Origin of the sequence: Streptomyces mangrovi (assembly GCF_900114215.1) — a bacterium.
In the GTDB taxonomy this organism is placed as follows: domain Bacteria; phylum Actinomycetota; class Actinomycetes; order Streptomycetales; family Streptomycetaceae; genus Streptomyces; species Streptomyces barkulensis.
The window spans coordinates 1-229287 of record NZ_FOSG01000002.1; the positions used below are offsets into that span (position 1 = coordinate 1).

Genomic DNA, 229287 nt, shown 5'->3' on the forward strand with positions numbered 1-229287 from the left:
TAGTTGAGCAGACTTCCCTGCAGTTCGGCGCGGAGGTCCGGCGTCAGCACCGTACCCGCACGGTCCACCAACAGGGCCATCTCATACCCGACCAGACCGATGTCCGCCTCCGGATGCGCCAGCACCGCCAGCGAGGAACCGTCGGAGATCGACATGATGAAGAGGAACCCACGCTCCATCTCCACCACCGTCTGATTCACCGCACCCCCCTCGAAGATGCGCGACGCACCAGCGGTCAGCGAGGTCAGCCCCGACGCGACCGCCGCCAACTGATCGGCACGATCCCGCGGAAACCCCTCGGACATGGCCAGAAGGAGACCGTCGGCGGAGACCACCACCGTGTGCGACACCCCCGGGGTGTTGTCCACGAAGTTGGTGATCAACCAGTTCAGATTCTGCGCCGCCTGGCTCATCGGACTCAACTAACGCTCCTGCTGGTAGGTGGGGCCTGTGCCGTGGCTGCCGCCGGCCTGGCCGCTTCCGGCCTGCCGGCCCTGCTGGATGCCCCGGCGGAGATTGGTCAGCCGACCGCGTACGTCATCGGGCGCACGCGAGACCTGCGGGCCGGCCGGTGCGGACGGCCGCTGCTGCGCGGTGCCCGCCACGAGGTTGGCGCGCGGCACGCGGCGTGGCAGACCGGAGGTGGTGACCCCGCCGGCCGCGGGCTGGCGGAGCTGTTCGGCCCGGCGCCAGCGCTCGTCGTTCGGGGTCTCCTGCCACCCGGCGCCGGTGCCGCCGTCGGCGCCGGCGGACCCGCCGGTGGGCTGCCGCCGCTGGGGCGCCGGCCGGGCGGGCCGCTCGGGCCGCTGGGGGGATGCCGGACCGGGCGCTCCCGCCGACGGGGACTCGCCCGACGACGCGGTCGCGGGAGCCTGCTGGGCGGCCTGGCGGGCGCTGAACCAGTTCGTCTCCATCGACTCGAAGATCGGTGTGCGCTCGTCCGAGCCCGTCGCGGCCGGGCTGCTGCCGGGCAGTTCGTAGGCGGAGGACTCGCGGGCGGTGGAGGCGCCCTGCCGGGGGACGGCGTACTGCCCGGTGTCCTGCGGGTCCTGCTGGGTCTGGGGCGCCGGGTACTGGCCGGTGTCCTGAGGCGCCGGGTACTGGCCGGTGTCCTGAGGCGCCGGGTACTGGCCGGTGTCCTGAGGCACCGGGTACTGGCCCGTGTCCTGGGGGCCGCCCGGAAGGGCGTACTGGCCGGTGTCCTGCGGGCTCTGGGGCCGGGCGTACTGGCCGGTGTCCTGCGGACCGCGCGGGCCGCCCTGCGGCTCCACACGCGGAAGCGGAGCGGTCTCGCCGGGTCCGGCGGGCTGCTGCGGGTACGCGCCGGGGCCGCCTGGACGGGCGAACTGCGAGGTGCTCTCCGCCTCTTCGTGACCGCGCGGCGCGTCGGGGGCCTCGTAGCGGCCGGACGCCCGGTCGTCGCGGCCGTCGGCCCAGCTGGGGCGCCTCTCGCCCGGTCCGGCGGGCAGTTCACCTGTGGAGGCGTCGTCGCGCCGCTGCGGCGGCTGCTGGCCGGTGCGGGGCTCGGGGCGCGCGCCGGAGCCGAAGGCCCCCGCGGGCACGCCCTCTCCGGGACGGCCGGGCTGCCCGGGGCGGGACGACTGCCCGGGGCCGGGGCGGCCGGGGGCGCCGAAGCCACCGCCCGCGGGACCGCCTGCCGCGGGACCGCCGGGGAGCGCGGCACGCGAGGAGGAGCCGCCCTGGACCTGGTTGCGGGTGGGCAGCGCACCGAGTCGGCTGGTACCGGCCGGCGCGCCGCCGCCCTGCGGCTCTCGCCGCAGCGTGGCGGACGGACCGGCGCCCTGGCCGCCGTCGCCGGAGGGCTTCCTCTGCTGGCCGTTCTGCTGGCCGTTGTGCTGGCCGCCGCGCTGGGCGACGTCGACCGGGAGCATGACCAGCGCGGTCGTGCCGCCGGAGTCGGAGGGGCGCAGTTGGATGCGGATGCCGTGCCGCAGGGACAGGCGGCCGACCACGAACAGGCCCATGCGGCGGGAGACCGAGACGTCGACCGTCGGGGGGTTGGCGAGCCGCTCGTTGATCGCCGCAAGGTCCTCGGGCGACAGTCCGATGCCGGTGTCGTGGATCTCGACCAGCACCCGGCCGTCGGGCAGCGCGTGGCCGGTGACCTTGACCTTGGTCTGCGGCGAGGAGAACGAGGTGGCGTTCTCCAGCAGCTCGGCCAGCAGGTGCACCAGGTCGTTGACGACCCGGCCCGCGACCTCGGTGGTGGGAACGGCGCTCAGCTCGATGCGCTCGTACTGTTCCACCTCGGACGCGGCGGCGCGCAGCACGTCCACCAGCGGCACCGGGCGGGTCCAGCGGCGGCCGGGCTCCTCGCCCGCGAGGACCAGCAGGTTCTCGCCGTTGCGGCGCATACGGGTCGCCAGGTGGTCCAGCTTGAACAGGGAGGAGAGCTGGTCCGGGTCGGCCTCGCGGGACTCCAGTTCGGAGATGAGCGAGAGCTGGCGCTGGATCAGGCCCTGACTGCGGCGCGAGAGGTTGGTGAACATCGCGTTGACGTTCCCCCGCAGCAGCGCCTGCTCGGCGGCGAGCCGGACGGCCTCGCTGTGCACGTCGTCGAACGCCGCGGCCACCCGGCCGATCTCGTCGCGGCTGTGGACGCCGACGGACTCCACGGAGGTGTCGACGTCCTGCGGGTCGGCCTCGGAGAGCTGCTTGACCAGCTCGGGCAGGCGGCGGCGGGCCACGTCCTGCGCGGTGTCCTGCAGCCGGCGCAGCGAGCGGATCATGGAGCGGGCCACGACGAACGCGCCGACCAGCGAGATGCCGAGCACGAGCAGCACCAGGACACCGTTGAAGAGGGCCGACTGCTGGGCCTCGGCCCGCAGCGTACGGGCCTGCTCGTCCATCTGCGTGAGCAGCGAGGCCTCGATCTTCCGCATCTGCTCGATCTTGACCTGGTCCTGGTCGAACCAGTCCAGGTAGGAGCGGTTCTCGCGCGAGATGCCCTTGGGGTCCTTCACCACACGCTCGGCGTACTCGTCGGCCGAGGTGATGTTGACGATGCCCTCGTCGAGCGGCTTGGTGAGCTCGGCCGCCTCGTTGTTGCCGTAGATGTCGTCGAAGCGCTTACGGGCCGCGCTCTCGCTCTCCCAGGCCGTCCTGATGTACAGGTGGTCGTTGTCCGACAGCTTGGGGCCGTCCTCGCGGGCCAGGCCGGCGCTGATGATCGCACGCTGCATGGAGGCGTACTCCTTGGCGGAGGAGAACGCCGCCAGCGCACGGGTGCTCTGGATCATCTCCGGGTTGCTGGTGGCCTGCGCCATGTCCTGGGACAGGCTCAGCAGCGACTCGATCAGCTGGTTGTAGTCGTTGACCGTCTGCGAGATGTTGTCCGGGTTGTCGTACGCCCGCTCCCGGATGGTCTTGAGCCGGTTCAGCTGCCGGGTGATGTCCGTGATCGTGGCACGGACGCCGGAGAGGAGCCCGGCGTCGGCCGTGTCGAGCGCGGGGGTGGCGTCGAAGAACGCGGCCTTGACCTGGTCGGTCTCCTCGCGCGGACCGACGACCGCGTCGTCCTTGGGGTTGCCGGTGCCGGTCAGGGGGCCGGCCGAGCGGTCCCGCTCCTCCTGGAGTGCCGTCGCCAGCTCGGTGGCGCGCTCGGTCATCTCCGTGAGGAGCTTCATGTTGTCGAGCTGGTCGACCTCGGCGAGCGAGCTGTTGATGCTCAGTGCGCCCAGCGAGGTGGCGGTGACGACCGGAAGGGCCAGCAGCGAGACCAGACGGGTACTGATGCGCCAGTTGCGCAGGGCCAGACGGGAGCCCGTGGCGCCGGGCTCCTTGGGCTTCGGGGCACCCTCGGCCTCGCCGTCCGGTCGCGCCTTCGCGCGCTTGCCCTTGTCGGCGTCGAGGGCCTGCTCCCGGCCACCGCTCTCCTGGGCGCGCTGTGGTGAGGAGCCGCGGTCGGTCGCACCGCGCAGCTCCGGGTCCCCCACAGCGCTGCCATCCCTCTTGAAACGTCCCTGCACTAGCGTCGCAACCTCTGGACCAGGCGTCCCCCCGCGAACGGCGGAACGGTATCGAGTCGGGAAGGTCCGAAGGACCCCCCTGACGGTCGTGAGTGACCGGCGCGCCCCCAAGTCTCCGCCGCGCGGCGCTCCTATGCGCCCTTTGCGCGCCGGGTCTCTCCTGCGGCGGTCCGTGGAATTCCAGCACAGTGCCGGATCTCCAACAAGGTCCGTGGATAAGGCTGTGACATGCGTGACGCTACGCAGACACTCTGTGGCGGAGGGTGTAGACGCATACGGCGCATCACGGACTTTTGGCAGCTGGCGCCACACGCGAGCCGCTACAGTGCCCACTGCCCCGGTAGCGACACCAGAGGGTGAATAGCCCAATTTTGGCTGAGTATGTCCGTTTGAATGACCGATTCGGGCGGTCCGTTATGCGGCTTTTGCCCGCCGTTTCGTGAGTAAAATCACAGGCGGATCGTTATACGAGTCATCCCTGGAGGGGAACGGGGCCCCTTACGCTCAGCTTTACACAAGGTATGTAAACGACAAGAAGGCGAACGAGGCAGACCTGGTGAAGACGACGATGATCACGCGCAGCGTTGCCAACCCGCAGCGCACCACCCTGGCCCACCTCGAGGACGCCGACGAGCCGACGGTCGTCCCGGCCGAGCGCGCGGGGAGCGGGGAGGACGCGGGGAACCTTCCGGCCCGGACCGCCAACCCGCGCCGGACCGTTCTGATGGACGCCCCCGTCGGCTGACCGGCTCCGCGAACTCGCACGGGCCGGCCCCCGTACACCCGAGGGGTACGGGGGCCGGCCCGTGCGAGTTCGCGCCGAAGGCCGGTTCGCCCGGCCCCGGCGGCGGGCCCTCCCCGGGCTCTCCCGGTCTCCGGTCAGCCCTGCCAGCTGTGGGGGGCGCGGAAACCGGAGGTGCGCTCCAGGCGGCGCCAGGGTGCGGTGCTGCGGCGCGGGCGGGAGGCGGCGGGACCGGCCCGGTGGGCGGCGGCGCGGGCCAGGAGCAGGGCGGTGACCGCGGCGAGCTCCTCCTCGCTGGCGTGCCCCTTCTCCACACGGACCACGTCGGCGACGGCCGTGGCTGCTGCGGTGGCGGTGGCGGAAACGTTCACGGGGCTGATCCTCACAGGTGTCACTGGGGCGGGTTGCCGTGCTTGCGGGCGGGCAGATCGGCGTGCTTGGTGCGGAGCATGGCCAGGGCGCCGATGAGTACGGAGCGCGTCTCGGCGGGGTCGATGACGTCGTCGACCAGACCGCGTTCGGCCGCGTAGTAGGGGTGCATCAGCTCGGACCGGTACTCCTTGACCAGCTCCGCCCGGGTGGCCTCGGGGTCGTCGGAGGCGGCGATCTGCCGCCGGAAGATCACGCCGGCCGCTCCCTCGGCGCCCATCACCGCGATCTCGTTGGTCGGCCAGGCGTAGGTCAGGTCCGCGCCGATGGACTGGGAGTCCATGACGATGTACGCGCCGCCGTAGGCCTTGCGCAGCACCACCGAGACCCGCGGCACGGTGGCGTTGCAGTACGCGTACAGCAGCTTGGCGCCGTGCCGGATGATCCCGCCGTGCTCCTGGTCCACGCCGGGCAGGAAGCCGGGCACGTCCAGCAGTGTGAGGATGGGGATGTTGAACGCGTCGCACATCTGCACGAAGCGGGCGGCCTTCTCGGAGGCGTGGATGTCCAGCACGCCGGCGAGCTGCTGGGGCTGGTTGGCGACGATCCCCACCACCTGGCCGTCCATCCGGGCCAGCGCGCAGATGATGTTGGTGGCCCAGCGCTCGTGGACCTCCAGCATCTCGCCCTCGTCGACGATCTCCTCGATCACCGCGCGCATGTCGTAGGGGCGGTTGCCGTCGGCCGGCACCAGGTCGTACAGCACCTCGCCGCGCCGGTCGGCCGGGTCGGCGCACTCGGTGCGCGGCGGGTTCTCCCGGTTGTTGGACGGCAGCAGGGACAGCAGGTAGCGGACCTCCTCCAGGCAGGCGGTCTCGTCGTCGTAGGCGAAGTGCGCCACGCCCGAGGTCGACGCGTGCACGTCCGCCCCGCCCAGCCCGTTCTGGCTCACCTGCGCACCGGTGACCGCCTGGACGACGTCGGGGCCGGTGATGAACATCTGCGAGGTGTCGCGGACCATGAACACGAAGTCGGTCAGCGCCGGGGAGTAGGCCGCCCCGCCCGCGCACGGGCCCAGCATCACCGAGATCTGCGGGATCACCCCCGACGCCCCGGTGTTGCGCCGGAAGATGCCGCCGTAGCCGGCCAGGGCCACCACGCCCTCCTGGATGCGGGCGCCGGCCCCGTCGTTGAGGGAGACCAGCGGCGCGCCCGCCGCCACGGCCAGGTCCATGATCTTGTGGATCTTCTGCGCGTGGGCCTCGCCCAGCGCCCCGCCGAAGATCCGGAAGTCGTGGGCGTAGACGAAGACGGTCCGGCCGTGGACGGTGCCCCAGCCGGTGACCACCCCGTCGGTGTACGGCTTCCTGTCCTCCAGGCCGAAGCCGGTGGCGCGGTGCCGGCGCAGCGGCTCGACCTCCTGGAACGACCCCTCGTCCAGCAGCAGTTCGATCCGCTCGCGCGCGGTCAGCTTGCCCTTGGCGTGCTGGGCCTCGGTGGCTCGCTCGCTCGGACCGCGTCGAACCTGCTCACGGATGGCGTGCAACTCCGCCACACGGCCACGGGCGTCACTCGCCGCGAGCGGCGTCTGGGACAGATCGGTCATGTTCAGACCCTACGAAACCACCGCACTGTTCGCCGTCGTCGGATTCGTACAGTCTCAGCCCGTGATTCATGGCCACGCTGGACAGAACCACGCCTCTGGGGCCGCTACACCAGGGAGGATCCCCAGTTTCCCCGGGCGCGGACTGTGGGATTCCCACAGTCCGCGCCAAAGGAGCATTCAGGCCTGGGTGGGCGTGTCGTGACGGCCGGTCAGCCCTGCGGCTCGACGCCGGCGCGCAGCAGGCCGTAGGTGTAGGCGTCGACGAGGGCCTGCCAGGAGGCGGCGATGACGTTGTCGGCCACTCCGACGGTGGACCACTCGCCTCCGCCGTCCCCGGTGGACACCAGCACCCGTGTGGTGGACTCCGTGCCGTGGGTGCCCGCCAGGATGCGGACCTTGTAGTCCACCAACTCCATCTGGGCGAGCTCGGGGTAGATCCGCTCCAGGGCCAGCCGAAGGGCCCGGTCCAGGGCGTTGACGGGGCCGTTCCCCTCGGCGGTGGAGACGATGCGCTCACCCTTGGCCCACAGCTTCACGGTCGCCTCGTTGGCGTGGGAACCGTCGGGGCGGTTCTCCACGATGGCGCGCCAGGACTCGGTGGTGAAGAAGCTCCGGAAACGCTCCTCCGCCCCACCCCTCAGCAACTCCTCGCGCAGCAGCAGTTCGAAGGACGCGTCGGCGGCCTCGTAGCTGTACCCGCGCAGTTCGCGCTCCTTGACGCGCTCCACGATCCGGCCGACCAGCTCGCGGTCGCCGCTCAGATCGATCCCCAGCTCCTGGCCCTTGAGCTCGATGGAGGCCCGGCCGGCCATGTCGGAGACCAGCATCCGCAGGCGGTTGCCGACCAGCTCGGGGTCGATGTGCTGGTAGAGGTCGGGATCCACCTTGATGGCGGAGGCGTGCAGTCCGGCCTTGTGGGCGAACGCGGAAACACCCACGTACGGCTGATGGGTGGAGGGCGTCAGGTTGACGACCTCGGCGATGGCGTGGGAGATCCGCGTCATCTCGCGCAGCGCGCCCTCGGGCAGGACCTTCATGCCGTACTTGAGCTGGAGGGCGGCGACCACCGAGAAGAGGTTGGCGTTGCCCACACGCTCGCCGTAGCCGTTGGCAGTGCACTGCACATGGGTGGCGCCGGCGTCCACCGCGGCCAGGGTGTTGGCGACGGCGCAACCGGTGTCGTCCTGGGCGTGGATGCCCAGTCGCGCGCCGGTGTCGGCGTGCACCGTCCGCACCACGGCCTGGATCTGGGCGGGGAGCATGCCGCCGTTGGTGTCGCACAGCACGACCACGTCGGCGCCGGCCTCGTACGCGGTGCGCACGACCCGCTTGGCGTACTCGGGGTCGGCCTGGTAGCCGTCGAAGAAGTGCTCGCAGTCGACGAAGACCCGCCGGCCCCGCTCCCGCAGGTGCTCCACCGTGTCGCGGACCATCGCCAGGTTCTCCTCCAGCGTGGTGCGCAGCGCCAGCTCGACATGGCGGTCGTGCGCCTTGGCGACGATGGTGACCACCGGCGCCCGCGAGTCGACCAGTGCCCGCACCTGCGGGTCGTCGGCCGCGGCGACGCCCGCCCTGCGGGTGGCGCCGAACGCGACGAGCCGGGCGTGGCGGAAGTCGATCTCCTCACGGGCGCGCCGGAAGAACTCGGTGTCCCGGGGGTTGGCACCGGGCCAGCCGCCCTCGATGAAGCCGACACCGAAGTCGTCCAGGTGACGGGCGATGGTGAGCTTGTCCGCGACGGAGAGGTTGATGCCCTCCCGCTGTGCCCCGTCGCGGAGCGTGGTGTCGAAGACGTGGAACGCGTCGCCGAGGGACGCGTCCCCCGGCTGCCGGGAGGCCGCGGCGTCGGTCATGCTGGTCTGGCTCCTGTCGATGGATGTAGGTCCGGAGTGCTTGGCCCTACTTGTCCCCATCATCCCTCACGCCCTCGTTCCGGCCGGGTGGTACCGGAAAACGAAAAAACCCCTCGCGGGTGCGAGAGGTCTGCGCGCGGGTCTGGGACACGGTGTCCGCCACCGCACCGGGTGTGTGCGTAGGCGGTCACTGCGGACCGGCGCGCCTGCTGCCGATAATCATGGCGAGGTGAGGCACGGACACAGTCTGGCACGGATCCGCTCCGCGGATCGGGTGGTCTCACGATGTGGTCGTCGTGGTCCGCGGAGGCGGACGGCGGGACGGGAAGTGGCAGGAGAGGCGGGACGGGAGGACCGGGAGGACCGGAACGCTCTCGGCCCTCCCGTCCCGCCGGACTCAGCCCAGCCTGTGCATCCAGCCGTGCGTGTCCTGCGCGCGGCCGGTCTGGACCGCCAGCAGCGCCTCGCGCAGCTCCATCGTGATCTCACCCGGCTCGCCGTCGCCCACCGTCCAGTTCCCGGCGGCGGACTTCACCGTGCCGACCGGGGTGATGACGGCCGCGGTGCCGCAGGCGAAGACCTCGGTGATCGAGCCGTCGGCGTTGCCCTCGCGCCAGTCGTCGACGGAGATGCGGGCCTCCTCGGTGCCGTAGCCCAGGTCGGAGGCGATCGTCAGCAGCGAGTCGCGGGTGATACCCGGCAGCAGGGTGCCGGTCAGCCTGGGCGTGACGATGGTGGCGTCCTTGCCCGACCCCTTCACGAAGTACAGGTTCATGCCGCCCATCTCCTCGATCCAGCGGCGCTCTCCGGCGTCCAGCCAGACCACCTGGTCGCAGCCGTGCCCGGCGGCCTCGGCCTGGGCGACGAGGGAGGCCGCGTAGTTGCCGCCGGTCTTGGCCTCGCCCGTACCGCCGGGGGCGGCGCGCACGTACTCCTGCGACAGCCAGACCGAGACGGGCTTGACGCCGCGCGGGAAGTAGGCGCCCGCGGGCGAGGCGATCACCACGAACAGGTACTCGTTCGCGGGCTTGACACCGAGTCCGACCTCCGTGGCGAACATGAAGGGGCGCAGGTACAGCGACTGCTCGCCCTCGCCGGGCACCCAGGCCCTGTCCTGCCGCACCAGCAGGTCGCACGCCTCGACGAAGGTCTCCACCGGCAGCTCGGGCATTGCCAGGCGGCGCGCGGAGCGCTGGAAGCGCCGGGCGTTGGCGTCGGGGCGGAAGACGGCGACCGAGCCGTCGGGCTGGCGGTAAGCCTTCAGCCCTTCGAAGATCGTCTGGGCGTAGTGCAGCGTCATGTTCGCCGGGTCCATCTGGAACGGGGCGTACGGCTGGAGCTGCGCGTCGTGCCAGCCGCGGCCCTCGGTCCACCGGATGGTGACCATGTGGTCGGTGAAGTGCCGGCCGAAACCGGGGGCGGCGAGCACCGCCTCGCGCTCCGCGGCGGGCAGCGGCTGCGCGGAGGGCTTGAGGGCGAATTCGATACGGGGCGTCGTCATGGTGAGCGCGTCCTTCACTGGGTGTCGTGGTGGACCGCGCTCCCGTCGCCCCGATCGGTACCAGGACGTCCGAGCTTCCCTGCATACAGCGGCCCCATGTCCGATTATCGGGGATGGCAGACCGCATGGGGTCACGGGTGGGCGGTCCTGGTGATAGATGTTCGCACCCAACCGCCGAGTAGCCCAGCGGCCGGGCGCCTGCGGCCCGGCCGGACGGAGCGTACGGCCGGGCGTCAGCCGGCTACTCGCGCCGCGAGAGCGTCGCCGATCTCGTCGGTGGTGCGGGGCGCGGAGCGCTCCGCGAGATCGGCCGAGACCGCGTCCTCGATGCGGGCCGCCTCGGGGTCGAGGCCGAGGTGCCGCAGCATCAGCGCGACGGAGAGGACCGTCGCGGTGGGGTCGGCCTTGCCGGTGCCGGCGATGTCGGGCGCGGAGCCGTGGACCGGCTCGAACATCGACGGGAAGGCGCCGGTGGGGTTGATGTTCCCGGAGGCGGCCAGTCCGATGCCGCCGGTGACGGCGGCGGCGAGGTCGGTGAGGATGTCGCCGAAGAGGTTGTCGGTGACGATCACGTCGAAGCGCTCGGGCTGGGTGACGAAGAAGATCGTCGCGGCGTCCACGTGCAGGTAGTCGGTGGTGACCTCGGGGTACTCCTCGCCGACCCGGTCGAAGATGTTCTTCCACAGGTGGCCGGCGTGCACCAGGACGTTGTTCTTGTGGACCAGCGTGAGCTTCCTGCGCGGGCGGGCCTTGGCCCGCTCGTAGGCGTCCCGCACCACGCGCTCCACGCCGTAGGCGGTGTTCACGCTGACCTCGGTGGCCACCTCGGCCGGGGTGCCGGTGCGCAGGGAGCCGCCGTTGCCGGTGTACGGGCCCTCGGTGCCCTCCCGGACGACGACGAAGTCGATGTCGGGGCGGCCCGCCAGCGGGGTCGCGGTGTTCGGGAAGAGCTTGGAGGGGCGCAGGTTGACGTAGTGGTCGAAGGCGAAGCGCAGCTTGAGCAGCAGCCCGCGCTCCAGCACGCCGGAGGGGACCGAGGGGTCTCCGATCGCGCCGAGCAGGATGGCGTCGTGGCCCTTGAGCCGCTCCAGCTCCGCGTCCGGCAGGGTCTCCCCCGTGGCGTGCCAGCGCTTCGCGCCGAGGTCGTACTCCCGTGTCCGCAGCTTCGCGTCCTGCGGAAGGACCGCGGACAGGACCTTCAGGCCCTGGGCCACGACTTCCCGGCCGATGCCGTCACCGGGGATCACTGCGAGGTCGATGCTGCGAGACATGGGAGGGACCATACCGCTCGTCCCAGGGGATGACACGCGCTGTCCGCGATGCGGACCGGGCGCTCCAGTGCCGTACGAGCGCCGCTGCGGCGCCGCACGAGCCGCGGCCGGGACTCTCGGTTCCGGGCGGCGGCTCGTGGGGCGGTACGGCCCGGGCGGGCGGCGGAGCCGGCCTCAGTGGCCGGTGGCGCCCCCGTTGTCCCGGCGGTCCAGCGCCCGCTGGAGGGCGGCGGCCGCGTTGCGGCGGTCGGCGTTGTCGTGGTGGTCGCGGGCGGTGTGACGGGGGCGGCGGCGTGCGGTCGCGTCCATGGCGAACTCCCTGAGGGGGCGGAAGAACCGGAGGGTGGAAAGAGGAGGGATTCCCAACGCGCCGTAAGGGCGGGGGCGACCGGTGCGGCAGGGGTCACCTGCGACGGGCACGGCGCCTCATCCGCCATTCGCTGATGGAGCGAGACGTTCGGCTTCTACCAAAGTAAGGGCTGAAAGCTGTGATGTCCCGCCGATTAGTTGGCCTTCCTACTATCTGAGACGGCGCCTTCTCCGACCTGCGGTTTTGTCACTGTGACGCCGCACACTTCACTCTTTCGGACGAGGGCTGGTCCCTTGTGGGCGCGCGCGGGCGGAAGATCCCTAACGTCACTGGCGTCACTGACGTCGCACCCGTACCGCCGTACGCGCTGTACCGCGACGAAGAGCCCGCCCATACTTCAAGGAGGAGGTGCTACGCCATGACCGCTCTCACGCACGAGGCGCCCGAGGTCACCGAGGTCGACGAGACCGAGGAGACCGAGGAGGACCCCGGGTCCCACGGCGGCCCGCAGGCCCCGCCCCGGGCCGGCCTGGACGAGGCCCTGTGGCAGGCGTGGAAAACCTTGGAACTCCCCGAGGGCTTTCACGCCGAGATCGTCGAGGGGTCCATCGAAGTGTCTCCCACCGGCCGCCACTGCCACGGTCAGATCGTCAACCGCCTGCGCCGCGCCCTCGAGAGGTTCCTCGACGACGGCGACCACGTGGCCTACCAGGACATGAACGTCATCCACGAGCTGACGGCCTATGTCCCCGACCTGTTCGTCGCCCCCGAGGACGACACCGAGCACGTCACCGAGGACGGGCTGGGGCTGAAGGCGTCCTGTGTGGAGATGGTCGTGGAGGTGGTCTCCCCCGGGCACCGCGCGATCGAGCGCGACCGGGTCCACAAGCGCCGCGCGTACGCCCGCGCGGGAGTTCCGGTGTACGTCCTGATCGACGACCACGACGGCCACGGCACCGTCACCGTGCTGACCTCCCCCTCCCCCGGCGAGGCCGTCTACGCCGCCGAGACCCGCGTCCCGTACGGGACGGAGGTGGCGATCCCCGACGGCGCGGCGAAGGGCTTCGTGATCGGGGAGGCGATCACCGGCCCGCGCCGCGGCGCCTGACACGGCCTGACCCCGTCGGCCCCGCGCACGCGACGGTGCCCCCGCCCGGACGGATCCGGGCGGGGGCACCGTTCATGGCCGCTTCACGGGTCGCTTCACGGGCCGGTCGGGGAGGTCAGCCCATGTGGGGGTAGCGGTAGTCGGTCGGCGGGATCAGGTTCTCCTTGATGGAGCGGGTGGACGTCCAGCGCATCAGGTTCTGCTTGGAGCCCGCCTTGTCGTTGGTGCCCGAGGCCCGGCCGCCGCCGAAGGGCTGCTGGCCGACGACGGCGCCGGTGGGCTTGTCGTTGATGTAGAAGTTTCCGGCGGCGTAGCGCAGCTTCTCGCAGGCGTGCGCGGCGGCGGCGCGGTCCTGGGCGATGACGCAGCCGGTCAGGCCGTAGGGGGCGACCGACTCCATCTGCTCCAGCACCGCCTCGTACTCCGCGTCCTCGTAGACGTGGACGGCCAGGATCGGGCCGAAGTACTCCTGCCGGAAGACCTCGCTCGCCGGGTCGGTGCAGGTGATGACGGTCGGGCGGACGAAGTAGCCGACGCTGTCGTCGCAGTTCCCGCCGGCGACGATCTCGCAGGCCGGGTCGGACTTCGCGCGCTCGATGGCGGCCTTGTTCTTGGCGAAGGCGCGCTCGTCGATGACGGCGCCCATGAAGTTCGACAGGTCGGTGACGTCGCCCATGGTCAGGCCCTCGACCTCGGCCGCGAACTCCTCCTTGAGGCCGCCCTCCCACAGGGAGCGCGGCACGTAGGCACGCGAGGCCGCCGAGCACTTCTGGCCCTGGTACTCGAAGGCGCCGCGGGTCAGCGCGGTCCTCAGCACCGCCGGGTCGGCCGAGGGGTGGGCGACGACGAAGTCCTTGCCGCCGGTCTCGCCGACCAGGCGCGGGTAGGTCTTGTAGTTCTCGATGTTGTTCCCGACCGTCTTCCACAGGTACTGGAAGGTCTTCGTCGAGCCGGTGAAGTGGATGCCGGCGAGGTCGGGGTGGGTCAGCGCCACCTCCGAGACCTCCTTGCCGTCGCCGGTCAGCAGGTTGATGACGCCGTCCGGCAGCCCCGCCTCCTCCAGCAGGCGCATCAGCAGCACGGCGGCGTGGGTCTGGGTCGGGGACGGCTTCCAGATCACCGTGTTGCCCATCAGCGCCGGTGCGGTGGGGAGGTTGCCCGCGATGGCGGTGAAGTTGAAGGGCGTGATCGCGTAGACGAAGCCCTCCAGCGGGCGGTGGTCCGTGCGGTTCCACACGCCCGGGGAGTTGGCGACCGGCTGCTCGGCGAGGATCTGGCGGGCGTAGTGGACGTTGAAGCGCCAGAAGTCGATCAGTTCGCAGGGGGTGTCGATCTCCGCCTGCTGCGCCGTCTTGGACTGACCGAGCATGGTGGAGGCGGCCATCGTCTCGCGCCAGGGGCCGGCCAGCAGTTCGGCGGCCCGCAGGAAGACCGCGGCGCGGTCGTCGAAGGAGAGCGAGCGCCACATCGGGGCGGCGGCCAGCGCCGCGTCGACGGCCTCCCGCGCATCCTGCCGGGTGGCGTGGGCGGCGGTGCCCAGCACCGCCTTGTGGTTGTGGGGCTGCACGACGTCGAAGCGTTCACCGCCGCCGAGACGCCGCTTCCCGCCGATGGTCATCGTCAGGTCGATCGGGTTCTCGGCCAGCTCCTTGAGCCTGGTTTCGAGACGGGCGCGCTCCGGCGTGCCGGGTGCGTAGGTGTGCACCGGCTCGTTCACCGGCGTGGGGACCTGGGTCACAGCGTCCATGAGCCGTGTCTCCTTCGAGGGGTCGGATCTGTCGTCGTACGTCAAAGGGGCGTGCGCGGCCGTGTCCCGCTCAGCCTCTGGTGGCCAGCGAGCGCAGGAAGAACGCCAGGTTGGCGGGGCGCTCGGCCAGGCGCCGCATGAAGTACCCGTACCAGTCGGTGCCGTAGGGGACGTACACGCGCATCCGGTGGCCGGCGGCGGCCAGCCGCTCCTGCTCGGCGGTGCGGATGCCGTACAGCATCTGGAACTCGTACTCGTCCGGCTTGCGGCCGGCGCGGCGGGCCAGTTCCCGGGCGATGGCCACCATCCGCGGGTCGTGGGAGCCGATCATGGGATAGCCCTCGCCCGCCATCAGGATCCGCAGGCAGCGCACGTACGCCCGGTCCACCTCGTGCTTGTCCTGGAGGGCGACGGAGGCGGGCTCCTTGTAGGCGCCCTTGACCAGCCGGACCCGGGAGCCCTCCCCGGCCAGGGCGCGGCAGTCGTCCTCGGTGCGGTACAGGTACGACTGGAGCACCGCGCCCGTGGCGGGGAAGCGCTCGCGCAGCTTCGCCAGGATGGCCAGCGTGGAGTCGACCGTGGTGTGGTCCTCCATGTCCAGGGTGACGGTGGTGTCCGCCTCGGCGGCGGCCTCCACGACCCGCAGGACGCCCTCGTAGGCGATGTCGTCGCCTCCCGGGAGGGCCTGTCCGAAGGCGGAGAGCTTCACCGACATCTCGGCCCGCGCCCCCAGGCCGGCCTCCCGCAGCGCCTCGGCCAGGGCCAGGTAGGCGTCGCGGGCGCGCAGGGCCTCGGTGCGGTCGGTGACGTCCTCGCCCAGGTGGTCGAGGGTGACCTCCAGGCCCCGGCCGGTCAGGGAGCGGACGGTCTCCATGGCCTGGTCGAGGCGCTCTCCGGCGACGAAGCGGTCCACCACGGGGCGGGTGACCGGTGCGGCCGAGACGACGCGGCGGATGCTGTCGCTGCGCGCGGCCGCGAGGAGCACGGGACCCAGCACGGGGCACCTCCACGGGTGGTTCTCTGACGGTGGTCGAACGGCTGGTGAGCCACCGTCGAAACTAAGGATCGCTCCGCTTTCCCGCCATCGACAGCTGTCACGCTTCCGTGGCCCGGATCTCAGACATCTGTATGACAATGGCGGTGTCCGCGGGAGTGCCGCGGGCGGTGTACGGAAGGCGGCGCAAAGCGGTGCGCGAGGACTACCAGGTGCTGATCGACGAGGTGACCGCCCTCCTCGGCACCCCCGCGACACTGGAGAACCGCGACTTCGGGCTGATCGCCTTCGGGGCCCACGAGGGGGAGGACGACGGGGAGGACGGCGCCCTCCTGATGGACCCGGTGCGCACCCGCTCGATCCTGCGGCGCCGCTCCACCGCCCGGGTGCGGGCCTGGTTCGAGAGCTTCGGCATCACCCGGGCGGTGGAACCCGTACGGATTCCGCCGGACCCGTCGGCCGGTGTGCTGCGGGGCCGGATCTGCGTGCCGGTGCGGCACGGCGGTGTGGTGCTGGGCTACATCTGGCTGCTGGACGACGGTGCGCTGGAGCTGTCCGACCCCCGGCTGGCGGACGTACAGGCCGTCGCGCGCCGCATCGGCTCACTGCTGGCCGACGAGTCCCGGGCGGGCACACGCCGGGGCGAGCTGCTGTGCGCCCTGCTCACGGCGGCGCCGGGGCACCGGGCGGCCGCGGAGCTCGCGGAGGCGGAACTGGCCGGGGAGCTGGGGCCGGTGGCGGCGGGTCCGCTGGCGGTGGTGGCCGTGGTGCCATGGGCGGAGGACGGGGACGCGGAGGGCCGGTCGGCGGCGGCGCCCGGGATCCCCGGCGCGGTCGCGGTGTGCGCGGTGCCGGGGACGGAGGGGCTGGCCGTGCTGGTGCGGCTGCGCGCCCCCGGCGGTCTCGACCCGGCCCACACCGCCGCCGAACGGCTGCTGCGCTCGCCGCGCGCCGGGGCGACGGCGGGAATCGGCCGGCCCTGCACGGGGCTGGGCGGAGTGCCCGGCGCCTGGCGGCAGGCGCTGGCCGCGGCGCGGGCGGCGCGGGCGGAGAGCAGGTTCGGGCCGGTGGCGCGGTGGGACCGGATCGGGCCGTACCGGCTGCTGGCCCTGCTCGCCCGCCCCTCCGGCTCGTCGGCGGCCGGTGCGCCGGACCCGTCGGTGCGTGCGCTGCTGGAACCCGGCCACCGGGAGATGGCCCGCACCGCCGAGGCGTTCCTGGACTGTGCGGGCCAGGCGGGCCGCACCGCGGCGCTGCTGGGCGTCCACCGGCAGACGCTGTACTACCGGCTGTCGCGGGTGGAGCAGCTCACCGGTCTCGACCTGGACGACGGCGAGGACCGGCTGCTGCTGCACATGGCGCTGAAGACGGCGCGGCTGCTGAGGGGCTGACCGTCAGCCTCCGTGCAGGACGCCCGCCGCGGCCGACCGGTGCGGCGGAACGCCGCGGCCCCGGCGCGGATGCCCGCGCCGGGGCCGCGGCGGCCTCCGGATCCCGCCCCCAGGAGTTCACCCGGAGGAGGGATCTTCGATCAGTCCTCCAGGTTGACGTTGCGGGCCGAGGTGGCACCGATCTCCTGTGCCATCTCACCCATCACCGGAGCCGGGATGGGGCCGTCCACGGTGAGGGCGACCAGTGCCTCACCGCCCTCCTCGGCCCGGGAGACCTGCATGCCGGCGATGTTGATGCCGGCCTCGCCCAGGACGCGGCCGACGGTGCCGACCACGCCGGGACGGTCGGCGTACCGCAGGAAGGCCATGTGCTCGGCCAGCGCGAGGTCGACGTCGTACTCGCCGACGGCGACGATCTTCTGGACGTGCTTGGGGCCGGAGAGGGTGCCCGAGACCGAGACCTCCTGGCCGTCGGCCAGGGTGCCGCGCACGGTCACCACGTTACGGTGCTCCGGGGACTCCGAGCTGGTGGTCAGCCGGACCTCCACCCCGCGCTCCTGCGCGAACAGCGGCGCGTTGACGTAGCTGACCGTCTCGTCGACGACGTCCTCGAAGACGCCCTTGAGCGCGGAGAGCTCGAGCACCTTGACGTCGTGCTGGGTGATCTCGCCGTAGACCTCGACGTCGAGCCGGACGGCGACCTCGCCCGCCAGCGCGGTGAAGATCCGGCCCAGCCGCTCGGCCAGCGGCAGCCCGGGCCGCACGTCCTCGGCGATCACGCCGCCCTGGACGTTGACCGCGTCCGGGACCAGCTCGCCGGCGAGCGCCAGCCGCACCGAGCGGGCGACCGCGATGCCCGCCTTCTCCTGTGCCTCGCCGGTGGAGGCGCCCAGGTGCGGGGTGCACACGACGTTGTCGAAGGCGAACAGGGGGGAGTCGGTGCACGGCTCGGTGGCGTACACGTCCAGGCCCGCGCCCGCGACCCGGCCCTCCTTCAGGGCCGACAGCAGCGCCGCCTCGTCCACGATGCCGCCGCGCGCGGCGTTGACGATCCGCACGCCCGGCTTGACCTTGTGGAGCGCCTCGTCGCCGATCAGACCCAGCGTCTCGGGGGTCTTGGGCAGATGGACGGTGATGAAGTCGGCGGTCTCCAGCAGCTCGTCCAGGGAGAGCAGCTTGACGCCCATCTGCGCGGCCCGGGCGGGCTGCACATAGGGGTCGTAGGCGACGACCCGCATGCCGAAGGCGGACATCCGCTGGGCGACCAGGACGCCGATGCGGCCGAGGCCGACGACGCCGAGGGTCTTCTCCGACAGCTCCACGCCGGTGTACTTGCTGCGCTTCCACTCGCCGTTCTTCAGGGCGGTGTTGGCCTGCGGGATGTTGCGGGCGGTGGCGACGATCAGGCCGCAGGCCAGCTCGGCCGCGGTGACGATGTTGGAGGTCGGCGCGTTGACGACCATCACACCGGCCTTGGTGGCGGCGGAGACGTCGACGTTGTCCAGGCCGACTCCCGCGCGGGCGACGACCTTCAGCCGCCTGGCCGCGGCGATGGCCTCGGCGTCGACCTTGGTGGCGCTGCGCACCAGGATCGCGTCGACGTCGGCGATGGCGGTCAGGAGCTCGGCTCGGTCGGCCCCGTTGCAGTGCCGGATCTCGAAGTCCGGGCCGAGGGCGTCGACCGTGGCCGGGGAGAGTTCTTCGGCGATGAGTACTACGGGTTTGCTCACTTCGGTCTTCAGTCCTCACTGGTCCGTGCCGGCGGCCGCGTCCCGACGGCCGAGGGCGGTGGAGGTGGGCAGCCGCGTGGAGACGCACGACGCTGTGAGCCTGTGACGCGCTTGTGCGTGCAGTGTATCGGCGCAGGGGCGGCCCCGGTGGCCGATCACCGGGCCGCTCCGCCCCGTCGGCGGGCCGCGGCGTCCACCTGCGGGCGGGTCGGGCGGCGCCGGGCCGTCCGCGACGGCCCGGCGAATCCGCTCAGTTCTCGTCGTCGACCCAGCTCATGAGCTTGCGCAGCTCACGGCCGGTGGTCTCCAGCAGGTGGTCGCCGTCGGCCTTCTTGTACTCGTTGTACTTGGGCAGGCCGGCGTCGTACTCGGCCATCCAGTTCCTGGCGAAGGTGCCGTCCTGGATCTCGGCCAGGACCTTCTTCATCTCGGCCTTGGTGTTCTCGTTGATGATCCGCGGGCCGGTGACGTAGTCGCCCCACTCGGCGGTCTCGGAGACCGACCAGCGCATCTTCCCCAGGCCGCCCTCGTACATCAGGTCCACGATCAGCTTCAGCTCGTGAAGGCACTCGAAGTACGCGATCTCGGGCTGGTAACCGGCCTCGACCAGGGTCTCGAAGCCCGCCTTGACCAGGGCCGAGGCGCCGCCGCACAGCACGGCCTGCTCACCGAACAGGTCGGTCTCGGTCTCCTCGGTGAAGGTGGTCTTGATGACGCCGGCGCGGGTGCCGCCGATGCCCTTGGCGTAGGACAGGGCCAGCTGGAAGGCGCCGCCGGTGGCGTCCTGCTCGACGGCCGCGATGCAGGGGACGCCGCGGCCCTCCTCGAACTGGCGGCGGACCAGGTGGCCCGGGCCCTTGGGGGCGACCATAAGGACGTCCACACCGGCCGGGGGCTTGATGAAGCCGAAGCGGATGTTGAAGCCGTGGCCGAAGAAGAGGGCGTCGCCGTCCTTGAGGTTCGGGGCGATGGACTCCTCGTAGACCTTGGCCTGGATCGGGTCCGGCACCAGGACCATGATCACGTCGGCCTCGGCGGAGGCCTCCGCCGGGGTGACCACGCGCAGCCCCTGCTCCTCGGCCTTGGCCCGGGACTTGGAGCCCTCGGGGAGGCCGACGCGGACGTCGACGCCCGAGTCGCGCAGGGACAGGGCGTGGGCGTGGCCCTGGCTGCCGTAACCGAGGACCGCGACCTTGCGGCCCTGGATGATGGACAGGTCGGCGTCGTCGTCGTAGAACAGCTCGGCCACTTGGGATATCTCCTTGTTGTTCCTGCCGCACCGGCGGTCTCGCCGTACGGGTCGGGGGTGCGGGGCCCGTCCCCGCAGCCGCCGCCGAAGCCACCGTATGCCGGTGCGGGCGGGGACGGGCTGGGGTCTCGCTATGCGGTCCGGTCGAGCGCGCGCAGCGAACGGTCGGTGATCGACCTCGCTCCGCGGCCGATCGCGATCGTGCCGGACTGGACCAGCTCCTTGATGCCGAACTGCTCCAGCATCTTGAGCATGGCCTCCAGCTTGTCGCTGCTGCCGGTCGCCTCGATGGTGACGGCCTCCGGGGAGACATCGACGGTCTTGGCGCGGAAGAGCTGGACGATCTCGACGATCTGCGAGCGGGTCTCGTTGTCGGCGCGGACCTTCACCAGGACGAGTTCGCGCTGGACGGCGGACCCCGGCTCCAGCTCGACGATCTTCAGCACGTTGACGAGCTTGTTGAGCTGCTTGGTCACCTGCTCCAGTGGGAGGTCCTCGACGTTCACCACGATGGTGATGCGGGAGATGTCGGGATGCTCGGTGACGCCGACGGCGAGCGAGTCGATGTTGAAACCGCGACGGGAGAACAGGGAGGCGATCCGGGCGAGGATGCCCGGGGTGTTCTCCACCAGGACGGAGAGCGTGTGCTTGGACATCGGGTGTGGTGTTCCGTTCCTCGGGTTCCTCTGGGGCTCTGTCGTCCGGGACTCAGTCGTCGCCGTCGCCGAAGTCGGGACGGACGCCGCGCGCCGCCATGACCTCGTCGTTGGAGGTGCCGGCCGCGACCATCGGCCAGACCATCGCGTCCTCGTGGACGATGAAGTCCACGACCACGGGGCGGTCGTTGATGGAGTTGGCCTTCTCGATCACCGCGTCGAGCTGCGCGGGGTCCTCGCAGCGGATGCCGACGCAGCCCATGGCCTCCGCCAGCTTCACGAAGTCCGGGACGCGGGTGCCCCTGTTCTCGGGGCTGACGGCGTCCGGGCCGCTGTGCAGCACGGTGTTGGAGTAGCGCTGGTTGTAGAAGAGGGTCTGCCACTGGCGGACCATTCCCAGGGCGCCGTTGTTGATGATCGCGACCTTGATCGGGATGCCGTTGAGCGCGGCGGTCACCAGCTCCTGGTTGGTCATCTGGAAGCAGCCGTCGCCGTCGATCGCCCAGACGGTGCGGTCCGGGACGCCGGCCTTCGCGCCCATCGCGGCCGGGACGGCGTAGCCCATGGTGCCCAGGCCGCCGGAGTTCAGCCAGGTGGCGGGCTTCTCGTACTTGATGAAGTGGGCGGCCCACATCTGGTGCTGGCCCACACCGGCGGCGAAGACCGTTCCTTCGGGGGCCAGGGAGCCGATGCGCTCGATGACCTGCTGCGGGGCCAGGGAGCCGTCCTCGGGGTGCTCGTAGCCCAGCGGGTACGTATCGCGCCAGCGGTTGAGCTGCTGCCACCACTCGGTGTGGTCGCCGGTGTTGCCCGCCTCGTGCTCGGCGCGGACGGCCACGACCAGATCGGCGATGACCTCGCGGGCGTCGCCGACGATCGGGACGTCGGCGGTGCGGTTCTTGCCGATCTCGGCCGGGTCGATGTCGGCGTGCACGATCTTCGCGTACGGCGCGAAGGAGTCCAGTCTGCCCGTGACGCGGTCGTCGAAGCGGGCGCCGAGCGCGACGATCAGGTCGGCCTTCTGCAGGGCGGTGACGGCCGCGACGGTGCCGTGCATGCCGGGCATGCCCAGGTGCTGCGGGTGGCTGTCGGGGAAGGCGCCCAGCGCCATCAGGGTGGTGGTCACGGGGGCGCCGGTCAGCTCGGCCAGCACCTTCAGCTCGGTGGTGGCCCCGGCCTTCAGGACGCCGCCGCCCACGTACAGCACCGGGCGGGCGGCCTCGGTGATCAGCCGGGCGGCCTCGCGGATCTGCTTGGCGTGCGGCTTGGTCACCGGGCGGTAGCCGGGCAGGTCCGTGGCGGGGGGCCAGGAGAAGGTCGTCTGCGTCTGCAGGGCGTCCTTGGCGATGTCCACCAGGACCGGGCCGGGCCGGCCGGTGGAGGCGATGTGGAACGCCTCGGCGATCACCCGCGGGATCTCGGCCGGGTCGGTGACCAGGTAGTTGTGCTTGGTGATCGGCATGCTGATGCCGCAGATGTCGGCTTCCTGGAAGGCGTCGGTGCCGATCGCCTTGGAGGCCACCTGGCCGGTGATCGCGACCAGCGGGACGGAGTCCATGTGCGCGTCGGCGATCGGGGTGACCAGGTTGGTGGCACCGGGACCGGAGGTGGCCATGCAGACGCCGACCTTGCCGGTGGCCTGGGCGTAGCCGGTGGCGGCGTGGCCCGCGCCCTGCTCGTGGCGGACGAGGACGTGGCGCACCCGGGAGGAGTCCATCATCGGGTCGTAGGCGGGCAGGATGGCGCCCCCCGGAATGCCGAATACCGTGTCGGCGCCGACTTCCTCGAGAGAACGGATGAGGGACTGGGCTCCCGTGACGTGCTCGACGGTGGCGGGCTGCGGCTGTGCTCCGCCGGTACGGGCCCGCGGCTGCGGGCGGGGGGCCCCGGTGGCCTGCTCGGTCATCACTTGTCTCTTCTCGGAGAGTTGAGGGTTTGACGCTCGTTGTAGATGGCTGTGGGTGGGTCGCGCTCGAGTGCCGCTGGCACCGGTGCAACAAAAAACCCCTCGTGCCGTCAGGCAAGCGAGGGGAGCGCGTCGATGTCGTCCACAGGGCGGACATGCCCTGTGTCAGTCGACGCGCTGTCCAATTACGAGAAGTCGGGTGCGCATGGCACCGACCTTCCTCCCGCGGTGCCCGAGGTGTCAAGTGGGTGGGACGGACGTCTCACTATTTGATCTCAATGGGGGATGCGCCACCGGGCCGTGCGCGGCCGGTCCGCTCCTGTGCGCCGGCAGCGAACCGGCGACCACCACCGAGCGGCCGACGCCCGGGAAGTGCTGCTCCTCACCGGAGACGGGGTAGCTCCCACGGGCCAGGGCACGCCTGAGACGGTGCTCGTCCAGGGGCTTGGAGAAGGCGGCGCCCTGGGCGTGGGTGCAGCCCAGCGCGCGCAGCGCCGCGGCCTGTTCCGGCAGGTCCACGCCGTCGGCGACGGAGAGCATCCCGAGGTCGTCGGCGATCCGCAGCAGCCCGGAGGTGATTTTCCGCACCCTGGGGGAGTTCACCACACCGTCGACCAGCGCGCGGTCCAGCCTCAGCGCGTCGGCGGGGAGTCTGCGGAGTGCGGCGAGACCAAAGTGGGCGCCGCCGAAGCCGTCGAGGGTGATGCCGACCCCGATCCGCCGCAGTGCGGTGACCCACAGCTCCAGTTCGTCCAGGGGGACGCGTGGGTCGGTGTCGGCCAGTTCGACGACGAGGGCGTCGGGCGGCAGCCCGTGCCGGGACAGCAGCGCCTCGACGGTGGCCGGGGTCGTGGAGCGGTCGGTGAGGCGGCACGCGTCCAGCCGTACGGACACCGGCACGCGGTAGCCCGCGTGGTGCCGTTCGGCGGCCTGCTCGACGGCCCTGCGCAGCAGCCACCGGCCCGCATCCCCGCCGCCGTCGCCGCGGGCGTCCGCCGCGGTGGGGACGTGCGGGGGCTGCGGGCCGTACCGCGCCGGCGGTGCGGGCCGGGCCTGGGGGGCGGGCTGAGGCCCGCCCGGCGGGAACAGCACGCCCCGGGCGGAACGCCTGCGGGCCTGGGCCGCGACCGAGGCGATCTTCCCGCTGGAGAGCTCGACCACGGGCTGGTGGAGCAGCGCGAACTCGCTCTCCGCCAGCACTCCGCGCAGCCGGTCGGTGGTCAGCTCCGCCCGGCGGACGGCCTCGGCCTGCGGCTGCGAGGCGTACAGCTCGACCCGGTTCTTGCCCGCCTGTTTGGCGCGGTACATCGCCAGGTCGGCATGGCGCATCAGCACGGCCGGGGTCACTCCGGGCTCGGCGAAGGCCACGCCGATGGAGGCGGCGACCCGTGCCTCGCCGCCCTCGACCCGGTAGGGCCGGGAGAGAGTGGTGCGCAGCCGCTCGGCGATCTCCAGCACGCGGTACTCGCGCTCGGCCCGGTCGCACTTCCCGTCGCCGACGATGAGCGCGGCGAACTCGTCCCCGCCGAGCCGGGCCGCGGTGTCACCGGCCCGTACGGCCTCCCGCAGACGGCGGGCCGCCTGGATCAGCAGCTCGTCCCCCGCCTGGTGGCCGATGGTGTCGTTGACGGCCTTGAAGCCGTCGAGGTCGATGTAGAGCACCGCCGTGTGGCCCGCCCTCGCGTCGCCCCGGCGCCGGCCGCCGAGCGCCTGGTGGACGCGCTCGGTGAACAGCGAGCGGTTGGGCAGGTCGGTCAGCGGGTCGTGGGAGGCGTTGTGCTGGAGCTGCGCCTGGAGCCGCACCCGTTCGGTCACGTCACGGCTGTTGAAGATCAGGCCGCCCTGGTAGCGGTTGACCGTGGACTCGACGTTGAGCCAGCGGCCCGAGGCGTGTCGGATGCGGCACTCGACGCGGGTGGAGGACTCCTCCCGGGGCGGGGTGGCCAGAAAGCGGCGCACCTCGTGCAGGACCCGGCCCAGGTCCTCGGGGTGGATGAGGGAGGCCAGCTCGGAGCCGACCAGCTTGTCCGGCTCCCGGCCGTAGACACCCGCGGCGGCCGGGGAGACGTAGCGCAGCATCCCGGCCGGCGAGGCGATCATGATGACGTCGCTGGACCCCTGCACCAGCGACCTGAAGTGGTTCTCCTTCTGGGCCAGTTCCTGGGTGAGGCGGATGTTCTCCAGCAGCATGATGCCCTGGCGGACCACCAGGGCCAGGACGACGGTGCAGCCGGTCAGCAGCACCACCGGGTCGATGGCCCCGCCGTCGCGGACGTTGTAGAGGATCCCCAGGGTGCAGACGGCGGCCGCCAGGTACGGGGCGAGGGCGGCCAGCGACCCGGCCACCGCTCCGTTCCCGGGCGCGGGCGGCCGGACGGCCGGGCGGCCGGGCGCGTGCCGGCTGCCGTCCCCTTCCCGGCAGCCGACCCAGGGGGCGTACGCGAGCAGCAGCGAGCCGGCGAACCAGCCGGCGTCGAGGATCTGGCCGGAGGTGTAGCTCTCCCGCAGCAGGGGCGAGGTGAACAGGGCGTCGCAGAGCACGGTGAGCGCGAGGGCTCCGATGACGGTGTTGACGGCGGAGCGGTGGGCGGACGAGCGACGGAAGTGGAGTGCGAGGACCATGCTGATCAGCACGATGTCCATCAGGGGGTAGGCCAGCGACAGGGCCACCAGGGAGAGGGACTCGCCCTGCCAGTACGAGGGGTGGTCCAGCGCCAGGCTCCAGGAGAGGGTGAGCAGCGAGCCGCCGACCAGCCAGGCGTCCAGGACCAGGCGCGTCCAGCCGGCCCGGGTGACCGGCCGTTTGGCGAGGACCAGCAGTCCGACGATGGCCGGTGGCGCGAAGAGCAGGAAGCAGAAGTCCGCCGCGGAGGGGCTGGGCACGGGTTCGCCCAGCACGACCTCGTACCAGCCCCAGATCCCGTTGCCGAGCCCGGCCATCGCCGAGGAGATCCCGAACAGCGTCCAGGCGGGCCGGAACGGCGTGTCCGGGTGGGTGCGGGCGTAGTGCACACACGACCCCGCGGCGGCGAAGGCCGCGGCGCTCAGCCCGAAGTCGCCCATGAACAGCGCCACCGCCGGCGATCCCCAGCCCAGCAGCGCGCCCACCGCGTACGCCCCGCACAGGGCGGCGAGCGCCAGCCGCGGGAACGCCCTCCGCTCCCCGGCGCCCGTCCCGTCGTGCGGGCGGGCCGTGCGGGCCGTGCGGGGCGGCCGCGGGAAGCGGGGCTGTTCCACCCCCCGGGCGCTCATCGCGCCGCCTCCGGGTGCGGCAGTCCCCGCCCCGGCCCGGGCTCCGCGGGCCGGGGCCGTGTCCAACACCGTTCGTGCGTCCGGTGGTTCGTCCGGTGGCCGTGCATGTCGCCCGTCCCCCCTCGCTGGTCTGGTACGCCCCCGGGTCGGACGATACACCAGACCGGTCACTCAGGGACATACCCCTTCTACACAGCGTGACTGATGAGGGAATTGCCGATACAATACGCAGCCATCCGTGTTCGGAGCGTACGGATGGCCGTGCGGGCGGTCGTTCGCGTCTGCACCACCCGTCTCACACCCCCGGCCACCCGCCCCTTTCCTCCGCCGCACGGCCGCCCGACCGCCCGACCGCCCGGCGGGGCCGTCACCCGGCCGAGGCGACGACGTTCTCCGGCTCCTCCCCGTCCGCGAAGCGCCGCAGCTGGGCGCGGAGCAGCCGCTTGGCGCGCGGCAGGAACGCGGACGTCGGGCCTCCCGCGTGCGGTGAGATCAGGGTGCCGGGCGCCTTCCACAGCGGGTGGCCGGCGGGCAGCGGCTCGGGATCGGTGACGTCGAGCGCCGCCCGCAGCCGCCCGGACTCCAGCTCCGCCAGCAGCGCTTCGGTGTCCACGACGGCGCCGCGCGCGACGTTCACCAGCAGCGCTCCGTCCTTCATGCGCGACAGGAAGTCCGCGTCCGCCAGATGGCGGGTGGCCTCGGTGAGCGGGGTGACCAGGAAGACCACGTCGGCCCCGGGCAGCAGCCGGGGCAGGTCGGCGAGGGTGTGCACCGGACCGCGCGGCACGGTACGGGCGCTGCGGGCCACCCGGTGGACCGCCTCCGGTTCGAAGGGTGCCAGCCGGTCCTCGATGGCGGCGCCGATGGAGCCGTAGCCGACGATCAGCGCCGTCCGGTCGGCGAGGGAGGGCCAAAAACCCGGCGTCCACCGTCCGGCGTCCTGGGCGCGGACGAAGGAGGGGATGCCGCGCAGCGAGGCGAGGGCGAGGGTGAGCGCCAGTTCGGCGGTGCTCGCGTCGTGGACGCCGCGGGCGTTGCACAGCAGCGTGCCCCGGGGCAGTTGCGGTACGGCGGACTCCACGTGGTCGATGCCCGCGGTGAGCGTCTGCACCACCCGTACGTTCGGCATGTGCGCCAACGGCCGTACGGCGACGGCCTGACCCTTCAGATAGGGAACGGCGTAGAAGACGCAGTCCGCGGGGTCCGCCGGGAACTCCTCCTCCCCGTCCCAGTGGACGTAGCGGAACGACTCGGGCAGCCCGCCCATCTCGGCGGGCGGGATGGGCAGCCAGACATCTGCGGAAGCCATGGCCAGAGGCTATCCGGAGGCTGTGCGGAGGCGCCGGAAGCCACCCGTTAGGTTGGGAGCGCCCTACGGGGGCGACCCCGCGGGGGCGAGGAGGGAGCACGTCCAGGTGGAGCGCAGGACAATCGGTGCGGCGGCACTGGAGGTGGGTGCCATCGGGCTCGGCTGCATGCCGATGAGCTGGGCCTACACCGAGTCCGAGCGGGACGGCGAGTCCTCGATGCGCACGGTGCACGCGGCCCTCGACCGCGGGGTGACGCTGCTGGACACCGCCGACATGTACGGGCCGTTCACCAACGAGCTGCTGCTGGGCCGGGTGCTGCGGCGGCGCCGCGCCGACGTGTTCGTCTCCACCAAGTGCGGTCTCCTCGTCGGCGAGCAGCACATCGTCGCCAACGGGCGCCCCGGCTACGTCAAGCGCGCCTGCGACGCCTCGCTGCGCCGGCTGCAGACCGATGTGATCGACCTCTACCAGCTCCACCGCGCCGATCCGGAGGTGCCCATCGAGGAGACCTGGGGCGCGATGGCCGAACTGGTCGCGGCCGGCAAGGTGCGCTCGCTGGGGCTGTGCGCGGTGGGCGCGCGGGAGCGGCGCCGCGGGTCGAGCGCACCCGCGTACGCCGGAACGCTCCGGCAACTGGAGCGGATCCAGCAGGTCTTCCCGGTCAGCTGTGTGGAGGCAGAGCTGTCGGTGTGGTCGCCCGAGGCCCTGGCCTCGCTGCTGCCCTGGTGCGAGGCGCGCGGCATCGGCCTTCTGGCCGCGATGCCCCTGGGCAGCGGCTTCCTGACCGGCACCCTTACCCCGGGCGGCGGCTTCGAGCGCGACGACGTACGCGCCCGGCACCCGCGGTTCACGGCCGAGATGATGGCGGCCAACCAGCCGATCGTCGCCGGGCTGCGGCGCGTCGCCGCCCGGCACGGCGACGCCACCCCGGCGCAGGTGGCCCTGGCCTGGCTGCTGGCCCAGGGGCGGCACGTGGTGCCGGTGCCGGGCACCAAGAAGGAGCGCTGGGCGGTGGAGAACGCGGCGGCGGCGCGTCTGGAACTGACCGCGCGGGACCTGGCGGAGATCGCCGCGCTGCCCGCCGCCCAGAGGTCGTGGGACTGAGCCGGGAACACCCGGCGCCGTCACGGCGTACGGTCGGGTGTACGGGCCGGTGGTGCGCACCGCGTGCACGACCGGCCCCGCACCGCAGGCGAGAGCTGCCCGCAGTCGAGTAGTCGAAAGGCGCACCGATGCCGCGAAGCCGTCCCCCGTCCGTACGTCCGCGCCCGCGGCCGCCGCTGCGGAAGGCCGCCGCCGCCCTCGCCGGGCTCGCCCTGCTGGCGGCGGGCTGTTCGAACGGCGGGTCCGGTGAAGGGGCCCCGGACCGCACCGGCACCACCTCCTCCCCGTCCCCCTCCCCCGGTGAGTCCCGCTCCCCCGGCTCCTCGGCCGCGCCCGCCGAGGGCTCGGCGGAGATCACCGGCACCGTGGCAAAGAACCTGGACTCCCCCTGGGGGCTCGCTCCGCTGCCCGACGGCGATCTGCTGGTCTCCTCCCGGGACGAGGGCACGATCTCGCTGGTCGACCCGGAGAGCGGGAAGGCCACCGAACTGGGTTCGGTGCCCGGCGTCGAGCCGGGCGGCGAGGGCGGCCTGCTGGGCATCGCCGTACCGCCCGACTTCGCCGAGAACCGCTACATCTACGCGTACTTCACCAGCGCGTCCGACAACCGGGTCGTGCGCATGCTCTACGACGCCGACAAGGAGGAGGGCAACCGGCTCGGCGCGCCCAGCACGGTCCTGCGCGGCATCCCCAAGGGGATGGTCCACAACGGCGGCCGGATCGCCTTCGGCCCGGACCGGATGCTCTACGTGGGCACCGGCGACTCCGGCGACCGGAGCCTCGCCCAGGACCGGGAGTCCCTCGGTGGCAAGATCCTGCGCATGACGCCGGAGGGCGAACCTCCCGGCCGCGGCAACCCCGAGGCGGACTCGGTCGTCTACTCCTGGGGCCACCGCAACGTCCAGGGACTGGCCTGGGACGCGGAAAAGCGCCTGTGGGCTTCGGAGTTCGGCCAGAACACCTGGGACGAGCTCAACCTGATCCGGCCAGGCGGGAACTACGGCTGGCCCGAGGTGGAGGGCGAGGCCGGCGAGGAGGGCTTCATCGACCCCGTGGCGCAGTGGAAGCCCGCCGAGGCCTCCCCCAGCGGCATCGCCGTCGCGAAGGGTTCGGTGTGGATGGCGTCGCTGCGGGGGGAGCGGCTGTGGCGCGTTCCCTTGGATGGCGCGAAAAAGGTGGCACAGCCGCAGGCGTTCCTGGAAGGTGAGTACGGGCGGTTGCGGACGGTCGTCTCCGACGGCGGCGACGGGCTGTGGCTGGTGACCAGTGAGACCGACTCGCGCGGTACGCCCGCCGAGGACGACGACCGCATCCTGAAGCTGGAGGTCAGTTGATGTTCAACCTGATCGAGGAGCTGTTCAACCCCGGGCGCCGCCACGCCGACGACGAGCGCAGGCGGCTGGAGAACACCCGAGTGGAGGAGGGCAGCCACGATCCGGGGCGCGGTCCGATCGATCTCTCCTCCGGGCATGTTCTGATCAGGACCCGCGGCTCCGCCCCGAAGTCGGCCTGACCTCGCGCACCGGCCCCTCGCGCCGGCCCGCACACCGGCCCCCGCACAGCGAACGGCCCGGCCCCCGCGCTCCCTGTCCGGGAGCGCGGGGGCCGGGCCGTGGCAGCCGGACGGGCGTCAGCCCTGCACGCCCAGCTTCTCCAGGATCAGCTCGCGCACCCGGGCGGCGTCCGCCTGGCCCCGGGTGGCCTTCATGACGGCACCGACGAGCGCGCCCGCCGCCGCCACCTTGCCGCCGCGGATCTTCTCGGCGATCGCCCCGTTGGCGGCGATCGCCTCGTCCACGGCCGCGCTCAGCGCCCCGGTGTCCGAGACGACCTTCAGGCCGCGCTTGTCCACGACCTCGTCCGGCCCGCCCTCGCCGGCGAGGACGCCCTCGATGACCTGCCGGGCCAGCTTGTCGTTGAGCGAACCGTCGGCGACCAGCTCGCACACCCGGGCGACCCGGTCCGGGGTGATCGGCAGGGCGGACAGCTCGGTGCCCTGCTCGTTCGCCCGGCGGGCCAGCTCGCCCATCCACCACTTGCGGGCCTGGTCGGCCGGGGCCCCGGCGTCGATGGTGGCGGTGATCAGGTCGATGGCGCCGGCGTTGAGGACGGACTGCATCTCGTGCTCGGAGATGCCCCACTCCTCGCGCAGCCGGTTGCGGCGCAGGCGCGGCAGCTCGGGCAGACCGGCCCGCAGCCCCTCCACCCACTCGCGCGCGGGCGCGACGGGCACCAGGTCCGGCTCGGGGAAGTAGCGGTAGTCCTCCGCCTCCTCCTTGACCCGGCCGGAGGTGGTGGAGCCGTCGTCCTCGTGGAAGTGGCGGGTCTCCTGGACGATCGTCCCGCCCGAGCCCAGCACCGCGGCGTGGCGCTGGATCTCGAAGCGGGTGGCCCGCTCCACGCTGCGCAGCGAGTTGACGTTCTTGGTCTCCGAGCGGGTGCCGAACGTCTCGGTGCCGTGCGGCCGCAGCGACAGGTTGACGTCGCAGCGCATCTGGCCCATCTCCATCCGGGCCTCGGACACCCCGAGGGCCCGGATGAGCTCGCGCAGCTCGGCGACGTACGCCTTGGCCACCTCCGGCGCGCGCTCCCCGGCTCCGGTGATCGGCTTGGTGACGATCTCGATCAGGGGGATGCCGGCGCGGTTGTAGTCCAGCAGCGAATGCACGGCGCCGTGGATACGGCCGGTGGCGCCGCCGATGTGGGTGGACTTGCCGGTGTCCTCCTCCATGTGGGCGCGCTCGATGCCGACGCGGAAGACCTCTCCGTCCTCCAGCTGGACGTCCAGGTAGCCGTCGAAGGCGATCGGCTCGTCGTACTGGGAGATCTGGAAGTTCTTCGGCATGTCCGGATAGAAGTAGTTCTTCCGGGCGAAGCGGCACCACTGGGCGATCTCGCAGTTCAGCGCGAGACCGATACGCACGGCGGACTCCACCGCGGTGGCGTTGACCACCGGCAGCGAGCCGGGCAGCCCGAGGCAGACGGGGCAGGTCTGCGTGTTGGGATCGGCGCCCAGCGAGGTGGAGCAGCCGCAGAACATCTTGGTCCTGGTGCCCAGTTCGACATGGACCTCAAGGCCCATGACGGGATCGTAGGAGGCCAGCGCGTCCTCGTACGACACCAGTTCGGTGACAGTCACGAAAGTCAAACCTTTCAGGCGCTGCGGTCAGTCGTCGGCGAGGACGTCGTCGATGTCCAGGCGCCGCACCTCGCGGACGAGGATGGCGACGCTGGTCAGGATCGCGGCGCCGGAGACGACGGCGTCCAGGAGCTGGAGCCTGTCGTCCTCCCGCCGGGCGAGCTGCATCTGCTTGACGACGCCGAAGGCGCCGAAGAGCGAGGTGCCGATGGACAGGTAAAGGCCGGGCCGGGACTTCTTGAAGCCCTTGGCCTTCTTCAGCGCGCTCACAGCCTGTCTCCGTTCGCTTCTCCGCCCACGCGGCACAACAGCGCAGGCATCATCGTCATCTGCGACCCGGCGGCCGCGCGCGCGACGCTCACAGCGAGGGCGCCTCCTCCAGCAGCGGGTGTCCCCAGCGTGCGTGGTACGCGGCCTCGACCGCCGCTCCGACACGGTAGAGCCGGTCGTCGGCCATGGCGGGGGCGATGATCTGCAGGCCCACCGGGAGCCCGTCCTCGGGCGCCAGTCCGCACGGCAGTGACATGGCCGCGTTGCCCGCCAGGTTGGACGGGATGGTGCACAGGTCCGCCAGGTACATGGCCATCGGGTCGTCCGCCCGCTCCCCGATGGGGAACGCGGTGGTCGGCGTGGTCGGCGAGACCAGTACGTCCACCTTCCCGAAGGCGGCGTCGAAGTCGCGCTTGATCAGGGTGCGCACCTTCTGGGCGGAACCGTAGTAGGCGTCGTAGTAGCCGGAGGACAGCGCGTAGGTGCCCAGCATGATGCGGCGCTTGACCTCGGGGCCGAAGCCCGCCTCACGGGTGAGGGAGGTGACCTCCTCCGCCGAGCGGGTGCCGTCGTCGCCGGCGCGCAGGCCGTAGCGCATGGCGTCGAAGCGGGCCAGGTTGGAGGAGCACTCCGACGGCGCGATCAGGTAGTAGGCCGCCAGCGCCTTGTCGAAGGACGGGCAGGAGATCTCGACGATCTCGGCGCCCAGCTCGCGCAGCAGCTCCACCGACTCGTTGAAGCGCTGCATGACCCCGGCCTGGTAGCCCTCGCCCGCGAACTCCCTGACCACGCCGACACGCAGGCCCTTGACGTCGCCGTTGCGGGCGGCCTCGACCACCGGTGGGACGGGGGCGTCGACGGAGGTGGAGTCCAGCGGGTCGTGCCCGGCGATCGCCTCGTGCAGCAGGGCCGCGTCCAGGACGGTGCGGGCGCAGGGCCCGCCCTGGTCGAGGGAGGAGGAGAAGGCGACCATGCCGTAGCGGGATACGGCGCCGTAGGTCGGCTTCACGCCGACGGTGCCGGTGACGGCGGCCGGCTGGCGGATGGAGCCGCCGGTGTCGGTGCCGATGGCCAGCGGGGCCTGGTAGGAGGCGAGCGCCGCGGAGGAGCCGCCGCCGGAGCCGCCCGGGATGCGGGTGAGGTCCCACGGGTTGCCGGTCGGGCCGTAGGCGCTGTTCTCCGTGGAGGAGCCCATGGCGAACTCGTCCATGTTGGTCTTGCCCAGGATCACCACGTCGGCGTCCTTGAGCCGCTTGGTGAGCGTGGCGTCGTACGGCGGGATCCAGCTCTCGAGGATTTTGGAGCCGACCGTGGTGGGCATGCCCTCGGTGGTGAAGATGTCCTTGAGCGCGAGCGGGACGCCGGCCAGCGGGCCGAGCCTCTCGCCGCGGGAGCGCTTGGCGTCCACGGTGCGGGCACGGGCCAGCGCGCCCTCGCGGTCCACGTGGAGGAAGGCGTGCACCTTCTCGTCCACGGCCTCGATACGGGCGAGGTGGGCCTCGGCCACCTCGACGGCGCTCGCCCGGCCGGAGGCGATGCGCGCGGCGGTCTCGGCCGCGGTGAGCCTGGTCAGATCGCTCGAATGCGTCATGGCGTTCACTCCTCCCCCAGGATCTGCGGCACCTTGAAACGCTGCTGCTCCTGGGCCGGGGCGCCGGAGAGCGCCTGCTCGGGGGTCAGCGACGGACGGACCTCGTCCGGGCGCATGACGTTGGTCAGCGGCAGCGGGTGGGAGGTCGGCGGTACGTCCTCGTCGGCGACGTCGGAGACGCGGGCGACCGCGCCGATGATGTCGTCGAGCTGTCCGGCGAAGTGGTCGAGCTCTTCGTCCTTCAGCTCCAGACGTGCCAGCCGGGCGAGGTGGGCGACCTCCTCGCGCGTGATGCCAGGCATGCAGCGATTCCTCGGGGTGAGTGGTGGATCCTTCGGGGCTTGGCGGACTCTTCCCGCCGTCCGCCCCGATCCTGTGACTCCTCCGTCTCCTGAGCGGGACGGCTTTCCCCCCGGCCTTCCGGCCGGGGCGCGGCCAAGTCCTGACCGCTGCCCGGAGGGCAGAACAGCATGCTAACAGTTTGGCCGCGGCGCACGGCGGCGCCGGGACGGGGGCGGAGGCGGCCCTCGCCCCTGTCCGGGCGCCCGGACAGGGGTGCCGCGTGCTGCCGCGTGCCTACCGCGTGGGCTGCCCGCGGCGCCCCGGGGCTGCCTTCCCGGCCGGGCCCGGCAGCGCGGGGTGCGCCGACTCGACCGGCGGCGGCGCTCCGTCGCGCGCCCGCAGCCAGGCGGTGGCCTCGGCGGGGGGCATCGCGGCCGACACCAGCCAGCCCTGCACGGCGTCGCAGCCCAGGTCGCGCAGGCGCTCCCAGGTCTCGTCGTCCTCCACGCCCTCGGCGACGACGAGCAGGCCCAGGGAGTGCGCGAGGTCCACCGTGCAGCGCACGATCTCGGCGTCCTCGGCGTCCACCGCCAGGCGTGCCACGAAGGAGCGGTCGATCTTCAGCTCGCTCACCGGCAGTCTGCGCAGGTGCACCAGGGAGGAGTAGCCGGTGCCGAAGTCGTCCAGCGACATCCGCACCCCGTGGCCGGTGAGCGCGGCGAGGGTGTCGGCGGCCTGCTGCGGGTCCTCCAGCAGGACGTGCTCGGTGATCTCCAGCTGGAGCGCCCCGGCCGGGACGCCGTGCCGGGCCAGCCGGGCGGCCACCGATCCGGCGAAGCCGGGGCTGTGGACGTCGCGGGGCGAGACGTTGACGGCGACCGGCACGGTCAGGCCCCGGGAGCGCCAGCGGGCGACCTGGGCGAGCGCGGTCTCCAGCACGTAGTCGGTCAGGCGCGGCATCAGGCCGGAGGACTCGGCGATGGCGATGAACTCGTCCGGGGGCACCCTGCCCCGCTCGGGGTGCACCCAGCGCACCAGCGCCTCCAGACCGCAGACGGAGCCGTCGAAGGAGACCTTGGGCTGGTAGTGCAGCTCGACCTCGCCCGCGTCCAGGGCGCGGCGCAGGTCGCCCAGCAGGCCCAGCCGGTCGGGTGTGTTGCCGTCGCGGGTGGCCTCGTAGACCTCCACACCGCTGCGGTCGCGCTTGGCCTGGTACATCGCGACGTCGGCGCGGCGCAGCAGGCCCTCCGCCTCGCCGGCGTGGTCGGGGAAGACCGCGACCCCGGCGCTGGCCTCCAGCTCCAGGGTCAGTCCGTCCAGGTCCAGCGGCGAGCCGAGGACGCCGACGAGCGCGCGGGCGATGCGCTGGGCGCTGGTGGGCGAGTCGGCGAACGGAAGCAGTACGGCGAACTCGTCGCCGCCGAGCCGGGCCACCTCGGCGCCGCGGGGCAGCGCCGTCCGCAGCCGGTCGGCGATCTGCAGCAGCAGCCGGTCGCCCGCCAGATGGCCGAGGGTGTCGTTGACCGAGCGGAAGCGGTCGAGGTCGATGAGGACGAGGGCGGAGCGGGCGCCCAGCCGGTCCGCCTCGTCCAGCGCGGACCAGGTGCGCTCCAGCAGCCACTGGCGGTTGGCGAGTCCGGTGAGGGGGTCGCGCAGCTGTTCCTCGGCGCGGGCGCGGGCGATCCACAGGGCGGAGTCCAGCGAGACCAGCGGCACCGAGAACAGCGGCAGCAGCAGCGGCATGTGGACGGCGACCACGACGATCAGCGGGGAGATGGCCAGCAGTGCGAGGGCGACCAGTCCCTGCCGCGCCAGGGCGGTGCGGGCGACGGTGGGCAGGCCCGCCTGACGCGGGGCCAGGATGTACCACAGCAGTGTCCGGGTGACGAGCAGGTAGGCGGCGGCGGCCAGAAGGACCTCGGGGAGCGCGTACACGCTCCAGGCGGCCGGGTGCCAGGGCTGCTCCACCGAGGGGTGCACGCCGAAGGCCGCCAGGCACAGCGCCGCGGCGCCGATGCCGAGGATGTCCACCGCGCCGTGCCGCAGTGCCTGGCGCCAGCGGTGCCGCCGGGCCGCGCCGACCAGGACCACCACCGCGAGGCTGACCAGGGTGGCCGGGATCCAGCCGTACAGCAGCAGGATGGCCAGGGTGAGGGCGGCGCCGGAGCCGGTGCCGCCCCACCAGCGGTCGCGGCCGAGGGCGACCAGATGGCCGACGATGAGGCCGGTGAGGAGGGCGAAGGACCAGCCCGCCGTGCCGCTGGGGAAGAGCGCGTGCCCTCCGGAGACCACCCGGTGGATCCCGGCGGCCAGCGCGGCGGCGGCGACCGCGACGACCGCGCGGGAGAGCCCGGGGACCTCCAGGGAGGCGACGCGCTGCAGCTTCGGCGCGCCGTCGGGGCTGTCGCCCGGCGGGGCGGAGATCGGTCGGGGCCGCCCGTGGCGGAGCCCCCGCTGTCCCCGGTCCCGGGGTTTGTGCTGCATGCGCGTCCCTCTCACAGCCGTCGGTGCCCACGCCACGGCAGGCGCACCCCGTCAACAGTAGGACGCGGACGGCCGGCTGGGCAGTGATCGATCGGGGTTGCCCGAATGCCGACCGGTCGATCGCGTCCGTCTGATAAGCGCCGCGCAGCCTCTCCTCATCACTCAGTCAACGGCATTGGCTGAAAAGGGATTTGGCGACGGTGGCACCACCGCCGCCGACGCTCCGTCACCCGGCGGGCTGCTCCGCGGCGGGTTCGACGGGTGTGACGGCGGCCTCCCGTGCGGCGTCGGGCCCCTGCTCCAGCAGGACGGCGAAACCGTCGTCGTCCAGGATCGGGACCTTCAACTGCACGGCCTTGTCATATTTCGACCCCGGGCTGTCGCCCGCCACAACAAAACCGGTCTTCTTTGAAACAGAACCGGTCACTTTCGCTCCCAGGCTCTGCAGCGCCTCTTTTGCGCCATCCCGCGTGTACGAGCTCAGGGTCCCGGTGACCACCACGGTGACCCCCTCCAGCGGACGCGGCCCCTCCTCGGCGCCGCCCTCCTCCTCCATCCGGACGCCGGCCGCCCGCCACTTCTCGACGATCTCGCGGTGCCACTCCTCGGCGAACCAGGCCTTGAGCGAGGCCGCGATCGTCGGGCCGACCCCCTCGGTGGCCGCCAGCTCCTCCTCGGAGGCCTCCGCGATCCTGTCCAGCGAGCGGAACTCCCTGGCCAGCGCCTCGGCCGCCACCGGGCCGACGTGGCGGATCGACAGCCCCGTGATGATCCTGGCCAGCGGGCGCTCCTTGGCCGCCCGGATGTTCTCCAGCATCGCCAGCGTGTTCTTCTTCGGCTCACCCCTGAGGTTGGCGAAGAAGGTGACGACCTTCTCCTCCCCCGTCTTCGGATCCCGCTTGGGCAGGCCGCTGTCCTGGTCCAGCACCAGGGACTTGATGGGCAGCAGCTGTTCGACGGTGAGGTCGAACAGATCCCCCTCGTCCCGCAGCGGCGGTGCGGCCGGCTCCAGCGGCTGCGTCAGCGCGGTGGCCGCCACGTACCCGAAGTGCTCGATGTCCAGGCACTTGCGCCCCGCCAGGTAGTAGAGCCGCTCGCGCAACTGCCCCGGACAGGAGCGGGCGTTGGGGCAGCGCAGATCGACGTCCCCCTCCTTGGCCGGCTTCAGCCCGGTGCCGCACTCGGGGCACTCGGCGGGCATCACGAACTCCCGCTCGCTGCCGTCCCGCAGATCGGCGACGGGGCCAAGGATCTCGGGGATGACGTCGCCCGCCTTGCGCAGCGCCACGGTGTCCCCGATCAGCACGCCCTTGGCCCTGACCACGTCCTGGTTGTGCAGGGTGGCGAACTCCACCTCCGAACCGGCCACCGTCACTGGATCCACCACGGCGAACGGCGTGGCACGTCCGGTGCGGCCGATGCTCACCTTGATGTCCAGCAGTCTGGTGTTGACCTCCTCCGGCGGGTACTTCCAGGCGATCGCCCAGCGCGGCGCCCGCGAGGTGGAACCCAGCCGCCCCTGGAGGGGGATCTCGTCCAGCTTGACGACGACCCCGTCGATCTCGTGCTCCACCGAGTGGCGGTTGGCGCCGTAGTGGGCGATGTACTCCCGCACCTCCTCGACGGAGCCGACCACCCTGGCGTGCGCGGCGGTCGGCAGACCCCACTCGTGCAGCAGCTCGTAGGCGTGCGACAGCCGGTCGATGTCGAAGCCCTCACGGGCGCCGATGCCGTGCACCACCATGTGCAGCGGGCGCTCCGCGGTGACCTTGGGGTCCTTCTGCCGCAGCGAGCCGGCGGCCGCGTTGCGGGGGTTGGCGAACGCCGGCTTGCCCGCCTCGACCAGCCGCGCGTTCAGCTCCTCGAAGCGCTCCATGGGGATGAACACCTCGCCGCGGATCTCCACCAGATCCGGGACGCGGTCCCCCTCCAGCCGCTCGGGGATCTGCGCGATGGTGCGGACGTTGGGTGTGATGTCCTCCCCGGTGCGTCCGTCGCCGCGGGTCGCGGCGCGCGTCAGCCTGCCGTGCTCGTACGTCAGGTTGACCGCGAGCCCGTCCACCTTCAGCTCGCACAGGAAGTGGTAGGGCACTCCGCTCAGTTCGCGCGCGATCCGGTCGGCCCAGGAGTCCAGCTCCTCGTCGTCGAAGGCGTTGTCCAGCGACAGCATCCGCTCGCGGTGCTGTACGGCGGTGAACTCCGTCTCGTAGGAGCCGGCCACCTTCTGCGTCGGCGAGTCCGGCGTGGCCAGCTCCGGGTACCTGGCCTCCAGCTCCTGGAGCTCGCGCATCAGGGCGTCGAACTCGGCGTCGCTGACGACCGGTGTCGTCACGTAGTACCGGAAGCGGTGCTCGTCGACTTCCTGGGCCAGCCGCGCGTGCCGCTCGCGCGTCTCGCTGTCCGGGCTCACCGTCTCCATGTATCCAAGCCTCCCGTTACTCAGGGTCGTTTACGAGCGAGCGTGCGGCCCGGACACAGTGCGCGAGCGCGGCCCGCGCGTAGGCCGGCGAGGCGCCGGCCAGACCGCAGGCGGGCGTGACGACCACCGATCGCGCCAGCAGCTTCGGAGACAGCCCGAGCCTGCGCCACAGCGTCCTGACACCCATGACGCTACCGGCAGGGTCTGACAGTGCGCTCGAGTCCGGCTCCACCGCCGGGACGGCCCCGGCGAACAGCGCGGTGCCCGCCTCGACCGCCTCCCCGACCGCCTCGTCGTCACGCTCGGTGAGCAGCGAGAGGTCGAAGGAGATCCCGTCCGCGCCCGCCCGGCGCAGCAGCCCGAAGGGCACCCCCGGAGCACAGGAGTGCACCACCACGGAAGTCCCCTCCGCCGCCTCCCGTGCCGCCCCGACCACCTGCCGCAGCGCGCCCTCGGCCACGCCGCGGTCCACGGCCGGATGGGTGCGGTAGCCGCTGGCGGTGGGCACCCTGCCCAGCAGCGCGGCCGTCAGCGACGGCTCGTCGAGCTGGAGGACGACCCGGGCTCCCGGCACCCTGCGCCGCACCTCGGCCAGATGCGCGCGCAGCCCCTCGGCCAGGGACTCGGCCAGATAGCGGCAGGCGCCCGCGTCGCCGAGCATCGCCTCGCCGCCGCGGCGCTCCAGCGACGCCGCCAGCGTCCACGGCCCGACGGCGGAGACCTTCAGCGCCCCGGTGTGGCCCTGGGTGAACTCCTCCAGCGCGTCCAGGTCCTCCCCCAGCCAGGACCGGGCCCGCCGGGTGTCGCGCCCGGGCGCGTCGCCGACCCGCCATCCGCTGGGCTCCAGACGGGCGTACAGCTCCACCAGCAGCCCGGCCGTCCGCCCGATCATGTCCGCGCCGGGCCCGCGCGCGGGCAGTTCCGGCAGGTACGGGAAGTGTTCCAGGCTGCCGGTGACGGTCCTGGCGGCCTCTCTGGCGTCGGTGCCGGGCATCGACCCGACGCCGGTCGCGGCCCCCGTGCCCCACACATGCTCCCTCACGCCGACGGCCTCACCCTCAGATCGGTGATCTCCGAGCCCGCGGGCAGATCGAGGGCGGTCAGGACGGCGGTCGCCACCGCGGACGGGGGGATCCAGCGCGCCGGGTCGTACTCCTTGCCCTCCTGCCGGTGCACCTTGGCCTGCATGGGCGTGGCGGTGCGGCCCGGGTAGACGGAGGTCACCCGCACCCCGGCGCCGCCCTCCTCCGCGCGCAGCGAGTCGGCGAGCGCCTTCAGCCCGTGCTTGCTGGCCGCGTACGCGCCCCAGTCGGCGTTGGCGTTCAGACCCGCGCCGGAGTTGACGAAGACCACATGGCCGTGCGCCGGGCGGAGCTGCGGCAGCAGCAGCCGGGTCAGCTCGGCCGGGCCGACGAGGTTGACCGCCAGGGTCGCGTTCCAGACCTTCGGCGTCAGCTCACCGACCTTCCCCAGGTCCACCACCCCGGCGGCGTGCAGCAGCGAGTCCACCCGCTCCGGCAGTTCCTGGTGGGACAGCGCCCACGACAGCCTCTCGGGCTCGGCCAGGTCGCCGACGAGGGTGCGGGCGCCGGGGAAGCGTTCGGTCAGTTCCCTGGCACGGCCCGCGTTCCGCGCCAGCAGCCACAGCTCCTCGCCCCGCTCCCGCAGGCGCTCGGCGATCTCGGCTCCGATGCCGGAGCCCGCCCCGGTGATCACATGCGTTCCCATGCGCACATCGTCCCATCCGCCGCCCCGGGTGGCGGGAATGGTGCCGTCCACCGCGGCGGGCGTGATCGAATGAGGTCCCATGGCCGCTCCCGTACCGCAGCCCCCTCAGCCGCAGTCCCCTCGGCCGGAGCCCTCCGCGCCCGCCCCCGCCACCGCCCCCGCCACCGTCTCCGTTCCCGCCGCTCCCGTTCCCGTTCCCGCCGTCCCTCCGCAGGGCGGCCCGCGGCAGGACGGCGGCGGGAGCTCCGGCCACATGGTCGTGTGCGGCGACAACTCGCTGTCCCAGCGGCTGGTGCGCGAACTCGCCTCCGTCTACGGCCAGAAGGTCACCGTCGTGCTGCCCTCGCTGCGCGGTGGCGACCAGGGCCCGCAGATCGCCGCGCTGGTCGGCGACCGGTGCCTGGACGTACGGGCGGTGGAGGCCCAGATACCCGACGACGAGGCGCTGCGGGAGGCGGGCATCGAGCACGCCGCCGCGCTGGCGCTGACCTCCGGCGACGACCAGCTCAACATCCACACCGCCCTGCGCGCCCGCCGTATCAACCCCGAACTGCGCCTGGTCATCCGGATGTTCAACCGGACCCTGGGAAGCTATCTGGAGGACCTGCTCGACCGGACGATCGCCGCCCGCGTCCCCGGCCTGGACCAGAGGGCCGTGGACGCCTCCACCACCGTCCTGTCCGACGCGGACACCGCCGCCCCCTCCATGGTGGCGGCGGCCGTGGTGGGCACCAGCAAGGTCATCCACGCCGGCGGGCTGCTGCTGCGGGCCAAGGAGCGCACCGTGGGCACCGCCGACCGCCGCGACCCGCTGTGCACCCTGGCCCTGCTGCCCGACTCCCCGGACTCCGACGAGGGCGACGTCTACACCGACCCCGAGGACCACGACGGCCCCGTACTGCTGCCCGATCCGCGCGAGCTGGAAGGGCTGCCGGACGAGCGCGGCACCGTCGTCCTGGAGGCGATCACCCGCCGCCCCGACCGGGCCGGCGCCCCCGCCCCCCGCGTGCCGCGGTTACCGGTGGGCAGCTTCTTCTCCCGGAAGCTGCGGGCCGCCCTGCTCGGGCTCACCGCGGTGGTCGTCCTGCTCGCCGCCGCGAACTGGTACGTCACCCGCGAAACGCCGCTGCACGCCGCCTACATCACCCTGCTCAACGTGATGTCCATCAACGAGCCCGAGCTGGAGGGCGGCACCGGGGAGCAGGTCCTGCAACTGCTGGGCGGGCTGGCGGGCACCGCGCTGCTGCCGCTGATGTTCGCCGTCGTGCTGGAGAGCTACGGCACCTTCCGCCGGGCCGCCACCCTGCCGCCCCCGCCGCGCGGCATCGAGAAGCACGTCGTCCTGCTGGGCCTGGGCAAGGTCGGCACCCGTGTGCTGGGCCAGCTGCTGGAACTGGGCATCCCCGTGGTGTGCATCGAGCGCGACGACGAGGCCCGCGGCATCGCCACCGCCCGCGCGCGCCGGGTGCCGACCCTGGTCGCCGACGTCACCGAGGACGGGGTGCTGGAGGAGGCGGGGATAGCGCGCAGCCGCGCCCTGCTGGCGCTGACCAGCGACAGCGGCACCAATCTGGAGGCCACGCTCTACGCCCGCCAGGTCAACCCCGACCTGCGGGTGGTGATGCGCCTGTTCGACGACGAGTTCGCCGCCACCGTCTACCGCACGCTGCGCGACACCTACCCCGGCGCGCAGACCCGCAGCCGCAGCGTCTCGGCGCTGGCGGCCCCGGCCTTCGCGGGCGCCATGATGGGCCGCCAGGTGCTGGGCGCCATCCCCGTGGGCCGCCGGGTGCTGGTCTTCGCCGCGGTCTCGGTGGAGGGCAACCGGCTGCTGGAGGGCCGCACCGTCGGCGAAGCGTTCCGCCCCGGCTCCTGGCGGATCCTGGCCCTGGACACCGCCCCGCCCGACCGCCGCCGCGCCGACCTGGGCTCCCTCACCTCCGGCGCCCGCACCTACACCCTCACCGGCGACCTCGCCTGGCGGCTGCACGACGGCTACGTGCTGACGGCGGGCGACCGCGTGGTGGTGGCCGCCACCCGCGAGGGCCTGGGCGTCCTCCTCTCGGGCGAGGACCCGCGCGGAGCGGATACGAGCGGGAACGGGGGCGGGAGCACGGACGGGGCCGGAGCCGGTTCTCCCGCCCCGGCCCCGTGAGCCGCGCGTACCGCCCGCGCCCGGCCGCGGTTCCCGCCCCCGCTACGGCCGGGCGTCGCGGTCGATGCGCGGGGTGTGCCCGCCGAAGGCCAGGACCAGGGTCCGCCGCTCGATGAGCCAGCTCTCCCCGGTTCTGCGGAAGGCGTCCTCGTAGTGTCCGACGTTGACCGGCGGACCGGGCGGCACGAGGCCGCCGGTGTGCCCGTCGGCCCGGTACGTGGCGAAGTACGTGGTGGCGGCCGCCGTGTCGGGCGACTCGACGGTGACCCGGACGTTGGTGCACATGCGCCGCGAGAGCCGGTCGGCGGGCCGGGAGCCGAAGTACGCGCGCAGCGCCTCGCGCCCCGCCACCCGGCGGCCGCCCCCCGGCCACTGCCACACCCCTTCCGGGGTGAACAGCTCCGCCACCGAGGCCGGTTCGCCCAGGTCGAGCCGGTGGACGAAGTCCAGCACCACGCGTTCGCAGGCGCGTTCGGCGAGCAGCCGTTCCACCGGATCGAGCCGTTCGGTTCCCATCCCCGTTTTCTACCGGGCCGAGCCCGGCGTCACGAGCGGTTTTCCGCCACCGGACGGCGCGGGGCCGGGCCCGCGCCGTCCGGTGGCGGCGCGTGCTACACGGGGCTGCGCTCCGGTTCCGCCCGGTCGGGCGCCGGGTGGGTGACGCGGATCTTGGACTGGCCGTGCGGGAGCCGCTCCCAGTCCTCCATGAGACGCGCCGTCAGGCCGTGGCTGGCCGCGAGGTCGGTCAGCGTCTCGGTGCGGTAGTAGAAGTCCTCGCGCAGCACATGGTGCTCGCGGCCCTCGGTGCGGTCGAAGGTGAAGTCGAAGAAGCCGCCCGGCGCGAGGATCCGCCCCACGTTCTCCAGGCACTGGTCGACGACGTCCAGCGGCGAGTGGGAGAACACGCTGTGGGCGTGGACGACCGTGAAGTGCCCCTCGGGCAGGAAGTCGAAGGTCAGGTCGTCGGCGATCGCCAGATGGGGCAGCTTGTCCTGGAGCCCGTGGCGCACGACGGTCCGCTTGGCCTCGATCAGGATGTGGGGCGATATGTCGATCCCGTAGTAGTGGCCCGGCTCCAGGTGGTCGATGAACAGCCGGCCGGCCCGCAGGTTGCCGCAGCCGATCTCCAGCATCCGGTCGTCCGGCCTCAGCCCGTGTTCCAGCAGGTAGTCGAACTGCATCTGCCCGAGGGCCAGCCACCGTTCGTACGACGGCCCGCCGCCGACCGCCGCCTCCGGGCTGCGGGCGGCGTCGGAGGCCATCACGGCCCGGTAGTACCCGATGTGGTCGTCGCGGTACCTCGCCCGCAGCCAGGCGTCGCGGGCCGCCCGGCGCAGATGGGCGGGGACGCGCCCCGGGTGGCCGATCGCGTAGCGCACCTTGTGGGCGAGGGTGGCGCGGTTCCGGGAGAGCCTGGGGTCGGATGGGGTCCTGGTTCCCATGGAGACCTCCGCGTCGCTCGGGGTCGGGCCGGTGGCGTCAGTATGGGCGCGGCACCCTCGCCGCACCCTCCGGCTGATCCGATCGGGTGCCCGCCGGGAGCCCCGGGTAAGCCCTCGCCCGGCGGACCGGACAAGGGCATGGCCGCCGGGGCGGCGTGGTACCCGTCCGGCCCAGGCCCCCTCCCCCGGCAAGGAAGCAGATCATGATCGTCGTCACCGGAGCCGCCGGACAGCTCGGCCGTCTCACCGTCGAGGCCCTTCTGGAGCGCGGCGTGCCCGCGTCCCGGGTCGTCGCCGCCGTGCGCTCGCCCGAGAAGGCCGCCGGCCTCGCCCGGCGGGGCGTACAGGTACGGGAGGCCGACTACGACCGGCCCGCCACCCTGGCCGCCGCGTTCGAGGACGCCCGGCGGGTGCTGCTGGTCTCCGGCAGCGAGGTCGGCCGCCGCGTCCCGCAGCACCGGGCCGTCATCGACGCCGCCGGACAGGCCGGGGCGGAGCTGCTGGCCTACACCAGCGTCCTGCACGCCGACACCACCACCGTCCCCGTGGCGCCCGAGCACCGCGAGACCGAGGAGTACCTGCGCGACTCCGGTCCACCCCACTGCCTGCTGCGCAACGGCTGGTACACCGAGAACTACGAGCAGGCCGCCCGCCAGGGCCTGAAGACCGGGGTGATCGCCGGTGCCGCCGGAGACGGCCGGATCGCGTCCGCCTCCCGCGCCGACTACGCGGCGGCGGCCGCCGCCGTCCTGGCCGACGAGGGAACCGACGGCCACGGGGCCCACACGAACGCCGTGTACGAGCTGTCCGGCGACACCGCCTGGACCATGGCCGACTTCGCCGCCGTCCTCACCGACCTGACCGGTACCGAGGTCGTCTACCGCGACCTGTCGACGGACGGGTACACCAAGGCGCTCGCCGGTGCCGGGCTGCCCGGGGAGACGGCCCGGTTCCTCGCCGGGACCGACGCCGCCATCGCCGCCGGAGACCTCGGCGACACCCCTGGCGAGCTCTCCCGCCTCATCGGCCGGCCCACCACCCCGCTGCGCGACACCCTCGCCGCCCTCCTCGGGAGCTGACCCGCCGCCCGCCGGGCGCAGTCGGCTCCCCGTCAGGCGGCGGGCACCAGGTCGGACGGGTGCGGGGCCCGCACCGGAGACACCGCCGACCGACTACCGCACCTTGCGCGCCCGACCCGGCAGCGCTCCTTGCCTCCGGCCGAATCACGGGATTTCGTCCACTCGATCGCCCGTGACGTATGAGAAGAACAGCGGTGTCCGAACCCTCCTGGCAGAAGCCCTCGTTCTCCGGCGGCGGCGACAACTGCGTGGAGGTGGCCGCAGCCGACGGTGACGGCACAGCCGTCCGCGAGAGCACCGACCCCGGCCGCGTCCTCACCACCGACCGCGCCGCCTTCCGCGCCCTCCTGCGGGGAGCGGGGGCCGGAGCGTTCGACCGCCTCGCGCGGTAGCCGCCCGGCACGGCCGGAGCGGGCAGGGTTTCAGCGGACCTTGCCGAAGAACGCGCGCATGTCGGCCGCCAGGGCGTCCGGCGCGTCCATCGCCAGGAAGTGGTGGCCGCCGGGGTTGTCCTCGGGCCAGTGGACGATCGTGTTGTGCCGCTCGGCGAGCCGACGGAATTCGGGCAGACCGCTGTAGACGCCGGTGGGCACCGCCTTCTGCCCCTCGGGCCAGCCAATACCTCCGGGGCTGTCGTACATGGGCCAGGACGAGGACCCCCACGTCCCGGTGAACCAGTACAGGCTCACGTTTGTCAGGAACAGGTCGCGGTCGATCGCCTCCTCCAGCGGCTTGCCGGAAGCGTTGAACTCGTGGAACTTCTGCGCCATCCAGGCCAGCGCCGCGACCGGGGAGTCGTGCCAGCCGTAGGCGAAGGTCTGCGGCGCGGCGCGCAGCAGCGCGTGGTGGTCCACGCCGTTCATCCAGTCCTGCTCCTGGAGCCATTCGTACGCCGCCCGCTCCTCCTGCGTCATGCCGGGGAGGTCCTCCTCGGCGGGGAAGCCGAGCCCGCCGATGACGTAGACACCCGCGACGCGTTCCGGGGCGGCCCTCGCCACCTCGGGAGCGATGTACGCCCCGAGGTCGCCGCCCTGGACGCCGTAGCGGTCGTACCCGAGCCGGTCCATCAGCTCGGCCCAGATCCGCCCCACCCGGGCGGTGGTCCAGCCGGTCTCGCGCGGCGGTTCGGAGAACCCGAAGCCGGGGATGGAGGGCACCACTACGTGGAACGCCCCGGACGGGTCGCCACCGTGCGCGCGGGGGCCGGTGAGGTGCCCGACGAGATCGGCGAACTCCACGAAGGAGTTCGGCCAGCCGTGCGTGAGCAGGACCGGCAGGGCGCCGGGCTCGGCGGACCGGATGTGCAGAAAGTGGATCTCCTGCCCGCCGATTTCGGTGGTGAACTGCGGGAAGCCGTTCAGCCGCGCCTCCTGGCCACACCAGTCGTAGCCGTCGCGCCAGTATTCGGCCACTTCCCTCAACCACGCCCCGGGGACACCCCGGCTCCAGCCCTCGCCGGGCAGCCCGCGGGGCAGGCGGGCGCGGGTCAGACGGTCGCGCAGGTCGTCCACGTCCTCCTGGGGGACATCGATGCGGAAGGGACGGATCTCCTCGCTGCCCATGGCCTTCTCCTCGTCAGGTGCCCGGCAGGAACTCCTGCCGACCGTACCGACGCTAGACGGCATATAGGTCAGAATCCGTCCCATTTCCCGGTGCATGCTGGGTGCCATGACCGACACACCGGCCAGGCTGCTGAGACTGCTGTCCCTGCTCCAGACCCCGCGCGTATGGCCCGGCAGCGAACTCGCCGGCCGTCTGGAGGTCAGCGCCCGTACCGTCCGCCGCGACATCGACCGGCTGCGCGAACTGGGCTATCCGGTGGAGGCGGCCATGGGCACCGCGGGCGGCTACCGGCTCGCCGCGGGCAAGGCCATGCCGCCGCTGCTGCTGGACGACGAGGAGGCGGTGGCGATCGCGGTCGCCCTCAGTACCACCGCCGGGAACCCGGTGGACGGCATCGAGGAGGCGTCGGTGCGGGCCCTGACCAAACTGGAGCAGGTACTCCCGTCCCGGTTGCGGCACCGGGTCGGGGCGCTGCGGGCCGCCACGGTCTCCGCCCCGCCCGCGGAGGGTCCGGGCGTGGATCCGCGCGGCCTCGCGGTGCTCGCCGGGGCAGCGGCCGGCCGCGAGCGTCTGCGGTTCTCCTACCGGGCGGGCGACGGCACCGTGAGCGCGCGCCTGGTCGAGCCGCACCGGCTGGTGGCGGCGGGGCGGCGCTGGTATCTGCTGGCGTACGACAACGAGCGCGGCGACTGGCGGATCTTCCGCATCGACCGGATCACCGGCCCCCGCCCGACGGGCGTGCGGGTGCCGCCGCGCGAGGTGCCCGGGCGGGACGCGGCCGCGTTCGTCACCCGCAAGCTGTTCTCCCTCGCCCCCACCTACGAGGTCCGGGCCACCCTGCGCCTCCCGGCGGACGAGGCCGCCCGGCGGCTCGGCGCCGCACCGGACGAGATCGAACCGGTCGACTCCGGCAGCTGCCTGCTGCGCGGACGCGTCGACACCCTTGACTGGCTGGCGGCCCGGCTGCTCATGCTGGGCTGCGATTTCGAGGTGCACGGGCCTCCCGAGCTGGTGGCGCACCTGCGCGAGGCCGGCGCCCGCGCCCTTCGCGCCGCGGGGGACCCGGGTTAGGCTCCCGGCGGGACACCACCGGCGAAGGGGGCCGCTCCATGAGCGGGACAGGGACCGTGGTCGCGGTCAGCAGCAGCGGTGAGCACTCGTTCAGCAAGCCGAACCGGGAGAGCGTCACACTGCTCGCCGGGCTCGGGGTGGAGGGGGATGCGCATGCCGGACAGACGGTCAAACACCGCTCCCGCGTCGCAAAGGACCCCACCCAGCCGAACCTGCGTCAGGTGCACCTCATCCACGAGGAGCTGTTCGCCGAGGTCGGCGAGGCCGGCTTCACCGTGGGGCCCGGCGAGCTGGGCGAGAACATCACCACCTGCGGCCTCGACCTCCTCGGCCTGCCCACCGGCACGCTGCTGCGCATCGGCGCCGAGGCGGTCGTGGAGGTCACCGGCCTGCGCAACCCGTGCTTCCAGATCGACGGCTTCCGGCGGGGCCTGCTCAAGCGGGTCGTGGGCCGCGACGAGGACGGCAGCGTGGTGCGCAGGGCCGGGATCATGGGCGTCGTGCGGACCGGCGGCGTGGTCCGCCCCGGCGACACGATCGGGGTCGAACTTCCCGCCGAGCCGCACCTCCCGCTGGAGATGGTCTGACACTCATCCGGCAGACGGGTTACCGGCCGGCGGCCGCCGCGGCGCGGCGCTCGGTGGCGGCGATGGTGGCCGAGCCGACCACGCGGGTGCCGTCGTAGAGGACGATCGCCTGGCCCGGGGCGACGCCGCGCACCGGCTCGGCGAAGGACACCTTCAGCTCGTAGCCGTCCGGGCCGTCCACCGGCTCCGCCGTCACCGGCGTCTCGCCGCCGTGGGCGCGCAGCTGGGCGGTGTACGTGCCCGGCCCGGCGGGCGGGGTGCCGCACCAGCGGGGGCGGATGGCCCTCAGGGCGACCACGTCCAGCGCGGAGGCCGGGCCGACGGTGACGGTGTTGTCCACCGGGGAGATGTCCAGCACGTAGCGCGGCTTGCCGTCGGGGGCGGGGTGGCCGATGCGCAGGCCCTTGCGCTGGCCGACGGTGAAGCCGTACGCGCCGGAGTGGGTGCCGAGCCTGTTGCCGTCCTCGTCGAGGATGTCGCCCTCGGCGGTGCCCAGGTGCCTGGCCAGGAAGCCCTGGGTGTCGCCGTCGGCGATGAAGCAGATGTCGTGGCTGTCGGGCTTCTTGGCCACCGCCAGGCCCCGGCGCTCGGCCTCGGCGCGGATCTCCTCCTTGGTGGTGGCGGTGTCGCCGAGGGGGAACATGGCGTGGGCGAGCTGCCGCTCGTCCAGCACGCCCAGCACATAGCTCTGGTCCTTGGCCATGTCGGTGGCGCGGTGCAGCTCGCGGGTGCCGTCCTCGCGCAGGACGACGGTGGCGTAGTGGCCGGTGCACACCGCGTCGAAGCCCAGCGCCAGGGCCTTGTCCAGCAGCGCGGCGAACTTGATCTTCTCGTTGCAGCGCAGGCACGGGTTGGGGGTGCGGCCGGCCTCGTACTCGGCGACGAAGTCCTCCACCACGTCCTGGCGGAAGCGCTCGGCCAGGTCCCACACGTAGAAGGGGATGCCGATGACGTCGGCGGCGCGGCGGGCGTCGCGGGAGTCCTCGATCGTGCAGCAGCCGCGGGCGCCGGTGCGGAAGGACTGCGGGTTCGCCGAGAGGGCGAGGTGGACGCCGGTGACATCGTGGCCGGCCTCCACCGCGCGGGCGGCGGCGACGGCGGAGTCCACCCCGCCGGACATGGCGGCGAGGACGCGGAGGCGGGGGGCGGGGCTGGGCGCACCGGTCGTGTCAGTCATAGCGCCCTCCAGGGTACGGGTCCGGGCGCGGGCCGATGGAACCGTACGGGTGTTCCCGGGCGTTGTGCGGTCTGTGAGCGAGAAGGAAGCCCCCAAAGACCGCCGGGCGGACGGGGAGGGTCGGCCGGTGGGCCGCCGCGCCCTGCTGGTCGGCGGCGCGGCGGTGGGTCTGGGCGCCCTCGGGTACACGGCCCGCGACGACCTGGCCCGGACGTGGTGGAAGGTACCGGGCGTGGACCGGCCGCGCACCGAGGGCGAGGTGGACCACCCGGGAGCGGACTGGCTGCCGGCGTCCGAGGCGAACTGGCGGCGGGCCGACCGTCCCTACGACTACACCATCGACCGGGTGGTGGTGCACGTCATCCAGGGCCCCTACGCGGTGGCCCTGAAGGTCTTCCAGGACCCGTCCCACCGCGCCGCGACGCACTACGTGGTGCGCACCTTTGACGGGAAGGTGACGCAGATGGTGCGGGAGCTGGACGTGGCGTACCACGCGGGCAACCGCGAGTACAACGAGCGCAGTGTCGGCATCGAGCACGAGGGCTTCGTGGACCGCCCGGAGACGATCACCGACGCCACCTACCGGGCGTCGGCGGCGCTGACGGCCGGGATATGCGACCGGTACGGCCTGCCCCGGGACCGTGAGCACATCATCGGCCACATCGAGGTGCCCGGCGCCGACCACACCGATCCCGGGCCGCACTGGGACTGGGACCGGTACATGCGGATGGTGCGGGACGTCCCCGTCCGCGAGGGCTGAGCGGGCCGGGAGCCGTGCCGGGCGGGGGTTACGACAGCCCGGCGCCGCGGGCGCGCTCCACGGCCGGGCCGATGGCGGCGGCCACCGCGTCCACGTCCGCCCTGGTGGAGGTGTGGCCCAGCGAGAAGCGCAGGGTGCCCCGGGCCAGCTCCGGGTCGGTGCCCGTGGCCAGCAGGACGTGGCTGGGCTGGGCGACGCCGGCGGTGCAGGCCGATCCGGTGGAGCACTCGATGCCCTGGGCGTCCAGCAGGAGCAGCAGCGAGTCGCCCTCGCAGCCGGGGAAGGAGAAGTGCGCGTTGGCGGGCAGCCGTCCGGCCGGGTCGGGGTCGCCGCCCAGGACGGCGTCCGGCACGGCCTCGCGGACGGCCGCCACCAGCGCGTCCCGCAGCGCGCCGATCTCCCGGGCGAACCCCTCGCGCCGCTCGGCCGCCAGCCGCGCGGCGACCGCGAAGGCCGCGACGGCGGGTACGTCGAGGGTGCCGGAGCGCACGTCTCGCTCCTGGCCGCCGCCGTGCAGCAGCGGCGTGGGGGCCCACTGGCGCCCCAGCAGCAGCGCGCCGATGCCGTACGGGCCGCCGATCTTGTGGCCGCTGACCGTCATCGCGGCCAGGCCGGAGGCGGCGAAGTCCACCGGCACCTGGCCGACGGCCTGGACGGCGTCCGCGTGCATCGGGATGCCGAACTCGGCCGCGACCGCCGCCAGTTCGGCTGTGGGCTGGAGGGTTCCGATCTCGTTGTTGGCCCACATCACGGTGATCAGGGCGACGTCCTCGGGCTTTTCCTCCACCGCCTCGCGCAGCGCCTCCGGGTGAACGCGCCCCAGGGAGTCGACCGGCAGCCACCGCACCCGGGCGCCCTCGTGGTCGGCGAGCCAGTGGACGGCGTCGAGGACCGCGTGGTGCTCCACGGGGCTGGCCAGGACGCGGGTGCGGACGGGATCGGCCGCGCGCCGGGCCCAGTACAGGCCCTTGACGGCGAGGTTGTCGGCCTCGGTGCCGCCGGAGGTGAGGACCACCTCGCTCGGCCGGGCGCCCAGCGCCGCGGCGAGGGCCTCGCGCCCCTCCTCCACCGTGCGGCGGGCCCGCCTTCCCGCCGCGTGGAGGGAGGAGGCGTTGCCGACGAGGCCGAGCTGGGCGGTCATCGCCTGCACCGCCTCCGGAAGCATGGGGGTGGTGGCGGCGTGGTCAAGGTAGGCCATGGTTAACCGATTCTACGAGCCGACCGGGCCGGGACGAGAGCGAGGACCGGCCGAGTGGCCGGTCCTCGCTTCTCCCGCCCCGCCCGCTCCGGAATCCGCGGGGGCGGGCGGGGCGCCTCGGACGTTCTCTGACGCCCTCGGACGTCCTCAGTCGACCTTGTGCTCGGCCTGGAACATCCAGTGGTGCTTCTCGAGGTCGGCGATGATCGAGATGAGGATGTCCTGGGTCACCGGGTCGGGCTTCTCCGTGGCGTCCATGCGCTCGCGCATCCGGTTCACCACGGAGGCCAGCGCGCCGACCATGACCTCGACGGCCTTGTCGTCCTGGTGCCAGCCGCTCTCCACCCCGGTGATGCCGCTGCCGGAGGCGAGGGCGGAGGCACGGCCGTCGGGGGCCAGGCCCAGGGCCGCGGCGCGTTCGGCGACGGTGTCGGAGTAGGTGCGCGCGGTGTCCACGACCTCGTCGAGCTGGAGGTGGATGGAGCGGAACCGCGGACCGATCACGGTCCAGTGGACCTGCTTGGCCACCAGCGACAGATCGACCAGGTCCACCAGTGCGCCCTGCAGCGCCTCTCCGACGACCTTGAGGTCCTGGTCGGGCAGTGTGCTCTTCACGGTGTACATCCGTTGACCACCTTCGCTTCTCTCACGGGGGGCTTTGCAGCGTATTGCGCCATTCACGTTTTTCGCGTTGCTCGTCCCTTTTCAGGCTACCCGTGAAGGGCTCCGCCACTCCCGCGCCACCGGCTCCGCCGATCCGGTCGCGCACCGCGTTCACGCCGGTCACGGCGGGTGCCGGGGCACGGGGGCGACACCGTCACGTGTGCCCCGCGCCGCCCGTCGCATGCGGAAGCGGCCCCGGCCCCCTCAGCGAGGGGGCCGGGGCCGCGGAGCGCGCGACGGAGACGGTCAGGTCCGATCCGGTCCGTGCTCAGACCGGCAGGGCGCGGGCGAGCTGCCGGGACTGGGCGACCAGCCGGTCCTGGCTGTCCCAGACGTCGGCGTCCTCCTCCAGGAAGCCGCCGGCCAGGTTGCGGGTGGTGATGGCCACCCGCACCGGCCCGGGGGCCGGGCGGCGGCGGACGTGGACGGTCAGCTCCACCGTCGGCACCCAGCCGGACAGGCCCAGTTCGAAGGCGGTCGGCGGCAGGGCGTCCACCGCCAGCAGCAGGGAGAGCGGGTCGTGGTCGCGGCCGTCGGCCAGCCCGAACCAGCCGCGCATCTCGCCGCGCCCGCTGGGGGCGCCGACCGCCCAGCCGACGGTGGCCGGGTCCAGGCGCAGGTCGACCTGGTGGGTGATGGGCGGAACGGCGGACGGGTCCATGCCGTCCCGGGCTCCGAGGCAGTTCTCGTACGGCGGGATCTGCGGCGGCTTGACGCTGGTGCGGACGTCGTCGGGCAGCGCGGCCAGGTCCCCGTAGCTCGCCAGCACGCGGATGCGCTCGACCTCCCGCCCGTCCTCGTCCCGCTGAAGCAGGGAGGCGGCGCCGGTGGACAGGGTGCGGCCGGCGCGTACGGCGGTGGTGCGCACGGTGGCCGGGCCGGGCCGGGAGGCGGTGAGGTAGTGCGCGGTGATGGTGAAGGGGTCGGGGTGCGACAGTGCGTCGCCGAGGGCCCGGCCGAGCAGGGCCAGCAGGTAGCCGCCGTTGACTGCGTGCCCGATGGTCCACTGGGCGGAGAGATCGGCGCCGTAGACGCCCTCCCCCTGTGCTGTGACGGCCGTGTCGCGATCGAACGCGCTGGTACCGATGGTTGCCTCGGTCATGGCAGTACACGGTACAGGCTTTTATTACCGGCTAGTAGCCAAGTTCCGGCAGGCCTCTCACGCCTCCCCCTCGCTCTCCTCGGTCCGCCGGCTGCGGCGGTGCCAGGCCCTCGGCGCGCGCCAGTTGTAGCGCAGGGCCAGCAGCCGCAGGACGAAGGCGAGGGCGGCCGCCGCGCCGCTGGTCACCCCGTTCAGCTCCCCGGCCCTGATCAGCAGCGCCACCGCCGCCGCCCCGACGACGGCCGGCACCGCGTAGACCTCCCGGTCCCAGCGCAGCAGCGAGGGCACCTCGTTGGCCAGGACGTCGCGCAGCACGCCGCCGCCGGCGGCCGTGGCCAGCCCCATGACGACCGAGGCGGTCAGGCCGAGCCCGTAGGCGTGCGCCTTGACCGTGCCCGTGACGCAGAACAGGCCGAGCCCGGCCGCGTCGAAGACCATCACCGCCCGGTTGATCCGCTCCACCTGCGGATGGAGGAAGAAGACCAGCACCGTGGCGGCCAGCGGGGTCAGCAGATAGCCGAGGTCGGTGAAGGCGGCCGGGGGCACCGCCCCGATCACCAGGTCCCTGAAGAGCCCGCCGCCCAGCCCGGTGACCGAGGCGAGCAGCAGCATGCCGACGACGTCGAAGTTCTTGCGGACGGCGAGCAGCGCGCCGGAGACGGCGAAGACGAAGATCCCGGCCAGGTCGAGCCAGTGCTGGACGGAAGGGGTGAACAGATCCACCCCCCGGTTGTAACAGGTGCCCCTCGCGCCGCACCGCCCGCCTCCGCGCCCATGGGGCGGGAAGCGGGCGGTGCGGTGGGGGCGGACAGCTCCAAAGGAGCCGGAGGGCGCGGCGCGCGGCTCACTCGGCCGCGGTCGCGGCCTTCTCCGTCTTCACGGCCTCGGCCGGCCCGGTGCTCCCGCCGTCCCCGTCGTCTCCACCGTGCCCGTCGTGTCCGGCCGGGACGACCTGGGCCGCGTTGTGTGTGGGGCTGATCCGGCCGTCGGCGATCTCCTCGGCCCAGTGGCAGGCCACCTTGTGCCCGCCGCCCAGGTCCCGCAGCTCGGGGCGGTCGGTAGCGCAGAGCGTGTCCTGCTTCCACGGGCAGCGGGTGTGGAAGCGGCAGCCCGCCGGCGGGTTCGCCGGGGAGGGCAGGTCGCCGGTGAGCAGGATGCGCTCGCGGTTGTCCTCGACCTCCGGGTCGGGCACCGGCACGGCCGACATCAGCGCCCGGGTGTACGGGTGGCGGGGCTCGGCGTACAGCGTGTCGCTGGGCGCCTCCTCCACCAGCGAGCCCAGGTACATCACCCCGACCACGTCGGAGATGTGCCGCACCACGGCCAGGTCGTGGGCGATGACCACATAGGTCAGCCCCATCTCCTGCTGGAGCTCCTCCAGCAGATTGATCACCTGTGCCTGGATGGACACGTCCAGCGCGGAGACCGGCTCGTCGCAGATGATCACGTCCGGTTCCAGGACCAGCGCACGGGCGATGCCGATGCGCTGGCGCTGCCCGCCGGAGAACTCGTGCGGGTAGCGGGAGAGCGCGTTGGCCGGCAGCCCGACCCTCGCCAGGATCTTCCGGATCCGCTCGCGGCGCTCGGTCTGGTCCGCGCCGATGCCGTGGGCCTCCATGCCCTCGGAGAGGATCGACTCGATGTTCTGCCGGGGGTTGAGGCTGCCCAGCGGGTCCTGGAAGACCATCTGGAGCCGGCGGCGGAAGCGGCGCATCTCCTCGTCCGGCAGCTTCGCCAGATCGGTGCCGTCGAAGACCACCTCGCCGTCGGTGATGTCCACCAGCCGCAGGACCGCCCGGCCCAGCGTGGTCTTGCCGCAGCCCGACTCGCCCACCAGGCCGTACGTCTGGCCGGGCTCGACGGAGAGCGACACACCGTCGACGGCGTAGACGTGGCCGACCGTGCGGTCGAAGAGGATGCCCTTCTTCACCGGGAAGTGGACCTTCACACCGTTCAGTTGGAGCAGGCTCATGCTCCGGCCTCCTTCTCGGCCGTGCCGGCCGTCCCGACCGCCGCGTCCTTCTCGACCGCGGCGGCCTCCGTGGACCCGTCGTCGCCGACGGTGTCCGTCCCGGGCGCCTCGTCCGGCTCGGGCAGCGCGGACTCGCGCAGACCGGCGGCGCCGTCGGAGAGCACCGGGTTGACGCACCGCACCTGGTGTCCGGGCTTGCGGGGCTCGCCCAGCGCCGGGGTGCCCTGGAGGCACTCCAGCGTGTAGTGGTCGCACCGGGGGGCGAAGGCGCAGCCGTCCTCCCAGGCGATCGTGTCGTTGATGGAGCCGCGCACCGGCCTCAGCGGCTCGCCGCGCGGCCCGTCGAGCCGGGGGATGGACCCCAGCAGCCCGTTGGCGTACGGGTGGGTCGGCGCGTCGAACAGCTCGCGCCGCTCGGCGGACTCCACCACCTTGCCCGCGTAGAGCACGTTGACCTGGTCACACAGACCCGCGACCACGCCCAGGTCGTGAGTGATCATCAGCAGGGCGGTGCCCTCTTCGTCGACCAGTTCCTTGAGCAGCTCCAGGATCTGGGCCTGGATCGTCACGTCCAGCGCGGTGGTCGGCTCGTCGGCGATCAGCAGCCGCGGCGCGCAGGCCACCGCCATGGCGATCAGGGCGCGCTGGCGCATGCCGCCGGAGAGCTGGTGCGGGTACTCCTTCAGCCGCCGGGTGGGGTCGGGGATGCCGACCCGCTCCAGCAGGGAGGCGGCCTCCCTGCGGGCTGCCTCGCCCTTCATCCCCCGGTGCCGGGCCAGGATCTCGGTGACCTGGACCCCGATGGGCACCACCGGGTTCAACGAGGACAGCGGATCCTGGAAGATCATCGCCATCTGGGAGCCGCGCAGGTCGCGCATCCCCTTCGGGCTCAGGGTCAGCAGGTCGGTGCCGTCGAAGTCGGCCCGGCCGCCGGTCTTCACGCCCCTGGAGGGCAGCAGGCCCATCAGGGCCAGCGAGGTGACGGACTTGCCGCAGCCCGACTCGCCGACCAGGCCGACGACCTGGCCCTGGTCGACGTCGAAGGACACTCCCGACACGGCCTTCGCATCGCGCCGGCCGCGCCCGGTGAAGGTGACGGTCAGTTCGTCCACGGAAAGCAGGGCCATGTGATCAACTCCGCAGTTTCGGGTCGAGGGCTTCCCGCATCGCCTCGCCCAGCAGGGTGAAGCCGAGCGCGGTGATGATGATGCCCAGCGCGGGGTAGACCGCGAGCATCGGTGCGCTGTCGAAGTACCTCTGTGCCTGGGCCAGCATGACGCCCCACTCAGGCACGGCGGAGTCGGGGTTGCCCAGGCCGAGGTAGGACAGCGCCGCCGCCTCGATGATGGCGGTGGCCAGGCTCAGGGTGGTCTGGACGATCACCGGGCTCAGCGAGTTGGGCAGCACATGTCCGAGCGCGATGCGTCGCTTGCGCACTCCGAGGGCCTGGGCGGCCAGCACGTAGTCCGAGCCGCCCTGCGCCAGCATGGCGCCGCGCAGCAGCCGGGCGAAGATGGGGATCTGCACCACGCCCACCGCGATCATCACAGTGGTCAGGGACTGGCCCAGGACCGCGGCGATGGACACGGCCAGCAGCAGCGAGGGCAGCGCCAGCATCATGTCGATGACGCGCATCACGACGGTGTCGATCCGGCGGCCGACCTTGCCGCCCAGCACCAGGGCGGCGCCCGAGGCGCCGCCGACCAGCGCGCCGACGGTGAAGCCCAGCAGCGTGGCGACGATGCCGACCAGCAGCGTCTGGCGGGCTCCCACCAGCATCCGGGAGAACTCGTCGCGGGCCAGGTGGTCCAGGCCGAGCCAGTTCTCGGCGCGGGGGCCGACGAAGACGTTCTGGTTGGTGAGTACTTCACCGCGCCACAGCTGGGCGGTGGGGCTGTACGGGGCCACCCACGGGCCCACGATCGCGACCACCACGAACACACCGATGATGCACGCGCCGATCACGGCCATCTTGCTGCTCTTGAGCCTGCGCCAGGCCTCGACCCACAGACTGGCGCCCGTGGAGGTCTCGGTGGAGGCGGTGAGCTCTGCGAGCCGGTCGATCTTGTCGGTCTTGGTGCTCATCAGTGCACCCGCACTCTCGGGTCGATAAGGCTGTAGGCGAGGTCAACCAGCAGGTTGATGACGACGTACGCAGCCGCGATGAACATGATGAAGCCCACCAGGACCGGGTAGTCGCGCTCGTCGATGGCGGTCTTGATGAACGAGCCGATGCCGCCGAAGGCGAAGACCGACTCGGTGAGCACCGCGCCCGACAGCAGACCGCCGGTGAGCAGGCCGACGGCGGTGACGATCGGCAGCAGCGCGTTGCGCAGCACATGGCGGCCGCGCACCACCTGGCGGCTCAGGCCCTTGGACTCCGCGGTGCGCACGTAGTCCTCGCCGAGCACCTCCAGGACACTGGCCCGGGTCATACGGGTGATGATGGCCAGCGGGATCGAGGCGAGCGCCAGGGCCGGGAGCACCAGGTGCATCGCCGCGTCCCAGGCCGCGTCGAACTCGCCGGTGAGGAGGCCGTCCAGGACGTAGAAGCCGGTGATCTCGGTGGCGTCGATGCCGGTGGTCTGGCGGCCGAAGCTGGGGAACCAGCCGAGCTGGACGGCGAAGACCGCCTTGAGCAGGAAAGCCAGGAAGAACACCGGGATGCAGATGCCCAGCAGGGAGCCGGAGACCGCGGTGACGTCCAGCCAGCTGCCGCGCCGGCGGGCGGCGAAGTAGCCCAGCGGGACACCGACGGCGATGGCGATGATCATGGCCGAGACGCCGAGCTCCACCGTGGCCGGGAACGCCCGGGTGAACTCGTCCCACACCGGCTGGCCGGTCTGGGTGGAGACGCCCAGGTCCAGCTCGGACAGCCGCTTGAGGAAGCGGCCGTACTGGACCCACACGGGCTGGTCGAGCCCGAGGGCCGCCTCGATGCGGGCCCTGTCCGCCTCGGTCGCACGCTCGCCGAGCATGGCCGCGGCGGGTCCGCCGGGCAGCCGGTTCAGCCAGATGAACAGCAGAACGGACAGACCCAGCAGGGTGGGTATCAGTTGGAGCAGTCTTCGTACGACGAGACGCAACACCCCGCGATGCCCCTTTCTTGGTCCTCATGGGCAGGTCCGCCCGGCCACTTCGGATGCCGTGGCCGGGCGGACCTGCGCGCGGTCATGCGTTTACTTGAAGGAGACCTCGGCGAAGTTCTCCTGCGTCAGCGGGGAGACCTTCGGGGGGTTGACGTCCTTGGCGAACGCGATGGAGGGCGGGGAGGAGGAGACCGGGACGCCCGGGATGTACTCCATGATGGCCTCGTTGGCCTTCTTGTACAGCTCCACCCGCTTGGCGACGTCCGGCTCGGCGCTGGACTTCTTCACCGCGTCGAAGACCTTGTCGTCGCGGAAGCCCCACTGCTTGTCGTACCCGGCGAACCAGGTGCCGATGAAGTTGTAGGCGTCGTTGAAGTCACCGGTCCAGCCCAGCAGGTGCAGGTCGCAGGTGCCCGCCTCGGTGGCGTCGATGTAGTCCGGGGCCCACTTCATGGGCTTGGGCTGCACCTTGACGCCGGCCTTCTCCAGGTCGGACTTCATCAGCTCGAACATGTCGGCCGGGGCGGGCATGTACGGGCGGGTGACCTCGGTCGGGTAGCAGAAGGTGACCTTGAGGTTCTCCTCGCCGGCCTTCTTCAGCAGGTCCTTGGCCTTGTCCGTGTCGAACTCGTAGGTGGCGACCTTGTCCGAGTGGCCGTCGACGGTGTCCGGCATGAACTGGGTGGCCACCGTGCCGCCCTCGGGCAGCTGCGTCTTGACGACGTTCTCGCGGTCGATGGCGTGGGTGATCGCCTGGCGGACGTCCTTCTTCTTCAGGGCCTTGTTCGCCTCCTGCGACATGCCCATGTAGAAGATGTTGAACACGCCGCGGACCGGGACCTGGAAGCCTTCCTTCTCCAGGGTCTTCACGTCCGAGGGAGCGACCAGGTCGTAGCCGTGGATGTTGCCGGCCTGCAGCGCCTGGCGGCGCGCGGACTCCTCGGCGATGGTGCGGAAGACCAGCTTCTCGACGCCGGCCTTCTCACCCCAGTAGTCGTCGAACCGCTCGAGGGTGACTTCCTTGTTGCCCTTGTCCCACTCGGTGATCTTGAAGGGGCCGGTGCCCGCGACGGTGCCGGCCTCCTGGCTGTACTTGGGGTAGGAGATGGCGTCGCCCTCGCCGCTCAGCTCCTGCTTCTCGTAGGCGTCGATGGCCTTCGGGGAGTGGATGGCCAGCGCCTGGAGCGAGAAGCCGCCGGGCAGGTTGGCGGTGGCCTCGTGCACGCTGATGACGGCGGTGTGCTCGTCCTTCGCCTCGCAGCCCTTGTAGTTGGCCTCGGGCGTGTCCTTGTTCTCGTTCTTCGCGAAGCCGAGGAAGACCTTCTGCCAGTAGTAGGAGACCGCGCTCTCCTGGTACGTGCCGGTCCAGTTGAACCAGTGGTCGTAGTTCTTGCACACCGCCTCGGCGGTGAGCTTCTCGCCGTCGTGGAACTTCACGCCCTTGCGGAGGTTGAAGGTCCACTCGGTGCCGGTCTCGTCGGCGTTCCACGACTCGGCGAGGCCACCGACCAGCTCGGTGCCGCCCGGCTCGTGCTCGATCAGCGCCTCGAAGGCCTGGCGGGTGACCCGGAACGTCTCACCGTCACTGGCCAGCGCCGGATCCAGCGAGCCCGGGTCTCCGGCGGCGCCGAAGACGAAGGTGTCACCACCCTTGCCTTCGTCCTTCTCGCCTCGTTCACTGGCACATCCAGTGGCGATCACACCAACCGCGAGGGTCGCCGCGATCGTCTGGACGACCCTGGAACCGGTTATTCGCATGTTCCACCTCAGGGGTCGGTGACGGTTTGACTGCTGGTCGCCCGAACAGTACTGCGCCCAACCATCGGTGTGAACTGTCCGCATGTCGGTGATATAGACCTGAGACCCTGGCGCCCGAAACGGCGGCAGTGCAGGTCAAAGCGTTGATACCGGGCGAAACCACCGGTCGCCGACGGGGCGGGGTCCGGCGCCGCGGGGGCTTGTCAGTAGGGGGTCAGTAGGGGGTCAGTAGGGGCGGGGGTAGCCGTAGCCGTGTCCGGGGGCCGCCGCGGGGGCGGCGGCATGGGCGTCACGGTCGAAGAACGGGCGGGAGTTGGCCCGCAGCCACATGGCGACCGGGTCGTACTCGTCCGACATCGACACCGTGGACACCGCCAGCCCGTCCGGCACCGCGGCCACCGACTGCCGCATCATCGAGCGCACCGACTCCACCGCCTGCGGCGCGAAGTCGTACAGGTCGAGCCCGATCACCAGCCGCGGCGCGCCCAGGGCGGGCTGTACCCAGGCCCGGCGCAGGGTGCGCACGGCGGGCGTGCGGTGGGCGTTGTGCACCAGTTGGGCGTAGAAGTGCGGTACGTCCACGGTCGGTTCGCCGATGCGCAGCGGTCCGGCCGGCAGCCTCTCCAGCCCGCCCGCGATCCGGCGCAGGTCCAGCCAGGGGATGCCGACGCCGCCGCCGGGCGCGTGCGGGTTGAGCCACAGCCCCCAGCGGTCGGGGAAGAGGGCGGCGGCGATGTCGCGCCCGCCGACCACCTCGTGGGCCCTGGTCCAGCCGGAGGCCGTCAACTCGTGCTCGGAGGTCACACAGGGTGCGTAGCCGTGCCCGGCGACCTCCATGTTCCCGTACTGGGCGTCGGGGGAACCGGCCTGGCCGTGCCAGAGCAGCATCCACACCCGGCCGGAGGCGAGGGCGCCCAACAGCGCTTCATAGGTGTCGTACCGCCCGGGCGCCACCTGCCGCAGCAGCTGCTCAACGCTTCCACCCGCGCTCACGTGGGCCGCCCCTTCTCGCGTCGTCCTCGCTCACCGGGCCGCGCGCGCGTCCCGTCCCGACATCCAACCAGCTTACGGTCCGCACCCGACAGGGTCCGGACCACTCGGCCGTTTCCGGGCAGGGGCGCCCTGGCCGGGCGCCCGGCCGCGGGGACACCGGGCGGCCCGGGGGGTCAGTACGGCTGGTCCTGGCGGTCGTAGAAGGGCCGCACGCACTGGCGCATCCAGTCCACGACCGGGTCCTGGGCCGCGTCCAGCAGCACCATCTGCACCGGCCACCGCACCGGCTCCCGGCCCAGCGCGCGGCCGAGCGCGTCGTGCGCCGCCGCGCGGGCCTGCGGGTCCAGCAGGTCCAGCTCCACCCCGACGAACAGCGCGGGCGCGTCCCCCTCGACGCTGGCCAGACCGCGGCGGGCGGTGCGGACCTGCGGCAGCACCGCGAACTCCCCGGCCGCGGCGGCCAGGAAGTCCACCGGCTCCTCCTGCCAGTCGGGCTCGAAGAGCCGGACCCGGGCGCCGCTCGCCATCCCCGGGATCCCCTCGGCCCCGCCCTCGCGGCACAGTTCGGCCACGGCCTCCGGGGGCAGCGGGACGCCGACGGTGCCGTCGGGGTTGACCGCGATTCCCACCTGCGGCGGCAGGCCGCGGGCGAACTCCCGCGCGGGCGCGACGGCGAAGGGCAGATGCGAGCCGACGCACCGCAGGAACTGCTGCTCGGAACTGAAGACGGGCACATAGGGCGCCCCGTCGAGCTGGATCGTGGGCAGGTCGAGGTTGGGGCTTTCCGGCCCGCCGCCCTCGGGCAGCGGCACCCACAGACTGCTGCGGCCGAGCACCTCCAGCAGCCGGGCGCCCGCTCCCGGGGCGCCGAGGGAGGCGGCGAGGGTCTCCTCCAGCTCGTTGCCGGGCCAGTCGCCGCCGTGCCCCGGTCCGTACTGCTGCGGGATGGTCATGGGAAAACCCTATCGGCACCGGGTGGGTGCGTCCGCCCTCGTCCCGCGCCCGCGTCCACGGGGCGCACGGGGCGCCGGGCGCGGGACCTCAGTCGAACACCACCCCGCGCAGCGCCCCCGCCGCTCCCCGGTCCAGCAGCACCGACGCGACGCAGCCCCTGGGCAGCCGCCCGGCCTCCGCGTCCGCCACCAGCCGGCGCACCGCCCGCCGGTGCCGGGCGAAGGCGTACGCCGACACTCCGCGCCCCCGTTCCGCCTGCCCGGCCAGCGCCACCCGAGGCGGTACGTCCAGCAGCAGCAGGTGCACGGCCCGCCCGCGCCGCCGCGCGTCCCGGGCCAGCCAGCGGCGCACCCAGCCCTGGGCCCCGCAGTCGTGCACCACCACACCGGCGCCCGAGGCCAGGGCCCGCCACAGCGCGAGATAGTGCGCGGCCCTCACCAGGGGGCGGTAGGCGGCGTACGGCAGCCGGGCGGGCATCCGCCGCTCCCAGCGCTCCCGCATGTCCTGGGAGTCGATCCGCACCACCGCGTCGCCCTCGGCGACCACGCGGCGGATCAGGGTGGACTTGCCGCTGCCCGGCAGCCCGGAGACGACCACCCGGTCGCCCGCGGGGAAGCGCAGGATCCGCACCGCCGCGGTGCCGCGCAGATCGCGTCCGCCGGCTCTCCCCGCTCTCTCCGGTGCTGCCGTGGGCACTGCCGCGGGCACCGCCTTCCCCGGCGTCACCCTGCGCCGGGGCGGCGCTCCGCCCTGTGCCGCACAAGCACTCTCCAGGCTGCTCACCGGATACGCCCTCCCCGCTTTCGCGCCACGTGCTCGCGGCGTCACCCTGAGCGTGTCAAGAAGGACGACGGTGGACAAGACGGCAGCTCACCAGGTGTGTCACGGTGCCGTACCCGTCACGTCACCCCCCTCGTCCCGGACGCGGCGGCACGGCTTCGCGCCCGCCCGGGGGGCGGTGCGCGCCGGGCGTGCGATGATGAGCGGGTCAACTGCATACCGGCCGATCGAGTCCGCACGGGAGAGTTCCCGGAAAACGCTGGTCACGACGGTTTCCGGGGCGCCGAAGGAGCAAGTCCTCCCTTGAATCTCTCAGGCCCCGATACCGTGTGGACGAGGCAGATCTGAAAAGCGGGCGGTCCCCGAGCGGGCCGTCCCACCCAAGGTGCAAGCCGTGGCCCGCCCGTGCGGACTCGTGGCGAACCTCTCAGGTTCCGATGACAGATGGGGAGGACGTGTCCTTCCCGCCGTCCTCGCACGACATCGCCACCTCGCCTGGGAGCCTGCCGACCATGAGTGATTCCCCCCGCCGTACCGCCCTCGACTCCGTGCACCGCGCCCTGGGCGCGACCATGACGGACTTCGCGGGCTGGGACATGCCGCTGCGCTACGGCAGCGAGCGCGACGAGCACAACGCCGTGCGCACCCGCGCCGGCCTGTTCGACCTGAGCCACATGGGCGAGATCGCCGTCACCGGCCCGCAGGCCGGCGAGCTGCTGGACCGCGCCCTGGTCGGCCATCTGTCCGCCGTCGCCGTGGGCCGGGCGCGCTACACCATGATCTGCGACGAGTCCGGCGGCATCCTCGACGACCTGATCGTCTACCGGCTGGGCGACGAGGAGTACCTGGTCGTCGCCAACGCCTCCAACGCCCAGGTGGTGCTGGACGCCCTCACCGAGCGGCTCGACGGCTCCGGTCTCACCGGCGCCGCCGTGCGCGACGACCGCGACGCCTACGCCCTCCTGGCCGTCCAGGGGCCGCGGGCCGCCGTCGTCCTGGCGAAGGTCACCGACGCCGACCTCGACGGTCTGAAGTACTACGCCGGGCTGCCCGGCACGGTGGCGGGCGTGGACGCGCTGATCGCCCGCACCGGCTACACCGGCGAGGACGGCTTCGAGCTGTTCGTCGCCCCCGGCGACGCCGAGACGCTGTGGCGGGCGCTGACCGAGGCCGGCGCGGACGAGGGCCTGGTGCCGTGCGGGCTGTCCTGCCGCGACACGCTGCGGCTGGAGGCGGGCATGCCGCTGTACGGGCACGAGCTGACCCGCTCCACCACCCCCTTCGACGCCGGGCTCGGCCGCGTGGTGAAGTTCGACAAGTCCGGCGACTTCACCGGCCGCGCCGCCCTGGAGGCCGCCGCCTCGCGCGCCGCCGAGAACCCGCCGCGCAAGCTGGTCGGCCTGGTCGCCGCCGGCCGCCGGGTGCCGCGCGCCGGATACGCGGTGGTCGACGCGGACGGCTCGGTGATCGGCGAGGTCACCTCCGGCGCTCCCTCCCCCACGCTGGGCAGGCCGATCGCCATGGCCTACGTGGACGCCGCCCACGCCGCCCCGGGCACCGGGGGTGTGGCGGTGGACATCCGCGGTACGCATGAGCCCTACGAGGTCGTCGCGCTGCCGTTCTACCGGCGCGAGCGCTGACGGCCCCGGCCACCGCCGTACCACCAGCCGTACCACCAGCCGTACCGCCCGACCGACCGCCCCTTCCCGCGCCCCCGCCCGGGATCCCGTCCCACCTGGCAAGACCCGTTTCTCACACCACACCCCTGATCAGGAGAATCACGTCATGAGCAACCCCCAGCAGCTGCGCTACAGCAAGGAGCACGAGTGGCTGTCGGCCGCCGAGGACGGCGTCTCGACGATCGGCATCACCGAGCACGCGGCGAACGCCCTCGGCGACGTCGTCTTCGTGCAGCTCCCGGAGGTCGGCGACACGGTGACCGCGGGTGAGACCTGCGGCGAGCTGGAGTCGACCAAGTCGGTCAGCGACCTGTACGCGCCGGTCACCGGTGAGGTCACCGAGGTCAACCAGGACGTGGTGGACGACCCGGCGCTGGTGAACTCCGCCCCCTACGAGGGCGGTTGGCTGTTCAAGGTCCGGGTGACGGACGAGCCGGCGGACCTGCTGTCCGCTGACGAGTACGCCGCCTTCACCGGCGAGTGAGCGGCGGCCCGCCCGCCCCTTCCGCGCCCGGATCCGCCGTCCGCCGCCATCCCACCACGATCGGAAAGACCCGGATGTCGCTTCTGAACAGTTCCCTGCACGAGGTCGATCCCGACGTCGCCGCAGCCGTCGACGCCGAGCTGCGCCGCCAGCAGAGCACCCTGGAGATGATCGCCTCGGAGAACTTCGCTCCGGTCGCCGCCCTCCAGGCCCAGGGCTCGGTCCTCACCAACAAGTACGCCGAGGGCTACCCCGGCCGCCGCTACTACGGCGGCTGCGAGCACGTCGACGTGATCGAGGACATCGCCCGCGAGCGGGTGAAGGACCTCTTCGGCGCCGAGGCCGCCAACGTCCAGCCGCACTCGGGCGCCTCGGCCAACGCCGCGGCGATGTTCGCCCTGCTGCAGCCGGGCGACACCATCCTGGGTCTGGACCTGGCGCACGGCGGCCATCTGACCCACGGCATGAAGATCAACTTCTCCGGCAAGCTGTACGACGTGGTCGCCTACCACGTCGACGCCGAAACCGGCCTGGTCGACATGGAGGAGGTCGAGCGGCTGGCGCGGGAGCGCCGCCCGAAGCTGATCATCGCCGGCTGGTCGGCGTACCCCAGGCAGCTCGACTTCGCCGCCTTCCGCCGTATCGCCGACGAGGTGGGCGCGCTGCTGATGGTGGACATGGCGCACTTCGCCGGTCTGGTGGCCGCGGGCCTCCACCCCAACCCGGTGCCGTACGCGGACGTGGTCACCACCACGACCCACAAGACGCTGGGCGGTCCGCGCGGCGGGGTGATCCTGTCGAAGCAGGAGCACGCCAAGAAGATCAACTCCGCGGTCTTCCCCGGCCAGCAGGGCGGCCCGCTGGAGCACGTCATCGCGGCGAAGGCCGTCTCCTTCAAGATCGCTGCGACGGAGGAGTTCAAGGACCGCCAGCGCCGTACCCTGGAGGGCGCGAAGCTGCTGGCCGAGCGGCTGACGCGGCCGGACGCGGCCGAGGCGGGCGTCGCCGTGCTGTCGGGCGGCACCGACGTCCACCTGGTCCTGGTGGACCTGCGCGACAGCGAGCTGGACGGCCGGCAGGCCGAGGACCGCCTGCACGCCATCGGCATCACCGTCAACCGCAACGCCATCCCGAACGACCCCCGCCCGCCGATGGTCACCTCGGGTCTGCGCATCGGCACCCCGGCGCTGGCCACGCGCGGCTTCACCACCGACGACTTCCGCGAGGTCGCGGACGTCATCGCCGAGGCGCTGAAGCCCTCGTTCGACGAGGCGAAGGCCAAGCAGCTGGCCGGCCGCGTGTCCGCGCTGGCCGACAAGCACCCGCTGTACCCGGGCCTGTAGGCCCCGGCGCGGCACCCGGGTGCGCCGCCCCCGCCGGCGGCGCACCCGGTCCGCCCAGTCCACCCGGCTCACCGGCCCTCCCGGCCACCGACACCGTGTCCCCCGTCCCGCACACCCGCGGGGCTCCACGCCCGCCTTACCCGGCGGGCCGCGAACCACGAGCAGACAAGGGAGTCCGCCACCGTGGCCATCTCCGTCTTCGACCTCTTCTCCATCGGCATCGGCCCCTCCAGCTCGCACACCGTGGGCCCCATGCGGGCGGCCGGGATGTTCGCACGCCGGCTGCAAAAGGAAGGCGTGCTGGCCGGCACCGTCTCGCTGCGGGCCGAGCTGTTCGGCTCCCTGGGCGCCACCGGCCACGGCCACGGCACGCCCAAGGCCGTGCTGCTGGGCCTGGCGGGCCACTCGCCGCGCACCGTCGACGTCGAGGCCGCGGAGGCGGAGGTCGAGCGGGTGCGGCGCTCGGGCCGGCTGGGCCTGCTCACCGCCGGCGGGGAGGGCGGCTCCGAAGACGGCAAGGGCGGTGGCGGCCACGAGATCGCCTTCGACGTCGACCGCGACCTGGTGCTGCACCGCCGCCGCTCGCTGCCGTACCACGCCAACGGCATGACCCTGGCCGCGTACGGTGCCGACGGCGCGCCGCTGCTGGAGAAGACCTACTACTCGGTGGGCGGCGGTTTCGTGGTGGACGAGGAGGCGGCCGGAGCCGGCCGCATCAAACTCGACGACACGGCGCTGAAGTACCCCTTCCGCACCGGTGACGAGCTGCTGCGCGCCACCCGCGAGACGGGCCTGTCCGTCTCGGCGCTGATGCTGGAGAACGAGCGGGCCTGGCGGAGCGAGGAGGAGATCCGCGCGGGCCTGCTGGAGATCTGGCGGGTGATGCGCGAGTGCGTGGCCCGCGGCCTGTCGCGGGAGGGCATCCTGCCCGGCGGTCTGAAGGTCCGCCGGCGCGCGGCCGCCTCGGCGCGGCGGCTGCGCGCCGAGGGGGACGCCGCGGCGCGTGCCATGGAGTGGCTGACGCTCTACGCGATGGCGGTCAACGAGGAGAACGCCGCCGGCGGGCGCGTCGTCACCGCTCCCACCAACGGCGCGGCGGGCATCATCCCGGCCGTGCTGCACTACGCGATGGAGTTCGTCCCCGGAGCGGACGACGACACGGTCGTGCGCTTCCTGCTGACCGCGGGTGCCATCGGCCTGCTGTTCAAGGAGAACGCTTCCATCTCCGGCGCCGAGGTCGGCTGCCAGGGAGAGGTCGGCTCGGCCTGCTCCATGGCCGCCGGCGGTCTCGCCGAGGTCCTGGGCGGCTCGCCCGAGCAGGTCGAGAACGCCGCCGAGATCGGCATCGAGCACAACCTGGGCCTGACCTGCGACCCCGTGGGCGGCCTGGTCCAGATCCCCTGCATCGAGCGCAACGGCATGGCCGCGGTCAAGGCGGTCACCGCGGCCCGGATGTCCCTGCGCGGCGACGGCCGCCACCACGTCTCCCTGGACAAGGCCATCAAGACGATGAAGGAGACGGGCGCGGACATGAAGGTCAAGTACAAGGAGACCGCCCGCGGCGGGCTGGCCGTCAACGTCATCGAGTGCTGAAGGGGCGGCCGCCCTGACCTGCGGTTCCTGTCCTTTCGGAACTGTCGGGCCCTTTCTCGTCTACACGACGGAAAGTCCCTGAGAAGTCCCTCGGAAGAAGCGGAGAGTCCCTGAAAACTCCCTGGGAAGGGGCCGGGCGGAGCACCCGCACAGCACCTGATCAGCTCCGGAGTCTCCGGGCGGGCAGCCGTACGGATGCCCGCCCGGGGACTGGCTGTCTCGGAAAGCGCAGCGCAGCAGGCCAACCACTTGGCTGGCCCGCCTCATGAAGCTTCCGCCTCACCCTTCTTTCTCCATGCCCATCACAGCGCCTCCTCTCTGTCACCATGTACGGGTGACAGAGAGAAACCCAGGTCAAGGAACAGCAAAGCCGTTCTAACTCCGCAGGTCAGGAAGCTGGTCCCCGCGCGAGCGGGGGTGGTCCGGCTTCGGCCGCCGGTGGTTACTCCGGGGCCGCCGCGTCGACCGTCGCGGGCCCGGCGGACGGGACGGCGGCCGTGGTGGTGACTGAACCGTTCCGGGTTCGGCGCGGTGCGGGCAGCAAGCCGCTGCCGCGCGTCCCCTTGCCGCCGCCTTCTCTTCCTCTGCCCTGGCACTCGCCCAGAATCACTGACTGTCGTCAGGACAGCAAGGCAGTCGGACCAAGCACGCACCCGCTCGGTGTTCATTTGTCAGACAGGGCTTGGCCCCGGCCGGGATCCCGGTCTGCTTGGTCCATGCGCTGGCCGATGCCGCCGCCGCGCGGGACAGCGGCGACTGGGCCTGGGACGCCGAGTTCTGCCTGTTGACGTGCGGCCGCGCCGACGGCTCCCGGCCCAACCTGTTGGTCGCCGCCCGGGATGCCGAGGCGGCCGGGCGCTTCGACCTCGCCTGGACGGCCCTGGACCGACTGGACCGCGCCCCGGTCGGCCCGGCGGCGCGCGCCCGGCCCGCAACCACTCCCCCATGCGGGCGTGCACCTGGTCGATAGCGGCTCCGGCCCGACGCAGCACCTCGGCCTCAGCTGGGGTCTTGCGGATCCGCAGCGCGTCGAGCACCTGCCCGTCGAGTTCCTGCCGGGCGTCGGGCAGCACGGTGCGGAAGGCGGCGGCCTTCTCGGCCCACATGTGATGCTCCACCGCGACCCGCACCGTGCTGCGGGGAAGGCGGGCGGCGACGAGAGCGTACGGGGCCTCGGTCCCGCCCCGGCCGGTGATCTCGATACCGAGGCCCCCGGCCGGGGAGGCGTGCGCCTCGGCCCGCTCCAGCTCCGGTACTACGAGGAAGGGTTTGTCGGCAGCGGGCAGGACGAGGCAGGTGAGACGCTCCAGGGGCTTGGCGTTGTATCCGGTCGCAATCACCCGGCTCGACGATCGCCGAGAGTGGCACATGCGCTTCGAGGCGGCGATGCGGGGCCTGCCCGACCACCAGCGCCGACTGTCGCCGTGCTGCCGCTGCTGTCGGCGTACGCCCGCCCGGGCGAGCCGGGACCCTGGGGGTCGGTGGCGGTGCCGTACCCTCGCTCTCACCAGGGTTCATCGGTAAGTGCGTCGCGGATCTGAAGCTGCTCGGCCTGCTGTAGCGGACGCGGGGGGACGTGTGGCGGTCGTCAGCCCCGCAGCCGGGCCATCCAGGCCTCGACCTCGTCCGCCGTCCTGGGCAGGTCGGCCGAGAGGTTCTCGTTGCCGTCGGCGGTGACCAAGATGTCGTCCTCGATCCGGACGCCGATGCCGCGGTACTCCTCGGGCACGGTCAGGTCGTCAGACTGGAAATACATCCCCGGCTCGACGGTGAGCACCATGCCGGGCTCCAGCGTGCCGTCCACGTACAGTTCGGTGCGGGCCTTGGCGCAATCGTGGACGTCCAGACCGATCATGTGACCGGTGCCGGCCAGAGTCCAGCGGCGCTGCAGGCCGAGCGCGAAGACCTCGTCCACCGACCGGTCGCCGAACAGGCCCCAGGAGACCAGGTGCTCGGCCAGGGTCCGCTGGGCAGCGTCGTGAAAGTCCCGGTAGGCGGCGCCGGGCTTGACCGCAGCGATGCCGGCCTCCTGCGCCGCGAACACCGCTTCGTAGACCTTGCGCTGGATCGGGGTGAAGCGGCCGCTGACGGGCAGGGTGCGGGTGACGTCGGCGGTGTAGAGGTTGTTGGTCTCCACTCCGGCGTCGAGCAGCAGCAAATCACCGGGACGGGCAGCGCCGTCGTTGCGGACCCAGTGCAGCGTCGTGGCGTGCTCGCCCGCGGCGCAGATCGAGGCATAGCCGACGTCGTTGCCTTCGATCCGCGCGCGCAGGAAGAACGTGCCCTCGATCCTGCGCTCCAGGGTCGGCTCGTCCGTGCCGAGGACGCGCACGACGTCCTCGAAGCCGCGGGTGGTCGCCTCGCAGGCGAAGCGCAGGTCGGCGATCTCGAACTCGTCTTTGACCAAGCGCATCTCGGAGAGGAAGACGTGGAACTCACCGTCGCGTTCCGCGGTGACCTTGTCATGCAGGGCGGCCTCGACACCGGCGTCGTAGCCGCGCAGCAGGCGGATCGGGCCGGTGGCCTCGGCCAGCCGCCCGGTCAGCGTGCGCACATCGCGGCACGGCAGCCCCAGGAGTTGCTCGTTCTCGGCGAGGCTGTTGCGCCGGCCGTCCCAGAGCTCGCCGTGGTAGTCCTGCCAGAACTCGCCACTCTCGCGGTCCGATCGGGGCAGCATGTAGGCGATCGCTCTGTGTGTGCCGTCCTGGCCGGGCTCCAGGACCAGCACGGCGTCCTGCGATTGGTCACCCGTCAGGTAGACGTAGTCGGAGGAAGGCCGGAATGGGTAGTCCGTGTCGTTGGAGCGAACCTTGGGGTTACCGGAGGGGATCACCAGCAGTTCGCCGGGGAAGCGGGCGGAGAGTCTGGCCCGGCGGCGCGCGGTGTACGCGGCCTGTGGGATGGTCTTGAGGTCGTGTCGCTCGGTGTCGGCCCAGCCCCGCTTCATGTTCTCGGCGAGTTCGTCGCTCACCTTCCCGAGCAGGCCGTTCTTCCGGCTCCCGCGCTCGCTCTCGAGGTCCTCGGGTACCTGACTCTCGGCTGTCCGCTCAGTCATAACCGTCTCCTGATTCGAATGGCTCCAGGCTGCCTTCGGGCGAGCAGCTCTGGTTGTGGGTGGACGGGCGCGGGCGGGCCTCGGCCCGTGAGCCGCATCGGTGTGGTGGGCTGTCTGCCCGTGCGCTCCGCCGTTCCGGCGGTAGGCGCAGTTCGCCCGGATTCGCGTCGATACCCGACTCGTGCCATGGATCTGGGGCTGGTTACTCCTCATTGAGCCCTTGGTCGGCTAGTCGCCCGTCCATGCGTTCGGCTACGGCAGCGGTCCGGTTGGGCTGTTGCCCACCGCCCCTCTCCGAGGGGCGATCGGCATAATGCTGTCGTCCCGGTCACCAGATCGTCGACCGACGGGGCCTGTCCGCGAATGATGCCGGTTAACACAACTGGATTCAGGCCGGTTTCTGCAGCTACCTGCCTCCAGGCGATTTTGCGCCATTCCCTATGGAAGTCGAGGCGACGGCGCAATGCGACCACATTGAAATGATGGCTTGACACCAAGACTCCTTAGGTCAAGGCTTGGGGAACACGCCTGCCTGCGCAACCTGAACGACTTGCGCTGACATGCCGGCCCGAACCCCCTCCCCGACCAGTCTTGAAATACAATGTTAAATTCCCCTCTGGCGCCTGTCAGGGTTTTGCCAACCGACCCCGGTGCGAGGAAAAAGAACTCGCATTGCCTCGCACCGGGTATCAGAAGTTCACATGCTTGGGTTTCTTTCAGGGCTGCTTTCTGCAACCCAGTAGTCGGCATTGTCGATTCCCAGCTTCACAGGATCGAAGACTGGGTCCACTCCAAGTTTCCTCTGACTCTCATAGTCCCGCAGAGCGATCAGGGCGGGCTTGGCCAAGAAGACGAGGCAGATCATGTTGATCCAAGCGAGGGTGGCATAGCCGACATCGCCGATCGCCCACATTATGTCTGCCGATTCGACCGCACCGTAGAAGACCATGGCGAGCATCGCGACGCGGAGGGCGTGCAGGAGTGACTCGTTCCGTACACCGCGAGTCAGGTAGGTCAAGCTTGTGTTGGCGATGTAATAGAAGGCGACGAGCGTGGTGAAGGCGAACAGCCCGATGGCAGTGGCCACGAAGTGAGGACCGATACCAGGGATTACTGAGTCAATGGCTCCTTGCGTGTAGGCGGGGCCTGCCTCGACGCCCTTGATGTGCGTAATGATGTGCTCTCCGGATTCGGTGTGGACGTTATAGTTTCCGGTGACGAGAATCATGAACCCCGTAGCCGTACAGACGAAAAGCGTGTCGATGTAGATCGAGAACGCCTGGACCAGACCCTGTTTCGCGGGGTGAGACACCTGAGCCGCTGCCGCCCCATAGGTTCCTTCGCCGACGCCGGCGACGTTGGAGAAGAGAGCGCGGCGCACCCCCCAGGCGATCGCTGCTCCGACGATTCCGCCGAACACGGAGTCCACCCCGGCTGCGCTCTTGACCACCAGGAGGAAGACGGCTGGCACCTCAGTGAGGTTGGCGGCCAGGACGATGAGCGCCGCGATGATGTAGCCGATGGCCATGAACGGCACCAGTACATCGGCGACACCGACCACGCGTCCTCGCCGGCCGAAGATGACGAAGCCGAGCAGACCGACGAGGACTACACCGGTGAGCCATGGCTTGATGCCCATCGCTTGGTCGAAACTGGCTGCGATGGCGTTGGATTGGACCCCGGGCGCCAGTACCGCGTACAGAGCCAGGGCGGCAGATGCGGCGACGACTCCGAGCCACTTCCTTCTCAGGCCTTTCTCCAGATAGTAGGGAATGCCGCCCCAGAAGGTTCCCTCAGATTTGATCTTGTATATCTGGGCGAGTGTCGACTCGATGAAAGCTGTGGCTCCTCCGAGAAGAGCCATCACTGCCATCCAGAACAGGGCTCCCGGTCCGCCTGCCGCGATGGCCGTCGCCACGCCCGCTATGTTGCCGACGCCGACCCGACTTGACAGGGTCAAGGTCAAGGCCTGAAATGAGCTGATGCCTGCCTCCGAGCGCTCTCCTTTCCATATGTGGCGGATCATGTCGGGGATTCGCCGGATCTGCACACCGCGGGTCAGGATGGTGAATACCAAGCCGAGGCCCAGGGCTAGCACTACCAGCGGGCTCCACAGCCAGTCGGTGAGGGAGGTGAGGAAATTCATGCTTGACTTCCTTTGGCGTACACATGCCACGAACGTGATCTGGTTCCAGTCGGCCACCGGCGTCAGGGTGGTGAGGTCGGTGGCCGATGAACAGGGCGCCTTGTTGAGAGCTGGTGTGGTGCCTCTGGCGTGTGGTTTCCGAAGGCTGATTTTTCCGTGGTGACGGCTCAGCGGTGTAAATCAGTGAGGGGGGCGCATCGACAGCCGACGCTGTTCGGTTCCTTGTGTTCCGGGGGGTTCTTTCCAGGCGGTCGTCCGTGAGGAGACTCCTCTGGAGCGGTGGCAGGGTTTCTCGGTGCGGGAGTCAGGAGCTGAGCGGCCTTACTCCTCCGCAGCGGTCAGGTACGCCCACCGGGTGGCAGTCCCGCTGTGGAGCCGCGTTCCGTTCTCTTCCGATAGGGCTGCGATGATGTTGTTACCTCGGCCGTTCTCTTCTTGCGAGGAGTATTTGGCCAACCGGACCGCCCTCGGATTGGGGCCTGTGTCGGTGACTTCTATGTGGATGGCCTTGGGGTGGCCGTAAGTGTGGCGTACCTCCAGGATGACGGGGGGCAGGGCGTGCTGGACGGCGTTGGTGACCATCTCCGTGATCACCAGGAGGGTGTTGTCGAGCAGTTCGGGTTCCAGGTGGGTTTCCAGAGCCGCACGCACATACCTACGTGCCAGGCCTGGAGCCTGGTTCGTGTGCGGGAGCAGGCTTGTGACCTTGCTTCCCTCGCTGTCTCGCGACATGTGGTGACCAGGTGCGGAGCTGTTGGCCGGCCTCTTCCCGGAGGGTTCTGTGAAGTTTTCCTCGGGGTGGTGGCTATGGTCGGCTGGCTGGTTCCGCTGTGAAGCAGGAGTCTTGAGCGGTGACATGTGGGGTCCTCTGCGCGCGCTGTGCCGTGTCGGGTCCGGATCGGGCGGTCATGATGCGTTGGATCCTCGGTCGCTCGAGGATTTTTCGGGGTGCTTCAGACCGATCACCGCGTAGTCGAGCTGGCCGCTCCACACGGAGTGTCCGAAGGCACCCGCGATGTTGTTGCCGACCAGGAGCGGTCTGCGTTCCCACAGCAGAGGGATGGCCGGCGACTTCCGCATGATCTGCCGGTCCAGTTCTCTCCATGCCTGGTTGGCTTGGGTGGCGTCGGCCATGACCGAGATTTCGTCTATTCGTTCCATGGTTTCGCCGTCACGGAACTGCGAATAGTTGCCCTGGTTTCCCTTCTCTTTGATCGTGCGTCCGTCGAACAAGAAGGGGAGGAATGTGGCTCCTGACGGGTAGTCGGGGCACCATCCGCTCAAGGACATATCAGGCGCTTTCCTCGCGTCGCCGATGGTGTCGAAATAGACGGCCGGGTCCACGATCTGAATTCTGACGTTGATTCCGATGCGGGAGAGGTCCTTTTGGATGGCCTGAGCGCGGGCTGTGTCTTCCCTGGATACGGTGAAGTCGGCGGTGACTCGCTGTTTCAATCCGGCTTCGGTCAGTAGTTCCCTGGTCCGCCCCGGGTTGCCGGTGGGCGACAGGTCGAGGGGGTTCACTCTGTCGCCGCCGGTCAAGGTGGGGGGGAGGTAAGAGGTGGCGGGCTCGTTGAGTGCGGGGCCGCCTCGAGTTGCGACCTGGTCTTCCCTGTTGATCGCGTACTGGACGGCCTTGCGGACCGTGGAGTCGTCGAAGGGCGGCTTGGATGTGTTGAGGTGCAGCATGTCGGTGCAGCCGGTGATCTCGGCGACGAGTCGCTTGCGTGGTGCGCTCTTGGATGTGTCGGCCAGTAGTTCGGGCATGCTGTCGGGCTGCGTGTCGGACCACTGGACGGAGGAGGCGTCCTCGCCTTCGCTTGCGATGAGCCGATCGTCGATGTGTGCGCCGTTCCGTCCCATCCGCACGACAATCTTGTCGGGGTAGGCCTTGCGAACAGGGTCGGTGGCCGGGTCCCAGTGCGGGTTGCGTATCAGGACCATGCGTTCACGCTTGCTATATTTTTCGATCTTGTACGGTCCTGAGGAGAAGGGCCGCAGGTCGTAGCGGGTGCCCTTCTCCTGGGCGGGAGGAACCGGCGAGAAGGTCGGCAGGGTCGCGGTCTGGGAGAACTCGCTGACGGGGCGGTTGAGGCGGAAGACGATGGTGCGGTCGTCTGGAGTTTCGATCGAGTCCAGGTGCTCGCCGTCGAGGGGGCCCTCATACCCCTCGGTACCAGCGAGGTACCTGCGGGCGTAGTCGGGCCCGCCACTGAGTTGGGGGGCGAAGGACCTCTCGACGTTGTACTTGACGTCCTGAGCCCGGATGGGGCTGCCGTCTTCGTACTTCAGACCCTTCTTCAGAGTGAACGTCCACACTCTCCCGCCTTGGGAGGGCCGGCCGAGGTCGGTGGCGAGGTCTGGAACGAGTTCGGTGCCGCCTCTGCCGGGCTCCGCTTTGAAGGTGACCAGGGTCCGGTAGAGCAGGCGGATCCCGAAGTCCATGGCGGGCATGACCCAGTTGCGGGCAGGGTCGAGGTGAGGGAAGTCCTGATCGGCGAGGACTGTCAGAGTGCCGCCTCGCTGGGGTGTTCCGCCGACGATTCCGACAGCGCCAGGGGTGTGCTGTGCCAGCCCCTCTCTCGGGTCGTCATCCATGGAGCAGGCGCCGAGGCCGGCAGCCAGGCAGACCGACAGTGTGGTTGCCAGGGTCGTGCGTAGGAGCTTGGTCATCGTGCCACTCCGTCGTGGGAGACCGGTAACAGTGCGCAAAGAGGCCAGGTCTGCCCTGCCGGGCGGCAGGTCGTGCACCCCTCCACTGAAGTGGTGTGTAACATAATAATGTAAAATTGCATTGGCAAGAAGGCAGGACTCCCGTTACCTTCCCGTGCCCAACGGCGTCCGTGACACCTCCCCTGCACCAGGCATGGCGCATCGCCGAGTCCGGTCGCCCCCGATCTCCCGGAGCCAGCATGCCCCCGCCCTCAGCCCGCCCTACCACGGGCAGCCACGACCTCCCGACCTCCCCCGCCCTGTCGTCGTTCATGAGCAGCGGCTGGGCTCCCTCCCATCTGCCTCGCGACGTACGCGTCCCCGGCTACCAAGCCACCTCGGCTCGGCGGGCACGGCTCTCGGAACGCTTCCCCGGCGAGCGGCTCGTCCTGCCGGCCGGTGATCTCAAGGTGCGGTCCAACGACTGCGACTACCATTTCCGCCCCCATACCGCCTACGCCTGGCTGACCGGCCTCACCGGCGAGGACCAGCCAGGCAACGTGCTGGTCATGGAGCCCTCCGGCCCCGAGGGGCATCACCCCGTGCTGTACATGCGGCCTCGGTCCTCGCGCACGGGCGAGGAGTTCTACCGTGATCGCCGGTACGGCGAGTTCTGGGTCGGTCGCCGCCCTGACCTCGACGAGGCGGCGCAGCTCACCGGCATCGAATGCCGCCACCTGGACGAGCTGGCCGTTGCGCTGTCCGGGCCCCAGCCCCTCGCCCGGGTTCTGACCGGGATCGACTGTGCCGTTGACGCCCTGGTCGAGCCCCGCGTCTCCAGCGAAGCCGAGCGGTTGCGGGAGAAGGAGCTGGAGGCCTGTCTGTCCGAGCTCCGTCTGATCAAGGAGGCCTGGGAGGTCGAGCAGCTCCAACTGGCCGTGGACCACACCACGGTGGGCTTCGAGGACGTGGTGCGGGCCCTGCCCCGAGCCTTGCGCCACCGCCGCGGTGAGCGGTGGGTCGAAGGGATCTTCAATCTCCGGGCCCGTGCCGAGGGGAACGGTGTGGGGTACGAGACGATCGCGGCCGCCGGAGCACATGCCTGCGTACTGCACTGGGTACGGAACGACGGCCCCTTGGACCCCTCCCAACTCCTGCTGTTGGATGCCGGGGTGGAGACCGACACCCTCTACACCGCCGACATCACCCGTACCCTTCCCCTGTCGGGACGCTTCTCCCCCGTGCAACGGCAGGTCTACAACCTGGTGCTGGCAGCCCAGGAGGCCGGCATCGCCGCGTTGCGGCCAGGCGCCTCGTTCCGCGATTTCCACCGCGCTGCCATGAGAGTGATCACCGAAGGCCTGTGCGACTGGGGCGTGCTGAAGACTCCCGCCGACGAGTTGGGCGGGGACAGCGGCCTGCATCGCCGCTACACCCTCTGCGGCAGCGGCCACATGCTCGGCATGGACGTGCATGACTGTGCCAAGGCCCGTGCCGGTGCGTACGTTGAGGGAGTGCTGAAGGAAGGTCAGGTCCTGACCGTCGAGCCGGGTCTGTACCTGCAACCCGACGATGAGACCCTGCCGGCCGAACTGCGGGGCATGGGCGTGCGCATCGAAGATGACCTGGTGATCACCAAGGACGGGGCGCGGCTGATGTCCTCCGCGCTGCCCAGGACCGCGGACGGCATCGAGGAGTGGATGGGCGCGCTGCTTCAGGGGTGACGGGCCCACCTGCTGTTGGGTGAGGAGCGTGTCCGACCGGACACACTCCTCACCCTGTTCGCGAGGCTCCGCGGACTCTGCGGGGACAGCGCCGACTTTGCGAGGTCAGCGTGCGTTCAGTTTCCGAGCCGGGGACTTCTGCTCGGGCGTCTCCTGCTTGCGTGCGGCCCACAGGGAGCGGACGTGCGCCAGGTGGTGGCGCATGTGTTCCTCGGCCGCCGCGGCGTCACCGGCCAGCATGAAATCCAGCAGCTCGGCGTGTTCCCGCGCGGAGGCCACCAGCGCGCCCGCTTCCGCGAGCTCGGTGAGTCCGTAGAGCCGGGAGCGTTTGCGCAGGTCGCCCACCGTCTCTACGAGGCGTGAGTTGCCGGCCAGGGCGAGCAGGCCGAGGTGGAAGCGGCGGTCCGCCTCCAGGTAGCCGATGAGGTCGCCGGCGCGCGCGGCGGCCACGATCTCCTCGGCCGTGGGGCGCAGGGCCTCCAACTGCTCCCGCGTGGCGGACCTGGCCACCTTGCCGACGGTCGGGATCTCGATCAGGGCGCGGATCTCGGTGAACTCGTCCAGGTCGCGCTCGGACAACTCGGTGACACGGAAGCCCTTGTTGCGCACCGATTCGACCAGCCCCTCGTGCGCCAGGTCCAGCATGGCCTCACGGACGGGAGTGGCGGAGACGCCGTACTCGGCGGCAAGGGTGGGGGCGGAGTAGATCACCCCGGGCCGCAGTTCGCCCGCGATCAGCGCGGCCCGGAGGGCGTTGGCCACCTGGTCGCGCAAGTGCTCTTGCACCGAAACGAGTTTCCGGGGTTTCAGCTCGCTCATGGGTTCCCCTCCGTGGGTTTGTGATCCCACTATACAATGTCACGTTGCGCGGTACTTGCGCCATCCCCGGCGCGACCGGCCAGGTCGCGCCGGGGATCGGGAGGGGACCCGTCTCGCGGCGTTTCAGGCTGATGCGGCGGGCAGGAGGGACACTGTGCGGCTGGAGGTGTAGAAGTCCATCGCGGCGTGTCCCTGTTCCCTCATTCCGTAACTGGAGTCCTTCTCTCCCCCGAAGGGGAGGTGGAAGTCGACACCGGTGGTCGGAGCGTTCACCCGCAGCATGCCCGCGGTGAGGCGGTCGACCGCCGAGAGCGCTTTCGCCAGGTCACCCGTGTGCAGCGACGCGACCAGGCCGTAGTGACCGCTGTTCGCGGCCTGGACCGCTTCGTCGAAGTCCGCTGCCCCCGACAGCACCGCGATGGGGCCGAAGATCTCACGGCGGTGCAGCTCGTGTGCGGCGGGCACGTTCTCCAGCAGCACCGGATCGACGTACCAGCCCGCTGCTGCGCCCGAACCGCGCCGACCGCCCCCTGCTAGCGCACGTGCCCCGGTGCTGAGGGCGCTGTCCCGGGCTCGGACGACACGGTCGCGGGCCGCTTTGGAGATGACGGGACCGCAGACCGCGGCCGCCGCGTGGGGGTCGCGGGCGGGCAGCTCCCGCAGGGCCTCCGCCAGCGCCTCGCGCAGTTTCGGCAGAGCGCTGCCCACTGCGATCACTCTTCTGGTGGCGGTGCACTTCTGCCCCGCGTAACCGGCGATCGCCGCGGCGATGTCCGCAGCCGCCTTCCCTATGTTGGCGTCCGGCAGGACCACGGCAGCGTTGTGGCCGCCCATTTCCGCCTGGGCGGGGATGCCGCGGGCTGCGGCGGCACGGGCCACCACAGCGCCGACGGCGGTCGAGCCGGTGAAGGAGACGACATCGGCCAGGCCGATCAGGGCGGCGCCGGCTTCGGCGCCTCCGGGAACGACCTGCAGAACGTCTGCGGGCAGGACCTCCTTGAGGATCTCGGCCAGCCGCAGAGCGCACGCGGTCGCCTCCGGTGCGGGTTTGAGGACGACGGCATTGCCGGCGGCCAGGGCCGGAGCGGCCTTCCAGGACGGAATGGCCAGCGGGAAGTTCCACGGGGTGATCAGGCCGGCGACGCCGTGCGGGCGCCGCCGGGTGAGCAGCAGCCCCGGCCCCGAGGCCGGCTCGTGCACCGCCCCGGTGGCGTCGTAGGGAAGCTGAGCGTAGTAGCGCCAGATCGCCGCCGTGCGCGCCAGCTCGCCGCGGGCCTCGGCGAGCGGCTTGCCGACTTCCCTCACCAGGAGTCCGGCCAGTTCCTCGGACGCGATCTCCACGGCGTCTCCGGCACGGCGCAGGGCTGCGGATCGCGCGGCCGCGCCGGCAGCGAGCCACTCGCTCTGGGCTCGGGCAGCCCGCCGCACGGCACGGGTAGCGGTCTCGGGGCCGCAGCCGTACAACTCGATGAGGATGTCGCTGGGGTCGGCGGGGTTGCGGGAGATCACCGGGCTGTCGGCCGCCGGGGCGGGAGGGGTGTTCACAGCAGGAAGCCTTCCGGGAACGGGTCTGTGGGATCGAGGAAGAACTGGGCGGTACCGGTGATCCAGGCGCTTCCGGTGAACGTCGGCACCACGGCCGCCCTGCCGGCGACCTCGGTCTCCTCCACCAGGCGGCCGGTGAAGGAGGTGCCCAGGAAGGACTCGTTGACGAAATCGCGGTGCAGAGGAAGTTCCCCCCGGGCGTGGAGCTGCGCCATTCGCGCCGAGGTGCCGGTGCCGCAGGGCGACCGGTCGAACCATCCGGGGTGGATGGCCATCGCGTTCCGTGATCGTCGGGCATCCGACCCCGGGGCGAGGAGCTGGACGTGATGGCATCCCGTGATCCCTGGATCCTCCGGGTGCACCGGTTCGCCTGCGGTGTTGATCGCAGCCATCACCTCCAGGCCCGCACGCAGGAGTTTCTCCTTGCGTGACCGATCGAAGGGCAGTCCCAGTTCCTCGACGGGGAGGATGGCGTAGAAGTTGCCGCCATAGGCCAGGTCGTAGGTGATCCGCCCGAAGCCGGGAACTTCGACCTTCTCCCCCAGGGCAACGGCGAAAGAGGGGACGTTGCGCAGTGTCACTGCGCGGGCGGCGCCGTCGTGGACGTGGACCTCGGCGGTGACGAGCCCGGCCGGTGTGTCCAGCCGGACGGTGGTCACCGGCTCTGTCACCGGTACCATGCCGGTCTCCACCAGGACGGTGGCGACCCCGATGGTGCCGTGCCCGCACATGGGCAGGCAGCCGGACACCTCGATGTAGATGACCCCCCAGTCCGCGTCGGGGCGGGTCGGAGGCTGCAGGATCGCCCCGCTCATCGCCGCGTGCCCGCGCGGTTCGTACATCAGCAGGGTGCGGATGTGGTCCAGGTTGCGCATGAAGTACGTGCGTCGTTCGGCCATGGTGGCCCCGGGGAGCGGTGCGATTCCTCCGGTGATGACGCGCGTGGGCATGCCCTCGGTATGGGAGTCGACGGCGTGGAAGACACGGCGACTACGCATGGCTGTTCTCCTGCGGACTGGGGTGTCGGGGGTGCGGGACGGATCAGTTCAGACCCTCGGCCAGGACCTTCTCCGTCACGGATCGCACGGCGGCCTCCGCCTCTGTGTCCAGCGGGGAGCGCGGCGGGCGGCAGGGGCCGCCGTGTCGTCCGGCGATGTCCATCGAGAGCTTGATGGCCTGCACGAACACGTGCTTGGTGTCCCAGCGCAGCAGCGGGTGCAGCGCTCTGTAGAGGGGCAGTGCGGTCTCCAGGTCCTGGGCGATGGCGGCCCGGTACAGTGCGACGCAGGAGTGGGGCAGGGCGTTGGGGTAGCCGGCGATCCAGCCGACGGCGCCGGCCAGGGCCAGTTCCAGCAGGACATCGTCGGCGCCGATGAGCAGGTCCAGGCCGGGGGCGCACTCAGCGATCTCGTAGGCCCGTCGCACGTCGCCGCTGAACTCCTTGACCGCGACGATGTGCTGTTGCGCGTGCAGATCGGCCAGGAGCTGCGGGGTGAGGTGGACACGGGTGTCGTAGGGGTTGTTGTAGGCCACCACGGGCAGCCCGACACCCGCGACCTCGGCGTAGTGAGCGCGGACCTCCGCGTCGTTGGCGCGGTAGGCGTTGGGGGGCAGCAGCAGGACGGACCCGGCGCCGGCCTCGGCAGCCTGCTCAGTCCAGCGCGCGGCCTCGGTGCTGCCGTAGGCGGCCGCTCCGGCCATGACCCGGCTGCCGTCCCCGGCGGCCTCCACCGCGGTGCGGATGACGCGGGCGCGTTCGTCGTCGGTGAGGGTCTGGTACTCCCCCAGGGAGCCGTTGGGGACGACGCCGTCGCAGCCGGCGTCCAGCAGGAAGCGGACGTGTTCGGCGTAGGCGTCGTAGTCCACCGACAGGTCTTCCCTGAAGGGAAGGGCGGTGGCCACCATGACACCGCGCCAGGGGTGTTCGGGGCTGTGCTGGGATGCGCTCACGTTCAGTTCTCCTTGGGTTGGGCGAATCCGGCCGGGCCGGTTTTCGAGGGGGTGGGAGGTTCTGGTCGGGTTGCGCCGGTCAGGGGCGCCCCTGGGGGCGGTGCCTGGCGAGCTGGACGAGGGGGACGGGGCGGGACAGGGGGCGCCGATCCGCGCTCACCGGTGCGCTGCCGTCGCCGGACACGAGGCAGGAGACCGCGGGGCCGCACATCCGTCCCTGACACCAGCCCATGCCGGCCCGGGTCAGCAGCTTGGCCGTGCGCGTGTCGCCCGCGCCGAAGGTGTCGACCGCCTCGCGCACGGATGATGCGTCGATTTCCTCGCAGCGGCAGATCTCGGTGTCGCCTCGCAGCCACTGGGGCCAGGCCGGTCCGGGCCGGTGAACCCGCGCCATGAGGTCGGCGAAGGCCCGCAGCCGAGTGGCGCGTGTGCGCAGCGCCGCAGCCGTGCGCGCGGCAGTGGTTTCGCCGTGCGCTGCGGCAGCGACAGCATGGGCGGCCAGCTCTCCCTCGCACAGGGCGAGCTGGGCGCCGCCGACGCCGTTGGTCTCGCCTGCCGCCCATACGCCTTCGACGCTGGTGCGCAGGAAGGAGTCCACCACGAGGGCGGGTGTGCCGTCGGGTGCGGTGCGGGTAGCGCAGCCCAGTTCCACGGCGAGTTCGAGCTGGGGTACCAGACCGTGGCCTACCGCCAGGGCGTCGCAGGACAGGTGTTGCTCGGTCCCGGGCAGCGGCCGCCAGTCGCCGTCCAGCCTCGCCACGGTCACGCCGGTGACCCGGTCGGTCCCATGGGCTTGGACCACGGCGGTCCGGGTGCGCAGCCCTACCCTCCGGCGGGCGAGCGCCGCCGCGTGCCGGGCTCCTTCGGCGAGCTTGCCGAGGTTGCGCAGCAGTGGTCCCGGTCGGCGGGCGTAGGGCAGGTAGCTGCTCGCCTCCAGGACGTATGGCACGCGGGCCCCGGCGGCGGACAGCGAGGCGGCCGCGGCCAGTAGCAGGGGGCCGCTTCCGGCTACGATCACGCGCCGGCCCGGCAGGACCAGGCCGGACTTGATCATGGCCTGGGCTCCTCCGGCGCCGACGACTCCGGGCAGTGTCCAGCCGGGGAAGGGCAGCTGGCGCTCGTAGGTTCCGGTCGCCAGCAGCAGGTGGTGCGCCGGCACGCTCTCTCCCGGTGCCTCGCCGGTGTTCTGGTCGCCAGGCGCGGCCCGGTCGTGCGGTGGCACGGTCGCGGTGGTGAGCAGTGTCCAGCGGCCCGCGTGGTCGCATGATTGTTGGATGGTCCACACCTGTCGTCCCGGCAGGTGGCGGACCCGGCCGACCTGCTTGTGCTGACGCAGCCGGGTCTCGAGGGTGGTGAAGGCGGGCCAGCCGTGGTGGAGGGCCTCGGGGCGTCGTGCTCCCAGGCCGGGCGCGGGGTGGCGGTAGTACTGGCCGCCCGGCCTGGGTTCGGCGTCCACCAGGGCTACGGTCAGCCCCGCATCGGCCGCGGTGACGGCCGCGGCGAGTCCGGCGGGTCCGGCGCCCACGACTGCCAGGTCGTACGGGGCTCCGGAGGGCTCAGCAGGCGAGGTCGGCACGGCCGTCTCCTTCCTGGGGGGTGACGGTGTCGCCGTCGTGCGCCGGCACCAGGCACGCGCGCTGGTTGGGGCGGCCGTTGACGGTGATCAGGCAGTCGAAGCAGACTCCCATCCCGCAGAAGGCACCGCGGGGGCGCCCGCCGCGGCGGGTGGTGCGCCAGGAGACGATGCCCGCGGCCCACAGGGCAGCGGCGATGCTCTGGCCGGGCAGTGCCGGGAGCTTTCTGCCGTCGTAGTCGATGCTGATGGCGGAGTGGGGTTCAGCCCGCACCAGCCCGGCCGGGGTGCGTGACATGGGACCTCCCTGGGGTTTCGGCGGGCGGTGGTCGCCGGTGCGGTGCCGCGTGCTCATGCGTGCTGGACCTCTGATTCGAAGCGGTCGGGGCGGAAGGGGGCGAGGTCCAGCGAGGGCTTTTCCCCCGTCAGGGCCTGTGCGAGCAGCAGCCCCGTGGCCGGTGCCAGCCCGATCCCCGCGCCCTCATGCCCGCAGGCGTGGTGGAGGCCGGGGACGCGGGGGTCGGCGCCGATCGCCGGGAGGTGGTCGGGCAGGTAGGGCCGGAAACCGTGGTAGGCGCGCAGGACGGAGACCTGGGCCAGGATGGGGAAGAGGGTCACCGCGCTGTCAGCCATGCGCCGCAGGGCCTCGGTGGACAGGGTCCTGTCGAATCCGGTGCGCTCCCGGCTGGACCCGATCAGTACGGGGCCGGCCGGTGTGCCCTCGACCACGGGGGAAGTCTGGAGGGAGGCGGAGTCGCTGGCGACGTCGGCGACGTAGGCGGCGGCGTAGACCTTGTGTCGCACCACGCGGGGCAGGGGTTCGGTCACCAGGACGAAGCCCTTGCGCGGCATGACCGGCAGGGTCGTCCCGGCCAGCGCGGCGATCTGCGCTGACCAGGTGCCGGTGGCGTTGACCACCACCGGGGCCTTCAGCTCGCGGTGGGGGGTGCGCACTCCGTCGATCCGCCCCGCGGGGGTTACCAGCACCTCCGTGACCGCCTCCCGCAAGTGGAGGGCGGCGCCCGAGTTCTGGGCGGCGCGCAGCAGGCGGGACGCGGCGAGGGCGGGCTGCACCTGGGCGTCCTGGGGGTAGTGGACGGCCCCGGCCAGGCCGGGGGCCAGGTGCGGCTCGAGGTCCGGCAGCCGGTCGGCGGGCACCTCTCGGACCACGACACCGGCTGCGGCCTGCCCGGCGGCCATGCGGCGCAGCGCGGACCACTCGGTGTCGTCCGCGGCCACCACGACTCCGCCCTTGGCCTCGTATTCGATCCCTTCGGGCAACTGGGCGGCCAGGTCGCGCCACAGGCCCGCAGAAAGCTGGGCGAGATCGAGCTCGGGGCCCGGGGGCTTGTCCGAGACCAGCAGGTTCCCCTCCCCCGCCCCCGTCGTACCACCGGCCGGGCTGCCGCGGTCGACGACGGCGACGGCGAGTCCGGCGCGGGTGGCGTAGTAGGCGCACGCGGCACCGACGACTCCCGCGCCGATGACGACGGCATCGACGGTCTGTCTCATGAGCACCACAGTAATATGTCACATGCTTCTGCGATAGCCCGGGAGGCACCGTTTTCCTTTCGGAAGGGAACGCAGAAGCCGGGGCGGGCGCGAGGGATTCCTCACGCCCGCCCCGGCGATCACCGGAAGGCGGAGCGGGCCGGTGCCACCTGAGCGGCTACCTGGACAGGACCGAGACTGGTCGGGTTGCGCGGCGACGGGAGGCGTCGCCCCGCTGTTCCGGCTCCGCGCCTCTTAGGCGCGGTAATACTATGTCACACCTCATTGATGTGCGTGGTGCTCTGCCCGGGCCCTGTGGCAAGGCCACGGTGCCGGGACGGGCGGGGTTCCTTCGCCCGCCCGGCGGTCGGCGAGGAGGCGGAGGGGTCAGTACTCGGTCTTGACGGTCACCCCGGAGAAGTCTTCCGCGGCGGCCAGGCTGATGTAGTTCCAGCCGGCCGCCGGGTTGGTAATGGTGAGCGTCTCGCTGCTGCCCGCGCCCGTGGACCGGCTGGTGTAGGTGGTGGTGGTCGCCCAGGTGCTGTTGCTGTAGTAGAGGTCGGCGTTGCCGGTCCCGCCGGATGAGGTGATCTTCAGTTGCTGGGTGCCGGCGGGGAGGTAGATGTAGAGGTAGGCGTAGTTCCCGGCGGTCGCGGTCAGGTTGCTGCGCTTGCAGTTGCGGTCGAGTTCCCGGGTGTCGCTGCCGGTGCACTCGGGAGTGGGGTCCGCGCCACCGACGGCGATGCTCTGGGTGGCGGTGCTGGTGGCGCCCTTGTCGTCGGTGACGGTCAGCTTCACGGTGTAGGTGCCCGCCGCCGTGTAGGTCTTGGAGGGGTTGGCGGCGGTGGAGGTGGTGCCGTCGCCGAAGTTCCACGAGCGCGAAGCGATGGTGCCGTCGGAGTCCGTGGAGCGGTCGGTGAAGTTCGCCGTCAGACCGCTGACGGCGACGGTGAAGGACGCGGTGGGCGCCTGGTTGCCGGGCGGGTTGGTGGAGCCGCCGCAGTCGCCGGCTGCACACCGCGACAGCCAGCTGTACCAGTCGCTGTTGTAGCGTGTGCCGATGCTGCCGGTCAGGTAGGAGCGGGCCGCGTTCCAGTTGCCGGTGCGGTAATAGCCCAGGACGGTGTCCATCTCGGCGCGGTGGGACTGGAGCATGTAGCGCACGGCGAGGTAGCCCCAGCGGTAGACGCGCGTGGAGTCGTGGCTGTAGGTGGTGTCGAACAGGGTGCTCAGCGCGTAGGTGCGCTTGCCCGCCTCGGTGATGGCCGCGTCGTAGCGCAGGTTGCGGTAGGAGTAGGACACGTACTCGGCGAAGCCTTCGATCCACCAGATGGTGGGGGTGGCGACGTTGGCGTTGAAGTCGCCGTACATGTTGAAGCGGCCGTCGAGGTAGTGCGTGTACTCGTGGTTGAGGTTCCAGATCTCGAAGGCCGGACGCACCCACTCGGCCTCGTAGGCGATGAAGCGGGCCTGGTTGCCGGCGGCGGAGGGGTTGCCCTCCAGATACATGCCGCCGTTGTTGGTGTCGATGCCCCAGGTCGCCCCGGCGTAGGTCCGATAGTCGGTGCTGCTGTCGTAGACGACCACCTCGAGGCTGGTGTTGCGGTCGCCGGCGACCGGGCCGCTGTCCTTGGCGATGCTGTGGAAGTAGGCGTCCTGGTCGGCCAGGCTGCGGCAGGTGTCCGCCAGCTGCGCCGAGGTCATCTGCTGTGCGCGGATGCGGAGACTGGCACTGCAGGTGTGGTTGATCACCAGGACGTCGGCCATCAGGCGCTGCTGGAGGTTGCAGGTGCCGTAGTAGCCGCAGTTGGCCTTGTCGTAGTTGTCGGTCATCTCGGCGATGCCGACCCACAGCGGGGCGGTGGCTCCCTTGATGGAGCTCTGGTTCAGCAGCCCGGCCGCCTGCGGCCGGACCGTGTTCTGCATCGAGGTGTGCTGCAGGAACCGGGCGTGCTCTCGCCCGGCGTTGGAAGCCAGATAGCTCTGGTCGGTACCCAGGAGGTTCTTGTGGGAGGAGGCGAAGTTGTGCAGCGTGTCCAGGATGCTGCGGTCAGAGGACACCGCGGCGACGAAGGCGGGCACCTGGTGACCGCGGAAGAGGACGGTGTAGACGTTGTTGACCGCGGTGAGCATCCACCAGGAGGAGTTGTAGGTGCTGTTGTAGTCGTTCAGCAGCCGCTTGACGACGTACAGGTAGCGGGCGTTCTCCTCGGCGCTGTCGATCAAGGTGACGGCCTCGGCGAGCACTTCACCGTTGGCGTCGGTGACGTCCCGGGAGCGGGGGTTGGCGAAGAACGCGTCGAGTCCGGCGCGGATGGCGGTCTGCAGGCCCGGTCCGTAGGTGCCCACGGTGGCCTCGTTGTACCAGTGCACGTAGTAGCCGGCGCGCAGGTAGAGCACGAGCTGCGGCATCCCGGTACTGCCGTTGCCGGGGTAGGAGGCGGAGCCGTCGCGCAGCGCGTAGGCGACGCTCGTCATCTGGCCCTCGCGGAAGGCGTGGTAGGCGTCGCTTCCGGTGAGGCTGAACAGAGTGTTGATGCAGTCGGTCGTGGATGCCTTGATCTGCTGCACCAGAGCACTGCCGGTGCGGCTGGTGAAGTCGCTCGTGCTGCAGCCGGGCACCGCTGCCGCCGAGGCCTTCCCCTTCTTGGAGGCCTTCTTCTCCGGGGCCGCCTGCATGGACGGCCTCTGCCGCGGCGCGAGGGAGGCGGGGTCATCGTAGTCCCGGCGCAGCGCGTCCTTCGTCGAGGGCAGCGGGGCGCGGTCCTCGACCTTCAGCGGCTTGTGGCGAACGTGTTCGGGATCGTCGCCCGCCTCTGTCTGCACCGAAGCCTGAGGCGGTACGTCCTTGGGGGCCTGTTGTTCGGTTGACTTCTCACCTACGCGGCTCGGGGCGGCGTGTCCCGGAGCGGCGAGCATCCCGATCCCGAGGCACAGCGCCAGGATCAGCACACTCAGCCTCGCGAGAGGGAGTCGGGCATTTTCTGTTCTCACTCGCTGCCTCCAGCGGGAGGAAGGGCCGTATGGGGGCACGGCCGGGTGGGGTGTCCACACGACGGGCCCGGAGGAGCAGCGGGGAGGCACACTCCCCCGGGTTGTCATGGGCACATCTATAAGATGTGACAGGTAATATTGCACATGTCACTTCGGGTGGGAAGAGTCCGAAGTGAAGGAATGGAAAGCGCGCCTGGAGTTCGGCGCCTCCGGCGAGGAGCCGCCGCGCTCCCTCTGCGCCGAGCGCGGCGGCCTCTGCCCGGTCAGCCGGCCAGGAGCGTGACTCCCAGAGAGGAGAGCGCGCGACTGATCGGCTCGTGGATCATGCCGCAGCCGCTGTTCGGGCCGCCGCTGAGAATGCCGTGCGCGGTGGATCCGTTGTAGACACCGCTACCGCTGTCGCCCGGCGCCACGCACGCCGTGCTCCAGGTCATCCCGGTCAGGGTGCGGCCGGGGTAGTAGACGGTGGCATTGGTGTCGGTGATCTGCCCGCAGGTGTAGCCGGTGGTGGAGCCCTGCTTGCACACGTACTGGCCCACGTAGTCGTAGTTCCAGCTCCGGATGGGCTGGGTGGTGTAGACCCACCCCCGCGGCTGCCAGAAGGCAGGATCACTGATCCGCACGGCGGCGTAGTCGCCGTAGTAGCCGAAGTGGTAGGACGCGGTGCTGCCCACACCCTGGTAGCCATAGCTGTAGGTCGGGACCTGCCAGTAGGAGGCGGCCTCGGTGCAGTGCCCGGCGGTCAGCATGTAGTAGCTGGAACCGGCGTAGGCCATGAAGGCGCTGGTGCAGCGGGTGTTGCCGCCATAGATGGCCAGCCCCGAGCGCAGCGGCGGGTCACAGGAGTACTGCCCGCCGCAGTACAGCGGCTCGGAGGCGTGCTGGTAGGTGTCGATGACCAGTGCGTCCCCGAACTTCCGCTCGGCCCAGCGCACGGTCCGCTGCTGCTCCCCCGTGAGCTCCCTCCCCTGCGGAAGGTCCAGTCGCAGCACGTTCTTCTCGGTCACCACCGCGGACTGCAGGCCGTACTCGGCGCCCTTGTTGGCCTTGGCGATCCGCTTGCCCAGCTCTTCCGACATCTTCTGCAGTTCGCTCATGCCGCGCTGGACGACCACGGCCTCGGCCGCCGCCTTCGAGGCAAGAGCGCTCACCGTCGGCACCGCCGACTTCCCCGTCACCGCGACCATCAGCTTGCCGCCTCGGTCGTGGTCCACCCACGCCCCGCCGAAACGCGCTCCCAGTCTCTTGCGCAGCTTGGTGGCGAGAGCGGCCTGCTCGTCCTGCCGCGCTATGCGCCGCTGCCCTTCCTCGGCCGGGATGCCGTAATCCTTGGCCAGCTGGGTCACTGCGGCCTTCTGCTGGGCGTCCAGGCGCGGTTGGGCCTGGACCGCCTCACCGGCCGAAGCCGGCGGAGCCAGGAAGACCGCGGCGATGAGAGCAGCCAAAGCCGCCCACACCGCCCCCGACAACCGTAGTGAAGCACCGTGCATCGAGCACCTCCGTGTGATGGAGCGAACACCGGATGCAGTGGACACCTCACGCAGCGCGTCGATGAACATCCGGCGTCAGGAGCATGACAGGGAACAATATGGCGGGTGACATTTCACATATCAAGGGTGGTGTTTCAATCTCCGCAGAACCACTCGCTGTGCGTAGGCAAACCCCCTGGTCAGCGAGACCAGTTCTCCTGCGACTCGCCTCAACAAACTGCTACATGGCTGGTGAAGCTTCCCCTTGATCGTGGACACCTGGAGACTGGGACCTGAGGTTCCACCAGAGGAAGTAGCACCAGGTGGGAGGCAAGTACACGAAGCGGTACACCGAGGAGTTCAAGCGGGACGCGATCGCGCTCGTCGACTCCTCGGGCAAGACGGTCACCGCCGTCGCCCGGGAACTCGGCATCAGCTCCGAATCCCTGCGCGGCTGGTACCGCCGGGCCAAGGCCGACCGGGCCGAGGGTGCCCCGGGCGAGTTGACCGGCGTGAGCGTGAGGAACTGCGCCGGCTGCGCAGGGAGAACCGTAACCGCCGCCGCCTGCGCAAGCACAAGATCTTCGGCTACTCACACCAGCCGAGACCAGGCAACGGCGTCAACACGCCCTCGCGGCATAACGAACGAATGTCCAAGATCACGGGGAAACTTCACCGACACCCTCACCCCATCTCCCGCTCCGTCCCCGGTCCGTGCCTCTCGGGCCGGGGACGGCCGCGTTCCGCCCCCGGCCCCACCATGGGTGGCCGCCCCCGCCTCCACAAGTTCCGGAAAGGCTCCGGAAATTACGGAGGAGATCCCTCGCTCATCTCCCACATGATCGAAGCCATCCATGGAAGCCGGCGAGAGCCTCCGATCCTCTGTGGTGCCTGAGCAGGTTCTTTCTGACTCCATGAAGATTCGGGGCGTCAGGATCCTTCCGTAATCCTTGCGGAAACCATTGACAACCCATCAGGGCGAATCAACACTGTCGGCGTCGACAGGCCCCGACCGTTGTCGACCCGGGCCACCCCTGCCGTGGTCCGGCCCTTCGGTTGCCGGCCGTGCGGTGACCGACCGATCGACCGACCTTCACCGTCGTCGTACGGCACCGGCACACGGCGGCCGGCCCCGGACGGGGCCGGCCGCCGAAGATCCCGCAGATCCGTACGCGATGCCCGGCATCGCCGCCGATCCCTACGAGGAGGCACGCACATGCACGACGCACCCGCACAGCGGAAGAGACGCAGACCCGGCCGCACCGGGCTGCTGCCGAGGAACAGCCGGTTCGCCCGGCTGAAGCTGCTCATCGCCAGTGCCTGCGCCGCAATGCTCGCGGTCCTGGCCCTTCCGCCCGGTGCCGCCCACGCCCAGACCATCACCTCGAACCAGACGGGCAACCACAACGGGTACTTCTACTCGTTCTGGACCGACGCCCCGGGGACGGTCTCCGCCACCATGGGGTCCGGTGGCAACTACAGCACCTCGTGGAGCAACACCGGCAACTTCGTCATCGGCAAGGGCTGGAGCACCGGCGGCCGCCGGACCGTGACCTACTCGGGCAGCTTCAACCCGTCCGGCAACGCCTACCTGACGCTCTACGGGTGGTCCAGGAACCCGCTGGTGGAGTACTACATCGTCGACAACTGGGGCACCTACCGGCCCACCGGGACCTTCATGGGCACGGTGACCACCGACGGCGGTACGTACGACATCTACAAGACGACGCGGTACAACGCCCCCTCGATCGAGGGCACCAGGACCTTCGACCAGTACTGGAGCGTCCGGCAGCAGAAGAGGACCGGCGGCACCATCACCACCGGCAACCACTTCGACGCGTGGGCCCGGGCCGGAATGCAGCTGGGCAGCCACGACTACATGATCATGGCGACCGAGGGCTACCAGAGCAGCGGCAACTCCAACATCACCGTCGGCGGCACCTCCGACGGTGGCGGCGGCGGTGGCGGCGGTGGCGGCGGCGGTGGTGGCGGCGGCTGCACCGCGACTCTGTCCGCCGGCGAGAGGTGGGACGACCGGTACAACCTCAACGTCTCGGTGTCCGGTTCCAGCAACTGGACCGTGACGATGAACGTCCCCTCCCCCGCCACGATCCTGTCGACCTGGAACACCACCGCCACCTGGCCCAGCAGCCAGGTCATGGTGGCCAGACCCAACGGCAGCGGCAACAACTTCGGGGTCACCATCAAGCACAACGGCAACTGGACCTGGCCATCGGTGTCCTGTAGCGCCGGTTAGCCACCGGCAGCGCTCCGAGCACCGCACCCGTGGCGCGGTGGCCCCCGGCCGCCGCGCCACGGCGTTCACGGGCCTGCCGCCCCGGGGGCCCGGGGCGGCAGGTTTTCCACAGGGGTCCTGCCGCCGCCCGTACCTCGGTTAACCTCGGCGTCCGCAGCACCGAGTACGAAGGGGGCGTCATGGCCGTCGACTACGTGAAGAGGCCGGGGGCGGGTTCCGGTTCCGGGTCCGGGTCCGGGTCCGCGATCAGTCTGGAGAAGGTGGAGGCCGCGGCCCCCGGGCTGGTGAGCCTGTACAAGCAGGCCGCTGTCAGCCTGGAGAAGCACCGGCTGTCGGGGCAGCGGGCCGCGGTCTACCTGGTGCTGGACCGCTCCGGATCGATGCGGCCGTACTACCGCGACGGCACCGTCCAGCACCTGGCCGAGCAGGTCCTCGGGCTGGCCGCGCACCTGGACGACGACGGGCGGGTGCCGGTGGTCTTCTTCAGCACCGGCGTGGACGGGAGCGCCGAGGTGGCGCTGGAGGACTACGCGGGGCGCGTCGAGGCCCTCCACTCGTCCCTGGGGCACATGGGCCGCACCAACTACCACCTCGCGATGGAGGCGGTGATCGAGCACTACCGGGCGAGCGGTTCCACCGACCCGGCCCTGGTGGTCTTCCAGACCGACGGCGGCCCCACCTCGAAGGCCGCCGCCGAGCGCGTGCTGTGCGAGGCCTCGCGCCTGCCGATGTTCTGGCAGTTCGTCGGGTTCGGGGAGGACGAGTTCCGCTTCCTGCGGAAGCTGGACGACCTGCCCGTGCCGGGGAAGCGGGTGGTGGACAACGCCGGGTTCTTCGCCGCCGGCCCCGACCCGCGCGCCATACCCGACGCGGAGCTGTACGACCGGCTGACCGGCGAGTTCCCCGACTGGCTTCGGGCCGCCCGGGGCAGCGGCATCGTGCGCTGACCCGGGCGGCCGGAAACGAGGGCAGGACACGCAGCGGTCAGCGGCCCGTCCACAGGTAGGTGACGGTCACCCAGCCGTTGTCTCGCAGCCCGACGTCGCGGAAGGTGCCGTCGGCCAGGTCGATGCCGGCGGGGTTGAGCACCCGGCGGCCCTTCCCGTCGCGTCCGCCGTTGTAGCCCGTGTAGTACGCGGCCTCCGCCTCGGGCACCCCCCGCGGCAGGTCGCGGAAGGTCTGGCGCACCGAGGAGGGGTTCCAGTAGTCGTCGCGGATGTTCCAGGGCCCGACGTCCCACACGGGGGCGGTCACGCAGCGGGCCGGGCCGCAGACCCGCACCGAGTACTCCCGGCCGCCCTTGCGTGACAGGCCCCGGCGGGAGGGCAGGGCCACGAAGCGGTCGTTCTCCCGGATGACGTGGCCGTTGGCGGTGGTGCGGCCTACCAGGCCGATCCGGGTGGCGAAGACATGGGCACCGTACGCGGCGGCCGCCTGCGGCTCCGGCCGGGCGTCCGGGTCGGTGTCGGCGCTCACCTCCAGGCCGCGCAGCCGGATCGCGCCCTCGGGGTCCCACATCGCCAGCCGGACCTGGACGGTGGTGACGGCGCGCGGGAGGACGGCGGTGCCGCCGGCCGCGTCGCCCGCCTCGCGCCACTCGGTCCACGGGCCGCTCCCGGTGCGGCCGCGGACGTCGAAGGCGATCCCCGCGTCGCCGGGCACCTGTGCGTCGGGCCTGACCCGGACGCGGTTGGCCTGCCGGTCGAGCCGGTGCGGGGCCAGGACCTGGACGCCGTAGTCGCCGGTCGTGCGCAGTTCCCCACCGGTGTGGCGCACACCGCTGTCGTCGGCGTCCACCCGGGACAGGTCGGCCGCCCAGGTCTGGGCGGGGCCGGGCGCCTCGCGCGCGGCGGGAGCGGGGGCCGGGGCGGCCGGCGGCGCGAGGCCGAGACCGAGGCAGAGCAAGGCCACGGCCGGCAGGGCGGTACGGGTGGCACGGGTGGTGCGGAGCGGGCGGGGAGTCCGGGACTCGGAGCGGTGGCGGGCCGGGCGTCTGGTGCGCATCGTGGTCCTTCCGTGTCGTGCCGCGCGCCCGGCCCCGGTCGGGAACGGGGACACGGCGGGCTCGGCGGGCGGCGGGGCTCGGTGGCACCGCCGCACCGGTCGGCGCCGCATCGGGTGCGTCAACCGACAAAAGCCACTTATGACACAGAAAAGCGGGGCGGTCACCCTGGGTTGCTCCCTGTGGTGGCCGCCCCGCCGTGCCGTGTTGTGCCCCCCCCCCGCCGCGCCGCGAGGACCGCGCCGCAGCCCTACGCCGACCGGGTGGCGGTCTTCTGGCGGGCCTGCCAGAACTCCTCGAAGGACAGCAGTCCGTCGCCGTCGCTGTCGTGCTGGTTGATCAGCGTCTGGGCCATGTCCACGGTGAGGGTGTGGTCCCCCAGCTCGCCCAGCACCTTGCGGAACTCCGCCGCGGTGACCAGTCCGTCCCCGTTCAGGTCGAAGCGGTCGAACGCCTCGCGCGCGGTCTCCATGTCGGCCATCGCCTGTCGTCCCCTCCCTCGTGCGGTCGTGACGTGCTCACTCTAACGGGCCATCACCTGAGCCACACGAGTCACTCGCGTATCTTGGGGCAGCGCGCATATCTCAGGGCAGCACACGCCACACCAGTACCGAGCGCGCCGGAAGCACGACCGCCTCGCCCGCCGGGTGGACCGTGCCCGGCTCCTCCCGCTGATCCTCCCGGGCGGTGTCCACCAGCAGCTCGTAGCCCTGTCCCCACGGCGGCCCCGGCAGCCTGAAGCGCCCGTCCTCGTGCCCGGCGTGGAGGACGGCCAGGAAGCTGTCGTCGACGATCGGGCCGCCTCGCTCGTCGCGCTGCGGGATGTCCCGGCCGGACAGGTACATGCCCAGCGTGGCACCGGGCGCGTACCAGTCGGACTCGCTCATCTCCTGACCGCTCCCGGTGAACCAGGCCAGGTCACGCAGCCCCTCCGGGCCGTGCGCGCGCCCGGAGAAGAAGGCCTTGCGCCGCAGCACCGGATGGGAGCGGCGCAGCGCGATCAGCCGCGAGGTCAGGGCGTACAGCTCGCGCCAGGCGGGTTCGGCCAGCAGCGACCAGTCCACCCAGCCGGTCTCGTTGTCCTGGCAGTAGGCGTTGTTGTTGCCGCCCTGGGTGCGGCCCATCTCGTCGCCCGCCACCAGCATCGGCACGCCGGTGGACAGCAGCAGGGTGGACAGCAGGTTGCGCAGCTGGCGCCGTCGCAGGGCGAGGACCGCCTCGTCGCCGGTCTCGCCCTCCGCGCCGCAGTTCCAGGAGCGGTTGTCGTCGGTGCCGTCGCGGTTGTCCTCGCCGTTGGCCTCGTTGTGCTTGCGCTCGTAGCTCACCAGGTCGCGCAGGGTGAAGCCGTCGTGGGCGGTGACGAAGTTGACCGAGGCGTACGGCCGCCGCCCGCCCCGGGCGTACAGGTCGCTGGAGCCCGACAGCCGGTAGCCCAGGTCCCGCACGTCCGGCAGGGCGCCGCGCCAGAAGTCGCGGACGGTGTCGCGGTAGCGGTCGTTCCACTCCGTCCACAGCGGTGGGAAGGCGCCCACCTGGTAACCGCCCGCGCCCACGTCCCAGGGCTCGGCGATCAGCTTCACCCGGCGCAGCACCGGGTCCTGGGCGATGACGGCCAGGAAGGGGGAGAGCATGTCCACGTCGTGCATGGAGCGGGCCAGCGCGGCGGCCAGGTCGAAGCGGAAGCCGTCCACGCCCATCTCCTGCACCCAGTAGCGCAGCGAGTCGGTGATCAGCCGCAGCACCTGGGGCTGGACGACATGCAGGGTGTTGCCGCAGCCGGTGTAGTCGGCGTAGTGGCGCGGGTCGTCGGCCAGCCGGTAGTAGCCGCGGTTGTCGATGCCGCGCAGGGAGAGGGTCGGCCCCGGCTCGCTGCCCTCGGCGGTGTGGTTGTAGACCACGTCGAGGATGACCTCGATCCCGGCGGCGTGCAGCGCCCGGACCATCTCCCGGAACTCCCCCACCTGCCGGCCGCGCGTGCCGCCAGCGGCGTACGCGGCGTGCGGCGCGAAGTAGCCGATGGAGTTGTAGCCCCAGTGGTTGCGCAGGCCGCGGCGGAGCAGGTGGTCCTCGTGCGCGAACTGGTGCACCGGCAGCAGCTCCACCGCCGTCACGCCCAGCTTCACCAGGTGCTCGATCGCGGCCGGGTGCGCCAGTCCGGCGTAGGTGCCGCGCAGCTCGGGCGGGACGCCGGGATGGCGCATGGTGAAGCCGCGCACGTGCAGCTCGTAGATGACCGAGTCGGGCCAGGGGGTCTTGGGGCGGCGGTCCTCGGCCCACTCGTCCCCGCCTCCCGGCCCGGCTCCGAGGGCCGAGTCGACGACGACGCCCTTGGGCACGTACGGCGCCGAGTCCCTCTCGTCGCGGACGGTGTCGGCCAGCTGCCGCTGCGGCCAGTCGCGGACGTGGCCGTAGACCTCCGGTGGCAGGGCGTACTCGCCGTCCACCGCGCGGGCGTACGGGTCGAGCAGCAGCTTGGCCGGGTTCCAGCGGGCGCCCGTCCACGGGTCCCAGCGGCCGTGCACCCGGTAGCCGTAGAGCTGCCCGGGTCCGACGCCGGGGACGAAGCCGTGCCAGATCTCCTGGGTGTGCTCCGTCAGCGGGCAGCGGGTCTCGTTGCCGTCGTCGTCGAAGAGGCAGACCTCGACGGCCTCGGCGCCGGCCGACCACAGGGCGAAGTTGGTGCCCGCCACCCCGCCCGGGCCGATGTGGTGGCGGGCTCCCAGCGGCTGGGGGCTGCCGGGCCAGACGGTGGGGGCGGCCGCGGGGATCGCGGGGGCCCCGGCGTACCGGGGCTCCCGGCGCGTGTGCTGTTCGGGTGCGCTCGACACGTCCGACACGTTGTGGCCTCCGGCGGCTCGCGGCGGGGGCGGTTTCGGGGCCCGCGCGGCGTGTCCGCCGCACGGGTCCGGTGCCCGGGTCTGGCAGGAGTGTTCCCGTTCGGACCGCCCGCCTCACTCATGTGATCGTCTTCTTTCCACCGCGCTGCTCCGGCCGGGTGAGGGCCGGGTGAGGGCCGGACCGGGACCGGGCGGGAACCGTACGGCCGGGAGGCGGCGGACCGCGCGGCGTTAACGGGGGCTAACCTGCCCCCATGACTGTGACTCTTGATGTCGCCGAGGGCGTCGGCACCATCCGACTGAACCGTCCCCCCATGAACGCGCTGGACATCGCCACCCAGGACCGGCTGCGCGAGCTGGCCGAGGAGGCGACGCACCGCGACGACGTACGGGCCGTGGTGATCTACGGCGGGGAGAAGGTGTTCGCGGCGGGCGCGGACATCAAGGAGATGCGCGAGATGGACCACGCGGCCATGGTCGCCAGGTCCCGGGGCCTGCAGGACTCCTTCACCGCCGTGGCCCGCATCCCCAAGCCGGTGGTGGCCGCGGTGACGGGCTACGCGCTGGGCGGCGGCTGCGAGCTGGCGCTGTGCGCCGACATCCGGATCGCCGCCGACAACGCCAAGCTCGGGCAGCCCGAGATCCTGCTGGGGCTGATCCCCGGCGCCGGCGGCACCCAGCGGCTGTCCCGGCTGGTCGGCCCCTCCAGGGCCAAGGACCTGATCTTCACCGGCCGCCAGGTGAAGGCGGACGAGGCCCTGGCCATCGGCCTGGTGGACAAGGTCGTGCCCGCGGCCGAGGTCTACGAGCAGGCGCACGCCTGGGCGGCGAGGCTGGCGGCCGGCCCGGCGATCGCCCTGCGCGCCGCCAAGGAGTGCGTCGATTCCGGGCTGGAGGCGGACATCGACACCGGGCTGGCGATCGAGCGCACCTGGTTCGCCGGGCTGTTCGCGACCGAGGACCGCGAGATCGGCATGCGCAGCTTCGTCGAGGAGGGGCCGGGCAAGGCGAGGTTCCGCTGACGCCCGGCCGGGGCGGGGGCGCGGAACGGCGCGCGCCGTTCCGCGCCCCCGCCCCGGCGCACGCAACCGGTGCGCGTACCGCACGACGAGCCCCGAACGGCCCCCCACCGAAAGGGAATTCGCGCTGTACGGCCGCGAGGCGACCATTTCGCGGCCATGATTGGCCCATGGCGGGAGCGAACACGGCGTACATGGCATCGGCACCGGGGGAGGAACCGGCCCCCGCGATCCCCGACGACGGGCCGGGCGGGGCCGGCTCGTTCACCGGGACCGGTTCACTCGACGAGTCCACCGGGTTCCGCGAGTTCGGCGATCCGGCCGCCGCGGAGGTACGGCTGCCCAACCGCCCCGAGTCCGCGCGCACCGCGCGCCGGCTGGTCCGCTCCGTCCTGCTGACCCGCTGGGGACTGTCCGAGGCCCTGGCCGAGGACACCGTGCTGCTCGTCTCCGAACTGGTCGGCAACGCCGTACGGCACACCGGGGCCCAGTCCCTGGGGCTGCGGCTGCGGCGGCAGCGCGGCCGGATCCGCGTGGAGGTGCGCGACCCCTCGCGCGGACTGCCCTGCCTGCTGCCCGTGCACGAGTTCGACGTCAGCGGGCGCGGACTGTTCCTGGTGGACCACCTCTCCGACCGCTGGGGCGTGGACCTGCTGCCGCTGGGCAAGACGACCTGGTTCGAACTGCGGGACGAGGAGCCCTGACCGGCGCCGACGCCCCACCCGCCGGCCCTGCGCCCGACCCTGCGCCCGCCTCGGCGATCGCCTCAGCGCGCGGCGTACCGCCGCGCGCCCGCCCGGCGGCGCCGGTCGTTGCACAGCAGACACCGCCCCCAGCCCGGCGGAAGCGGATCGTCCTTGTCCCCGTACAGCGGATCGACCGCCCCGCGCGGATGCTCCCGGCAGCCCGTGCCGCCGCGGTCCTCGCCCAGCGACCGGGCCGCGTCCAGCGCCCGGCGCAGCGCGTCGGTCAGCTGGTCCGCCTGCTCCGCCGAGGGCTCGCCGTCCAGCGTGAAGACGATGTCGGAGGCGGTGTGCAGCGCGGCCCGCAGCTCTCTCAGTTCTGCCTGACTCATACCGGGCAGCGTAGGTGCCCGCACCGACAGGCCGCCCGCTGCTTGTCGGTGCGGGCGGTACGGGGCCCGGCCGTACGGGGCCTTCGGCCGGGGCGGGCTCGGCCGTCAGTCCTACGGCGGAAAACCGAGTGTGTCCTGTCAGTGATGAAACGTAGTCTCACTCGTGATGTCTGCCACCGCCGCCAGTCCACCGCGTCCCGGTCCACCTCATCCCGAACCCGGCGGCCCCGGCCCCGGCCCCGGCGCGCCCGCCGGGCCCGCACCGGCCGGGGAGCGGAGCCGTTCGGCCGTACGCTCGCTGCTGCGGCTGTGGCCCTTCGTCCGCCCGGTGCGGGCCCGGCTGTTCACGGCGGCCTTCGTCGCGATCCTCGCCTCCTGCCTGGGCCTGGTCATCCCCCTGATCCTGAAGTGGATCGTCGACGGGCCGATCGCCGCACGCGACACGGGCGGGGTGTGGCTGGGCGGCGCGCTGCTGCTGGCCGTCGGTGTGCTGGAGGCCGCGCTGTTCGGGCTGCGGCGCTGGCTGGTGGCCCGTCCGCTGGCCGGGGTGGAGGCGTCGATGCGCGCCGCCCTGTTCCGGCACCTGCAGCGGCTGCCGGTCGCCTTCCACGACCGCTGGGCGAGCGGGCAGCTGCTGTCGCGCGCCACGGGTGACCTGCACCTGATCCGCATCTTCCTGGCGTTCCCCCTCACCTTCCTGCTGGTGAACGGCACCACCATCGTCGTCGGCTTCGCCGTGCTGCTGTCCCAGGAGTGGACGCTGGGGCTGGTGCTGCTGGCCCCGGTGGCGCCGCTGGTGGTGTTCTGCTCCCTCTTCGAGACGAAGTTCTCCCTCCAGGCCCGCCGCGCCCAGGACCAGATCGGCGATCTGACCACGGTCGTCGAGGAGGCCGTCCTCGGCATCCGGATCATCAAGGGCTTCGGCCGCCACCGCAGCCAGGCCCGCGCCTTCCGCGAGCTCTCGCGGCGGTTGCTGGGCACCGAACTGCGCAAGGCGCGGCTGCTGGCGGGTATCTGGGCGGTCATCACGGCGCTGCCGGAACTGGCCATCGGCGCCGCTCTGGTGTGGGGCACGGTCCAGGTGGCCGACGGCGAGCTGTCGGCGGGCACCCTGGTCGCCTTCCTCACCACGGCCCTGGCACTGCGCTGGCCGGTGGAGTCGATCGGCTTCCTGATAGCCATGAGCAACGAGTCGGCGACAGCGGCCGACCGCTACTTCGAGGTGCTGGACGAGCCGGTGCCGCCGGACGTCCTCGCCACCGAGCGCACCTCCCCCGCTCCGCGCGGGGAGGCCGGGGACGTGAGGGACGGTCTGCGCCTGACGGGTGTGGTCTTCCGCCACCCCGACACCCCACCGGAGGCCCCGCCCGTGCTGGACGGCGTCGATCTGCACATCCGCTCCGGCGAGACCATGGCTCTGGTCGGCGCCACCGGCAGCGGCAAGACCACGCTCACCGCCCTGATCCCCCGGCTGCACGAGGTGACATCCGGCCGGATCACCCTCGACGGCCGCGACATCGCCGCGATGTCGCGCGAGGAGTTGCGCTCGCTGGTCGCCGTGGCCTTCGAGGAGGCCACGCTCTTCTCCGCCTCCGTGCGCGAGAACGTGCTGATGGGCGCGGTGGAGAGCACGGTGGAGGATTCGGCGGGGGGCCCGGCGGGAGGCCCGGCGCAGGAAGATCTGGCGCGTGCCCTGCGGGTGGCCCAGGCCGAGGAGTTCACCGCGGCGCTGCCGCAGGGGCTGGACACCCAGGTCGGCGAGCAGGGGCTGAGCCTGTCCGGCGGGCAGCGCCAGCGGCTGGCGCTGGCGCGCGCCGTCGTGGGCCGCCCCCGCTTCCTGGTGCTGGACGACCCGCTCTCCGCCCTCGACGTCCGCACCGAGGCGCTGGTGGAGGCCGCCCTGCGCGAGGTGCTGGCCGGCACCACCGCCCTGGTGGTGGCGCACCGGCCCTCCACGGTGCTCCTGGCCGACCGGGTCGCGCTGCTGTCGCGGGGCCGGATCGCCGCCGTCGGCACCCACGCCGAACTGCTCCGCTCCAGCGCGGAGTACCGCCATCTGATGTCCGGCGAGCAGTACGAGCGGCACGAGCGTTACGAGGAGGAGCGATGACCGCCACCGTCACCGAGCCGTCCTCCGGGGACGGGGACGCGCGGGGCCCACTGGACGCGAGGACGGCCGCGGGCCCGGAGCCCGCCGGACCGTCCGGCCCGTCCGGACCGGCAAAGGAGTCCGGGCCGCCCGGGGCGCCCGACGCCTTCGACCGCGATGTGCTGCCCGCGCCGAAGGGCGCCTCGCTCCGGCTGCTCGGCTCGCTGCTGCGCCCGCTGCGGCCGCGGGTCGCGGTGGCCGCCCTCCTGCTGCTGCTCCAGCAGGCCGCCGTACAGGCCGGTCCGCTGCTGGTCGCGTACGCCATCGACCGGGCGGTGCCCGCCCTGCGCGGCGGCGACGGCGGCCCGCTGGCCGCCGTCGCGGCGGGGTACGCGGTGTGCGCGCTGTCCTCGGGCGGCCTGCAGTACGCCTTCGTCCGCGCCGCCGCCCGGGTCAACCAGAGCGTGCTGCTGGAGCTGCGCGGCCGGATCTACCGGCACGCCCAGGTGCTCAGCGTGGACTTCCACGACCGCTACACCTCCGGGCGGCTGATCTCCCGCGCCACCACCGACGTCGAGGCGCTGCGCGAGCTGCTCGACGAGGGTCTGCAGGAGCTGCTGGGCGTGATCCTGTCGGTGGTCTACATCTGCTCGGTGCTGCTCTGGCTCGACCTGGGCCTGGGCGGCGCGGCCCTGCTCTCCTTCGTTCCGCTCCTGCTGATCGTGCGGAACTTCCGGCGCCGTTCGATGCGGGTCTACCGCAGGAAGTCCACGGCCACCGCGGCGATGATCGTGAAGTTCGTGGAGACGATGAACGGCATCCGCCCGGTGCAGGCGTTCCGCCGCGAGCGGGCGGGCGAGGCGGAGTTCGGCCGTCTCAACGACCGTCACCTGCGGTTCAACGGGGACGCCATCCTGGAGATGGCCCGCTATGTGGTCTCCTCCCGGCTGGTGGCCAACACCGCGCTGGCCGCCATCGTGCTGTGGGGCGCGTACCGGGTGGCGTCCGGCTCGCTGGAGCTGGGCGTGCTGGCGGCGGCGGCGATGTACCTGCGGCGGCTGTACGACCCGATCGACCGGCTGGGGATGTTCCTCAACTCCTACCAGGGCGCGGCGGCCTCGCTGGAGAAGATCGCCGGGCTGCTCGCCCAGGCGCCCGGCGTCCCCGAGCCGGAGCACCCCCGGCGGCTGCCGCCGCCGTCCGGCGGGCGGCCGGGCCGCGCAGTGGTCTTCGAGGGGGTGCGCTTCGCGTACCGCACGGGCGGCGAGGTGCTGCCCCGCTTCGACCTGGAGATCCCGGCCGGTCAGACGGTCGCGGTGGTCGGCTCCACCGGCGCGGGCAAGTCCACGCTCGCCAAACTGCTGGCGCGCTTCTACGACCCCACGGCGGGCCGGGTGCTGCTGGACGGCGCCGATCTGCGGGAGCTGGCCACCCCCGAGCTGCGGCGCGGGGTGGTCATGGTGACCCAGGAGGCGTTCCTGTTCTCCGGGACGGTCGCCGACAACATCGCGATCGGCCGCCCGGAGGCGAGCCGGGAGGAGATCGAGCGGGCGGCGCGGGCGATCGGCGCCCATGACTTCATCGCCGCCCTCCCCGAGGGGTACGACACCGACGTGCGCAAGCGCGGCGGCCGGATCTCCGCCGGGCAGCGGCAGCTGGTCGCCTTCGCCCGGGCGCTGCTGGCCGACCCGGCCGTGCTCATCCTGGACGAGGCGACCTCCTCCCTGGACATCCCCGGTGAGCGGGCGGTCCAGCGGGCCATGGACACGGTGCTGCGCGGGCGCACCGCCGTGGTGATCGCCCACCGGCTGTCGACGGTGGAGATCGCCGACCGGGTGCTGGTCATGGAGGCCGGGCGCGTCGTCGAGGACGGCTCGCCGGCCGAGCTGGTCGCGGGCGACGGCCGCTTCGCCGGGCTCCACCGCGCCTGGCGCGACAGCCTGGCCTGACCGAGCACACGGGCCGGACGCACGGGCCGGACGCACGGGCCGGGCGGGACACCGCCTGGTGTCCCGCCCGGCGGGGCCGCACCCGCCGGACGGGACTCCCGCACCCGATTCCCCCATCCTGGCGGACGCCGGTGACGGCCCGGTTTCTCCGCCGTTTCCATCGCGTTCGCTCAGCGGACAGCGATTTTCCGACAGCGGACAGATTCCGGCCATTTTCTTGACCTGACCCTGTCATCATCACCGTTTCGGTGCCACTCTCTCCTCGCTGTGCACAGCCGATCCCCCCACGGATCCCCACACCCTCAGGCGCACCATCTCCCTCTCCACACCGCTCTCCAGCGAGGAGTTCAGCGTGATAGGCAGATCCACCCCCCGCAGACGTGCCACCGCCACCGGCGCCCTCGTCGCCGCCTCGGCGCTGCTGGCCGTCGGCCTCCAGTCGCAGGTCTCCACCGCCGCGCCCCAGGCCAAGCCCGACCCCGGCGCCCTCTCCGTCGAGCTCTCCCCCTCCCAGCGGGCCGAACTGCTCCGCGACGCGGAGGCCGGCAGTTCCGCCACCGCCAGAGCCCTCGGCCTCGGCGCCAAGGAGAAGCTCGTCGTCCGCGACGTGGTCAAGAACGCCGACGGCACCGTCCACACCCGTTACGAGCGCACCTACGACGGGCTGCCGGTACTCGGCGGCGACCTGGTCGTGGAGGAGTCGCCCGGCGGTGCGGTGGCCGAGGTCGCCAAGGCCACCGCGGCGAAGATCGCCGTCCCCTCCACCGCGGCCGCGGCCTCGAAGAAGCCCTCCAAGGCCGCGGCCGAGGGCAGCACCGCGCCCCGCAAGGTGGTCTGGGCCGCCGGCGACAAGCCCGTGCTCGCCTGGGAGCGCGTGGTCGGCGGCACCCAGGAGGACGGCACCCCCAGCGAGCTGCACATCGTCACCGACGCGGCCACCGGCGAGAAGCTGGCCCAGTGGGAGGGCGTCCACACCGGCACCGGCGAGAGCATGTACAGCGGCCGGGTCTCCCTGGGCACCAGCGGGTCCGGCGGCTCCTACACGATGACCGACGCGAACCGCGGCAACCACAGGACCTACGACCTCAACGGCGGTTCCTCCGGCACCGGCACCCTGTTCTCCGACGCCGACGACCTCTGGGGCAACGGCTCGCCGTCCAACCGTCAGACCGCGGGCGTGGACGCCCACTACGGCGCGGCCCTGACCTGGGACTACTACAAGAACGTCCACGGCCGCAACGGCATCCGGGGCGACGGGAAGGCCCCGTACAGCCGGGTGCACTACGGCAACGCCTACGTCAACGCCTTCTGGTCCGACTCCTGCTTCTGCATGACCTACGGCGACGGCGCGAACAACTCCAAGCCGCTCACCTCCATCGACGTCGCCGCCCACGAGATGACCCACGGTCTGACCTCCAACACCGCGGGGCTGCGCTACAGCGGCGAGTCCGGCGGCCTGAACGAGGCGACCTCCGACATCTTCGCCGCCGCCGTGGAGTTCAGGGCGAACAACAGCTCGGACGTCGGCGACTACCTCGTCGGTGAGAAGATCGACATCCGCGGCAACGGCACCCCGCTGCGCTACATGGACAAGCCCAGCCGGGACGGCAACTCCAAGGACTACTGGTACTCCGGCATCGGCAGCGTGGACGTCCACTACTCCTCGGGCCCGGCCAACCACTTCTTCTACCTGCTCAGCGAGGGCAGCGGCGCCAAGACCGTCAACGGCGTCTCCTACGACTCGCCGACCTCCGACGGCAAGCCGGTGACCGGCATCGGGATCGGGGCCGCCGAGAAGATCTGGTTCAAGGCGCTCACCGAGAAGATGACGTCGACGACCAACTACGCGGGCGCCCGCACCGCCACCCTCTCCGCCGCGGCCGACCTGTTCGGCACCGACAGCGTCCAGCACAAGGCGGTGGCCCACGCCTGGGCCGCGGTCAACGTCGGATCCCGGCCCGACGACGGCGGCGGCGAGGAGCCCGGCGACAACGTCTTCGAGAACACCGGCGACTACCAGATCCCGGACCCGGGCACCGTGGAGTCGCCGATCACGGTGAACAGGGCCGGCAACGCGCCCAGCGGCCTGAAGGTGGACGTGGACATCGTCCACACCTACCGCGGTGACCTCGTCATCGATCTGGTGGCCCCGGACGGCAGCACCTACCGGCTGAAGAACTCCGGCTGGGACTCGGGCGACGACGTCCGGGCGTCCTACACGGTCAACGCCTCCACCGAGGCGGCCTCCGGCACCTGGAAGCTGCGCGTCCAGGACGTCTACCGCACCGACTCCGGCTACATCAACAGCTGGAAGCTCACCTTCTGATCCACGACGAGGGGGAGCCGCGCCACCGGCGCGGCTCCCCTTCCCCGTCTCCCGTCCCCCTCTCTCCCGGCCTCTCAGCGCAGCAGCACCCCGGCGGCCTCCCGGGCGCCGAGGTCGTCCGGCGGCAGGGTCACCAGCCCCATCTCGGCCGGGCCCGCCAGCAGCGGATGGGAGGGCAGGACGCGGACGGTGTAACCGAACGGCCCGGTGCGGTCCAGCGCCAGCGGCCCCTCGTACAGCCGGCTCCCGTCCTCCTCCGGCCCGCCGGAGGGCTTGAGCGGTACGCGCACCGCCTCGTCGCCCGCGATGGAGTCCGACTCGTCCACCCGCCCGGCGACCGCCTGCACCTCCACATCGTCCGGCTCCAGGCCGCCCAGGGCCACTCGTACCCGCAGCGACAGCGAGCCGCCCAGTTCCACGGACTCGCAGACCGACTCCACATGGTCGATCGCCACCCGCGGCCAGTTCGCGCGCACCCGCGCCTTCCACGCCGCCAGCCGCCCGGCGGCGCCGGCGTCCAGCGCCCGGTGGGCGTGGGCGGCGGGGGTGTACAGCCGCTCGGTGTACTCGCGCACCATCCGGTCGGCGAGCACCTTCGGCCCGAGCCTCTGCCTGGTCTGGCGGACCATCTCGATCCACCGCTCGGGCAGCCCGTCGCCGGCCGGCCCGCGGTCGTAGAAGCACGGCGCCACATGCTCGCGGAGCAGTTCGTAGAGGGCCGCCGCCTCTATGTCGTCGCGCCGTTCGCGGTCCTGCGCGCTCTCGTGCGCCGCGCCGGGCCCGCCGCCGTCGGCGGTCGGGATGGCCCAGCCGAAGTCCGGCTCGTACCACTCCTCCCACCAGCCGTCCCGCACCGAGAGGTTGAGGCAGCCGTTGAGCGCCGCCTTCATCCCGGAGGTCCCGCACGCCTCCAGCGGGCGCAGCGGGTTGTTCAGCCAGACGTCGCAGCCGGTGTAGAGCTTCTGCGCCATGGCCATGCCGTAGTCGGGCAGGAAGACGATCCGGTGGCGCACCCGGGGGTCGTCGGCGAACCGCACCAGTTCCTGGATCAGCCGCTTGCCGCCGTCGTCGGCCGGGTGCGCCTTGCCCGCGACCACGAGCTGGACGGGCCGGGTGGGGTGCAGCAGCAGTTCGGTGAGCCGCTCGCGGTCGCGCAGCATCAGCGTCAGCCGCTTGTAGGACGGGACGCGGCGGGCGAAGCCGACGGTGAGCACGTCCGGGTCCAGGACGCCGTCGATCCAGCCGAGTTCGGCGTCCGAGGCGCCGCGCTGCCGCCAGGAGGCGTGCAGCCGCCGGCGCACCTCGTGCACGAGTTGCTCGCGCAGGGCGCGGCGGGCCCCCCACAGTCCGGCGCCGCCGGCGTCGGCGGGCAGCGCCCGCATCTCGCCGGCGGTCCAGGTGGGGGCGTGGACGCCGTTGGTGATGGAGGTGATGGGCACCTCGGCGGCGTCGAAGCCCGGCCACAGCCCGGCGAACATCTCCCGGCTGACCGCGCCGTGCAGTGTGGAGACGCCGTTGGCGCGCCGGGCGAGCCGGAGTCCCATCACGGCCATGTTGAACAGCCCCGGGTCGCCGCCGGGGTAGGTCTCGGTGCCCAGCCGCAGCACCTGCTCCACGTCCACGCCGGGCAGCTCGCCGTCGTCGCCGAGGTGGCGGGCGACCAGAGCGCGGTCGAAGCGGTCGATACCGGCGGGGACGGGGGTGTGGGTGGTGAACACCGTCCCGGCGCGCACGGCCTCCAGCGCGGTGTCGAAGGGCACGCCCTCCCCGCCCATCTCCCGGATGCGCTCCAGTCCGAGGAAGCCGGCGTGCCCCTCGTTGGTGTGGAACACCTCGGGCTCCGGGTGGCCGGTGACACGGCAGTACGCGCGCACCGCCCGCACCCCGCCGATGCCCAGCAGCATCTCCTGGAGCAGCCGGTGTTCGCTGCCGCCGCCGTAGAGCCGGTCGGTGACGTCGCGTTCGCGCGGGGCGTTGTCCTCCACGTCGGAGTCGAGCAGCAGCAGGGGGACGCGGCCGACGCGGGCCTGCCGGACGTGGGCGCGCAGGGTGCATGTGCCGGGCAGCCGCAGGTCCACGCGGACCGGGGCGCCGCCCGGCTCGCGCAGCACCTCCAGCGGCAGCTCGTTGGGGTCCAGGACGGGGTAGTGCTCCTGCTGCCAGCCGTCGCGCGACAGGCTCTGGCGGAAGTAGCCGTGGCGGTACAGCAGGCCCACCCCGATCAGCGGGACGCCGAGGTCGCTGGCGGCCTTGAGGTGGTCCCCGGCGAGGATACCGAGCCCGCCGGAGTACTGGGGCAGGGCTGCGGTGATGCCGAACTCGGGGGAGAAGTAGGCGATGGCGGCGGGCGGTTCGCCCTCCGCGCGCTGGTACCAGCGCGGCTCGGTCAGGTACTTGCGCAGATCCCCCGCGGCGGCGGACAGCCGTTCCAGGAAGTCGCGGTCGTGGGCCAGCTCCTCCAGCCTCCGGGCGGAGACGGTGCCCAGTGTCCGCACCGGGTCGCCGCCGGACGCGCGCCAGCCGTCGGGGTCGGCGCGGCGGAAGAGTTCTCCGGTCTCGGGGTGCCAGGACCAGCGCAGGTTGTGCGCCAGGTCGCTGAGCGGTCGTAGGGGCTCCGGAAGGACGGGACGTACAGAGAATCGACGAATGGCCTTCACACCTAGACGGTAGCCGGATCTCCGCTCTTTTCGCCCGGTAACCCGTCATCACATCACCAAAGACCCCATGGGCGCATATGCGCGCAATCGTCGTACGCCCGCGCGCGGCGCCCGGTCCGTCTTCCGCCGGCCCTCCGCCTGGCACCGGGTGCCGCCACCGGTGCGAAGAGAGAAGGAGTTTCCCGGCCCGTGGCGGGAACGGTCAGGTTGGGCACTTTTGCTTACGAGTAGTTCACATTGAGGCGGATGCCCGTCCCGTCCGGGCGGGCAGTCTCTCCTCCTACCGCCCTTCCCGGGTACTTGCGGAACAACCGTCACGCCAGCCGAGTGAAAGCGGACAGGAGCGGCCATGCCCCCGGCCCGTCAACGGTCTGTGGAACAGATAGAAAGAACAAAACCATCCGTAACGCCACCAGGTGATCCAATGATCGGTCGCATTCCCGTACTGGACGTCCATCCGCTCGTCGACTGCGGGCGCCGCCCGGCGAAGGCCGTGGCCGGCGAGACCTTCCGGGTCTCGGCCACGGTCTTCCGCGAAGGCCATGACGCGGTCGGCGCGAACGTCGTCCTGCGCGACCCGAGCGGAAGCCCGGGCCCGTGGACACCGATGCGGGAGCTGGCGCCGGGCACCGACCGCTGGGGCGCCGACGTCACCCCCGGCTCGGAGGGCCGCTGGTCCTACACCGTCGAGGCGTGGGGCGATCCGGTGGGCACCTGGCGGCACAACGCGAGGATCAAGGTCCCGGCGGGGATCGACGCCGAGCCGACCCTCACCGAGGGCGCGCTGCTGCACGAGCGGGCCGCCGCGGGGGTGCCCGGGGACGACGGCCGCACGGCCGTGCTGGAGGCGGTGGAGGCCCTGCGCGACACCTCCCGCCCGGTCGCCGCGCGGCTGGCCGCGGCGCTGGCGCCCGAGGTGGTGGCCGCGCTGGACCGCCACCCGCTGCGCGAACCGGTCACCGCCACCCGCCCCCTGCCGCTGCTGGTGGAGCGCAGGAGGGCGCTGTTCGGCTCCTGGTACGAGTTCTTCCCCCGCTCGGAGGGCGCGGTGGTGCGGGAGGGTGAGCCGCCCGTCTCCGGCACCCTGCGCACGGCCGCCGAGCGGCTGCCCGCGATCGCGGACATGGGCTTCGACGTGGTCTACCTGCCGCCCGTCCATCCCATCGGCGAATCGTTTCGCAAGGGCCCCAACAACTCCCTGACCGCCGGCCCCCACGACGTCGGCAGCCCCTGGGCCATCGGCTCGGCCGCCGGCGGGCACGACGCGATCCACCCGGACCTGGGCACCTTCGAGGACTTCGACCGCTTCGTGGCGCGCGCCCGCGAGCTGCGCATGGAGGTGGCCCTGGACTTCGCCCTGCAGTGCTCCCCGGACCACCCGTGGGTCAAGGAGCACCCGGAGTGGTTCCACCACCGCCCCGACGGAACGATCGCCTACGCCGAGAACCCCCCGAAGAAGTACCAGGACATCTACCCCATCGCGTTCGACGCGGACATGGACGGGCTCGTCGCCGAGACCGTGCGGATCCTGCGGATGTGGATGTCCCACGGGGTGCGGATCTTCCGCGTGGACAACCCGCACACCAAGCCGGTCGTCTTCTGGGAGAAGGTGATCGGCGAGATCAACGGGACCGATCCCGACGTCCTCTTCCTGGCCGAGGCGTTCACCCGCCCCGCGATGATGCACACCCTCGCCAAGATCGGCTTCCAGCAGTCCTACACCTACTTCACCTGGCGCAACGGGAAGGAAGAGCTGACCGAGTACCTCACCGAACTCTCCGGGGACGCCGCCTCGTACATGAGGCCCAACTTCTTCGTCAACACCCCCGACATCCTCCACGCCTACCTCCAGAACGGCGGTCGCCACGCCTTCGAGGTCCGCGCGGTGCTCGCCGCGACCCTCTCTCCCACCTGGGGGGTCTACTCGGGCTACGAGCTGTGCGAGTCGGCACCGGTCAGGCCGGGCAGCGAGGAGTACCTTGACTCGGAGAAGTACCAGCTCCGCCCGCGCGACTGGGCGGCCGCGGAGCGTGCGGGCACCACCATCGCCCCGCTCCTCACCGAACTGAACCGGCTGCGCCGCCGCCATCCGGCACTGCAGGAGCTGCGCAACCTGCGCTTCCACCACAGCGACAACCCGTCGATCATCGTCTACTCCAAGCACTGCGCACACCCGCACGCCGACACGGTTCTCACGGTGGTCAACCTCGACCCCCACCACACCCACGAGGCCACGGTCTCGTTGGACCTGGCGGAACTCGGCCTCACGACCGCTCAGGCCAGTGGCGCCGAACCCTTCCCGGTGCGCGACGAGCTCACCGGCGAGACCTATCACTGGGGCAGGGACAACTATGTGCGCCTGGAGCCGGGCCGCGGTGCGGCGCCCGCGCACATCCTCTCCCTGCGACCGTCCCCACAGACCGGAGGGTCACCCAACCATGACCGTCAATGAACCCGTCATCGACACGTTCGAGGACACGCCCGCCAAGGACCGCGATCCCGATTGGTTCAAAAGGGCCGTCTTCTATGAAGTGCTGGTCCGCTCCTTCCAGGACAGCAACGGCGACGGCATCGGCGATCTGAAGGGCCTCACCGCCCGGCTCGACTACCTGCAGTGGCTGGGCGTGGACTGCCTCTGGCTGCCCCCGTTCTTCAAGTCCCCGCTGCGGGACGGCGGCTACGACGTCGCCGACTACACCTCCGTCCTCCCCGAGTTCGGCGACCTCGCCGACTTCGTGGAGTTCGTGGACGCCGCACACCAGCGCGGCATGCGGATCATCATCGACATGGTGATGAACCACACCAGCGACCAGCACCCGTGGTTCCAGGAGTCCCGGCGCGATCCCGACGGCCCCTACGGCGACTACTACGTGTGGGCCGACGACGACAAGCAGTACCCGGACGCCCGCATCATCTTCGTCGACACCGAGGCGTCCAACTGGACGTTCGACCCGGTGCGCAAGCAGTACTACTGGCACCGCTTCTTCTCCCACCAGCCGGATCTCAACTACGAGAACCCGCAGGTCCAGGAGGAGATGATCTCGGCACTGAAGTTCTGGCTGGACCTGGGCATCGACGGGTTCCGGCTGGACGCGGTCCCCTACCTGTACGCGCAGGAGGGCACCAACTGCGAGAACCTCCCCCAGACCCACGAGTTCCTGAGGAAGGTCCGCGCCGAGATCGACGCCCACTACCCCGACACCGTTCTGCTGGCCGAGGCCAACCAGTGGCCGGAGGACGTCGTCGACTACTTCGGCGACTACTCCAGGGGCGGCGACGAGTGCCACATGGCGTTCCACTTCCCCGTCATGCCCCGCATCTTCATGGCGGTGCGGCGCGAGTCGCGCTACCCGGTCTCCGAGGTCCTGGCCAAGACCCCGGCCATCCCCTCGGGCTGCCAGTGGGGCATCTTCCTGCGCAACCACGACGAGCTGACCCTGGAGATGGTCACCGACGAGGAGCGCGACTACATGTACGCGGAGTACGCCAAGGATCCGCGGATGCGCGCCAACATCGGCATCCGGCGGCGGCTGGCCCCGCTGCTGGACAACGACCGCAACCAGATCGAGCTGTTCACCGCCCTGCTGCTGTCCCTGCCGGGCTCGCCGATCCTGTACTACGGCGACGAGATCGGCATGGGCGACAACATCTGGCTGGGCGACCGGGACGCGGTGCGCACCCCCATGCAGTGGACGCCCGACCGCAACGCGGGCTTCTCCTCCTGCGACCCGGGCCGGCTGTTCCTGCCCACGATCATGGACCCGGTCCACGGCTACCAGGTCACCAACGTCGAGGCCGCCATGAGCAGCCCCTCCTCGCTGCTGCACTGGACCCGCCGGATGATCGAGATCCGCAAGCAGAACCCGGCCTTCGGGCTGGGCACGTACACCGAACTGCCCTCGTCCAACCCGGCGGTGCTCGCCTTCCTGCGCGAGTACGGGGACGACCTGGTGCTGTGCGTGCACAACTTCTCGCGGTTCCCGCAGCCCACCGAGCTGGATCTGAACGCCTTCGGCGGACGCCACCCGGTGGAGCTGATCGGCGGGGTGCGGTTCCCTCCCATCGGGGAGCTGCCGTATCTGCTGACGCTGGCCGGGCACGGCTTCTACTGGTTCCGGCTGCGCGAGCAGGCGTGAGGCGGAAGTAGGGCAGGCATGGACTGCGGCGGCCCGGGAACAAGCCCGGACACGGATTGGGCCCGGGCCGCCGCGGGCAGTATTCCTCCCACCACCGATCGCACCGCTCGAAGCAGTTCGCTAGCCCGCTTGGTGGGTACTCCCCGACACGTCCCGCACCGCCGGACAGCCACAGCCGCAATCCGGGACACTCTGCCGTACCTTTCGTGTGCCCGGGGAAAGGACGCCATGTCGGACAGCTCCTCGCCGCGCGCCGCCGTCGTCGCCACGCGCGAGCCGGAGGGCGCGGCGCTGCTGCGTTCGCTCACGCCACTGCTCACCGAATGGCTTCCGCGGCAACGCTGGTTCGCCGGAAAGGGGCGGCCCGTCAGCGGATTCGCCCTCGTCGCCGCCACCGAGCTGCTGCCGTGCACGAGCGGCGCCGCGCCGGGTCTGCTGCACCTGCTGGTGCGGGCCCGCCAGCCCGGCGGGCCGGAGCAGACCCATCCGGTTCCCGCCGACTGCTACCAGCTGCTGCTGGGCGTGCGCGACGCCCTGCCGCCGCCGCTGGCCGGGTCCCTGATCGGGCACCCCGCCGGCGGGCCGCTGGCCGGCCGCACGGTGTACGAGGCCCTGCACGATCCCCGGCTGGCCGCCGTACTGCTGGAGCGGCTGCGCTCCCCCGGCCGGCTGGGACCGCTGCTCTTCCAGCGGGAGCGCGGCACCACGATCCCGCAGGGGCTGCCGCCCAGGCCGCTGAGCGTGGAGCAGTCGAACTCCTCGGTGGTCTACGGCGACAGCCACATCCTCAAGCTGTTCCGCCGGGTCAGCCCCGGCGTCAACCCCGATCTGGAGCTGCCGCTCGCCCTGGCACGGGCCGGGTCGGACCGGGTGCCCGCGCCGGCCGCCTGGTTCGAGGCGCGCACCGGCGAACGCCCCGGCGAGGGCGGTGAGGCGGGGGAACCGATGACGCTGGGCGTGCTCCAGCCCTTCCTGCCCGGCACCAGCGACGGCTGGCAGCTCGCGCTGGGATCGCTGGCGTCGCACGGCGACTTCTCCGGCTCCGCGCGTGCGCTGGGCCGGGCGATCGCCGAGGTGCACACCACGCTGGCGCAGGCGCTGCCGGTGACGGCGCTGGGCCGCCGCCAGCTGGAGTTCATCGCCTCCGGCATGAACGAGCGGCTGGAGGCCGCGGCCGCCGCCGTACCCGCCCTGCGCCCCTACCGGGGGAAGCTGCACACCGTGTTCGACGCCGTCGCCGGACTCGGCCGCGGCGGGCGCTCCTGGTCCGCCCAGCGCATCCACGGCGACCTCCATCTGGGCCAGGCGCTGTGCGCGGGGGACGACGGCCGCTGGTCGGTCATCGACTTCGAGGGCGAGCCCGCCCGTCCCATCGCCGAACGCCGCCGCCCCCAGCCGGTGGTGCGGGACATCGCGGGCATACTGCGCTCCTTCGACTACGCGGCGTGCCAGCACGCCCGGTCCTCCCCCGGCGAGACCGGGTGGGCCCGCGAGTGGTCCGAGAAGAATCGTGACGCCTACTGCTCCGGCTACGCCGACGCCTCCGGCTCCGACCCGCGCGACGAGGACGTCCTGCTGCGCGCGTACGAGACGGACAAGGCCGTCTACGAAGTGCTCTACGAGGCCAGGCACCGTCCCGCCTGGCTCGCCATCCCGATGTCCGCCGTCCAGCGGCTCGCGGACACCTGAACGATTCCGTGCACAGGAGGCCCCTTCCGTGACCCCCCGTCCCGACAGCCGACCGTTCTCCGAAACCTCCCCGCGGCCCGTCCGCACCGGCGGCCGGGACGAGGACGCCGCCCCGGCCGCCTCCCCGGGAGCCGCCGGCCCGAAGGACCCGGCCGGCGCCGCGGACCCCGCCGGGGGGAAGGCCGCCGCGAAGAAGACCGCGGGGAAGAAGACCGCCGCGAAGAAGACGGTGTCCGGGTCCGGCGGGAAGACCGCCGCGAAACGGACGGCCGCCAAGAGGACCGCGACCGAGAAGGTCGTGGCGAAGAAGGCGGTGGCGAAGAAGACCGCCACGAAGGCCGCCACGAAGAAGACCGTGGCCGGGAAGAAGACCGTGGCCGGGAAGAAGGCGGTGACCGGGAAGGCCGCCGCCGGGAAGACGGCGGCGTCCGAGCCCGTGGCCCTGCGCCAGGACGAGCCGCTGAAGGACCATGCCCCCAACTGGCCCGGCGCCCGCCCGCCCGCACCGCGCCGGAGCGACGACGCCCCGGCCGGGCAGGGCGTCGGGCGCGCCGCCGCGCTCGACCCCGGCGAGCGGCAGCGCCTGCTGCACGGCTCCCACCACGACCCGCACACGGTGCTCGGCGCACACCGGGTGCCAGGCGGGGTGCTGTTCCGGGTGCTGCGGCCCTACGCCCGCTGTGTCGCCGTCCTGACCGGGGGCGTGCGGGCCGAGCTGCACGACGACGGGGACGGGCTGTTCTCCGGTGTGCTCCCGTTGGCCGCCGAGCCCTCGATGCCCTCCTACCGGCTGCTGGTGCGCTACGGGGAGGAACCCGGCGAGGACGAGCTGGAGACCGAGGACCCGTACCGCTTCCTGCCCTCGATCGGCGAGCTGGACCTGCACCTGATCGGCGAGGGCCGCCACGAGGAGCTGTGGCGGGCGCTGGGCGCGCGTCCCATGACCGTCGACGGGGTGGCCGGCACCCGTTTCACCGTCTGGGCGCCCAACGCCCTGGGGGTGCGGGTCGCCGGGGACTTCAACTGCTGGGACGCCACGGCCGCCCCCATGCGCTCGCTGGGCGGCAGCGGTGTGTGGGAGCTGTTCCTGCCCGGGGTCGGCGCGGGCGCGCTGTACAAGTTCGACATCACCCGTCCGGACGGCTCCCACACCCTGCGCGCCGACCCGATGGCCCGCCGCACCGAGACCCCGCCGGCGACCGCCTCGATCGTGGAGGAGTCGGCGTACACCTGGCACGACGAGGAGTGGCTGGCGCGCCGCGCCGAACGCGCGCCCCACCAGGCGCCCCTGTCCGTCTACGAGGTGCACCTGCCCTCCTGGCGCCCCGGGCTGACCTACCGCGAACTGGCCGAGCAGCTTCCGGCGTACGTGAAGGACCTGGGCTTCACCCATGTGGAGCTGATGCCCGTCGCCGAGCACCCCTTCGGCGGCTCCTGGGGCTACCAGGTCACCGGCTTCTACGCGCCCACCGCGCGCATGGGCACCCCCGACGACTTCCGGTACCTGGTCGACCGCCTCCACCAGGAGGGCATCGGGGTGCTGATGGACTGGGTGCCCGCGCACTTCCCCAAGGACGAGTGGGCGCTGGCCCGCTTCGACGGCACCGCACTGTACGAGCACTCCGACCCGGCCCGCGCCGAGCACCCGGACTGGGGGACGCTGGAGTTCAACTTCGGCCGCACCGAGGTCCGCAACTTCCTGGTCGCCAACGCCGTCTACTGGTGCGAGGAGTTCCACATCGACGGCCTGCGCGTGGACGCCGTCGCCTCGATGCTCTACCTGGACTACTCGCGCGAGTCCGGCCAGTGGACCCCCAACGTGTACGGCGGCCGGGAGAACCTGGACGCGGTGGCCTTCCTGCAGGAGATGAACGCCACCGTCTACCGGCGCTGCCCCGGCGTGATCACCGCCGCCGAGGAGTCCACCGCCTGGGACGGCGTCACCCGCGCCACCCACCACACCGGGCCGGGCGGCTTCGGCGGGCTGGGCTTCGGCTTCAAGTGGAACATGGGGTGGATGCACGACTCCCTGGAGTACATGGTCAGGGAGCCGGTCCACCGCAAGTACCACCACAACGAGATGACGTTCTCGATGGTGTACGCCTACTCGGAGAACTACATCCTGCCCATCTCCCACGACGAGGTGGTGCACGGCAAGCGGTCGCTGGTGTCGAAGATGCCGGGCGACTGGTGGCAGCAGCGGGCCGACCACCGGGCGTACCTGGGCTTCATGTGGTCCCACCCGGGCAAGCAACTGCTCTTCATGGGACAGGAGTTCGCCCAGGGCGCGGAGTGGTCGGAGGCGCACGGGCCGGACTGGTGGCTGCTGGACCCGGCGTACTCGGCCGCCGGCGACCACCAGGGGGTGCGGGATCTGGTCCGCGACCTCAACCGCGTCTACACCGCCACGCCCGCCCTGTGGGAGCTGGACACCGATCCGGCCGGCTTCTCCTGGATCGAGGGAGGCGCGGCCGACGACAACGTCCTCGCGTTCCTGCGGTACGCCGCCGACGGATCGCCGCTGATCGCCGTCTCCAACTTCTCCCCCGTCGTCCGGCACGAGTACCCGATCGGTGCCCCCGAGGGGTTCCCCGCCTGGCGGGAGGTCCTCAACACCGACACGGCGCGGTACGGCGGGAGCGGCGTGGGCAACCCCGGGCCGCTGAAGGCGGACGCGGCCCCGGCGCACGGCCGCCCGGCCGGCATCGCGCCGACGCTGCCGCCGCTGGCGACGATCTGGCTCGTCCCGGCCTGAGCCGTACGCCGCCGCGGTGGGCGCCGCGCCCGTCGCGCGGCCCCGGCCGAGGGGGCACGCGACGGGCGCGGCGGCGAGGACGGCGGTGCGAATACGGCGGTGGGATCGGCTCCGGTCCCACCGGTCCCCCGGTCCCACCGGTCAGAAGACGGCCTCGGTCTCGTCCATCCGGTCCTGCGGCACCGTCTTCAGCTCGGTGACCGCGTCCGCCAGCGGCGCCATGACGATCTCGGTGCCGCGCAGGGCCGTCATCATGCCGAAGTCGCCGCGGTGCGCCGCCTCCACGGCATGCCAGCCGAAGCGGGTGGCCAGCACGCGGTCGTACGCGGTGGGGGTGCCGCCGCGCTGCACATGGCCGAGGATGACCGGGCGGGCCTCCTTGCCCAGGCGGTGCTCCAGCTCGATGGCGAGCCGGTTGCCGATGCCGGTGAAGCGCTCGTGCCCGTACTGGTCGATCTGCCCCTTCTCGTAGGGCATCGAGCCCTCGGCCGGACGAGCGCCCTCGGCGACGCAGACGACCGCGAACTTCTTGCCGCGCGCGAAGCGCTCCTCGATCATCTTGCACAGGTCGTCGATCTGGAAGGGCCGCTCGGGCACGCAGATGCCGTGGGCGCCGCCGGCCATCCCGGCCTCCAGCGCGATCCAGCCCGCGTGGCGTCCCATGACCTCGACGACCATCACCCGCTGGTGGGACTCGGCCGTCGTCTTCAGCCGGTCGATGGCCTCGGTGGCCACGGTGACGGCCGTGTCGAAGCCGAAGGTGCGGTCGGTGGCGGAGATGTCGTTGTCGATCGTCTTGGGCACGCCCACCACCGGGAGCCCGGCGTCGGCGAGCATCCGGGCGGCGGTGAGGGTGCCCTCGCCGCCGATCGGGATGAGCGCGTCGAGGCCGAGCCTGCCCAGCAGCTCCTCGGAGTTCTGGCACGCCTCCCGCAGCCGGTCGCGTTCCAGCCGGGCCGAGCCCAGGATGGTGCCGCCCCTGGCGAGGATGCCGGAGACGGAGTCGATGTCGAGTTCGCGGTAGCGGCCGTCGAGCAGGCCCTTGAAGCCGTCTTCGAAGCCGATGACTTCGTCGTGCCGGTCGACCACGGCGCGGTGCACGACCGAACGGATCACGGCGTTCAGACCGGGGCAGTCGCCGCCTGCGGTGAGGACTCCGATGCGCATGGGGATCGCTTCTCCTGCTCGCTGCTGGTTCGGGGGTGCGCCGCCGCGATTGTTTCACGCCCTGAACGCATTCCCGCCTTCCGTCTCACATACCGTTCGAGACACGACCGGCACACGGCATCGACGGGCACGGCGGTAGGGTCGAGGTCAGTCAGAGGAACAAGTGCCCGAACGGGTTCTTCCAGGGCTGGTCCGGCTGGTCCCGGCTGGTTTCCGCGGGTTCTGGCGGGTTCTCGCGGCCTCCGGCGGGGTCCCCGCCGGATCTCCGCGGTCCCCCGCGGCCTCTTCGGCCCTCCGGCACTTTTCCGCCACGGCGTGCCCGGGTACCCGACGGGAAGAGCCGGGCCGGTAAGGGCCCGGGCGCGACGAGCAGGGAGAGCACACGTGACGCGCAGCGTGTACGTGACCGGTATCGGTCGCGGGGACGGCCGCCAGGTCGTGGAGCTGGGAGTCATGGAACTCCTGTCCCGGCGGACCGGCCGGGTCGGTGTCTTCCGCCCGCTCGCCCACGACGGCCCCGACCCCATCTACGACCTGCTGCGCAGCCGCTACCGGCTCTCCCAGCCCGCCGGGACCGTGGTCGGGCTCGGCTACGACGAGGCCGTGGCCGTCCTGGCCGACCGGGGCACCGACGAACTGGTGTCCCGGCTGGTCGACCGTTTCCACACCGTCGCCCGCGGCTACGAGGCCGTACTCGTCCTGGGCACCGACTTCGCCGACACCGGCCTGCCCGCCGAGCTGGCGCTCAACGCCCGGCTGGCCAACGAGTTCGGCGCCCCGGTGCTGCCGGTGGTGGCCGGCACCGGCCAGGACACCGACTCCCTGACCTCCGAGATCCGCAACGCCTACCACGCGTACGCCTCGCTGGGCTGCGAGGTCCTCGCGATGATCGCCAACCGGGTCGCGGACGGCGCGGCGGTCGGCGCCGTCGGTCTGGACGGGAACCTGCCGGTGCCGGTGTACGCCCTGCCCGAGGACCCCGCGCTGGCCGCGCCGACCGTCGTCCAGGTCGCCCAGGCGCTGGGGGCGAAGGTGCTCCAGGGGGATCCGGCCGGGCTCGCCCGCGATGTGCGCGGCTTCGTCTTCGGCGGCGCCACGCTGCCGACCTTCCTGCCCGCCCTCACCGAGGGATGCCTGGTCCTCACCCCCGGCGACCGCGCGGACCTGGTCGTCGGCGCGCTGGCCGCCCACTCCGCGGGCTCCCCCGCCATCGCCGGGGTGCTGCTGACCGTCGGGCAGGAGCCCGGCGAGGAGACGATGGCGCTGGCCGCCCGGCTCTCCCCGGGCACTCCGGTGCTGTCGGTGCCCGGCGGGTCGTTCTCCACCGCCGGCGAGCTGATGTCCCTGGAGGGCCGGCTGACCACGGCCAACCCGCGCAAGGCGGAGATCGCCCTGGGCCTCTTCGAGGGCCATGTGGACACCGCCCGGCTCACCGAACTGCTCTCGGTGGTCCGCGGCGACCGGGTCACCCCGATGATGTTCGAGCACGAGCTGATCGAGCGGGCGCGGTCCGACCGCCGCCATGTCGTCCTGCCGGAGGGCACCGAGGAGCGGGTGCTGCGGGCGGCCGAGGTGCTGCTGCGCCGGGGCGTGTGCGATCTGACCCTGCTGGGCGACGAGACCGAGATCCGCAAGCGCACCGCCGAACTGGGCATCGACCTGGGGCTGCTGGGGCCCGAGGAACTGCCCGAGGGGACGGGCGCCTCCGCCCGCGCCGTGGACCCGTACACCTCGCCGCTGCGCGAGCGCTTCGCCGAGCTGTACGCGAAGCTGCGCGCCCACCGGGGCGTCACCCACGAACTGGCCTACGACCAGGTGGCCGACGTCTCCTACTTCGGCACCCTGATGGTCCAGGAGGGGCTGGCCGACGGCATGGTCTCGGGCGCGGCCCACTCGACGGCGGCGACGCTGCGGCCGGCCTTCGAGATCATCCGCACCGAGCCGGACGCCGGAATCGTCTCCTCGGTGTTCTTCATGTGCCTGGCCGAGAAGGTACTGGTCTACGGCGACTGCGCGGTCAACCCCGACCCGGACGCCGAGCAGCTCGCCGACATCGCCGTCCAGTCCGCCGCCACCGCCGCCCGGTTCGGCGTGGACCCGCGGATCGCGATGCTGTCGTACTCCACCGGCACCTCCGGCTCCGGCGCGGACGTGGACAAGGTGCGGCGGGCGACGGAACTGGTGCGCGAGCGCCGCCCGGACCTGCTGGTGGAGGGGCCGATCCAGTACGACGCGGCGGTGGAGCCGTCGGTGGCGGCGACCAAACTGCCGGAGTCGAAGGTCGCGGGGCGGGCCACCGTGCTGGTCTTCCCGGACCTGAACACCGGCAACAACACCTACAAGGCCGTCCAGCGCTCGGCCGGCGCGGTGGCCGTCGGCCCGGTCCTGCAGGGTCTGCGCAAGCCGGTCAACGACCTCTCGCGCGGCGCGCTGGTGCAGGACATCGTCACCACCGTGGCGATCACCGCGATCCAGGCCCAGCACAGCCGGCGTGCCGCGGGCGCGGTGGCCGGCCCGGCGCAACCCACCGAACCCACCGAACCCGCTGAGCCCACCGAACCCACCCAATCCACCGGGTCCGCGCGGTCCACCGGACCGACCGGCCCCGAGGGGAAGGCTGCGAACGAGTGAGAGGCACCCGCGTCCTCGTCCTGAACACCGGTTCCTCGTCGGTGAAGTACCAGCTCCTGGACATGGCCGACGGCTCCCGCCCGGCCGCCGGCCTGGTCGAGCGGATCGGCGAGCGCACCTCGTACCTGCGCCACGCCCCGGCCGGCGGCCCGCGGCGCGAGCGCGAGGAGCCGGTGCCCGACCACCAGGCGGCACTGGAGGCGGTCGCCGGCGAACTGGCCCGCGACGGGCTGGGGCTGGACTCCCCCGAACTGGCCGCCATCGGCCACCGGGTGGTGCACGGCGGGCGCCGCTTCACCGAGCCGACCGTGATCGACGACGCGGTGCTGGCCGAGATCGAGCGCCTGGTGCCCGTCGCGCCGCTGCACAACCCGGCCAACCTGGCGGGCATCCGCACGGCCATGGCGCTGGCGCCGCATCTGCCGCAGGTGGCGGTCTTCGACACCGCGTTCCACACGACGATGCCGGAGTACGCCGCCCGGTACGCCATCGACACCGCCGTCGCCGACGCCCACCGGGTGCGCCGCTACGGCTTCCACGGCACCTCGCACGCGTACGTCTCGCGCAGGGCGGCCGAGCTGCTGGGCCGGGATCCGTCCGAGGTGAACGTCATCGTGCTGCACCTGGGCAACGGCTCGTCGGCCTCGGCGGTGCGCGGCGGGCGGTGCGTGGACACATCCATGGGGCTCACCCCGCTGGAGGGCCTGGTGATGGGCACCCGTTCGGGTGATGTCGACCCGGCGGTGGTCTTCCATCTGGCACGGGTCGCCGGGATGTCGGTCGACGAGATCGACGTCCTGCTGAACAAGCGCAGCGGCCTGCTGGGCCTGTGCGGGGACAACGACATGCGGGAGGTCCTGCGCCGGATGGCGGGCGAGGGGCCGGACGCGGAGTCGGCGAGACTGGCCTTCGACGTCTACGTCCACCGGCTGAAGAAGTACATCGGCGCCTACTGCGCGGTGCTCGGCCGGGTGGACGCGGTGGCCTTCACCGCCGGGGTCGGCGAGAACGCCGCACCGGTGCGGCAGGCCGCCGTCGACGGGCTGGAGGGCCTGGGCCTGGCCGTGGACGCGGAGCTGAACGCCGCGCACGGCGGCGGGCCCCGGCTGGTGTCCCCGCCCACCGCACGGGTGGCGGTGGCCGTGGTGCCCACCGACGAGGAGCTGGAGATCGCCGGCCAGACATATGCGCTGGTGGGCGGCGGCACGATGGAACGGAAGTGAGCCGGCTCACCGCCGGGAACGTTCCGCCGCTGAACAAAAGATAGGATCGCCCCATGCGCCGTTCCAAAATCGTCTGCACCCTGGGCCCCGCCGTGGACTCCTACGATCAGCTCAAGACACTGATCGAGGCCGGCATGAACGTGGCCCGCTTCAACATGAGCCATGGCAGCCACGCCGAACACGAGGAGCGCTACCACCGTCTGCGCAAGGCCTCCCAGGAGACCGGGCGCGCGATCGGTGTGCTCGCCGACCTCCAGGGCCCCAAGATCCGTCTGGAGACCTTCGCCGACGGTCCCGTCGAGCTGGTGCGCGGTGACGAGTTCACCATCACCACCGAGGACGTCCCCGGCGACCGCACCATCTGCGGCACCACCTACAAGGGCCTGCCGGGCGACGTCTCCAAGGGCGAGACGGTTCTGATCAACGACGGCAACGTCGCCCTCCAGGTGATCGACGTGGACGGCTCCCGGGTGCGCTGCATCGTCATCGAGGGCGGTGTGATCTCCGACCACAAGGGCATCAACCTGCCCGGTGTGGCGGTCAACGTCCCGGCCCTGTCGGACAAGGACGTCGAGGACCTGAGGTTCGCGCTGGAGATGGGCTGCGACATGGTGGCGCTGTCCTTCGTGCGCGACGCCGCCGACGTCCGCGACGTCCACCGGGTGATGGACGAGGTGGGCCGCCGGGTCCCGGTGATCGCCAAGGTGGAGAAGCCGCAGGCGGTGGAGAACATGGAGGCCGTGGTCCTCGCGTTCGACGGCGTGATGGTGGCCCGCGGCGACCTGGCGGTGGAGTACCCGCTGGAGAAGGTGCCGATGGTGCAGAAGCGGCTGATCGAGATGTGCCGCCGCAACGCCAAGCCGGTGATCGTGGCGACCCAGATGATGGAGTCGATGATCACCAACTCCCGGCCCACCCGCGCGGAGGCCTCCGACGTGGCCAACGCGATCCTGGACGGCGCGGACGCGGTGATGCTCTCGGCGGAGTCCTCGGTGGGCCAGTACCCGATCGAGACGGTCAAGACGATGTCGAAGATCGTCCAGGCCGCCGAGGAGGAGCTGCTCTCGCGCGGCCTCCAGCCGCTGGTGCCCGGCAAGAAGCCGCGCACCCAGGGCGGTTCGGTGGCCCGTGCGGCCTGCGAGATGGCGGACTTCCTCAACGGCAAGGCGCTGGTCGCCTTCACCAAGTCCGGCGACACCGCCCGGCGGCTCTCCCGCTACCGGGCCGCCCAGCCGATCCTGGCCTTCACCACCGAGCCCTCCACCGCCTGCCGGCTCACGCTGAGCTGGGGCGTGGAGTCCTTCGTGGTGCCGCATGTGGACCACACCGACGACATGGTGGACCTGGTCGACGCCGAACTGCTCAAGCTCCAGCGGTACAGCACCGGCGACACCATGATCATGACGGCCGGCTCGCCTCCGGGCATCCCCGGCACCACCAACATGGTGCTGGTGCACCACCTGGGCAGCGAACAGCGCTGACCGGCCGGCCTCCCGGCCCTTCCTCCGCGGCGCGATGAACGGCGGCGGCCCGCGCACCTCCGGGGGGTGCGCGGGCCGCCGCCGTTCGCCGCGGGCGTCAGTTCTCGTTGTAGAGGTTCATGCCCGGGATGTGCAGGTCTCCGCCGAACTGGCCGGCCTGCCTGACCGACACGTCCGTGAAGAACACCTCGGGGATGTTCAGCGGCGGCGGCGACTCGGGGCTGAAGGTGATCGGGATGAGCCCGAAGAGCTTGCCCTTCAGCTCCTCGGTGTACATCGTCACCGTGCCGTTGCGGATGGTGGAGGTGCTGCCCTTGGCGGCCTTGACGTGCGCGGTGCTGCCGCCGGGGCCCTCCACCAGCTGGTGCAGGTCCCGGATGTCCACCGAGCGGGCGGTGAACTTCAGGACGTTCTTGACCGTGCCATTGTGGGTACGGACCTTGACGATGCCGTGGTAGTCCAGGCCGTGGAGGGCGAGCAGGCTGGTCTCCAGCAGCCACGGGGCGTTGGGCAGCACCGCCTCGGTCTGCTCCTCCTCGGCGTCGGCCAGCGCCTCGGCGTCGTAGGTCGGGCAGGGGAAGGGCTCCTTGCCCGAGGCGTCCGCACCCGGGACGGTCGCCTCGTCCGCCGGTTCCTCGGCCTTCTCGCGCGCCTTGCCGACGGTGTCCTCCACCGTGTCGCCGGCGCGGTCGGTGGTGTCCTTCAGGCCCTTCTCGACGCTGTCGGCGGCGCCCTCGACGGCGTCCTTCACCGGGGTGTCGGAGCCGCCGTCCGCAAGCTCCCCGGACTGCGACGGGCTCGGCGAGGCGGAGGGCTCGGCAGCGGCCTCGGCGCTCTCGTCCTCCTCGTCGTCCGGGGTGAACAGGTCCTTGATGGCCTCGCCGATGCCCAGCGGGTCCAGCGGGTTGCGCTTCTCGGACTCCGAGGGGCTCGGCTCGGGTTCCGGCGTACCGGCGCCCCCCTCCTCCCCGCCTCCGGTGCCGCCGTCGGCCGGGGGCTCGGCGGGTGCCGTGGTGCCGGGCTCCGGTGCGGGGGTGGTGCCCGGCTTCGCCTCCCGGCCGGACTCGTCCCGGCCGGCCCCGCCGTCCCGGCCGTCCCCGCCGTCCCGGCCGGGCTCGTCCTTCTCCGCCTTCCGCCCGCTGTCCTGCTCCACCTCCCTGTCGGGCGCTGTCACGCACGGCCCGTCCCTGAAGGGGTTCTTGGGCAGCGGCTCGGCGAGGGCGAGCTTGGGGGTGAGCCCCATGCCCATGAGCACGGCCGACGGCATGGCGGCCAGGGCTATCGCCTTGCCCGCGGGAACGTGCAGCCGGGTCAGCAGCGGCTTCCTCGGGGCCGCGTGGCGCGGCCCGGTCCTCGTACGCCGGTCCGGCGCGGTCGCGGCCGCGTCCTCCCGGCCTTCCCGGTCCTTCCGGTTCAACTCCTCAGGCGTCACGGTGCGCCCCGTTCTGTCCGTCGTCCGCCCCGGCGGGAGCCGGCTCGACGATGGCCAGGCCCACCTCCTGCGGAGCCTCTTCGGGTGCGGGGCCACCGGGGACCTCCCCGGTCTCCGCGGGATCGGCCGGCCGCTCCTTGCTCTGCACCCAGGAGACGGCCATCGCGCCGCCGATCATCGCCAGCAGGAAGCCGACGAAGAGACCTCCGAGGTTGGAGACCACCAGCGAGACCAGGGCCAGCAGGATGGCGGCGACTCCGCTGAACACCCGGGAGTGCGGCTGGAACCACAGGGTCAGGCCCAGCACGAACAGCAGCACGCCGATGATCAGCGATCCGGAGCCCGTGGTGGTCGCCAGCCGGAAGGACAGCTGGCTCAGGCTGGGATCGGCGTACGGGATCCAGATGATCGGCACGCCGCCCAGCAGCGTCAGCAGTCCCGCCCAGAAGGGGCGCTGCCAGCGCCACAGGCGGAACGACTGCCGCCAGTGGCTGATGCGTTCACGCGCTCCCGGCGACTCGGCACTCATCAGAAAACAGCTCCCTAGGGCCGAACTGTCCATAAAGATCGATGGCACTGGGGGGGGAGGCGGGGGACCGGCTCGGCGGTCCCCCGCCCCCTCTCCGCTCAGTGCGTCAGAAGCACTCGTTCTTGCCCTTGGCGACGTTCAGCGAAAGGCCGGAGAGCTTGAAGGTGCCGGCGCTGGTGGCCCAGGACGTCTGCTTGACGTCGGTGAGCAGGGCCTCGTCGGCCTCCTGGGCGAAGGAGCCCGGAAGCACGGCGTCGCCGTCCTTCAGACCCGGACCCTTGCTCGTGTCGTTCGCCGAGACACCGATGTTGATGTTCTTGAACGTGGCATCGGCGTCGAGCTGGTCGAGGTCGATGTAGAGGTTCTTCGCCTCGACGACCTTGCCGTCGTTGCCCGCGTTCAGCTTCACCGAGACATCGCCGAAGACCGGAACGGGGATCACGACGGACTGGCACAGGCCCCTGAGCTCGGCGCTCTTGAAGGCCGACACGGCGACGGGGACCTTCTTGCCCCCGTGCACGGTGTCGATCGTGCCGTACTGCACGAACCCCTTGCCGTCCAGCCGGTCAACCGAGACCTTCGCCTGCTGACCGGAAACGCTGAACGACGCGGCGAGTGCACCCTGTGCCAGGGCGACCCCGACCGCCGCCGTGGCGGCGACGCTGGGGACCATGACGACGGCGAACCGCTTCCATCTGGTCCCGCCACGAGCCACAGACTCCATGACTTTCCTCCTTCTCGGACGTACATCTCCGGCCCGGGCCGGACCCGGACGGGATGGGAGAAGTGCTACGTCCTCGGGAAGGAGAGCGCCGTTCCCCGGACTCACCTGATTCCGGAGCGCCGGCGATCACCCCCGAGCGACAACCACTGGCCACGCTCTCGCGCAACCTGCCGGACAGGCCCTGCCCTTCGGCAGAGACCCCCCTGTCCGCGGCCGGCGTCACCGACGCCGGCCCACCCGGTGGGGACCCATGGTCCGGCTCTGCCCGGATGTGGTGTGCCGGGCTGCGGACGATGGACCGAGCGTGGCCGATCGTGGTGCATGAGAGGCCGGGGCACAAGGGGCTCGTTACTTGCGAGTAACGGGAAGATGACAGGGGTTGCGCCGAAAGTGATCACACATGCACCCAGGGTTGCCGGAAGAAACGATGGGCGATCGGATCAAACGGACTTTGCGGGACTGAACACCCCAGGCGGCTTACTACGAGTAACAGCGGCCGCGATTACCAAGTTTCGGTAAAGCCGCGGCCGCTGTTGATCGTTATGTCAATAAGTCCCGGACCACCGGAACCGGCAGGTCAGAAGAGCACCCGGGCAAGGGCACCGCGTGCCGCGACCACCCTCGGATCCTCGTGCCCGACCACCTCGAAGAGTTCCAGCAGACGGACGCGGGCGGCCTCCCGGTCGTCCCCCGCCGTACGGCGGACCGTCTCCACCAGCCGCCCGAAGGCGTCCTCGACGTGCCCGCCGGCCAGGTCGAGGTCGGCCGCCCTCAACTGTGCCCGGGCATCGGCGGGCGCCTCGGCCGCCTCCTTGCGCACCCGGGCCGCGTCCAGCCCCTGGACGCGCTGCAGGAGTTCGGCCTGGGCCAGGCCCAGCTTGGCCTCGGTGTTGGCCGGGTCGTCGGCGAGCACGTTCCGGTACGCCTGGACCGCGCCGCCCAGATCCCCCGCGTCCAGCGCGGAGTGGGCGGCCGCCAGCGCCGGGTCCTCCGGAACGACTGGCGCGGCCGGGGCCCGCCCGGCGTCCTCGCCGCCCTCCACGGAGATACCGGTGATGCCGAAGCGCTGCTCGGCGACCTGGACGAGCTGGTCCAGCACCTCGCGCACCTGCTGCTCGGGCGCCGCGCCCTGGAACAGCGGCAGGGCCTGACCGGCCACCACCGCGAAGACGGCCGGGATGCCCTGCACCCCGAACTGCTGGAAGAGCGCCTGGTTACGGTCGACGTCGATCTTGGCGAGGAGGAAGCGCCCGGCGTACTCGTGGGCCAGCCGCTCCAGCAGCGGCCCGAGCTGCTTGCACGGACCGCACCACTCGGCCCAGAAGTCGATGACCACCGGGACCTCGGCGGAGCGCTGGAGCACCTCCTGCTCGAAGTCCGCCTCCTCGACGTCGATCACCAGGGACACCGGAGCCGCTCCGGCCGCTCCGGCCGCTCCCTCCGCACCGGCACCGCCGGCACCGCCCTGCTGCCGTGCGGCCCGGGCACGGGCCTCCTCGGCCTTCTGCTTGGCCTCCCCGGCCGCCTTCACCGCGGCGAGGTCGACCACTCCGCTCATGGACATGTTGCGTGGCTGCATGTGACCAGTCTCCCCCGTTCCCGGACCGTTCCGTGCAGCGTGTCGCACATCGGCGCCGGGTCCCCGTCCGGCGCCAGTGGTTGTCGCGTGATCGCCGCCCGTTCCGGGGGTGCCGGAACCAGCGTTTCGATACGCCCCGTAGCGTAACTCATGGCCCCGGCTACAGTCACCCCATGGCCGATTCCGCTCGACGCACGGGCAGGCCGCGCAGCGCCGCGGCCGACCGCGCGATCCTCGACGCGACGCGCTCGGCGCTGGTCGAGCTGGGATGGGGCGGACTGACCATGGGGGACGTGGCCCTGCGCGCGGGGGTGGCCAAAACCACCCTCTACCGCCGCTGGGCGAACAAGAGCGAGATGGTCGTGGACGCCGTCGCCGTCCTCTTCGACGAGCTGGAGCTGCCCGACCTCGGCAGCCTGCGGGCGGACGTCGAGAGCGTGGTGCTCGCCTTCGCCGCGCTGCTGGAGCGGCCGGAGGCGAAGACGGCCCTGATGGCCGTCGTCGCCGAGGCCACCCGCGACGACGCGCTGCGCGCCCGTATCCGCGCCGCCATCGTGGAGCGCCAGAAGCATCTGGTGGTCGAGGGTCGCCGCCGCGCCCAGGCCCGCGGCGAACTCCCGCCCGACCCGCCCGGCCCGGAGGGCGCCGCCGCGGCGGACCGCGCCGCCGACCTGATCTTCGACGTGATCGCGGGCGCGGTCGTCCACCGCTCACTGGTCAGCGCGGAGAGCGTCACCCCGGTGTGGGCCCGCGCCCTGACCGCCCTGCTGCTGCACGGCCTGCCCTCCGCCGCCGGACCCGCCGGGCCCGCCCCGGGAGGCTCTGGCGGCCCCGTGGACGCCTGACGGCCCCAGACGGCCCCGGACGGGCCTCTGGTGCCCTCCGGCGGGCCTCCGGCCTGCCGTGACAGGCCGGATATCCGGCTCCCGTCCCGGAAGGACGGGAGCCGGACAGGACCGGGCGCGTGGGGCGTGGCCCGCGGTGTACCGGACCGCCTCAGAAACCGGCGGGCTCGGTGTAGACGCCCCACTCGTCGCGCAGCACCCCGCAGATCTCGCCCAGCGTCGCCTCGGCGCGCACCGCGTCCAGCATGGGCTCGATCATGTTGGAGCCGTCCCGGGCGGCGGCCAGCATCCCGTCCAGGGCGGCGCGCACCCGCGCGTCGTCGCGCGCTGCCTTGCGGTCGGCCAGCACGCGCACCTGCTCGCGCTCGACCTCGTGGCTGACCCGCAGGATCTCCAGGTCCCCGGTGACCGAGCCGGTGTGGCAGTTGACGCCGACGACCTTCTTCTCGCCCTTCTCCAGCGACTGCTGGTAGCGGAAGGCGGCCTCGGCGATCTCCCCGGTGAACCAGCCGTCCTCGATGCCGCGCAGGATGCCGGAGGTGATCGGGCCGATGGGGTGCTTGCCGTCCGGCACCGCGCGCCGGCCGCGCTCCCTGATCTGCTCGAAGATCTTCTCGGCGTCGGCCTCGATCCGGTCGGTCAGCGCCTCGATGTACCAGGAACCGCCCAGCGGGTCGGCCACGTTGGCCACACCCGTCTCCTCCATCAGCACCTGCTGGGTGCGCAGCGCGATCTCCGCGGCCTGCTCGCTGGGCAGGGCGAGGGTCTCGTCCAGGGCGTTGGTGTGCAGGGAGTTGGTGCCGCCCAGCACCGCCGCCAGCGCCTCCACAGCGGTGCGCACCACGTTGTTGTACGGCTGCTGGGCGGTGAGCGAGACGCCCGCGGTCTGGGTGTGGAAGCGCAGCCACTGCGCCTTCTCGCTCTTCGCGCCGTACACGTCCCGCATCCAGCGCGCCCAGATCCGCCGGGCGGCGCGGAACTTGGCGATCTCCTCGAAGAAGTCCAGGTGCGCGTCGAAGAAGAACGACAGGCCTGGCGCGAAGGCGTCCACGTCCAGGCCGCGCGAGAGGCCCAGCTCCACGTAGCCGAAGCCGTCGGCGAGGGTGTACGCCAGCTCCTGCGCGGCCGTCGAGCCGGCCTCGCGGATGTGGTAGCCGGAGACCGACAGCGGCTTGTACGCCGGGATGCCCCGGGCGCAGTGCTCCATCAGGTCGCCGATCAGGCGCAGGTGCGGCTCCGGCTCGAAGAGCCACTCCTTCTGCGCGATGTACTCCTTGAAGATGTCCGTCTGGAGCGTGCCGTTGAGGACGGCGGGGTCCACGCCCTGCCGCTCGGCGGCCACCAGGTACATGCAGAACACCGGTACGGCCGGGCCGCTGATCGTCATCGAGGTGGTGACGTCGCCCAGCGGGATGTCCCGGAAGAGAACCTCCATGTCGGCGGCGGAGTCGATGGCGACACCGCAGTGGCCGACCTCGCCCAGCGAGCGCGGGTCGTCGGAGTCGCGGCCCATCAGGGTGGGCATGTCGAAGGCGACCGACAGCCCTCCGCCGCCGGCCGCGAGGATCATCTTGTAGCGCTCGTTGGTCTGCTCGGCGTTGCCGAAGCCCGCGAACTGGCGGATGGTCCAGGTCCGGCCGCGGTAGCCGGTGGGATACAGACCGCGGGTGAAGGGGAACTCCCCGGGCCAGCCGATCCTCTCGAACCCCTCGACGGTGTCGCCGGGCGCGGGGCCGTAGACCGGCTCGACGGGGTCGCCGGAGAGCGTGGTGAAGTCGGCGTCCCGCTTGCGTGCGGCGTCGTACCGGGCCTGCCAGCGGCGGCGGCCCTCTGCGATGGCGTCAGCGTCCATACGCACAAATTTACTAGGACGTCCAAGTATTTGTCGATGGAAGACCGCCCGGTGCGGCGTGGCGCACACGGACGGTCCAGCGGGCCTCGACCGCGGGGCCCCGGGCTCCCGGGAGCCCTCAGACCCCGGCCGGGACGGCCTCGTCGTCCTCGATCAGCGGCTCGACCTCGCGCGACACCTTCCGCTCGACGAAGAACGCGGCGGTGGGGACGGTGCCCGCGAGCAGCACCCAGGCCAGCTTGCCGAACTTCCACCTCGCCTTGGAGCCCAGATCGAAGGCGAAGATCAGGTACAGCACGTACAGCCAGCCGTGGGCGAGACTGACGACGTAGGTGAAGCCCTCGGCGCCGTCCGTCTCCAGCAGGTACTTGCCGATCATGCCGATGACCAGCAGGACCAGCAGGACACCGGTGACGTAGGCCATCACCCGGTAGCGGGTGAGCACGCTCTTCTTCATGCACACGAGCGTAACCGGCGCTCCGCGGGACCCGGCGGGGGCCCGGCTCAGCCCTCCTTGAAGTCACCCGCGGCCACACGCAGCGGCCTGAGCAGCGCGAAGATCTCGTCGCACTCCTCGTCGTCGTACGCACCGAGCCCGAAGTCCATCGCCATCAGGTCGCGGGTGGCCGCCTCGCAGACCTCGCGCCCCCGGTCGGTGATGGAGGCGAGCGTGCCGCGGCCGTCGTTGGGGTTGGGGCGCTTGGCCACCAGACCGGACCTCACCAGGCGGTCGACGGTGTTGGTCACGGAGGTGGGGTGGACCATCAGCCGCTCGCCGATCTTCGACATCGGCAGCTCGCCCGCCTTGGAGAAGGTCAGCAGCACCAGCGCCTCGTAACGGGCGAAGGTCAGACCGTAGGGCTTGACGACGGCGTCGACCTCGGCGAGCAGGATCTGGTGCGCGCGCATGACCGAGGTGATCGCGGCCATCGAGGGCACGGAACCCCATCGCTGCTTCCACAGTTCGTCGGCGCGGGCGATCGGGTCGAACGTCAGGCTGAGCGGCTTCGGCACGGCTACGACCTTACCGGCCGGTCATATCGTGGTCAGCCCCGTCTCAGCACTCGGGCCGCCCGGCGGCGTCGCCGCCGGGCGGCCGGGCGGGGAGGGCCGGCGCTCAGCCCAGGTGCCGCTCGACGGTGGCGACCTTGGAGGTCAGACCGTCGGTGACACCGGGGCGGATGTCGGCCTTCAGCACGAGCGACACGCGCGGCGCCCGGGCCTCGACGGCGGCCACCGCCCGCCGCACGACCTCCATGCACTCCTCCCACTCGCCCTCGACCGAGGTGAACATCGCGTCGGTGCGGTTGGGCAGCCCGGACTCGCGGACCACGCGCACCGCGTCGGCGACGTACTCCCCCACGTCCTCGCCGACCCCGAGCGGGGTGACCGAGAAGGCGACGATCACGCGTCCACCGCCCCCGTACGGGGCCGCTCGTCCCGCCCGGCCCGCTCGGCACGGGCCCGGGCGGCGATCACGCTCGCCTCGGCCTCGCGGCGCAGCAGCCTGTCGGCGTAGAAACCGCCCCCGGGCAGCACCGAGAGCGCGAAGTAGAGCGCGGCGCGGCTCATCGGCCACCTGGCGCGGTTCCAGGCGTCCAGCCAGAAGATCACGTAGAGCACGAAGAGGGCGCCGTGGACGGCGCCCATCACCGGCACCGCGTTGAACTCGGTCGTGCGCTTGAGCACGGAGCACACCAGCAGCAGCAGGAAGGAGACTGCCTCCGGGGCGGAGATCAGCCGGAGGCGGCGGAGCGCTGAAGCGGTCTTGAGGTCCACGGGAGATCCTTTGTGAAGGGATGCACAAGCTCTGCCATTGTGGCAGCCTCCCGCCAAAGGCCCGCGTCCGGGTAGATTCGCACCGTGGCTCAGTTCCGACTCCAAGGCGGCAAGGTCCTCGCCGTCGACCTGGCAGGCGACACCGTCAGGGCCAAGAACGGCTCGATGGTCGCCTACGACGGCCAGATGGCCTTCAAGAAGCTCACCGGCGGCGGCGAGGGCCTGCGCGGCATGGTCACCCGCCGCCTCACCGGCGAGCAGATGGAGATGATGGAGGTGAAAGGGCAGGGCACCTGCTACTTCGCCGACCGCGCGAGCGACATCGCCCTGGTGGCGCTCCAGGGGCAGAAGCTCCATGTGGAGTCCAGCAACCTGCTGTGCGCCGACGGCTCCCTGCGCACCGGCACCACCTTCACCGGGCTGCGCGGCGCCTCCCAGGGCAACGGCCTGTTCACCACCACGGTCGAGGGCACCGGCACGGCCGCGCTGATGTCGGACGGCCCGGCGGTGGTGCTGCGCGTCACACCGCAGACGCCGCTCCAGGTGGACCCGGGGGCATACGTGGCCCACACCGGAGGCCTGCGGCAGGAGTTCCAGACGGGCGTGAACTTCCGGACCTTCATGGGCGAGGGGTCGGGCGAGTCCTTCCAGATCCGCTTCGAGGGCGAGGGGCTGGTCTACGTCCAGCCCAGCGAGCGGAACACGATCGGCGGTGACGTCTAGCCGTGAGCGACGCACGTGCGGCCACCGGCCCGCAGACCACCACCGAACCCGCACCCGCCCGCCGCACGGGCGGAGAAGCGAACGGAGAAACACCGTGAGCGACGCACGTGCGGCCACCGGCCCGCAGACCACCACCAAACCCGCACCCGCCCGCCGCACGGGCGGAGAAGCTCACGAAGGGGGTGCTTGATGCCGTTCCGGGAGATCGGTTCCAAGATGGTCGAGGCCCGGGTGGCGCCCGGGCAGCGGATGTTCAGCCAGCGCGGCGCGATGATCGCCTACAAGGGCGAGGTCTCCTTCACGCCCAGCATCCAGGGCGGCCAGGGCGGCATCGGCTCGATGATCGGGCGGCGGCTGGCCGGCGAGGCGGCTCCGCTGATGACGGTCGAGGGTGACGGCACGGTGCTGTTCGGCCACGGCGGCCACCACGTCGAGGTGGTCGAACTGTCCGGCGACACCCTCTACGTGGAGGCCGACCGGTTGCTCGCGTTCGACGGGACGCTGGAGCAGGGCACGATGTTCATGGGCTCCCAGGGCGGGGTCATGGGCATGGTGCGCGGCCAGGTGACCGGGCAGGGGCTGTTCACCACGACGCTCTCCGGGCACGGCTCGGTGGCCGTGATGGCCCACGGCGGGGTGATCCGGCTCCCGATCGCTCCGGGCCGCCCCGTCCACGTCGACCCGCAGGCGTACGTCGCCCACCACGGGGACGTACGGAACAAGCTCTCCACGGCGCTCGGCTGGCGGGACATGATCGGGCGCGGCTCGGGCGAGGCGTTCCAGCTGGAGCTGTCCGGGCAGGGCGAGGTGTTCGTACAGGCCAGCGAGGAGAAGCTTTGAACGGTCCGATCGTCCACGACGCCCACACGCTGCCGTCGAACGACAACGTCAACCCCTACGCGTTCTGCGTCGACCTGTCGGGCCGGTGGTTCCTGCAGAAGGGGAAGATGATCGCCTACTACGGGCAGATCACCTTCAACGGCATCGGCCACGGCCCCCTGGACCGGCTGGTCGCCACCAGCTTCCACTCCCCGCTGCACGCCTCGGACTGGGTGGTCGCCGAGGGCAAGGGCAGGATGCTGCTCGCCGACCGCGCCTTCGACGTCAACTCCTACGACCTCGACGACGGCAACCTCACCATCCGCTCGGGCAACCTGCTGGCCTTCGAGCCGAGCCTGGCGCTGAAGCAGTCCATCGTCCCCGGTTTCGTGACCCTGCTGGGGACGGGGAAGTTCGTGGCGGCCTCCAACGGCGAGGTGCACTTCGTGGAGCCGCCGGTCCGGGTCGATCCGCAGGCGCTGGTCGGCTGGGCGGACTGCCCCTCGCCCTGCCACCACTACGACCACCAGTACATGCGCGGCGTGCTCGGCGGACTGCGGGCGATGACCGGGATCGGCGGCGTCTCCGGCGAGGAGCACCAGTTCGACTTCACCGGTGCGGGCACGGTGCTGATCCAGTCGACCGAGGTGCTGATGGCGGAGCGGGACACCGGCGCGCCCCCGCCGTCGCAGCCGGGCGTCCCCGGCGCGGGCGGCGGGCAGGGCGGCCACGGCGGGCAGGGCAGGCACGGCGGGCAGCAGATGCCGCAACTCCCGGGGCAGTTGGGCGACATCCAGCGCCGCTTCGGGTTGTGACCGGATCACTTCCCTCGGTGAGAGGCCTCGGTGAGAGCGCTCCCGGTCGCCGGGTAGAGTCCAACGGCATGGAGAGCGACAAGGAAACCCGCTGGCTGAGCGGAGAGGAGCAGCGTGCCTGGCGCGTCCACCTCGACGTCAACAGGCTCCTCACGCACCAACTGGAGCGGGATCTCCAGCCGTTCGGGCTGACCATGAACGACTACGAGATCCTGGTGAACCTCTCCGAGTCGGACGACCACCGGATGCGGATGAGCGATCTGGCCGCCGCCACCCTGCAGTCCAAGAGCCGTCTGTCCCACCAGATCACCCGCATGGAGAAGGCCGGGCTGGTGCGCCGGGAGAACTGCGAGTCCGACAGGCGCGGGCTGTTCGCGGTACTGACCGAGCACGGCTGGAGGACGATGCGCGAGGTGGCGCCGCACCATGTCGCCTCCGTGCGGCGCCACTTCATCGATCTGCTCCCGCCCGGGGCGCTCGACGGACTGCACGGTTCGCTGGTGCCGGTCGCCGAGCATCTGCGGTCGCTGCGCGGGCGCGGCTGAGGCACCCCGCCGAACCCCCGCGCCCCGGGGGGAGTTCTTGGGGGATGATGAGGGCGACCCGCTCAACTGCCGTGACGGACAAGACGCGGCGGGTCCGCGGCTGACCGGCCCTTTCCGGGGGAGCGCTGGACCGGACGAGCGGGAGGGTCCTCTGCCGCCGGACCCGCGCCAGAGGTGACCTCCGATGAGCCAGCCACCACCGGGCCAGCCCCCGCACGACGGCTTCGGCCCCCCGCAGTATCCGGGCGGACAGCCGCAGCAGCCGCAGCAGCCGCAGCAGCAGCCCCAACAGCCGCCGCCCCCGCCGCAGGCCGGGCCGTCGCAGGCGCCACCGCCGGGTTACGGCGGCCCGGCGGCGTACCCCCAGGGCGGGCAGTCCGGCTACGCCTACCCCCAGGGCGGGCAGCCGCCCCAGCAGCCCTACGGGCAGCCCAACCCGTACGCCGCCTATCCGCCGCCCCCGCAGGGAGGCGGGCCGAAGGGCGCGAAGGGCAGGGCGGCCCTCATCGTCGGTGGCGCCGTGGTGGCGCTCGCCCTCATCGGCGGCGGGGTCTATCTGGCGGTCGACGACGGCGAGCCCGGCGCCGCCGCCACCGTGAGCCCGTCCCCGAGCGCCTCCTCCGAACCGGCGCAGGAGACGGAGGAGCCGGTGGAGCCGACCCCCGAGGAGACGGCGGAGGATCCGCTCGACGACTACGAGCCCACCGACGAACCGGCCGGGGAGCCGCCCGCCGGGAACGACTTCAGGGGACAGTGGCAGGGCGAGGGCGCCAGGACGCTGACCGTGGGCAAGGCGTTCGAGAGCGGGGAGGCCGAGGGGAAGAACTCGGTCTCCTGGATCGAGTTCGGCGGCGACGGCATATGCGTGGGGATCGGCGAGAACCAGAGCCGCGGCTACCGGATGGCGCTCAAGTGCGGCGAGGGTGACGACGAGGAGTACATCGCCGGCACCGCCAGCAAGACCTCGGACGGCGAGAGCATCAAGATCAAGTGGGACGACGGGGGCGGGACCGACACCCTCGACTGGATCGGCGACGACAACCTCCGGTGAACCTCCCGTACCCCCCGGAGCCTTCCGGCCTCGCCCGGGCTACCCGGCCCGCCCGGGCGAGGCCGGGGCCGCGGCGGGCAGCCGCAGGGTGAACAGGGCGCCGCCCTCGGCCGCCCGGCCGGCGGTGAGGCCGCCGCCGTGCCGGGCCGCCACGTCGCGGGCGATGGCCAGCCCCAGCCCGGCGCCGCCCTCGTCCCGGCTGCGCGCGTCGTCCAGCCGTACGAACCGTTCGAAGATCCGCTCCCGCTCCTCCTCCGGCACCCCGGCGCCGTCGTCGGCGACCTCCAGCACGGCCTGCCCGTGTTCACGGGCCACTCGCACCCGGATGCGGGAGGCCGCGTGGCGCCGGGCGTTGTCCAGGAGGTTGCCGAGCACCCGGGCGAGCTGGCCGCGCGAGCCCGTCACCTCCACCGGTTCCCCGTCCTCCCCGCCACCGCCGTAACCCCCGTCACCCCCGTCCTCCAGGACGACCGTGATCCGGTCCCCGGTGCGCTGCGCCAGCTCCTCCCGCACCAGCGCGTACAGGTCCACCCGCGCCTCCCCGGGGCGCTCCCCGGCGTCCAGGCGGGCCAGCAGCAGCAGATCGGCGGCCAGCGCCTGCAGCCGTACGGTGTCGTGGACCGCGCCGTCGATGTCGAGCAGCCCGGGGTGGGCGGCGGCGACCTCCAGCTGGGTGCGCAGGGAGGCGATCGGACTGCGCAGTTCGTGCGAGGCGTCGGCGACGAAGCGGCGCTGCCGCTCGACGGACGCCTCCAGGACGCTCAGGGTCTCGTTGGTGGTCCGCGCCAGGCGTGCCACCTCGTCGCGGGAGGGTGGCTCGGGTACGCGCCGGGACAGGTCGGTGCCGGCCGCGATGGCCGCCATCTCCCGCCGGATGCCCTCCACCGGGCGCAGCGCGCCCCGGGTGACCAGCCAGGTGACGCCTCCGACGACGGCGAGCAGCGCGGGCAGCCCGGCGAGCATGGTGCCGGTGACGGTCGAGACGGCCTCCTCCTGCTCGGCGAGGGAGGCGCCGGCGTAGACGGTGACGGGGACGCGGTCGCGGGTGACACTCTGCACGGCGACCAGGCGGAAGGCCTGCGTCGTCACCGCCCGGGAGCGGTCGTAGGTCACCTCGCCGTCCCCGTCCACGGGCAGGGCGACGGTCCGGGTGACGCTGTTGCGGTCCACCGCGACGGGCTCGTCGGACGGCGCCGGGGTGGTGCCGTCGTCGCGGTCGTCGTCGCGGTCATCGTCATCGTCCCGGTCATCGTCCCGGTCGTCGTCCCGGTCGTCGTCCCGGTCGTCGTCACTGCCGCCGCCGTCCTCCGGGGAGGGCGTGACGGGCGCCTGCCGGGGCTCGTCCGGCCTGTTGAAGTCGGCCACGGGCCCGCGTCCGCGCAGTGGGTCGCCGGCTCCGAGCACCTCGCCGGAGGCGTCCACGACCTGCACCGGCTCGTCGTCCGCCAGCGCCTCCACTCCTCCCACCTCGGCCGCCGGCACGTCGGCGACCCCGGCGGCGACCTCACGGGCGGTGGTCTCGGCGTGCAGCCGGGCGTTCTCGGTGAGCCCCCCGCGGAGCACCTCGACCACCGCGATCCCGGCCACCACCAGGGCGACCGCCACCACGAGCGTGGCGCCGAGCGCGGCGCGCACCCGGACGGTGAGCCGGGCGAGCGGGGAGAGCACGGGCCTACGCACCGGTCCTCACCAGCCGGTATCCGGCGCCGCGCACCGTGGCGATCGCCGCGCTGCCCAGCTTGCGGCGCAGCGCGCTGACGTACACCTCGACGATGTTGACGTCACCCTCGTAGGCGAAGTCCCAGACGTGTTCGAGGATCTCCGACTTGGAGACCACCTCCCCGGCGCGTACCGCCAGGTACTCCAGCACGGCGAACTCCTTGGCCGTCAGGGCCACTTCACGCCCGTCCAGGGTCACCCGCCGCGCGGCGGGGTCCACGGTCAGCCCGCCCACCCGCAGCACCGACGCCCCGCCCCGGGTGCGGCGGCGCAGCAGCGCCCTCACCCGGGCGAGCAGCACCACGTAGGAGAACGGCTTGGTGAGGTAGTCGTCGGCGCCGGTGTCCAGCCCCTCGGCCTCGTCGTACTCGCCGTCCTTGGCGGTCAGCATCAGGATCGGCGTCTCGTCCCCGGCGGCGCGCAGGGCCGAGCAGACGCGGTAGCCGTTCATGCCCGGCAGCATGATGTCGAGGACGATCAGGTCGTACGGGCCCTCGGTCGCCCGGTGCAGCCCGCCGGTCCCGTCGTGGGCCACGTCGACGGCGAACCCCTCGGCCGTCAGGCCCCTGGCCAGCGACAGGGCGAGCCGTTTCTCGTCCTCCACGATCAGTACGCGCATGGGGCCAGCCTGCCAAAAGCCACCTGAAGAGATCTTCAGGTGCTTTCAGGATGCCTTCAGCCGCGCCCTGCGACGGTGTTCCACGTCAGGCACGGAACACCGTCTCCAGGGAGGAAACCACCATGAACCGCAAGCTGGTCGTCGCCGCCGTCGCCACCGCCGCCCTCGCCGTCGGCGGGAGCACCCTCGCCTTCGCCGACGACGACGCCGCTCAGGACGCCCTGGCCGCGAGCCTGCGGGCCGGCGCCGACACCGGTGACCGGGACGACGACCAGGACGACGACCGGGACGACCAGGACGACGACAGGGACGAGCCGCAGACGCTGCGCGGCGCCGAGGTCACCCTCCAGGAGGCCGTCGCGGCCGCGCTGAAGGCCGTACCGGGCTCGGCGGAGTCCGCCGAACTGGAGGACGACGACAGCGACCGGCCGGCCTGGGAGGTCGAGATCCTGGGCGAGGACGGCTCCCGGTACGAGGTCTCGGTGGGCACGGACAGCGCCGACGTGCTGGAGCGGAACACCGAGTCGGACGACCGGGACGACGCCGACGACCGGGACGACGACCGGGACGACCGCCGCGAGGACTGACGGCCGCCCCCGGCGGGGCTCATTCCCCCGTCAGCCCCGCCACCAGCTCGTCGGCCGCCGCGTACGGGTCGAGCGTCCCGCCCGTGATCCGCTCGGCCAGCGCCTCCAGGCGGCGGTCGCCGTGCAGGTCGCCGATGCGCTCGCGCAGCGCGGTCACCGCGATGGTCTCCACCTCGCGGGCCGCGCGCGCCCGGCGGCGCTCGGCGAGCACTCCGCGCTCCTCCATCCAGGCGCGGTGCTTCTCCAGCGCCTCGACGACCTCGTCGACGCCCTCGCCGCGCGCGGCGACGGTCTTGACGATCGGCGGGCGCCAGTCGCCGGGCTTCCGTGCCTCGCCGAGGCCCAGCATGTGGTTGAGCTCGCGGGCGGTGGCGTCCGCGCCGTCGCGGTCGGCCTTGTTGACCACGTACACGTCGCCGATCTCCAGGATCCCGGCCTTGGCGGCCTGGATGCCGTCGCCCATGCCGGGCGCCAGAAGAACGACGGAGGTGTCGGCCTGCGAGGCGATCTCGACCTCGGACTGGCCGACGCCGACCGTCTCGACCAGGACGACGTCGCAGCCGGCCGCGTCCAGGACGCGGATGGCCTGCGGGGCGGCCCAGGCCAGGCCGCCGAGGTGGCCGCGGGTGGCCATGGAGCGGATGTAGACGCCGGGGTCGGAGGCGTGCTCGGACATCCGCACCCGGTCGCCCAGCAGCGCGCCGCCGGAGAAGGGGGAGGAGGGGTCCACCGCGAGGACGCCGACCCGCCTGCCGGCCTTGCGGTACGCGGTCACCAGCGCCGAGGTGGAGGTGGACTTGCCCACCCCCGGCGAGCCGGTCAGACCGACGACGTACGCGTTGCCCGTCAGCGGCGCCAGCGCCGCCATGACCTCCCTGAGCTGCGGGGAAGCCCCCTCAACCAGCGAGATCAGCCGGGCCACGGCCCGGGGCCTGCCCTGCCGTGCCTGCTCCACCAGTCCGGGGACGTCCACCGCCATACGTGCTGCGCTCCTCGCGATACTCGGCCGTCGCCGGCCCTCGTCGGCCCTCGTCGGCCGCCGGGCGGCCGCTGTGGTCGGCCACCTGTTCCAGCCGTCATTCTTCCCGCGCCGCTCGCGCGCCGCCGTGCCGCCGGTCACACGGGCCCGCATCCGTCATGTGCGGTGTCACGGGCCCGTGCGACCGCGCCGTCACTTCTTCGGCACCCGCACGATCAGGGCGTCGCCCTGGCCGCCGCCGCCGCACAGCGCCGCGGCGCCGACACCGCCGCCGCGGCGCTTGAGCTCCAGGGCGAGGTGGAGCACGATGCGCGCGCCGGACATACCGATCGGGTGACCCAGCGCGATCGCGCCACCGTTGACGTTCACCTTTTCGTGGTCGATGCCGAGGTCCTTCATCGACTGCACCGCGACGGCCGCGAACGCCTCGTTGATCTCGATCAGGTCGAGGTCGCCGACCTCCAGGCCGTCCTTCCTCAGAGCGTGGCGGATGGCGTTGGACGGCTGCGACTGCAGGGAGTTGTCCGGGCCGGCCACGTTGCCGTGGGCGCCGATCTCGGCGATCCACTCCAGGCCCAGCTCCTCGGCCCTGGCCTTGCTCATCACGACCACCGCGGCGGCGCCGTCGGAGATCTGTGAGGAGGTGCCGGCGGTGATGGTGCCGTCCTTGGCGAAGGCCGGGCGCAGCCTGCCCAGGGACTCGGCGGTGGTCTCGGCCCGGATGCCCTCGTCCTTGGAGAACAGGATCGGGTCGCCCTTGCGCTGCGGGATCTCCACCGGGGTGACCTCGGCGTCGAACAGGCCGTTCTTCTGCGCGGCGGCGGCCCGCTGGTGGGAGAGGGCGGCGATCTCGTCCTGCTCGGCGCGGCCGATGCCCAGACGGGTGTTGTGCTTCTCGGTGGACTCGCCCATGGCGACGTTCTCGAAGGAGTCGGTCAGGCCGTCGTGGGCCATGGCGTCCAGCATCTGCACCGCGCCGTACTTGAAGCCCTCGCGGGACTTCGGCAGCAGGTGGGGGGCATTGGTCATGGACTCCTGGCCGCCGGCGACGACCACGTCGAACTCGCCGGCGCGGATGAGCTGGTCGGCCAGCGCGATGGCGTCCAGGCCCGACAGGCAGACCTTGTTGACCGTCAGCGCGGGGACGTTCATCGGGATGCCGGCCTTGACCGCGGCCTGGCGCGCGGGAATCTGCCCGGCGCCGGCCTGGAGCACCTGGCCCATGATCACGTACTCGACCTGGTCCCCGCCGATGCCCGCGCGGTCCAGGGCGGCCTTGATGGCGAAGCCGCCCAGGTCGGCGCCGGAGAAGGTCTTCAGCGAGCCCAGCAGGCGGCCCATGGGCGTACGGGCGCCCGCGACGATCACGGAGGTGGTGGCGGACGCCGAACGGGTCTCGGGGTTCGTCTTTTCGGTCACGGTGCGGCCCCTTCGGAGCAGGGAGTTAACGAGGGTTATCGCCAATGTACTGAGCGGTACCGTCCCGGGTCACCGGTCGGTCGGTGTGACCGTGCGCACGTTGCGTAACCACACTTCGAGACGGTGCACTGTCTTCCATGCTGACGCGCATCGACCACATCGGTATCGCCTGTTTCGACCTGGACAAGACGGTGGAGTTCTACCGTGCCACTTACGGCTTCGAGGTGTTCCACACCGAGGTGAACGAGGAGCAGGGGGTGCGCGAGGCCATGCTGCGGATCAACGGCACGGACGACGGCGGCGCCTCCTACCTCCAGCTCCTGGAACCGACCCGCGACGACTCCACGGTGGCCAAGTGGCTGGCGAAGAACGGTGAGGGCGTGCACCACATCGCCTTCGGCACGGCGGACGTCGACGGCGAGGCCGAGGCGATCCGGAACAAGGGCGTCCGGGTGCTGTACGACGAGCCGCGCACCGGTTCGATGGGGTCGCGGATCACCTTCCTCCACCCCAAGGACTGCCACGGCGTACTCACAGAACTGGTCACCTCCGCTTCCTCACACCACTGACGACCGCTCCCCCGGCCGGTAGAGTGGCCGTTCGGCCGGGGCTGCGGGCCGGCAGGGGCCCGTCCCATGTTCCGCCGATGATCTGACACCATTTCTCCGAAGGGTCAGTTCACCTTCACCACGACCAGGGGACGGATGGGACCGCGCAGTGCGGGGCTACGACCGCTACGAGGCTGACGACCACCTCTCTCAGCTCGAAGCCGAGATGAAGCGGCTGAAGGACGAGCGGGACAAGGCGGTCGACCACGCCGACGACCTCGGCTACCAGGTCGAAGTGCTGCGCGCCAAGCTGCACGAGGCGCGCCGCGCTCTCGCCGCGCGCCCGGCCGGCTACGACAACCTGTCGCACCAGGCCGAGCAACTGCTGCGCAACGCCCAGGCGCAGGCCGAGCAGTTGCGCGCCGACGCCGAGCGCGAGCTGCGCGAGGCCCGGGCCCAGACCCAGCGGATCCTCCAGGAGCACGCCGAGCGGCAGGCCCGCATGGAGGCCGAGCTGCACGCCGAGGCGGTCGCCCGCCGCCAGCGGCTGGACGAGGAGCTGGCCGAGCGCCGCGCGACCGTCGAGTCGCACGTCAACGAGAACGTCGCCTGGGCCGAGCAGCTGCGCGCCCGCAGCGAGTCGCAGGCCCGCCGGCTGACGGACGAGGCACGGGCCGAGGCCGAGCAGACCCTGGCCGCGGCCCGCGCCGAGGTGCAGCGGCTGACCGAGCAGTCCCGCCAGCGCTTGAACTCGGAGGCGGAGGCCGCCAAGGCCGAGGCCGAGCAGGTGCTGCGCCGGGCCCGCGCGGACGCCGAACGGCTGCTGAACGCGGCCTCCACCCAGGCGCAGGAGGCCACCGAGCACGCCGAGCGGCTGCGCACCTCCACCGCCGCCGAGTCCGAGACCGCCCGCCGCGAGGCCACCACGCTGGCCCGCCAGGCCGAGCAGCGGATGCAGGAGGCCGAGACGGCGCTGCGCGAGGCCCGCGCCGAGGCCGACCGCGTCCTGACCGAGGCGCGCGAGGCCGCCGCGAAGCGGCTGGCCGACGCCGAGTCGGAGAACGAGCAGCGCGGGCGTACCGCCAAGGCCGAGATCGCGCGCATGGTCGCCGAGGCCACCAAGGACGCCGAGGCCGCCAAGGCCGAGGCCGAGCAGGTGCGGGCCGACGCCCGTGCCGAGGCCGAGCGGCTGATCGCCGAGGCCCGCGAGAGCGCCCGCGCCAAGTCGGCGGAGGAGTCGGCCGCCCAGCTCGCCGAGGCCGCGCGTACGGCCGAGGAGGTGCTCACCAAGGCGTCCGAGGAGGCCAAGGCCACCACCCGGGCCGCCACCGAGGAGGCCGAGCGGCTGCGCGCGGAGGCCGAGGCGGAGGCCGACCGGCTGCGCGCCGAGGCGCACGATCTGGCCGAGCAGCTCAAGGGCGCGGCCAAGGACGACACCGAGGAGTACCGCGCCAGGACCGTCGAGCTCCAGGAGGACGCGCGGCGGCTGCGCGGCGAGGCCGAGCAGTTGCGCGCCGACGCGGTCGAGGAGGGCGAGCGGATCCGCGGTGAGGCCCGCCGCGAGGCCGTCCAGCAGATCGAGGAGGCCGCCAGCCGCGCCGAGGAACTGCTCAGCCAGGCCAAGGCGGACGCCGAGGAGACCCGCGGCGCCGCGGTGACCGAGGGCGAGCGGGTGCGCACCGAGGCGATCGAGCGGGCCACCGCCCTGCGCCGTCAGGCCGAGGAGGCCCTGGAGCGGGCCCGCGCGGAGGCCGAGGAGCTGCGGACGGCGGCCGAGCAGCAGGCCGAGCGGGCCCGCGAGGAGGCCGAGCAGGCCGGCCGGCGGCTGCGCGAGGAGGCCGAGGAGGCCGTCGCCGCACGCCGCGCCGAGGCCGACGCGGAGCTGGAGCGGCTGCGCGAGGAGGCCGAGCAGCGGCTGACCGCCGCCGAGGAGGAGCTGCGCGGGGCCCACGAGGAGGCCGAGCGGCTGCGCGAGGAGACCCGCGCCGAGACCGAGCGGCTGCGCACGGAGTCGGCACAGCGGCTGCGCGACCTGCGCGAGCAGGCCGAGGAGGAGTCCGAGCGGCTGCGCACCGAGGCGGTCTCCGACGCCGCGCAGGCCCGCGCCGAGGGCGAGGCCGTGGCGGTGCGGCTGCGCACCGAGGCGGCGACCGAGGCCGAGCGGCTGCGCGCCGAGGCGCAGGAGACCGCCGACCGGGTGCGGGCGGAGGCGGACGCCGCCGCCGAGCGGATGGGCGCCGAGGCCGCCGAGGCGCTGACCGCCGCCCAGGAGGAGGCCTCCAGGCGCCGCCGCGAGGCCGAGGAGCTGCTCACCGGCGCCCGCCAGGAGGCGGACCGGGAGCGGGCCCAGGCCCGGGAGCAGAGCGAGGAGTTGCTCGCCTCGGCCCGCAAGCGGGTCGAGGAGGCGCAGGCGGAGGCCGAGCGGCTGGTGGCCGAGGCCGAGCGGCGGGCCGCCGAACTGGTCTCCGCCGCCGAGCAGAAGGCCCAGCAGGTGCGCGACTCGGTCGCGGGGCTGCGCCGGCAGGCCGAGGAGGAGATCGCCGGTCTGCGCTCCGCGGCCGAGCATGCCGCGGCCACCCTGCGCCAGGAGGCGAAGGAGGAGACGGACGCCGCCAAGTCGCTGGCGGAGCGCACCGTCTCGGAGGCGATCGCCGAGGCGGACCGGGTCCGGGCCACCGCCGACGAGGAGGCCGAGCGTACGCGCTCGGAGGCCGACCGCGTACGGGACGAGGCCCGTGAGGCGGCGGCGCGCCGGCTGGGCGAGGCGGCCGAGCAGGCCGACCGGCTGGTCGCCGAGGCCCGCGAGGAGGCCGTGCGCATCGCGGCGTCCGCCGAGGAGCAGGCGGACACCATGGTGGGCGCCGCCCGAAAGGAGGCCGAGCGGCTGGTGGCCGGGGCGCGGACCGAGAGCACCTCGCTGGTGGAGAAGTCCCGCAGCGACTCCGACACCATGCTGGAGGAGGCCCGCCGCGACGCGAGCGCCATCCGGGAGCGGGCCGAGGAGCTGCGCTCGCGTACCGAGGCCGAGGTCGAGGAGCTGCACGAGCGGGCGCGCCGGGAGGCCGCGGAGGCGGTGCGGTCCGCCGGCGAGCGTGTTGACAAGCTGGTGAAGGCGGCCGACGAGCAGTTGGCCGAGGCTCAGGAGAAGGCCCGTCAGACCCGCTCGGAGGCCGACTCCGAGGCGAGCAGGGTCCGTATCGCCGCGGTGCGCAAGGCCGAGGGGCTGCTCAAGGAGGCCGAGCAGAAGAAGGCCGCGATCGTCCGGGAGGCCGAGAAGGTGCTCGCCGAGGCGGAGGCCGAGGCGAAGCGGACCCTGGAGAAGGGCAAGCGCGAGCTGGATGTGCTGACCCGCCGTCGCGAGGACATCAACGCCGAGATCTCGCGCGTGCAGGACGTGCTGGAGGCGCTGGAGTCCTTCGAGTCACCCGGAAGGGGCAAGTCCGACAAGGACGGCAAGGGGGGAAAGGGTTCTGACGGAGGATCGAACGGAGCGGTCAAGGCCGGTGCGGGAGCGGGGGCGGCGCATGGCGGCGGCAAACAGGGCAAGAACTGAGCCACTCGAACGGACGTACATTCTGCATATCAAACCGGCATCTTCTCGAAGACACGCCGTTTTCCCCCCTAGGATTCCCTCTATCACTCTCCCGTCCGACCCCGTCTGACCGACAGGAACCCCATGAGCGACAACACCTCTCCCTTCGGCTTCGAGCTCGTGCGGCGCGGCTACGACCGCGGTCAGGTGGACGACCGCATCGCGAAGCTCGTCGCCGACCGTGACAACGCACTGGCCCGTATCGCCTCGCTGGAGAAGCGGATCGAGGAGCTGCACCTCGAGACGCAGAACGCACAGGCGCAGATCAACGACTCCGAGCCGTCGTACGCCGGACTGGGCGCCCGTGTCGAGAAGATCCTCCGTCTCGCCGAGGAGGAGGCCAAGGACCTGCGCGAGGAGGCCCGCCGGGCCGCCGAGCAGCACCGGGAGCTGGCCGAGTCCGCCGCGCAGCAGGTGCGCAACGATGCCGAGTCGTACGCCTCCGACCGCAAGGCCAAGGCGGAGGACGAGGGAGCCCGGATCGTCGAGAAGGCCAAGGGCGAGGCCGCCACGCTGCGCGCGGACGCGCAGAAGGACGCCCAGGCCAAGCGCGAGGAGGCCGACGCCCTCTTCGAGGACACCCGGGCCAAGGCCGCGCAGGCCGCCGCCGACTTCGAGACCAACCTGGCCAAGCGCCGCGAGCAGTCCGAGCGCGACCTGGCCTCCCGTCAGGCCAAGGCCGAGAAGCGGCTGGCGGAGATCGAGCACCGCGCCGAGCAGCTCCGCCTGGAGGCCGAGAAGCTGCGCACCGACGCCGAGCGCCGCGCCCGCCAGACGGTGGAGACCGCCCAGCGCCAGGCCGAGGACATCGTGGCCGACGCCAACGCCAAGGCCGACCGCATCCGCAGCGAGTCCGAGCGCGAGCTGGCCGCTCTCACCAACCGCCGCGACAGCATCAACGCCCAGCTCACCAACGTCCGCGAGATGCTGGCCACGCTCACCGGCGCGGCCGTCGCCGCGACCGGGCAGCCGAACACCGACAGCGGCGAGGAGTCGCTGGGCGTTCCCGCCCAGCAGTCGCGCTGAGGCTGAGGCTGAGGCCGGACACGGACCGGCAGCGCCTGCAGACGGTGGGACACCGCGCCCCGTACCGCCCTCGTGCGGTGCGGGGCGCCGCCGTCTCCCGCCCCGGATCCCGGGTGCGCCGCACCCCACGCACGCCCCGCAGGAGCCCCGCGGGCGGACGGGAACCGAACCCCTCCCGGTAGCCTCCTAGTCCAGACGGGGGCCCAGCGCCCGGACCGCGACGGCCAGCAGGGGCGGAAGAAGCATGATCGAAGCAGTCGGCCTGACGAAGCGCTACGGCGCGAAGACGGCCGTGTACAACCTCTCCTTCCAGGTGAGGCCGGGGATGGTCACCGGCTTCCTGGGGCCCAACGGCTCGGGGAAGTCCACCACCATGCGGATGATCCTGGGTCTGGACGCCCCCACCGAGGGGCACGTGACCATCGGCGGCCACACGTACCGCAGGCTCCCCAACGCGCCCCGGCAGGTGGGTGCCCTGCTGGACGCCAAGGCGGTGCACGGCGGACGCAGCGCCTACAACCACCTGCTCTGCCTGGCGCAGCTCTCCGGCATCCCCGCGCGGCGCGTGGACGAGGTGCTGGGCGTCGTGGGCCTGCGGGACGTGGCGAAGAAGCGCTCCAAGGGCTTCTCGCTCGGCATGGGCCAGCGGCTGGGCATCGCGGCGGCGCTGCTGGGCGACCCGCAGGTGCTGCTGTTCGACGAGCCGGTCAACGGCCTGGACCCGGAGGGCATCCTCTGGATCCGCAACCTGATGAAGAGACTGGCCTCCGAGGGGCGCACGGTCTTCGTCTCCAGCCATCTGATGAGCGAGATGGCCCTGACGGCCGACCATCTGATCGTCATCGGCCGCGGCCAATTGCTCGCCGACATGTCCGTGAAGGACTTCATCGCGCACAACTCCGCCGAGTTCGCCCGGGTCCGCACCCCGGACGGCGCGCCGGAGCAGCGCGACAAGCTGACCGCCGCCCTCGCCGAGGCCGGCGGCCACGTCCTGCCGGAGCCGGACGGTGCCCTGCGGGTGTCCGGGCTGCCGCTGCCGCGGATCAGCGACCTGGCGCACGGGGCGGACGTACGGCTGTGGGAGCTCTCCCCGCACTCGGCCTCCCTGGAGGAGGCGTACATGCGCATGACGCAGGGCGCGGTGGACTACCGGTCCACCGAGGACACGCGGGCCGGGCTCCTGGCGCAGCCGCCGGCGGGGCACGCGGGCCCGCCGGCGGGGCACGCGGCGCCGGTGCCGGGGCAGGCCCCCGGGCAGCCCAACCCGTACGCGGTACCGCCGCAGCAGGCCTGGCAGCCGCCGCAGCCGCCCGCGGCCGCGCCGGTGCCCGCCCCCGCCGACCCGACCGAGCGTGACAGCGAGGACGCCCGATGAGCACTCCCCGGCAGAGCCAGGCCGTACCCCCCGTACCCCCCTCGCAGCCGGGTGCCCCCCGGGCCGCGTCGCAGGCGTTCCCCGGACCGCACCCCGGCGGCCACGGCTACGCCTCGCCGATCCCCGTCCGGCGCACCCATCTCGGGCACGCCGTCGCCTCGGAGTGGACCAAGATCCGCTCGGTGCGCTCGACGGTGTGGACGCTCGCGGTGATGTTCGTCCTCGTCCTCGGCATCGGCCTCCTCACGGCCTTCGCCCTCGGCAGCCAGGACACCCTGGAGATGCCGGTGCTGGCCGGGGGTTTCTTCGGCCTGATGCTGGGCCAGCTGTGCGTGATCACGCTCGGAGTACTGGTGATCACCTCCGAGTACAGCACCGGGATGATCCGCACCACCCTCACCGCCTGCCCGCAGCGCGGCCGGGTGCTGCTCGCCAAGGCGCTGGTCTTCTTCCTGCTGTCCTTCACGGTGACGCTGGCCGCCTGCACGCTGACCGCGCTGGTCCAGACGGCGATGATCGAGGGCAAGCCCGTCCCCGAGTACATCGACCCGCGGATGCTCAACGAGGAGACGGCCGCCACCGGGCAGGCCGTCGCGTCCGCCGGCGAGTGGCTGGGCGCGACGGTCGGCGCCGCGCTCTACGTGGCGCTGCTGGGCCTGCTGTCGCTGGCGGTCGGCACGCTGCTGCGCAGCACCCCGGGCGCGATCACCACCATGATCGGGCTGGTGCTGCTGCCCTTCATCGTCTCGCTGTTCCTCTTCACCGAGAGCGTGCGGGAGTTCGGCGAGAAGCTGCGCGAGTACTCGGTGCTCAACGGTCTGTCCTCGCTGTTCCGCATCCCGTTCGAGGGCGGTTCGGCCGACACCGGGTGGCCGCTGCTGTGGCTGCTGGCGGGCGTCACGCTCGCCGCGCTGATCGGCGCGTACGCCCGCATCTCCACCCGCGACGTCTGACGGGCGCCGCCGCCCCGCGGGGTCAGTACCTGGGGGCCTGACGGGACCGCTGGAGCCGCGCGCTCCGGCGGTCCCTGGCGTTCCAGCACGCCCGGTGCCAGTGCCGCCGGTCGTCCACCCGCCCCTCGCGCTGCCAGGCCACCACGTGCGGCACCCCGGGCGGGATCTCCTGGTCGCAGCCGGGGCAGCGGTAGTGCTTGGCCGCGGACTGTCCGCTGACCTGCCGCACCACCCACTCCTCACCGCGCCACTCGTCGGTGTTCTCCATGCCGTAGCGGCCGTCCGCCTCACCGTCGCGGCGGGCGGACCTGCCACCGCCGCGCGGGCGGTTTCGACGCGGGGACAACAGGCACCTCACCTGGTCTCGGGGGCCTACGGGGCCCGTCGGCGGACTGCTCCGTCCAGCCTACGCAGGTCGCGGGGGGCCTTGTGCCGCGCACCCGCGGCGCCTCTCCCCTCGTCCTCCCGTGCGGTCCGAAAAAATTCCCGGCGGATTCCCGGCAGGCCGTGCCCTTGGCACGTGTCAGACGTTGTTGCCTCAAGGGGACCGTCCGGCGGTCCGTTCGGAGGGCCGCCGCAGACCACCGCGGGCCGTCGCAGGCCGTCACAGGCCGTCGCAGGCCTTCGCGCGGCGGTGCCGGGAGGGCGCCGGGGCGGTCCCGGTACCGGGCAGGAGGCTGTGGCGATGCACATCGGGACTTTCGTGCCGGCGGGGCAGTTCCCGGGGCAGGGGCAGGGAGAGGCGCTCCACCGCGCCCTGCGCTCGGCGGAAGCCGCCGAGCGGGCCGGCCTGGACTCCGTGTGGGTGGCCGAGCACCATTTCGTCCCCTACGGGGTCTGCCCCTCGGCGATCACCCTGGCCGCGCTGCTGCTGGGGCGCACCCGGCGTATCAGGGTGGGCACGGCCGTGAGCGTGCTCCCCACCGTGCATCCGGTCGCCCTGGGCGAGCAGACCGCGCTGCTGCACCTCGTCTCCGGCGGCCGGTTCACCCTCGGCGTCGGCCGCGGCGGCCCCTGGGTGGACCTGGAGGTCTTCGGCGGCGGCGTCGAGGCGTACGAGCGGGGCTTCCCCGAGTCGCTGGACCTGCTGCTGCGCTGGCTGCGCGAGCCGCGCGTCGGCGCGGACGGCGAGCGCTACCACTTCCGTGAGGTCCCCGTCGTACCGCGCCCGGACCAGGGCCTCGGCGGGCCGGAGGCGCCGCCCGTGCTGATCGCCTGCACCTCTCCCGCCTCCGTGCGGCTGGCCGCGGCGCGCGGGCTGCCGATGCTGCTGGGGATGCACTGCGGGGACGAGGAGAAGGCGGACATGGTCGCCCTGTGGCGGCGCGAGGCGCTGGCGGCGGGAGCGGACCCGGAGGCCGTGGCGGCGGCCGGACACGTGTCTGCCGGGGTGGCGCAGGTGGCCGACACCCGCGAGGAGGCCGTGGAGACGCTCACCAAGGCGATGCCCGGCTGGCTGCGGCAGGGGCTGGAGGCCCATACGACCGTGGACGGCCGGGCGCGTTCGATGCGCGACCCGCTCGCCTACACCGAAATGCTGTGCTCTCTGCACCCGGTGGGCCCGCCGCGACTGTGCGCGGACCGGCTCGCGGCCACCGCCGAACGGACCGGGATCGGCCGGTTCGCGCTGCTGGCCGAGGGCTCCGGCGACCTGGCCGCCACCGAACTGAACATCTGGCGGCTGGGCTCCGAGGTGCTGCCGCTCCTCCCCCGAGCAGCGGCAGCTCCCGCGCCGTCGGACACAACTCCGGACACAACGCCGGAAATAGCGCCGGAAACAACGCCGGACGACGAGGGCGCGGGGACGGGCGCGGCACCCTGACCGGCCGCCCGCCCGCTCGCCGTCCGCCCACGATCAGCAGTCGCGCAGTTCCGGCGACTGGTTGAGGAGCTGGCCGCGGACGGAGGTGAAGCGGGCGAGCCGCTCGTCCGCGGAGGAGTCCAGCGGGAAGACCGCGACCCGGTGGCAGTTCTGGAAGGCCAGTCTCACCCCGAAGTGGCGCTCCAGCGCGCCGCGTATCGCGTCGCTGGCGAGTGCGCGCAGCAGCTGGCCCCGCGCCCGCTCGTCCGGCGGCGGCGTCTGGTTGTCGGCGAACTCCCCGCCGTCCACCCCGAGTCGGGCCACCAGAGAACTGATCATGTCCCATGCGTAGGGCAGGGACGTACGGACGCAGTCGACGAAGGCCGCCTCATCGACCTCGCCTCGCTCGGCCTGCTCCAGGAGGGCCGGTGAGACGTCGAGCGACATGAGTTCTCCTCTCGCGATCCCGGACATACCAGGACCTCAGGGACGGGATGTCGGGGCTGCGCGTAATCAAACGATCTCGTACGGCGACCCCCGGGCTGCAACGTTATGCCTGCGCGTACCGCCGCACCAGGCTTGTGGGCACACAACCAGCCACGCCCGAACGGTGATCGAACAGGGAGAAGCAGGGGCGAATCGCGTGGACCGCCCGTCGTCCAGTAGCGTGACCGACCATGCGTCTCGTCATCGCCCGCTGCTCCGTGGACTACGCCGGAAGGCTCACCGCCCACCTCCCCTCGGCCCCCCGCCTCATTCTGGTGAAGGCCGACGGATCGGTCTCGGTCCATGCGGACGACAGGGCCTATAAGCCCCTCAACTGGATGTCTCCGCCATGCACCCTCAAGGAGGGCGAGGAGAACGGCGTCGGCGTCTGGACGGTTGTCAACAAATCGGGTGAGAAACTCATCATCACCATGGAGGAGGTCCTGCACGACTCCTCGCACGAACTCGGCGTCGATCCCGGCCTGATCAAGGACGGTGTGGAGGCACACCTTCAGGAACTCCTCGCTGACCGAATGGAGACCCTCGGCGAGGGCTGGTCGCTGATACGGCGTGAGTACCCCACCGCCATCGGACCGGTGGACATCCTGTGCCGGGACGCGGAGGGGACCACCGTCGCGATCGAGATCAAGCGGCGCGGCGAGATCGACGGCGTCGAGCAGCTCACCCGCTATCTGGAACTGCTCAACCGCGACCCCCACCTCTCCCCGGTCCGGGGGGTGTTCGCGGCACAGGAGATCAAGCCGCAGGCGCGCGTGCTGGCCACGGACCGCGGCATCGGCTGCGTCGTCCTCGACTACGACGCGCTGCGCGGCATCGAGGACGACAAGCTGCGGCTGTTCTGATCCCCGTGACCCGCCCGCCACGCACGCCGGGGCCGCGACCGCGCTCGACGCGCGGCTGCGGCCCCGGCGTGCGTGGCTTCCGGGCTCCGGATCAGATGACCGGGCTCTCCGCGGAGTCCTGGGACGCCTGACCGCTGCTCGGCGCGGCGGTGCTCGACGCGGTCCCACTGGCGGTGACACTCCCGCCGGCTCCGCCCGTCGTCGGCTCCGAGGGAGTGGATGCGGACGGGGACGGGGACGGGGAGTCGGAGCCACCGGAATCCGTGCCACCGGAATCCGTGCCACCCGAGTCGGAGCCACCGGAATCCGTGCCACCCGAGTCGGAGCCACCGGAATCCGTGCCACCCGAGTCAGAGCCACCGGAATCCGTGCCACCGGAGTCCGAACCACCTGCACCGCCCGAACCACCGCCCGAGGTGGTCGACCCACCGGGCTTCTCGGTGTCCTTCTCCCCGCCCCCGGAGGTCGTGCCGTTCTCCTCCTCCGTCTCCTCGGACGTGTCACCCGATTCGGAGGCTCCCGGAGAGGCCGGGGCCGTCCCGCTGCCGGACGGTCCGCCGGGGACGGCCGGCGCGCTGCTCGCGCCGGGCTTCTCGCCCCGCTCGTCGCTGGAGCTCGGCGCGGGCTCGTCGACGGTGATGCCGTCGTCCTCCCGGGAGGTGACCGCCGGGTTGACGCTGCCGGCGGGCTCCTCGCTCCCCGAGGTCATGCCGATCGTGACGACCGTGCCCACCAGCGCGGCCAGCAGCGCGCCCGCGCCCGCCGCGAAGACGTTGCGCCGGGCTCCCCGGAGGGCGAGCCCGCGCGGGCCGCGGCGGCCGTCGTCCGGGCCGGCCGCGCCGTGCGCGGTCCGTGCCAGCGGCGTCGGCCGGGTCAGCGCCTCGCTGCCGAAAGTGCCGCCGCCGGGAGTCTCGTCGAAGGCGCTGCCCACCGTCACCGGCGGAACCGCCAGGGCGGGCGGAAGCTTGTCGAGCGCCGGCGTGCTGCCGGTAATCTGCGGTCCGGACGGGGTCTGTGCCGCGGCCGGCGCCACGGGCTGCGGTACGGAGGCCCCGGGCGGCTTCGCCGTGCTCTGGCGTCTGGGGAGCGCGGGCGGGGTGGAGGCGTCGGGCGCGGCGGGCGGTACGGCGACGGCCGGCAGCGGCCCGCCGAGGGCCTTCCCGCCGTCCCCGGATCCCCCGGCCGCCTTGTCCGGGCCGCCCTCGGCCTCGATCGTGAAGCGGTCCTCGACCAGGGCCAGCGCACGCCGTCCGGCGACCGTGCCCCGGCGGTCCGCGAGCACTCCGCGCAGCCCGATGGACGCCTCGAGTTCGGCGCGGGCCCGGTCCAGGTGGCCGGTGCACAGGGCGAGCACACCGAGGTCGTGGTGGAAGTACGCCTCCTCGGCGACCTCGCCCGCCGTACGCGCCGCCTCCTGCCCGCCGCGCAGGATCCGCTCCCAGGGGCCCCAGTGCAGCGAGGCGGCGAGGATGGGCGCGGCGGTACGGGCCAGCAGCACGGCCGCGCTCGCGTGGCCGCCGCGCCGGGCACCCTGGACGGCGGCGAGCACCGCCTCGGCCTCCTGCGCCACCCGCTCCGGGGTGACCGAGGGGTGACCGGTCCACCAGGCGTAGTGCTGGGCGGCGGTACGGGCGCGGTCGTCGGCTCCGTCGGCGTATCCGGCGTCGGCCAGTTGCCCGGTCACGTCCGGGGCGAGCCGGTAGTACGTGCCGGCGGTGGTGACCAGGCCGCAGGCGAGCAGTTCGCCCAGGGAGGCGTCGGCGTCGGCGTCGTCCACCAGCGCGGGCAGATGGGCCGGGTGCGGCAGCACGCCGCCGAGCGCCACGGCGAAGCGCAGCACCTCGCGGGTGCTCCCGGACAGCCGGGCGGCCAGGAGGGCGGCGGGGGCCGCGCCCTCGGCCAGCGTCGGCAGCGGTGCGCCGGCCCGGCCGTTCCCCTCGGTGCTCCCGGCGTCCTCGGCACCCGTCTCGCCGTCGTAACCGTCGTAACCGTCGTAACCGTCGTCACCGCCGTCGGCTCCGTCACTGTCACCGCCGCCGTCGGCCGCGGTCCGCGCGGCCTCCGCCGCCTCCGCCGCCTCCGCGTCGCGCTGCCGCAGCAGCGCGCCGGCCTGGACGAAGCGCAGCGGCAGTCCCTCGGACTCGAACCACAGGTCCCCGACCCAGCCCGCCTCGTCCTCGGTCAGCGGGCGGCGGACGATGTACTCCATCAGCTCCCGGCAGGCGGCGCGGCTGATGCCCGAGAGGGCGACCTCCTCCAGGGGCGCGTCGGCGGAGGGAGCGGGGGCGCCGGGCGCGGCCGCGATCAGGAAGGCGCACTCGGGGGTGGCGTCGAGGAGGGAGTCGAGCGCCTGACCGCCGAACTCGGCGTCGTCCAGCAGGACGATCGCTCCCACGCCGCGCACCGCCTCCTCCAGCTCGGCGCGGTCGGGCCGGTGCCGGGGCGCGTCGTGGACGGCGGCGAACAGTTCGTACAGCACGTCCGAGGCCGTGCGCCGGCAGCCGCTGAGCCGGATGACGCCGTCCGGGGCGAGGTCGGCGCACTCGGCGGCGACGGCGGCCAGCAGGGAGCTGCGTCCGGAGCCGGGCGCCCCGGTGAGCCGGACCGAGCGTCCGCGCCTGAGCAGCTGGAGGAGGCGCTCGCGCTCCGCCGTGCGCTCCAGCAGCGGCAGGTCGGGCAGGGAGATCCCGGTCGGGAGCGGGGCCACGGCGGCACGCTCCCGCTCGGCGCGGGAGGCCGGGGTGCGCCTGCGGGGCGCGCCGGGGTGCTCGCCGGGCGGGCAGGGCTCGATCTCGCTGCCGTCGACGGGATTGACGGTCAGCAGGTACTCACCCGCTATGAGCGGGATCGCGCGGGTGGTGCTCCCGCTGTCCTGTTCCTCGGATCCCCGGTCGTTCGGGTCCATGGTGGGTGCCCCCAGATGCGGTGCGTACTCGAAGCTCAGCTCTCCAGGGCCGACCGTACGCTGGCCTTCGCTCGTGGTCCGGTGGCCGTCCGCAGCGCAGTGTAGGCGGCGGGTTCCAGAACCCTATTGCCTGGCCCGGGAGTGGGGGCAAGCCCGAGCGGGCGCCCTGACCCAATAGTTATGGCTTGGTCAGGGTTCCGCCCTCGGCGAGCCCGCCTCCCTCGATGGCCAGGATGCGGTGCAGACGGGTGGCCACCAGCAGGCGCTGCATCTGGGGCGGCACGTCCCGCAGGACGAGGCGGCGCCCGCACCGGCCCGCCCTCCGGTGCGCGCCCATGATCACGCCGAGACCGGTGGCGTCCCAGGAGTCCAGCTCGGCGAGGTCCAGCACGAGATCGCCCTCTCCGGAGTCGACCGCGGTGTGCAGGACCGAACGGGCGTCCGCCGCGCTGCGGACGTCGAGGCGACCTCCGACGACCAGTTCAGCGTGGTCGCCCCTGATGTGCATATCCGCTCCCCCGGAAAAGAAGTGGTCCGTCTGTGACTGCTGTCTGCCTATGTCTCACCACAACTGACCGCCTGTTCGGCGGCGGAGTTGCCGTCCGCCGCCGAATCGGCGCCGAATTCACCCGTAGGGGCGACCCGCCTGTGTTCCGTACGGGTCCGTTCAGTAACGGTAGAAGCCCTGGCCGCTCTTGCGGCCGATGTCCCCGGCGTCCACCATGCGCCGCATCCCCTCCGGCGGGGCGAACTTCTCGTCCTGCGACTCGGTGTAGATGTTCTCCGTGGCGTGCAGCAGGATGTCGACACCGGTGAGGTCCGCGGTGGCCAGCGGGCCCATGGCGTGCCCGAAACCCAGTTTGCAGGCGATGTCGATGTCCTCGGCGGTCGCCACACCCGACTCGTGGAGCTTGGCGGCCTCGACGACCAGGGCGGAGATCAGCCGGGTGGTGACGAAGCCCGCGACATCCCGGTTGACGACGATACAGGTCTTGCCGACGCCCTCGGCGAACTCCCTTGCCGCCGCGAGGGTTTCGTCGCTCGTCTTGTACCCGCGCACCAGCTCGCACAGCTGCATCATCGGCACCGGGGAGAAGAAGTGGGTGCCCACGACCCGCTCGGGGCGCTCCGTCACCGCCGCGATCTTGGTGATCGGGATGGCGGAGGTGTTGGAGGCGAGCACGGCCTCGTCCTTCACCAGGCCGTCGAGCGTGCGGAAGATCTCCTGCTTGACGTCGATCCGCTCGAAGACGGCCTCGACCACGATGTCGGCGTCGAACGCGGCGTCGAGGTCGGTGGTGGCGGTGATGCGGCCGAGCGCCGCCTCCGCGTCCTCGGCGGCCAGCTTCCCCTTGGACACGAACTTGTCGTACGAGGCCCGGATCCCGTCCGTGCCGCGCCTGAGCGCCTCGTCGGTGACGTCGCGCAGCACCACGTCCCAGCCTGCCTGGGCGGAGACCTGGGCGATGCCCGATCCCATGAGTCCGGCTCCGATGACGGCGAGCTTCTTGGCCACGTGTATGTCCCCTCTGCGGCTTTGCGGTGCGACTCTCAGGCGGACCCTAGCGCCCGTGAGCGCGCGGTGGGCGGGGAAGAGATGCGCGTCACGTCTCACATGGCGGACATCACACTCGCGCGGGCCATTCGGCGGCCCGCCGCGCGCAGTTGGGCGGTGCGGCGGGCGGGCGCACGGCGGGCCCCGTGACGGTGGGCACACCTGCGCTCCGCGGAGCCCGCGCGTGGCTAGGCTCGGTCCATGGTCAATCTGACACGCATCTACACGCGCACCGGCGACGACGGCACCACCGCCCTCGGCGACATGAGCCGTACCGCCAAGACCGACTCCCGCATCTCCGCATACGCCGACGCCAACGAGGCCAACGCCTCGATCGGGGTGGCCATCGCGCTCGGCGACCTGCCCGAGGAGATCACCAAGGTCCTGGTCCGGGTGCAGAACGACCTGTTCGACGTGGGCGCGGATCTGGCCACACCGGTGGCGGAGAACCCCGAGTACCCGCCGCTGCGGGTGCGGCAGAGCTACATCGACAAGCTGGAGGAGGACTGCGACCGCTTCCTGGCCGATCTGGAGAAGCTGCGCAGCTTCATCCTCCCGGGCGGCACCCCGGGCGCGGCCCTGCTCCACCAGGCGTGCACGGTCGTGCGCCGCGCCGAGCGCTCGACGTGGGCGGCGCTGGAGGAGCACGGCGAGGTCATGAACCCTCTGACGGCCACCTACCTCAACCGGCTGTCGGACCTGCTGTTCATCCTGGCCAGGTCCGCCAACAAGGAGGTGGGCGACATCCTCTGGGTCCCCGGCGAGAACCGCTGACGCGCGGGTACCGCGGCCGCCGTCGTGCGAGGCCCCCGTCCCCCCTTCCGGGGACGGGGGCCTCGGTCGTCTCCGACGCGCGGCGCCGGCGCGTGGTGTCAGTGCCCGGCCGTCTCCCGCCCGGCAGCCTCCCGCCCGGCGGGCCGGGCACCGGCGGGGTCACGCGGTTCGCCGGAGGGCGTCTTCGGCTTCTTGGGCCAGAGCGTGTAACTGGCCGCGATGACCACGCTGATGCCGATGACGAAGAGCATCTTGTGCTGCCACTGCGTCAGCGACTCGCTCCGCCCGGCGTCGCCGACGTACCAGACCGCGCCCTGGAGCAGTGCCAGGGCGATCACCGCGCCGAGCACCGATCGGGCGCACATCTTCCACTCGTGGACGGCCCGCGCCATCCCGTACTTCGGCGGCCTCACCGGCGGCGGGCCGCCCGCGAAGCGGTGGGCGAAGTGCCCGTCGGCCCACTTGACCATGTAGTGGCCGTAGGCCACGGTGAAGCCGATGTAGACGGCCGCCAGACCGTGCTTCCAGTCGCCCTCGGCGCCGTTTCTCAGGTCGATCGCGGTGACGGCCAGCAGCACCACCTCCAGCAGCGGCTCGCACAGCAGCACGGCGGCGCCCAGACGGGGTTTGCGGGCGGGGTAGCGCAGCACCAGCCCGGCGGCCAGCAGCACCCAGAAGGCCACCTCGCAGACGATGATCAGTGTGACGACCACGGCGGACCACTCCTCTTCCCTCGCTGCCTCCAGCCTGGCCGCCCTCCGGCCCCGGCACGTCGTCTGCCGCGACGATCCCGGACTGCATCCTTCGATGTACTCCGCCCGCTTCCGTACCGGCCCGGACGCGGAGGCGGGCGGCCGGTGCGGCGGTGTTGGATGGCGGGGTGAGCACCGCCCGTTCCCCGTTGTCCCTCCCGCCCCGGGAGGACCTGCTGATCGCCGCCGCCGGCCTGGCGGGCGGGATGGCGATGTGGGCCCTGGGGCTGTTCAACAACCCGCGCCCACCGCTGGAGGGTGGCTGGGTGCTGCTGCCGCTGACGATGATGGGACTGGCGGAGGCGCTGCGCCGTACCGCTCCGTCCGCGGCGCTGGCGCTCGGGACGGCCGCACTGGTCGGCGACCTGCTCACCCGGTCGCTGCTGGCGACGATCGTGATGTTCTCCGACGTGGTCTACGCGGCCGTGCTCTACGGCGGACCGAGGCTGTCGCGGGCCGTGCCACCCGCGAGCGCCGCGCTGACCGCCGCCGTGACCGTGGGCGCCCTGGCCGCCTCCCGCGACCCGCAGGCGCTGCTGGTGGGGTTCGTCTGCGGGCTGGTCACGGTCGGTCCGGCGTGGACGGGCGTCATCGTCCGCGACCACCGCAACGCCGCCGCCGCCGAGCGGCTGCGCGCCGAGCAGACCGCGCTGCTGGCGGAGATGGACCGCGTCCAGGCCGTCACCGCCGAGCGCTCCCGGATGGCCCGCGAACTGCACGACGTGGTGGCGAACCACCTCTCCGCCATCGCCATCCACGCCACCGCGGCGCAGTCGCTCGACGACCGCGCCGCCACCGGGGACGCGCTGGCCGTGATCCGTGAGAACAGTGTGCAGGGGTTGGCCGAGATGCGCCGTCTGATCGGTCTGCTGCGGACCGCGGGAGGGGACGAGGAGGTGTCCGCCGCGCCGACCCTGGACGGCCTGGACGCGCTGCTGGCCCATGCCCGCGGACACGGTGCGGCCGGAGGTCTCTCCTTCGCCCTGCGCGACGAGCGCTCCGGCGGCCCCCTCCCGGCCCCCGTGGAACTGGCGGCCTACCGCATCGCCCAGGAGTCCCTGACCAACGCGCTCAAGCACGCCTCTCCCGGAGAGGTGACCGTCGTCCTGACCTCGCCCGGCGGGGACGGGGAGGGAGGAGGACACGGCGGCGGTGAGGGCGCGCTGACCGTCACCGTCACCAGCCCCTGCGACCGGCGCCCCGGCCCGCGTGCCCCCGGCTCGGGCACCGGGCTGGTCGGGATGCGCGAGCGCGCCGAGTTGCTGGACGGCGTCTTCGGCGCGGGCCCGGTCGAGACGGCCGGCGGCACACGGTGGGAGGTGCGGGCGGTGCTGCCCCTGGGGGAGGCCGCCCGGAACGCCACGGACGGCGGGGGCGGCGGGAACGGCAGGACCGGCGGGGACGGAACGAGGGGAAGGTACGGAGCATGACCATCCGGGTGCTCGTGGCCGAGGACCAGTCGGCGGTGCGCGCCGGGCTCGTCCTGATCCTGCGCGGTGCGCCGGACATCGAGGTCGTCGGGGAGGCGCCGGACGGCGAGGAGGCGGTGCGGCTGGCCCGTGAACTCCGTCCGGATCTGGTGCTGATGGATGTGCGGATGCCGCGTCTGGACGGGGTGTCGGCGACCGAGCGGGTGGTCGGCGAGGGGCTGGCCGATGTGCTGGTGCTGACCACCTTCGACCTCGACGCCTACGTCTTCGGCGCGCTGCGCGCGGGGGCCGCGGGCTTCCTGCTCAAGGACAGCGAGGCGGCGCAACTGGTGGACGCGGTAAGGGCGGTGGCGCGCGGTGAGGGGGTGATCGCCCCGGTCGTGACGCGGCGGCTGATCCGGGAGTTCGCCCGCTCCTCCGCCGCGCCCGGGGGCGGGCGCCGGGCCGATCCCGCCGTGCTCGACGCCCTCACCCGGCGCGAGCGCGAGGTACTGGCGTGCCTGGGCGAGGGGCTGTCCAACGCGGAGATCGCCGCACGGTTGTCGATGGCGGAGGCGACGGTGAAGACGCACGTCAGCCGGCTGCTGGCGAAGCTGGAGCTGCGCAGCAGGGTGCAGGCCGCGGTGCTGGCGCAGGAGTTGGGGGTGGCCGGGGAATGAATTCCTCATTGGTGCATACCTGTTGACCGGTGGTCCAGACCAATCTACGCTCCAGTTCAACTGCACGCCCATGCCATGCACATGGCACTCTCCACGAGCGGCGCAGGAGACCCCCAACGGCCCGGTCCGGCACCGGGCCCTGTGCGAGGAGCGCTCTTGAGAACGAACACCACCGCACACCGCATCAGACGGAAAGCCGTAGCGGCCGCGGCCGCGATGCTGATGCCCCTCGGTGCCCTGGTCGCCCTGGCCTCCCCGGCCCAGGCCGCCGAGCAGGCGACCGCCACCTTCTCCAAGCCCTCCGACTGGGGCAGCGGCTTCGAGGGCAAGTGGACGATCAAGAACACCGGTGACACCACCATCAGCGGCTGGACGCTGAAGTGGGACTTCCCCACCGGCACCAAGGTCGGCTCCGCCTGGGACGCCGCCGTCACCAGCTCCGGCAACACCTACACCGCCAAGAACATGAGCTGGAACGGCACCCTGTCCCCCGGAGCCAGCGTCAGCTTCGGCTTCAACGGCACCGGCACCGGCTCCCCCTCCGACTGCACCCTCAACGGCCGCCCGTGCGACGGCTCGGACGGGGGGAACCCCGACGACGCCCCGCCCGGAGCGCCCGGCACCCCCACCGCGAGCGGCATCACCGACACCTCCGCCAAGCTCAGCTGGGGCGCCGCGAGCGACGACAAGGGCGTCAAGAACTACGACGTCCTGCGCGACGGCGCCAAGGTCGCCACCGTCACCGGCACCTCGTACACCGACTCCGGCCTGACGGCGGGCACCACCTACACCTACTCGGTGGTGGCACGCGACACCGCCGACCAGACCGGACCGGCCAGCGGTTCCGTCACGGTGAAGACCACCGGCGGCGACGGCGGTGGCGGCGACCCGGGCGAGTACGTCAACCTGGGCTACTTCACCGAGTGGGGCATCTACGGCCGCAACTACCACGTGAAGGACATCGTCACCTCCGGCTCCGCCGAGAAGCTGACCCACATCAACTACTCCTTCGGCAACGTCCAGGGCGGCAAGTGCACCATCGGTGACGCCTTCGCCGCGACCGACAAGGCCTACACCGCCGAGCAGAGCGTCGACGGCAAGGCCGACACCTGGGACCAGCCGCTGCGCGGCAACTTCAACCAGCTGCTGAAGCTGAAGAAGATGTACCCGCACATCAAGGTCCTGTGGTCCTTCGGCGGGTGGACCTGGTCCGGCGGCTTCCCCGACGCCATGAAGAACCCGGCCGCGTTCGCCAAGTCCTGCAACGAGCTGGTCAACGACCCCCGCTGGGAGGGCCTGTTCGACGGCATCGACCTGGACTGGGAGTACCCCAACGCCTGCGGTCTGACCTGTGACACCAGCGGCCCGGCCGTGATGAGGACCATGGCCCAGGCCTTCCGCGCCGAGTTCGGCGACCAGCTCGTGACCGCCGCGATCACCGCCGACGCCTCCAGCGGCGGCAAGATCGACTCCGCGGACTACGGCGGCGCCGCGCGGTACCTCGACTGGTACAACGTGATGACGTACGACTACTTCGGCGCCTGGGACAAGACCGGGCCGACCGCCCCGCACTCACCGCTGACCTCGTACGCCGGCATTCCGAACGAGGCGTTCAACACCGACGCCGCGATAAAGAAGCTCAAGGCCAAGGGCGTCCCGGCCGAGAAGCTGCTGCTCGGCATCGGCTTCTACGGCCGCGGCTGGACCGGCGTGACCCAGAAGGAGCCGGGCGGCACCGCCACCGGCGCCGCACCGGGCAAGTACGAGGCGGGCATCGAGGACTACAAGATCCTCAAGGAGCGCTGCCCGGCCAACGGGACCGTCGCCGGCACCGCGTACGCGCACTGCGGCGACGAGTGGTGGAGCTACGACACCCCGGCCACCATCGCGGGGAAGATGGACTACGCCAAGCAGCAGAAGCTCGGCGGGGCCTTCTTCTGGGAGATCAGCGGGGACACCGCGAACGGCGAGCTGATCACCGCCATCCACAACGGGCTGAACAAGTGACGCCCGGGCGGTGATCCGCCCCACGCACCACCTGGAGTGACAGAACCGGGGAGACGGCCCGCACGCCGTCTCCCCGGTTCGCTGTCCGTACCTCCCCCGGGCTCCGTCCGGGGGGGGACCCCCAGACACCGGGGAAACCGCTCAGGCGACATTCACTCTCCCCCAGACTCCGTCCGGGGGACCCCCAGGCAACGGGGGCACCGCTCAGGCGACATTCACTCTCCCCCAGACTCCGTCCGGGGGGACCCCCAGGCAACGGGGGCACCGCTCAGGCGACATTCACTCTTTGACCGGGGGGGGCTGCTTCGAGCCAGGCGAGGAAGCCCGTCAGGGCGTCCTCGCTCATCGCCAGCTCCACCCGGGTGCCGCGGTGCGAGCAGGCCAGGATCACCGAGTCCGACAGGAGCGCCAGCTCCTCGTCCCCCTCGGGCCTGCGGCGCTCCAGCACCTCGATCGCCTCCCGCTCCAGCCGCCGGCGCGGCCGCGGCGCGTAGGAGAAGACCCGGAACCACTCGACCCGATCCCCGCTGTAGCGGGAGACGCCGTACACCCAGCCCTTGCCGCCGGCCTCGGCTCCCTCGCCGGGATCCGGCGCGTCCCACCGCAGACTGCAGTCGAAGGTGCCGCCCGGCCGCTGGATCAGCCGCCGCCGCAACCCGAAGGCGAACAGCCCCAGCAGCACCAGAGCCAGCACCGCCCCGGACAGCACGAGAGCGAGGACCATCTTCACCGACCTCCTCGCCTCGTCCGTCCGTACAGCAGCCAGCAATCGCCTCAGCCGCGGACCGCGCCGGAGCGATGCTCCGAAGCGGTCCGCGGCTGAGGCACGTACATGCGCGCGGGTCTCAGCGTGCGCTCGCCAAGGCGGCCCGAAGCCGGATCTCGGCGCGGCGCTCGGCGGCGGCGTCCGCCTCCGACTGCGCCCGCTCCAGCGCGCGCTCAGCGCGCTGGACATCGATCTCCTCGGACAGCTCCGCGATCTCCGCGAGCAGCGACAGCTTGTTGTCCGCGAAGGAGATGAAGCCGCCGTGCACCGCGGCGACGACGGTGCCGCCCCCGCTCTCGCCGGTCGTACGGATCGTCACCGGGCCCGGCTTCAGCACACCGAGCAGCGGCTGGTGGCCGGGCATGACGCCGATATCACCCGACGAGGTGCGCGCGACGACCAGGCTGGCCTCGCCCGACCAGACCTTGCGGTCCGCGGCGACCAACTCGACGTGCAGCTCAGCCACAGTGGCTCCTCGAAACTGGGGTTTTCACAGAATAACGGTGCGCGGGACAGGGGACGGGCTTCACCCGCCCCCTGTCGTGGGGCGCGGACGTCAGGAGACGCCCAGCTCCTTGGCCTTGGCCTTGAGGTCGTCCAGGCCACCGCACATGAAGAACGCCTGCTCCGGGAAGTGGTCGTACTCGCCGTCGGCGATCGCGTTGAACGCCGCGATCGACTCGTCCAGCGGAACGTCCGATCCGTCCAGGCCGGTGAACTGCTTCGCCGCGTGGGTGTTCTGCGACAGGAAGCGCTCGATACGGCGGGCGCGGTGGACGACCAGCTTGTCCTCCTCGCCGAGCTCGTCGATGCCGAGGATGGCGATGATGTCCTGGAGGTCCTTGTACTTCTGCAGGATCCCCTTGACGCGGGTGGCGCACTGGTAGTGCTCCTGCGAGATGTAGCGCGGGTCCAGGATCCGGGAGGTGGAGTCCAGCGGGTCCACCGCCGGGTAGATGCCCTTCTCCGAGATCGGACGCGACAGAACGGTGGTCGCGTCCAGGTGGGCGAAGGTCGTCGCCGGGGCCGGGTCGGTCAGGTCGTCCGCGGGCACGTAGATCGCCTGCATCGAGGTGATCGAGTGGCCGCGGGTGGAGGTGATGCGCTCCTGGAGCAGACCCATCTCGTCCGCCAGGTTCGGCTGGTAGCCCACCGCGGAGGGCATGCGGCCCAGCAGGGTGGAGACCTCGGAACCGGCCTGGGTGAAGCGGAAGATGTTGTCGATGAAGAACAGCACGTCCTGCTTCTGGACGTCGCGGAAGTACTCCGCCATCGTCAGACCGGCCAGGGCCACGCGCAGACGGGTGCCCGGGGGCTCGTCCATCTGGCCGAAGACCAGCGCGGTCTGCGGGAGAACGCCGGACTCGGCCATCTCCTCGATGAGGTCGTTGCCCTCACGGGTGCGCTCGCCGACGCCGGCGAACACGGAAACGCCCTCGTGCAGCTTGGCCACACGCATGATCATTTCCTGGATGAGGACGGTCTTGCCGACGCCCGCGCCGCCGAACAGACCGATCTTGCCGCCCTTGACGTACGGGGTCAGCAGGTCGACGACCTTCAGGCCGGTCTCGAACATCTCGGTCTTGGACTCGAGCTGGTCGAAGGCCGGGGCCTTGCGGTGGATCTCCCAGCGCTCGGTGACCTCGGACTCGGCCTCCGGCTCGTTCAGGATGCGGCCCAGGGTGTTGAACACCCGGCCCTTGGTGACGTCGCCGACGGGCACGGTGATGCCGCGGCCGGTGTTGGTCACCGGGGCCTGGCGGACCAGGCCGTCGGTCGGCTCCATGGAGATCGCGCGGACCAGGCCCTCGCCCAGGTGCTGGGCGACCTCGAGGGTGAGGGTCTTCTTCGCACCCTCCTCGGCCGGGTCGGCGACCTCGACGGTCAGCGCGTTGTAGATCTCCGGCATCGCGTCGACGGGGAACTCCACGTCGACGACCGGGCCGATGACCCGCGCGACGCGGCCGGTGGCCACGCCCGCCGCAGCGGTCGGCTCAACAGTGGTGGTCATAGTTGTCAGTCACTCCCCGCAGAAGCGTCGGCCAGCGCGCTGGCACCACCGACGATCTCGCTGATTTCCTGGGTGATGTCGGCCTGGCGGGCCTGGTTGGCAAGCCGCGTGAGCGACTTGATGAGGTCCTCGGCGTTGTCCGTCGCCGACTTCATCGCGCGCCGGCGGGCGGCGTGCTCGGAGGCGGCGGACTGGAGCAGCGCGTTGTAGATGCGGCTCTCGACGTACCGCGGCAGCAGCGCGTCCAGAACCTCCTCCGCCGACGGCTCGAAGTCGTACAGCGGGCGGATCCGCTCCTGCTTCTCCACCTGCCGCGTGACCTCGTCGAGGCTGAGCGGCAGCATCCGCTTCTCGACCGGGTTCTGCGTCATCATCGACACGAACTCCGTGAAGACGATGTGCAGCTCGTCCACGCCGCCTTCGGCCGTGTCCCTGCGGACCGCCTCGATCAGCGGCCCGGAGACGGCCTTGGCGTCGGCGTACGACGGCCGGTCGGTGAAGCCCGTCCACGACTGGGCGATCTTCCGGTCGCGGAAGCCGTAGTAGGCCACGCCCTTGCGCCCGATGATGTAGGAGTCGACCTCCTTGCCCTCGGCCCGCAGCCGCTCGGTCAGCCGGTCGGCCGCCTTGATCGCGTTGGCCGAGTAGCCGCCCGCCAGACCGCGGTCGCTCGTGACGAGCAGGACCGCGGCCCGGGTCGGCTTCTCGGTCTCGGTGGTCAGCGGGTGCTGGGTGTCGGAACCGGTGGCGACGGCCGCGACGGCCCGGGTCAGCTCCTCGGCGTACGGAGTCGACGCGGCCACCTGGCGCTGTGCCTTGACGATGCGCGACGCGGAGATCATCTCCATCGCCTTGGTGATCTTCTTGGTCGCGCTGACGGAGCGAATCCGCCGCTTGTAGATCCTGACCTGCGCGCCCATGCTCAGACCTCGCCCAGCAGCTTGCCGTCCGAGGTCTCGAACTGCTTCTTGAAGGAGGCGATGGCGTCCGACAGCACCTGGAGGGTGTCGTCGGACATCTTGCCGCCCTCGCGGATGCCGGTCATCAGGTCCTTGCGCTCGCGGTGCAGGTGCTCCAGCAGGTCGCTCTCGAAGCGCCGGATGTCCTCGACGGGGACGTCGTCCATACGGCCGGTGGTGCCCGCCCAGATGGAGATGACCTGGTCCTCGGTCGGGTACGGCGCGTACTGCGACTGCTTGAGCAGCTCGACCATGCGCTTACCCCGCTCCAGCGCCGCCTTGGAGGCGTCGTCCAGGTCGGAGCCGAAGGCGGCGAAAGCCTCCAGCTCGCGGAACTGGGCGAGGTCCACACGGAGGCGACCGGAGACCTGCTTCATGGCCTTGTGCTGGGCCGAGCCACCGACTCGGGAGACGGAGATACCGACGTTCAGCGCCGGGCGCTGGCCCGCGTTGAACAGGTCGGACTCCAGGAAGCACTGGCCGTCGGTGATGGAGATGACGTTGGTCGGGATGAACGCCGACACGTCGTTCGCCTTGGTCTCGATGATCGGCAGACCGGTCATCGAGCCGGCGCCCATCTCGTCCGAGAGCTTGGCGCAGCGCTCCAGCAGCCGGGAGTGCAGGTAGAAGACGTCGCCCGGGTAGGCCTCGCGGCCCGGCGGACGGCGCAGCAGCAGGGACACGGCGCGGTAGGCGTCGGCCTGCTTGGACAGGTCGTCGAAGATGATCAGGACGTGCTTGCCCTGGTACATCCAGTGCTGGCCGATGGCCGAGCCGGTGTAGGGCGCCAGGTACTTGAAGCCCGCCGGGTCGGACGCCGGGGCGGCGACGATGGTGGTGTACTCCAGCGCGCCGTTCTCCTCCAGCGCCGCGCGCACGGAGGCGATGGTGGAGCCCTTCTGGCCGATGGCGACGTAGATGCAGCGGACCTGCTTGCCCGGGTCGCCGGAGCGCCAGTTGTCGCGCTGGTTGATGATCGTGTCGATCGCCAGGGCCGTCTTGCCGGTCTGGCGGTCGCCGATGATCAGCTGGCGCTGGCCGCGGCCGATCGGGGTCATCGCGTCGACGGCCTTGTAGCCCGTCTCCATCGGCTCGTGCACCGACTTGCGCTGCATGACCGTGGGGGCCTGCAGTTCGAGGGCGCGGCGGCCCTCGGTCTCGATCTCGCCGAGGCCGTCGACCGGGTTGCCCAGCGGGTCGACGACACGGCCGAGGTAACCGTCGCCGACCGCGACGGAGAGGACCTCGCCGGTGCGGCGCACCGTCTGGCCCTCCTCGATGCCGCTGAACTCGCCGAGGACGACCGCGCCGATCTCGCGCTCCTCGAGGTTGAGGGCGAGGCCGAGGGTGCCGTCCTCGAACTTCAGCAGCTCGTTCGCCATGGTCGAGGGAAGACCCTCGACCTTCGCAATGCCGTCACCGGCAAGGCTGACCGTCCCGACCTCTTCGCGCGAGGCCGCGTCCGGCTTGTACGACTGGACGAAGTTCTCCAGCGCGTCCCGGATCTCATCCGGCCGGATCGTGAGCTCCGCCATCTGGGTTCCCTGCTCTCCTTGTTGGGCCCGTATGTGTCTGCTACGGCCCAACTCGGGCCGCCAGTACTGCTTCTTGAGTTGGTGTGGCCTACCGCCCGCGGTGTCCGCCGGCCGTGGGCTCAGCTCGCCATCCGCCGGGTCGCCCCTTCGAGGCGCTCCGAGACGGTGCCGTCGATGATCTCGTCGCCGACCCGCACCCGGATTCCGCCGAGGACCTCCGGGTCCACGTCCAGGTTGAGGTGCATCTCGCGTCCGAAGAGCCGCGCCAGAGCGGCGCCGAGGCGCTGCTTCTGGCGGTCGCTGAGCGGTACGGCCGAGGTGACCACCGCGACCGAGCGGTTGCGACGCTCGGCGGCCAGCCCGGAGAGGGCTTCGAGCCCTCCTTCAAGACTACGGCCACGCGGCTGGCGCACGAGGCGGACGACCAGTCGCTCGGTGGCGGGCTTGGCCCGGCCACCCAGCAGCCGCCGCAGCAGCTCGGTCTTGGCCGCCTTCAGGCTGTCGTCGGTGATCTTGCCGCCGAGAGCCGCACGCAGCTCCGGGGAGGAGGCCACCGTCCGGGAGAACCGGAACAGCTCGTCCTCCACGTCGTCCAGCGTGCCGTCGCGCTCGGCCGCGGTGAGGTCGGCGACGTCGGCGAGCTGCTCGACCGCGTCCGCCAGGTCGCGCGAACGCGACCAGCGGGAGCGGACCATACCGGAGACCAGATCGACGGCCTCGCCGCCGACCTGGCCGCCCAGCAGGCGTCCGACCAGCTCGGCCTTGGCCTCGCCGGGCTGCGCCGGGTCGGTCAGGACCCGGCGCAGCGACACCTCGCGGTCGAGCAGCGCGGTGACCGCGGCCAGTTCCTCGGCGAGCCGGGCCGCGTCGACGGACGTGGAGTCCGTCAGCGCGTCCAGTCGCTCGCGGGCGGCGGCCAGTGCCTCGCGACTCGCTCCGTTCATCGGGCGGCTCCAGAGGACTCGGCGGAGGCCGCCTTCCCCTCGAGTTCGTCGAGGAAGCGGTCGATCGTGCGGCTCTGCCGGGCGACGTCCTCCAGGGACTCGCCGACCAGCTTGCCGGCCAGGTCGGTGGCGAGCTTGCCCACGTCCTGGCGCAGCGACTGCGCGGCCTGCCGACGGTCGGCCTCGATCTGGGCGTGGCCCGCGGCGATGATCTCCTCACGCTGCCGCTGGCCCTCCTCGCGCATCTCGGCGATGAGCGCGGCGCCCTGCTCCTGCGCCTCCTGGCGCAGGCGCGCGGCCTCGTGACGAGCCTCGGCGAGCTGGACTCGGTACTCCTCAAGCGTCTGCTGCGCCTCGGCCTGAGCAGCTTCGGCCTTCTCGATGCCCCCCTCGATCGCCTCGCGGCGCTCGTCCAGGGCCTTGTTGATGGCCGGGAGGAGCTTCTTGGCGAACACGAAGAAGACGATGCCGAAGGCGATCAGGCCGATGACGACCTCGGGCCAGACCGGAAGCAGCGGGGACTGCGCTTCCGAAGCTGCCAGGTTCATCATGGTGGACCTTTCGTCGGTTTCAGCTGCCGATGTCAGCTGAGGATGAAGGGAACGACGAAGCCGATCAGCGCCAGGGCCTCGACGACCGCGAAACCGAGCAGCATGTTCTGGCGGATGAGGCCGGCGGCCTCGGGCTGGCGGGCGATGGCCTGCACACCGTTACCGAAGATGATGCCGATGCCGATACCGGGGCCGATCGCGGCGAGGCCGTAGCCGATGGTGCCGACGTTGCCTTCGACAGCTGCGAGGGTCTCCAGAGCAGACATTCCTTGGGTTCCTTCTCTTGGTGGGCCGGTGGGTGGTTGGTCCACCGGACGTCTGGGGTTGGGCGGGTGGTGGCTGGTCGGGACCGCGGACCGGTCCGGTCAGTGCGCCTCTTCCAGGGCCTGGGAGAGGTAGGTGGCGGTCAGCACGGTGAAGACGTAGGCCTGCAGCGCCTGGATGAACAGCTCGAAGACCGTCAGCACCACGGTCATCGCGAACGAGGCGGTCGCGTAGAGGGTGCCGAGGAAGGTGCCGAGCATGTACCAGGTGGCGATCGTGAAGATCAGGATCAGGATGTGGCCGGCGAACATGTTCGCGAAGAGCCGGACCGCCAGCGTGAAGGGCCGCACGAAGATGTTGGAGATGAACTCGATCGGCGTGAGCAGCACGTAGATCGGCTTCGGCAGTCCGCCGGGGACGCAGAGGTTGCGGATGCCGCCGACGAATCCGTTCGTCTTGAACGTCACCGTCATGTAGGTGATCCAGACCACGACCGCGAGGCCGGCCGGGTAGGCGATGACCGAGCTGACCGGGAACTGGGCGATGGGGATGATCGCCCAGAGGTTCAGCATCCACACGAAGAAGAACAGCGACACCAGCAGCGGGATGAAGGGATCGCCCTTCTTCCCCATCACCTCTCGGGCGATGCCCCGGCGCACGAACTCGTACAGCGCCTCGGCGACCATCTGCAGCTTGCCGGGGACCACCTTGGGCTTGGAGAAAGCCATCCAGAAGAAGGTGAGGATCGCGGCCGTGCCGATGAGCGCGAGGAGCATCGGCTTGTTGAACTCGACGCCGCCGACCTCGAAGATCGGGTCGAAGAGGAACGACCACACACTGGGGGCCTGGAAGCCACAGTCCTTGAACAGGTGGCAGTCAACCTCGAAGGCGAGCAACTGGTCACTACTCACCGCGAGCTCCTTCGATCGGACGCATGGGTACGGCTACCTCGGGGTGTCGGCATGGCGCTGGGCCACGGGGCGGCACTGGACTGGGGGTGGGCGGGAAGGGACCGGCCGGCTCTGCGGCAGGACGGCCCCGTGAAGAGGCGAGGAGCGTCCGGCGCTGTCCCGCACAGCGCCTTCGCCAAGGCTCGCGGCCCTCTCGGCGTCGGACGATAGCAGCCCGGCGGGCGCGGCTTACCACCGCCCCTGCCCGAGCCTTCGCGCTGTTCGCGATCACGCGCGGGATTCCGCGGCGGGGGAGCCCGGGGAGCCCTTGCCGGTCCCGGAGGGCTCCACGTACGGGGTCTTGAGCCGGGTCTGCGTCCACGCCTGGGCGGCCAGCCACACCAGGAGACAGGCCAGCACCGTGAAACCGAACACGCGGCCGTCCATGAAGGCGGCGTCCCGCAGGAGCCTCATCACCACGAACATGGCGATCACCTGGGTCGTGTAGACCAGGAACCCGGCCCCGAGGAGGAGTTCGGGCCACTGCCGCCCGATCCGGCCGAGCACATGGAGGCCCACGCTGAAGAAGACGAGGACCACCGCGGTGCCCAGGCCTGCTCCCAGGGCGCCCTCGCCTCCCGAGACGACCGCGCCGACGATCACGCCGACCAGGCCGGCACCGGCTGAGGGAATCGCGGCGCCACGAAGGATCCGGGCGTCGTTCGACTGCATAAACGCTGCTCCAGCAGGGTGGTCTACGGGGGGCGGTGCGTGACCTTCGAAAGCTGTGGTCGCCCGGCGGAACGGACTCGCTGATCGGGGGCACTGGAGGCCACCGGCCTTCTCACCGGACTCGTGAACGGTATCACAAACTATTTGATGAGGTCTTTACCTAGTTCGTGTGCGGACTGTCACACGAGCGGGTCAGCCGGCGGTACTCCGTGGTGACGAACGGCGGCGGGACTGCTATGAGCGGTTCTCCACCCTGGGGCGGCCGTCGCGCACCCGGCGATCGTACTCGCCGAGCGCCGTCGCCCCCGCGGGCCGCCGCCCGGCCTCCGGGCCGGGCAGCGCGTCCTCGTCCGCGCCCTCCGCTCCTGCCGGGGGCCGCTGCGCCGCGTCCGCCCCGGGCCGCTCCTCCGCCGCCGGACCGCGCCGGGCGCGGTAGCGCGGCGGCACCAGCCGCTGCGCCCAGTGCGGCACCCTCGGGGTGAACCTCGGCAGCAGCAGGATCACCAGCCCCACCGCGCTCAGCAGCACGATCGCGAGCACGATGACCAGGCTGGAGGAGCGCACAGAGAAGGCCACCGCGCCGAAGGCGATCAGCGCCGACCAGAAGTACATGATCAGCACCGCGCGGCTGTGGGAGTGGCCGATCTCCAGCAGCCGGTGGTGCAGATGGCCGCGGTCGGCGGCGAACGGCGACTGGCCCCGCCAGGTGCGCCGCACCACCGCCAGCACCAGGTCGGCGATGGGCACCGCGATGATCGTCAGCGGCAGCAGCACCGGCATGTAGACCGGCACCATCGTCTGGACCGTGGTCTTGACCGAGCCGGTGGTGTCGGTGATGACGTCCGGGTCGACCTGGCCGGTGATGGAGACCGCCCCGGCGGCCAGCACCAGGCCGATGAGCATCGACCCGGAGTCGCCCATGAAGATCCGCGCGGGGTGCATGTTGTGCGGCAGGAAGCCCAGGCACATACCCATCAGGACGGCGGCGAAGAGCGTCGCGGGGGCCGCGGCCTCGATGCCGTAGCCGTACCAGATCCGGTAGGCGTACATGAAGAACGCCGCGGCCGCGATGCCGACCATGCCCGAGGCCAGGCCGTCCAGACCGTCGACGAAGTTGACCGCGTTGATGGTGACGACGACCACCGCCACCGTCAGCAGCGTGCCCTGCAGCGGGGTCAGCGCGACGTTGCCCACGCCCGGAACCGGCAGCCACAGGATCGTCAGGCCCTGCCAGACCATCACGCCCGCGGCGATCATCTGGCCGCCGAGCTTGATCAGCGCGTCCACGCCCCACTTGTCGTCCAGGACGCCCAGCAGCCAGATGAGGCCGGCGCCGGCCAGCAGCGCGCGGGGCTCGTCGGAGAGCCGGAAGACGTCGCCGACGTTGGTGAGCTGGGAGGCGGCCAGCAGACCCGCGCACAGCCCGCCGAACATGGCGATGCCGCCGAGCCGGGGCGTCGGTTCGCGGTGCACGTCGCGGGCCCGGATCTCGGGCATCGCGCCCGCCGCGATCGCGAACTTCCTCACCGGGCCGGTGAGGAGGTAGGTGACCGCGGCCGTGACGCACAGCGTCAGCAGGTATTCACGCACGGATTCCCCAGAACTCTCGCGGGCTCCCGGGCTCACGCCCGGGACCACCACACCTTAGACAACGGCCCGGTCCGGACGGTTGCGCGCCCGGCACCGCCTGACACCGCCTGACACCGCCCGGCACGGTCTCACGTCCGCGCCGGGACCCCCGTCAGGGCCGTGACCACCGGATCCAGCGCCGCGTTGATCTCCTCGCCGACACTGCGGAAGTAGGTGATGGGGGCGCCGTAGGGATCGTAGACCTCGTCGGCCTCCGCGCTGGGCGCCAGCAGCCAGCCGCGCAGCGCCGCGGCGGCCCGCACCAGGGCCCGGGCGCGCCCGACCACCCCGCCGTCGGCGTCCGGGCCGGGCAGCGTGGCGGGGTCGATCGCCCGCACCAGACGGGTGAACTCCTTGAGCGTGAAGGTGCGCAGCCCCGCCGAGTGCCCCATGGAGATCACCTGCGCCCGGTGGTCCCGGGTGGCGGTCAGCACCAGATCGGCTCTGATGACGTGCTCGTCCAGCAGTTCGCGGCCGAGGAAGCCGGACGGGTCCGCGCCGTACTCCAGCAGGACCTCCGCCGCGTGCTCCTCCATCGGCGCGCCCTCGTGCCCCCATGTCCCCGCGCTCTCCACCACCAGCCCGCCGGCCCGCTCGTCGCCGAGTCTGGCCACCAGGGCATGCCTGGTCAGCCGCTCGGTGATGGGCGAGCGGCAGACGTTTCCGGTGGAGACGTGGAGGATGCGGAAGACCGGTATGCCATGCTCCTCGGCCGCCCCGGCGGGCGGGGTCAACTGGCGGCCTCGAGGCCGGGTACGACCTTGCGCAGCTCCTCCGCGCTGATCGCGCCCGCACGCAGCAGCCTGGGCACCGGGCCTGTGACGTCGACGATCGAGGAGGGCACGGAGTCGGGGGTGGGGCCGCCGTCGAGGTAGACGGCGACGGAGTCCCCCAGCATCTCCTGGGCGGCGTCGCAGGTCTGCGGGGCGGGGTGGCCGGTGAGGTTGGCCGACGACACCGCCATCGGGCCGGTCTCGGTCAGCAGCTCGATCGCCACCGGGTGCAGCGGCATGCGGACGGCGACCGTGCCGCCGGTCTCGCCCAGGTCCCAGGTCAGCGACGGCTGGTGGCGGGCGACGAGGGTGAGCGCGCCGGGCCAGAAGGCGTCCACCAGCTCCCACGCCTGCTCGGAGAAGTCGGTGACCAGGCCGTGCAGGGTGTTCGGGGAGCCGATCAGGACGGGCGAGGGCATGCCTCGCCCGCGTCCCTTGGCCTCCAGCAGGTCGCCGACGGCCTCCGGGGTGAAGGCGTCGGCGCCGATGCCGTAGACCGTGTCCGTGGGCAGCACGACGAGTTCGCCTCGGCGGACCGCCGAGGCGGCCTCGCGCAGGCCGGTCGCGCGGTCGGTCGCGTCGGAGCAGTCGTAACGCCGTGCCATTTACGGCACCTCCCTGCGGGCTGTGGCAAAACGGGGCCGGTTGTTGAGGTCGGGGTGGTCCGCGGCGTCCGCCCAGCCGCGGTCCTCGGTGAAGATCCAGGGGACCTGGCCGCCCTGGGTGTCGGCGTGCTCGACGACGACCAGGCCGCCGGGGCGCAGCAGGCGGTGCGCGGTGCGTTCGATGCCGCGGATGACGTCCAGTCCGTCCTCGCCGGAGAACAACGCCATCTGCGGGTCGTGGTCACGTGCCTCGGGGGCGACGTACTCCCATTCGGTGAGCGGGATGTAGGGCGGGTTGGAGATGACGAGGTCGACCTGGCCGTCCAGCTCGGGCAGGGCGGTCGTCGCGTCGCCGTGGTGCAGGGTGACGCGGGAGCCCTCGGTGTTCTTCCGGGCCCACTCCAGCGCGCCCTCGTCCAGTTCCACGGCGTGCACGCGCGAGCGCGGCACCTCCTGGGCGAGTGCGAGCGCGATGGCTCCGGAGCCGGTGCACAGGTCGACGATCAAAGGCTCGGCGACGTCCATGGCGCGCACGGCGTCTATCGCCCAGCCGACCACGGACTCGGTCTCGGGGCGCGGCACGAACACCCCCGGACCCACCTGGAGCTCCAGGTAGCGGAAGAAGGCCCGGCCGGTGATGTGCTGGAGCGGCTCGCGGGCCTCGCGGCGGGCGACGGCCTCCCAGTAGCGGGCGTCGAAGTCGGCGTCGGCGACGCGGTGCAGCTCCCCGCGCCTGACGCCGTGCACGTACGCCGCCAGCTCCTCCGCGTCGAAGCGCGGGGAGGGCACTCCGGCGTCGGCGAGCCGCTGGGTGGCCTGGGCCACCTCGGCGAGCAGTACGTTCACGTTCCTCGTCCTCCACCCGTCCCTGCGCGCCCCGCCCCGGGGCGCCGCACGGTTACTGAACCGCGGCCAGCTTGGCCGCGGAGTCGGCGTCCACGCACGCCTGGATCACCGCGTCCAGGTCGCCGTCCAGCACCTGGTCCAGGTTGTACGCCTTGAAGCCCACCCGGTGGTCCGAGATCCGGTTCTCCGGGAAGTTGTAGGTGCGCACCCGCTCCGACCGGTCCACCGTACGCACCTGGCTGCGGCGCGCGTCGGAGGCCTCCCTGTCCGCCTCCTCCTGGGCCGCCGCCAGCAGGCGGGCGCGCAGGATGCGCAGCGCCTGCTCCTTGTTCTGCAGCTGGCTCTTCTCGTTCTGGCAGGAGACGACGATGCCGGTGGGCACGTGGGTGATGCGGACGGCGGAGTCGGTGGTGTTCACGGACTGGCCGCCGGGGCCGGAGGAACGGTAGACGTCGATGCGCAGGTCGTTCGGATTGATCTCGACGTCGACGTCCTCGGCCTCGGGCAGGACGAGGACGCCGGCGGCGGAGGTGTGGATGCGGCCCTGGGACTCGGTGGCGGGCACCCGCTGGACGCGGTGGACGCCGCCCTCGTACTTCAGCCGGGCCCACACGCCCCGGCCGGGCTCGGTGTTGTTCCTGGTCTTCACCGCGACCTGGACGTCCTTGTAGCCGCCGAGATCGGACTCGTTGGCCTCGATGACCTCGGTCTTCCAGCCCTGCCGCTCGGCGTAGCGCAGGTACATGCGCAGCAGGTCGCCGGCGAACAGCGCGGACTCCTCGCCGCCCTCGCCCGCCTTGATCTCCAGGATGACGTCCTTGTCGTCGCCGGGGTCGCGCGGGACGAGCAGCAGCCGCAGCCGTTCGGTGAGCTCCTCGCGCCGGGCCTCCAGCTCCTTGACCTCGGCGGCGAACTCCGGGTCGTCGGCGGCCAGCTCGCGGGCGGTGGCGACGTCGTCGGCGGTGCGCTTCCACTCGTGGTAGGCGCCCACGACCGGGGTCAGCTCGGCGTAGCGCTTGCCCAGTCTGCGGGCGTTGGCCTGGTCCGCGTGGACGGCGGGGTCGGCGAGCCGCTTCTCGAGGTCGGCGTGCTCGCCGATCAGTTCCTCGACCGCCTCGAACATCGTTGAGTCCTTCGTGTGGAGAGAGGGCTGCCGGGACGGCAAAACGCCGGTCCGGCCCTCCCTGGGGGACGGCCGAGGACCGGCGTTCGGGGTCGCTACTTCTTGTTCCTCGACCCGGCGTTCTTGCCGAAGCGGGCCTCGAAGCGGGCCACACGGCCACCGGTGTCGAGGATCTTCTGCTTGCCCGTGTAGAACGGGTGACACGCGGAGCACACGTCGGCGCGGATGGCGCCCTCGGTGACGGTGCTACGGGTGGTGAAGGAGTTCCCGCAGGTGCAGCTGACCTGGGTCTCCACGTACTCCGGGTGGATGTCGCGCTTCAAGGTCTCTCCTAGGTATCGGGAGGGTTCCGGGTCGCACCGGCTCCTCGCGTCCGACGGTCGGACGACGGGGATGGCTGCCTGCGCGTGAACCGGGACCGACGCACCAGTCTGCCATTACTGGCCGCACCTCCCAAAACCAGATGGCAAAGGATGCTATTCCCCGGCCTCCCCGGCTTCCCCGGCTTCCCCGGCCCCCACGGCGTCCTCGGCCTCCGTGGCCTCCCGGGCCGCCGACCCCTTGGTGGCGGAGTCGGGGATCGGCCGGTCCGTCTTGAGCGCGTCCCAGACCCGCTCCGTCTGCACCCCGATCGGCACCACACGGTTGGGGTCGGCGGAGGAGTAACGCACCGGCAGGGTGACCATCTCGATGTCGTCCGGGTCGACGCCCTTCACGGCGCCGGCCAGACCGGCCAGGTCCGAGGCCGACGCCAGGGCCGCGTCGGTGGTGAGATGGGAGGTGACGGCGTCGAGGAGGTCGTAGGTCTTCTTGGGGTCGGAGAACACCCCGACGTCCCTCACCCGGTCGGCGAGGGCCCTGACGAAGGCGTGCTGGAGCTTTATGCGGCCCAGGTCGCTGCCGTTGCCCACACCCTTGCGGGTGCGGACCAGGGCCAGGGCCTGCTCCCCGTCCAGGGTGTGGCGTCCCGGCTCCAGGTCCAGCCGGCTGTCGTCGTCCTCGATCGGTTCGGTGACGGTCATCTCCACCCCGCCCAGTTCGTCGACCACCTTCTCGAAGCCGTCGAAGTCGAGTTCCACGTAGTGGTCCATGCGGATTCCGGTCATGGACTCGACCGTCTTGACGGTGCAGGCCGGGCCGCCGATCTCGTACGCCCGGTTGAACATCGTGCGCCGGGCGGCGGGCGCCGTGCCGCCGTCGGTCTTCTCGCACTCGGGCCGCTCGACGAGGGTGTCGCGGGGGATGGAGACGATGGACGCCCGGTCGTGCTCCTTGTTGATGTGGACGATCATCGCGGTGTCGGAGCGGGCGGTGCCGTCGTCGCGGCCGTAGCGGGAGTTGTCCCCGGCGCGGGTGTCGGAGCCCAGCAGGAGGATGTCCAGGGTGCCGTCGGGGACGTCGGCGGGCCGGTTCGGCCCCAGGACGGAGTCGATGTCGACGCCGGCGATGTTGCCGTCGATCCTGGAGTAGACGAGCCCGAGTCCGGCCCCGGCCAGCACGAGGACGCCGACCGCGGCCCACGCGGCCGCGTACAGCCCCCTGCGCCGCCGCGGGCGCGGGCTTGGGCGTTCCTGCCCGGCGCTCTCCCCGCCGCCGGTGGTGGTGTCCTCGTCCGCCATGTCGTTCCTCGTCTGCCGTGCGTCTCCCCTGCCGTGCGGGGCTGCCGCGGGGCCGTCCGGCGCCTGTCGGAGCCGTCGGACCGGGGCGGGCCGGACGGACAGCGGTCGGCGAGGGACCTCCCTCTCCACTTGCGACGGCGTACCCCCATCGGGCCTGATCACTCCGTGCCGCCTGCTCCGGCGGGCGGCACGGGCCCGGCGGTGACGGGCCGGTGGCACACGGCGAGGGCCGCCCCACCGTGTGCGGTGGGGCGGCCCTCGCCGTGCTGTGCCGTGCTATGCCGTGGTGCGCTGTGCCGTGGTGCTGTCCGTGCGGGACGCCGGTCAGTCGCCGTTGCCGGGCGCCGGCGTCGTCTTCTGGATCTGCATCAGGAACTCGGCGTTCGACTTCGTCTGCTTCATCTTGTCCAGCAGCAGCTCAATGGCCTGCTGCTGGTCCAGCGCGTGCAGGACGCGCCGCAGCTTCCAGACGATGCCCAGCTCGTCGGAGCCCATCAGGATCTCCTCCTTGCGGGTGCCGGACGCGTCGACGTCCACCGCCGGGAAGATCCGCTTGTCGGCGAGCTTCCGGTCGAGCTTGAGCTCCATGTTGCCGGTGCCCTTGAACTCCTCGAAGATGACCTCGTCCATCCGCGAGCCGGTCTCGACCAGCGCGGCGGCCAGGATCGTCAGGGAGCCGCCGTCCTCGATGTTCCGCGCGGCGCCGAAGAACTTCTTCGGCGGGTAGAGCGCGGTGGAGTCGACACCGCCGGACAGGATGCGGCCCGACGCGGGGGCGGCCAGGTTGTACGCGCGGCCCAGGCGGGTGATGTTGTCCAGCAGCACCACCACGTCGTGGCCGAGCTCCACCAGCCGCTTGGCCCGCTCGATGGCCAGCTCGGCGATGGTGGTGTGGTCCTCGGCCGGGCGGTCGAAGGTCGAGGAGATGACCTCGCCCTTGACCGACCGCTGCATGTCGGTGACCTCCTCCGGCCGCTCGTCCACGAGCACGACCATCAGATGGCACTCGGGGTTGTTGCGGGTGATGGAGTTGGCGATCGACTGCAGGACCGTGGTCTTGCCCGCCTTGGGCGGGGCCACGATCAGACCGCGCTGCCCCTTGCCGATGGGCGAGACCAGGTCGATGATCCGCGAGGTGAGGTGGTTCGGCTCGGTCTCCAGCCGCAGCCGCTCCTGCGGGTACAGCGGGGTGAGCTTGCCGAACTCGGGCCGGCCCTTGCCGCTCTCGGGCGACATGCCGTTCACCGAGTCCAGGCGCACCAGCGCGTTGAACTTCTCGCGCCGCTCGCCCTCGCGCGGCTGGCGGACCGCGCCGGTGACGTGGTCGCCCTTGCGCAGGCCGTTCTTGCGGACCTGGGCCAGGGAGACGTACACGTCGTTCGGGCCGGGCAGGTAGCCGGAGGTGCGCACGAACGCGTAGTTGTCGAGGATGTCCAGGATTCCGGCGACCGGGATCAGGACGTCGTCCTCGGAGATCTGCGGCTCGGCGGCGAAGTCGTCGCGGCCCCGGCGGCCCCGGCGGTCGCGGTAGCGGCCCCGGCGTCCGCGGCGGCCACCCTCGAAGTCGTCGTCGCGGTCGCCGCGGTTGTCGCGGTCGCGGCCCTGGCGGTTGCCGCCGTCCTGGCCCTGCTGCTGACCGCCGTCCTTGCCGCGACGGTCACGCTGGCGGCCCTTGCCCTGGCGGTCGCCGCCCTTGTCCTGGCGGTCGCCGCCCTTGTCCTGCTGCTTGTCCTGCTGCTTGTCCTGCCTGCCGCCGTCGCCCCGGCCCTCGGCGGGCCTGTCCTCGGCGGTCTCGGCGGCGGTTTGGGCCTCGGCACCCCTGCTCTCGCCGCCCTTGCCGCCGCGGCGGCGGCGCTCGCCGGCGGGCTCGTCGCTGACGGGCTGGCCGGGGATGTCGATCTGCTGCTGAGCGGCCTCGCCGGCGGCGCCCTCGGCGCTCTCGCCCGTACGCGCCTTGGAGGTCGCGCGGCGACGCGGCTTGCTCTCGGCGGGGGCGGCCGGGGCCTCGGCGGCGGGGGCGGAGCCCGAGCCGTTCTCGGCCTGCTTGGCCCGGATCGTCTCGATCAGCTGGCTCTTGCGCATCCGCGCCGTGCCCTTGATACCGAGACCGGAGGCGACTTGCTGCAGCTCGGCGAGAACCATGCCCTCAAGGCCCGTGCCGGAGCGGCGACGCCTGGGGGCGGTACCGGATGCGGGCGCGGCAGGGGCGTCCGTGGCGGGCGCGGCGGCTTCGGCGGCGTCCACGCCCATCAGATCGGTGGTATCGCTCACGAAGGGTCCTTCCCTGGAGCGGGCGTCGGCCTGTCTGGCTCGGCGACCGGTTGTGCTGTCCGGCGGCGGTCTTCGTCTCGACCGGGCCGGGGCGGTGGTTCCGCCCGGATGTACGGCGGAGGAATCAGGACATGGTCAATACATGGTGTGGCGTGAGGGGATGACGTGCGTCAATCACGCCGTTCCGGAGCGAGCTCGGCACTGCTCGGCAGGCTGCTCAGGCAGTTCTGGAGGCTCCCGGAAGAAGGAGTGGCCCCGTATGGGACTGTACCCATGGGATCACGGAGAGCACCGCACCGCCCTCGGGTCGTCCCAGGAGGCTGCGAGTGCAGACTTGAGGTTAACACTACCGGACCCAACAAACATTCCCCCTCTCCAAGGCCCGCATTCGTGTCACCGGCCCGTGCCGGCCAGCGGCAGCACACCGGCTCCCGCCGTGTCGAGAGACAGCCGGTTGGCCGCCCATCCGTCGCCCGCCAGACGCGCGACCTTGTCGGCCGTGGCCTCCTGCGCCAGCGCCAGGACCGTGGGCCCGGCGCCCGAGATGACGGCCGGCACCCCGTCGGCGCGCAGCCGGTGCACCAGTTCCACGCTCTCCTCCATCGCGGGGGCCCGGTACTCCTGGTGGAGCCGGTCCTCGGTGGCGGGCAGCAGGAGTTCGGGACGGCGGGTCAGCGCCTCGACGAGCAGGGCGGCGCGGCCCGCGTTGGCGGCGGCGTCCACATGGGGGACGGTACGGGGCAGCAGTCCGCGGGCGGTCTCGGTGAGCACCGGCCGGTCGGGGACGAAGACCACCGGGACGACGGCGGGGTCCGGGTCCATCCTGATCGCCCGCGCGGCGCCGCCGTCCGTCCAGGCGAGGGTGAAGCCGCCGAGCAGGCAGGCGGCCACGTTGTCGGGGTGCCCCTCCATCTCCGTGGCCAGCTCCAGCAGGGCGGTGTCGTCGAGTTTCTCGGCGCCGCCGGTGGTCACCGCGCGGGCGGCGATGATGCCCGCGCAGATGGCCGCGGAGGAGGAGCCCAGGCCGCGGCCGTGCGGGATGCGGTTGGCGCAGACGACCTCCAGGCCGCGCGGCTGGCCGCCCAGCAGGTCGAAGGCCGTGCGCAGCGAGCGTACGAGCAGGTGGCTCTCGTCGCGGGGCAGGGTGTCGGCGCCCTCGCCGGCGATGTCGATGTGCAGTCCGGAGTCGGCGACGCGGACCACGACGTCGTCGTACAGGCCGAGGGCCAGACCGAGGGCGTCGAAGCCGGGGCCGAGGTTTGCGCTGGTGGCGGGGGTGCGCACCCGGACGGCGGCGGCGCGGAACGCGGGACCGGCCATCGCTCGTTGACTCTCCTTGATGTGACTGTCCTGTGGGACTGCGGGGGACTGTGCTGCTCGGATGCTCGGTCGGATGTGCGGGCGGACGCCGGTCCGGCGCGGGTCGCGGACGCGCGGCGCGACGCCTTCGAAAACCGGGCTGGCGCCGGACCGGTCCACTGACCTCTGGCACATGCCGTATGACAGGTCGGGACGTGCCCCCACCCTATCGAAGGACGGTTCGGTGACGGTACAGGGCGTACGGGAGGCGCACGATGCGTGTCGCGCGCCGTCGGTGCGCCCCCGCGCCGGACGCGGCCCCGGCGGGCGCGCACCCGGCGCGGGGGGTCACAGGTCCGGCGCCCTCACACCAGGCCGAGGCGCTCGGCCGCGGCGTCCGCGTCGACGGGGACGACGGTCGGCTGCGGAGCGCCCTGCACGGCCCAGTCCGGGTCCTTCAGTCCGTTGCCCGTGACGGTGCAGACGATCCGCTGGCCGGGGTCGACCTTCCCCTGCTCGGCCGCCTTGAGCAGGCCGGCGACCGAGGCCGCCGAGGCCGGCTCGACGAAGACGCCCTCCTGCGCGGCCAGCAGCCGGTAGGCGGCCAGGATCTGACGGTCGGTCACCTCGTCGATGAACCCGCCGGACTCGTCGCGGGCCGCCTCCGCGTACTCCCAGGAGGCCGGGTTGCCGATGCGGATGGCGGTGGCGATGGTGCGCGGGTCCTTGACCGGCTCACCCCGCACGATGGGCGCCGAGCCGGAGGCCTGGAAGCCCCACATCCGCGGTGTGCGCGAGGCGTGGACCCCGCCGTCGGGACCCGGCGCCGCGTACTCCCGGTAACCCCTCCAGTAGGCGGTGATGTTGCCCGCGTTGCCGACCGGCAGGACGTGGATGTCGGGGGCGTCGCCGAGCATGTCGACGACCTCGAACGCGGCGGTCTTCTGGCCCTCGATCCGCACCGGGTTGACCGAGTTGACCAGCGACACCGGGTAGTTGTCGGACAGGCCGCGCGCCAGGGTGAGGCAGTCGTCGAAGTTGCCGTCGACCTGGAGGATGCGGGCGCCGTGCACCAGCGCCTGGCCCATCTTGCCCATCGCGATCTTGCCCTGCGGCACCAGCACCGCGCAGACCATCCCCGCGCGCACCGCGTAGGCGGCGGCCGATGCGGAGGTGTTGCCGGTGGAGGCGCAGATGACGGCCTTCGCGCCCTCCTCCTTGGCGCGGCTGATGGCCATCGTCATCCCGCGGTCCTTGAAGGACCCGGTGGGATTGGCGCCCTCGACCTTGAGGTGGACCTCGCAGCCGGTGCGCTCGGAGAGCACCTGTGCGGGCACGAGCGGAGTGCCGCCCTCGCGCAGGGTGACGACGGGGGTGTCGTCGGTGACCGGAAGCCGGTCGCGGTACTCCTCGATGATGCCCCGCCACTGGTGGGTGCCGGACATTCGAGGAGTGCTGGTGCTGCCAGGACTGGCGGTGGTGACGGTCATCTTCCTCATTCCCCTTCGACCCGCATGGTGCTCGCGACGCCGCGTACGGTGTCCAGTCTGCGCAGCGCCTCGACGGTCGCCGACAGGGCCGCGTCCGAGGCGCGGTGGGTGACGACGACCAGCGACGCACCGTCGCCGGGGCCGTCGATGCCCTGCTGGCGCACGGTGTCGATGGAGACCCCGTGCTCGGCGAAGACGGTGGCGCACTGGGCGAGGACGCCCGGTTTGTCGGCGACGTCCAGGCTGATGTGGTAGCGGGTGACCACCTCGCCCATCGGGCTCACCGGGAGCTGGGCGTAGGCCGACTCCCCCGGCCCCCGGGCGCCGGCGAGCTTGTTGCGGCAGACGGCGACCAGATCGCCCAGCACCGCCGAGGCGGTGGGCGCGCCGCCCGCGCCGGGCCCGTAGAACATCAGCCGGCCGGCGGCCTCCGCCTCGACGAAGACCGCGTTGTACGCCTCGCGGACGGAGGCGAGCGGGTGGGTCAGCGGGATCATCGCCGGGTGGACGCGGGCGGTGACCGAGCGCCCGTCGGCGGCGCGCTCGCAGATGGCCAGCAGCTTGACCGTGCAGCCCATGCGCCGCGCGGAGGCGATGTCGGCGGCGGTGACCTCGGTCAGCCCCTCGCGGTGCACGTCGTCCAGGCGGACGCGGGTGTGGAAGGCGATGCCGGCCAGGATCGCGGCCTTGGCGGCGGCGTCGAAGCCCTCGACGTCGGCGGTCGGGTCGGCCTCGGCGTACCCCAGGGCGGTGGCCTCGTCCAGCGCCTCGGAGTACCCGGCGCCGGTGGAGTCCATCCGGTCGAGGATGAAGTTGGTGGTGCCGTTGACGATGCCCAGGACGCGGTTGACCTTGTCACCGGCCAGGGACTCGCGCAGCGGGCGCACCAGCGGGATCGCGGCCGCGGCGGCTGCCTCGTAGTAGAGGTCCACCCCGTGCTTCTCGGCCGCCTCGTGGAGGGCCGGACCGTCCTCGGCCAGCAGCGCCTTGTTGGCCGTGACGACACCGGCGCCGTGCTCGAAGGCGGTGGTGATCAGAGTGCGGGCCGGCTCGATGCCGCCGATGACCTCGATCACCACGTCGATGTCGTCCCGGGCCGCCAGGGCGGCGGCGTCGGTGGTGACCAGCTCGGGCGCTATGCCCTCGCGGACCCTCCCGGGACGGCGGACGGCGACCCCGGCCAGTTCGACCGGGGCCCCGATCCGGGCGGCGAGATCCTCCGCGTGCGTCGTCATGATGCGTGCCACCTCTGAGCCGACGACCCCACAGCCCAGCAGCGCCACCTTCAGCGGACGCGTACGCATCATCAGACCTCGCTTCTCCACAGTCCTGAGGACTCAAGTCTCACGCACGGTTGGCGGGATCCCCCGCTCCATCCAGCATGCGAGACGTCATCCTCCGTTTTTGAGATGCCCCGGTGAGGGGCCGGCCGCCCGGACGGTGCCCGGGCGGTGTCCGGACGCCGTCCGGGCCGGGCTCAGCCGACGTCCAGGCCGAGCAGGTCCTCCTCCGTCTCGCGCCGCACGATCACCCGGGCCTCCCCGCCCGAGACCGCCACCACCGGCGGCCGCAGGGAGTGGTTGTAGTTGCTCGCCATGGACCGGCAGTACGCGCCGGTGGCCGGGACGGCGAGCAGGTCGCCGGGGGCCAGGTCGGCGGGGAGGAAGCCGTCGCGCACCACGATGTCGCCGCTCTCGCAGTGCTTGCCGACCACGCGCGAGAGCATCGGCGCGGCCTCGGAGGTGCGGGAGACCAGCGCCACGGAGTACTCGGCGTCGTACAGCGCGGTGCGGATGTTGTCGGACATGCCGCCGTCCACGCTGACGTAGGTGCGCAGGCCCGCAAGCTCCTTGACGGTGCCGACCTCGTAGAGAGTGAAGGTCGTCGGGCCGGCGATGGCCCGGCCCGGCTCGACCGACAGCCTCGGCGCGGCCAGCCCGGCGGCCCGGCACTCGTGGGCGACGATCTCGTGCAGCGCCCCGGCGATCTCGTGGGGCTCGCGCGGGTCGTCCTCGGGGGTGTAGGCGATGCCCAGACCGCCGCCGAGGTCGATCTCGGGCAGCTCCACGCCGTGCTCGTCGCGGACCTCGGTCAGCAGCTGCACCACGCGGCGCGCGGCGACCTCGAAGCCGGCCATGTCGAAGATCTGCGAGCCGATGTGGGAGTGGATGCCCACCAGCTCCAGGCTGTCCAGCTTCAGCACCCGCCGTACCGCCTCGGCGGCCTGCCCGTCGGCGAGCGCGAGCCCGAACTTCTGGTCCTCGTGGGCGGTGGCGATGAACTCGTGGGTGTGCGCCTCCACACCCACCGTCACCCGGATCTGCACCCGCTGGCGCCTGCCGAGCCGCTCGGCGATGTGCGCGACGCGGGCGATCTCCTGGAAGGAGTCCAGCACGATCCGGCCGACCCCGGCCTCCACGGCCCGCTCGATCTCGGCGGCGGACTTGTTGTTGCCGTGCAGCGCGATGCGCTCGGCGGGCATCCCGCCGGCCAGCGCGGTGGCCAGCTCACCGCCGGAGCAGACGTCTAGGTTGAGGCCCTCCTCGGTCAGCCAGCGCACCACCGCACGGCACAGGAAGGCCTTCCCGGCGTAGAACACGTCGGCCTCGTCGCCGAAGGCCTCGCGCCAGGCGCGGCAGCGGGCCCGGAAGTCGTCCTCGTCCAGGACGTAGGCGGGGGTGCCGAACTCCTCGGCCAGCGCGACGACGTCCAGCCCGCCGACGGTGGTCACCCCCCGCTCGTCGCGGGCGACGGTACGGGCCCACACGCGCGGGTCGAGGGCGTTGAGGTCGGCGGGCGGCGGGGTGTAGTGGCCCTCGGGGAGGACGTCGGCGTGGCGGGGCCCGGCGGGGTGTGCGGAACGGCTCATGGTCGCTTCGTGCTCTCCATCACAGATGTACGGGTGCGGTGACGCCCAGCCGGGACAGGCCGCCGGCCAGCACCGTCCCGGCGGCCTGGGCGAGGGCCAGCCGGGCGCGGTGGGCGGCCAGGGGTTTGTGCTCCCCCAGCGGCAGCACGGACGCGTGTATGCCGAGGAGGCCGTCGGCGACCGTCTCCAGACGGCGGGCGAGCCGGCCGGTGTCTCCCAGCGCGGCGATCCGCTCGTACTCGGCCAGCGCCCCCAGCAGCTCCGCCTCGCGCGGCGCGTCGTAGGCGTACCCGCCCGCCCCGGCCTCGGGCGCGAAGCCGAGGGCGCGTGCGCCGCGCAGCAGGGCGCGGGCGCGGGCGTGGGCGTACTGGACGAGGAAGAGGGGGTTGGACTCGCGCTGCTCCAGAAGCCCCGGGCCGGGCTCCCCGCCCGTGGCGGCGGCCCAGTTGCGGACGTCGCGCGCGGGGTCGGTGCGCTCCGCCGCGGCGTACTCCCCGTGCCGCGCCGCCAGGGCCTCCACCAGCTCCGCGCGGGCCCCGCCCGCCACGGTGATGTTGAGGAACCCGGGCCCGGCGACCGCCACCTCGGCGATGCCGGCCTCACGCGCCAGCCTCTCCCGCAGGACCTCGGCCACGCCCCGGGCGGGCCGTCCGGTGACGGCGGCCAGCCGCAGCGCGGCGTTGGTGGCGTAGTCCCCGCAGCCCGGCCGCGGTGGACGCCCCACGGTGATCCGCTCCGGCAGCCCGTCCAGCGCCTCCAGCGCACCCGGGGACAGCTCCCCCAGCGCGCCGTCGCCGGCAGCGCGGCGCACGGTGCGCAGCACGGTGCGCGAGAGCTGGGCGGGAGTCACGCGTCAAGGGTATGGGAGGGAGGGCGGGGAGGCGCGAACGTGTTTCAAGGGATGACACGCACCTCACACCGGCCGACCGCGCACCGGCCGGCTCCGGTCGGCCCCTGCCGGTGCGCCCCGCGGGCTCAGCCCGGCCGCCCCACGGCGGGCTCCGTCCCGCACGCACCGCCGCTGCCGCGCCGGGCGGCGGCCAGCCGCCGCACCGTCCGCACCAGCTCCACCGGCTCGAACGGCTTGGCCACGAACGCGTCCACCGCCGCCGCCCGCGCCCGCTCGCCGGCCAGCTCCGACCGCGTACAGGCGCTGACGATCGCCAGGGGGATGCCGCGCGTCCGCTCGCCTGCGCGCAGCCGCTCGGCGGCCCGCAGGCCGTCAAGCCGGGGCATGGCCACGTCAAGCGTGATCACGTCGGGCCGCACCCGCTCCACGATCTCCAGACACTCGGCACCGTCGGCCGCGGTCACGACCTCGAAGCCTTCGAGTTCGAGGTTGACCCTGATCAGCTGCCGGATGACCCTGCTGTCGTCCACCACAAGGATCCGGCCGGACATGCCAGGCACACCCCAGAGAGTAGGCCCGCACCTCCGCCCGCGTCCGGCTTTCGCCCTTTTCCGCCCGCCCGGCAACGGCGAACCCTGTCCGATCCACCCCCGGGAAGCTGGTAGTGTTCTACCCGTCGCCGCGATCAACCGACCGCCGCCGACACGCCCCCGTAGCTCAGGGGATAGAGCAACGGCCTCCGGAGCCGTGTGCGCAGGTTCGAATCCTGCCGGGGGCACCTCGCAGAAGGTGCCGACAGACCCCGCCACCAGCCACCACGCTGGGTGCGGGGTCTTCGTATGTGCACTTGGACCTGCGGTCTCAGGACATCGCCCGCCCCTTCAGCCCCACGGGACGAAGCCGGCCGACCGGTCCAGATGGAACGGGGAACCGGGGCGCTTTGGCGTCCAGCCGCGCGCGAGGGCGGTACGAACGGCATCCGCGACCTCCCCGGGCAGCACGGGAGCGGCGGGCACACCGACCCAGTTGCCGGGATGCGGCCGGTCGGTGGTGACGACGAGCACGGTGCCCGACCGGTCGGCGTCCTCTACGGCGTAGGTGCGGGGAGACCAGCACATGCCCTGGCCGTATGTAGGCCTTCCGCGCAGACGCCAGCGGTAGGCCGTGCCGTCGACCACGATGCGCCGTGATCCTTTCCGCCTCAACGCCACGCTTTCCTCCTCGAGTTGATGCCGCGGCCCTGTGCGGAACGATCACGCTTGCTACCGCTTGCACTGTCGGCAGGGCTTGAGCCCCTGCGCCTCTGCGTCTTCCTCGGGGATCTCCACTATGTAAGTGCTGTAGAGCCGGGTACCGGCGGTTCGGCGGCGTCTGCCCGCCCGCGAAAGAGGGCCGGAACGATGAATAAGCGGAGTTGCAATAAGTGCTCCTATACGTGCAAATGCGCACTGTGGACAGGCCCTTTCGAGGTGTTTGACCGCGACTTCGGGTAGTTGAACTGACCCGCTTCGCCACTCTGCCCAACCCACGCGCCGCCCTGGGCGTGGTCTCCGGCCGGCGTCGCCAGGGCAGGACCTTCCTTCCGGACACCGTCACACGGGCGAGCGGCGCCTTCATGTCCACCCCCACCGAGACCACTGAAGTCGACGCCCTGAGCCGGCCGGCGAGCTGCGCCGTCTCGCCGAGAGTGACCCCACCGTCCAGCTGATCGATCCCGTCCGCCTCTACCACGGCGGCTGAACCGGTCACTCGGGGCTGTTCAAGTCGGCCTGGCGGAGGGAAGGTTCACCGGGGAATCGGGGCGGCCGCAAGGCGGCGCGCCCGGTGGGTGCGGCCCGGCGGGGCCGCGGCCTCGACGGGATGTGCCATGTTGCATGTGCGCTTCGACAGCGGGGAGTTGGCCCGGTTGCGGGTGGCGCGGCGGACCGATCCGCTGTGGGAGGCCGTCCTCAGCCTGCACCTGCTGCAGAACCGGCAGGCGGCGCTCGTCTTCGATCCGTGGCGGCGGGAGGTGCGCGCCGCGCTGGAGCGGCACCGGATGGTGCCGGTGGTCCGGGAGCTGATGCGGCTGTGCCCGCCGGCCCCGTACTTCCCCGACTTCCTCACCCCCGGCCGCGGTGAGGACGATGTGGACGCGGCCCTGGAGCGGGTGCTGGCCACGCCCCGGCGGCGGCTGGCCGACGAGCTGGCGCGGGTGTACGTACGCGGTCCGGTGCCGCGGAGCGTGCGGTGGGTGGCCCAGGGCGAGGCCGAGGCGCTGCGATGGCTGGGAGAGGCCCTGCGCCGCTACCACGACGTGGCGGTGGCCCCGTACCTGGCGGCCATCCGGGCGCGGGCCGCGGCCGACCGCGCCCGGCGGGGCGAGGCGGCCCTGGCGGGGGGCGCGGAGGCGCTGCTGGCGAGCTACGCCGCGCCCGAGGGGTGGGAGTACGGCGGGCACGCGCTGCGGGCGCCTTATCCGCTGGAGCGCGAACTGCACCTGAAGGGAAGAGCGTTGACGCTGATGCCCGGCTTCTTCTGCGTCCGCACCCCACTGGTGCTGGCGGACGACTCGCTGCCACCGGTCCTGGTGCACCCCCTCTCCCCCGCGCCCGGCTGGCTGGCCCGGCTGCGGCGGGACGAGGCGGCGCCGCCGGTGGCGCAGCTGATCGGCGGTACGCGCTCGCGGGTGCTGGAGTTGCTGGAGGAGCCGGTGACGACCACCGGCCTGGCATCGCTCACGGGCCTGGCGCCGTCGACGGTGAGCCATCACGTGGCGGTGCTGCGGGACGCGGGGCTGGTGGCCTCCCGGCGGGACGGGATGCGGGTGCTGCACCGCCGCACCCCGCTGGGCACCGCTCTGCTGGACGGGCCCGTGCCCTGAGCCGGGCGCCGGCGGGCGGGCGCCCGGGCACGGGTCACGCGGCCCTACGGGCAGTCGGGGACGCCGGGGATCCTGTTGTCCGGGGTGGCGACGTAGATGTTGGTCATGTAACCGCCGTACTGGGGCAGATAGGCCCACCAGTCGTTGGTGTAGGGCGGCACGGAGACCGTCTGGCCGCGCTTCTGGCAGCCGACCAGGACGTCGACGCCGGCCGGCAGGGTGGTCACCACCGAGGAGCCGGTGGTGGGCCCGGTGCGGACGCGGACGCCGGAGCCCCAGGTGCCGACCCAGGCACCCGCCGGGCGCCGGGCTCCGGGGACGTCGAGCGAGCCGGTCAGCTCGGTGAGCCGGGAGTAGGCGGTGCCGTACGGGGTGCCGTCGGGGTGGAGGGTGAGGACCGCCACGATGGCGCGGTCGTCGCCGCCGACCGTGCCCGTGGAGTGCAGGGCCTCGCTCACCAGGTCCAGTTCCCCGGCGGATGCGGCGGATGCAGTGGAGGCGGCGGACGCGGCGGAGGCAGTGGACGCGGACGCCGTGACCGGGGTGTCGGCGGTGCAGCCGCCGGAGCCGAAGCCGGACCAGCCCTGCTTGACCGCCCAGGGCCGCTCGAAGGCGGAGGCGATGCCGGAGTACTGGTCGTAGCCGTCGCTCGCGCAGCGGGTGGCCTGCCGCAGGTTGCCCATGACGAAGTCGCGTACGGCCGCGGGTGCGGCGTCGAGGACGTGGCGGTAGATCCGTACGGTGTCCGCGGCGGTGGTGGCGGTGTAGCCCCAGTAGCCGGGGTGGGTGGACGGCGGCGGGGCGGTGCCGGTGAGGGCGAGCCGGGAGACCATCCGGTTCACGATCGCGGCGCCTCCCCGGGTGGACCAGTAGTGGCTCGCGGCGGAGTCGTCGCTGCTGCGCAGCATGGCCGTCAGTCGGACGCGGTCGGCGTCCGGGAGGGTGTCCGGGCCGCGGTCCCACAGCAGGTCCAGCGCGATGAGCAGTTTCATCACCGAGGCGGCGCGGAAGCGCGTGTCCGCGTTGATCCGCTCGGTGAAGGCGCCGGTGCCGCGGTCGAAGACGGCGACGCCCGCGGTGACCCCGGCCGGGACGCGGGCCTGTGGCCCCGGCCCGTTCCGGGCGGCCGACGCGGGGGCCGCAAGGCCCGTGCCGAGCATTCCCAGGGCGAGCAGGAGGACGGCGAGCGGGGCCCGTACGCGGCGCGGGGTGGTGGGCCGCCGGGCCGCCCCGCACGGTGTGGACGGTGGTACGGGCGGGGACGCGGCCGGGAGGTGTGCGTGCATCGTGTGCGGGCTCCTCGGGGCAGGGGTGGGGGTGGGGGAAAGGGGTATGGGAAGGAGCCGCGGTCGCGGCGGACGGGCGCGGTCATCATGAGAGCCAGAGCTTGTCAGGTGCAAGACATTCCAGCTGGCTCGAAAGGCTCCCGCCGCCCGTTGTGAGCCGGCGCCGGTCCGGCTACGTTCCCACCGTCCCGCAGTCGGCGGCCGGCGCGTTCCGCGGGCTGCGTCCCCCACCCTCACACCACGAGGAGCCACCGCATGTCTTCGCGATCCCTCACACCCCCCGCCTCACGGCGCCGGCCGCTCGGGCGGCTCCTGGCCGCGCTGGCCGGGATGCTGGCCGTATTGGCCGGAACGCTCACCGCGGCTCCGGCCGCCGCGGCGGCGGAGGCCGGCACGCTGGCCGCCCCCAACTTCAAGGCCCCTTACGCCTGCGGCCAGAGATGGACCTACAGCCACCACTCCGCGGAGGTGCGCCGCGCGCTGGACTTCGTCCGCGCCGACGGCGGCTCCACCGCGGGCGCCCCCGTCCTGGCCTCGGCGGCGGGCACGGCCACCCGGCACTACCAGGCGGGCGGCGCGGGCAACTACGTCGTCATCGACCACGGCGGCGGCTGGAAGACGTACTACTTCCATCTGGCGTCCTTCTCCGTGGCGAGCGGCGCCTGGGTCGGGCAGGGGCAGCAGATCGGCACCACCGGCAGCACCGGCAACTCCTCCGGCGCCCACATCCACTACGAGCAGCTCTACAACGGCGTCGGGCAGAACATCCGCATCAACGGCTCGGCCCTGGCCTACCCCGGCAGCTACTACCAGTACTACCTCACCAGCGACAACGGCTGCGGCGGCGGGAGCAACTTCACCACCTGGGGCTCGGGCGTACGCGTGCGCGCCGACGCCTACCTCTCCTCGGCCGTGGTGACCACGCTGGCCGGCCCCACCCGGGTCACGGTCGTCTGCCAGAAGCAGGGCGACACCGTCAACGCCGAGGGCTACACCAACAACTGGTGGAGCAAGCTCCGCGACCAGGGCGGCTTCATCTCCAACATCTACATCGACCATCCCTACGCCAAGCTGCCGGGCGTACCGAACTGCTGACGCGCGGCGCGACGGAACGCGGCGCGACGGAGCGTGACGCGAGGGGCCCGGCCGCCGTGGCCGGGCCCCCTCGGCTCCCCTCGTCCGGCCGATCGGGTTGGATGGGGCGGAGCGCCGCCGAGCCGTCGGCGGGGGCATTGCACGGAAGAGGGGCAGTCAGCACATGGGATTCACGCCGGGCCGCCGCATCACCCACTGCCCCTACTGCGGGACGCGCTACGCGGACGGCGCCGGGTGGCCCAGGGACTGCGCGGGCTGCGGCGAGACGAGCTGGGCCAATCCCCTGCCCGTGGCGGTCGCGCTCCAGCCCGTCGCCACCGCCGGGGGCGGCCGGGGGCTGGTGGTGGTGCGGCGGGACATCGAACCCTTCCGCGGCGAGCTGGCGCTGCCCGGCGGTTACATGGAGCTGGGCGAGAACTGGCGGCAGGCCGCGGTGCGCGAGCTGTGGGAGGAGACCGGGCTCGAGGCCGCGGCGCGGGACGTGACCCTCGTCGACGTCCACAACGGGGGCACCAGCCTCCTCGTCTTCGGTCTGCTGCCCGAGCGGGACGCCGCCTCCCTCCCCCCGTCGGCGCCCACGGCCGAGGCCACGGAGTGGATGGTGCTGGAGAAGCCGGCCGAGCTGGCCTTCCCGGCGCACACCGAGGTGATGCGCGCGTATCTGGCGGGGGAGGCCGCCGGCCCGGCCGTGTAGGGCGGCGCCGGAGCGGTGCCGCCCTACACGGCCGGGCCGGGGAGCGGTGCAGGGGGCCGGAGGCCGGTGACGCGGGACGTTTCGCGGTGGTTTCCGCCCAGATCTCACGGAACCTTCGAAGCCGTGTCGCGAGAAGACGTTTACGAGCGCTTCATACGGCGATAACTTGAAGCAATGGGAGCGCTCCCAGCGCCGGTTGGCGGATGACCCCCACGCCCTTCCCGCCGGTTCCGGCAACGGGAGCGCCCCGTGTATGGCCGCACACCCGCCGGCGGGCGGCTGCCGGCCCGGCCCGCTCCGCGGGCGGGAGCCGGCAGCCGCCCGCCGACGCGGAAGACTCCGAAGGAGACCCCCCACCATGGCTGTTCAGCACACCGCCCGGCGCATGGCGCCGGCCCGCTCCCCCCGCTCCTTAGCCCTCCTCGGGGCTGCCCTGTTCGGCCTCGTCATGGCCTCCGCGCCCACTCCGGCGACGGCGCACGGCGCGACCATGATGCCGGGCTCACGCACCTACCTGTGCTACCAGGACCTGGTCAGGAGCGGACACCAGACGCCCGCCAACCCGGCCTGCGCGGCCGCGGTCCGGGAGGACGGGACCACCGGGCTGTACAACTGGTTCGCCGTGCTCGACTCCAACGGCGGCGGACGCACCACGGGCTACATCCCGGACGGCAAGCTGTGCAGCGGCGGCGACCGGGGACCGTTCGACTTCTCCTCGTACAACGCCGCCCGCGGCGACTGGCCGAAGACCCACCTCACCTCCGGCGCGAACGTCCGGATCAAGCACAGCAACTGGGCGCACCACCCGGGCCGCTTCGACGTCTACATCACCAAGCAGGGCTGGTCCCCGAACAAGGCCCTGGCCTGGGGCGACCTGGAGAAGATCAACACCGTGACCAACCCGCCGCAGTCGGGCAACGTCGGCTCCGAGACCGGTCACTACTACTGGGACGTCCGGCTGCCGCAGCGTTCCGGCCAGCACCTCATGTACATCCACTGGACCCGCTCCGACAGCCAGGAGAACTTCTACTCCTGCTCCGACGTCGTCTTCGACGGCGGCAACGGCAACGTGACGTGGTGACCGGGAGGCGCTCCGCACCGGGGACGCGCTGATCCCACCGGGCCCCGCCGGACTCCTCCGGCGGGGCTCTTCCGTGCCCGCCCACGTCCGCCCGGGCCCGTCCATGCGTGTGCCCCGCAGGAGGTGTCCTGCGGGGCACACGCATGGACGGGCCCCGCGGATTCGGCCGGTCCGGCGACCCGCGCCTCCGGACGGGCACTGACGCACCCGCCGCGGCGCGGCGAGGGTGTCCGGGTGACGGGACGGGCCGCTGACCTGCGGGAAAGCACCTTCCTCTTCACTCGTGCGGAGCAATGGGACGGGAGGCGCCCCGGGGCGGCCACAAGGGCTCTGAGCTGGGACTTAGCCGATTCGACTACCGGCTGTGATGGATTGCGCGCGCATATGTGCCGATTTAACGTGAATTGCGCGTGGTAGTGATCGGCTCATCACGGGCCGTGACGCAGTCCATGTGTCCTTTCCCCGGGCCCGGTCCCGCACCGGGCCCTCCCCTCCCAGGAGGTTTCTCCACAATGGTCAAGTCGAAGCTCAGCAAGCTCGCCCTGGTCGCCGCCGGTGGCGCCGTCGCACTCGCCACCGCCGCCGGGCCGGCCTTCGCCGAGCCGCCCGCCCCCTCCGCCGACCTCGGCCGGCAGAGCGTCGAGGCCCCGCGCGCCGGTGCCGAGACGCGCAACCCGGAGATGGCGCCGGAGTCGATGGACGACAGGCACCACCACACCTACAAGGGTCGGGTCATCGCCCGCACCGGCCTGAACGTCCGCAGCAAGCCCACCACCCACAGCCGGGTTCTGGCGACCCTGCCCTACGGCAAGATCGTCCACATCGAGTGCAAGGTCAACAGCCAGAACATCGACGGCAACCCGCGCTGGTACAAGCTGGACCGCAAGTACCACCACCACAACGGCTGGGTCTCCGCCCGCTACGTGGAGAACATCGGTCCGGCCCCGAAGTACTGCCACCGCTGACGGCCGCGGCCGGCCCCCCGAGCGCCCGTCCCCGTCGCCCATCCGGCGACGGGGGCGGGCGCCGCCGTGCGCGGGCCGTCCGAGGGACGAAAACCCCCGCGCCGCCGGCGTGTCCGCCGCTAGCGTGCGGTCCATGACGACCAATGCCGCGCACCACCTCGCCCAGGTCAACATCGCACGACTCAAGGCTCCACTGGACTCTCCCCTGCTGCGGGACTTCACCGAGGCCCTCGACCCGGTCAACGCCACCGCCGACGGCGCCGACGGCTTCGTGTGGCGGCTGCAGAGCGATTCGGGCAACGCGACGGACGTGCCCGTGCTCGGGGACGACTGGCTGATCATCAACATGTCGGTGTGGCGGGGCCTCCCCTCGCTCACGGCTTTCATGTACACCGGCCGCCACCGGGAACTGCTCAAGCGGCGCCACGAGTGGTTCGAGCGGGTCGGCGAGGCGATGGCCGCCCTGTGGTGGGTGGCGGACGGGCACCGGCCCACCGTGGCGGAGGCCGAGGAGCGCCTGCTGCACCTGCGGGAGCACGGGCCGACGCCGTACGCGTTCGACCTGCGCACGACCTTCGATCCGCACGGCCGGAGGAACTGATCCACGGCCGGCCGGACGCGCGGGCACGTCCGGCCGGTCGTGCGCGGGGGATTGACGGGTTTGCTGACAAGCGGTCTCATAAGAGGCGACTCAGGTGTGACCGTCAGTAACCCGACAGTGAGGTGGCCGTGCGATGACGACCGCGACCGATGCCGGACGGCTCCGGGACGCCCTCGGGCTGCTCAAGGACCGCGAACAGGTGGCCGAGCGCCTGCTCGAGTCGTCGGCCAAGCACTCCTTCGACCCCGACCGGGAGCTGGACTGGGACGCGCCCTTCGAGGAGGGCATGTGGTTCTGGCCGCCGGAGCTGGTCTCCCTCTACGGCACCCCGCTGTGGAAGCGGATGTCCGAGGAGCAGCGGATGGACCTCGCCCGCCGCGAGGCCGCCTCGCTCGCCTCGCTCGGCGTCTGGTTCGAGATCATCCTCATCCAGCTGCTGGTGCGGCACATCTACGACAAGCCCATGGACAGCTCGCACGTGCGCTACGCCCTCACCGAGATCGAGGACGAGTGCCGGCACTCCAAGATGTTCACCCGCTTCATCTCCCGGGCGGGCGTGCGGCCGTACCCGGTCTCGCGGTTCCACCACAATCTGGCCCGGTTCCTCAAGACCGTCTCCACCACGCCCGGCTCGTTCACCGCGACCCTGCTGGGCGAGGAGGTCCTGGACTGGATGCAGCGGCTGACGTTCCCCGACGAGCGCGTCCAGCCGCTGGTGCGCGGCATCACCCGCATCCACGTCGTCGAGGAGGCCCGGCACGTGCGCTACGCGCGCGAGGAGCTGCGCCGCCAGATGGTGAGCTGTCCGCGCTGGGAGGCGGAGTTGACCCGGATCAGCTCCGGCCAGGCGGCCCGGGTGATGTCCATATCCTTCGTCAACCCGCAGGTCTACACGGACGTCGGACTCGACCGCCGCGAGGCGGTCGCCCAGGTGAGGGCCAGTGGCCACCGCCGCGAGGTGATGCAGACGGGCGCGCGGCGGCTGACGGAGTTCCTGGACGAGATCGGGGTGCTGCGCGGGGCAGGCCGCAGGCTGTGGCGGAGCTCCGGGTTGCTGGCGTAGGGCGGTACGGGGGGAGCGGTGCGGGGCGGACCGTGCGGACGGGACGGGGGCGCCCGGCGGCGGTTACGCTGCCCGCATGACCGCCCCGGCATACCGCAGGCTCACCGTGGAGGAGCGGCGCGACCAGCTCATCGGCGCCGCGCTGGTCCTCTTCGCACACCGCGCCCCCGAGGACGTCTCGCTCGACGACGTGGCCGCCGCGGCCGGCGTCTCGCGCCCCCTGGTCTACCGCTACTTCCCCGGCGGCAAGCAGCAGTTGTACGAGGCCGCCCTCGGCAGCGCGGCCGACGAGCTGCGGCGGTGCTTCGCCGAGCCGCAGAGCGGTCCGCTCAGCCGCAGGCTGTCGCGGGCGCTGGACCGCTACCTCGCCTTCGTCGACGGGCACGACGCGGGGTTCGCCGCCCTGCTGAGGGGCGGCAGCGTGGCCGAGACGTCCCGGACGGACGCGATCGTGGACGGGGTGCGGCGGGCCGCGGCCGAGCAGATCCTGCTGCATCTGAGGGTGGAGCCGGGTCTGGAGCCGGGCCCGCGACTGCGGATGGCCGTCCGCACCTGGATCGCCGCGGTGGAGGCCGCCTCGCTGATCTGGCTCGACGAGGGCAAGCAGCCGCCGCTGCCCGAGCTGCGCGACTGGCTGGTGGACCACTTCCTCGCCCTGCTCGCCGCCACCGCCGCCGGTGATCCGCGGGCGGCGCGGATCGCCCGCGCCGCGCTGGCGCTGGAGCGGCCGGACGGGCCGGCGGGCCGGCTGGTCCGGCAGGTGGCCCCGGTGGTCGGCGACGCCCTCCACCTGCTGTGACACTGGAGCGGTGAGAAGCGAGGAGACGGCGTTCACCGGCGGGCCGATGGACGGGCGGGTGCTGCCCGTCCTGCTCGGCCCCACGGGGCGCCCGCCGAAGTACTACGAGATCCCCGTCCCCGGTCCGGCGGGCGGCCGGCCCGTCATCCACGTCTACCGGCTGGAGGCGGTGACCGGCGGCGGAAGGTGGTCGGTGCTGCCGCGCGGCTGGCGGTACGTGTACCAGCCGGAGGGCAGGCAGCGGCGCACTCCGAGGTGGCCGTGGAGCCGACCGGGCACAGGGGCCGGGGGAACCGGGGAACGCTGAGCACAGAGCGCGGAGCGGCGACCCAACTCACCCCGGTTCTTGGGGAGTTGTAGGAGAACCTTAAGTGAGAGCGCTCTCAGGCAAAAGTCTTGACCTTTGAACGCGCTCTCAGCACAGTGGGCCCATCCGGCCCCTCGCCCCTCCGAGCCGCGGCCGGACGCACGGCTCTGCCTGTCGCGCCCATGCCGTTACCACGTCCGTCAGGAGATCCCCACCGTGGTGTCACGCAGAAGGTTCCTCGGCCTGTCCGCCGCGGCCGTCTCGGCCCCCGTCATCGGTTACGCCGCCACCTCCCCGGGTTTCGCCGCCGGCCCGCCCGCCGGCGGGACCGCCGCCGTCCCGACCGTGCGGTTCGTCAACGAGACCGGCCGGGCCACCGCGTTCGCCTACGTCCACGCCGACGTGCCCGGCGGCGGACAGGGCTTCCTCAACCCCTCCACCGGCCGCCTGGACCCGATCCCCAACCCGGCCGAGCGGATGTACGACCTGAGCGGCTTCCTCGACTCGCACCGGGTCCCGTTCGACCGGGACATCCCCCTCAACGACCACCTCACCGGCGGACGGGCGTACGTCTCACTCGGACAGAGCGTCTCCTTCTTCGCCAATCCCAACGCCGGCGGCGCCGCCGGCGCCCTCGTCCAGCCGTCGGCCGCCAACCCCGCCGATCCCTCGTACCGCATCGCCTGGGACTACTGCGAGTTCACCTACAACCCGGGCGGGATCTGGGGGAACATCACCTGCGTGGACGGCGTCGCCCTCCCCATCTCCCTCACCCTCACCCCCGGCAGCGGGCAGGTCCAGCACGTCGGCGGCATGCCCGCCGGCGGGACCGCGGCGCTGGCCGAGCGGCTGAGCCGGGCGGGTGGCGACTGGGGGAGGTGCGCGCTGTACGACGGCGGCCGGCTGGTGCGGGTCTCCAGTCCCGCCAAGCTCCCGGGCCTGGGCACGGAGGTGTTCGCCGGGCACTACCGCTCCTACGTCGACCAGGTGTGGCACGCCTACCGCGCCGACGGCGGCCGGGACCTGCGGATCGCCCTGGGCGACGTCTGGCCGGGGAGGACCGTCACCGGCCGGACCCACGGCGACAGGCTGGTCTTCGAGGGCATCACGGACGGCTCCCCGAACTCCTTCGCCAGGCCGGGGACGGCCGGCACCACCGCCGAGGCCGACATCTTCGGCTGCGACGGCACCCTCCACGGGATCAACGCCACCCAGCAGGGGCGCATCGCCGCGGTGCTGGGCGCCGCGCTGTGCCGCACCACGCTGCTGAGCAACCCCTCCCAGCCCGACGCGACCTCCGCGGAGTTCTACACCCACGGCCCCCGGCACGAGTACGCGCGGGCCGTGCACGAGCTCGCGGCCGACGGCCGCGGTTACGCCTTCCCCTACGACGACGTCACGCCCACCGAGGAGAGCGACCTGGCGGGTGCGGTGATGTACACCGAGCGGCCCGGCGACTGGGCTCTGGCCATCACCGTCAAGCGGCCCGTCTGAGACGCCGGCCGGGCCGCTTCGCCCGGCCGGCGCCCCTGTCGCGGAGTTCTGACGCGTTTGCCGCAGCCGGGGCGCCGCTGCGGAGGCCAGTCCCGGCCCCGCGTGCCACGATCGCCGCAGGGCCTTCGCGGGGAAACCCGCGAAGGCGGTGGCGGTGCGGAGCGCGGAGGTGATCCGGTGTCGAGGGTGCGGGTCCGTCTGGTGCGGGCGGTGGTGGCGGCGGTGACCGGTGCCGCGGTCGCCGCGGGGCCGGGGCCGACCGCCGCCGCTGCCCCCTCTCCCCCGCCCCCTCCCTCGGCCCCGGCGGCCGGTGACGCGCCCGTCAGCGAACTGCTGACCCGGATGCGGGACCTGTACCGGCGGGCCGAGACCGCCGGCGAGACGCACGGCGCCGTCGAACAGGAGGCGTCCGAGCGGCGCGGGAAGGTCGACCGGCTCCAGCGCGAACTGGCCGGCGTCCGCGTACGGCTGGCCGAGGCCCGCGACGAGGCCGGACGGCTGGCCAGGCAGCGCTACCGGAGCTCCTCCGAGGTGCTTCCGCCCTCCCTGCGGCTGCTGTTCGGCCGCGACGAGCGGGAGGTGCGGACACTGCTGGAGCACGGACGGGCGGTGGAGCGGGTGCTGGGCGACCGGGCGGCCGCGGCGGCCCGGCTGTCGGCCGAGGAGCGGCGGCTGGACCGGCTCGCGACCCGGGCGCGCGGCGCCCTGGACCGGCAGCTCACGCTCGCCGCCGACAGCGGGCGGCGGCGGGACGCGGCCGGGCGGCGGCTGGCGGAGGTGGAGCGGGCGCTCGCCTCGCTCGGCGACGGTGAACTGGCCGCGCTGCGCCGTGCGGAGGCGGCGCGGCGCGGCCGGTGACGGACGCCCGGCAGGGCGGCGAGAGGGCCGCTCAGGCCGAGGCCAGGCTCGCCAGGTACGCCTGCGCCTTCTCCGGGTCGAAGAACCAGTTCTCCAGGTCGGACGGGTCGCTGAAGGCATTGGCGAAGCGGTTCGCCAGCTCCTGGTGCTCCATGCCCGCGCCGATCAGCTGCAGCACGTGCTCCGGCGGCGGCGCCAGCAGCCCGTTCGACCACTTGGTGACGTGCCGGGCCGTGTCCTCCCAGAAGCGCTCGAAGGTGGCCCGCATCCACTCCTCGTCGAACGGCCTGTCCCCGTGCTCCAGGATGGAGGCCAGGTAGGAGGCGGCGCACTTGGAGGCAGTGTTGGAGCCCTGGCCGGTGATCGGGTCGTTGGCCACCACCACGTCCGCCACGCCCAGCACCGCGCCGCCCGAGGGGAGGCGGCCGACCGGCTTGCGGACGGTCGGCGCGTAGCGGCCGGCGAGTGTGCCGCCCGCGTCGGTCAGCTCGACCTTGCGGGCCCGCTCGTACTCCCACGGGGTGAAGCGCTTCATCAGCTCCAGCGTGAGGTCCAGGTGCTCGGCGGGGTCCTTGACGCCCTGGAAGACGTCCAGCGGGCCGCCGGGGATCCCCTCCCAGAACAGGATGTCGCAGGCGCCGGAGACGGTGTAGCCGGGGATCATGAACAGCTCGCCGACGCCCGGCACCAGGTTGAAGCGCACCGCCAGCATGTCGGGGTGCTCCGGGCGCCGCTCCAGTCCGTGCACGTAGGACACCGCCAGCGCGCGCTGCGGCTTGTCGTACGGCGAGCGCGAGGCGTCGCGCTCGAACATCGTCACCAGCTCGCCCTTGCCGGCCGCGACGAGCACCAGGTCGTAGGTGCGGGCGAAGAAGTCCAGGTCGGAGACGGCCGCGCCGTGGATGACGAGCTGGCCGCCGCGCTGGGCGAAGGTCTCCAGCCAGCCGGCCATCTTCACGCGCTGGTCGATCGACTGGGCGTGGCCGTCCAGGTGGCCCACCCAGTCGATGGGGCGGGACCCCTCGGGGCCGACGACGGAGACGCCCAGGCCCTCGGTGCGCGGGCTCTGGTCCTCCCAGAAGTTGATCTCCAGGTCGCGCTCGTGCTGGAGGGCCTGGTCGAACATGCACTGGGTGGACATGACCCGGCCGCCGCGGATCTCGTCCGCCGTGCGGTTCGACATCACGGTGACCTCGTAGCCGTGCGACTGGAGGCCGAGCGCGAGCTGGAGACCGGACTGGCCGGCTCCGACGATGAGTATCTTCCGCATGGCGGTTCTCCCCTGGAGTGCCTGGGTGATGGGGTTCCTGGGTGTGGGGGGTTCGTGGGGCGCCGGTGCGTGGAGCGCCGGTGCGGGACCGTGAGTCGCCGGTCAGGCGGGGGTGAGGTCCAGCGCGTGGCCGACGAGCGCCGTCAGCGAGTCGATGACCGTGTCCCGCTTGCGCGCGTCCATGATGACGACGGGCACGCGGTCGGGGACGGACAGCGCCTCACGCACGTCCTCGGCCTCGTAGTACTCCGTCCCCTCGAAGTGGTTGACGGCGACGACGTAGGGCAGGGCGCAGCTCTCGAAGTAGTCGAGCGCCGGGAAGCAGTCCTCCAGCCGCCGGGTGTCGGCCATCACCACGGCGCCGATCGCGCCGCGCGCCAGGTCGTCCCACATGAACCAGAAGCGCCGCTGGCCGGGGGTGCCGAACAGGTACAGCACCAGGTCGGCGTCGAGGGTGACGCGGCCGAAGTCCATGGCGACCGTGGTCGTGGTCTTCTCGGGGGTGGCGGTGAGGTCGTCGGTGTCCTCGCTGGCCTGGGTCATCACCGCCTCGGTGGTCAGCGGTTCGATCTCGGAGACCGAGCCGACGAAGGTCGTCTTGCCCACGCCGAAGCCCCCCGCCACCACGATCTTGACGGAGATCGGGGCGCGTCCGCGCTCCTCCTGCCAGGGCTGGAGCTTCTCGGCGCTCTGTGCCGGGTCGTTCACGGCGTCCACCACGGGTCTTTCTCGGGGTCTGCGTCGGGTCTGCGTCGGGTCTGCTTCGGTGTCTGTGCCCGGCTTCCGCGCCGGACGGGGTGCGGGAGGAGGTACGGGAGGGGCTCGTCAGAGCCTTCGGAGTCCGCCCAGCACCCTCTCCAGCAGTGCGCGGTCGGGGCGGTCGTTGTCGTAGCCGGTGCCGTAGACCCGGATGCGCCCCTGGTCGGCGAGGTCGCTGAGCAGTACGCGCACCACGCCCAGCGGCATCCGCAGGCGGGCGGCGATCTCGGCGACCGAGCGCATCCGGCGGCACAGCTCGACGATGGCCCGCATCTCGGGCATCACCCGGTCGCGCAGGCCCCCCGAGGTCAGCTCCAGACGTGCTTCGGGGGCCTCGATGGCGGCGACGAGGGTCTCCACCAGCAGGACGTGCCCGAAGCGGGTGCGGCCGCCGGTCAGGGAGTAGGGGCGCACGCGCGCGGGTTTGCGTACGGGCAGCGGGCTGTGGGATGTCACTGGTCCAGCTCCATCGACGTGCGCAGTTCGGTGCGGAGTTCGGGGGTGAGGACGTGTCCGGCCCGGCCGACGAAGAGGGCCATGTGGTACGCGACGACGCTCATGTCGCAGTCGGGCGCGGCGTGGACGCCGAGCAGCGAGCCGTCGCTGATCGACATCACGAACAGGCTGCCCTCGTCCATCGCGACCATGGTCTGCTTGACGGGCCCGGCGTCCATCAGCTTGGACGCGCCCTGGGTGAGGGAGCCGAGGCCGGAGACGATGGTGGCCAGGTCGGCGCCGGAGTCCCTGGGACCGCGCTCCGGCCGCCCGCCCGGCTCCCGGCGCGGGGCGGCGCCGTCCGCGCGCTCCCCGCCACCGTTCTCCCCGCGGTCCGGTCCGCCGCCGGGACCGGTGGCGCCGGCCGTTCCGCCCGGTTCGGAGGAGAGCAGGAGCAGGCCGTCGGAGGACACCACGGCGACGGACCGTACGCCGGGGACCTCGTCGACCAGATTGGACAGCAGCCAGCGCAGGTTGCGTGCCTGCCTGCTGGGCGTGTGTGCGGTGGTGGGCGCGTTCACTTGCGTGCCTCCTCGACAGTGCCACCCGTGTCCGTCGCCTCCGCGCGGTCGTCCGCCGGGCCGTCGCTCCGGCCGGCGGCGACCTGCTCGGCGGCGATCTGCGCCTCCGCGTCGCGCTGGCCGTCCCGGGCGCCCTGCTGGAAGCCGCCGAGCCGCCTGCGCAGCTCATCGGCCTTCAGCCCGCCCTTACGGGGGCGGGGGACGTCGGCTCCGGTCTCCACGGTCTGCGGTGTGCGCTTGGGGAGCCCCTTGGCGGTGACGGTCCGCGGGGCGGGCGGGGTCCCGTCCTCAGGAGCGGAGGCCGGGGCGGGTTCGGGCGCCTGCGCCGGTGCCTCGTCCGGGGTCCGGCTGTGCTCGCGGAAGTCCCCGGGCTCGACGTAGTACGGGCCTGCGGCCCGGACCAGGGCATCGCGCGCGGGGTCGGCCGCGGCCTCGCCGGCCTCCGCGCCACCGGCGACACCGGTGGCGGCGTCGTCGGCGGTGTCGGCGGCATCGGCGCCCCGGGCTGCCCGGGGCGGCACGGTGTCCTCGGTGATCCGGGGGATCGGCGCGGTCTCGGTGACATCGGCGGTGCGGGCGGCGGCGCCGTCGGTGGCGTCCGCTCCCGTGTCCGGCGCGTCCGTCACCGCCGGGCGTGCGCGGTCCGGCCGGGGCGGCAGCGCGTTGCCGTTGGCCTCGGCGACCGTGCCCGGCAGGGGCTGCGCCGTGCCCGCGGTGGCGGTCCTGGCCCCCGCGAGGGCCCCGGGCACCGGACGGTCGGGCAGCAGGGCGCGCGGCAGGACGGCGACCGCGGCGATGCCGCCCTGCTTCTGCTCGCGCAGCTGCACCCGTACGCCGTGCCGCGCGGCGAGCCGGGCCACCACGTACAGGCCCATGCCCAGCGCGTCGTCGTCCTCGGGTGCGGCGAAGGCCCCGTCGGCCAGCTTGGCGTTGAGCTCGGCCAGCCGCTCGGGAGAGGAGCCGATGCCCTCGTCCTGGACGGAGAGCATGATCTCGCCGTTCTCCAGCATCCAGCCCGACAGCCGTACCTCGGCCTCCGGCGGCGAGAAGGCTGTGGCGTTGTCCACCAGTTCGGCGATCAGGTGGCTGATGTCGTCGGCGGCTGAGCCGGAGACCTGGGCGTGCGGCGGCAGCGTGGCGATCTCCACCCGCTCGTAGCGCTCGATCTCGCTGACCGCGGCGCGCAGCACGTCCAGCAGCGGCACCGGCTCCAGATGGCCGGTGGTGTGCTCGGAGCCCGCCAGGAGGAGCAGGTTCTCGCTGTGGCGGCGCATCCGGGTGGCGAGGTGGTCGAGTTTGAACAGGGAGGCGAGCCGCTCCGGCTCCTTCTCCTCGTGCTCCATGGACTCGATCAGGGCGAGCTGCCGCTCCACCAGCCCCAGGGTCCGCAGCCCGAGGTGGACGAACGTGCCGTTGGAGGCGCCCTGGCGGCGCTCCGGGGGCTCTCCCCCGACGGACTCGTGCTCGCGCAGCAGCCTTTCGTGTTCGGTCGTCAGAGCGGTCAACCGCTCGCGCACGGCCGCGAGTTCGGCGGCGAGTGGGGCGGCTCCGGCCTCGCCCGCGGGGTCGGCGGACCGCTTGGAGCCGGCCGCCTCGGAGCCGGCCGCGGTCTCCGCCCGGACGGCGCGCTCGTGCAGCTCGGCGGCGGTGGCCCGCAGACGGTTGACGGCGCGTACGACATCGGCGAACTCGTCGTTGCGGCCGGTGTACACCACCGGCTCCTCGCCCACCGGATCGGCGGCCACCCGCTCGCCGCCGCGCCGCAGGACGGCCAGCGGCCGGGCCATCGAACGGGCGGTCTGCACGCTGATGCCCACCGCGAGCAGCAGGCAGACCCCCAGCAGGGCGGCGCGCAGCTCCAGCGCCGTGACGTCGTCGTCGCGCAGCCCCTCCAGCCTCTTCACCTCGGCGGCCGCCAGCGAGGACTCCATGCTGCGCATGCGGTCCACCCGGGCGGTCAGCGCGGACGCCACGCGATCGGAGTTCAGGGAGCGGTCCTGGTGGTCCAGTCGCGGCTGGTCGGTGAGGCGGACCAGATAGCGCTCGGCCAGTGTCACGTCGGTTCCGGTGACGGTCCTGGCGTACGCGTCGCGGTCGTCGGCGAGCGCGGTCTGGTCGAAGTCGGCGAGGGCGGCCTGCTCGCGCAGGTGCGCCTGCTGGGCGGCGGCGGTCAGACGCGGCTGCTCCCCCTCGCCGGCGAGCGCGGCCAGCAGCAGCCCGCGGGCGGCGGAGGCCTGCTCGGCGGCGCGTCCGAGGTCGGGCAGCGCGTCGGCCGTCGCGTTCTCGGCGCGTGCGGGCAGGGCGCGGGTGGTGGCGGCGGTGATGCCGCCGAGGGACTGGATGAGCTGGGTGTACGCCTCGTACGTCTCGACGGCGCCGCCCTCTCCGGCCACGGCCTGCCGGCGGGTGTCGGGGAAGGCGTCGAGCAGCCTGCGTATGTCGGCGGGGGCGTCGGCGCCCAGCTCCCGGATGGCGCGGTCCACCCTGGCGCGCTCCCGCTCCGAGAGCCCCTCGCCGTCCCCGGTCGTGCGGCCCGCGGCGATACGGCGGACGACGGCGTCGCGCTCGTCGGCCAGGGCGTGGGAGAGCGAGACCGCGCGGCGGCCCAGGTCGGCGCGGTCGACCAGCCGCTGGGAGTCGGTCAGATCGCGCGAGGCCGTGGCCACCGAGGGCGCGCCCGCGGCGAGCACGGCGGCGGCGCACAGGACGACGGAGGCGAGGAGTCTGTTGCGCACCCGCGCCCGGCGCCCGGCGGGGGGCGGTGCGGAGGCCGTGCCGTCCTGGAGGTCCTGCCGGCTGCTCCGGTGTCGCTTCTTCCCCACCCGTGCTCGCAATCTCGTTCCGCGGTCCCGGACCAGTCCGGGACGCGACAGTCCAATGTGTGCGGCAGGGGACCGTATCCCGTCCGTTCACGGCTGCCCGCGGCGGCCGACGTTTCCATCGTCGCGGCGGGTGCGGAGGCGGTCCCCCTGCCGGGCCACTCGAAGGAGTGAACATCACGGGGGAGTTGCCGAACAACTCCGATGCCGCGACCGGTTCGGCCACACACCGGTCAGGGGTTGGAAATCCGCCCGGCCTTTTGGCAATATTCGCGCCCACCGTTTCACGGACACTCTGATTCCGGTAGAACTCCGGCGAAGAACCCGCAGGTCGTGACAGTGGTTCAGACCTGTATTCCGCTCCCCCGCCCGCCCTGCCGCCGGCGCCCGCCCCTCGCCTCCCCTCCGGCCCCTCCGGCACACTGGCGCGCATGCGGATCGAGATGGCGAGCGAGCCCGGCAGCCCCGAGGTCCCCAACGAGGACTACGCGTCGGTAGCCCTACCTGCGGCGGGAAGGGGCGGGACGCTGGTGGTGCTGGACGGCGTGACCCCGCCCCCGGACGACACCGGATGCGCGCACGACGTGCCGTGGTACGTGGCCCGGCTGGGCGGGGCGCTGCTCGAACTGTCCGGTTCGCGGCGGGATATGAAGCTCGGGGAGTGCCTCGCCTCCGCCATCGGCCGGACCGCCTCCACCCACGGCCCGGGGTGTGACCTTTCTCACCCCCGCACTCCGCAGGCGACGGTGGTGCTGGTCCGCTGGGACGACTCGACCGTCGAGTATCTGGTGCTCTCGGACTCGGCGCTGCTGGTGGAGGGCGCGGACGGATCGGTGACACCCGTCCTCGATCCCCGGCTGGACGGGCTGCGGCCCGCCGCGCGGGCGCTGCCGCCGGCCGAGCGGGCCGCGTATCTGGAGTCCCTGCGCAACGCCGAGGGCGGCTTCTTCACCGCGGCGGCCGACCCGGCGGTGGCCGGGCGCGCGGTGGTGGGCTCGGCGCCACGCGAACGGGTGCGCGCGCTGGCCGCGTTGAGCGACGGCGTCACGCGCTGGACCGACACCTTCCGCCTGGGCGACTGGACCGCGCTGATGGCGGTGCTCCGCAAGGAGGGGCCCCGTTCACTGATCGGGCGGGTGCGCACCGCCGAGTCGGCCGACCGCGCCGGCACGGCCTTCCCCCGTGGCAAGGCGCACGACGACGCGACGGCCGTTCTGGTGGAGTTCTAGGGCCGTGTCAGCCGGGATGAACCCCGGCTGACACGGCACCGGCCGGTTTCCCGGCCCGTTCCCGGCCCGCCCGCTCAGGCCGCGACCGGCAGGTCCGCCTCGGCGGGGGCCAGGGCCAGTTCCAGCACCCGGCGGACGTCCGAGACCGGGTGGACCTCCAGCTTGCGCAGCACCTCCTCGGGCACGTCGTCCAGATCCGGCTCGTTCCGCCTGGGGATGACCACCGTGGTGATCCCGGCGCGGTGGGCGGCCAGCAGCTTCTGCTTCACCCCGCCGACCGGCAGGACGCGGCCGGTCAGCGACACCTCACCGGTCATCGCCACGTCCGGGCGGACCCGGCGGCCCGACAGCAGCGAGGCCAGCGCGGTCGTCATGGTGACGCCCGCGCTCGGCCCGTCCTTGGGCACCGCGCCCGCCGGGACGTGGAGGTGGACGCCGCGGTCCTTCAAATCACCCACCGGCAACTCCAGTTCGGCGCCCCGCGAGCGCAGGTAGGACAGGGCGATGTGCGCGGACTCCTTCATCACCTCGCCCAGCTGCCCGGTCAGCGTCAGGCCGGAGCCGCCCGTCTCCGGATCGGCCAGCGACGCCTCGACGTGGAGGACGTCCCCGCCCGCGCCGGTGACGGCCAGCCCGGTGGCCACGCCGGGGACGGCCGTGCGCCGCCCGGCCGGGTCCTGGGCGGACTCCGGGGTGTGGTGCGGGCGGCCGATCAGGGCGCGCAGATCGTCCGCGCCGACCGTAGACGGCAGCTCGCGCTCGCCCAGCTCGTGCTGGGCCGCGACCTTGCGCAGCAGCCGCGCCACGGACCGCTCCAGGTCGCGCACCCCCGCCTCGCGGGTGTACTCGCCGGCGAGCCTGCGCAGCGCGTCCTCCTCCAGCACCACCTCGCCGGCCTCCAGCCCGGCGCGCTCGCGCTGGCGGGGCACCAGGTGGTCGCGGGCGATGACGACCTTCTCGTCCTCGGTGTAGCCGTCCAGCCGCACCAGCTCCATGCGGTCCAGCAGGGGCTGCGGGATCGCCTCCAGGACGTTGGCGGTGGCCAGGAACACCACGTCGGACAGATCGAGTTCGACCTCCAGGTAGTGGTCGCGGAAGGTGTGGTTCTGCGCGGGGTCCAGCACCTCCAGCAGGGCGGCGGCCGGGTCGCCGCGGAAGTCGCTGCCGACCTTGTCGATCTCGTCGAGCAGTACGACCGGGTTCATCGAGCCGGCCTCCTTGACGGCCCGCACGATCCGGCCCGGCAGCGCGCCGACGTAGGTGCGGCGGTGGCCGCGGATCTCGGCCTCGTCGCGCACCCCGCCGAGCGCGACGCGGACGAACTTCCGCCCCATCGCCCGGGCCACGGACTCGCCCAGGGACGTCTTGCCGACCCCGGGCGGCCCGACCAGGGCCAGCACCGCCCCGCCCCGGCGTCCCCCCACCACGCCCAGGCCCCGTTCGGCCCGGCGCTTGCGGACGGCCAGGTACTCGGTGATGCGCTCCTTGACGTCCTCCAGGCCGGCGTGGTCGGCGTCCAGGACGGCACGGGCGCCGGGGATGTCGTAGGCGTCCTCGGTCCGCTCGTTCCACGGCATCTCCAGGACGGTGTCCAGCCAGGTGCGGATCCAGCCGCTCTCGGGGCTCTGCTCGGGGGCGCGCTCCAGGCGGTCGGCCTCCTTCAGGGCGGCCTCGCGAACCCTGGGCGGCAGGTCGGCCGCCTCCACCCGGGCGCGGTAGTCGTCGCCCTCGCCCTCCGCCTGTCCGCTCAGCTCGGCCAGCTCCTTGCGGACGGCCTCCAGCTGGCGACGGAGCAGGAACTCGCGCTGCTGTCTGTCCACGCCCTCCTGGACGTCCTTGGCGATGGCCTCGGCGACGTCCTGTTCGGCGAGGTGGTCGCGCAGCCAGGTGACGGCCAGTCTCAGCCGCTCCACCGGGTCGGTGGTCTCCAGCAGCCTGACGCGCTGCCCGGATCCCAGGAACGGGCTGTAGCCGGAGTTGTCGGCGAGCTGCCCGGGGTCGTCGATCTGCTGGACGCGGTCCACGACCTGCCAGGCGCCGCGCCTGCGCAGCCAGCTGGTGGCCAGCGCCTTGTACTCCCTGACGAGTTCGGCGACGGCGCCGGGCAGCGGATCGGGGACTCTCTCCTCGATCTCGGTGCCCTCCACCCACAGGGCGGCGCCCGGCCCGGTGGTGCCCGCGCCGATCCGGACCCGGCTCACGCCCCGGATCAGGGCGCCGGGGTCGCCGTCGGCCAGCCGGCCGACCTGCTCCACGCGGCCGAGCACCCCGATGCCCGCGTAGGAGCCGTCGATGCGCGGCACGAGCAGCACCCGCGGCTTCTCCCCCTTGCCCTCCTTGCCCTCCTTGCCGCCGAGGCCGTCGGGGCCGTCGGGGCCGGCCGCGGCGTCTCCCGCGGCGGACTGGGCGGCCTCCACCGCGGCCCGCACCTCGGTGTCGGACAGGTCCAGCGGCACCACCATCCCGGGCAACACCACCTCGTCGTCGAGCGGCAGCACGGGCAGGGTGAGCGTTGCGGGCGACAGAGCCATGATCTCTCCCTCGGCAGACAAGTTGAGCTGAAGCGACTCAATGCCTGTTCAATGTCCGGAGGGCGCGCCGTGTTCCCCGTCACGTGTTCGCTGCGAGCGATCACCGCGCTCACCGGCCCGCCCGCCCCGCTCCGCCCGCCACCGGCAGGATGGTCGGCATGACGGCCGACACGCAGAACCCGCGTTCCCCGCGCCCCGCGTACGAGACGGCGGCCGGCCACGGGACCGGCGCCCCCCGCGTCCTGGACCGCCGTGACGGCCCCCACGGCGAGGTGGTGCTGCGGCGGCACGGTGAGCTGCTCCAGATCATCGCCAACGGCTGCTTCCTGATGGACACCTCCGACGGCCGCTCCGAGCGCCTGCTGGTGCGGGCCGCGCTCGAGGAGCTGGACGCCGGCGGCGGCCGGCCCTCCCCGGCCGTGCTGATCGGCGGACTGGGCGTCGGCTTCTCGCTGGCCGAGGCTGCGGCCGAGCCGCGCTGGGGGCGGATCACCGTGGTCGAGCGGGAGGAGGCGGTGATCGACTGGCACCGCGAGGGCCCGCTCGGCGAGATCTCCTCCGGGGCGCTGGCCGACCCCCGGGTGCGGATCGCCCCCGGCGACCTCCTGGCACACCTGACCGGAGGCGGCCCCGGCGGCGGCGAAACGTACGACGCGCTGTGCCTGGACGTCGACAACGGCCCCGACTGGACGGTCACCGAGGACAACGGCTCGCTCTACACCCCCGCCGGGCTCGCCGCCTGCGCCCGGCGGCTCACCCCGGGCGGGGTGCTGGCCGTGTGGTCCGCACAGCCGTCCCGGGCGTTCGGCGAAGCACTCCGGAATGCCGGGTTCGCGCGGGTGCGCACCGAAGAGGTGCCCGTCGCCCGAGGCGTCCCGGACGTGGTCCACCTCGCCACCCGACCGGCGTAGCGCACCGCACACGTGCCGTTTACGCTCTAGCGAGAAACCGAGCGGTAGGGCGAGACGTATGGACTTCAGGAACACCACGCAGTCCCACGGCGGCACCGCCGCCGCGGCGGCCACCCCGGGCGCCCAGCGCCGGATTCTGGTCGTGGAGGACGACCCGACCATCACCGAGGCGGTCGCCGCCCGGCTGCGCGCCGAGGGCTTCCAGGTCCGCACCGCCGGGGACGGCCCGGCGGCGGTGGAGGCGGCCGAGGTGTGGCAGCCCGACCTGCTGGTGCTGGACGTGATGCTGCCGGGCTTCGACGGCCTGGAGGTCTGCCGCCGGGTGCAGGCGCAGCGGCCGGTTCCGGTGCTGATGCTCACCGCCCGGGACGACGAGACCGACATGCTGGTCGGCCTGGGGGTCGGCGCGGACGACTACATGACCAAGCCCTTCTCCATGCGGGAGCTGGTCGCGCGCGCCCACGTCCTGCTGCGCCGCGTGGAGCGGGCCGCGATCGCCGCGTCCTCCCCCCGCTCGGGCACGCTGCGGCTGGGCGAGCTGGAGATCGACAACGCCCAGCGCCGGGTGCGGGTGTCCGGCCGGGACGTCCACCTCACCCCGACCGAGTTCGACCTGCTGGTCTGCCTGGCCAACTCCCCCCGCGCGGTGCTCTCGCGCGAGCAGCTCCTGGCCGAGGTGTGGGACTGGGCGGACGCCTCGGGCACACGTACGGTCGACAGTCACATCAAGGCGCTGCGCCGGAAGATCGGCGCGGAGCGGATACGCACCGTCCACGGCGTCGGCTACGCGCTGGAGGCGCCCGCCCCGGCCCCCGACTGGGCATGAGCCAGGCGGGCGCGGGCCGCCGTCGGCGCTCCCTGTGGAACCGGTTCTGGGAGAGCGTGCGCCCCGTGGACCCGTTCCGCTCCGTGAAGGCCGCGCTGGGCGCGCTGGTGATCGTCACGGTGGCCATCACCACCCTGCTGACCATCGTCGCGGTCCACTCGGCCATCGAGCTGCGGGTGATCGCCCTGCTCGCGGTGATCGCCTCGCTGGTGGTCACCCAGTTCGTGGCGCACGGGCTGGCCGCGCCGCTGGACGAGATGACGAACGCCGCACGCCGGATGGCCCGCGGCGACTACAGCCGGCGGGTCCGCGTCGACCGCCGCGACGAGCTGGGCGAGCTGGCCGGGACCTTCAACCGCATGGCCGCCGACCTGGAGGCCGCCGACCGGCACCGCAAGGAGCTGGTGGCCAACGTCTCGCACGAGCTGCGCACCCCGATCGCGGCGCTGCGCGCGGTGCTGGAGAACGTGGTGGACGGGGTCTCCGAGGCCGATCCGGCGACGATGGACATCGCGCTGCGGCAGACCGAGCGCCTGGGCCGCCTGGTGGAACACCTGCTGGACCTGTCCAGACTCGACAACGGCGTGGTGCCGCTGCACTCGCGCCGCTTCGAGGTGTGGCCCTATCTGGCGGGTGTGCTCAAGGAGGCCAACATGACCAAGGGTCAGGGGCACTCCCGCACCGACGTCCACCTCCATCTGGAGGTGACCCCCTCGGACATGGTCGCGTACGCCGACACCGAGCGGCTGCACCAGGTGGTCGCCAACCTGATCGACAACGCCGTCAAGCACAGCCCGCCCCACGGCCGGGTGACGGTGCGGGCACGCCCCGGCCGGGCCCCGCTGAGCCTGGAGCTGGAGGTGCTGGACGAGGGCCCGGGCATCCCGGAGGCGGACCGCGCCAGGGTCTTCGAGCGCTTCGGCCGCTCCGCCTCGGCCGAGGGCGGCGACGGCGGCACGGGGCTGGGGCTGGCCATCGCGCGCTGGGCGGTGGATCTGCACGGCGGGCGGATCGGGGTGGCCGAATCCCCGAGCGGCTGCCGGATCCTCGTCACCCTTCCCGGCGATACGTCCGGACTGGAGTTGACGTAGGCTCGAAGCAGCCGCGAGGTGAGGGAGCGAGGCAGGGGCCACTCCCTGGGGTGCCCCTTCCCTGAAGCAGTCGAACCATGTTCGTTTCCCGCCGAAGAAAGCGCCGAAACGCACCTGCGGATGTGACTTAGGCGACGCAAACACCATGCCGACTGCACCGAACGGCGCAGGGAGCGTAGCCTTTATTTCTGCTGTCCACCCACACAGGTAAGCGGAAGAGGGCGGTTGCCGCCGTGTCGCCACAGGCCCCCAAGACTTCGAGTTCTCCCAGGACCGAACAGGACGGGCAGGGCAAGAGTCCTGCCGCCGGTTTCGGTGCCAACGAGTGGCTCGTCGACGAGATCTACCAGCAGTACCTCCAGGACCCGAACTCAGTGGACCGGGCTTGGTGGGACTTCTTCGCCGACTACAAGCCGGGACAGGCCGCCGGAGGTGCCGCGGCCCCCAGCGCGTCGAAGCCCGCGGGTGAGCCCCAGGCGTCACAGGCCTCTCAGCCGCGGCAGACGGCGCCCGCCGCGAAGGCCCCCGCGGCCGAGCCCGCCAAGGCCGCGCCCGCGAAGAGCGAGCCGGCCGCCAAGGCCGCTCCTCCCAAGAGCGAGCCCGCCAAGCCCGCGACCGAGGCCGCGCCCGCCGGGAGCGGGGACGGCCGGGCGGCCGGACCGGAGTACGTGCCGCTGCGCGGCCCGTCCGCCGCGGTCGCCCGGAACATGAACGCCTCGCTGGAGCTGCCCACCGCCACGTCGGTGCGCGCGATCCCGGTGAAGCTGCTCATCGACAACCGCATCGTCATCAACAACCACCTCAAGCGCGCCCGCGGCGGCAAGGTGTCCTTCACGCACCTCATCGGCTACGCCATGGTGCAGGCGCTCAAGGCGATGCCGTCGATGAACCACTCGTACACCGAGAAGGACGGCAAGCCGACGCTGGTCAAGCCCGACCACGTCAACCTCGGCCTGGCCATCGACCTGGTCAAGCCCAACGGTGACCGCCAGCTCGTGGTGGCCGCCATCAAGAAGGCCGAGACGCTGACCTTCTTCGAGTTCTGGCAGGCCTACGAGGACATCGTGCGCCGCGCCCGGAACAACAAGCTGACGATGGAGGACTTCTCCGGCGTCACCGCCTCGCTGACCAACCCCGGCGGCATCGGCACCGTCCACTCGGTGCCGCGCCTGATGCCCGGCCAGGGCCTGATCATCGGCGTCGGCGCGATGGAGTACCCGGCGGAGTTCCAGGGCACCTCGCAGGACACCCTGAACAAGCTGGGCGTCTCCAAGGTCATGACGCTGACCAGCACCTACGACCACCGTGTGATCCAGGGCGCCGCCTCCGGCGAGTTCCTGCGGATCATGCACCAGCTGCTGCTCGGCGAGAACGACTTCTACGACGAGATCTTCAAGGCGCTGCGCATCCCCTACGAGCCGGTGCGCTGGCTGCGCGACATCGACGTCTCCCACGACGACGACGTCACCAAGGCCGCCCGTGTCTTCGACCTGATCCACTCCTACCGGGTCCGCGGCCACGTCATGGCCGACACCGACCCGCTGGAGTACGAGCAGCGCAAGCACCCCGACCTCGACATCACCGAGCACGGGCTCACCCTGTGGGACCTGGAGCGGGAGTTCGCGGTCGGCGGCTTCGCCGGCAAGTCCCTGATGAAGCTGCGCGACATCCTGGGCGTGCTGCGCGACTCGTACTGCCGCACCACCGGCATCGAGTACATGCACATCCAGGACCCCAAGCAGCGCAAGTGGATCCAGGACCGCGTCGAGCGCCCGCACTCCTCGCTGGAGCGCGACGAGCAGCTGCGCATCCTGCGCAGGCTGAACGCCGCCGAGGCGTTCGAGGTCTTCCTGCAGACCAAGTACGTGGGCCAGAAGCGCTTCTCGCTGGAGGGCGGCGAGTCCGTCATCCCGATGCTGGACGCCGTGCTCGACGCCGCCGCCGAGGCGCGTCTGGACGAGGTCGTCGTCGGTATGGCCCACCGCGGCCGCCTCAACGTGCTGGCCAACATCGTGGGCAAGTCCTACGCCCAGATCTTCCGCGAGTTCGAGGGCAACCTCGACCCGAAGTCGATGCACGGCTCCGGCGACGTGAAGTACCACCTGGGCGCCGAGGGCACCTTCACCGGCCTGGACGGCGAGGAGATCAAGGTCTCCCTCACCGCCAACCCCTCCCACCTGGAGGCCGTGGACCCGGTGGTGGAGGGCGTGGCCCGCGCCAAGCAGGACATCATCGGCAAGGGCGGCACGGACTTCACCGTCCTGCCCGTCCAGCTCCACGGCGACGCGGCCTTCGCGGGCCAGGGCGTGGTGGCCGAGACGCTGAACATGTCGCAGCTGCGCGGCTACCGCACCGGCGGCACCGTGCACGTGGTCATCAACAACCAGGTCGGCTTCACCGCCCCGCCGGAGTCGGCGCGCTCCTCGATGTACGCCACGGACGTGGCGCGGATGATCGAGGCGCCGGTCTTCCACGTCAACGGCGACGACCCGGAGGCCTGCGTGCGCGTGGCGCGGCTGGCCTTCGAGTTCCGCCAGGCGTTCAACAAGGACGTGGTGATCGACCTCATCTGCTACCGCCGCCGCGGTCACAACGAGGCCGACAACCCGCACTTCACCCAGCCGGTGATGTACAACCTGATCGACAAGAAGCGCTCGGTGCGCAAGCTCTACACCGAGTCGCTGATCGGCCGGGGCGACATCACGCTGGAGGAGGCCGAGCAGGCGCTCCAGGACTTCCAGGGGCAGCTGGAGAAGGTCTTCACCGAGGTCCGCGACGCCACCAGCCAGCCGGCTCCGGCGGAGGTTCCGGCCCCGCGGGCGGAGTTCCCGGTCTCGGTGGACACCGGCGTCAGCGCGGAGGTCCTCAAGCGGATCGCCGAGTCCCAGGTCAACATCCCCGAGCGGATCACCGTCCACCCCAGGCTGCTGCCGCAGCTCCAGCGCCGCGCGGCGATGGTGGAGGAGGACAGGATCGACTGGGCGATGGGCGAGACGCTCGCCGTCGGCTCGCTGCTGATGGAGGGCACCCCCGTCCGGCTGGCCGGCCAGGACTCCCGCCGCGGCACCTTCGGCCAGCGCCACGCGGTGCTGGTGGACCGGGAGACCGGCGAGGACTACACCCCGCTGCTGTACCTGTCCGAGGAGCAGGCCCGCTTCAACGTCTACGACTCGCTGCTGAGCGAGTACGCGGCGATGGGCTTCGAGTACGGCTACTCCCTGGCCCGCCCCGAGGCGCTGGTGATGTGGGAGGCGCAGTTCGGCGACTTCGTCAACGGCGCGCAGACGGTCGTGGACGAGTTCATCTCCTCGGCCGAGCAGAAGTGGGGCCAGACCTCCGGCGTCACGCTGCTGCTGCCGCACGGCTACGAGGGCCAGGGCCCGGACCACTCCTCGGCCCGGATCGAGCGCTTCCTCCAGCTGTGCGCGCAGAACAGCATGACGGTCGCGGCGCCGACCCTGCCGTCGAACTACTTCCACCTGCTGCGCTGGCAGGTGCACAACCCGCACCACAAGCCGCTGATCGTCTTCACCCCGAAGTCGATGCTCCGGCTCAAGGCGGCTACCTCGAAGGCGGCGGAGTTCACCTCCGGCGGCTTCCGCCCGGTCGTCGGCGACTCCTCGGTGGACCCGGCCCAGGTGCGCAAGGTCGTCTTCTGCTCCGGCAAGGTCTACTACGACCTCGCCGCCGAGCGGAGCAAGCGGGGCGTGACCGACACCGCGATCATCCGGCTGGAGCGGCTGTACCCGCTGCCCAGCAAGGAGATCCAGGCCGAGATGGCCCGCTACTCCGGCGCCTCGACGATCGTGTGGGCGCAGGAGGAGCCGGCGAACCAGGGCGCGTGGCCGTTCATCGCGCTCAACCTGGTGGACCACCTCGACCTGTTCATCGGCTCGGGGAAGGCCCCGAACGCGGACCGGCTGCGCCGGGTCTCGCGTCCGTCGTCCTCCTCCCCGGCGGTGGGCTCGGCCAAGCGCCACCAGGCCGAGCAGCAGCAGCTGGTCAACGAGGTCTTCGACCTCTGAGGCTCTGAGGCTCTGAGGCCGGCAAGACCGGCAGAGGGGCCGAGGGCGGCCCGCCGCCGTCCGCAGGCCCCGTGGGGCCCGTACCGTCACCTCGACGGTACGGGCCCCACGCCCGTGGTACCGACGCACGACCATCCGGCCCCGACAGGAGACGGCCATGTACTTCACCGACCGCGGTATCGAGGAGCTGGCGCAGCGGCGCGGCGAGGAGGAGGTCACCTTCGAGTGGCTCTCCGAGCAGCTGCGGACCTTCGTCGACCTCAACCCGGACTTCGAGGTCCCCGTCGAGCGGCTGGCGACCTGGCTGGCGCGCCTGGACGACGAGGACGAGTGACGGCGGGCGGCCCCCGCGCCCGCGGTGCGGCCGTGTCCTCTCCTTGACTTCGCGCCACCGCGATATATCGTGTCTCTTCAGGGACGCGATATGTCGTCGTACGCCGATGCAGGGGAGGCCGCCGTGCCAGGCCGGTCCGAGTGGTCCGTGGACGCGCCGTGCGAGCTCGTCTTCGAGGAGGAGGTCCACACCCTGCGGGTGCGCGTCGTGGGCGGCGCGGTGAACGTCGTCGGCACCGACGCCCCGCCCGCCAGGCTGGAGGTCGGGGCCGTCACCGGCCCCCCGCTGACCGTCCGGCTGGAGAACGGCACGCTCACGGTCGCCTACGACGACCTGCCCTGGAAGGGGCTCCTCACCCTCCTGGACCGCGAGGCCCGGCGGCACAGCGCCGACGTCTCGCTCGCCGTGCCCGCCGGCGTCCGGGTCGAGGTCGGCGTGGTCGGGGCCGACGCGATGGTCACCGGCATCGAGGGGGGCACCGAGGTGCGGGGAATCACCGGCGGCGTCACGCTGGTGGGCCTGCGCGGCGACGCACGGGCCCACACGGTCTCCGGCGGTGTGCAGGCGCAGGGCGTGACGGGGGGCCTGCGCTTCAACTCCGTCTCCGGCGATCTGACGGTCATCGACGGCGGCGGCTCGCCGGTGCGGGCCGACTCCGTCAGCGGCGACATGGCGGTCGATCTGGCCCCGGCACGGGAGCGGCGGCGCACCGACGTCCGGCTGAACTCCGTGTCGGGCGGGATAGCGCTGCGGCTGCCGGAGCCGGCCGACGCCGCCGTGGAGGCGGGCACCGCCGCGGGCGCGGTCTCCTGCGCCTTCGAGGAGCTGCGGATCTCCGGGCAGTGGGGCGCCAGGCGGGTCACCGGCACCCTCGGCACGGGCGACGGGCTGCTGCGGGCCGCCACCGTCTCCGGCTCGATCGCCCTGCTGCGCCGCCCGGAGCCGGACACCGGCGAGGAGGCCGGTGCCCCCTTCGCGGCCGGCGGCACATCCGCGCCGGCCGAGCCCTCCCCCCGTAAGGACGTGTGACATGCCCCCCGTCTTCGCCCACGGCCGACTGCGCCTGTACCTGCTGAAGCTGCTCGACGAGGCGCCGCGCCACGGCTACGAGGTGATCCGGTTGCTGGAGGAACGCTTCCAGGGGCTGTACGCGCCCTCGGCCGGCACCGTCTACCCGCGGCTGGCCAAGCTGGAGGCCGAGGGGCTGGTCAGCCACACCACCGAGGGCGGCCGCAAGGTCTACTCGCTCACCGACGCCGGCCGCGCCGAGCTCGCCGGCAGGCAGGGCGAGCTGACCGAGCTGGAACTGGAGATCCACCAGTCGCTGGCGGCCCTGGCCGCCGACATCCGCGAGGACGTCAGCGGCGCGGCCGGCGACCTGCGCCGCGAGATGCGCGAGGCGGCCGAGCGGACCCGCGGCGCCGGGCAGGCTCCGGGTTCCGGGCAGGCTCCGGGTTCCGGGGGAGGCGAAGGTACCGAGGGCGACGGTACGTCCGCGCCCGGCTGGGAGAAGGCCTGGGAGAGCGTCCGGGAGGGCTCCTGGGGCGACGAGGACGCGCTGCGGGCCGCGCGCGAGGAGATGCGCCGGGCCGGTGAGCAGTGGAAGGAGCAGGCCCGCCGCGCCCGCCAGGAGGCCCAGCAGGCCAGGCTCCAGGCGCGCAAGGCCCGGCAGGCGCGGGACGCCGCCCGCCAGGAGGCCGAGCGGATCGCCCGCCGGGTCCAGGAGCAGGTCCAGTCACACGTCCAGCAGGGTGACTGGCAGGGAGCGGTGCGCGCGGGCATGTCGGAGCTGGGCAGGCACCTGGGCGGTCTGGGAGGCCTGAACGGTCTGGGCAACCTGGGAGACCTCGGAGACCTGGGCGGCTCCGCTCGCTCCGGCCGGAGCGAGCCCCGGCCGGAGCGAGCGGAGCCGGACGAACGGGCGGGCGCGGAGCGGACGTCGGCCCCGGAGTGGGCCGAGGAGCCCGCCACGCCGTCCGGCGACCCCCGGCGCGATCTGGAGCGGCTGCTGGACCGGTTCCGCGACGACGTGCGGGACGCGGCCCGCGACCACGGCGTGGACGAGGAGCGGCTGCGCGAGGCCCGCCGCCATCTGTCGACGGCGGCGGCCCGCATCGTCTCCCTGCTGCGCTCGCCCGGCACGGACGGCACGAACGGCCCGAACGGCACCGGCTGCCCCGGGGCCTGAAAGCACGGTGGCCCGCCTCCCCGGGGACGGTGGCGGGCCGTCAGACCGTCAGGACGATCTTGCCGAAGAGGTCGCCCGCCGCCATCTTCTCGAAGCCCTCGCGTGCCCGGCCCAGCGGCAGCGTGGAGTCGATCACCGGGCGGACGCCCTTGGCCGCGCAGAAGTTCAGCAGCCCGGCCAGTTCCTCCTTGGAGCCCATCGTGGAGCCGACGACCTTCAGCTCCAGGAAGAAGATCCGGTTCAGCTCGGTGGCCGGCGGGTTCGGGCCGCTGGTGGCGCCCGAGATGACCAGCCTGCCGCCGGGCTTGAGGGACTTCACCGAGTGGGACCAGGTGGCGGCCCCGACCGTCTCGATCACCGCGTCCATCCGGTGCGGCAGCCGTGCGCCGCTCTCGAACGCCGCCTCGGCGCCCAGTTCCTCGGCCCGCCCGCGCTTGGCCTCGTCCCGGCTGGTGGCGAAGACCCGCAGGCCCGCCGCGGCGCCCAGCACGATGGCGGCCGTGGCGACGCCGCCGCCCGCGCCCTGCACCAGGACGGAGTCCCCGGGGCGCACCTCGGCGTTGGTGAAGAGCATCCGGTACGCGGTCAGCCAGGCCGTCGGCAGGCAGGCCGCCTCCTCGAAGGAGAGCTCCTTCGGCTTGGGCAGGACGTTCCACTGCGGTACGGCGACCCGCTCGGCGAAGGTGCCCTGGTACTTCTCGGTCAGGATCGAGGGCCGCTCGCGCGGCCCGACCCCGTGCCCGGTCGCGCCGATGACGGAGTAGAGCACGACCTCGTTGCCGTCGGCGTCCACCCCGGCCGCGTCGCAGCCGAGGATCATCGGCAGCGACTCCTCGTCCAGGCCGACACCGCGCAGGGACCACAGATCGTGGTGGTTGAGGGACGCCGCCTTGACGTCGACGGTCGTCCAGCCGAGCGGAACGTCCGGCTCCGGACGCTCGCCCAGCTCCAGTCCGGTCAGCGGATTGTCTCGGTCGATGCGCGCGGCATAGGCAGCAAACATGATCCAAACCCTAGGCCGAGCCGGGCCGCCGCGGAACAGGACAGCCGTGTGACACTCGCCGCCGGCCCGCACCGACGGCCGGGTGAACGGCCGGGTGGCACGGACGGCGCCGGAAGGACGGAAGGGCGGTGCGGGCCCCGGCCCGGGGTCCGCACCGCCCTCGCGACGGCGTCCGCCTCTCAGAGGACCTTCGACAGGAACGCCTTCGTCCGCTCGTGCTGCGGATCGGTCAGCACATCGCGCGGATGGCCCGACTCCACGACCACGCCGTCGTCCATGAAGACCAGCGAGTCGCCGACCTCCCGGGCGAAGCCCATCTCATGGGTGACGACGACCATCGTCATGCCGTCCTCGGCCAGTCCGCGCATGACGTCCAGCACCTCGCCGACCAGCTCCGGGTCGAGCGCCGAGGTGGGCTCGTCGAAGAGCATCAGCTTGGGCTCCATCGCCAGCGCGCGGGCGATGGCCACCCGCTGCTGCTGGCCGCCGGAGAGCTGGGAGGGGTAGTTGTCGGTCCGGTTGCCGAGTCCGACCCGCTCCAGCAGCTTCAGGGCCCGTTCCCGGGCCGCCGTCTTCGACTCGCCCTTGACCTGGACGGGCGCCTCCATGACGTTCTCCACCGCGGTCATGTGCGGGAAGAGGTTGAAGCGCTGGAAGACCATGCCGATGTCGCGGCGCTGGGCGGCGACCTCGCGCTCCTTGAGCTCGTAGAGCTTGTCGCCCTTCTGCCGGTAGCCGACCAGATGGCCGTCGACCGACAGCCGCCCGGCGCTGATCTTCTCCAGGTGGTTGATGCAGCGCAGGAAGGTGGACTTGCCGGAGCCGGACGGGCCGACCAGGCAGAACACCTCGCCCGCGGCGACCTCCAGGTCGATGCCCTTGAGGATGTGGGCGTGGCCGAAGGACTTGTGGACGCCTTCCGCCTTCACCATCGGGACAGCTGGGGTGGTCATACCGTCTTCCCTCCCACCCGGCTCGGCGTGCGGAACGAGGTGAGGCTCTTGCTGATCCGCTGCCACGGCGTGGGCGGCAGGCTGCGGGACGAGCCGCGCTGGAAGTAGCGCTCCAGGTAGAACTGGCCGACGCTGAGGATCGTGGTGAGGATCAGGTACCAGATGGTCGCCACCAGCAGCAGCTCCATCACCTCCAGGTTCCGCGAGGAGATCCTGGTGGCGGAGAACAGCAGCTCGCTGTACTGGATGGCGTAGGCCAGCGACGAGGTCTTGAGCATGTTGATGAACTCGTTGCCGGTCGGCGGGATGATGACCCGCATGGCCTGCGGCAGCACGATGCGGCGCATGGTGCGCGAGCCGGTCATCCCGAGCGCGTGGGCCGCCTCGGTCTGGCCCTCGTCCACCGACTGGATGCCCGCGCGGCTGATCTCGGCCATGTAGGCGGCCTCGTTCAGGCCCAGGCCCAGCAGCGCGGCGAGGAACGGCGTCATCACGTCGTTCATCTCGTCGCGGTAGAAGCCCAGGTCCAGGATCGGGAAGATCAGCGCCAGGTTGTACCAGATCAGCAGCTGCACCAGGACGGGGGTGCCGCGGAAGACCCAGATGTAGCCCCAGGCGACGGACGACATCACCGGGTTCTTCGACAGCCGCATCACCGCGAGGAGGGTGCCGAGCACCACGCCCATGAGCATGGCGAGCAGGGTGATCCACAGGGTGTTGACCGCACCGGTGAGGATCGTCTCGTGGTTGAGGTAGCGCCCCACCGTCGGCCAGGTGATGTCGGCGCCCACGAAGGCCGCCACCACCAGGCCGAACAGGACGAGCACGATCGCGGCGCTTATCCAGCGGCCGTAGTGGCGCACCGGGATGGCCTTGACGGCCTCGGGCGGCACCGGGGAGCTCTTGGCCACCGGCACCGCACCGCCCGCCCCGGCTCCACCGCCCTCGGTGTTGGAGGCCGGCACCGGCGCGGATGGTGCCTTGTCTTCAGGTTCGGACACGGAGAGTTACCTTTGCTGTGGAACTACGGAGGTTCGCTGCGGCTCACTTGCCGCCGTTGACGGTGGCCTCCTCGACCCCGGCGTCGGTGACCTCCCACTTCTCCAGCACCTTCTGGTACTCGCCGTTCTCGATGATGGCGTCCAGGGCCGCCTTGATGGCGTCGCGCAGCTCGGTGTTCTCCTTGCTGACGGCGATGCCGTAGGGGGCGGCGTCGATCTGGTCGCCGACGACCTCGAAGTCCTCACCGCCGCCGGAGGTCTTGGCGTTGTACGCGGCGACCGGGTAGTCGTTGATGTCGGCGACCGCGCGGCCCTGCTTGACCTGGAGGAGCGCCTCGGTGTCCTTGTCGAAGGCGAGGATCTTGATCGGCTTGTCGCACTTCTCGCTCTGCGCCTCGGCGAGCTCCTCGTTCGCCGTACCGCGCTGGAGCGCGACGGTCTCGCCGCAGAGGTCGTCCAGGGACTTGATGCCCTCCGGGTTGCCCTTCTTGACCAGGATCGTGGAGCCGGCCCGGAAGTAGTCGACGAAGTCGACGCCCTCGCCGACCTTCTCGCCCTTGTCGTCCAGGCCCTCCTGGCGCTGCTTGGTGTCGGTCATCGCCGACATGATGATGTCGTGGCGACCGGAGTTCAGACCGGTGATCAGCCCGTCGAAGGTGCCGTTGCCGAACTCGAACTCGACGCCGAGCTGCTTGCTCAGGGCCTCGCCCAGGTCGGGGTCGATACCGGCGATCTCGTCGTTCTCGTCGTAGAACTCGACCGGCGCGTACGCGATGTCCGAGCCGACCTTGATGACGCCGGCGGACTGGATGTCCTTGGGGAGCTTGTCGAACAGCGGCGCCTCGGAGCTCTTGGCCTCGCCGCCGCCCTTGCCGCCCTCGTCGGTCTGGTCCCCGCACGCGGTCAGCAGCAGGGAGCCGGTGATCGCGACGGCCGCGGCGGCGGCCAGGCGCCGGCGCGCGGACGGCCCGCGGGAGCCTTCCACCGAGGGCAGGGGGCGGTTGGTGCGTGCGGTCATGAGGGGGTCCTCCTGCGGGGTGATGTGGAGTGTCCGGGGTCGTCCGGGCACGCCCGGGGCGCGCGGCGACACTGCGTGATGTGGGCATCTTGCCATCCGGACACCCGAGGTCAGGATGCCTGGCATGTCAAAATCGGATAACGGGCGACCGGGAAAGATCGGCGCCTGACGAGACGTATGCCACCACCCGCCCGGCCGCCTCGCTCAAATGAGCGGCGGCGCGCACACAGGGGGAGAGAGCTTCATCACTCCCCTCCCGCGGCGTCGATCGGCCTTCCACCCTCTCTACAGGCTCTTTGCCCAGGATGCCCCATGTCCGGCGCACTTCGCGGGCAGCCGGTGAGACGGAAGACATTCGTGCACGGTGGCGCTCATCCGGTAGAAAGAGCAGTTACACCCCTCACCCGGGGACCAGGGCGTGAGTGCGACGCGCCCGGCGTCCGTTACCACCTCGACGGCGGCCCCATCCGCCGGAGAGGCCGCGGACGTGGTGCCCGCCCGCGCCTCGACCAGGCAGCGGCCACCCTCGATCAGGAATTTCAGCAAAGGGGTCAAAAAGTGGCAGCGGAGATCGTCAATTCCCAGGGCAAGCTGGACGGCGGCGTCGAGTCGGCCATCGATCCGGCGTTCGCCCTGCACCGCGGCGGCAAGATGGCGGTCCGGGCGACCGTGCCGGTGCGGGACGCGGACGACCTTTCCCTGGCCTACACGCCGGGTGTGGCCAAGGTGTGCAGCGCCATCGCCGAGCAGCCGGAACTGGTCCACGACTACACCTGGAAGTCGCAGGTCGTCGCGGTCGTCACGGACGGAACCGCGGTGCTGGGCCTGGGCGACATCGGCCCGCAGGCGTCGCTGCCGGTGATGGAGGGCAAGGCGATCCTCTTCAAGCAGTTCGGCGGCGTGGACGCGGTCCCGATCGCGCTGGACTGCACCGACGTGGACGAGATCGTGGAGACCGTCGTCCGGCTCGCGCCCTCCTTCGGAGGCGTCAACCTGGAGGACATCTCCGCTCCGCGCTGCTTCGAGATCGAGCGCAGGCTCCAGGAGCGCCTGGACATCCCGGTCTTCCACGACGACCAGCACGGCACGGCGATCGTCACGCTCGCCGCGCTGCGCAACGCCGCCCGGCTGCGCGGCGTCGCACTCGGCGAACTGCGCGCGGTCATCTCCGGGGCCGGCGCGGCCGGGGTGGCCATCGCGAAGATCCTGGTGGAGGCCGGCATCGGCGACGTGGCGGTCTGCGACCGCAAGGGCATCGTCTCGGCCGGCCGCACCGACCTCACCGACGTCAAGCGGGAGCTGGCGGGCTTCACCAACAAGGCCAAGCTGAGCGGATCGCTGGAGTCCGCGATGGACGGCGCGGACGTCTTCATCGGCGTGTCCGGCGGCACGGTCCCCGAGGAGGCCGTCGCGAGGATGGCGAAGGACGCCTTCGTCTTCGCCATGGCCAACCCCACTCCGGAGATCCACCCGGACGTCGCCCGCGGTTACGCCTCGGTCGTCGCCACCGGCCGCAGCGACTACCCGAACCAGATCAACAACGTCCTGGCCTTCCCCGGCATCTTCGCCGGCGCCCTCCAGGTGCGGGCCTCGAAGATCACCGAGGGCATGAAGCTGGCCGCCGCCGAGGCGCTGGCCGCGGTGGTCTCCGACGAGCTGAGCGCCGACTGCGTGATCCCCTCCCCGTTCGACGAGCGGGTCGCCCCGGCGGTGACCTCCGCCGTCGCCGCCGCCGCCCGTGCGGAGGGCGTGGCGCGGCGCTGAGCGCCGGTCGAGCGCCCACCGTGTGACACGGTCGCGCGGGGGCGGTACGGGCCTGGTCCCGTACCGCCCCCGCGGCCTTTCCACCCGCGAGCCGTCTCCGGGCCGCCGGCCCCGGTCACTTCAGGCCGAGCACCATCGCGTCGGCCGGCGACGCCCACACCGTCCGCGCCTCGGCGAAGCCCGCCGCGCGCAGCGCCTCCACATGCCAGGCCGCGGACTGCGTCTCACCGTCGGCGTGGTCCCCCGCCACCGGGTCGCCGAAGATCCGGAAGCGCTCGGCGGCCGGCTCCGCCAGCACCGGGTCGGCGGCCGCCGCCGCCCACCAGTCCGCCCAGTCCTGGGTGCCCGCGGCCTTCTCCCGCTCGCGCCGCGCCCGGTGGAAGGCGTTGACGGCCTCGTTGATCCGGGGCGTGGCGGGGTCGGGCATGTGGTCGGCGTTGATCAGGATCCCGCCGTCCCGCAGGACGCCCGCGAGCCGCCCGTACAGCGCCCGCAGCTCGTCGGTGCGCAGCCAGTGCAGCGCGGTGGAGGTGAGCACGGCGTCGTACGACCGGTGCGGCAGGGCGTCCGTCCACCGCGGGTCGCGCAGGTCCGCGGTGACGAACGCGGCGCGGGGCTCGGCGGCGAAGTGGCCGCGCGCGATGGTCAGCAGGGCCGGGTCCAGATCGACCCCGGTGCCGGCGGCCCCGGGGAACCGGCGCAGCAGCCGGCCGGTGATGCTCCCCGTGCCGCAGGCCAGGTCCAGCACCTTCGGCTCGGTCCCCACCAGCGCCTCGACGGCGTCGAGCATCGCCGCGAAGCGCTCCTCCCGGTCGGGCATGTACCACTCCTGCTGCCGGTCCCAGCTCTCCTGCCAGTGCCTCCACCGCTCACCCTCGGCCGTACCCGCCGGCCCGCCCGTCCCCGTCCCGGCCTCCGTGTCCGCCTGTGTCACGACAATCTCCCGCACCCTGGATACGTAATAGCCTGTATTGAGGCGCGCCCCTTACCCGCCCCTCTCCCCGACCATAGAGCGAGACTGTAAGGACCACAAGTGGAACTGAACTATTACTCGGACTTCGCCGTGCGGCTGGTCAACACCGAGCAGCCGCGGCGCGGCGAGGACACGCTCACCTCCGTGGAGGCCGTACGCGCCCTCTTCGGCCCGGGCCAGAGCGCCGCGCGGCGCGCCACGGAGGCCGACGTGACCCGGCTGCGGGGGGTGCGTACCCGGCTGCGCGCGGTCTTCACCGCCGCCTCGGAAGGCGACGAGACCAGGGCCGTGGACCTGCTCAACGCCCTGCTGCTGGAGTTCCCGGCCAGCCCGCAGATCTCCGGCCACGACTACCTGGACGACGCCGGCCGCCCCCGCTGGCACATGCACCTGGCCGACCACCCCGCCAACGCCACCGCCGGATACACGGCCGTCGCCTGCATGGGTCTGGCCTTCCACCTCACCGACCTGGGCGTGGACCGGCTGGGCGTCTGCCAGGCCGACCCCTGCCGCAACGCCTACCTGGACACCTCGACCAACCGCTCCCGGCGCTACTGCTCCGACCGCTGCGCCACCCGCGCCAACGTCGCCGCCTACCGGGCCCGCAAACGCCTGGAAAGCAGCGGCCGCAGCGCCGAGAACACCCAGCCCAGCAACGCGCCCGGGGTGCGCTGAACCTGCCGCGGGGGCCGCAGCCGCACCCACGCCCGCGCCACCACGAGCTCGTCGGGCACCACCCCGAACTCGCGGCTGTCGTTGCGCACCGACGGGTTGTCGCCCCGCACCCACCAGCCGCCGTCCCGCCGCTCCACGGCCCGCTTGACGATCAGCAGGTCGTGCTGGAAGGGATGCCGCACCACGACCACGTGCCCGGGCCGCACCGCTCCCCCGTAGCGCACCACCAGCAGATCGCCGGGGCGCAGCGTCGGCTCCATCGACGGGTTGTAGACTTCGGCCAGCCCGATCCGCAGCAGCCCGCGGCCCTCCTGCTCGTCCGCCCGCTCCGGCATCCGCCGCACCTCCGCTCCCGTGCTCGCCCCTGCGCCCTGCCCGTGTACCCTCCTGGTCCCCACATCCCTCGGACTTTTGTCGCAGGCGAGTGGGGGCACACGCGAAAAGGCGCTCCTCACGGAGTAATCTCGCACGTGAGAAGACGATCACGAGGAAGGACAGCTCTATGCTCTCCCGCCTGTTCGCCCCGAAGGTGAAGGTCAGCGCCCACTGCGACCTTCCCTGCGGCGTCTACGACCCGGCCCAGGCCCGCATCGAGGCCGAGTCGGTCAAGGCCATCCAGGAGAAGTACCAGGCGAACGACGACCCGCACTACCGGGCTCGTGCGACGTACATCAAGGAGAACCGGGCCGAGCTCGCCAAGCACCACATCTCGGTGCTGTGGAGCGACTACTTCAAGGCCCCGCACTTCGAGAAGTACCCGCAGCTCCACCAGCTGGTGAACGACGCCCTCAAGGCCGCCTCGGCCGCCAAGGGCTCCACCGACCCGGCCACGGGCCAGAAGCTGCTGGACCTCATCGCCGAGATCGACAAGATCTTCTGGGAGACCAAGAAGGCCTGACCCGGGTTCCGGGGCCCGGCCCCGGCCCATCCAGGACCCACCGGTCCTTCCTTCCGCGCCCGGCCCGCGGGTTCCCCACCCGGAACCCCGCGGGCCGGGCGCGGCCCCCTCCGGCCGGTCACGGGCCGCACGGCAGGCCTCGGTCGCTCAGGAAACCTGCCGCGTGAACAGCAGGGTGGGTTCGGCGAGGATGTCGCGGCCCAGTTCGCTCTTGTAGATCAGGTCGATGCTGCCGAAGCGGGCCTGGCCGTAGTCCAGGCCGAGTTCGGCGACCGCCTTGCGGACGGCGTCCTCGGAGGTGCTCTCGACCTCCAGGAAGGTGGGCAGGTCCGGCCAGGTATCGAGGTCGTAGGTGACGATGCCGAGCCGCCACTCCTCGCGGTAGTTCTGCTGGTAGCGCACCTGGCGCAAGCCGAGGGCGGTGAGGAGTTCGGCGGTCTTCTCCAGGTCGCTGACCTCGACCTCGATCTCGGTGGTGCCGTTGATGTGGGTGGCGTCGGTGACCTGCTTCAGGGTGAGCGTGGTCCTGCCGCCCTCGTCCCGCAGTCGCAGCCACTGCTCGCCCTGGACGGCGTCGTTCTCGAAGATCAGGCGGGTGAACAGGGTCTTGTCGAGGACCCGCTCGGCTCCGGCCGACCGGAGGTGGTCGCGTACGGCGTCCACGTCGATCGCCAGGAACTTCGCCTCATACTCGTGCTGTGCCATCGCTTCCTGTTCTTCCTCGGTGGGTGGGGCCTATGCGGTCAGGTCGTGGAGGTCCTGCTCGCGCAGCTTTCTGACCTCGGCGCACACGTCGCTGCCCACGAACTCTTCCACGGGCAGGCACAGGTCCATGCGCTGAATGCACACACCAACGTGAAAGGTGCCCTTCGGGTCGCGGTAGAGCCGCACCCCGTAGTAGCCCTCCTGACAGTCGACGCTGTTGTTGAACCGGCAGCCGGCGCACGTCTGGGGCAGTCGCAGCGAACGGATGTGCTTGACCACGAGCGGACGGCAGCCGGGGAGCCGGTAGGAGATGCGGAAGCTGGACGTACCGGCGATCAGCTTCACCTCCTGCGGCTGGGCGCCGAGCTCGTCCAGAAGGAGATCGATGGCGTCCAAGGAGGCGTCCCCGTCGGCCAGGGAGGTCAGGATCCGGACGGACAACTGCGGGGAGTACTTCTCCAGCAGCCGGTGAACCCGGTGGACGTGGCCGCGGTCGGGGATGACGATGTTCGCCCGCGCTCCCACTCCCAGTTCCGTCGTCAGGCGGATCGACTCCTCCAGTGCATCGATCTTGCGTGCCGTAAGAGGCCGTGTCCGGAGGCGTGCGTTCTGTACCTGCGCGAGTTCCTCCGGGGTGGTGCCGAAGATCGAGAAGTTGACGTGGTCGAGTCCCGCCTGCGCACACCCGGGCAGGACTTTCGCGCCGTTCTCCCCGTTCGAGGTGACGCTGACCGCGTAGCCCGTATCTCTCGCCAGGGCGACGAGCTGCGGCAGCCGAGGGTGGAGGGTCGGCTCTCCTCCGGTGAGGTGGATCTCGTTCAGGTCCAGGGCGTCGCGGAGCTGGGTGAGGGCGGTGCGGAAGGAGTCGTCGGGGAAGACCGGGGCGCTGACGAAGCGGGCACCGTTCGTGGCGAGATAGATCGAGACGCGCCCGGAGCGGCCGGTGGTGGCGAAGCTGCCGGGGCGGTGTGCGCGGTTGTCCACGCTGACCGGGGTGCCCTCGTTGTGGCAGAACGTGCACGTCATGCCGCACGAGTCGATGACCTTTACGCGCAGGGTGCGGTCCATCGACACCCGGACGGGAACAGCACTGCTGAGACCTCGTAAGGCGCGGTGCTGGAACATGTGATGCTCCTTCGCATCATGGGAGTGGTTGTGGAACCCCGCCCCTGCCAGGCTCGGGCCGCCGTAGGGGGTACGGGCATACGCACTGGCAAGGGCGGGGCGTCAAGGTCCGGTTCTCACGGCCGAAAGGGGACCGTGTGCGGGATCGGTATCGGCATGCCGAGGCGAGTCAGTTCTGCGAGGCGAATGCGTCGGGGGTGGTGTGCGCGGCGCGGGGCAGCTCGGCCGTGTGCTGGTCCAGGTCGTGCTCGGCGACCTGGACCAGCATCAGAGCCGTGGCACCGGAACCCAGTGCCCACAGCCATCCCAGGCAGGTCTCGAGGTCCCCGGGCGGCCGGACGTGGGCGCTGACTCGTCGACCAACAGATGACAGAGCCTTCACAGATGGGCCTTTCTGGTGAGATATCCCTGCTTGGCGCACGCGAGTCCGCCTGCGCCGGTGCTGGTGGGGGTAAGGCGAGGAGTTGTGCTTGGCTACGCGGTCGCCCGAAGGAGCGGACTGTTGAAGCGTCAGGCCGCCGCAGTCGGTCGGGCCTGGTCGGTCAACGGCCCTGTTCGGAGCCCGGCATCATCAGGGGCGATCTCGAACCAGACCACCTTTCCGGCGCGGTCCGGTCTGGTTCCCCATGCTGCGGACAGTGCGGAGACGAGCAGCAGCCCCCGTCCCGACTCCGCGTCCAGCACTTCGTTTTCCACCCGCAGGGGGTTCGGAGCGGCGTCGGTCACCTCAACTCGCACTCGGACGCCGGTCCAGCGGACACAGACAGCACAGGTGGAGCCGGTGTGCACCACGGCGTTGGTGATCACCTCGCTGGTCAGCAACCGCAGGTCATCCATCCGGCCCTCGGGGACGTCCAGTCCCCACCTGCGGACCGTGTCCACAACCCGACGCCGCGCCGCCGACACGGCTTCGTCAGTGGGCGTCACCAGGAAGCCGTAGCGCCTGGACTCGGCCACTCGTTTCGGCACGGCAGACCACACTCCGCTTCCCTCTCGCCTCGACGCCCGAAGAACCGGGCCGGGCTACGACCATCCACCGGCGCCCGCCGGCTCTGGAAGGTTTCACGGGGGTTTCAATGCCGCGCCGACTTCATGCGCAGGGCGTATCGGCCGCGCTACGTTGAGCATGCACACAGGCGATGACGTAAACAGGCCGCGACGGGGGTCCTGATGACCGGTCAGCCGGAAGAAGTGCTCCAGCACCCACTGTCCTACGCGCGAGCCGCGCTCGGAATGGGTAAGGCGAGATTCGCCGAGACGGTCCGCCTCCACGGACAGCTCCTGGGCCACAACCTGGGGACCACACGCTCGACCGTCTTCAAGTGGGAACGGGGCGACCACGTGCCGGACGACCCCACTCAGGAAGTCATCGCCCACCTGCTGCAGATCCCCGAGTCGGTCCGGAAAGCAACCCCCTGGCCCCGCTGGCTCCCCGCCTGGGACTCCCTGACTTTTGCCGCACCGTGGACCCAGACAGCTACGCTGGAAGCCCTGACCTCACTTGCGGGGAGTGGACCCATGGACCGGAGAGGCTTTCTCGGTATCGGCGGTGCGGCACTCGTCGGCATTGGTACGCAGTGGGCAGCAGCCGACCCTGCCATCGCCGCGGCCGCGACCGGAGACAAGGTCACGTCCGCCACGGTGGACCGGATGAGCGACCGGGTCGAGTCACTGCGCGCCATGGAACAGGAGACCGGAGGCGGCGACTACCTGGACTCCGCACGCACCGACCTGAGCCTGATCAGCCGCATGCTCAAAAACGGCCGGTACAGCGAGGAGACCGCCCAGCGGCTCTACACCCTGGCCGCGGAAGTGTGCTGCCTGCTGGGCTGGATGAGCTACGACGCCAGCCTGCACACCGCCGCCCAGCAGCACTACACCGCCGCCCTCCGGGCCGCCAAGACGGCGGGCGACGACACCCTCGGCGCCCACACCCTGTGCTTCATGGCCACCCAGGCCGCCAACCAGCGCGAGCAACGTGCCGCCGTCGGCCTGATGGAATCCGCCGACGCCGTACGCGACCGCGTCCCGGCCACGATGCGAGCCTCCCTCGCCGCCCACCAGACCACCGTCTACACCAAGACCGGCGACAAGCGGAAAGCGGCAGCGGCCCTCAACCGAGCCTTCGACGCCCTCGACCGCGAC

At 72.1% G+C, this 229287-nt stretch carries 192 protein-coding genes, 1 tRNA gene, 1 pseudogene and 1 riboswitch (1 of these 195 only partly in view); of the genes and pseudogenes, 75 read left to right on the top strand and 119 right to left on the bottom strand.

Translation table 11 applies throughout. From position 1 onward, the window contains the following. Both BM237_RS02765 and BM237_RS02770 read right to left on the bottom strand, forming a co-directional pair. Positions 1-413, bottom strand: a 413-nt coding sequence (locus tag BM237_RS02765) for a roadblock/LC7 domain-containing protein (protein ID WP_026057603.1), incomplete at its 3' end; no start/stop codon positions are given. 9 nt (positions 414-422) lie between these two features. Next, positions 423-3989, bottom strand: a complete 3567-nt coding sequence (locus BM237_RS02770; RefSeq protein ID WP_093847441.1) for a sensor histidine kinase — start codon at positions 3987-3989, stop codon at positions 423-425. 556 nt (positions 3990-4545) lie between these two features. Between BM237_RS02770 and BM237_RS02775 the strand changes: the two genes are divergently transcribed. Further along, complete coding sequence (locus BM237_RS02775; RefSeq protein ID WP_093847443.1) at positions 4546-4734, top strand: hypothetical protein; 189 nt, start codon at positions 4546-4548, stop codon at positions 4732-4734. A gap of 134 nt (positions 4735-4868) precedes the next feature. Here BM237_RS02775 and BM237_RS02780 read toward each other — a convergent pair whose 3' ends face one another. The 6 genes from BM237_RS02780 to BM237_RS30215 form a co-directional block, all read right to left on the bottom strand. Further along, on the bottom strand, positions 4869-5102 hold the full coding sequence (locus tag BM237_RS02780; RefSeq protein WP_175540866.1) for an acyl-CoA carboxylase epsilon subunit: 234 nt from the start codon (positions 5100-5102) through the stop codon (positions 4869-4871). A 20-nt stretch (positions 5103-5122) separates the two neighbouring features. Continuing rightward, positions 5123-6706 (bottom strand): acyl-CoA carboxylase subunit beta, encoded by a 1584-nt coding sequence (locus tag BM237_RS02785; protein ID WP_093847445.1) that lies wholly within the window; start codon positions 6704-6706, stop codon positions 5123-5125. Positions 6707-6915: 209 nt separating this feature from the next. After that, entirely contained in the window at positions 6916-8559 is a 1644-nt protein-coding gene (cimA, locus tag BM237_RS02790; protein ID WP_093847447.1) for a citramalate synthase, read from the bottom strand. 397 nt (positions 8560-8956) lie between these two features. After that, positions 8957-10060 carry a branched-chain amino acid aminotransferase gene (locus tag BM237_RS02795; RefSeq protein WP_093848061.1) on the bottom strand — a complete coding sequence of 368 codons (1104 nt, stop codon included), beginning with the start codon at positions 10058-10060 and terminating at the stop codon, positions 8957-8959. Between the two features lie 233 nt (positions 10061-10293). Then, complete coding sequence (locus BM237_RS02800) at positions 10294-11331, bottom strand: 3-isopropylmalate dehydrogenase (RefSeq protein ID WP_093847449.1); 1038 nt, start codon at positions 11329-11331, stop codon at positions 10294-10296. Between the two features lie 174 nt (positions 11332-11505). After that, positions 11506-11640, bottom strand: a complete 135-nt coding sequence (locus BM237_RS30215) for a hypothetical protein (RefSeq protein ID WP_093663306.1) — start codon at positions 11638-11640, stop codon at positions 11506-11508. 419 nt (positions 11641-12059) lie between these two features. On the opposite strand from BM237_RS30215, the gene BM237_RS02810 reads away from it, so the two are divergent. Beyond that, positions 12060-12749: a Uma2 family endonuclease gene (locus BM237_RS02810; RefSeq protein ID WP_093847450.1), complete on the top strand. Its 690-nt coding sequence runs from the start codon at positions 12060-12062 to the stop codon at positions 12747-12749. 115 nt (positions 12750-12864) lie between these two features. Here the strand turns inward: BM237_RS02810 and pruA are convergent, their stop codons facing one another. Together pruA and BM237_RS02820 are read right to left on the bottom strand one after the other, a co-directional pair. After that, complete coding sequence (pruA, locus tag BM237_RS02815) at positions 12865-14496, bottom strand: L-glutamate gamma-semialdehyde dehydrogenase (protein WP_093847452.1); 1632 nt, start codon at positions 14494-14496, stop codon at positions 12865-12867. A gap of 70 nt (positions 14497-14566) precedes the next feature. Further along, complete coding sequence (locus BM237_RS02820) at positions 14567-15493, bottom strand: proline dehydrogenase family protein (RefSeq protein WP_093847454.1); 927 nt, start codon at positions 15491-15493, stop codon at positions 14567-14569. A 191-nt stretch (positions 15494-15684) separates the two neighbouring features. Between BM237_RS02820 and BM237_RS02825 the strand changes: the two genes are divergently transcribed. Further along, on the top strand, positions 15685-16881 hold the full coding sequence (locus tag BM237_RS02825) for a PucR family transcriptional regulator (RefSeq protein ID WP_093847456.1): 1197 nt from the start codon (positions 15685-15687) through the stop codon (positions 16879-16881). Between the two features lie 140 nt (positions 16882-17021). Here the strand turns inward: BM237_RS02825 and serA are convergent, their stop codons facing one another. From serA to BM237_RS02855, 6 genes are all read right to left on the bottom strand, one after another. Then, a complete protein-coding gene (gene serA / locus BM237_RS02830; RefSeq protein ID WP_093847458.1) occupies positions 17022-18611 on the bottom strand; it encodes a phosphoglycerate dehydrogenase in 1590 nt (529 codons plus the stop codon). A 250-nt stretch (positions 18612-18861) separates the two neighbouring features. Then, entirely contained in the window at positions 18862-19860 is a 999-nt protein-coding gene (gene ilvC, locus BM237_RS02835) for a ketol-acid reductoisomerase (RefSeq protein WP_093847460.1), read from the bottom strand. Positions 19861-19991: 131 nt separating this feature from the next. Next, on the bottom strand, positions 19992-20516 hold the full coding sequence (gene ilvN, locus BM237_RS02840; RefSeq protein ID WP_093847462.1) for an acetolactate synthase small subunit: 525 nt from the start codon (positions 20514-20516) through the stop codon (positions 19992-19994). 52 nt (positions 20517-20568) lie between these two features. Then, complete coding sequence (locus BM237_RS02845) at positions 20569-22422, bottom strand: acetolactate synthase large subunit (protein ID WP_093847464.1); 1854 nt, start codon at positions 22420-22422, stop codon at positions 20569-20571. 240 nt (positions 22423-22662) lie between these two features. Continuing rightward, positions 22663-25674, bottom strand: coding sequence for a putative bifunctional diguanylate cyclase/phosphodiesterase (locus tag BM237_RS02850; RefSeq protein ID WP_093847466.1), 3012 nt, complete (start codon positions 25672-25674; stop codon positions 22663-22665). A 367-nt stretch (positions 25675-26041) separates the two neighbouring features. Beyond that, the gene (locus BM237_RS02855; protein WP_093847468.1) at positions 26042-26983 is read right to left on the bottom strand and encodes a 2-hydroxyacid dehydrogenase; all 942 of its coding nucleotides are present in this window, start codon (positions 26981-26983) and stop codon (positions 26042-26044) included. 106 nt (positions 26984-27089) lie between these two features. On the opposite strand from BM237_RS02855, the gene BM237_RS02860 reads away from it, so the two are divergent. The 3 genes from BM237_RS02860 (at position 27090) to BM237_RS02870 (ending at position 29601) form a co-directional block, all read left to right on the top strand. Continuing rightward, a complete protein-coding gene (locus BM237_RS02860) occupies positions 27090-28088 on the top strand; it encodes an aldo/keto reductase (protein WP_093847470.1) in 999 nt (332 codons plus the stop codon). Between the two features lie 128 nt (positions 28089-28216). Beyond that, positions 28217-29422, top strand: coding sequence for a PQQ-dependent sugar dehydrogenase (locus BM237_RS02865; protein ID WP_093847472.1), 1206 nt, complete (start codon positions 28217-28219; stop codon positions 29420-29422). Further along, complete coding sequence (locus tag BM237_RS02870) at positions 29422-29601, top strand: DUF6191 domain-containing protein (RefSeq protein ID WP_093847474.1); 180 nt, start codon at positions 29422-29424, stop codon at positions 29599-29601. The genes BM237_RS02865 and BM237_RS02870 overlap by 1 nt, the downstream gene beginning before the upstream one ends. Positions 29602-29718: 117 nt before the next feature. Here the strand turns inward: BM237_RS02870 and gatB are convergent, their stop codons facing one another. From gatB to BM237_RS02910, 8 genes are all read right to left on the bottom strand, one after another. Further along, on the bottom strand, positions 29719-31227 hold the full coding sequence (gene gatB / locus BM237_RS02875; RefSeq protein WP_093847476.1) for an Asp-tRNA(Asn)/Glu-tRNA(Gln) amidotransferase subunit GatB: 1509 nt from the start codon (positions 31225-31227) through the stop codon (positions 29719-29721). Positions 31228-31254: 27 nt separating this feature from the next. Continuing rightward, positions 31255-31497, bottom strand: a complete 243-nt coding sequence (locus tag BM237_RS02880; RefSeq protein ID WP_093847478.1) for a hypothetical protein — start codon at positions 31495-31497, stop codon at positions 31255-31257. Positions 31498-31585: 88 nt separating this feature from the next. Continuing rightward, entirely contained in the window at positions 31586-33088 is a 1503-nt protein-coding gene (gatA, locus tag BM237_RS02885) for an Asp-tRNA(Asn)/Glu-tRNA(Gln) amidotransferase subunit GatA (RefSeq protein ID WP_093847480.1), read from the bottom strand. A gap of 5 nt (positions 33089-33093) precedes the next feature. Next, on the bottom strand, positions 33094-33390 hold the full coding sequence (gene gatC, locus BM237_RS02890; protein ID WP_031505700.1) for an Asp-tRNA(Asn)/Glu-tRNA(Gln) amidotransferase subunit GatC: 297 nt from the start codon (positions 33388-33390) through the stop codon (positions 33094-33096). A gap of 274 nt (positions 33391-33664) precedes the next feature. Then, positions 33665-35854: a putative bifunctional diguanylate cyclase/phosphodiesterase gene (locus BM237_RS02895; RefSeq protein WP_093847482.1), complete on the bottom strand. Its 2190-nt coding sequence runs from the start codon at positions 35852-35854 to the stop codon at positions 33665-33667. A 226-nt stretch (positions 35855-36080) separates the two neighbouring features. After that, positions 36081-38273: an NAD-dependent DNA ligase LigA gene (ligA, locus tag BM237_RS02900; RefSeq protein WP_093847484.1), complete on the bottom strand. Its 2193-nt coding sequence runs from the start codon at positions 38271-38273 to the stop codon at positions 36081-36083. A gap of 16 nt (positions 38274-38289) precedes the next feature. Then, on the bottom strand, positions 38290-39315 hold the full coding sequence (locus BM237_RS02905) for a methionine synthase (protein ID WP_093847486.1): 1026 nt from the start codon (positions 39313-39315) through the stop codon (positions 38290-38292). Next, positions 39312-40001, bottom strand: coding sequence for an SDR family oxidoreductase (locus tag BM237_RS02910; protein WP_093848063.1), 690 nt, complete (start codon positions 39999-40001; stop codon positions 39312-39314). Before BM237_RS02910 ends, BM237_RS02905 begins: the two co-directional genes overlap by 4 nt. Before the next feature lie 253 nt (positions 40002-40254). Here BM237_RS02910 and BM237_RS02915 point away from each other — a divergent pair, with 253 nt between their 5' ends. Further along, positions 40255-42156 (top strand): NAD-binding protein, encoded by a 1902-nt coding sequence (locus BM237_RS02915; protein ID WP_093847488.1) that lies wholly within the window; start codon positions 40255-40257, stop codon positions 42154-42156. Between the two features lie 42 nt (positions 42157-42198). Here the strand turns inward: BM237_RS02915 and BM237_RS02920 are convergent, their stop codons facing one another. Both BM237_RS02920 and BM237_RS02925 read right to left on the bottom strand, forming a co-directional pair. Beyond that, positions 42199-42672: a nuclear transport factor 2 family protein gene (locus BM237_RS02920; protein WP_093847490.1), complete on the bottom strand. Its 474-nt coding sequence runs from the start codon at positions 42670-42672 to the stop codon at positions 42199-42201. A 95-nt stretch (positions 42673-42767) separates the two neighbouring features. After that, positions 42768-43598 carry a class I SAM-dependent methyltransferase gene (locus BM237_RS02925; RefSeq protein ID WP_093847492.1) on the bottom strand — a complete coding sequence of 277 codons (831 nt, stop codon included), beginning with the start codon at positions 43596-43598 and terminating at the stop codon, positions 42768-42770. Between the two features lie 203 nt (positions 43599-43801). On the opposite strand from BM237_RS02925, the gene BM237_RS02930 reads away from it, so the two are divergent. Together BM237_RS02930 and BM237_RS02935 are read left to right on the top strand one after the other, a co-directional pair. Beyond that, positions 43802-44677: an SDR family oxidoreductase gene (locus tag BM237_RS02930; RefSeq protein WP_093847494.1), complete on the top strand. Its 876-nt coding sequence runs from the start codon at positions 43802-43804 to the stop codon at positions 44675-44677. 194 nt (positions 44678-44871) lie between these two features. Beyond that, the gene (locus tag BM237_RS02935) at positions 44872-45069 is read left to right on the top strand and encodes a DUF397 domain-containing protein (RefSeq protein WP_093847496.1); all 198 of its coding nucleotides are present in this window, start codon (positions 44872-44874) and stop codon (positions 45067-45069) included. Between the two features lie 30 nt (positions 45070-45099). Here BM237_RS02935 and BM237_RS02940 read toward each other — a convergent pair whose 3' ends face one another. After that, a complete protein-coding gene (locus BM237_RS02940; protein ID WP_093847498.1) occupies positions 45100-46239 on the bottom strand; it encodes an epoxide hydrolase family protein in 1140 nt (379 codons plus the stop codon). A gap of 106 nt (positions 46240-46345) precedes the next feature. On the opposite strand from BM237_RS02940, the gene BM237_RS02945 reads away from it, so the two are divergent. Further along, entirely contained in the window at positions 46346-47311 is a 966-nt protein-coding gene (locus BM237_RS02945; protein WP_093848065.1) for a helix-turn-helix transcriptional regulator, read from the top strand. Positions 47312-47349: 38 nt separating this feature from the next. Beyond that, on the top strand, positions 47350-47898 hold the full coding sequence (locus tag BM237_RS02950; RefSeq protein WP_093847500.1) for an MOSC domain-containing protein: 549 nt from the start codon (positions 47350-47352) through the stop codon (positions 47896-47898). 19 nt (positions 47899-47917) lie between these two features. Here BM237_RS02950 and mnmA read toward each other — a convergent pair whose 3' ends face one another. After that, entirely contained in the window at positions 47918-49075 is a 1158-nt protein-coding gene (gene mnmA, locus BM237_RS02955; RefSeq protein ID WP_093847502.1) for a tRNA 2-thiouridine(34) synthase MnmA, read from the bottom strand. Between the two features lie 73 nt (positions 49076-49148). Between mnmA and BM237_RS02960 the strand changes: the two genes are divergently transcribed. Further along, complete coding sequence (locus tag BM237_RS02960) at positions 49149-49835, top strand: N-acetylmuramoyl-L-alanine amidase (RefSeq protein ID WP_245793377.1); 687 nt, start codon at positions 49149-49151, stop codon at positions 49833-49835. 28 nt (positions 49836-49863) lie between these two features. On the opposite strand, the gene BM237_RS02965 is transcribed toward BM237_RS02960, so the two are convergent. The 12 genes from BM237_RS02965 to BM237_RS03020 all read right to left on the bottom strand — a co-directional run bounded on the left by BM237_RS02965 (position 49864) and on the right by BM237_RS03020 (position 62260). Continuing rightward, positions 49864-51033: a cysteine desulfurase family protein gene (locus BM237_RS02965; RefSeq protein ID WP_093847506.1), complete on the bottom strand. Its 1170-nt coding sequence runs from the start codon at positions 51031-51033 to the stop codon at positions 49864-49866. A gap of 147 nt (positions 51034-51180) precedes the next feature. Beyond that, positions 51181-51657, bottom strand: a complete 477-nt coding sequence (locus tag BM237_RS02970) for a Dps family protein (RefSeq protein WP_093847508.1) — start codon at positions 51655-51657, stop codon at positions 51181-51183. Positions 51658-51964: 307 nt separating this feature from the next. Then, positions 51965-52798 carry a thioesterase family protein gene (locus tag BM237_RS02975; RefSeq protein ID WP_093847510.1) on the bottom strand — a complete coding sequence of 278 codons (834 nt, stop codon included), beginning with the start codon at positions 52796-52798 and terminating at the stop codon, positions 51965-51967. A gap of 57 nt (positions 52799-52855) precedes the next feature. Next, positions 52856-53521 (bottom strand): trimeric intracellular cation channel family protein, encoded by a 666-nt coding sequence (locus BM237_RS02980; protein WP_245793378.1) that lies wholly within the window; start codon positions 53519-53521, stop codon positions 52856-52858. 121 nt (positions 53522-53642) lie between these two features. Next, complete coding sequence (locus BM237_RS02985) at positions 53643-54770, bottom strand: ABC transporter ATP-binding protein (protein ID WP_093847511.1); 1128 nt, start codon at positions 54768-54770, stop codon at positions 53643-53645. Beyond that, on the bottom strand, positions 54767-55897 hold the full coding sequence (locus tag BM237_RS02990; protein ID WP_093847513.1) for an ABC transporter ATP-binding protein: 1131 nt from the start codon (positions 55895-55897) through the stop codon (positions 54767-54769). Before BM237_RS02990 ends, BM237_RS02985 begins: the two co-directional genes overlap by 4 nt. A gap of 4 nt (positions 55898-55901) precedes the next feature. Then, positions 55902-56855, bottom strand: a complete 954-nt coding sequence (locus BM237_RS02995) for an ABC transporter permease (RefSeq protein ID WP_093847515.1) — start codon at positions 56853-56855, stop codon at positions 55902-55904. Next, the gene (locus BM237_RS03000; protein ID WP_093847517.1) at positions 56855-57859 is read right to left on the bottom strand and encodes an ABC transporter permease; all 1005 of its coding nucleotides are present in this window, start codon (positions 57857-57859) and stop codon (positions 56855-56857) included. Before BM237_RS03000 ends, BM237_RS02995 begins: the two co-directional genes overlap by 1 nt. A 90-nt stretch (positions 57860-57949) precedes the next feature. After that, positions 57950-59617 carry an ABC transporter substrate-binding protein gene (locus BM237_RS03005; protein WP_093847519.1) on the bottom strand — a complete coding sequence of 556 codons (1668 nt, stop codon included), beginning with the start codon at positions 59615-59617 and terminating at the stop codon, positions 57950-57952. Positions 59618-59842: 225 nt separating this feature from the next. Then, complete coding sequence (locus BM237_RS03010; protein ID WP_093847521.1) at positions 59843-60610, bottom strand: enhanced serine sensitivity protein SseB C-terminal domain-containing protein; 768 nt, start codon at positions 60608-60610, stop codon at positions 59843-59845. Positions 60611-60783: 173 nt separating this feature from the next. Further along, on the bottom strand, positions 60784-61563 hold the full coding sequence (locus BM237_RS03015; protein ID WP_093847523.1) for an enhanced serine sensitivity protein SseB: 780 nt from the start codon (positions 61561-61563) through the stop codon (positions 60784-60786). A gap of 88 nt (positions 61564-61651) precedes the next feature. Then, positions 61652-62260 (bottom strand): AAA family ATPase, encoded by a 609-nt coding sequence (locus tag BM237_RS03020; protein WP_245793379.1) that lies wholly within the window; start codon positions 62258-62260, stop codon positions 61652-61654. A 312-nt stretch (positions 62261-62572) separates the two neighbouring features. Continuing rightward, positions 62573-62682, top strand: a riboswitch (glycine riboswitch). 174 nt (positions 62683-62856) lie between these two features. Here BM237_RS03020 and gcvT point away from each other — a divergent pair. The 5 genes from gcvT (at position 62857) to BM237_RS29660 (ending at position 68413) form a co-directional block, all read left to right on the top strand. After that, positions 62857-63984, top strand: a complete 1128-nt coding sequence (gene gcvT / locus BM237_RS03025; protein ID WP_093847525.1) for a glycine cleavage system aminomethyltransferase GcvT — start codon at positions 62857-62859, stop codon at positions 63982-63984. A 145-nt stretch (positions 63985-64129) separates the two neighbouring features. Continuing rightward, positions 64130-64507, top strand: coding sequence for a glycine cleavage system protein GcvH (gene gcvH / locus BM237_RS03030; protein WP_093847526.1), 378 nt, complete (start codon positions 64130-64132; stop codon positions 64505-64507). 74 nt (positions 64508-64581) lie between these two features. Then, entirely contained in the window at positions 64582-65850 is a 1269-nt protein-coding gene (gene glyA, locus BM237_RS03035; RefSeq protein WP_093847528.1) for a serine hydroxymethyltransferase, read from the top strand. 183 nt (positions 65851-66033) lie between these two features. Next, positions 66034-67443 carry an L-serine ammonia-lyase gene (locus BM237_RS03040; RefSeq protein WP_093847530.1) on the top strand — a complete coding sequence of 470 codons (1410 nt, stop codon included), beginning with the start codon at positions 66034-66036 and terminating at the stop codon, positions 67441-67443. A gap of 709 nt (positions 67444-68152) precedes the next feature. Continuing rightward, on the top strand, positions 68153-68413 hold the full coding sequence (locus BM237_RS29660) for a hypothetical protein (protein WP_240957949.1): 261 nt from the start codon (positions 68153-68155) through the stop codon (positions 68411-68413). A 618-nt stretch (positions 68414-69031) separates the two neighbouring features. Here BM237_RS29660 and BM237_RS03050 read toward each other — a convergent pair. The 4 genes from BM237_RS03050 to BM237_RS03065 all read right to left on the bottom strand — a co-directional run bounded on the left by BM237_RS03050 (position 69032) and on the right by BM237_RS03065 (position 75317). Further along, the gene (locus BM237_RS03050) at positions 69032-70498 is read right to left on the bottom strand and encodes an aminopeptidase P family protein (protein WP_093847534.1); all 1467 of its coding nucleotides are present in this window, start codon (positions 70496-70498) and stop codon (positions 69032-69034) included. Between the two features lie 697 nt (positions 70499-71195). Next, positions 71196-72644, bottom strand: coding sequence for an alanine/glycine:cation symporter family protein (locus BM237_RS03055; protein WP_093847536.1), 1449 nt, complete (start codon positions 72642-72644; stop codon positions 71196-71198). A 321-nt stretch (positions 72645-72965) separates the two neighbouring features. Then, a complete protein-coding gene (locus BM237_RS03060; protein WP_093847538.1) occupies positions 72966-73502 on the bottom strand; it encodes an ATP-binding protein in 537 nt (178 codons plus the stop codon). Positions 73503-73550: 48 nt separating this feature from the next. Further along, complete coding sequence (locus tag BM237_RS03065) at positions 73551-75317, bottom strand: ABC transporter substrate-binding protein (protein WP_093847540.1); 1767 nt, start codon at positions 75315-75317, stop codon at positions 73551-73553. Positions 75318-75556: 239 nt separating this feature from the next. On the opposite strand from BM237_RS03065, the gene BM237_RS03070 reads away from it, so the two are divergent. Further along, complete coding sequence (locus BM237_RS03070; RefSeq protein ID WP_093847542.1) at positions 75557-77020, top strand: aminopeptidase P family protein; 1464 nt, start codon at positions 75557-75559, stop codon at positions 77018-77020. A gap of 105 nt (positions 77021-77125) precedes the next feature. On the opposite strand, the gene BM237_RS03075 is transcribed toward BM237_RS03070, so the two are convergent. From BM237_RS03075 to BM237_RS03115, 9 genes are all read right to left on the bottom strand, one after another. Continuing rightward, on the bottom strand, positions 77126-77839 hold the full coding sequence (locus BM237_RS03075; RefSeq protein ID WP_093847543.1) for a GntR family transcriptional regulator: 714 nt from the start codon (positions 77837-77839) through the stop codon (positions 77126-77128). A 123-nt stretch (positions 77840-77962) separates the two neighbouring features. Next, positions 77963-79384 (bottom strand): aldehyde dehydrogenase family protein, encoded by a 1422-nt coding sequence (locus tag BM237_RS03080; RefSeq protein WP_093847545.1) that lies wholly within the window; start codon positions 79382-79384, stop codon positions 77963-77965. Then, positions 79381-80382 carry a proline racemase family protein gene (locus BM237_RS03085; protein WP_093847547.1) on the bottom strand — a complete coding sequence of 334 codons (1002 nt, stop codon included), beginning with the start codon at positions 80380-80382 and terminating at the stop codon, positions 79381-79383. Before BM237_RS03085 ends, BM237_RS03080 begins: the two co-directional genes overlap by 4 nt. A 43-nt stretch (positions 80383-80425) precedes the next feature. Continuing rightward, on the bottom strand, positions 80426-81289 hold the full coding sequence (locus tag BM237_RS03090; protein ID WP_093848071.1) for a dihydrodipicolinate synthase family protein: 864 nt from the start codon (positions 81287-81289) through the stop codon (positions 80426-80428). A 124-nt stretch (positions 81290-81413) separates the two neighbouring features. After that, positions 81414-82910, bottom strand: coding sequence for an NAD(P)/FAD-dependent oxidoreductase (locus BM237_RS03095; protein ID WP_093847549.1), 1497 nt, complete (start codon positions 82908-82910; stop codon positions 81414-81416). Then, on the bottom strand, positions 82891-83205 hold the full coding sequence (locus BM237_RS03100; RefSeq protein ID WP_093847551.1) for a (2Fe-2S)-binding protein: 315 nt from the start codon (positions 83203-83205) through the stop codon (positions 82891-82893). Before BM237_RS03100 ends, BM237_RS03095 begins: the two co-directional genes overlap by 20 nt. Before the next feature lie 53 nt (positions 83206-83258). Next, positions 83259-84419 (bottom strand): NAD(P)/FAD-dependent oxidoreductase, encoded by a 1161-nt coding sequence (locus BM237_RS03105; RefSeq protein WP_412719649.1) that lies wholly within the window; start codon positions 84417-84419, stop codon positions 83259-83261. A gap of 366 nt (positions 84420-84785) precedes the next feature. Next, complete coding sequence (locus BM237_RS03110) at positions 84786-87317, bottom strand: collagenase (RefSeq protein WP_093848075.1); 2532 nt, start codon at positions 87315-87317, stop codon at positions 84786-84788. A gap of 338 nt (positions 87318-87655) precedes the next feature. Continuing rightward, the gene (locus BM237_RS03115; RefSeq protein ID WP_277347713.1) at positions 87656-88837 is read right to left on the bottom strand and encodes a S1 family peptidase; all 1182 of its coding nucleotides are present in this window, start codon (positions 88835-88837) and stop codon (positions 87656-87658) included. 347 nt (positions 88838-89184) lie between these two features. Between BM237_RS03115 and BM237_RS30475 the strand changes: the two genes are divergently transcribed. From BM237_RS30475 to BM237_RS03130, 3 genes are all read left to right on the top strand, one after another. Further along, entirely contained in the window at positions 89185-89703 is a 519-nt protein-coding gene (locus tag BM237_RS30475; protein ID WP_093847555.1) for a transposase, read from the top strand. A gap of 374 nt (positions 89704-90077) precedes the next feature. Beyond that, positions 90078-91118 (top strand): glycoside hydrolase family 11 protein, encoded by a 1041-nt coding sequence (locus tag BM237_RS03125; RefSeq protein WP_093847557.1) that lies wholly within the window; start codon positions 90078-90080, stop codon positions 91116-91118. Positions 91119-91297: 179 nt separating this feature from the next. Beyond that, complete coding sequence (locus tag BM237_RS03130; protein WP_093847559.1) at positions 91298-92065, top strand: vWA domain-containing protein; 768 nt, start codon at positions 91298-91300, stop codon at positions 92063-92065. Between the two features lie 37 nt (positions 92066-92102). On the opposite strand, the gene BM237_RS03135 is transcribed toward BM237_RS03130, so the two are convergent. The 3 genes from BM237_RS03135 to glgX all read right to left on the bottom strand — a co-directional run bounded on the left by BM237_RS03135 (position 92103) and on the right by glgX (position 95948). Then, on the bottom strand, positions 92103-93122 hold the full coding sequence (locus tag BM237_RS03135; RefSeq protein WP_093847560.1) for a DUF8814 domain-containing protein: 1020 nt from the start codon (positions 93120-93122) through the stop codon (positions 92103-92105). Between the two features lie 248 nt (positions 93123-93370). Further along, a complete protein-coding gene (locus tag BM237_RS03140) occupies positions 93371-93601 on the bottom strand; it encodes an EF-hand domain-containing protein (protein WP_093847562.1) in 231 nt (76 codons plus the stop codon). 103 nt (positions 93602-93704) lie between these two features. Continuing rightward, the gene (gene glgX / locus BM237_RS03145; RefSeq protein WP_425443634.1) at positions 93705-95948 is read right to left on the bottom strand and encodes a glycogen debranching protein GlgX; all 2244 of its coding nucleotides are present in this window, start codon (positions 95946-95948) and stop codon (positions 93705-93707) included. Positions 95949-96211: 263 nt separating this feature from the next. On the opposite strand from glgX, the gene BM237_RS03150 reads away from it, so the two are divergent. After that, the gene (locus BM237_RS03150; RefSeq protein ID WP_093847566.1) at positions 96212-96979 is read left to right on the top strand and encodes an enoyl-CoA hydratase/isomerase family protein; all 768 of its coding nucleotides are present in this window, start codon (positions 96212-96214) and stop codon (positions 96977-96979) included. 167 nt (positions 96980-97146) lie between these two features. Further along, entirely contained in the window at positions 97147-97680 is a 534-nt protein-coding gene (locus BM237_RS03155; RefSeq protein WP_093847569.1) for an ATP-binding protein, read from the top strand. A gap of 62 nt (positions 97681-97742) precedes the next feature. On the opposite strand, the gene BM237_RS03160 is transcribed toward BM237_RS03155, so the two are convergent. Next, complete coding sequence (locus tag BM237_RS03160) at positions 97743-98051, bottom strand: hypothetical protein (RefSeq protein WP_093847573.1); 309 nt, start codon at positions 98049-98051, stop codon at positions 97743-97745. Positions 98052-98217: 166 nt separating this feature from the next. Here BM237_RS03160 and BM237_RS03165 point away from each other — a divergent pair, with 166 nt between their 5' ends. The 3 genes from BM237_RS03165 to BM237_RS03175 all read left to right on the top strand — a co-directional run bounded on the left by BM237_RS03165 (position 98218) and on the right by BM237_RS03175 (position 104415). After that, positions 98218-100161 (top strand): ABC transporter ATP-binding protein, encoded by a 1944-nt coding sequence (locus BM237_RS03165; protein ID WP_093847576.1) that lies wholly within the window; start codon positions 98218-98220, stop codon positions 100159-100161. Then, positions 100158-102089 (top strand): ABC transporter ATP-binding protein, encoded by a 1932-nt coding sequence (locus tag BM237_RS03170; RefSeq protein WP_093847578.1) that lies wholly within the window; start codon positions 100158-100160, stop codon positions 102087-102089. Before BM237_RS03165 ends, BM237_RS03170 begins: the two co-directional genes overlap by 4 nt. 313 nt (positions 102090-102402) lie before the next feature. Beyond that, positions 102403-104415, top strand: a complete 2013-nt coding sequence (locus BM237_RS03175; protein WP_093847580.1) for a M4 family metallopeptidase — start codon at positions 102403-102405, stop codon at positions 104413-104415. 74 nt (positions 104416-104489) lie between these two features. On the opposite strand, the gene glgP is transcribed toward BM237_RS03175, so the two are convergent. Continuing rightward, positions 104490-107072 carry an alpha-glucan family phosphorylase gene (glgP, locus tag BM237_RS03180; protein ID WP_093847583.1) on the bottom strand — a complete coding sequence of 861 codons (2583 nt, stop codon included), beginning with the start codon at positions 107070-107072 and terminating at the stop codon, positions 104490-104492. A gap of 424 nt (positions 107073-107496) precedes the next feature. Here glgP and BM237_RS03185 point away from each other — a divergent pair, with 424 nt between their 5' ends. The 4 genes from BM237_RS03185 (at position 107497) to glgB (ending at position 115652) form a co-directional block, all read left to right on the top strand. Continuing rightward, the gene (locus tag BM237_RS03185) at positions 107497-109524 is read left to right on the top strand and encodes an alpha-1,4-glucan--maltose-1-phosphate maltosyltransferase (RefSeq protein WP_175540869.1); all 2028 of its coding nucleotides are present in this window, start codon (positions 107497-107499) and stop codon (positions 109522-109524) included. Beyond that, positions 109511-111208: a maltose alpha-D-glucosyltransferase gene (gene treS, locus BM237_RS03190; protein ID WP_093847587.1), complete on the top strand. Its 1698-nt coding sequence runs from the start codon at positions 109511-109513 to the stop codon at positions 111206-111208. The genes BM237_RS03185 and treS overlap by 14 nt, the downstream gene beginning before the upstream one ends. A gap of 228 nt (positions 111209-111436) precedes the next feature. Then, on the top strand, positions 111437-112897 hold the full coding sequence (locus BM237_RS03195; protein ID WP_175540870.1) for a maltokinase N-terminal cap-like domain-containing protein: 1461 nt from the start codon (positions 111437-111439) through the stop codon (positions 112895-112897). Positions 112898-112925: 28 nt separating this feature from the next. Further along, the gene (gene glgB, locus BM237_RS03200) at positions 112926-115652 is read left to right on the top strand and encodes a 1,4-alpha-glucan branching enzyme (protein WP_175540865.1); all 2727 of its coding nucleotides are present in this window, start codon (positions 112926-112928) and stop codon (positions 115650-115652) included. 141 nt (positions 115653-115793) lie between these two features. On the opposite strand, the gene BM237_RS03205 is transcribed toward glgB, so the two are convergent. Then, positions 115794-116819, bottom strand: coding sequence for an ATP-dependent 6-phosphofructokinase (locus BM237_RS03205; protein ID WP_093847593.1), 1026 nt, complete (start codon positions 116817-116819; stop codon positions 115794-115796). Between the two features lie 384 nt (positions 116820-117203). Here BM237_RS03205 and pta point away from each other — a divergent pair, with 384 nt between their 5' ends. From pta to pyk, 3 genes are read left to right on the top strand one after another with little or no spacing between them, the layout of a single operon-like run. Then, entirely contained in the window at positions 117204-119450 is a 2247-nt protein-coding gene (pta, locus tag BM237_RS03210; protein ID WP_093847595.1) for a phosphate acetyltransferase, read from the top strand. Further along, the gene (locus BM237_RS03215; protein ID WP_093847597.1) at positions 119447-120673 is read left to right on the top strand and encodes an acetate kinase; all 1227 of its coding nucleotides are present in this window, start codon (positions 119447-119449) and stop codon (positions 120671-120673) included. The genes pta and BM237_RS03215 overlap by 4 nt, the downstream gene beginning before the upstream one ends. 53 nt (positions 120674-120726) lie before the next feature. Continuing rightward, positions 120727-122154 carry a pyruvate kinase gene (gene pyk / locus BM237_RS03220; RefSeq protein WP_093847599.1) on the top strand — a complete coding sequence of 476 codons (1428 nt, stop codon included), beginning with the start codon at positions 120727-120729 and terminating at the stop codon, positions 122152-122154. Between the two features lie 97 nt (positions 122155-122251). On the opposite strand, the gene BM237_RS03225 is transcribed toward pyk, so the two are convergent. From BM237_RS03225 to BM237_RS03245, 4 genes are all read right to left on the bottom strand, one after another. Next, entirely contained in the window at positions 122252-123571 is a 1320-nt protein-coding gene (locus BM237_RS03225; RefSeq protein WP_093848077.1) for a hypothetical protein, read from the bottom strand. A gap of 4 nt (positions 123572-123575) precedes the next feature. Beyond that, positions 123576-124115 carry a DUF6114 domain-containing protein gene (locus BM237_RS03230; protein WP_093847601.1) on the bottom strand — a complete coding sequence of 180 codons (540 nt, stop codon included), beginning with the start codon at positions 124113-124115 and terminating at the stop codon, positions 123576-123578. Positions 124116-124221: 106 nt separating this feature from the next. After that, positions 124222-124839, bottom strand: coding sequence for a DUF6230 family protein (locus BM237_RS03235; RefSeq protein WP_093847603.1), 618 nt, complete (start codon positions 124837-124839; stop codon positions 124222-124224). Between the two features lie 577 nt (positions 124840-125416). Continuing rightward, a complete protein-coding gene (locus BM237_RS03245; protein WP_093847605.1) occupies positions 125417-126418 on the bottom strand; it encodes a tetratricopeptide repeat protein in 1002 nt (333 codons plus the stop codon). A gap of 173 nt (positions 126419-126591) precedes the next feature. Between BM237_RS03245 and BM237_RS03250 the strand changes: the two genes are divergently transcribed. Continuing rightward, on the top strand, positions 126592-127263 hold the full coding sequence (locus BM237_RS03250) for a TetR/AcrR family transcriptional regulator (protein WP_093847607.1): 672 nt from the start codon (positions 126592-126594) through the stop codon (positions 127261-127263). Between the two features lie 151 nt (positions 127264-127414). Here the strand turns inward: BM237_RS03250 and icmA are convergent, their stop codons facing one another. The 5 genes from icmA to BM237_RS03275 all read right to left on the bottom strand — a co-directional run bounded on the left by icmA (position 127415) and on the right by BM237_RS03275 (position 130894). Beyond that, positions 127415-129115, bottom strand: coding sequence for a coenzyme B12-dependent isobutyryl-CoA mutase large subunit (gene icmA, locus BM237_RS03255; RefSeq protein WP_093847609.1), 1701 nt, complete (start codon positions 129113-129115; stop codon positions 127415-127417). A gap of 118 nt (positions 129116-129233) precedes the next feature. Further along, positions 129234-129572 (bottom strand): DUF3817 domain-containing protein, encoded by a 339-nt coding sequence (locus BM237_RS03260; protein ID WP_093847611.1) that lies wholly within the window; start codon positions 129570-129572, stop codon positions 129234-129236. A 47-nt stretch (positions 129573-129619) separates the two neighbouring features. After that, positions 129620-130129, bottom strand: coding sequence for a MarR family winged helix-turn-helix transcriptional regulator (locus BM237_RS03265; protein WP_093847613.1), 510 nt, complete (start codon positions 130127-130129; stop codon positions 129620-129622). A 103-nt stretch (positions 130130-130232) separates the two neighbouring features. Then, complete coding sequence (locus tag BM237_RS03270; protein WP_093847615.1) at positions 130233-130523, bottom strand: MTH1187 family thiamine-binding protein; 291 nt, start codon at positions 130521-130523, stop codon at positions 130233-130235. After that, complete coding sequence (locus BM237_RS03275; protein WP_093847617.1) at positions 130520-130894, bottom strand: DUF3817 domain-containing protein; 375 nt, start codon at positions 130892-130894, stop codon at positions 130520-130522. The genes BM237_RS03270 and BM237_RS03275 overlap by 4 nt, the downstream gene beginning before the upstream one ends. An 84-nt stretch (positions 130895-130978) precedes the next feature. Between BM237_RS03275 and BM237_RS03280 the strand changes: the two genes are divergently transcribed. The 5 genes from BM237_RS03280 to BM237_RS03300 all read left to right on the top strand — a co-directional run bounded on the left by BM237_RS03280 (position 130979) and on the right by BM237_RS03300 (position 134847). Further along, positions 130979-131617, top strand: coding sequence for an AIM24 family protein (locus BM237_RS03280; RefSeq protein WP_093847619.1), 639 nt, complete (start codon positions 130979-130981; stop codon positions 131615-131617). A 189-nt stretch (positions 131618-131806) separates the two neighbouring features. Continuing rightward, complete coding sequence (locus BM237_RS03285; RefSeq protein ID WP_093847621.1) at positions 131807-132457, top strand: AIM24 family protein; 651 nt, start codon at positions 131807-131809, stop codon at positions 132455-132457. Beyond that, positions 132454-133251: an AIM24 family protein gene (locus BM237_RS03290; RefSeq protein ID WP_093847622.1), complete on the top strand. Its 798-nt coding sequence runs from the start codon at positions 132454-132456 to the stop codon at positions 133249-133251. Before BM237_RS03285 ends, BM237_RS03290 begins: the two co-directional genes overlap by 4 nt. Positions 133252-133319: 68 nt before the next feature. Further along, positions 133320-133796, top strand: coding sequence for a MarR family winged helix-turn-helix transcriptional regulator (locus BM237_RS03295; protein WP_093847624.1), 477 nt, complete (start codon positions 133320-133322; stop codon positions 133794-133796). A 184-nt stretch (positions 133797-133980) separates the two neighbouring features. Then, complete coding sequence (locus BM237_RS03300) at positions 133981-134847, top strand: hypothetical protein (RefSeq protein WP_093847626.1); 867 nt, start codon at positions 133981-133983, stop codon at positions 134845-134847. A gap of 39 nt (positions 134848-134886) precedes the next feature. On the opposite strand, the gene BM237_RS03305 is transcribed toward BM237_RS03300, so the two are convergent. Continuing rightward, a complete protein-coding gene (locus BM237_RS03305; RefSeq protein WP_425443645.1) occupies positions 134887-136419 on the bottom strand; it encodes a sensor histidine kinase in 1533 nt (510 codons plus the stop codon). A 100-nt stretch (positions 136420-136519) separates the two neighbouring features. Beyond that, the gene (locus tag BM237_RS03310; RefSeq protein ID WP_093847630.1) at positions 136520-137185 is read right to left on the bottom strand and encodes a response regulator transcription factor; all 666 of its coding nucleotides are present in this window, start codon (positions 137183-137185) and stop codon (positions 136520-136522) included. Positions 137186-137307: 122 nt separating this feature from the next. On the opposite strand from BM237_RS03310, the gene BM237_RS03315 reads away from it, so the two are divergent. Next, positions 137308-137772 carry a PepSY domain-containing protein gene (locus BM237_RS03315; protein ID WP_093847632.1) on the top strand — a complete coding sequence of 155 codons (465 nt, stop codon included), beginning with the start codon at positions 137308-137310 and terminating at the stop codon, positions 137770-137772. A gap of 19 nt (positions 137773-137791) precedes the next feature. On the opposite strand, the gene meaB is transcribed toward BM237_RS03315, so the two are convergent. Continuing rightward, on the bottom strand, positions 137792-138751 hold the full coding sequence (gene meaB, locus BM237_RS03320; RefSeq protein WP_093847634.1) for a methylmalonyl Co-A mutase-associated GTPase MeaB: 960 nt from the start codon (positions 138749-138751) through the stop codon (positions 137792-137794). Between the two features lie 192 nt (positions 138752-138943). After that, positions 138944-140170, bottom strand: a complete 1227-nt coding sequence (locus tag BM237_RS03325) for an acetyl-CoA C-acetyltransferase (RefSeq protein WP_093847636.1) — start codon at positions 140168-140170, stop codon at positions 138944-138946. A gap of 137 nt (positions 140171-140307) precedes the next feature. Here BM237_RS03325 and mce point away from each other — a divergent pair, with 137 nt between their 5' ends. The 5 genes from mce (at position 140308) to BM237_RS03350 (ending at position 147664) form a co-directional block, all read left to right on the top strand. Next, entirely contained in the window at positions 140308-140739 is a 432-nt protein-coding gene (mce, locus tag BM237_RS03330) for a methylmalonyl-CoA epimerase (protein ID WP_093847638.1), read from the top strand. Between the two features lie 148 nt (positions 140740-140887). Further along, complete coding sequence (gene scy, locus BM237_RS03335; protein ID WP_093847639.1) at positions 140888-144271, top strand: polarized growth protein Scy; 3384 nt, start codon at positions 140888-140890, stop codon at positions 144269-144271. 123 nt (positions 144272-144394) lie between these two features. Further along, a complete protein-coding gene (locus BM237_RS03340; RefSeq protein ID WP_093847641.1) occupies positions 144395-145336 on the top strand; it encodes a coiled-coil domain-containing protein in 942 nt (313 codons plus the stop codon). 244 nt (positions 145337-145580) lie between these two features. Continuing rightward, positions 145581-146711, top strand: coding sequence for an ABC transporter ATP-binding protein (locus BM237_RS03345; protein ID WP_093847643.1), 1131 nt, complete (start codon positions 145581-145583; stop codon positions 146709-146711). Continuing rightward, positions 146708-147664, top strand: coding sequence for an ABC-2 transporter permease (locus BM237_RS03350; RefSeq protein WP_107415199.1), 957 nt, complete (start codon positions 146708-146710; stop codon positions 147662-147664). Before BM237_RS03345 ends, BM237_RS03350 begins: the two co-directional genes overlap by 4 nt. 22 nt (positions 147665-147686) lie before the next feature. On the opposite strand, the gene BM237_RS03355 is transcribed toward BM237_RS03350, so the two are convergent. Next, the gene (locus BM237_RS03355; RefSeq protein ID WP_093847645.1) at positions 147687-148010 is read right to left on the bottom strand and encodes an Rv1322 family protein; all 324 of its coding nucleotides are present in this window, start codon (positions 148008-148010) and stop codon (positions 147687-147689) included. A gap of 339 nt (positions 148011-148349) precedes the next feature. On the opposite strand from BM237_RS03355, the gene BM237_RS03360 reads away from it, so the two are divergent. Next, entirely contained in the window at positions 148350-149486 is a 1137-nt protein-coding gene (locus BM237_RS03360; protein WP_093847647.1) for an LLM class flavin-dependent oxidoreductase, read from the top strand. Positions 149487-149519: 33 nt separating this feature from the next. Here BM237_RS03360 and BM237_RS03365 read toward each other — a convergent pair whose 3' ends face one another. Beyond that, entirely contained in the window at positions 149520-149912 is a 393-nt protein-coding gene (locus BM237_RS03365) for an SCO5389 family protein (RefSeq protein WP_093847649.1), read from the bottom strand. 230 nt (positions 149913-150142) lie between these two features. Between BM237_RS03365 and nucS the strand changes: the two genes are divergently transcribed. Beyond that, the gene (gene nucS / locus BM237_RS03370; RefSeq protein ID WP_093847651.1) at positions 150143-150814 is read left to right on the top strand and encodes an endonuclease NucS; all 672 of its coding nucleotides are present in this window, start codon (positions 150143-150145) and stop codon (positions 150812-150814) included. A 91-nt stretch (positions 150815-150905) separates the two neighbouring features. Here nucS and BM237_RS03375 read toward each other — a convergent pair whose 3' ends face one another. The 3 genes from BM237_RS03375 to BM237_RS03385 all read right to left on the bottom strand — a co-directional run bounded on the left by BM237_RS03375 (position 150906) and on the right by BM237_RS03385 (position 155235). Next, complete coding sequence (locus BM237_RS03375) at positions 150906-153719, bottom strand: ATP-binding protein (RefSeq protein ID WP_175540871.1); 2814 nt, start codon at positions 153717-153719, stop codon at positions 150906-150908. 178 nt (positions 153720-153897) lie between these two features. Next, the gene (locus tag BM237_RS03380) at positions 153898-154227 is read right to left on the bottom strand and encodes an STAS domain-containing protein (RefSeq protein WP_093661921.1); all 330 of its coding nucleotides are present in this window, start codon (positions 154225-154227) and stop codon (positions 153898-153900) included. Between the two features lie 159 nt (positions 154228-154386). Further along, complete coding sequence (locus BM237_RS03385; RefSeq protein WP_093847653.1) at positions 154387-155235, bottom strand: 3-hydroxyacyl-CoA dehydrogenase family protein; 849 nt, start codon at positions 155233-155235, stop codon at positions 154387-154389. A 240-nt stretch (positions 155236-155475) separates the two neighbouring features. On the opposite strand from BM237_RS03385, the gene BM237_RS03390 reads away from it, so the two are divergent. After that, positions 155476-156048, top strand: coding sequence for a cob(I)yrinic acid a,c-diamide adenosyltransferase (locus BM237_RS03390; protein WP_093847655.1), 573 nt, complete (start codon positions 155476-155478; stop codon positions 156046-156048). A 98-nt stretch (positions 156049-156146) separates the two neighbouring features. On the opposite strand, the gene BM237_RS03395 is transcribed toward BM237_RS03390, so the two are convergent. Next, complete coding sequence (locus tag BM237_RS03395; protein ID WP_245793381.1) at positions 156147-156761, bottom strand: hypothetical protein; 615 nt, start codon at positions 156759-156761, stop codon at positions 156147-156149. Between the two features lie 245 nt (positions 156762-157006). On the opposite strand from BM237_RS03395, the gene BM237_RS03400 reads away from it, so the two are divergent. From BM237_RS03400 to BM237_RS03410, 3 genes are all read left to right on the top strand, one after another. After that, the gene (locus BM237_RS03400) at positions 157007-158230 is read left to right on the top strand and encodes a sensor histidine kinase (protein WP_093848081.1); all 1224 of its coding nucleotides are present in this window, start codon (positions 157007-157009) and stop codon (positions 158228-158230) included. Beyond that, complete coding sequence (locus BM237_RS03405) at positions 158227-158889, top strand: response regulator (RefSeq protein WP_093847657.1); 663 nt, start codon at positions 158227-158229, stop codon at positions 158887-158889. Before BM237_RS03400 ends, BM237_RS03405 begins: the two co-directional genes overlap by 4 nt. 216 nt (positions 158890-159105) lie before the next feature. Next, entirely contained in the window at positions 159106-160896 is a 1791-nt protein-coding gene (locus BM237_RS03410) for a glycoside hydrolase family 18 chitinase (protein ID WP_245793400.1), read from the top strand. 268 nt (positions 160897-161164) lie between these two features. Here the strand turns inward: BM237_RS03410 and BM237_RS03415 are convergent, their stop codons facing one another. The 24 genes from BM237_RS03415 to BM237_RS03530 all read right to left on the bottom strand — a co-directional run bounded on the left by BM237_RS03415 (position 161165) and on the right by BM237_RS03530 (position 185473). Continuing rightward, positions 161165-161620, bottom strand: a complete 456-nt coding sequence (locus BM237_RS03415) for a DUF2550 domain-containing protein (protein WP_093848085.1) — start codon at positions 161618-161620, stop codon at positions 161165-161167. Between the two features lie 121 nt (positions 161621-161741). Then, on the bottom strand, positions 161742-162128 hold the full coding sequence (locus BM237_RS03420) for a F0F1 ATP synthase subunit epsilon (protein WP_093847659.1): 387 nt from the start codon (positions 162126-162128) through the stop codon (positions 161742-161744). Positions 162129-162218: 90 nt separating this feature from the next. Then, positions 162219-163673: a F0F1 ATP synthase subunit beta gene (gene atpD, locus BM237_RS03425; RefSeq protein ID WP_093847662.1), complete on the bottom strand. Its 1455-nt coding sequence runs from the start codon at positions 163671-163673 to the stop codon at positions 162219-162221. Positions 163674-163678: 5 nt separating this feature from the next. After that, positions 163679-164593, bottom strand: coding sequence for a F0F1 ATP synthase subunit gamma (locus BM237_RS03430; RefSeq protein WP_093847664.1), 915 nt, complete (start codon positions 164591-164593; stop codon positions 163679-163681). A 2-nt stretch (positions 164594-164595) separates the two neighbouring features. Further along, positions 164596-166167 carry a F0F1 ATP synthase subunit alpha gene (atpA, locus tag BM237_RS03435; RefSeq protein WP_093847666.1) on the bottom strand — a complete coding sequence of 524 codons (1572 nt, stop codon included), beginning with the start codon at positions 166165-166167 and terminating at the stop codon, positions 164596-164598. A 119-nt stretch (positions 166168-166286) separates the two neighbouring features. Further along, complete coding sequence (locus tag BM237_RS03440; RefSeq protein WP_093847667.1) at positions 166287-167111, bottom strand: F0F1 ATP synthase subunit delta; 825 nt, start codon at positions 167109-167111, stop codon at positions 166287-166289. Further along, on the bottom strand, positions 167108-167662 hold the full coding sequence (locus BM237_RS03445; RefSeq protein ID WP_093847669.1) for a F0F1 ATP synthase subunit B: 555 nt from the start codon (positions 167660-167662) through the stop codon (positions 167108-167110). Before BM237_RS03445 ends, BM237_RS03440 begins: the two co-directional genes overlap by 4 nt. A gap of 32 nt (positions 167663-167694) precedes the next feature. Next, on the bottom strand, positions 167695-167928 hold the full coding sequence (atpE, locus tag BM237_RS03450) for an ATP synthase F0 subunit C (RefSeq protein ID WP_031505870.1): 234 nt from the start codon (positions 167926-167928) through the stop codon (positions 167695-167697). 99 nt (positions 167929-168027) lie between these two features. Next, positions 168028-168837: a F0F1 ATP synthase subunit A gene (gene atpB / locus BM237_RS03455; RefSeq protein ID WP_093847671.1), complete on the bottom strand. Its 810-nt coding sequence runs from the start codon at positions 168835-168837 to the stop codon at positions 168028-168030. A 267-nt stretch (positions 168838-169104) separates the two neighbouring features. Beyond that, positions 169105-169548, bottom strand: a complete 444-nt coding sequence (locus tag BM237_RS03460) for a Cg1360 family ATP-synthase-associated protein (protein WP_093847673.1) — start codon at positions 169546-169548, stop codon at positions 169105-169107. A 234-nt stretch (positions 169549-169782) separates the two neighbouring features. Next, positions 169783-171138, bottom strand: a complete 1356-nt coding sequence (locus BM237_RS03465) for an MraY family glycosyltransferase (RefSeq protein ID WP_093847675.1) — start codon at positions 171136-171138, stop codon at positions 169783-169785. Between the two features lie 128 nt (positions 171139-171266). Then, entirely contained in the window at positions 171267-171911 is a 645-nt protein-coding gene (locus BM237_RS03470) for an arsenate reductase/protein-tyrosine-phosphatase family protein (RefSeq protein ID WP_093847677.1), read from the bottom strand. Next, a complete protein-coding gene (locus BM237_RS03475) occupies positions 171908-172555 on the bottom strand; it encodes an L-threonylcarbamoyladenylate synthase (protein WP_093847679.1) in 648 nt (215 codons plus the stop codon). Before BM237_RS03475 ends, BM237_RS03470 begins: the two co-directional genes overlap by 4 nt. Further along, on the bottom strand, positions 172556-173401 hold the full coding sequence (prmC, locus tag BM237_RS03480) for a peptide chain release factor N(5)-glutamine methyltransferase (RefSeq protein ID WP_093847681.1): 846 nt from the start codon (positions 173399-173401) through the stop codon (positions 172556-172558). It lies immediately after the preceding gene. Between the two features lie 52 nt (positions 173402-173453). Continuing rightward, positions 173454-174524: a peptide chain release factor 1 gene (prfA, locus tag BM237_RS03485; RefSeq protein ID WP_093847683.1), complete on the bottom strand. Its 1071-nt coding sequence runs from the start codon at positions 174522-174524 to the stop codon at positions 173454-173456. Between the two features lie 95 nt (positions 174525-174619). Continuing rightward, on the bottom strand, positions 174620-174847 hold the full coding sequence (rpmE, locus tag BM237_RS03490; RefSeq protein WP_093847685.1) for a 50S ribosomal protein L31: 228 nt from the start codon (positions 174845-174847) through the stop codon (positions 174620-174622). Positions 174848-175000: 153 nt separating this feature from the next. Then, complete coding sequence (locus tag BM237_RS03495) at positions 175001-176143, bottom strand: LCP family protein (RefSeq protein ID WP_093847686.1); 1143 nt, start codon at positions 176141-176143, stop codon at positions 175001-175003. Positions 176144-176467: 324 nt separating this feature from the next. Beyond that, entirely contained in the window at positions 176468-178414 is a 1947-nt protein-coding gene (gene rho, locus BM237_RS03500; protein ID WP_093847688.1) for a transcription termination factor Rho, read from the bottom strand. A 393-nt stretch (positions 178415-178807) separates the two neighbouring features. Next, positions 178808-179734, bottom strand: coding sequence for a homoserine kinase (gene thrB, locus BM237_RS03505; protein ID WP_093847690.1), 927 nt, complete (start codon positions 179732-179734; stop codon positions 178808-178810). A gap of 344 nt (positions 179735-180078) precedes the next feature. After that, complete coding sequence (thrC, locus tag BM237_RS03510) at positions 180079-181158, bottom strand: threonine synthase (RefSeq protein WP_093847692.1); 1080 nt, start codon at positions 181156-181158, stop codon at positions 180079-180081. 50 nt (positions 181159-181208) lie between these two features. Continuing rightward, positions 181209-182507 carry a homoserine dehydrogenase gene (locus BM237_RS03515; RefSeq protein ID WP_093848086.1) on the bottom strand — a complete coding sequence of 433 codons (1299 nt, stop codon included), beginning with the start codon at positions 182505-182507 and terminating at the stop codon, positions 181209-181211. Positions 182508-182680: 173 nt separating this feature from the next. Further along, positions 182681-184072: a diaminopimelate decarboxylase gene (gene lysA / locus BM237_RS03520; protein WP_093847694.1), complete on the bottom strand. Its 1392-nt coding sequence runs from the start codon at positions 184070-184072 to the stop codon at positions 182681-182683. A 19-nt stretch (positions 184073-184091) separates the two neighbouring features. After that, positions 184092-184922, bottom strand: a complete 831-nt coding sequence (locus BM237_RS03525) for a DALR anticodon-binding domain-containing protein (RefSeq protein ID WP_093847696.1) — start codon at positions 184920-184922, stop codon at positions 184092-184094. A 125-nt stretch (positions 184923-185047) separates the two neighbouring features. Further along, entirely contained in the window at positions 185048-185473 is a 426-nt protein-coding gene (locus BM237_RS03530) for a response regulator (RefSeq protein WP_093847698.1), read from the bottom strand. Between the two features lie 155 nt (positions 185474-185628). Here BM237_RS03530 and BM237_RS03535 point away from each other — a divergent pair. Continuing rightward, positions 185629-185700: transfer RNA gene (locus BM237_RS03535), tRNA-Arg, on the top strand. Between the two features lie 103 nt (positions 185701-185803). Here BM237_RS03535 and BM237_RS03540 read toward each other — a convergent pair. Next, a complete protein-coding gene (locus tag BM237_RS03540; protein WP_093847700.1) occupies positions 185804-186133 on the bottom strand; it encodes a hypothetical protein in 330 nt (109 codons plus the stop codon). 656 nt (positions 186134-186789) lie between these two features. On the opposite strand from BM237_RS03540, the gene BM237_RS03545 reads away from it, so the two are divergent. Next, a complete protein-coding gene (locus BM237_RS03545; RefSeq protein WP_093847702.1) occupies positions 186790-187785 on the top strand; it encodes an ArsR/SmtB family transcription factor in 996 nt (331 codons plus the stop codon). A gap of 44 nt (positions 187786-187829) precedes the next feature. Here BM237_RS03545 and BM237_RS03550 read toward each other — a convergent pair whose 3' ends face one another. Further along, the gene (locus BM237_RS03550; protein ID WP_093848088.1) at positions 187830-188945 is read right to left on the bottom strand and encodes a hypothetical protein; all 1116 of its coding nucleotides are present in this window, start codon (positions 188943-188945) and stop codon (positions 187830-187832) included. Between the two features lie 381 nt (positions 188946-189326). On the opposite strand from BM237_RS03550, the gene BM237_RS03555 reads away from it, so the two are divergent. From BM237_RS03555 to BM237_RS03600, 10 genes and pseudogenes are all read left to right on the top strand, one after another. Continuing rightward, positions 189327-190166 carry a M23 family metallopeptidase gene (locus BM237_RS03555; RefSeq protein WP_093847703.1) on the top strand — a complete coding sequence of 280 codons (840 nt, stop codon included), beginning with the start codon at positions 189327-189329 and terminating at the stop codon, positions 190164-190166. A gap of 163 nt (positions 190167-190329) precedes the next feature. Then, the gene (locus tag BM237_RS03560) at positions 190330-190860 is read left to right on the top strand and encodes an NUDIX domain-containing protein (RefSeq protein WP_093847705.1); all 531 of its coding nucleotides are present in this window, start codon (positions 190330-190332) and stop codon (positions 190858-190860) included. Between the two features lie 385 nt (positions 190861-191245). After that, positions 191246-191935, top strand: a pseudogene (locus BM237_RS03565) (lytic polysaccharide monooxygenase auxiliary activity family 9 protein); the annotation flags it as partial. A 518-nt stretch (positions 191936-192453) separates the two neighbouring features. Continuing rightward, complete coding sequence (locus tag BM237_RS03570; RefSeq protein WP_093847707.1) at positions 192454-192906, top strand: SH3 domain-containing protein; 453 nt, start codon at positions 192454-192456, stop codon at positions 192904-192906. Positions 192907-193039: 133 nt separating this feature from the next. Next, entirely contained in the window at positions 193040-193507 is a 468-nt protein-coding gene (locus BM237_RS03575; RefSeq protein ID WP_093848092.1) for a DUF3291 domain-containing protein, read from the top strand. A 133-nt stretch (positions 193508-193640) separates the two neighbouring features. Beyond that, a complete protein-coding gene (locus tag BM237_RS03580; protein WP_093847709.1) occupies positions 193641-194570 on the top strand; it encodes an AurF N-oxygenase family protein in 930 nt (309 codons plus the stop codon). 76 nt (positions 194571-194646) lie between these two features. After that, positions 194647-195369, top strand: a complete 723-nt coding sequence (locus BM237_RS03585; RefSeq protein ID WP_093847710.1) for a TetR/AcrR family transcriptional regulator — start codon at positions 194647-194649, stop codon at positions 195367-195369. A 10-nt stretch (positions 195370-195379) separates the two neighbouring features. Next, positions 195380-195676: a DUF8847 domain-containing protein gene (locus tag BM237_RS03590; protein ID WP_093847712.1), complete on the top strand. Its 297-nt coding sequence runs from the start codon at positions 195380-195382 to the stop codon at positions 195674-195676. Between the two features lie 216 nt (positions 195677-195892). Beyond that, complete coding sequence (locus BM237_RS03595) at positions 195893-197170, top strand: glycoside hydrolase family 64 protein (RefSeq protein WP_139238054.1); 1278 nt, start codon at positions 195893-195895, stop codon at positions 197168-197170. A gap of 177 nt (positions 197171-197347) precedes the next feature. After that, positions 197348-198028 (top strand): hypothetical protein, encoded by a 681-nt coding sequence (locus BM237_RS03600; RefSeq protein ID WP_093847716.1) that lies wholly within the window; start codon positions 197348-197350, stop codon positions 198026-198028. Between the two features lie 31 nt (positions 198029-198059). On the opposite strand, the gene BM237_RS03605 is transcribed toward BM237_RS03600, so the two are convergent. The 5 genes from BM237_RS03605 to BM237_RS03625 form a co-directional block, all read right to left on the bottom strand. Beyond that, positions 198060-199298 (bottom strand): styrene monooxygenase/indole monooxygenase family protein, encoded by a 1239-nt coding sequence (locus BM237_RS03605; RefSeq protein WP_093847718.1) that lies wholly within the window; start codon positions 199296-199298, stop codon positions 198060-198062. Between the two features lie 102 nt (positions 199299-199400). Continuing rightward, a complete protein-coding gene (locus BM237_RS03610; RefSeq protein ID WP_093847719.1) occupies positions 199401-200018 on the bottom strand; it encodes a GTP-binding protein in 618 nt (205 codons plus the stop codon). Between the two features lie 105 nt (positions 200019-200123). Continuing rightward, positions 200124-200513, bottom strand: coding sequence for a DUF742 domain-containing protein (locus BM237_RS03615; protein ID WP_093662003.1), 390 nt, complete (start codon positions 200511-200513; stop codon positions 200124-200126). Continuing rightward, positions 200510-201073 (bottom strand): roadblock/LC7 domain-containing protein, encoded by a 564-nt coding sequence (locus BM237_RS03620; protein ID WP_093847723.1) that lies wholly within the window; start codon positions 201071-201073, stop codon positions 200510-200512. The genes BM237_RS03615 and BM237_RS03620 overlap by 4 nt, the downstream gene beginning before the upstream one ends. Beyond that, positions 201070-203895 (bottom strand): sensor histidine kinase, encoded by a 2826-nt coding sequence (locus tag BM237_RS03625; RefSeq protein WP_093847725.1) that lies wholly within the window; start codon positions 203893-203895, stop codon positions 201070-201072. Before BM237_RS03625 ends, BM237_RS03620 begins: the two co-directional genes overlap by 4 nt. 428 nt (positions 203896-204323) lie before the next feature. Here BM237_RS03625 and BM237_RS03630 point away from each other — a divergent pair, with 428 nt between their 5' ends. After that, entirely contained in the window at positions 204324-205121 is a 798-nt protein-coding gene (locus BM237_RS03630) for a protein phosphatase 2C domain-containing protein (protein WP_093847727.1), read from the top strand. A 74-nt stretch (positions 205122-205195) separates the two neighbouring features. Here the strand turns inward: BM237_RS03630 and lon are convergent, their stop codons facing one another. Continuing rightward, complete coding sequence (lon, locus tag BM237_RS03635) at positions 205196-207652, bottom strand: endopeptidase La (RefSeq protein WP_093847729.1); 2457 nt, start codon at positions 207650-207652, stop codon at positions 205196-205198. Positions 207653-207810: 158 nt separating this feature from the next. On the opposite strand from lon, the gene BM237_RS03640 reads away from it, so the two are divergent. The 7 genes from BM237_RS03640 (at position 207811) to BM237_RS03670 (ending at position 217027) form a co-directional block, all read left to right on the top strand. Continuing rightward, the gene (locus tag BM237_RS03640) at positions 207811-208563 is read left to right on the top strand and encodes a spermidine synthase family protein (protein ID WP_245793382.1); all 753 of its coding nucleotides are present in this window, start codon (positions 207811-207813) and stop codon (positions 208561-208563) included. A gap of 58 nt (positions 208564-208621) precedes the next feature. Beyond that, positions 208622-209389, top strand: coding sequence for a response regulator transcription factor (locus tag BM237_RS03645; RefSeq protein ID WP_093847731.1), 768 nt, complete (start codon positions 208622-208624; stop codon positions 209387-209389). Continuing rightward, positions 209386-210480 (top strand): HAMP domain-containing sensor histidine kinase, encoded by a 1095-nt coding sequence (locus tag BM237_RS03650; protein ID WP_093847733.1) that lies wholly within the window; start codon positions 209386-209388, stop codon positions 210478-210480. The genes BM237_RS03645 and BM237_RS03650 overlap by 4 nt, the downstream gene beginning before the upstream one ends. Positions 210481-210713: 233 nt before the next feature. Then, a complete protein-coding gene (locus BM237_RS03655; protein ID WP_093847735.1) occupies positions 210714-214505 on the top strand; it encodes a multifunctional oxoglutarate decarboxylase/oxoglutarate dehydrogenase thiamine pyrophosphate-binding subunit/dihydrolipoyllysine-residue succinyltransferase subunit in 3792 nt (1263 codons plus the stop codon). A gap of 157 nt (positions 214506-214662) precedes the next feature. Beyond that, positions 214663-214839: a DUF6104 family protein gene (locus tag BM237_RS29135; RefSeq protein ID WP_093847737.1), complete on the top strand. Its 177-nt coding sequence runs from the start codon at positions 214663-214665 to the stop codon at positions 214837-214839. 90 nt (positions 214840-214929) lie between these two features. Then, positions 214930-215868, top strand: coding sequence for a DUF4097 family beta strand repeat-containing protein (locus tag BM237_RS03665; protein ID WP_175540872.1), 939 nt, complete (start codon positions 214930-214932; stop codon positions 215866-215868). A gap of 1 nt (position 215869) precedes the next feature. Beyond that, the gene (locus BM237_RS03670; protein ID WP_093847741.1) at positions 215870-217027 is read left to right on the top strand and encodes a PadR family transcriptional regulator; all 1158 of its coding nucleotides are present in this window, start codon (positions 215870-215872) and stop codon (positions 217025-217027) included. A 40-nt stretch (positions 217028-217067) separates the two neighbouring features. On the opposite strand, the gene BM237_RS03675 is transcribed toward BM237_RS03670, so the two are convergent. The 4 genes from BM237_RS03675 to BM237_RS03690 form a co-directional block, all read right to left on the bottom strand. After that, the gene (locus tag BM237_RS03675) at positions 217068-218030 is read right to left on the bottom strand and encodes a zinc-binding dehydrogenase (protein ID WP_093847743.1); all 963 of its coding nucleotides are present in this window, start codon (positions 218028-218030) and stop codon (positions 217068-217070) included. A gap of 179 nt (positions 218031-218209) precedes the next feature. After that, positions 218210-218983: an amino acid ABC transporter ATP-binding protein gene (locus BM237_RS03680; RefSeq protein WP_093847745.1), complete on the bottom strand. Its 774-nt coding sequence runs from the start codon at positions 218981-218983 to the stop codon at positions 218210-218212. Beyond that, on the bottom strand, positions 218980-219984 hold the full coding sequence (locus BM237_RS03685; protein ID WP_093847747.1) for an amino acid ABC transporter permease: 1005 nt from the start codon (positions 219982-219984) through the stop codon (positions 218980-218982). The genes BM237_RS03680 and BM237_RS03685 overlap by 4 nt, the downstream gene beginning before the upstream one ends. 43 nt (positions 219985-220027) lie before the next feature. After that, positions 220028-221002, bottom strand: coding sequence for an ABC transporter substrate-binding protein (locus tag BM237_RS03690; RefSeq protein ID WP_093847749.1), 975 nt, complete (start codon positions 221000-221002; stop codon positions 220028-220030). 558 nt (positions 221003-221560) lie between these two features. On the opposite strand from BM237_RS03690, the gene BM237_RS03695 reads away from it, so the two are divergent. Further along, a complete protein-coding gene (locus BM237_RS03695) occupies positions 221561-222766 on the top strand; it encodes an NAD(P)-dependent malic enzyme (RefSeq protein WP_093847751.1) in 1206 nt (401 codons plus the stop codon). 115 nt (positions 222767-222881) lie between these two features. Here BM237_RS03695 and BM237_RS03700 read toward each other — a convergent pair whose 3' ends face one another. Next, the gene (locus BM237_RS03700; protein ID WP_245793383.1) at positions 222882-223700 is read right to left on the bottom strand and encodes a class I SAM-dependent methyltransferase; all 819 of its coding nucleotides are present in this window, start codon (positions 223698-223700) and stop codon (positions 222882-222884) included. A 99-nt stretch (positions 223701-223799) separates the two neighbouring features. Between BM237_RS03700 and BM237_RS03705 the strand changes: the two genes are divergently transcribed. Continuing rightward, the gene (locus tag BM237_RS03705) at positions 223800-224414 is read left to right on the top strand and encodes a CGNR zinc finger domain-containing protein (protein ID WP_093847753.1); all 615 of its coding nucleotides are present in this window, start codon (positions 223800-223802) and stop codon (positions 224412-224414) included. Here BM237_RS03705 and sodX read toward each other — a convergent pair. Continuing rightward, entirely contained in the window at positions 224333-224749 is a 417-nt protein-coding gene (gene sodX / locus BM237_RS03710; RefSeq protein WP_093847755.1) for a nickel-type superoxide dismutase maturation protease, read from the bottom strand. The two genes, BM237_RS03705 and sodX, sit on opposite strands and share 82 nt — an antisense overlap. A 167-nt stretch (positions 224750-224916) precedes the next feature. Between sodX and sodN the strand changes: the two genes are divergently transcribed. Continuing rightward, a complete protein-coding gene (gene sodN / locus BM237_RS03715) occupies positions 224917-225312 on the top strand; it encodes a superoxide dismutase, Ni (RefSeq protein ID WP_093661405.1) in 396 nt (131 codons plus the stop codon). A gap of 147 nt (positions 225313-225459) precedes the next feature. Here sodN and BM237_RS03720 read toward each other — a convergent pair whose 3' ends face one another. The 3 genes from BM237_RS03720 to BM237_RS03730 all read right to left on the bottom strand — a co-directional run bounded on the left by BM237_RS03720 (position 225460) and on the right by BM237_RS03730 (position 228099). Next, positions 225460-226017 carry a class IV adenylate cyclase gene (locus tag BM237_RS03720; protein ID WP_093847757.1) on the bottom strand — a complete coding sequence of 186 codons (558 nt, stop codon included), beginning with the start codon at positions 226015-226017 and terminating at the stop codon, positions 225460-225462. Between the two features lie 30 nt (positions 226018-226047). Further along, positions 226048-227142: a radical SAM protein gene (locus BM237_RS03725; RefSeq protein ID WP_093847759.1), complete on the bottom strand. Its 1095-nt coding sequence runs from the start codon at positions 227140-227142 to the stop codon at positions 226048-226050. Positions 227143-227652: 510 nt separating this feature from the next. After that, the gene (locus tag BM237_RS03730; RefSeq protein ID WP_245793384.1) at positions 227653-228099 is read right to left on the bottom strand and encodes an ATP-binding protein; all 447 of its coding nucleotides are present in this window, start codon (positions 228097-228099) and stop codon (positions 227653-227655) included. A 213-nt stretch (positions 228100-228312) separates the two neighbouring features. Here BM237_RS03730 and BM237_RS28930 point away from each other — a divergent pair, with 213 nt between their 5' ends. Further along, positions 228313-229287 carry the 5' portion of a helix-turn-helix domain-containing protein gene (locus BM237_RS28930; RefSeq protein WP_139238055.1) on the top strand. Its footprint extends 369 nt past the window's final position, so the window shows 975 of its 1344 coding nt (coding positions 1-975); it begins with the start codon at positions 228313-228315; its stop codon lies off the right edge, out of view.

What these genes read in the sequence shown, in the direction of transcription:
- BM237_RS02785 (WP_093847445.1), bottom strand. Translation starts at nt 6,706, where the DNA reads ATGACCGATCTGTCCCAGACGCCGCTCGCGGCGAGTGACGCCCGTGGC.
- cimA (WP_093847447.1), bottom strand. Translation starts at nt 8,559, where the DNA reads ATGACCGACGCCGCGGCCTCCCGGCAGCCGGGGGACGCGTCCCTCGGC.
- BM237_RS02795 (WP_093848061.1), bottom strand. Translation starts at nt 10,060, where the DNA reads ATGACGACGCCCCGTATCGAATTCGCCCTCAAGCCCTCCGCGCAGCCG.
- BM237_RS02800 (WP_093847449.1), bottom strand. Translation starts at nt 11,331, where the DNA reads ATGTCTCGCAGCATCGACCTCGCAGTGATCCCCGGTGACGGCATCGGC.
- BM237_RS30215 (WP_093663306.1), bottom strand. Translation starts at nt 11,640, where the DNA reads ATGGACGCGACCGCACGCCGCCGCCCCCGTCACACCGCCCGCGACCAC.
- BM237_RS02810 (WP_093847450.1), top strand. Translation starts at nt 12,060, where the DNA reads ATGACCGCTCTCACGCACGAGGCGCCCGAGGTCACCGAGGTCGACGAG.
- pruA (WP_093847452.1), bottom strand. Translation starts at nt 14,496, where the DNA reads ATGGACGCTGTGACCCAGGTCCCCACGCCGGTGAACGAGCCGGTGCAC.
- ilvN (WP_093847462.1), bottom strand. Translation starts at nt 20,516, where the DNA reads ATGTCCAAGCACACGCTCTCCGTCCTGGTGGAGAACACCCCGGGCATC.
- BM237_RS02845 (WP_093847464.1), bottom strand. Translation starts at nt 22,422, where the DNA reads ATGACCGAGCAGGCCACCGGGGCCCCCCGCCCGCAGCCGCGGGCCCGT.
- BM237_RS02850 (WP_093847466.1), bottom strand. Translation starts at nt 25,674, where the DNA reads ATGAGCGCCCGGGGGGTGGAACAGCCCCGCTTCCCGCGGCCGCCCCGC.
- BM237_RS02855 (WP_093847468.1), bottom strand. Translation starts at nt 26,983, where the DNA reads ATGGCTTCCGCAGATGTCTGGCTGCCCATCCCGCCCGCCGAGATGGGC.
- BM237_RS02865 (WP_093847472.1), top strand. Translation starts at nt 28,217, where the DNA reads ATGCCGCGAAGCCGTCCCCCGTCCGTACGTCCGCGCCCGCGGCCGCCG.
- BM237_RS02870 (WP_093847474.1), top strand. Translation starts at nt 29,422, where the DNA reads ATGTTCAACCTGATCGAGGAGCTGTTCAACCCCGGGCGCCGCCACGCC.
- gatA (WP_093847480.1), bottom strand. Translation starts at nt 33,088, where the DNA reads ATGACGCATTCGAGCGATCTGACCAGGCTCACCGCGGCCGAGACCGCC.
- gatC (WP_031505700.1), bottom strand. Translation starts at nt 33,390, where the DNA reads ATGCCTGGCATCACGCGCGAGGAGGTCGCCCACCTCGCCCGGCTGGCA.
- BM237_RS02895 (WP_093847482.1), bottom strand. Translation starts at nt 35,854, where the DNA reads ATGCAGCACAAACCCCGGGACCGGGGACAGCGGGGGCTCCGCCACGGG.
- ligA (WP_093847484.1), bottom strand. Translation starts at nt 38,273, where the DNA reads ATGGAGACGGTGAGCCCGGACAGCGAGACGCGCGAGCGGCACGCGCGG.
- BM237_RS02910 (WP_093848063.1), bottom strand. Translation starts at nt 40,001, where the DNA reads ATGGGAACGCATGTGATCACCGGGGCGGGCTCCGGCATCGGAGCCGAG.
- BM237_RS02915 (WP_093847488.1), top strand. Translation starts at nt 40,255, where the DNA reads ATGGTCGTGTGCGGCGACAACTCGCTGTCCCAGCGGCTGGTGCGCGAA.
- BM237_RS02920 (WP_093847490.1), bottom strand. Translation starts at nt 42,672, where the DNA reads ATGGGAACCGAACGGCTCGATCCGGTGGAACGGCTGCTCGCCGAACGC.
- BM237_RS02925 (WP_093847492.1), bottom strand. Translation starts at nt 43,598, where the DNA reads ATGGGAACCAGGACCCCATCCGACCCCAGGCTCTCCCGGAACCGCGCC.
- BM237_RS02930 (WP_093847494.1), top strand. Translation starts at nt 43,802, where the DNA reads ATGATCGTCGTCACCGGAGCCGCCGGACAGCTCGGCCGTCTCACCGTC.
- BM237_RS02940 (WP_093847498.1), bottom strand. Translation starts at nt 46,239, where the DNA reads ATGGGCAGCGAGGAGATCCGTCCCTTCCGCATCGATGTCCCCCAGGAG.
- BM237_RS02945 (WP_093848065.1), top strand. Translation starts at nt 46,346, where the DNA reads ATGACCGACACACCGGCCAGGCTGCTGAGACTGCTGTCCCTGCTCCAG.
- BM237_RS02950 (WP_093847500.1), top strand. Translation starts at nt 47,350, where the DNA reads ATGAGCGGGACAGGGACCGTGGTCGCGGTCAGCAGCAGCGGTGAGCAC.
- mnmA (WP_093847502.1), bottom strand. Translation starts at nt 49,075, where the DNA reads ATGACTGACACGACCGGTGCGCCCAGCCCCGCCCCCCGCCTCCGCGTC.
- BM237_RS02965 (WP_093847506.1), bottom strand. Translation starts at nt 51,033, where the DNA reads ATGGCCTACCTTGACCACGCCGCCACCACCCCCATGCTTCCGGAGGCG.
- BM237_RS02970 (WP_093847508.1), bottom strand. Translation starts at nt 51,657, where the DNA reads ATGTACACCGTGAAGAGCACACTGCCCGACCAGGACCTCAAGGTCGTC.
- BM237_RS02975 (WP_093847510.1), bottom strand. Translation starts at nt 52,798, where the DNA reads ATGACCGAGGCAACCATCGGTACCAGCGCGTTCGATCGCGACACGGCC.
- BM237_RS02985 (WP_093847511.1), bottom strand. Translation starts at nt 54,770, where the DNA reads ATGAGCCTGCTCCAACTGAACGGTGTGAAGGTCCACTTCCCGGTGAAG.
- BM237_RS02990 (WP_093847513.1), bottom strand. Translation starts at nt 55,897, where the DNA reads ATGGCCCTGCTTTCCGTGGACGAACTGACCGTCACCTTCACCGGGCGC.
- BM237_RS02995 (WP_093847515.1), bottom strand. Translation starts at nt 56,855, where the DNA reads ATGAGCACCAAGACCGACAAGATCGACCGGCTCGCAGAGCTCACCGCC.
- BM237_RS03005 (WP_093847519.1), bottom strand. Translation starts at nt 59,617, where the DNA reads ATGCGAATAACCGGTTCCAGGGTCGTCCAGACGATCGCGGCGACCCTC.
- BM237_RS03015 (WP_093847523.1), bottom strand. Translation starts at nt 61,563, where the DNA reads ATGACCATCCCGCAGCAGTACGGACCGGGGCACGGCGGCGACTGGCCC.
- gcvT (WP_093847525.1), top strand. Translation starts at nt 62,857, where the DNA reads ATGAGTGATTCCCCCCGCCGTACCGCCCTCGACTCCGTGCACCGCGCC.
- gcvH (WP_093847526.1), top strand. Translation starts at nt 64,130, where the DNA reads ATGAGCAACCCCCAGCAGCTGCGCTACAGCAAGGAGCACGAGTGGCTG.
- glyA (WP_093847528.1), top strand. Translation starts at nt 64,582, where the DNA reads ATGTCGCTTCTGAACAGTTCCCTGCACGAGGTCGATCCCGACGTCGCC.
- BM237_RS03050 (WP_093847534.1), bottom strand. Translation starts at nt 70,498, where the DNA reads ATGACTGAGCGGACAGCCGAGAGTCAGGTACCCGAGGACCTCGAGAGC.
- BM237_RS03055 (WP_093847536.1), bottom strand. Translation starts at nt 72,644, where the DNA reads ATGAATTTCCTCACCTCCCTCACCGACTGGCTGTGGAGCCCGCTGGTA.
- BM237_RS03060 (WP_093847538.1), bottom strand. Translation starts at nt 73,502, where the DNA reads ATGTCACCGCTCAAGACTCCTGCTTCACAGCGGAACCAGCCAGCCGAC.
- BM237_RS03065 (WP_093847540.1), bottom strand. Translation starts at nt 75,317, where the DNA reads ATGACCAAGCTCCTACGCACGACCCTGGCAACCACACTGTCGGTCTGC.
- BM237_RS03070 (WP_093847542.1), top strand. Translation starts at nt 75,557, where the DNA reads ATGCCCCCGCCCTCAGCCCGCCCTACCACGGGCAGCCACGACCTCCCG.
- BM237_RS03075 (WP_093847543.1), bottom strand. Translation starts at nt 77,839, where the DNA reads ATGAGCGAGCTGAAACCCCGGAAACTCGTTTCGGTGCAAGAGCACTTG.
- BM237_RS03085 (WP_093847547.1), bottom strand. Translation starts at nt 80,382, where the DNA reads ATGCGTAGTCGCCGTGTCTTCCACGCCGTCGACTCCCATACCGAGGGC.
- BM237_RS03090 (WP_093848071.1), bottom strand. Translation starts at nt 81,289, where the DNA reads ATGGTGGCCACCGCCCTTCCCTTCAGGGAAGACCTGTCGGTGGACTAC.
- BM237_RS03100 (WP_093847551.1), bottom strand. Translation starts at nt 83,205, where the DNA reads ATGTCACGCACCCCGGCCGGGCTGGTGCGGGCTGAACCCCACTCCGCC.
- BM237_RS03105 (WP_412719649.1), bottom strand. Translation starts at nt 84,419, where the DNA reads ATGAGACAGACCGTCGATGCCGTCGTCATCGGCGCGGGAGTCGTCGGT.
- BM237_RS03110 (WP_093848075.1), bottom strand. Translation starts at nt 87,317, where the DNA reads ATGCTCGCCGCTCCGGGACACGCCGCCCCGAGCCGCGTAGGTGAGAAG.
- BM237_RS03125 (WP_093847557.1), top strand. Translation starts at nt 90,078, where the DNA reads ATGCACGACGCACCCGCACAGCGGAAGAGACGCAGACCCGGCCGCACC.
- BM237_RS03130 (WP_093847559.1), top strand. Translation starts at nt 91,298, where the DNA reads ATGGCCGTCGACTACGTGAAGAGGCCGGGGGCGGGTTCCGGTTCCGGG.
- BM237_RS03135 (WP_093847560.1), bottom strand. Translation starts at nt 93,122, where the DNA reads ATGCGCACCAGACGCCCGGCCCGCCACCGCTCCGAGTCCCGGACTCCC.
- BM237_RS03140 (WP_093847562.1), bottom strand. Translation starts at nt 93,601, where the DNA reads ATGGCCGACATGGAGACCGCGCGCGAGGCGTTCGACCGCTTCGACCTG.
- BM237_RS03150 (WP_093847566.1), top strand. Translation starts at nt 96,212, where the DNA reads ATGACTGTGACTCTTGATGTCGCCGAGGGCGTCGGCACCATCCGACTG.
- BM237_RS03155 (WP_093847569.1), top strand. Translation starts at nt 97,147, where the DNA reads ATGGCGGGAGCGAACACGGCGTACATGGCATCGGCACCGGGGGAGGAA.
- BM237_RS03160 (WP_093847573.1), bottom strand. Translation starts at nt 98,051, where the DNA reads ATGAGTCAGGCAGAACTGAGAGAGCTGCGGGCCGCGCTGCACACCGCC.
- BM237_RS03165 (WP_093847576.1), top strand. Translation starts at nt 98,218, where the DNA reads ATGTCTGCCACCGCCGCCAGTCCACCGCGTCCCGGTCCACCTCATCCC.
- BM237_RS03170 (WP_093847578.1), top strand. Translation starts at nt 100,158, where the DNA reads ATGACCGCCACCGTCACCGAGCCGTCCTCCGGGGACGGGGACGCGCGG.
- BM237_RS03185 (WP_175540869.1), top strand. Translation starts at nt 107,497, where the DNA reads ATGATCGGTCGCATTCCCGTACTGGACGTCCATCCGCTCGTCGACTGC.
- treS (WP_093847587.1), top strand. Translation starts at nt 109,511, where the DNA reads ATGACCGTCAATGAACCCGTCATCGACACGTTCGAGGACACGCCCGCC.
- BM237_RS03195 (WP_175540870.1), top strand. Translation starts at nt 111,437, where the DNA reads ATGTCGGACAGCTCCTCGCCGCGCGCCGCCGTCGTCGCCACGCGCGAG.
- BM237_RS03205 (WP_093847593.1), bottom strand. Translation starts at nt 116,819, where the DNA reads ATGCGCATCGGAGTCCTCACCGCAGGCGGCGACTGCCCCGGTCTGAAC.
- pyk (WP_093847599.1), top strand. Translation starts at nt 120,727, where the DNA reads ATGCGCCGTTCCAAAATCGTCTGCACCCTGGGCCCCGCCGTGGACTCC.
- BM237_RS03230 (WP_093847601.1), bottom strand. Translation starts at nt 124,115, where the DNA reads ATGAGTGCCGAGTCGCCGGGAGCGCGTGAACGCATCAGCCACTGGCGG.
- BM237_RS03235 (WP_093847603.1), bottom strand. Translation starts at nt 124,839, where the DNA reads ATGGAGTCTGTGGCTCGTGGCGGGACCAGATGGAAGCGGTTCGCCGTC.
- BM237_RS03245 (WP_093847605.1), bottom strand. Translation starts at nt 126,418, where the DNA reads ATGCAGCCACGCAACATGTCCATGAGCGGAGTGGTCGACCTCGCCGCG.
- BM237_RS03250 (WP_093847607.1), top strand. Translation starts at nt 126,592, where the DNA reads ATGGCCGATTCCGCTCGACGCACGGGCAGGCCGCGCAGCGCCGCGGCC.
- icmA (WP_093847609.1), bottom strand. Translation starts at nt 129,115, where the DNA reads ATGGACGCTGACGCCATCGCAGAGGGCCGCCGCCGCTGGCAGGCCCGG.
- BM237_RS03260 (WP_093847611.1), bottom strand. Translation starts at nt 129,572, where the DNA reads ATGAAGAAGAGCGTGCTCACCCGCTACCGGGTGATGGCCTACGTCACC.
- BM237_RS03285 (WP_093847621.1), top strand. Translation starts at nt 131,807, where the DNA reads ATGCCGTTCCGGGAGATCGGTTCCAAGATGGTCGAGGCCCGGGTGGCG.
- BM237_RS03295 (WP_093847624.1), top strand. Translation starts at nt 133,320, where the DNA reads ATGGAGAGCGACAAGGAAACCCGCTGGCTGAGCGGAGAGGAGCAGCGT.
- BM237_RS03300 (WP_093847626.1), top strand. Translation starts at nt 133,981, where the DNA reads ATGAGCCAGCCACCACCGGGCCAGCCCCCGCACGACGGCTTCGGCCCC.
- BM237_RS03310 (WP_093847630.1), bottom strand. Translation starts at nt 137,185, where the DNA reads ATGCGCGTACTGATCGTGGAGGACGAGAAACGGCTCGCCCTGTCGCTG.
- BM237_RS03315 (WP_093847632.1), top strand. Translation starts at nt 137,308, where the DNA reads ATGAACCGCAAGCTGGTCGTCGCCGCCGTCGCCACCGCCGCCCTCGCC.
- meaB (WP_093847634.1), bottom strand. Translation starts at nt 138,751, where the DNA reads ATGGCGGTGGACGTCCCCGGACTGGTGGAGCAGGCACGGCAGGGCAGG.
- mce (WP_093847638.1), top strand. Translation starts at nt 140,308, where the DNA reads ATGCTGACGCGCATCGACCACATCGGTATCGCCTGTTTCGACCTGGAC.
- BM237_RS03340 (WP_093847641.1), top strand. Translation starts at nt 144,395, where the DNA reads ATGAGCGACAACACCTCTCCCTTCGGCTTCGAGCTCGTGCGGCGCGGC.
- BM237_RS03345 (WP_093847643.1), top strand. Translation starts at nt 145,581, where the DNA reads ATGATCGAAGCAGTCGGCCTGACGAAGCGCTACGGCGCGAAGACGGCC.
- BM237_RS03350 (WP_107415199.1), top strand. Translation starts at nt 146,708, where the DNA reads ATGAGCACTCCCCGGCAGAGCCAGGCCGTACCCCCCGTACCCCCCTCG.
- BM237_RS03360 (WP_093847647.1), top strand. Translation starts at nt 148,350, where the DNA reads ATGCACATCGGGACTTTCGTGCCGGCGGGGCAGTTCCCGGGGCAGGGG.
- BM237_RS03365 (WP_093847649.1), bottom strand. Translation starts at nt 149,912, where the DNA reads ATGTCGCTCGACGTCTCACCGGCCCTCCTGGAGCAGGCCGAGCGAGGC.
- nucS (WP_093847651.1), top strand. Translation starts at nt 150,143, where the DNA reads ATGCGTCTCGTCATCGCCCGCTGCTCCGTGGACTACGCCGGAAGGCTC.
- BM237_RS03375 (WP_175540871.1), bottom strand. Translation starts at nt 153,719, where the DNA reads ATGGACCCGAACGACCGGGGATCCGAGGAACAGGACAGCGGGAGCACC.
- BM237_RS03380 (WP_093661921.1), bottom strand. Translation starts at nt 154,227, where the DNA reads ATGCACATCAGGGGCGACCACGCTGAACTGGTCGTCGGAGGTCGCCTC.
- BM237_RS03390 (WP_093847655.1), top strand. Translation starts at nt 155,476, where the DNA reads ATGGTCAATCTGACACGCATCTACACGCGCACCGGCGACGACGGCACC.
- BM237_RS03400 (WP_093848081.1), top strand. Translation starts at nt 157,007, where the DNA reads ATGGCGATGTGGGCCCTGGGGCTGTTCAACAACCCGCGCCCACCGCTG.
- BM237_RS03405 (WP_093847657.1), top strand. Translation starts at nt 158,227, where the DNA reads ATGACCATCCGGGTGCTCGTGGCCGAGGACCAGTCGGCGGTGCGCGCC.
- BM237_RS03410 (WP_245793400.1), top strand. Translation starts at nt 159,106, where the DNA reads ATGCTGATGCCCCTCGGTGCCCTGGTCGCCCTGGCCTCCCCGGCCCAG.
- BM237_RS03415 (WP_093848085.1), bottom strand. Translation starts at nt 161,620, where the DNA reads ATGGTCCTCGCTCTCGTGCTGTCCGGGGCGGTGCTGGCTCTGGTGCTG.
- atpD (WP_093847662.1), bottom strand. Translation starts at nt 163,673, where the DNA reads ATGACCACCACTGTTGAGCCGACCGCTGCGGCGGGCGTGGCCACCGGC.
- BM237_RS03430 (WP_093847664.1), bottom strand. Translation starts at nt 164,593, where the DNA reads ATGGGCGCGCAGGTCAGGATCTACAAGCGGCGGATTCGCTCCGTCAGC.
- atpA (WP_093847666.1), bottom strand. Translation starts at nt 166,167, where the DNA reads ATGGCGGAGCTCACGATCCGGCCGGATGAGATCCGGGACGCGCTGGAG.
- BM237_RS03440 (WP_093847667.1), bottom strand. Translation starts at nt 167,111, where the DNA reads ATGAACGGAGCGAGTCGCGAGGCACTGGCCGCCGCCCGCGAGCGACTG.
- BM237_RS03445 (WP_093847669.1), bottom strand. Translation starts at nt 167,662, where the DNA reads ATGATGAACCTGGCAGCTTCGGAAGCGCAGTCCCCGCTGCTTCCGGTC.
- atpE (WP_031505870.1), bottom strand. Translation starts at nt 167,928, where the DNA reads ATGTCTGCTCTGGAGACCCTCGCAGCTGTCGAAGGCAACGTCGGCACC.
- BM237_RS03460 (WP_093847673.1), bottom strand. Translation starts at nt 169,548, where the DNA reads ATGCAGTCGAACGACGCCCGGATCCTTCGTGGCGCCGCGATTCCCTCA.
- BM237_RS03475 (WP_093847679.1), bottom strand. Translation starts at nt 172,555, where the DNA reads ATGGCACGGCGTTACGACTGCTCCGACGCGACCGACCGCGCGACCGGC.
- prfA (WP_093847683.1), bottom strand. Translation starts at nt 174,524, where the DNA reads ATGTTCGAGGCGGTCGAGGAACTGATCGGCGAGCACGCCGACCTCGAG.
- BM237_RS03495 (WP_093847686.1), bottom strand. Translation starts at nt 176,143, where the DNA reads ATGGCGGACGAGGACACCACCACCGGCGGCGGGGAGAGCGCCGGGCAG.
- thrB (WP_093847690.1), bottom strand. Translation starts at nt 179,734, where the DNA reads ATGGCCGGTCCCGCGTTCCGCGCCGCCGCCGTCCGGGTGCGCACCCCC.
- thrC (WP_093847692.1), bottom strand. Translation starts at nt 181,158, where the DNA reads ATGTCCGGCACCCACCAGTGGCGGGGCATCATCGAGGAGTACCGCGAC.
- BM237_RS03515 (WP_093848086.1), bottom strand. Translation starts at nt 182,507, where the DNA reads ATGCGTACGCGTCCGCTGAAGGTGGCGCTGCTGGGCTGTGGGGTCGTC.
- lysA (WP_093847694.1), bottom strand. Translation starts at nt 184,072, where the DNA reads ATGAGCCGTTCCGCACACCCCGCCGGGCCCCGCCACGCCGACGTCCTC.
- BM237_RS03530 (WP_093847698.1), bottom strand. Translation starts at nt 185,473, where the DNA reads ATGTCCGGCCGGATCCTTGTGGTGGACGACAGCAGGGTCATCCGGCAG.
- BM237_RS03545 (WP_093847702.1), top strand. Translation starts at nt 186,790, where the DNA reads ATGTTGCATGTGCGCTTCGACAGCGGGGAGTTGGCCCGGTTGCGGGTG.
- BM237_RS03550 (WP_093848088.1), bottom strand. Translation starts at nt 188,945, where the DNA reads ATGCTCGGCACGGGCCTTGCGGCCCCCGCGTCGGCCGCCCGGAACGGG.
- BM237_RS03555 (WP_093847703.1), top strand. Translation starts at nt 189,327, where the DNA reads ATGTCTTCGCGATCCCTCACACCCCCCGCCTCACGGCGCCGGCCGCTC.
- BM237_RS03560 (WP_093847705.1), top strand. Translation starts at nt 190,330, where the DNA reads ATGGGATTCACGCCGGGCCGCCGCATCACCCACTGCCCCTACTGCGGG.
- BM237_RS03570 (WP_093847707.1), top strand. Translation starts at nt 192,454, where the DNA reads ATGGTCAAGTCGAAGCTCAGCAAGCTCGCCCTGGTCGCCGCCGGTGGC.
- BM237_RS03575 (WP_093848092.1), top strand. Translation starts at nt 193,040, where the DNA reads ATGACGACCAATGCCGCGCACCACCTCGCCCAGGTCAACATCGCACGA.
- BM237_RS03580 (WP_093847709.1), top strand. Translation starts at nt 193,641, where the DNA reads ATGACGACCGCGACCGATGCCGGACGGCTCCGGGACGCCCTCGGGCTG.
- BM237_RS03585 (WP_093847710.1), top strand. Translation starts at nt 194,647, where the DNA reads ATGACCGCCCCGGCATACCGCAGGCTCACCGTGGAGGAGCGGCGCGAC.
- BM237_RS03605 (WP_093847718.1), bottom strand. Translation starts at nt 199,298, where the DNA reads ATGCGGAAGATACTCATCGTCGGAGCCGGCCAGTCCGGTCTCCAGCTC.
- BM237_RS03630 (WP_093847727.1), top strand. Translation starts at nt 204,324, where the DNA reads ATGCGGATCGAGATGGCGAGCGAGCCCGGCAGCCCCGAGGTCCCCAAC.
- lon (WP_093847729.1), bottom strand. Translation starts at nt 207,652, where the DNA reads ATGGCTCTGTCGCCCGCAACGCTCACCCTGCCCGTGCTGCCGCTCGAC.
- BM237_RS03640 (WP_245793382.1), top strand. Translation starts at nt 207,811, where the DNA reads ATGACGGCCGACACGCAGAACCCGCGTTCCCCGCGCCCCGCGTACGAG.
- BM237_RS03645 (WP_093847731.1), top strand. Translation starts at nt 208,622, where the DNA reads ATGGACTTCAGGAACACCACGCAGTCCCACGGCGGCACCGCCGCCGCG.
- BM237_RS03650 (WP_093847733.1), top strand. Translation starts at nt 209,386, where the DNA reads ATGAGCCAGGCGGGCGCGGGCCGCCGTCGGCGCTCCCTGTGGAACCGG.
- BM237_RS29135 (WP_093847737.1), top strand. Translation starts at nt 214,663, where the DNA reads ATGTACTTCACCGACCGCGGTATCGAGGAGCTGGCGCAGCGGCGCGGC.
- BM237_RS03665 (WP_175540872.1), top strand. Translation starts at nt 214,930, where the DNA reads ATGTCGTCGTACGCCGATGCAGGGGAGGCCGCCGTGCCAGGCCGGTCC.
- BM237_RS03670 (WP_093847741.1), top strand. Translation starts at nt 215,870, where the DNA reads ATGCCCCCCGTCTTCGCCCACGGCCGACTGCGCCTGTACCTGCTGAAG.
- BM237_RS03675 (WP_093847743.1), bottom strand. Translation starts at nt 218,030, where the DNA reads ATGTTTGCTGCCTATGCCGCGCGCATCGACCGAGACAATCCGCTGACC.
- BM237_RS03680 (WP_093847745.1), bottom strand. Translation starts at nt 218,983, where the DNA reads ATGACCACCCCAGCTGTCCCGATGGTGAAGGCGGAAGGCGTCCACAAG.
- BM237_RS03690 (WP_093847749.1), bottom strand. Translation starts at nt 221,002, where the DNA reads ATGACCGCACGCACCAACCGCCCCCTGCCCTCGGTGGAAGGCTCCCGC.
- sodX (WP_093847755.1), bottom strand. Translation starts at nt 224,749, where the DNA reads ATGCCGGAGCGGGCGGACGAGCAGGAGGGCCGCGGGCTGCTGCGGATC.
- sodN (WP_093661405.1), top strand. Translation starts at nt 224,917, where the DNA reads ATGCTCTCCCGCCTGTTCGCCCCGAAGGTGAAGGTCAGCGCCCACTGC.
- BM237_RS03720 (WP_093847757.1), bottom strand. Translation starts at nt 226,017, where the DNA reads ATGGCACAGCACGAGTATGAGGCGAAGTTCCTGGCGATCGACGTGGAC.
- BM237_RS03725 (WP_093847759.1), bottom strand. Translation starts at nt 227,142, where the DNA reads ATGTTCCAGCACCGCGCCTTACGAGGTCTCAGCAGTGCTGTTCCCGTC.